Raw genomic sequence first — 226,787 nt, forward strand, 5'->3', positions numbered from 1 at the left:
CGTTCGTTGAGGCTCGTGACGAGCATCGTGCCCGCCGTACCGACCAGGACGCCGAGCAGCGCGGGCAGTTGCGTCGCCAGGTTCCCCCACACGCTCACCTGCCCCGTCCTCCCACACGGTCACGCTATCCCGAACCCGAGGGCTCGCCGCTCACCTGTGGACAACGCGCGACGGCTCCTTCTACGGCGGAGGCGGTTCAGGCCGCCTTGAAAACGGTGTCCAGGTGCCATTCGAGAAACTCGGCGCCGGGCCGGTCGACCCGCCGCTCCGGGAGTTCGATGACCGAGCCGGCCTTGGCGTAGAACTGGTCCCCGTTGCCGAACTCGCTGCGCAGCCGCGGGCTGACCAACAACCGATACTTCGGATCGACGCCCAGGTATCCCCGATCGAAGAGGATGTGCACGTCCGACTTGAGGAGCATGCCGTTGTCGATCCGGTGCTCGCCGCCCGCCGGCAGGGGACGGATGTGGGCCGCCTGGAGGACCGGCTGGACCTTGTTCCCGGTGATCGCGCAACGCCGGCCGTAGGCGCCCAGGACCACGGCCTTGAAGGACTGCTGACCCAGGCGTTGTGGCGTGAGCCGCGGATCGCCATAGACCGGGCCGGGGCGGTGCCACGGCTCGCGCGGGTCGAACTCCACGACACCGCCCAACAGACGGTGCAGCAGCAGGTCGAAATAGTCGGCCGCTACCGGATCCGCCAGGTCGTACGTCTTTCCCTGCACCACGTTCGGCGCGAAGGCCGGCGGCGGATCGGCGAAGGAGTCGTCGGGAAAGAAGACGCTGTCCCGCACGAAGATGCAACCGATGGAGGGGTCCTCCGCCGGCGCGATCGGCTCACGCCGGTAGCCGCCGACCACCCGGCGCATCTCGTCGAGGCTCGCGACGCCGTTGGCTTCGCCGAAGAGTTCCCACGCCTCGGAGATCGTCAACCGCTCGAAGCCACTGAAGAAGCCACCACCGATGACCCGGTTGAGCGGATAGTGCGCCTTGAAGAAGAAGGGCTCTCCAGGCGTCAACGCACGGAACGCGCCGCCGGAGGGCCGCCAGAAGTTGACCTCGGTCAGGTCGGGCCGGGCCGCCAGAAACCGATGCCATTTCGCGTCGGTCACGCCGACGAAGGCCTTCACATCGGACAGCCTGCACCAGACCGGATCTTGCCGCTACCTCCGACCGGGTCGCAGATCCGACCGGCCCGTCAGGGCGTGGTCAGGAACCCGGTCACTGCGCGACGGAAGCCCTGCGGATCCTCGACCCACGGCAGGTGGCCGGCCCCGACCAGGGTCACCCGCTCGGCGTTCGGCAACGCCCGGTGCAGTGAGTCGACGCCCCAGCGGGGACGGATGTCCTCGGTGCCGTCGACAATCAGCACCGGCACCTCCAGCATTCGACACCGCGCGGTCACGTCGGATTCGCTCAGCTCCCGCTTCACCTCGGCACCGAGAGCCCGGTTGCACTCTGCGTTCACCCCCAGCCACGGCGTGGCCATGTCGTCGGCATGACGCAGCGCGGTGTCGGGGACGGCGAAGTCGGCCGACCATTGCAGGACCGCCCGTTCGCGTTCCTCGGCCGGGGTGCCGGCACGGGTGCCGAGCGCCTCCCACCGGGACAGGTGCGCACCGAGCCGCCGTCGCAGGTTCCGTTCGTAGTGCGGGTGCCAGCCGCGGTCAGAGTCGATGCCGGTTCCCGAGACGTAGATCAGGTGACTGACCCGCTCGGGGTGGTCGAGCGCGTACCGCAGCGCCAGGTGGGCACCCCACGAGTGGCCCAGCAGGGCCGTTCGCGGCCCGGCCAGGTGCTCGCGTACCGCGTCGAGGTCGGCGACGAAACGGTCGACCGTGTAGGGCCCGCGCCGCTCGGAGCGTCCGCACCCACGCTGGTCCCACCGGATGACGCGGGCATGGTCGTCGACCAGCCGGGCGACCTGACCGAGGTAGTCCCAGACGCCTGGACCACCGTGGCACAGCACCAGCGGCGACCCGGTGCCGGCTTGGTCGACCCACAGGCGACAACCGTCATCGGTACGCACCTCCGCAGTCATCGCGACAGTATGGCGACTCGTGTGCCGGCCGGCGGGGCCTGCGACGCGACGGTCGACGTGGCAGGTCTGGCGGATGAGCGCCGAGGAGATTCCGCTCCGGTCGCAGCCCCAGCGCGGTCCACGCCCGCGCGGCGACCCGCCACCGTCGGCCCCTGTTGTTAGCGTTGAACGCGGACCGCCGTGCGCGCCGGTCCGCACACCCCTCACCTGCCCGACCCACGCCGTCAGCTGGACGGCTGCCGCCTGGTGAGAGGGGGTGCGATGACCGGAGAGCCGGAGGATCCCGGCTCGCGGCCGATACCCGGCGTACCCGTCGCCGGCTGGCGACGGCGCTGGGCCGACCGGACCCGCGCCCTGGGCGGCGCGGCCCGTTCGCGGACCCGCCGGTTCTGGGCCGGCGCGCAGCCCACGCTGCGGCAACTGTGGTGGACCGAGGAGCCGGCGACGCCGGTGACCACCGTCGACCGGCGCTTCCCGGAGCCGCTGGTGGTGCCGGCGCAGGGCCAGGTCTACGTGTTCCTGGTGCGCGCCACGTTCACCTGGTCGTCGGAGACCGCGCGCCCGGAGCTGTTCGGCTGGTACGTCGACTACTTCCAGCCGCAGGCGACGCAGCGGTTGCTCCGGCTGGCGGTGCGGTGCTCGGTGGAGGTACCGCCGCACCGCCCGCGCGAGCTGCACGCCGCGCTGGCGGCGGCGCTGGCCGAGGACGACCCGCCCCCGTGGACGTACGCGCGGGGCGAGGTGGCGTTCACCTGCGAGCCGGACGTGACGGTGCACCTGGACGAGCGGGTCCGCCGGCTGCTCCAGCCGTACTGGGAACAGCGCATCGCGCTGGAGTGCGAGCGGGACCTGGCCCGCCGGCGCACCGAGTACGCGCGGGAGCGCGATCGGCGCGACCCGGCTCGTCCGGGTTCGCCGGGCGGGAAGCCGGACGGGGCGCCGGGACGGTCGACGCAGGGACCCGGGCCGGCGCGGCGCGGGCCACCGCCGGACGCGTCGGTGGAGCAGTTCACGCCGCTGGAACCGCTGCTGCCCCCGCCCGCCCCGCGCCCGGCTCCGGGCCAACGACCACGCCCGCATCCGCCGGACCATCCGAGCCCACCCGCGCCGTGACGCGTCGGCCCGCACCGCCGATGACGGAGACCCCCGTCGCTCGTCGCCCGTCGGCGGCTCGGCGAGGTGGCGGCATCGCCGGGTGACTGATACCGCCACCTAGGCGAAGTGGCGAGGCGGGCGGCGATCGAAGCGGCGAGGCAGGGGGCGGGGCCGGCGGGCCGGGCGTCAGCTCTGGGTGGCCGGTTCGGGGCGGGTGCGGCGGGCGCGCAGGTAGGCGGCGAGCCCGTCGTCCTCCTCGGTGGCCAGGAACACGCCGCGCGCGTTGAGCAGCGTCTCGTCGGCGTGGGCCAGGCAGCCCCAGACCGTGTCGCCCCAGGAGTCGGCGAGCTTCACCTCGGCCGGCTCGTCGCACGTCTCGCCGCGCGGGTCGCCGATGTGGCAGCGGGCCGGTGCGCCGCCACGGCGGGCGGCCGCCTCGGCGGCCTCGCGGATCAGCGAGAACCGGGCCTCGGCGCCGCCGTGCGGGACGCGGGTCTGGGCGGGCAGCACCCGCTGCTGGCCGAAGAGGACGGTGTTGCCGTCCGGGTCGACGGTGCGGCATTCGCCACCGGGCGCGTGCTCGGGCCGGCCGGCCGCCTCGACCGGGTGCCCGGCCGCGACCAGGCGGTCGGTCGTGGCGGCGAGGTCGTCGACGTAGAGGTAGACGATCAGCGGCAGCTCGACCGTGACCAGGCGAGGGGTGACCTCGGCCAGCAGCAGGGTCAGGTCGCCGCAGCGCAGGTACGACCAGCGGGAGTCCCCGTCGCCCCCGGTGCGCTGTTCGGTGTAGCCGAACAGCGCGTAGAACCGCCGGGCGGCGTCGGCGTCGCCGACGTACAGCACCGGCACCTGGGCCTGGACTCCGTTGCGCACCGCGCCACTCTACCCATCAACGATGCCGAAATCACGTCTTGTGGATCAGGTGTTCAGCCGACCAGGGTGGCGTAGCGGCCGCGCTGGTCCAGGAGCGTGTCGTGGGTGCCGGACTCGACGATCCGGCCGTGGTCGAGCACCGCGATCCGGTCGGCGTCGCGGACCGTGGACAGCCGGTGCGCGATGGTCACCACGGTCCGGCCCCGGGTCAGCTCGTCGAGGGCCCGCTGCACCGCGCGCTCGGTCTCGGTGTCCAGCGCGCTGGTCGCCTCGTCGAGCACCAGGATCCGCGGGTCGCGCAGCAGCGTCCGGGCGATGGCCAGGCGCTGCTGCTCGCCGCCGGAGAACCGGTGGCCGCGCGAGCCGACCATGGTGTCGTAGCCGTCGGGCAGCGCGGCGATCAGGTCGTGGATGCGCGCGGCGCGCGCGGCGGCCTCGATGTCGGCGTCGGTGGCGTCGGGCCGGGCGTACCGGAGGTTGTCGCGGACGGTGCCGTGCAGCAGGTAGGTCTCCTGGCTGACCACGCCCACGACGGCGGCCAGGTCGGCCAGGCGCAGGTCGCGCAGGTCGGTCCCGTCGATGGTGATCCGGCCGGCGTCCGGGTCGTGCAGCCGGCTGACCAGCGCGGCGAGGGTGCTCTTGCCGGAGCCGGTCTCGCCGACCAGGGCCAGGCTGGTGCCGGCGGGCACGTCCAGGCTGACCCCGGCGAGGGCGGCGGTGTCGCTGCCCGGGTAGCTGAATGTCACGTCCTCGACGCGCAGGTGGCCGCGGACCGTGGCCGGGTCCAGCGGCACCGGGCGGGCCGGCTCGGCGACCTCGACGGGCAGGTCGAGGTATTCGAAGATGCGGGCGAACAGCGCGAGGGAGGCGGTGAGCGTGACGCCCACGTTGAGCAGGCCCATCAGCGGCCGGAACAGGTTGCCCTGCAGCGCGGTGAAGGCGACCAGGGTGCCGATGGTGAGCGTGCCGGCGGTGCCGGGCAGGCCGGCGCCCAGGTAGATCACGGCGGGGATGGCCGCGAAGACGACGGTCATGGCGGCCATCCGCCAGCGGCCGGCCAGCTCGGAGCGCAGTTCCAGGTCGACCAGGCGGGCCGAGGAGGCGGTGAACCGGTCGACCAGGGCCGTGCCGGTGCCGAGGGTCTTGGCCAGGCGTACGCCGCTGACCGACAGCCCCTCCTCGATGGTCACGGTGAGGTCGGCCAGCTCCCGCTGGCGTTGGGCGGTGATCTCCCGGCGCAGCCGGGCGACCCGGCGGGTGAGCCACAGCGCGGGCGGCAGCACGACTGCCGAGACGAGGGTGAGCCGCCAGCTCAGCGCCAGCATGGCGATGGTGGTGGCGACGACGGTGGTGAGGTTGGCGGCGATCGAGGTGGCGGTGGAGGTGACCACGGCCTGCATGCCGCCGATGTCGTTGGTGATGCGCGACTGCACCTCGCCGGTGCGGGTGCGCACGAAGAAGCCGATCGACTGCCGCTGGAGGTGGGCGAAGACGTCGGTGCGCAGCCGGTGCATGACCTCCTGACCGACGCGGGTGGAGATCCAGGTCTGGGCGACGCCGAGCACGGCGGTGACCGCGGCGACCGCGACCATGCCGGCGACCAGCCAGGCCAGCAGCGTGAGGTCGCGGTCGGGCAGCGCCCGGTCGATGACGGTTCGCAGCAGGAACGGCGAGGCCATCGCGATGACCGAGGACGCCACGATGATCGCCACCACGGCGGCGAGCGGGCGGCGGTGGGCGGTGAAGAGGCCGCCGATGCGGCGCAGCGAGACGTCGCGGGCCTGGGCCTTCTCGGCGGCGGACACGGTTCGGCCGGCTCCGCGGCCTTCGGGGATGCGATCCAAGGGGTGCTCCTCTGGTCCGGCGATAGTGCTGAGGTTACCTCATCATGAGGGAACAACAGGAGTTGCTGTTACCGTATTCCCGTGACCGGCACCGACGAGGAGAGCCTGGCCGAGACGTTCTGGGCGGTGGCCCGGCGACTGCGCCACCAGACCAAGGGCGCGCTGGAGCCCTGGGAGATCAGCCCCGGGCAGGCGCGGGCGCTCGGTGTCCTGCTGCGGCACGGCGCGTTGCGGCCCGGGGCGCTCGCCGAGCACCTGCGCATCGCGCCCCGTTCCGCCACCGAGGTGATCGACGGACTCCAGGAGCGGGGGCTGGTCGAGCGACGCCCCGACCCGGGCGACCGGCGGGCCACGCTGGTCGCGCCGACCGCCGAGGGCGACCGGGTCGGCGCCGCGATCCGGGCGGCCCGGGCCACCGAGGCGGAGCGCTTCTTCGGCGCGCTCGACCCGGACGACCGGGCGGAGCTGGCCCGGATCCTGCGCCGGCTGCGCGAGGAGTAGACCGCCGGGTCAGCCGCGGCCCGCGGTGAGCAGCGCGCGCAGCGTACGGGCCATGGCGGCGCGGGCGGCCTCGACGTCGAGCCCCATCGCGTCGCGCATCATCGACCAGGCGGCCCAGGTGCACGCCACCGTCACCGCGTCCAGCAACTGCCCCCGGCCCCGCCCGGCGTGCGCCAGCTCGGCGCCGAACACCACCTCGATCTCCTGCCGGACCCGGGCGATGGCCGCCTCCCGGTTGCGCCGCAGCTGCGGCGAGAACGGCTCCCGCAGCGCCGACGCGCGCGCCGACGGCGCCAGCACCTCCAGCATCCGGGCCCGCTGGCCGGTGAACTCGGCGATGCGGGTGTTCAGCGGCAGCCCCGGCGCGACCGGCCGCCAGATCGCCGCCTGCCGCTCGCCGATGCGCCGCCCGGTGGCCGCGAACAGCGTCTCCATGTCCTTGAAGTTGGTCCAGAGGGTGCGCAGCGACACCCCGGCCCGCTCGGCGATGCGCTCCCCGGTGGGTCGCAGGTCGCCGGCGTCGATCAGCGCCAGGTGCGCCTCGACGATCGCGGCCCGGGTCCGTTCCGCCCGCGCCGCCCGGCCGTCCACCCGGGCCGGCGGGTCGGTATCCACCTCGATCATGGGACGGCTCCCCCGTTCTCGACCGACGGCGGCCACTCTACGGGCGCGCCACCGGGCGGCCGTACCCGGCCGCCCGGCACACGTGCTGGTCAGGCGGTCGGGACGGCGTCCGCCGGCGGGGTGGTCGGCGGTTCGGTGAACTCGGTGACCGGGGCGTCGCCGTCGTCGGTGGTGTACGTGGGACCGAAGTACGTCTGCGCGCCGCCGGTCACCCGGCTCAGGCGTACCCCGCTGTAGCCGGCGTGCACGTTCTCGGCGTACCGGAAGGGGGTGAGGCCCGGCCCCCGGAAGCCGCCCTTGCGCACGGCCGCGACCAGCTTCTCCCGGGTGGGTTCGGGTCCGGCGGCGAGCAGCGCCTGGACGAAGGTGTACGCCATCGAGTAGCCGTAGATGGCGTTGCCGTCGACCGGGTTGCCCGCGTTGTACTTCTGGTGGATCTTGGTGAACTCCTGGATCCACGGGTTGGTGGTGTCGCCCACCATGGGCAGGTAGTTGTCGGCGACCATGCCCTCCAGGATCACCTTCTTGTCGCCGAGCTGGGCCGACAGCGTGGTGTAGTCGGCGCCCACGTTGGACACCACCCACTGCGCCTTGAAGCCCTGCCCGGCGGCCTGTCCCATGGCCAGCGCGGTGAAGCCGGGGATGCTGGCCGAGATGACCACCTGGCAACCGGCCGCCCGTAGCGCACCGATCGCCGGCCCGACCTGCTGGTTGGTGGTGGTGTACGTCTGCTTCGCCGCCACCGCGCCGAGGACCTGCTCCACCCCGGCCAGGGAGTCGCGGCCGAAGTCGTCGTTCTGCCCGAAGTGGCAGACCTTGGCGCCGGGGAACTCCCGCTTGACCCAACTGGCCAGGATCTTGCCCTCGACCGTGTAGTCGGGCTGCCAGCCGAACGTCGTCGGGTACTTCTCCGGCTGGTTCCAGTTGCGGCTGCCGGAGGAGACGAACAGGTCCGGCACCTTCTGCGTCTTGACGAACTCCAGCACGTTGGTGTGCGTCGGCGTGCCCAGGCCGCCGAGCAGCGCGAAGACCTTGTCGTCGAGGACCAGCTTGCGGACCACGTTCTCGGTGTTGGCCGGGTTGTAGCCGTCGTCCATGACCTTGTAGACGATCTTCCGGCCGTGCACCCCGCCCCTGCTGTTGACGTGCTCGAAGTAGGCCTTGGTGGCGGCGGAGATCTTCGAGTAGCCGGGCGCGGCGGGGCCGGTGAGCGGTTGGTGGGTGCCGATGACGACCTCGCCGTCGGTGACGCCGGGGACGTTCTCGGCGGCCTGCTTGGCGTCGTCGGCGCAGGCCGTCGACGCGGCCAGCAGGGCCAGGCCGACGGCGGCCGCGAGAACGCGGCGGGTGGTGGGGCGCATGGTTCTCCAATCCGGTGCGGGTGGGTGGGACCGGTGGATCAGCGGTCCGGCGCACGCCGGACGGTGGCGCGCAGCCGGGTGGCGAGGGCGCGGACGCCGGCCTGCAGGCCGCCCGGGGCGGCGAGCATGACGACGATGAGGATCAGGCCGAACACGGCCAGCGCGAGGTTGCCCTCCAGCCGCTGGGCCAGCGCGGCGGGCAGGTCGAGATGGTCGGTGAGCAGGCCGGGCAGGTCCTGGAGGGCGACCAGCAGCAGCGCGCCCCAGACCGCCCCGGCCAGGCTGCCCAGGCCGCCGATCACGATGGCCATGAGCAGGAACAGCGACAGGTCGAGCGGGAACTTGCCCGGGGCGACGGTGGCGGTGAGCACCGCGTAGACGCCGCCGCCGAGCCCGGCGCAGGCGGCGCTGACCACGAACGCGAGCACCTGGGTGCGGGCCACCGGGATGCCGGCGAGCCGGGCCGCCACCTCGTCGTCGCGGACCGCGCGCAGCGACCGGCCGAACCGGCTGCGGACCAGGTTGGCCAGCAGCACCATGGTCAGCAGCGCGGCGGCCAGCGCGATCCAGGCCAGCCAGCGTTCCGGCTGGAAGTACGCGCCGAGCGCGGCCGGCGGCGTCTGCGCCGGGAAGCGCAGCCCCTGCTCGCCGTTGAACACGCCGGTGAAGATGGTGGTCACGGCCGGCACCAGCGTGGCCACGGCGAGCGTCACGCCGGCCAGGTACGGCCCGCGCAGCCGGGCCGCGGCCAGCCCGACGACCAGCCCGCCCAGCGCGGTCACCGCGACCGCGGCCAGCAGCGACCCGGGCAGGACCCACCACCCGCGCACGCCCCGGTCGTCGAACCCCTGCTGGACCAGGGCGACGGTGTAGGCGCCGGTGGCCATCAGCGCGCCGTGGCCGAGCGAGAGCTGCCCGTTGAGCCCGACCAGCACGGTGTAGCCGGCGGTGACGCAGAGGAACGCGCAGACCCGCGCCACCTGGAGGTTCTGATAGGGCGGGAGCTGGTTGGTCAACAGCACGACGAGCGTGCCGGCGAACACCGCCACGGCCAGGTGCCGCAGCAGCGTCGCCGAGCGCGGGGCGCCGGCCGGCGCGCCGGGCAGCAGCCGGCGCAACGCCGACGGCGGGGCCTCTTCGGTGCGGGTGGTGGTCACACGTGCCTCGCTCTCGCCGCGGAGAAGAGCCCGCCGGGACGAACCAGCAGGACGGCCAGCAGCAGCACCAGCACCGCCAGCGGCGTGGTGTCCGGTCCCAGGTAGCCGGTGACGTAGGACAGGATCAACCCGACCAGCAGCCCGCCGACCACCGCGCCGACCGGGCTGTCCAGGCCACCGACCACGGCGGCGGTGAACGCCACCACGAAGACCAGGTCCATGGCGTGCGGGTGCAGGCCCAGGCCGGTGGGGACGACCAGCATGCCGGCGAGCGCGCCGACGCCGGCGGCCAGCGCCCAGCCCAGGGTGAGCATCCGGCCGACGCTCACGCCGAGCAGCCGGGACACCTCGGGGGCGAACGCGGCGGCCCGCATCCGCAGGCCGACCGGCGTGCGGGTGAACAACAGCGCGAGCAGCACCACGACCGCCAGCGCCGCGCCGAGCACCCAGAGGTCGTACGGGGACAGCGCGGCGACCCCGCCGACGGTGAGCGCGTCGGTGTCGAACGGGGTGGCCGCCGGCCGGTAGCCGTTGCCGAAGACCATGCCGAGCACCGCCTGGATCAGCAGCACCAGCCCGAGCGCGACGATCACCTGGTTGAGCGGGCCGGCGGAGCCGACGAACCGCATCAGCACCCGCTCCACCAGCGCGCCCAGCGCCAGGCCGGACAGCACCGCGGCGGCCAGGCCCAGCCAGTAGGAGCCGGTGGCCCCGGCGACCGCGTAGCCGACGTACGCGCTGGCGACCGCCATCGCGCCCTGGGCGAAGTTGACCACCCGGGCGGCCCGCCAGATGAGCACCAGCGCGAGCGCGAACGCGGCGTAGACCGCGCCCGCGGCGAGCCCGTCGAAGGTGAGGAACCAGAACCGCTGCATCCGCGACCCTTCCCACTCGCCGGTCAGAACCCGAGGTACGCGTGCCGCAGCCGGTCGTCGTCGCGTAGCCGGTCCGCCGGGGCGGCGGTCACCACCCGGCCGAGCGACATGACGATCCCCTGGTCGGCGACGGAGAGCGCGGTGCGCACGTTCTGCTCGACCAGCAGAACGGTCATCCCCCGCTCGTCGCGCAGCCGCCGCAGCAGCGCCATGATCTGCGCGGTCACCCGGGGAGCCAGCCCGAGCGACGGCTCGTCGAGCAGCAGCAGGCGGGGGCGGGCGATCAACGCCCGGCCGATCGCGAGCATCTGCCGTTCCCCGCCGGAGAGCTGGTGTCCGAGGTGGTCACGCCGGTCGGCCAGGGCCGGGAAGAGCGCGTACACCTCGTCCTGGGCGCGCCGGGCGTCGGCCCGGTCCCGCCGCCACAGCCCGCCCAGGCGCAGGTTCTCCGCGACGGTCAGCTCGGTCACCACGCCGCGTCCCTCGGGCACGTGCGCCACCCCGCGCCGGACCAGGTGTTCCACCCGGACGCCGCGCAGGTCCTCCCCCGCGTACCGGATCCGGCCGCCGGTGGGCCGCAACAGACCCGACAGCGTCCGCAGCAACGTGGTCTTGCCGGCGCCGTTGGCGCCGAGCACGGCGGCGACGGTGCCCGCCGGCACGGTGAACGCCACGTCCCGCAGCACCGGCACCGGGCCGTAGCCGGCGCTGAGCGCCTCGACCTCCAGCACCGCGGTCATGCCGTGCCCCCGGCCGGCACGTCGGCGCCGAGGTAGGCCTCGGTGACCCGGGGGTCGTCGCGGATGCGCTCCGGCGGCCCGGCGGCGATCACAGCGCCGAAGTCGAGCACCACCAGCTCGTCGCAGACGGACATGACCAGGTCCATGTGGTGCTCGACGAGCAGCACGGCGCAGCCGTCGTCACGCTCGGGCAGGGCCCGGACCAGGTCGGCCAGCTCGGCCACGTCGTCGGCGCCGAGCCCGCCGGCCGGCTCGTCGAGCAGCAGCAGGCGCGGTCGGGCGATCAGCGCGCGGGCCAGCGCGACCCGCTTGCGCACCGGATAGGGCAGGGTGGCCGGCGCGGCCCCGGCGTGGCGGTCGACGCCCAGCTCGGCGAGCAGGTCGAGGGCCCGGGCGCGCAGCCGCCGCTCGTCGCGGTCGCTGCGGGGCAGGCCGAACAGCGCGGCGGCGAAGCCGGCCCGGGCGTCGTGGCTGGCGCCGGTCACCACGTTCTCCAGCACGGTCAGGCCGGGGAACAGGCCGACGCCCTGGAGCGTGCGGGCGATGCCGAGTCGGGTGAGCCGGTGCGGGCGGGGTCGGAACGGCCGCCCGTCCAGGGTGAGCGTGCCGGTGCCCGGCCGCACGAAGCCGCAGACCACGTTGAACAGGGTCGTCTTGCCGGCGCCGTTGGGACCGATCACGCCGACCACCCGGCCGGGCGGCACCCGCAGCGAGACGTCGTCCAGCGCGACCAGGCCACCGAAGTGGACGCCGACGTGGTGCAGCGCCAGACCGGGACCGTCGTTGGGGGTGGCCGGTGGGCTCATCGTCACCTCGTCGGGTCGACGGCGCGGGGGCGATCTATTTACATCGGGAGTGTACTTTTCTCCGGACGTTCGTCAATGCCCCGGCAGCCGGTCCCGGGCGCGGCCGAGGAACGCCCGTTCCGCCTCGTTCGCCGTGCCGGCGATCGCCGCCTCGTACGCGGCCCTGGCCTGCACCGGCCGGCCCAGCCGGCGCAGCAGGTCGGCGCGGACGACGTGCCACACGTGGTAGCCGGCCAGGTCCAGTCGGTCCACAGCGGCCAGCGCGACCGCGGGTCCGCGTACCTCGGCCAGCGCGACCGCCCGGTTCAGCGCCACCACCGGCCCGGGCGCGCACGCCGCCAACTGGTCGTAGAGGGCGAGGATCTGGGTCCAGTCGGTGCCGGCGGCGGTGGCCGCGTCGGCGTGCACCGCGTTGATCGCGGCCTGGATCTGGTAGGGACCGGGCCGACCCCGGCGCAGGCAACGCCGCACGAGGTCCTGCCCTTCGGCCACCAGCGCCCGGTCCCACCGGTCACGGTCCTGTTCGGGCAGCGGCACCGGCACCCCGTCCGGCCCGGTCCGGGCGGGACGCCGCGCCTCGACCAGCAGCATCAGCGCGAGCAGGCCGAGCGCCTCCGGCTCGTCCGGCATCAGCGCCACCAGCAACCGGCCCAGCCGGATCGCCTCGGCCCCCAGTTCGGCGCGACCGAGCCGCTCCCCCGCGCTGGCGGTGTGCCCCTCGTTGAAGATCAGGTAGACCACGGCGAGCACCCCGCGCAGCCGGTCGGGCAGGTCGGCGTCGCGGGGCACCCGGTACGGGATCCCGGCGTCGCGGATCTTGGCCTTGGCCCGGACCAGGCGCTGGGCCATGGTCGGCTCCGGCACCAGGAACGCCCGGGCGATCTCGGCGGTGCTCAGGCCGCCGAGCAGGCGCAGCGTCAGCGCCACCCGGGCGGCGGCGCCGAGCGCCGGGTGGCAGCAGGTGAAGATCAGGCGCAGCCGGTCGTCGGTCACGGGCCCCTCCTCGACGGGCGGGTCGGCGGCGTGCAGCAGGGCGGCCTCGGCGTGCCGGGCGGCCCGGGTGGACTCGCGCCGCAGCCGGTCGATCGCCCGGTTCCTGGCGGTGGTGACGATCCAGCCAGCCGGGCTGGGCGGCGGCCCGTCGACGGCCCACCGCCGCACCGCGACCGTGAACGCCTCCTGGACCGCCTCCTCGGCGAGGTCGATGTCGCCGAGGAGACGGACCAGGATCGCCACCGCGCGGCCGTACTCCGCGCGGAAGACCCGTTCGACAGCCGTCATCCCTCGCCCTGGAACGGGCGCACCTCGATCGGCAGCGTGGTGGCGCGGGCGTAGCGGCGACCCCAGTCGAGCGCGGCGTCCAGGTCGGGCGCCCGGATGATGGTGACGCCGCCCAGGTACTCCTTGCCCTCGGTGAACGGCCCGTCGGTGACCAGTACCGCGTCGCCGTCCGGGCGCAGCACGGTGGCGGTCTCCGGCGCGTGCAGCCCGTCGCCGAACACCCAGCTCCCGGCGTCCCGCAGGTCCCGGCCGATGGCCTCGACCTCGCGCATCACCCCGGCCAGGAACTCCGGGTCCGGCCGGCCCGCGCCGGTCGGCTGGTACATGCTGATCAGGTACTGCCTCATCGGCTCCTCCTCGTCCCGGGCGGCCCGGTGCCGCCCTTCACCCTTCACACGAACGACGGACGCCGGTTTCGACACGCCGGGCGCGGGAGAATCCGGCCGGGATCCGGGTATGCCGGGCCGTGCGCGGCGGCCGGGTGATCGTGGTGGGGGCGGGGTTCTCCGGCCTGGCCTGCGCGCTCGCCCTGGACGCGGCCGGCGTCGAGGTGTCGGTGCTGGAGGCCCGGGACCGGGTGGGCGGGCGGACGCTGAGCCGGCCGCTGCCCGACGGCGGCTGGCTCGACCTGGGCGCCCAGTGGATCGGCCCCACCCAGGACCGGATGTACGCGCTGGCCGCCGCGTACGGCCTGGAGACGTTCCCGTCGCCCGCGCGGGGCGCGTCGACGCTGCTGCTGGCCGGGCGGTCGGCGGCCGGGGAGCCGGCCGGGCTGACCGGGCTGCTCGGCCGCCTCGACGCGCTGGCCGACGGGCTGGACCCGGCCGCGCCGTGGCGCGCGGACGGCGCGGCGGAGTGGGACCGGACCACGCTCGGCGGTTGGCTCGCCGCCACCGTGCCCGATCCGGTCACCGCCCGCTACGCCGGCCGGCTGCTGGCCGGTGGCCTGCTGGCCGCCTCGCCGGACGAGGTGTCGCTGTTGCAGCTGCTGTTCTACCTGCGCAGCGGCGGGGGGACCGGGTCGTTGCTGGGCATGGCCGGCGGGGCGCAGCAGGACCGGATCGTCGGCGGCCCGGCCGTGCTGGCCGAGCGGATGGCCGCCGCGCTGCCGTCGGGGTCGGTGCGGTTGGCCGCCCCGGTCGACGCGATCCTCCAGGACGCCTGCGGCGTGCGGGTCCGGGCCGGGGACGAGGCGCACCGCGCCGACGCGGCGGTGGTGGCGTTGGCGCCGGCGCTGGCCGGCCGGATCCGGTACGACCCGCCGCTGCCGGCGCTGCGCGACGGGTTGACCCAGCGGATGCCGATGGGCTCGGCGTTCAAGGTGCACGCGCTCTACCCGGAGCCGTTCTGGCGGGCCGACGGCCGCTCCGGCGTGGCCACCACGGACACCGGCCCGCTCACCGAGACGGTGGACAACTCGCTGCCCGGCCTCGCGGGCGGGGTGCTCACCGCGTTCAGCTACGGCGCGCAGGCCCGGGCGCTGCGCCGGCTGTCGGTCGGGCAGCGCCGGGACGCGCTGTGCGACGCGCTGGCGGCGCTGTTCGGGGCCGCCGCCGCCCGCCCCGACGACCTGGTGGAGTACGACTGGTCGGCCGACCCGTGGACCCGGGGCTGCTTCTGCGGCATCCTTCCGCCCGGCTCGTGGTGCGACTACGGCCCGCAGCTGCGGGCACCGGTGGGCCGGCTGCACTGGGCCGGCACGGAGACCGCGACCCGGTGGAGCGGTTACCTGGAGGGCGCGGTGACGGCCGGCGAGCGCGCCGCCGCCGAGGTGCTCGCCGGGCTCTGAAGACCCCGCATTCAGAGAAAATCTTCGATGCCTCTATTGAAAAGTTTCTCCGTCCTGTGACCTAATGTTGACAGTTCCTTTCGTCATACTCCCGCCGCCCGCGAGGCGGCAACCCCCAGGGAGGAAAGATGCACCGTTCGATGCGATCGGCGCTGCGCGCGGCCGGAGCCGCGCTGCTGGCCACCGCCACCGTCGTCGCCGCCGCCCTGCTCGGCGCGGCCCCCGCCCACGCCGCCCCGGCCGGACTGCCCGGGATGGACGTCTCCAGCTACCAGGGCAACGTGAACTGGTCCGGCGCCTGGGCCAACGGGGCCCGGTTCGCCTACGTCAAGGCCACCGAGGGCACCTACTACACCAACCCGTACTTCGCCCAGCAGTACAACGGCTCCTACAACGTCGGGATGATCCGCGGGTCGTACCACTTCGCCCGACCGGACACCACGAGCGGCGCCACCCAGGCCAACTACTTCGTCGACCACGGGGGCGGCTGGTCCAAGGACGGCCGGACGCTGCCCGGCGCGCTGGACATCGAGTACAACCCGTACGGCGCCACCTGCTACGGGCTGAGCCAGGCGTCCATGCGCAGCTGGATCGCCTCGTTCGTCAACCAGTACCACGCCCGCACCGGCCGGTGGGCCACCATCTACACCACCACCGACTGGTGGAGCACCTGCACCGGCAACACGTCGCAGTTCGCCGCCAACAACCCACTGTGGATCGCCCGCTACTCCAGCAGCGTCGGCACGCTGCCGGCCGGCTGGGGCACGTACTCGTTCTGGCAGTGGGCCTCCTCCGGCACCTTCCCCGGTGACCAGAACGTCTGGAACGGCACCCTGGACCGCCTCCGGGTGCTGGCCTGCAACGGACCCTGCTGACCCACGCCGGCGGGGCGGGCCGCACCGGTCCGCCCCGCCGTCCGTACCCGACGAGGAGGTCCCGATGTCCGTTCCCCTTCCCCGGCGGGCCGTGCTGCGCGGCGCGGTCCTGCTCGGCGCCGCCGCCGGCGCCGGCGCGCTGGTCCAGGCCGGACCCGGCCGCGACGCGCGGGCCGCCGCCGCCCGCGTCGACCAGCCGACCATCGCCAACTGCGCGACCTGGAGCGCCCGCCCGCCCTCGTCGCCGGTGAGCGTGGTGCAGAGCCGGCCCAACAAGATCATCGTGCACCACACCGCGTTCCCGAACACCACCGACTACAGCCTCGCCCAGGCGTACCGGAACTCCCGCGACATCCAGAACCTGCACATGGACACCAACGGCTGGCTCGACTCCGGCCAGCACTTCACCAACAGCCGGGGTGGCCACCTGACCGAGGGACGCCACGGCAGCCTGTACGCGCTGCTGCACGGGCAGACCATGGTGCAGGGCGCGCACTGCGTCGGGCAGAACAGCCAGGCCATCGGCATCGAGAACGACGGCATCTACCTGGACGTGCAACCGCCGCAGGCGCTCTGGGACAGCCTGGTGGCGTTCTGCGCGTTCACCTGCCAGCAGTACGGCATCGCGCCCGCCGAGATCTACGGGCACAAGGACTTCAACAGCACCCAGTGCCCCGGCCTGCTGCACGACCGGCTGCCGGAGCTGCGCCGCACCGTCGCCGCCCGGCTCGGCGGCTGAACCCGGCGTACGTGGGGCGCCCGGGTGCGACGGGCGCCCCACATGGCCGCTCAGCCCACCGGCACCCGCGTCGCCTGGTCGGGCCGCCGGTCCGACCGGCCGGGCCGCCACCAGTTGGCCCGACCGAGCAGGGCCATGGTGGCCGGCACCAGCAGTCCCCGGACCACGGTGGCGTCCACCGCCACCGCCACCGCCATGCCGAGACCGAACATCTTGATCACCGGGTCGTCCTGGAGCACGAAGCCGGCGAAGACGGTCACCATGATCAGCGCGGCCGAGGTGATCACCGGACCGGTCCCGGCCAGCCCTTCCCGGACCGCGGTGCGGTTGTCGCCAGTGACCAGCCAGGACTCCCGCACGGCGGTCAACAGGAACACCTCGTAGTCCATCGAGAGCCCGAAGAGCAGGGCGAACAGCATCATCGGCAGATAGCTCTCCACCGGCACCGGACCGGACAGGCCGGTCAGCCCGACACCCCAGCCCCAGGCGAAGACCGCCGTCAGCACGCCGTACGCGGCTCCGATCGAGACCAGGTTCATCACCGCCGCCTTGATCGCGACGACCGGCGCCCGGAACGCCGCGTACAGCAGCACGGTGGCCAGGCCGACCACCACCGCGATGACCCACGGCATCCGCTGCCCCACCCGGTCGGCGAGGTCGACCCGGGTGGCGGTGGCGCCGCCCACGTGCGTCGTCACCCCCGGCGTGTCGACGGCCCGCAGCGTCCGCACCAGCGTGGCGGTGGCCGGATCGCTCGGCGCGGTCGTCGGGTACGCGGTCAGCACCACGACGCGCCCGCCGTCGGCGAGCCGGGCCGGGGTGACCCGGGCGACGCCGGGCGTGCCGGTCACCCGGGCGGTCAGGCCGTTCACCCGCGCGTCGCCGGCGTCGGCCGGCGGGTCCAGCTCGGCGACCACGGTGAGCGGCCCGTTCACCCCCGGCCCGAAGCCGGCCGCGAGACGGTCGTAGCTGGTCCGCCCGGCGGTGCCGACCGGCTCGTCGCCCGGGTCGACCTGGCCCAGTCGCAGGCCGAGGGCGGGCGCGGTGAGCACACCGAGCAGCAGCAGCGCCAGGATCGCCCAGCGCCACGGCGCGCCGGTGACCCGGTCGGCCTGCCGGGCCCAGCCGCTCCGGCGACCCGCCGCCGTCCCGTCGGGGACCGACGGCCGGCGGCGGATCCGCAACCGGTCCAACCGGTGCCCGAGCACTGCCAGCAACGCCGGCAGCAGGGTCACCGCGCCGGCCACCGCGACAACCACCACCAGACCGGTGGTCCACCCGAGCGTGCCGAGGACGGGCACGCCGGCCACCGCCAACCCGCCGAGCGCGACGACCACCGTCCCGCCGGCGAACACCACCGCGCTGCCCGAGCCGGCCACGCTGCGGGCGACCGCCTCGTCCACCGGCACGCCCTCGGCCAGCAATCGGCGGTGCCGGGTGACCAGGAACAACGCGTAGTCGATACCGACACCGAGACCGACCATGGTGGCCAGCGTCCCGGCCACCGACGGCACCGCGACCAGATGTCCGGCCAGTCCGACCGCGCTGACCGCGCAGGCCAACGTGAACAGCGCGGTGACCAGCGGCACCGCCGCGGCCACCAGGCCCCCGAACGCGAGCAGCAGCACCAGCGCGGCGACGGCCAGCCCGAGCACCTCGCTGTCCCGTGCCCCGCCGCGTTCCGCGGCCGAGGCGAGCACGCCGCCGGGCGTCACCTCGATGCCGGCCGCCTCGGCGGGAGCCGCCGCCTCGGTGACCGCGTCGGCGAGCGCCTTGTCCACCTGGCGCGGCGACACGTCGAGCCGTACGGTCAGCCAGCCGGTGCGCCCGTCCGCGCTGAGCGTGCCGGAGACGGCGGCGATCCCGTCGACCCCGGTCACGTGTGGCACCTCCGCGATCTCGCGGCTCACCTGCGCCAGGACGGCCTGCCGGGCAGAGTCGTCGAGCCGCCCGGAGTCGACGTGCAGCACCAGTTGGCTCCCGGTGCCACCACCCTGCCCGGCCCGGTCCAACAGGTCCCGCGCCACCTGGGCATCGCTGCCGGGCAGCGCCACGTCGTTGTCGACCGGCCGGCCGAGAGCCGCCGCGGCGCCGACCAGCAGCACGGCGAGGATCAGCCAGAGTCCCAGCACCGTCCGGGGCCGGCGGGCGCAGAGCCGGCCGAGGCCGCCCATCAGCCGGTGCACCCGGCTGCCGTCGTCGACCCGCATCATGCTCCTCCGCAGTGCGCGCCGGCCCGCCCGCCGGCCGCCGGCACTGTGAGTTCGTGCCCCTCGACCCGGACGAGGAGCCCGTCGCCGGTGGCCGTCACCGCCCGGTAGGACAGGCCGTCGGGCAGCGTCGGCAGCTCACGCCCGAGGTCCGCGCTCCCGCCGAGCCGGTCGAGCAGGGCGCCGGCCGGCCGCCGGATCCCGAACACCTCCACCTCGGTGGGAGTGAGGACGAGACGCCCGCCGGTCAGGGTGGGGCGGACCAGCAGCGTGATCGGGACGGCACGCGCCTGCGTCTCGATGCCCAGCTGACCCTCGGCGTAGCGGTACCGCAACGGACGCCCGGCCGCCTCGGTGGGCAGCGCCTCGTAGCCGACGAGCACCGACACCGCCGCGGCACCGATCCGGGCCGGTCCGTCGCCGGTGCGGACGTCGCGCAGCTCGGCGTCGGCCCGGGCGACCCGGAGACCGCCGGCCCGGACGTCGGCGACCGCGATCCGGAGCCGGTCCAGCCGGCCGCCGAGGATCTGCGGCAGCGCCGGGAAGCCGCCCAGCTCGACTGCGGGTCGGGGCACCCCGGCCGCGCAGGCCAGCCGGTCGGCGAGCCGGCCGGCGACCAGCCGGGCCACCACTCGGTCGGCGACCACCGCCGCCAGGACGAGGAACAGGACCGCCGCCGCGCTCACCAGCCGACGGTGTGTGGATTTCCGCATGGCGCGAGCACACCAGGGCCGGCTGGGTGTCCGACCGGAGGTGGATGAGAGAACGTCAAGAGTCCGCGCCGGGCAACCGGAACCGGACCGTCGTGCCCGCCCCCTCGCCCGTCTCCAGGCCCAGCTCGCCGTCGTGGGCGGCGACGATCTCGGCGACGATGGCGAGCCCCAGCCCGCTGCCGCCGGCGCCGCCGTGGCTGAACCGGTCGAACGCCCGGGCGGCCAGTTCCGGCGGCATCCCCGGCCCCTCGTCCCGGACCGCCACCTCGACCAGGTCGCCGCGGCGGCATACGTCCACGACCGCCGGGGTGCCCGCCGGGGTGTGGACGCGGACGTTGGCGAGCAGGTTCGCCAGCACCTGGCGCAGCGCGTCGGCGTCACCGCGCACCGTCGCGACCGGTGGGGCGGTGACCCGCAGCGGCCGGCCGGGCTGCACCGCCAGGGCGTCGGCGACGGACTCCCGAGCCACCTCGGCCAGGTCGACCGTCTCCCGGCCGAGCCGCGGCTCGGCGTCGAGCCGGGCCAGGTAGAGCAGGTCGTCGAGGATGCGGCTCATCCGGGTCGCCTCCTCGTCTCCCCGGCGCAGCACCTCGGGCCGGCGGGCCGGCTCGACCATGTCGTGGCGCAGCAGGTGCAGGTAGCCACGGATCGAGGTCAACGGCGTGCGCAGCTCGTGCGAGGCGTCCGCGACGAAGGTGCGCAGCCGCTCCTCCGAACGCGCCCGGGCGGCGATCGCCGACTGGAGCCGGGCGAGCATCCCGTCGACGGCGCGGGTCAACCGCCCCACCTCGGTCCGCTCGCTTCCCTCGACCGGCACCCTGCGGTCCAGGTCGCCGCCGGCGATCGCGGTCGCGGTGCCGGTGATCCGGTCCAGCGGACGCAGACCCCGAACCAGCAGCACGCGGGCGAAGCCGGCGAGCAGCAGCAGCACGGTCAGCCCGCCGGCCAGCTCGACCAGGACCAGCCGGCGCACCGTCTCGCGTACCGGCGCGAGCGGGAGCGCGATCAGCACGACCGCGTCGCCGGCCCGCACGGTGACCGCCCGCCACGTCCCCGCGTCGAGCGTCGTCGCCGGACCGGCGCTGCCGTCGGCGGGTGGGGTCGGGGCCCGGTCCAGCAGCGCAGCGGCCGGCGGCGACGCGCCGAGTCGGGTCAGCGTGCCGTCCGGGTGCCGGATCTCCACCAGGTAGTCGGAGGGCGCGACGACCGCGCGGGCCGCTCCGCCGGGCTCACGCAGCAACGACCCGACCCGCTGGGTGGCCAGCGCCGCGCCGGCGCGGAGCTGGTCGTCGGTCCGGTCCAGCAGGTACGCCCGCAGGCCGGCGGCGCTCACCACGCCGGCCACCAGCAGCGCCACGGCGGTCAGCGCCACCATGCCGGCGAGCAGGCTGCGCCGCAGCGGCACCCGGTTCATCCGCCGGCCCGCAGCGCATAGCCGAACCCGCGCTGGGTGACGATCAGCGGTGGTCCGAGCGGGTCGAGCTTGCGGCGCAGGTAACCGACGTAGGTGTCGACCACGTTCGAGGCGCCGCCGAAGTCGTAGCTCCACACCGCCTCGAGGATCTGGGTGCGTGACAGCACCCGACCGGGATTGAGCATCAGGTAGCGCAGCAGCTTGTACTCCGTCGGCGAGAGCGCGAGCACGTGCCCGCCCCGACGGGCCTGGCAGGTCTCCTCGTCCAGTTCCAGGTCGGCGTAGCGGAGCAGGCCGGCGGCGTCCCCGGCGTCGGGTCCGATCCGCCGCAGGACCGCCCGGACCCGGGCGACCAGTTCGTCGACCGAGAAGGGCTTGGTCACGTAGTCGTCGCCGCCCCACGTCAACCCGGCGATCTTGTCCCGGGGCGCGTCGCGGGCGGTGAGGAAGACGATGCCGAAGCGGTGCCCCGCGGCGCGCAGCCTCCGGCAGAGCGCGAACCCGTCGCCGTCGGGCAGCAGCACGTCCAGCACCACCAGCTGCGGTGACCGCTCGGCGGCCAGCCGCTCGGCGTCGCCGGCGGTGCCGGCGGCGACCACCTCGAATCCGTGGAACCGCAGCACCGTCGCCACCATGTCGACGATGTTCGGCTCGTCGTCGACCACCAGGACCGTCGTTGCCATCGGAGCCAGCACAGCACAGTTCGATGAGAGTTCGATGAGAATGCAGTGCTGGCTTATATAAGCCGGTCCTGATATAAACAGGTCGTGCACGCCTTCGACGTCCTCGGCGATCCGGTCCGCCGCCGCATCCTGGAGCTGCTCGCCGCCGGCGAGCAGCCGGCCGGAGCGCTGGGCGAGACCGTGCGGCGCGAGTTCGGCATCAGCCAGCCCGCGGTCTCGCAGCACCTCAAGGTGCTGCGCGAGCACGGGTTCACCACCGTGCGCGCCGTGGGCACCCGCCGGCTCTACGCGGTCGATCCCGCCCCGCTGCGCGAGATCGACGCGTGGCTGGACGGCTTCCGCCGGTTCTGGGCGCCGCCGTTGGCCGCTCTCGCCACCGAGCTGGCCCGGGGCCGCCGCGAACGCCGGCTGCGCGAGGACGAACCCGACGACGAGAGGACCAACCCATGATCGACGTGACCGGGCAGATCAGCGCCGTCGAGCGCCGGATCGGCGACCGTACGCTCCCCGCCGGGAAGGCGCGGGTGCTCACCATCAGCCAGACGTACGACGCGTCGGTGGAGGACGTCTTCGACGCCTGCACCAACCCGGAGCGGATCCCCCGCTGGTTCCTGCCGGTCTCCGGCGACCTGAGCCTCGGCGGCCGGTACCAGTTGGAGAGCAACGCCGCCGGGACCGTCGAGCGCTGCGACCCGCCGCACGGCTTCGCCGCCACCTGGGAGTTCGGCGGCGAGGTCAGCTGGATCGAGGTGCGGCTGCGCGAGGCCGGGCCGGGGCGTACCCGCTTCGAGCTGGAACACGTCGCCCACGTCGACGACCAGCGGTGGGCCGAGTACGGCCCGGGAGCGGTCGGCATCGGCTGGGACCTGGCCCTGCTCGGCCTGGCCTCCCACTTCGCGCCCGAGGGCGTCGGCGTGGACCCGTCCGCCGCGGCCGAGTGGATGGCCTCGCCGGACGGGCTCCGCTTCGTCACCGAGTCCAGCGAGAGGTGGACGACGGCGAGCGTCGACGCCGGCACCCCGGCAGACGCGGCACACGCCGCAGGCAAGCGGGTCACCGCGTTCTACACCGGCGCCCCCACCCCCTGACCATCGCCACCCTGGCCGATCGTGCAGTTTCGGCCCCCAGGATGTCCGGTTGGCGGAGCTTGCCGGGCCCCAAACTGCACGATCGGCGGGATGTCGGAGGGGTGGGGCAGACTGCGGGGCATGCCGATCCGTTCCGTCGCCGACCTGATCGCCACGCTCGACACCGGAGAGACGGTCAAATATCTGCACTTCTGGGGGCACCGGCCGCAGCGTGACGGCGGCGTCGGCGCCGGCTGTCTGAGCCAGTGGTGGCCGGCGGCGTTCACGGTGGACGGTCGAAGGTACGCCACTGCCGAGCACTGGATGATGTGGCACAAGGCCACGCTCTTCGGCGACCACGAGATCGCCGAGCGGGTGCTGACGGCCACCCACCCGCACCGGGCCAAGGCGCTCGGCCGGCAGGTCCGGGACTTCGACGAGGCCACCTGGACGGCCCGCCGCTTCGACATCGTGGTGGCCGGCAGCGTGGCCAAGTTCGGGCAGCACGACCAGCTGCGGCGGTTCCTGCTCGGCACCGGCGGCCGGGTGCTGGTGGAGGCCAGCCCGACGGACCGCATCTGGGGCATCGGCCTGGCCGCCGACGACCCGCGCGCGGATGACCCGGCCACCTGGCGGGGTGCCAACCTGCTCGGCTTCGCCCTGATGGGGGCGCGCGACGCGCTCGCGCGCGCGAGCAGCCGAGCGCCCGACCGGCCGGCCGGGTAACGTGCTGCGGCGTGACCGCGTACTCGCACTGTTCGTTCTGCGGCGCGGCCTACCCGGCCGACGCCGGCTGGCCGCGTGTCTGTTCGACCTGCGGCGAGACGGTGTGGCGCAACCCGCTGCCGGTCGCGGTGGCGGTGCTGCCGGTCCGCACCCCCGACGGGCTCGGCGTGGTGGTCGTACGCCGGGACATCGAACCGGCGCGCGGGCAACTCGCCCTCCCCGGCGGCTTCGTCGAACACGGCGAGGAGTGGTCCGAGGCGCTGGTCCGCGAGCTGCGTGAGGAGACCGGGCTGCTCGCCGAGGCCGACGAGGCGCGGCTGTTCGCGGTGCACGGCGCGCCGGCCGGCGGCACCATGATGGTCTTCGGCGTGCTGCCCGAGCGGCCGGTGGGCGACCTGCCGCCGTCGGCGCCCACCGAGGAGGCGACCGAGTGGCTGGTGCTCACCGAGCCGGTCGAGCTGGCCTTCTCCACGCACACCCGGGTGCTCGCCGACTTCCTCGCCGGGCAACGGTCGGACTGATTCCGACCTCGGGCGACCGGCCGCAAACTCCTATTGCTTGAATAGGAAAGGCAGCGTCGCCCAGCCCGGAGGTCACCCGTGAGCCGTTCCCCGTCACCCGCCGAAGCCGTCCATGACGCCGAACGGAGCCGGCAGTGGCTCGCCGGGCAGGCGCACGGCGCGGGCGTCGACCGCGCGCGGCTGCTGGAGCTGGGCGCCGCGATGGCCGCGGTGACCGCCGCCGCCGCGGAGCGCGAGCCGGTCGCGGTGGCGCCGGCCCCGGTCGGCGTCGACCCGGGTACGCCGATCGCCAAGCCGCTGCCGGCGGCGCTGCTGCGCCCGCTGGACACCAACGCCGAGATGCGCTGGTCGGCGATGGCCGGCCAGGGATACGTGGTGCCCAACGACCGCTTCTTCGTCCGCAACCACACCGTCACCCCCCACCTCGACCCGGCGACCTGGCGACTGCGCCTGTTCGGCGACGGGCTGCGCGGCGCGCCCACCCGGGACGCCCCGGTCGAGTTCGGCCTCGACGACCTGCGCCGGCTGCCCGCCGAGGAGAGCGCCGCGCTGCTGGAGTGCGCCGGCAACGGGCGACGGTTCTTCGCCGAGCAGCAGGACCAACCGACCCCCGGCGTGGCCTGGGGGCTGGGCGGCGTCGGGGTGGCCCGCTGGCGCGGCGTGCGGCTGGGCACGGTGCTGCGCCTGGCCGGGCTGCGCGACGAGGCGGTCGACGTGATGCCCGAGGGCCTCGACCCGCACTACGTGACCGGCGGGGTCGACCTCGGGCCGGTGCGCCGCCCGCTGCCGGTGGCCAAGGCCCTCGACGACGTGCTGCTGGCGTACGAGATGAACGGTGAGCCGCTGCCGGCCGACCACGGTTTCCCGGTGCGGGTGGTGGTGCCCGGCTGGATCGGCATCTCCTCGATCAAGTGGGTGGGACCGGTCGAGGTCTCCACCACTCCCCTGTTCTCACCGTGGAACACCCAGTTCTACCGGCTGTTCGGCCCCGGGCACCCGGCCGACGGCACGGTGCTCGGCGCGCAGCCGGTGAAGAGCGCGTTCGAGCTGGCGTGGGACGCCCGCGTCCCGGCCGGCGAGGACGTGCTGCTGCGCGGCCGGTCCTGGTCCGGCAACGGCCCGATCGAGCGGGTCGAGGTGGACACCGGCGACGGGTGGCGACCGGCCGACCTGGTCGCGACCGACCGGGGCGGCCCCTGGCAGCGCTGGACCGCGCGCTGGCGTCCGCCGGCCGCCGGCCGGCACGTGCTACGCGCCCGCGCCACCGACCGCACCGGCGCCGGTCAGCCCGACCGGGCCGCCCCGAACGACCTCGCGTACCTGTTCGACGCCGTGGTGGCGCACCCGGTCACGGCGTGCTGACCGTCAGGTAGCCGGGCGGCACGGTGTCGGTGAGCCACACCCCGTTCGCGGAGCGGTAGAACAGGTAGCCGTGCGCGGCCATGGTTCCGGCGTCGACCGCGAGCACGGCCACCGCGCCGCCCCGGCGCGCGCCGACCCGCCGGGCCGTCGCCACGTCCGGCGACAGGTGTACGTGGTGCCGGCGCCCCCGGCGCAGCCCCTCGGCCCGGATGGCGGGCAGCACGTCCTCGGCGGTGCCGTGGAAGAGTCGGCCCGGCGGCGTCGCCGGGATCAGGCCGAGGTCGACCGGGACGGAGTGCCCCTGGTTGGCCCGGATACGGTCGGCGCCGTCCGGGCCGGCCTCGACGGCGAAACGCTGCTTGTCGTTGCCGGCCACCACGGCGTCGAGGTCGGCGCGGCTGATCCGCAGCGCGGCGAGCAGGTCGGCGACCGGCGTCCAGCCGGCCCGGTCGAGCGTCAGCTGGAACCGGTCGGGGCGGTGGCGCAGCGCCAGCGACATGCGTTTGCTCACCCGGACCAGGTCACGATGTTCCATCCGGACAGTGTGGGCGCCCGGCCCGGCCGCGTCGACCGGGTTCATCCGGCGACGGGCCGACGACCGCGCCCACCCGGAGGCGGCTCGCGGGGTGGTGTTCCGCTCAGCGGGTGGCGGCCGACGTCGGGGCGACCATCAGGCCGGCGGCGTCCACCACCTCGAAGTCGCCGCCGCGCAGGCGGTCCAGCGCGTGCAGGGCGTCGTTGTCCCAGCGCGGGTCCGGGGCTCCGGAGATGTACCAGGCGGAGCCGTGGTCGGCCACGATCAGTCCGTGGCGACGCATCGCCTCGGCCACGATCCGGGCCTGCCGGGGCAACCCGGACAGGTCGACCGAACGCTTGAGCCGCAGCCGCTGGCCGAGCTGCGGCAGCGCCGGGTCGGTGGCCGACGAGGCGGAGTGGCTGGCCGGCCACGTCCAGCCGGTGCGGGTGCGCGGCACGGTCACCCGGATCGCGTGGTCGATCCGACCGGCCGCCACCTCGTCGTAGCGCACCAGCCCGGCCAGCACGGACAGCCCGGCCGCGTCGGCGGAGGTCCAGCCGGCCCGGCGCATCCGGTTGGACCGCAGGTCGAACACCGCGCCCGAGCCGGCCCGCCACCCGGCCCCGGAGCGGTGCGCGTCGAACAGTTCGTACGCCCGGCAGGCGCCGCGGTCCCAGACGATCACGTGCCGGTCGCCGGTGCCGGACGGGCCGCCCTCGACCTTCGCGTCGGGCGGGATCGGGTACGGCCCGCTGTCGCTCTCGTCGGCGTACCCGAACGTGACCGGCACCCGCCGTTGCCCGGCCGGGACGACGGTGACCGGGATGCCGATCGGTGCGCCCTCCCACGTCCCGGAGCCGAAGTCGGCGTGCACGGTGGCGTCGGCGCCGATCGCGCCGACCATCGCGGCCGACCGGACGTGCACCGGCAGCCGGGTCACGTCGGCGTGCCACACGTTGTCGGCCGGGAAAACGGTGCACGTTCCGGCACCCGCGCTCGGCCGGGCCCCGATCCCGGTCCGCGCGGCCGGTGACGGCGCCACCGACGTCGTGCCAGCGGTACCGGGCGAGATGGTGGCGCCGCCTCTCGCCGCGCCCGGTGCGCCGGCGCCGGATGCGTCGGTGCTGGACGAGTTGCTGCCGGATGCGCTGGTGCCGGGTCCGGACGCGTCGGGATCGGCGCCGGAGGTGGAGCACCCGGCGGTGACCAGGGCCAGCACGGCGACGACAGCGGCGCGGCGAGGGCGGAGGCGGAGCATTCCGGCGATCCTGCCCCAGCCCGCTCGCCCCAGCAACCACCCACCCCTTCACCGCCCCCGCTCGACACGCCCTTCCTCCCCGCCGTGGCGACCGGCATCGCCGGTCCTCAGCACCACCACCCACTACCACCGGCCGATTCCGCTCCCGCATTCCAGGAACTGTCTCCCACCACACAGGAACCGCGTAGATCTTGGTACGAAAGGGCCCCTATGGGGGCCGTTCGCTACCAAGATCTACGCACGGAGGCGGAGTCGACAGCGCGTGCGGGTTGCGCGGGCACGGTGATGGGGTGGGGCGCTGACGACGGGCTGGTCTCTGCCGCGTGGCGACCGGGTGGGACGGGCCGGTGAGCGGTCAGGCTGTGGCACCCTCCGCGTAGGCAGCGCTGCGGGCGGTCAGGCGGCGGCGCGTTCGGCCGGCGGACGGCGACGCTGGGACGGGTCGGTGAGCGCGGGCGGGGACCAGACGCCGTCGGGCTGGTAGAGGTTCACCCCGGGCGGGACGATCTCGTCGATCCGGTCGAGCACCGCGTCGTCGAGCGTCAGCGCCGCCCCCGCGAGCAGCGCGTCCAGCTGGTCCATGGTGCGCGGCCCGATGATGGTCGAGGTGACCGCGGGGTGCGCCGCGGTGAACGCCACGGCGAGCTGCGGCAGCGTGCAGCCCACCTCGTCGGCGAGCGCGACGAGGTGCTCGACGGCGGCGTACTTGGCGGCGTTGCCGGGCAGCGCCGGGTCGAACCGGGCCGGGGTCCGCGCCGGGCGGCCCGAGGTGAGGTCCACCGGCTGGCCCTGTCGGTACCGGCCGGACAGGAAGCCGGAGGCCAGTGGGCTCCACACCAGCACGCCCATCCGGTGGCGGAGGCACACCGGCAGCACCGACGCCTCGATCCCCCGGGCCAGGATCGAGTACGGCGGCTGCTCGGTGCGGAACCGGCCGAGCGCGCGCCGTTCGGCGACGTGCTGCGCCTCGACGATCTCCTCCGCCGGGAACGTCGAGCAGCCGAACGCCCGGATCTTGCCGGCCCGGACCAGGTCGCTGAGCGCGGCGAGCGTCTCCTCGACGTCGGTGGTGTGATCGGGTCGGTGCACCTGGTAGAGGTCGATCCAGTCGGTGCCCAGCCGGCGCAGGCTGTCCTCGACGGCGCGGACGATCCACCGGCGTGAGTTGCCGCCCCGGTTGGGTCCCTCGCCCATCGGGAAGTGCACCTTCGTGGCGAGCACCACGTCGTCGCGCCGGCCCCGCAGGGCCTTGCCGACGATCACCTCCGACTCGCCCGCCGAGTACATGTCGGCGGTGTCCACCATGTTGACGCCGCGGTCGAGCGCGGCGTGCACGATGCGGGCGCAGTCGTCGTGGTCGGGGTTGCCGACGGCGCCGAACATCATCGTGCCGAGGCAGTGGACGCTGACCTCGATGCCGGTGCCGCCGAGGACGCGATAGCGCATGTGGACTCCATGGTGGGTGACGCCGCGCTGACCGGGCGGCGGCCGGTCCGGTCACCGTAGGAGTTCGAGTGCGCTGGAGGTCAACGGTCGGCGGCGGCCTCCCCGGCGCCGGCCAGGTAGCCGGCCGCCTGCAGCTCGAACAGCTCCCGGTAGGGCCCGGCCTGCGCCATCAACGCGTCGTGGTCGCCGTGCTGCACGAGCCTGCCGTGGTCCAGGACGAAGATCTGGTCGGCGTGCCGGACGTTGGCCAACCGGTGGGTGATCAGGACGACGGCCCGGTCCGGACGCCGCCGCAGGTGTTGGAAGAGCGCGTGCTCGGCCCGCGCGTCCAGCGCGGCGGAGGGTTCGTCGCAGATCAGCAGTCGGGCGTCGCGGTAGAGGCCCCGGGCGGCCACCAGTCGCTGCCACTGCCCGCCGGACAGGTCCTGCCCGTCCTTGAACTGCCGGTCCAGCAGCGTGTCGTACCCGAAGGGCAGTTCGCTGATCATGTCGTGCGCGGCCGCCTCCCGGGCGGCGGCCTCGACGCTGGGGCCGGGGCCGTCGGCCCGGTCGTGCCGGCCGACCCGGATGTTCTGCCGGGCGGTGAACGGGAACTTCCACCAGTCCTGGCTCATCACCGCCACCTGGGCGGCGACCTGGCGCGGGTCCAGCTCGGCGGCGTCCACCCCGTCCCAGCGGATGGCGCCGCCGGTGGGTCGGTAGAGCCCGGCGATCAGCTTCGCCAGCGTGGTCTTGCCGGACCCGTTCTCCCCCACCAACGCGACCACCTCGCCGCGCCGGATGGTGAGGCTGACCTCGTCGACGGCGGCGGCGTCGGTGTCCGGGTAGCGCAGGCTGACCCGGTCGAGGTCGATGCGCTCGAACCCGTCGACCGGCCGCTGCCCACCGGTCGGCACCCGCCGCCCGGCCCGGTCGAGGAAGTCCCGGTAGTCCTGGTAGTAGAGGGCGTCCTCGTAGAGCGAGTTGGTGGCGAAGATCGTGGTGCGCAGGCTGCTGCGGGCGGACTGGAGGGCGAGCAGCGCGGTGGCCGCCGCCGCGAGGACGACCACGCCGCCCATCAGCAGCGCGCCGAGCACCAGGTAGAGCCCGAACGTGGCGACTCCGGTGACGGACAGGCCGATCGCCCGGGTGACCGTCTGCGCGCGGGCCAGCCGCAGCTCGGCCCGGGTCTCCAGCCGGGTCATCAGGCGGTATTCCGAGAGCAGGAACTCGCGCATCTGGTAGGCGCGGATCTCGGCGGCGGTGTGGCGGTTCGCCATCAGGTCACCGAGCATCCACTTGCGGCGGCGGCGGGTGATCCGGGCGAGCCAGTCGATGTGCTGGCGGCGGGCCATCCGCACCGCCGTCACCGCCTCCGGGGCGGCGGCGACCAGCAGGCAGGGCAGCAGCAAAGGGTGGATGATGGTCACCGCGGCGGCGGTGGCCACCACGCCGACCACGCCGGTGACCAGGTTGACCGTGTCGTTGACCAGCGCGCCCGCCTCGATCAGGCCGCGGTCGCGGGCGCGGTCCATCTCCTCGGCGAAGCCGGCGTCGTCGAACGCCGCCAGCTCCACCACGGAGGTGGTCTCGAAGAGCCGCCGCTCCACCGTGTAGTTGATCTGCGGGATGAGCCGGGCCTGCGCCCAGCCGGCGGCGATCGTCAGCGCACCCCGCGCGGTGACGGCCGCCGCGGCCAGCGCCAGGGCCGGCAGCGCCGCCCGGATCCGCCCCGGCGTCGGACCGGCCGCGAAGAGCTGCTGCAGCACGCCGGTGGTGGCGAGCAGCCCCAGGGTGGTGAGCAACCCGGCGGCGACGTTGAGACCGAGTGACGCCGCGGTGTCCCGTCGACTGGTCGCCCAGCCCAGGGCGATCGCCTCGCGGACCAGCGTGGGAAGCCGCCGCGCCACCGACCAGAAGCCGGTGTGGGCGAGTTCGGTGGCGCGGTGCATCCAGTGCGGGTCGGCCAGTTCCGGCAGCGCCGCCTCCGGGGGCGGTTCGTCCGGGTCGGACGGGGGACGAGGGTTGATCACCCCGGCCATGGCACCTCCTCCGCGCGGTCGAGCAGCAGGAGCCTACTGTGAGCGACCGCATCGTGTCAGCCTGTGATCGTCGTGTCGAACACGCGTCGCAACGGCGTGTCCCATCCCGCCCGGCGTGTGCCCACAGGGTGGGCGATGTCGCGTCGCGTCGCGCGTACCGGCCCCGGGTGGCAGGCTGGTGGGGTCGCGGGCGCGGGCCCGCCGACCGCCCCGTCGCGAAGGAGAAGATCGACCCGATGGCTGTGGACGTCACCACCACGGACGAATGGCAGGCGCTGCGCAAGCACGCCGAGGCGATGCGCGGCACGCACCTGCGCGACCTCTTCGCCGCCGACGGGCAGCGGGGCGAACGGCTCACCGGTGAGGTCGCCGACCTGCACGTGGACTACAGCAAGAACCTGGTCACCGACGAGACGGTCGCGTTGCTCGGCGCGCTCGCCGAGCGGGTCGGCCTGGCCGGGAAGATCGCGGCCATGTTCGCCGGGCGGCACATCAACGTCACCGAGGACCGGGCCGTGCTGCACACCGCGCTGCGCCTGCCCCGCGACGCCTCGCTCACCGTGGACGGCCAGGACGTCGTCGCCGACGTGCACGCCGTGCTGGACCGGATGTCCGCCTTCGCGCAGCGGGTGCGGTCCGGCTCGTGGCGCGGCCACACCGGCGAGCGGATCACCACCGTGGTGAACATCGGCATCGGCGGGTCGGACCTGGGCCCGGTGATGGCGTACGAGGCGCTCAAGGCGTACCGGGACGCGGGGATCAGCTGCCGGTTCGTGTCCAACATCGACCCGACCGACATCCACGACAAGACCGCCGACCTGGACCCCGCGCGCACCCTGTTCGTGGTGGTGTCGAAGACGTTCTCCACCCAGGAGACGCTGGCCAACGCCGACCAGGCGCGCCGCTGGCTGCTCGCCGGGCTGGACGCCGACGACGACGCGGTGGCCCGGCACTTCGTCGCGGTGAGCACCAACGAGCAGCGGGTCCGCGACTTCGGCATCGACCCGGAGAACATGTTCGGCTTCTGGGACTGGGTGGGCGGGCGCTACTCGCTGCCCTCGGCGGTCGGTCTGTCGGTGATGCTGGCGATCGGGCCGGACCGGTTCCGGGAGATGCTCGCCGGCTACCACGCGGTCGACGAGCACTTCCGCTCCGCCCCGGTCGAGCGCAACGTGCCGGCGCTGCTCGGCCTGCTCAACGTCTGGTACACCGACTTCCTCGGCGCGGAGACCCACGCCGTGCTGCCGTACGCGCAGTACCTGCACCGGTTCCCGGCCTACCTGCAGCAGCTCACCATGGAGAGCAACGGCAAGTCGGTACGCGTCGACGGCTCCCCGGTCACCTGCCCGACCGGGGAAATCTTCTGGGGTGAGCCCGGCACCAACGGGCAGCACGCGTTCTACCAGCTCATCCACCAGGGCACCCGGTTGATCCCGGCGGACTTCATCGCGTTCAGCCGACCCAACCACGACCTGGGCGACATGCACGACCTGTTCATGTCGAACTTCTTCGCCCAGACCGCCGCGCTGGCCTTCGGGCGGACCCGCGAGCAGGTGGAGGCGGAGGGCACCGCGCCCGAGGTGGTGCCGCACCGGGTGATGGCGGGCAACCACCCGACCACCTCGATCCTGGCGCCGAAGCTCACCCCGGCGACGCTGGGCCAGTTGATCGCGCTCTACGAGCACATCGTCTTCACCGAGGCCGCGATCTGGGACATCAACGCCTTCGACCAGTGGGGCGTGGAGTTGGGCAAGGTCATGGCCAACCAGCTCGCACCGAAGCTGACCGGCCCCGACCCGGACCTGGCCGACGTGGACACCTCCACCGCCGAACTGATCCGCCGCTACCGCGCCGAACGCGGCCGGAACTGACCCGACCGACGGCGCCCGGGCGGACTTCCGCCCGGGCGCCGTCGTGAGCTGCGGATACGCACGACCCCGTGATGGTTGCAGGGACATCGTCGGGTGCCCATTCCCCGACAGTGGACACAATTCCGCCGCGCCCGCCTTGACCCGCCCGGCGGGGCGCCGCAACCATGGACGAGCCGACATCGATTCACATTCCGACGTCGGCGCGGCGGGCCGCCCCTCCGGTGGTCGCCGTTGACCACGGGGACCCAACGGGGAATGGTTTCCGCACGTCGTGCGCCTGTCGATGGCGCGCGCCGGCGGATCCGACGGCCGATCCGGACGGCATTCCAGGCGCTGACCGCGCCCATTTCCCGAATTGCGATCCGTTGTGGAGACGGCATTTCCCGCCGCCATTCACCAACGGATCACATCGGGGGAAGTCGTGGATCAGATCCTGTACTGGAACGAGGTCGCCCTGGAGGCGAACCGGGTCACCCACACCACGGGTGACGCCGGCGAGGCGCGGTCCCAGGGGCCGGTGGGCAGCGCCCGCGCGCTGGCCGTCGCGCACCTGGCCATGCACGACGCGCTCGTCGGGCTCACCGGCGCGTACGAGCCGTGGTTGGGTGACCGGCTGCCGCAGCCGCCGGCCGGGGCCGACCCGGACGCCGCCGTCGCCGCCGCGGCCCGGACCGCGCTGGCCGCCCTCCACCCGGCGCAGCGGGAGTTCCTGGAGGCACGTCACCTCGCCGCCGGGCTGGTCGCCGGGAAGCACGACGCGGCCGGGCACGACTACGGCCGGCGGGTCGCCGAGGAGGTGCTGCGCCGGCGCGCCGCCGACCCCGGCCTCGACGACGACGGGTACGTGCCGTCGCTCGCCCGGCAGCGCCACCGCGTCGACCCGGACAACCCGGGGCAGGGCTTCCACGCCCCCTTCTACGGCGCCCGGTCCCGCTGCTTCGCGGTCACCACCCGCCACGAGCTCGACGAGCCGCCGCGGCCGGGCGACCGGGCGTACGAGCGGTCGCTGCGCCAGGTGCGCGGCAAGGGCATCGCCCCGCACCTGGCCGGCACGCTGCCGGACCGGCTGCCGCGGCGCACGGCCGCCGAGACCGCCGTCGGGCTGTTCTGGGCGTACGACGGCGCGCGCGGCATCGGCACCCCGCCCCGGCTCTACAACCAGATCGTCCGGGCCGTGGCCCGGGCGCGGGGCAACGACGTGACCGCCAACGCGAGGCTCTTCGCGCTGGTCAACGTGGCCATGGCCGACGCCGGCATCCTCTGCTGGACGGAGAAGTATCGCCACGACCTGTGGCGTCCGGTGGTCGGCATCCGGGAGCACGACGGCGCGCTGGGCCCGACCGGCGTCGGCGACGCGACGCTCGACGGGGCCGCCGACATCGGCTGGCTGCCGCTCGGCGCGCCGCACACCAACAGCGTCGGGCAGAAGAACCGGACGCCGAACTTCCCGGCGTACCCCTCCGGTCACGCCAGCTTCGGGGCCGCCGCGTTGCAGTCGGTCCGGCGCTTCTACGGCCAGGGCGACCACGGCCCGGACGACCTGGCCGACGGGCTGGAGTTCGTCTCCGACGAGCTGAACGGGGTCAGCGTGGACAACACCGGCACGGTCCGGCCGCGCTGGGCGCGCCGGTTCCCCGACGGCCTGTGGCAGATGATCGAGGAGAACGGCCTGAGCCGGGTCTACCTGGGCGTGCACTGGTCGTTCGACGCGTTCGCGCTGGACGACGACGGCCGGGTCGACCTCGGGCGCAACGTCGGCGGGGTCCGCCTCGGCCTGGAGGTCGCCGACGACATCGCCGCGCACGGGCTGCGCGCCGACGCCGCCGCGGGGCCGGTCGAGTCCTGAGCCGCAGCGGCCCGAACCCGGGCGTCGCCGCTCGCACGGGTCGCCGATCGGACGGTCGTCGTGCCGCGCGCCACGGGGGTGTGCGCGGCACGACGACGCCGGGTCAGGGGCGCAGGAGGTCGGCGTGGGCGGCGCGGAGCCGGGCCAGCGCCGGATCGCCGGCCGGCGCCCGCCGCTCCAGCTCGGCCCAGGCCTCGGCGAGCGCGTCGGTCAGCGCGCGCAGCTCGGCGGCGTGCCGTCGGCCGGACTGCCGGTGCAGCTCCTCCAGGCGGCGGGCCCATCCGGCGCTGACGGCGGTGACCCGGTCGGCGTCGGCGCGGGCCTGGGCCGCGGTGCGGGCCGCCGGCGCGGGCACGATCGCGGCGATCGGACGCGGGTCGCCGTCGCGGGTGACCACGGTGACGGTGTCGGTCAGCTCGGCGAGCGAGACGAGTTGGGTGAGCCGGGTGCGGACCTCGCGCAGCGGCAGGGCGCGCGGCTGGGGAGACCGGTCGGCCAGTGCGGGGACAGCCATGGACACATGTTGACGTCCGGGTACGACAAGAACTCGCGTCAGGCCGTCCACTCCGGTGCCAGCACGGACCAGACCTCCATGTCGGCCCGCCCCTCCGGCACCGGCGCGGCGCCCCGGAGCACCCCGTCGCGGCGCATGCCGAGCCGGCGGGCCACGGCGATGCTGCGCTCGTTGCCGGCCCGGGTCACCCACTCGACCCGGTGGATGCCGCGCTCCCGGACCGCCCAGTCGATGACGACCCGGGCGGCCCGGGTGACCAGACCCTGCCCCTCGGCGGCCGGCTCCAGCCAGCAGCCGGCCTCGCACACCCCGCGCGCGGTGCTCAGCGACACCAGCAGCACTCCCCCGACGAGGGTGCCGCGCTGCCAGATGCCCCAGATGCCGCCGTCGTCGCGGGCCCAGCGGTCGGCGTACGCCTGGAGGACCGTGCGGGCCGACGCGGCGTCGGTGGCGACGAAGGACGCGCCGACCCAGGGCGCGATGTGCTCGCGGCAGCGGTCGAGGTTGGCGAGGAACTCGTCGGCGTGCCAGGGCTGCAACGGGCGCAGCTCGGCGTCGTCGGTCAGGGCGAGCGCGAACATCCGTGCAACCTACCGGCCGGACCGGCCGGCGCGCGCCCGGATTCCGGCGGTCACTGTCGCATCTCGTACGCGCCGGCCAGGTCGACCACCCGCTGCCACACCCGGGCCGTGCGGTCGGCGTCGACCACCGGCCGGCGGACGTGGGCGAGCGCCCAGGCGGCCTGCTCGTCGGTGGTGGCCGCCTTGCCGTGCAGCTCGGTGGCGTATCCGGAGAAGTCCCGGACCAGCAGATCGAAGATCTCGTCGAGCAGGTCCGCGTCGAGACCGGTCAGCTCGGCCTGCTCCAGGATCAGCTGGCCGTAGACGACGAGCGCGAAGAGCTGGCCGATGGTGAGCAGGAAGTCCAGGTCACGCTGCTGCGTCTCGTCCGGCGCGTGGGCGGCGAGCAGCGCGACCAGCCCGTCGGCCTGCTCCCGGAAGCGGGCCACGTTGGGCAGGTGGGCGTGCGCGTCGTACGCGGCACGCCAGTCGTGGAACCGGATCGCGCCGAGCCCCCGGGCCGGGCCCTGGCGGAACAGGAACTCGTCGTCGGCGGCGTCGCGCCGGGTCGGCACCGCCGGGTGCGGGTGCGGCCGGAACAGGTAGTTCGGCATGAACTTGAGGATCAGGGCCAGGTTGACGTGCACCGTGCCCTCCAGCTTCGGCAGGCCGCGGATGTCCTTGGCGGCCTTGTCGAAGTAGGTGTCGGCCTCGAAGCCCTTCGCGGCGATCACGTCCCAGAGCAGGTCGATCACCTTCTCGCCCTCGGTGGTGACCTTCATCTTGGTCATCGGGTTGAACAGCAGGTAGCGACGGTCGTCCGGGCCGGCCGAGCGGAGGTAGTCCACCGCCCGGTCGCTGAACAGCTTCATCGCCACCAGGCGGGCGTACGCGTCGGTCAGCTCGCGGCGCACGTGCGGGAAGTCGGTGACCCGCCGGCCGTAGAGCACGCGGCCGTGGGCGTGGGTGACCGCCTCGTACATGGCGTGCTCGCAGATGCCGACGGACGCGGTGCAGAGGTTGAACTTGCCGATGTTCACCGTGTTCAGCGCGGCGTCGAACGCGGCCGGGCCGGTGTGCAGCACGTCCCGCTCCCGCACCGGGTAGTCCTCCAGCCGGAACTCGGAGACGTACATCTGGGCGTTGACCACGTTGCGGACCAGCCGGTACGCCGGGTGCCGGCTGTCGGCGGCGAAGAACACGTACCCCTCCGGGCCCTCGACGTCGGCGCGCCGGCCGAAGACCGAGACCAGGCCGGCGACGTTGCCGTTGCCGATGTAGTACTTGCCGCCGGTGGCCCGGAAACCGCCCGCACCGTCGGGGGTGAGCAGCATGTCGGTGGCGTAGATGTCGGCGCCGTGCGACCGCTCGGAGAGCGCGAAGGCCATCACGTGGCCCTGGTCGAGCAGGTCGGCGGCGTGGGCCCGGGCGGCGGCGTTGCCGCTCTGCCACACCGGCCCGAGGCCGAGCACGGTGACCTGCCAGGTGTACCAGTAGCCGAGGCCGTAGAAGCCGAGGATCTCGCTGAGCGCCGCGTTGCGGGCGGTGTCCCAGCGCTTGTCGGTGTCGTCGCCGCCGTCGGCGGACGGGGTGAGGAAGGTGGCGAAGAGTCCTTCCCGGGCGGCGAAGGCGAGGAAGTCGGCGTACCACTCGTGCGTGTTGTAGCTGTCGACCAGGGCGCGCTTGCCCCGGGTCTCGAACCAGTCGACGGTGGCGCGCAGCAGCCGGCGCGAGGTCTCGTCGAGGTCGGCGGGGTCGTAGTGGTGCGGGTGGAACAGCAGCGGGTCGCTCACGCGGGTGGCCTTTCCGGGTCGGGGTCGAGGGCGCGGAGGGTGGCCAGGACGTCGTCCAGCCAGGCCAGCACCATCCGCTCGTACGCGATGCCGCCGCGCAGCACGACGTGCTGCAGCGCCGCCCGGGCGTCGGGTGCGACGGCGTCCGGGAAGTCGCGGCGTTCGCCGGCCACATAGCCGGCGAGGACGGTCTCGTGGTCGGCGCGGTAGCGCTCGACCTCGGCGACCAGGGTGGCGCGCCCGGCGGCGTCGTCGAACGCGGCGCCGCGGATCTTGACGGCCAGCTCGTGCCGGACCGCCTCCGGTCGCACCGGGGCGTGCAACCAGCCGAGCAGCGCGGCCCGGCCGGTCGGGGTGACCGACCAGACCTTCTTGTCCGGCAGGCCCTCCTGACCGACCTCCTCGCCGGTGATCCGGTCGTCCTCGGCCATCTGCTTGAGGACGCGGTAGATCTGCTGGTGGGTGGCGGTCCAGAAGCGGCCGATCGAGCGGTCGAAGCGCCGGGCCAGCTCGTAGCCGGAGGCCGGCCGCTCCAGCAGCGAGACGAGGATGGCGTGCTCCAGCGACATGCCGGCCATCTTGCTATGCACTTTGTTGCATAGCAAGCCCTGTCAGATGATCAGGTGGGTCCAGTAGGTGAGCCAGACCGCGAACAGCGCGCCCTGGAGCAGCGCCAGCCCGGCGGTGAGCCACGGGTCGAGGCCGGGCCGGCGCGCCCAGCGGGCCAGCACCAGCGCGACCGGGAACGCGGCGAGCAGGTAGCGCAGCAGGCTCCGGTACACCGGCGGACCCATCGACAGCGGCACCAGCACCACGACCAGCGTGTAGACCAGGTACGGCCAGTCGGCCCGGCGCCGCAGCCCGACCACGGCCACGACCAGCGCCGCCACCACGAGCCAGACCCGCAGCGCGTCGGCCGAGTTGTCACCGGCCAGCGCCGATCCGGCCACCGTCAGCGGGTTCTGCAACCGGATCCCCCAGCCGGTCTCCTGGGCGTGCTGGTAGGCGAACCAGTCGCCGGCCTGCCAGCGGCAGAAGGCCATGAACGTCAACCAGCCCGCCGGCACCAGCAGCAGCGGCCAGCCCTCGCGCAGCAGCCGGGGCCAGGCGCGGGGTCCCGCACGCCAGCCGTGCTCGCGCAGCAGCACCAGGGCCAGCGGCAGCACGACGAGGAAGCCGACGGACCGGCTCAGCGCCAGGACGTAGCCGACGATCCCGACCACCAGCCAGCGCCGCCGCTCGGCGTACCAGAAGGCGGCCAGGGCGAGGCAGAGGAAGAGCGACTCGGTCAGCGCCGCCTGGAAGAGGAACGCGGTCGGCAACAGCAGCAGGTAGCGCACCGCCCGCCGGCCGTCGCCGAGCAGCCGACCCCCGAGCCGGTACGCGTAGTAGAGCTGGACCACCAGCGCCACGTTGCTGACCAGCAGCAGCGCCCAGGCGGTGTGCCCGCCCAGCAGCGGCGCGAGGGGGCGGGCCAGGAACGGGTAGAGCAGCGGGAACCCGAAGTCCGGCCAGGGCCGGTCCAGCGGCAGCCGGGCCAGGTGGTCGTAGAGGAACGAGTCCCAGGCGAACCAGAGCGACACCCAGCGGTACGACGAGACGGCGTCCTGCTGGTCGCGCATCAGCGCCTCGGCGGCCGGCGGCGCGCCGGGCACCCCGTCCCACGCGGCCAGCACCAGCACGCCGACCAGGCTGAGCACCAGCTTGGAGCCGACGAAGACGGCGAACACGAAACCCCAGGGCTCGGGCACCCGACGGGCCGTCGCCGCCAGCCGGGCCGCCGCCCCGGGCCGGCCCGGTGCGGGCACGTCGGCCGGGCCGGCCCGCCGTTCGTCCGTCATCGCGCTCCCACCGGTCGCCCCGCGACCGACCCCCGGACCGGGAAACCCGACCCGCATCCCCGTTCCGGCCGGGTCCACACCATCCGGGCCGATGTGTCGGTCGGTGTGCCACGGCAGGTGAGGACGCCGGCAGGACGGGTAAGGGCGGTGCCGCATCGGCGGGCTGGGCGGGGGGCGCGGAGGGCATGGGTGAGGGTGGTTCAACGGTGGTCGTCGGGGCGGGGCCGGCGGGGCTGACCGCCGCGTACGAGCTACGGCGGCACGGCCTGCCGGTCCGGGTCTACGAGGCCGACGACGTGGTGGGCGGGATCAGCCGCACGGTGGAGCGCGACGGATGGCGGTTCGACATCGGCGGGCACCGGTTCTTCACCAAGGTCTCCCGGGTCGAGGACTTCTGGCACGAGATCCTGCCGGACGAGGACTTCCTGCTGCGGCCACGGATGAGCCGGATCTACTACCGGGGCGCCCTCTACGACTACCCGCTCAACGCCGGCAACGCGCTGCGCAACCTGGGGGTGTGGGAGGCGCTGCGGTGTCTCGGCTCGTACGGCCGGGCCCGGCTGCGCCCGCCGAAGGATCAGTCGCACTTCGAGGGGTGGGTGTCGGCCCGGTTCGGCTGGCGGCTCTACTCGATCTTCTTCAAGACCTACACCGAGAAGGTCTGGGGGATGCCGGCGGACCACCTTCAGGCCGACTGGGCCGCCCAGCGGATCAAGAACCTGTCGCTGGCGACCGCGATGCGCAACGCGCTGCTGCCCGGCCGCCGTCGGACGGACGTGACCAGCCTGATCGAGGAGTTCCAGTATCCGAAGCACGGGCCGGGGATGATGTGGGAACGCTGCGCCGAGGAGGTCGTCCGGCGGGGCGGCTCGGTCGCCACCGGCTCCTGGGTGAGCGAGGTGCACCGGGACCCGGCCGCCCGGCGGGCCACGGCCGTGACGGTGGTCGACGCGGACGGGGCACGCACCGAGCCCGCCGCGCACGTGATCTCCTCGATGCCGATCTCCGCGCTGGTGCACGCCCTGCGTCCGGCCGCCCCGCCGGAGGTCCGGGCGGCCGCGGACGACCTGCGGTACCGGGACTTCCTCACCGTCGCGCTGGTGGTGCCGGCGGAGTTCTCGTTCCCGGACAACTGGATCTACGTGCACGACCCGGCGGCCCGGGTCGGGCGGATCCAGAACTTCGGCTCCTGGTCGCCGTACCTGGTCAAGGACGGCCGGACCTGCCTGGGGCTGGAGTACTTCGTCTTCGAGGGCGACGAGATGTGGCGGACCTCGGACGCGGAGCTGGTCCGGTTCGCCACCGCCGAACTGGAGCGGCTGGGGCTGGTCCGGCCCGGCTGCGTCGAGGCGGGACACGTGGTGCGGATGCCCAAGGCGTACCCGGTGTACGACGAGCGGTACCAGCACAACGTGGATGTGATCCGGGGGTGGCTGGCCCGGGAGGCGCCGAACGTGCACCCGGTCGGGCGCAACGGCATGCACCGGTACAACAACGCGGACCACTCGATGCTCACCGCCATGCTGACCGCCGAGAACATCGCGCACGGCGCGGGCCACGACGTCTGGACGGTCAACGTCGAGCAGGACTACCACGAGCACCGCGGCCCGTCCCGGCACGGCACGGGCCGGGACGCCCCGGTGATGCCGGCACGGCGGTAAGGCCCGGCGCGTGAGAGGGGTCATAACGGCTGGACGACCCGTACGGCGGTGCTGCTAGCCTTTCGGGCAGGTCATGAGCGCCAGCGTCAAGCCCCGGCTCGCTGGCCGGCAACCCTCCACCACGGTGGGGTGCTCCGGGTGAGGACCAGGCGCCGGCAGCCGTCGGCGCAAGCGTGGCCTGGCACCCAGGTCAGCACCGACCGACCAGGGAGACCGATGTTCGCACCACCCTCCACCCGCACCGGCGACACCGCCGCGCACCCGGCCGGCGTCGCGCTGGTCAAGCGCCGCCACGTCGACCTGATGCGGGTGTGCAGCGACGCCTGTCGCGACGCGCGCTGAGCGAGCGCTTCCCCCTTCCCCGATCCACCCTTCCCGGCCCCGCCGTGCCCGGCGGCGCCGGTACCGGCACGCGCCCCGCGTGTCCGTCCACTCTGGAGAGACATCGTGCGTATCCGTACCGTCCTGACCCGCGCCGCCGCCGTCGGCGCCGCCGCCGTGCTCGCCGCGACCGCGCTGACCGCGTGCGGCGGGAACGACTCCACCGACGAGGCTGCCAACCCGTACGGCCTGCTCCAGCCCGGGGTGATCCGGGCCGGCACGCTCACCGACGCGCCGCCGAACGTCTACCTGAAGGACGGGAAGTTCACCGGCTTCGACAACGACCTGCTCACCGCCGTCGCCGGCAAGGTCGGCCTGAAGGTCGAGTTCGTCGGCACCGACTTCTCCGCCCTGCTGTCCCAGGTCAACAACCGCAAGTTCGACGTGGGCAGCTCCTCGATCACCGTCACCGAGGCGCGGAAGAAGACCGTCGACTTCGGCAACGGCTACGACTTCGGCTACTTCGGCCTGGACGTGCCGGCCGGCTCCCCGATCACCGGGTTCGACCAGCTCGCCGGCAAGCGGGTGGTGGTGGTCCAGGGCACCGTGCAGGACGACTTCGCCACCCGGGAGAACCTCGACCCGGTGCGGGTGCCCGACTACAACGGCGCGGTCAACCAGCTCAAGGCCGGCACCGCCGACGCCTGGATCGCGCCCGCCGAGATCGGTGACAAGTCCGCCGCGGACAGCAACGGCAAGATCAAGGTCGCGGCGAAGCAGCTCAGCCCGGCCCCGACCGCGTACGCCGTGGCCAAGGGCAACGACAAGCTGCGCGAGGCGCTGGACAAGGGGCTCGACGAGGTGATCGCCGACGGCACCTGGAGCCGCCTGCAGGCGCAGTACTACCCGGGCCGGCCGATCCCGGCCGACTTCACCCCCGGCAGCGGCTCGGTCCCGGTGCCGTCGCCGTCGGCCGCCTCCTGAGCAGGTGACCGGGCCCGAGCAGAGCGGACGGAGGAACGATGGATCCACTGAGCACCCTCTGGGAGACCTTCTTCGACGGTGACTCGATGCGCGAGGCGCTGCCCGAGATGCTGACCGTCGGGCTGCCCAACACGCTGATCCTGGCGGTCTCCGCCGCCCTGCTCGGTTCGGTGCTGGGCATGCTGCTGGCCGTCGCGGGCATCTCGCGTACCCGGTGGTTGCGGTGGCCGGCCCGGGTCTACACCGACGTGTTCCGCGGCCTGCCGGCCGCGGCGACCATCCTGCTCATCGGCGTCGGCCTGGCGCCGCTGGGCATGGAGGTGTGGGGACCGAACCCCTACCCGCTGGGCGTGCTGGCGCTGTCCCTGATCGCCGCCGCCTACCTGGGCGAGATCTTCCGAGCCGGCATCCTGAGCGTGGAGGCGGCCCAGTTGGAGGGCGCGCGGGCGCTCGGCTTCTCCTGGGCCGAGTCGATGCGGCTGGTGATCATCCCGCAGGGTGTCCGCCGGGTGCTGCCCGCCTGGGTCAACCAGCTGATCGCGTTGATCAAGGACTCCAGCCTGGTCTACTTCCTCGGCCTGCTGGCCAGCCAGCGCGAGCTGTTCCGGATCGGCCAGGACTACGCGGCGAACACCGGCAACCAGTCCGCGCTGCTGCTCGCCGGCCTGTTCTACCTGGTCCTGACCGTGCCGCTGACGCACGCGGTCAACTGGCTGGACCGGCGGCTGCGGCAGGGCCGCCCGGCCGCGCCGCCCGAGCCCGAGCCCGAGCCCGACCTGACGCCGGCCGGCGTCAGCCCGACCGGAGGGAACCCACGATGACCACCGGCACCGTCACCTCGGTCAGCCTCACCGTGCGCGACGTGCACCTGGCCTTCGGCGCGCACCGGGTGCTGCGCGGCGCGGACCTGGACGTGGCCCGCGGCGGCACGGCCTGCGTGATCGGACCGTCCGGCTCCGGCAAGTCCACGCTGCTGCGCACGATCAACCGGCTGATCGAGCCGGACCGGGGCGACGTCCTGCTGGACGGACGCAGCGTGCTGGGCGACGACCCGGACGCGTTGCGGCAGCGGATCGGCATGGTGTTCCAACAGTTCAACCTCTTCCCGCACCTGAGCGTGCTGCGCAACGTCACGCTCGCGCTGCGCAAGCTCAAGAAGCTCGACGAGGACGAGGCGGTGGCGCTCGCCCGCGCCCAGCTCGACCTGGTCGGGCTGGCCGCGAAGGCCGGCGCCCGGCCGGCGCAGCTCTCCGGCGGCCAGCAGCAGCGCGTGGCCATCGCCCGGGCGCTCGCGCTGCGCCCGCAGGTGATGCTCTTCGACGAGGCCACCTCGGCGCTGGACCCGGAGCTGGTCAAGGGCGTGCTCGCGGTGATGGCGGACCTCGCCGCCGCCGGCATGACGATGGTGGTGGTCACGCACGAGATGGGCTTCGCCCGCACCGTGGCCGACACGGTCGCGTTCATGGACGCCGGTGTGGTGCTGGAGGCCGGGCCGCCGGCCGCCGTGTTCGAGGCACCCGAGCACCCGCGGCTGCGGCGGTTCCTGTCCCAGGTGCTGTGAGCGCAGGCGTCAGCCCTTGACCGCGCCGATCAGCACGCCCTTGACGAAGTGCCGCTGGACGAACGGGTAGACCGCGACGATCGGCGCGACGGTCAGCACCACCACCGCCATCTTGATCGCCTCGGTCGGTGGCATGGTCACCCCGGTGGTGCCGCCCGAGGTGTGCGGCGCCTGCCCGGCCAGCAGGTAGCTCTGCAACACCCGCTGGATCGGGTACATGTCGTTGCGGTCGATGAACAGCAACGCGTCGAACCACACGTTCCAGTAACTGACCGCGTAGAAGAGGCCGACCACGGCGATCACCGCGCGGGACAGCGGCAGCACGATCCGCCCGAGGGTCCGGAAGTCGCTCGCGCCGTCGATGCGGGCGCTGTCCAGCAGCTCCTGCGGGATGCCCTGGAAGAAGCCGCGCACCACGACGAGGTTGAACACGCTGATCGCCGGCGGCAGGACCAGCGCCCAGACGGTGTCCTTCAGGCCCAGCCCGGTGACCACCAGGTAGCGCGGCACCAGCGGCGGGTAGACCAGGAACGGGATCAGGAAGTACGCGAGCAGCCAGCGGTGGCCCAGCGAGCCCGGCCGGGACAGCCCGTACGCGGCCAGCACGGTGACGGTCAGCGCGATCACCGTGCCGAGCACGGTGACCAGCGTGCTGATCCACAGCGCCCGGGTGACCGCCCCGCCGGCCAGGATGGTCCGGTACGCCGAGGTGTCGATGCCCTTCGGCACGACCACCAGGCCACCGGCGGCGGCGATCGTCTCGCGGGAGGAGAGGCTGGTCACCAGGATCACCCAGAGCGGAAAGAGCACCCCGGCCACCAGCAGGGTGAGCAGGACGGCCTTGAGCGCCTGGCCGACCGGGTTCGGTCGTTCCTCCCACACCGGACGGCGGGGGCGCGTGCCGGTCGACCGGCGGCTGGTCGCGGTCATGACTTCGCGTAGATCCCTCGTTCGCCGAGCAGGTGCGCCACCCGGTTCGCGGCGAGGATCAGCACGAGGCCGACGACGGCCTTGAACAGCCCGGCCGCCGCGCCGTAGCCGTAGTTTCCGGTGGCGATGGAGAAGTGGTAGACGAAGGTGTCGAGCACCTCGGCGGCCTGCCGGCCGACCGCGTCGCGTTGCAGCAGGAACTGCTCGAAGCCGACCGAGAGCGCGTCGCCGAGACGCAGGATGAGCAGCAGCACGATCACCGGGCGCAGGCCGGGCAGCGTGATGTGCCACAGCCGTCGCCACCGCCCGGCGCCGTCCGCGGCGGCCGCCTCGTAGAGGCTCTGGTCGATCGTGGACAGCGCGGCCAGGAAGACGATGGTGCCCCAGCCCACGTCCTTCCACACCGCCTCGGCGGTGACCAGGACGATGAACGTGTCCGGATCGGTCATCACGTTCCACGGTTGCATGCCGGCATCGCGCATGGTCTGCGCCAGCAGTCCCGCGCCGCCGAACATGGCCACGAAGAAGGTGACCACCAGCACCCAGCTGAAGAAGTGCGGCAGGTAGACGATCGTCTGGACGAGGCCGCGCAGCCGGTTGGAGAGCAGGTTGTGCAGCATGACCGCCAACACGATCGGCAGCGGGAAGAAGAACACCAACTGGAACGCCGTGATGGCGAGGGTGTTGCGGAACGCGTCCCAGAACGCCGGGTCGTCGAAGAGGAGCTGGAACTGACCGAAGCCGATCCAGTTGCTGTGCGTGAACGCCTGCCACGGGTTGTCGCCCAGGTAGGGGTTGTAGTCCTGGAACGCGATGACGTTGCCGGCGATCGGCAGGTAGCTGAAGACCAGCAGGATGCCGAAACCGGGCGCCACCATGGCCAGTAGTTGCCAGTCGCGGCGCAGCCGGGTGCCCAGCGGCACGCGGCGACGGCGCGGCGTGCGGGCCGGTGGGGCCGGGGCGTCGGGTCGGGCCCGCTCGGGCCCGACCACGACGGCCGGCTCGCTCACTTGGCCGTCTTCGGCAGCGAGTCGGCGAGCAGCTTGCGGGCTTCCTCCCCACCGCCCGCCTTCCACTCGGCGACGATGGCGTCCACGTCGCTCATCGGACGCCGGCCGCGCAGGAGGTCGGTGAACTTGTCCTCCGTCGGCACCTGGTTGGCCTTGTAGGCGGCCGGCATCTCCAGCTTCACCCCGTCCCAGGGGTCCTTCTCCAGGAACGGGACCATCTGGTTGGAGTAGTTCAGCACGTCCGGGACGTAGCGGGGGGTGTCCGGGAACGGCCCGATGGTGGGGTTGCGACCACTGATGAAGAAGTACTGGTTGGCGATCTCCTTGAACGCCAGGTCGGTCTTCACCGGCCCGTTCGGCGACCTGGTGTGGTGCCGGCCCTCGACGCCGAAGTCGCGGAGCTGGGCCTCCTGGCTGCCCAGCGGCGCGGAGCACCAGTTGATGATCCGCAGCAGCTCCCGGACCCGGTCCTTGCCGAGGCCCTTCCGGACGAAGGTGTAGGAGATCGGCTTGTCCGCCCGCCAGACCAGCGGGTCGCCACCGGTGGCGGAGAAGACCGGCACCGCCTGGATGTTCAACGCGGGGTTGGTCTTCTGGTGCTCGGCCTGGGCGCCCTGCCACATGCCCATGCCGTCCTGCTTGAACACGATGGCGCCGTTCTTGGCGAACAGTTGCTTGGCGTCCGCGCCCCGGCTGGCCACGACGTCCGGGTGGACCAGACCGTCCTGGTAGATCCTGGCCATCACCTCGAGAGCCTGGCGGAACTCCGGCGTCTCGTACTTGAACTCCGGCGTCCCGTCGGAGCGCAGCCGCCATCCCTGCTTGGAGGCGGGGACCCGATGGAACATCTGGATCATGGCGAAGACGTCGTCGAACGCCCACACCTTGCGGGCCGGGTCGGTGACCTGCTTGGCGACGGTGAGCAGGTCGTCGAGGTTCGACGGCACGGCCAGGCCGCGCGCGTCGAGCAGGTCCTTGCGGGTGAACAGCACCCACGGGAACGGCGAGTCGGTGGGGTTGGGCACGGACACCAGCCGCTCGTTCCAGACCGCCTCGCGCCAGGCGCCGGTCGGAAAGCTGGCCAGCATCGGGTACGCGTCGACGGCGTCGCCCCTGAGGTGGTCGGTGAGGTCCTCGAAGAGCACCTTGATCGCCTCGGCGAAGCGCGGGATCTTCTCCACCTCCCACCCCGGTACGCAGAGCAGCTCCGGCACGTCCCGCGCGCTGAGCATGGCGTTGAGCTTGTCGGCGTAGGTGACGCCGTCCTGGATGGTGAAGGTGACCGGCGTGCCCAGTTCGGCGTTGACGGCCTGGAGGTAGGCGCTCTGCGCGGTGCCGGGCGGCGCCGCCCCCCAGGCGGGCGTCATCGCGGTGACCTGCTTGCCGCTGGTGCCCGGCTTGTCGGTGACGGCGTCGACCAGGGTGGCCGGATAGCTGGTGTATCCGTCGGCCACCGGCCGGGTGCCGACGATGTCGGGCTTGACGCCGCCGGCCAGGTCCTTGTGCGTCGGCAACACGCCGGAGACGGCGTCGAGCTGTTGGGCGCCGCCGGAGCCGGCCGGCTTCTCGGAGCAGCCGGCGAGCAGCGGGCCGGCGGTGGTCGCGGCCACGCCGAGGCCCACCAGGCCGAGGAAGCGGCGACGGGAGGAGCCCGGGTCGGGGTGGGTCATCGGTCCCCCTTCGGAAAGGGTCCACGGGACATTAGTTCGTATGGATTATCAACAAACTAATATCGACAGTGGTCTCGCACAAGGGCGGACCTTGACGGCGGGTCAGGCCAGGCAGCGATCGGAGAGCGCGTAGCGGGTGAGCACCACGTCGCCGATCTGGCGGACCTCGACGACCCGGGCGCGGCGGCCCGGGTGCCACGGGAACCGGCCGTCCCCGACGAACCGGGGCGCCCGCCGGTCCCCCACGAAGAAGGGCGCGACCACCAGGTGCAGCTCGTCGGCCAGCCCGGCGGTGAGGAACTGGCAGTGCACCGAGCCGCCGCCCTCGACCATCAGCCGGCTCACCCCACGCCCGGCCAGGTCGGCGACGACCGCCTCCGGGGTGACCGGCTCCCCGGCGTCGACCACCGTGGCCACCGCGCCGACCTGCTCCCGGGCCTTGTCCACCACGCCGCTCGGGCAGTAGACGAGCTTCGCCCCGTCGCCCGCGGTGAAGAACCGGGCCGCCGGATCGAGGTCGCCGCTGCCGGTCACCGTGACCTTCACCGGCGACGGGGCCAACCCCCGCGCCACCCGATCGGCGCGCCGGCGCTCGCTGCGCACCAGCAGCCGCGGGTCGTCCCGGCGGACCGTCGCCGCGCCCACCATGATCGCGTCGCACCCGGCCCGGGTCGCGTCCACCCGGTCCAGGTCGTCGTCGTTGGAGAGCAGCAGCCGCTCGGTCGTCGCGTCGTCGATGTAGCCGTCGATCGACATGGCGCAGCTGAGCAGCACGTACGGTCGGCCGGTCACGGCACGAACGGCAGGTCGAGGGCGTGGTCGGCGCGGGTGACCTTGGCCGCCAGGTAGTCGGCGTTCGCCGGGGACAGGTGCACGCCGGTGGACACCCGGTCGGCCACCGTGACGCCGAGCCGCTCCAACTGGGCCGCCTTGTCCGGATTGTTGCTGAGCAGGGCCACCCGGTCCACCCCCAGCGCGGCGAGCATCTGCGCGGCCACGGTGTAGTCCCGCTCGTCGGCGCCCCGCCCGAGCGCCAGGTTCGCCTCGTACGTGTCGAGGCCGTCGTCCTGCAGCGCGTAGGCGTCGAGCTTGGCGTACAGGCCGATGCCCCGGCCCTCCTGCCGCAGGTAGAGCAGGTAGCCGCCGGCGTCGGCGATCCGCTCCACCGCCTCCCGCAACTGCGGGCCGCAGTCGCAGCGCTGGCTGCCGAACACGTCCCCGGTGAGGCACTCGCTGTGCGGACGGACCAACGGCGGGTCGGCGGCCTCGTGGTCGCCGAGCCCGAACGCCAGGTGCTCGCGGCCGTCCACCAGGCCGTGGAAGGTGTGCACCGTGGCGGTGGTCACGTATCCGTCGGGGAACCTGAGCGGGACCGTGACCCGGGTCCGGACCGTCGCGTTGGGCAGGGTTTCGTCCATGGTTCTCCTCCGTCCGGTCGCCGGGCGGACCCGACGACGCACACCTCGCACCCTCACCGTAGGCGGGATCACCGACAGTTGCCGGGCTCCCGGCGCGGCAGGCGGCGCACCAGCAGCACCGCGGCGCCGGGCAGGCTGGCCACCAGGACCAGCGCGCCGTAGACCGTGCCGGTGGCGACGCCCTGCGCGGCGGTCAGCCCGGCCGACGCGAACGCCCACGCGGCCACCCCCTCCCGCGGGCCGAACCCGCCCACGTTCAGCGGCACCGCCATGGCGAGCAGCGCGAGCAGCGTCAGGGGCAGCAGGCGGGACAGCGGGGCGTCCGCGCCGGCCGTGCGGGCGGCCACCACGAAGGTGGCCAGGTGGCCGGCGAACACCACGGTCGAGGCCACCACCACGCCGGCCCAGGTCCGGCGGCCCAGCAGCCCGCAGCGCACGTCGGCGAGCGCGGTCCGCGCCGCCCGCGCCCAGCGGGACGCACCGGAGCGGGGCACCGCGCGGGCGGCCAGCACCAGCGCCAGCGCGACCACGGCCAGGCCGGCGGCCAGCGCCGGCAGGTACGGGCGGACCGGGGACGGGAACGCGGCCAGCAGCCCCACCGCGATGACCACCTGGACCACCTGCCCGGCGGTGCGCTCCCAGACCACCGCCCGGACGCCCCGGGCCACGTCCCCGGCGTCGCGGCCGTGCCGCACCGCCCGGTGCACGTCGCCGAGCACCCCGCCGGGCAGGGTGGAGTTGAGGAAGACCGCCCGGTAGCAGTGCGCCACCGCGGCCCGCATCGGCAGCCGTACGCCCAGCCCGCCGGCGACCAGGGACCAGCGCCAGGCGCAGCAGACCGTGGTGACCACGCCGATGCCGAGCGCGGCCGCGAGCGCCGGCGCGTCGATCAGCCGCAGTCCGGCCAGGAACGGACCGGTGCCCACGGAGGCGACCAGCACCGCCAGCACCGCCAGCCCGGCGAGCGGACGTACCCAGGCCCGGCCCACCCGGGCGAGGCGGGCCCGGGCCCGGCGCGACCGGACGGGCGCGGGCATGACGGCCGGTACGGACCCGGCGACGGCGACGTGTGACAAGCGGTCCTCCCTCGTTCCCACCGGATGTCACGTGTCGGCGGGCCGTACGGTTCAGCCGGCGAGCAGGTCGGCGTGGTGCAGCACGACCTCCACGCGGCCGACGGCGGCCTCGTCGAGCCGCCACTTCCTATACGTCGCGGCGGGCCCGGCCAGATGCGGTCGTTCCTCGACGGCCGCGTCGACCCAGCCGGCGAGCCACTCGGCGGCCAGCGCGGCCTGCTCCGGGCCGAGCCGCCACGGCGTGGACCGCACCGCCACCTCGACGCCGTGGCGGGCGAACGCGGCCACCGTCGCGTCCACCGCGTCCGGCCCGAGCAGCACCCGCCCGTCGACGGTGCGCCGCTGGTGGGCGTTGAACGCGGCGGTCAGCGCGGCGTCCAGCGGGTGCGGCGGGGTGAGCTCCGCCCGGCCGAGCACGGTGAGCGCGAACAGCGTCAGATGCCCGGCGCAGGCCGCCGCCATCCGGTCGATCTCCTCGGCGGTGAGCATGTCCAGCAGCGCCGACGCGGTGACCAGGTGGGCGTCGGCCAGGTCGGCGGCGGTCAACCGGGTGATGTCCGAGCCCCGCGTGGTCACGGTGACCGGGCCGCCGTCGGCGGCGGTGAGCCGCCCGGCGCCGGCCAGCGCCAGCAGGTCGGCGTCGCGTTCGTGCAGCACCCAGTGCTGCGGGCCGGGTAGTCGGGGGGCCAGCCAGCGAGCCATCGAGCCGGTGCCGCTGCCCAGGTCGTGCACGACCAGCGGCCGGTCGGCGGGGAGCCGGTCCCGGACCGCGTCGGCCAGCTCGGTCGAGCGGGCGGCGGCGTCGGCGGGCTCACGTAGCCGGAGCCAGTCCGCGAAGTCGGGCGGGAGTGAGGTGGTCATGCCGCGGTCGCCTCCTTGAGCGCGGTCGCCAGCCGGTCCACGGTGACCGGCCAGCCGGTGAGGGTGTGCCGCCGCTGCCGGGCGGCGCGGCGCAGCCGGTCCCGCAGGGCGGGGTCGGTGAGCCAGCGGCGCAGCGCGTCGGCGGTCGCGCCCGGGTCCTCCGGTGGCACCAGCAGGCCCGGCCGGTCGCCGTCGGGGGCGTGCCCGAGCGTCGCCGGCAGGCCGCCGGTGTCGCCGGCCAGCACCGGCACGCCCCGGGCCAGGGCCTCGGTGACCACCATGCCGTACGTCTCCCGCCGCGAGGGCAGGACCAGCAGATCGGCGGCGGCGTACGCGGCGGCCAGGTCGTCGCCGGTGCGGGGGCCGGTCAGGCGCACCCGGTCGGCGAGGCCGGTGTCGACCAGCCGTCGACGCGTCCGGTCGACGAACCGCGGGTCCCGGTCCAGCGGCCCCACCCAGTCGCACGTCCAGGCCAGGTCCGCGACCCGGGCCAGCGCCGCGGCGAGGACGTCGTGGCCCTTGATCGGGGTGACCGCCGCGACGCAGAGCAGCCGACCGCCGCCGGGCGTGCCGGGGGCGAGCGGCGCCGGGTCGACCCCGGGCTCGGCGACCACCACCCGGCTGCCGGCGAGCCCATGGTGGTCGAGCAGCCGCCGCCGGGTCCAGTCGCTGGTGGCGACCACCGCGGTCGCCGCCGCCAGCGCCCGGCTCTCGGCCTCGCCCTCGATCGGCAGGTGCACCAGCACCACCAGGCGCAGCCGGCCGGCGTGCGGGGTGAGCACGTCCGGCACGGTCGAGGCGACCAGGCCGTCGAGCAGCACGACCGCGTCGTCGGGCAGCCCGCCGAGCAGCCCGGCCAGCTCGGCCCGCTCGCGCTGCGCCGGGTGCGGCCAGCCGCCCGGCACCGGGTGCTCGCGCACGGCCCAGCCGAGCGCGGCCAGTCCCCGGCAGACGTGCCGGTCGTAGGCGTTGCCGCCGCTGGGGTTCGCCGGGTCGTCGATGTCGCCCGGCAGCACCACGTGGACGGCGGTCATCCGGTCACAGCGACCGTTCGTAGCTCGCCCAGGCGACGTGCGACTCGTGCAGGGTGACGGTGATCCCGGCCAGCCCCCGAGCCCCCTCCCCCAGCCGTCCGGCGTGCACCGCGTCGGCGAGCCGGTCGGCCACCGTGCGGGCCAGCACCTCGGTGGTGGTGTTCACCCCGGCGAAGGCCGGCTCGTCGTCGAGGTTGCGGTAGGTCAGCTCGCCGAGCACGGTCTTGAGCTGGTCGGTGGCCAGCCCGATGTCGACCACGATCCCGTCGGCGTCCAGGTCGGCGCGGCGGAACGTGGCGTCGACGACGAACGTCGCGCCGTGCAGCCGCTGGGCCGGGCCGAAGACCTCGCCGCGGAAGCTGTGGGCGACCATCATGTGGTCCCGGACGGTCACGCTGAACACGTTCACTCCTCGCCGTAGGTGATGAGATGGCACAGCGCCGGCAGCTCGCCCGAGGCGAGCCGGTCCAGCACGTCGGGCAGGTCGGTGAAGCGGGACCGGCCGGTGAGCAGCGCGTCGAACGCGGGGTCGGCCAGCAGGTCCAGGGCGAGGGCGAGGCGGTCGGCGTAGCTGCGGTCGGCGCGCCGGGGCGACACGGTGCCGACCTGGCTGCTGCGGATGCCGAGCCGCCGGGAGTGGAACGCGCCGCCGAGCGAGAGGGTGACGGGCCGGTCGCCGTACCAGCTCAGCTCCAGCACGGTGCCCTCCGGGCGGAGCAGCTCCAGGCCGCGTTGCAACCCGTCGGCGGTGGCGCTGGCGTGCACCACCAGATCGCGCTCGCCGGCCGCGTCGGCGGGCAGGGCGAAGTCGACGCCGAGCGCCGCGGCCACCGCGGCCCGCGCCGGGTCGGCGTCGACCAGCTCCACCCGGACGCCGGGGAAGCGGGCCAGCAGGGCGGCCACGCCGCACCCGACCATGCCACCGCCGATCACGGTGACCCGGTCGCCGACCAGCGGCGCGGCGTCCCAGAGCGCGTTCACCGCGGTCTCCACGGTGCCGGCCAGCACCGCGCGCGCCGCCGGCACCCCGTCCGGCACGACCACCACGGCGTCGGCCGGGACCACGTACGCGCTCTGGTGCGGGTGCAGACAGAACACGGTCCGACCGCGTAGCTGCGGCGGGCCTTCCTCGACCGTGCCCACGCTGAGGTAGCCGTACTTGACCGGCGCGGGGAAGTCGCCGGACTGGAACGGGGCACGCATGGCGGCGTACTGGTCGACCGGGACCCGACCGCTGAAGACCAGCGTCTCGGTGCCCCGACTGACGCCGGAGAACCGGGCCCGGACCAGCACCTCGTCGGGGCCGGGCGGGGCGAGCCGGACCGGCCGGATCTCGCCCTGGCCGGGAGCGCGCAGCCAGAAGGCGTGGGCGTCGACCGTCACGAACTCTCCTCTTCCCCGCATTCCGACCGAGTTGTCGATCATAAACACGGAAGCGGGGCGTCCACGGTTCGAACCGCCCGGCCCCGCGACGCTCAGGCGGCGCGCCGCCGGTCGCGGGTCGGCCGGCCGGCGGACCCGTCGTATCCGGCGCGACGGCCGGCGTCCCCGGCCAGCCCCATGGCCTTGTGCGCCGCGGTGAACGGCGGGCAGGGCGCCGGGCGGCCGGCGCAGAGCAGGCTGGTGCAGCGGCCGGCCGGGTCCGGCCGGTGCGCGGCGGCCACGTCGTACGCGGCGCGCCACAGCAGCGGATCGGTGACGCCCTCGGGCAGGGCGGCGTCCTGACTGGACCTGGTCCGGATCGCGTCGGGCACCGGTGTCCCCCTTCCGTCGTGGCTCACCGTCCCAGTGACCGGAGGAGCCGACGTCAAACCTCCCACCTGCGCACATTCTCCGACCAGCGGGATATCTCACGCCCGGTAGGCGCGCGTCTCGGCGGCCTTCACCGCCGCCCAGACCGGTTGGCCGGGGCGCAGCCCGAGTTGCGCCGCCGCGGCGGGTGTGACGTCGGCGGCCACCTCGACCGGCCCGGCGAGCTGCACCCGCAGGTTGTCGCCGTGCCGCTGCACCCCGGTCACCGTGGCCGGCCAGACGTTGCGCGGGCTGCCCTCGGGACGCGTCGGGTGCAGCGCGACGGCGGCCGGCGGGAACGCGACGAACGCCTCCCCGTGCACGCTGTCGGCGGTGGTCAGGGCGAGGCCGCCGACGGTGACGCTGCGCCCGTCGGCCCGGCCGCGGTGCAGGTTGAGCCCGACCAGCCGGGCCACGTAGTCGGTGCGCGGCCGGGCCGTGACGGTCGCCGCGTCGCCCTCCTGCACCACCCGGCCGTGCTCGACGATGACCAGCCGGTCGGCCAGCACCAGGGCGTCCAGCGGATCGTGGGTGACCAGCAGCGTCGCACCGGGGTGCGCGGCGAGGTGCCGTTGCAGTTCGGCGCGGGTGTCCAGCCGGGTCCGGGCGTCGAGCGCGGCGAGCGGCTCGTCGAGCAGCAGCAGGGTCGGCTCGACGGCGAGCGCGCGGGCCAGCGCCACCCGCTGGGCCTGCCCGCCGGAGAGCTGCCGGGGCCGCCGTCGGGCCTGCTCGCCGAGGCCGACCCGGTCCAGCCAGCCCTGCGCCCGGGCCCGGGCGGCACGCCGGTCGGCACCCCGGCGGCGGGGTCCGAAGGCCACGTTGTCCAGCGCGCTCAGGTGCGGGAAGAGCAGGTAGTCCTGGAACACCACGCCGACCGGCCGACGCTCCGGCGGCGTCCACACCCGCCGGTCGGGCCGGTCCAGGTCGACGCCGTCGAGGGTGAGGTGCCCGGCGGCGAGGGGGTGCAGCCCGGCCAGCACCCGCAGCGCCGTGGTCTTGCCGGCGCCGTTCGGGCCGAGCAGCGCCACCACCTCCCCGGCGGCGATGCGCAGCCGCACGTCCAGTCCGAACGTGTCCCGCTCGGCGACCAGGTGCGCGTCCAGCAGGGCCCTGGCGCTCATGAGGCACCGACCCAGCGGTCGCGCAGGCCGGCGAGGATGGCCACGGAGACGACGAGCAGGATGAGGCTGAGCACGATGGCCGCCTGCGGGTCCGTCTCCAGGGCCAGGTAGACGGCGAGCGGCATGGTCTGGGTCCGGCCGGGATAGTTGCCGGCGAACGTGATGGTGGCGCCGAACTCGCCCAGCGCGCGGGCCCAGCAGAGCACCGCGCCGGCCGCCACGCCGGGGGCGACCAGCGGCAGGGTGACCCGGGTGAAGGTGGTCCAGCGGCCGGCGCCGAGCGTGGCCGCTGCCTCCTCGTAGCGGGGGTCGGCGGCGCGCAGCGCCCCCTCGACCGCGATGACCAGGAACGGCATGGCGACGAACGCCTCGGCCAGCACCACCCCGGCGGTGGTGAACGGCAGCGTCACGCCCAACGTGTCGTCCAGCCACGACCCGAGCAGCCCGCGCCGGCCGAAGACCAGCAGCAGCGCCACGCCGCCGACCACCGGCGGCAGCACCAGCGGCACCGTGACCAGCGCGCGGACCAGCCGCCGCCCGGGGAACTCCACCCGGGCCAGGAGCCAGGCCAGGGGTACGCCGAGCGCGACGCAGAGCAGGGTGGCGGCGGTGGCGGTCTCCAGGGACAGCCGCAGCGCGGTGAGCACACCCGGTTCGCCGAGCCGCCGGGGCAGCGTGGTCCAGGGCGCCCGGACCAGCAGGCCGACCAACGGCAGGACGAGGAAGACCAGCCCCAGCCCGGCGGGGACGAGCAGGGCGGCCGGGACCCGTTGCCGGCGTACCGCGCGGTTCACGACCCGGACGCGGCCTGGAAACCGGCGGCGGTGAGCACGGCCAGACCCGCGTCGGAGCGGACGAAGTCGACGAAGGCGCGGGCGCCCTCGGGGTTGCCGGCGCCGCGCAGCACCACGATCGGGTAGTCGTTGACCGCCCGGGCGGACTCGGGGAACTCGACCGCGTCCAGGTCGGCGGCGGCGGCGCGGACGTCGGTGCGGTAGACCAGCGCGGCGTCGACCTCACCGAGGCGCAGCTTGGCCAGCGCGCCCTTGACGTCCTGTTCCAGGGTGACCGGGGTGAGCCGGACGCCGCCGGCGTCCAACGCGGTCCGGGCCGCCGCGCCGCACGGCACCTGCTCCGCGCAGAGCGCCACCTTGACGCCGGGCCGGGCGAGGTCGGCCAGGCCGGCGACCCGGCCCGGGTTGCCCTTCGGCACGGCGACGACAAGCTGGTTGCGGACCAGGACGGACGGGTCGCCGGCGGCGTCACCGGCGTCGGTGACCGTCCTCATCGTCGCCGGGGACGCCGCCACGAACACGTCGGCCGGCGCGCCCTGGGTGATCTGGGTGGCCAGCGCCGAACTGCCGGCGAAGTTGAACGTGACGGTGCTGCCCGGGTGGGCGGCCTCGAAGTCCGTGCCGAGCCGGGTGAAGGACTCGGTGAGCGAGGCGGCGGCGAACACGGTCACCGCATCGCCGCCGTCCCGCCCGGCCGCCGGTCCGTCCGTCCCGCCGCAACCGGCGAGGGCGACCGCCGCCACGAGCGCGCCGGCGAGGGTGGCGCGGAGCCGTCGTACGGTCACGGGTTGGTCCTTCCCTTGGGCGCGGGGGCGCGCTCCACCACCACGGTGGTCGACTTGATCACGGCGACGGCGACGGAGCCGACCCGGAGGTCGAGGTCGTCGACGGCCTCGCGGCTCATCAGCGACACCACCCGGAACGGCCCGGCCTGGATGTCGACCTGGGCCATCACGGTGTCCTTGACGACGGCGGTGACGATGCCGCGCAGCCGGTTGCGGGCCGAGGTGAGCTCGGGGTGGCCGGGGGCGCGGACGAACGCGGCCAGGTCGGCGCCGTCGAGCACCCGGTGGCCGTGCTCGTCGCGGGCGGCCGGCAACCGGCCGGCGTCGATCCAGCGCCGGACCGTGTCCGCGCTGACCCCGAGCAGTTCGGCCGCCTCGCCGATCCGGAACACCGTCACGCCGGCCACCCTATCGGCACGCAGGTGCGGCCGGGAAGGGGCTTCGGACCTCGCATGCGCGAGGCGCTACGCCACCTGGACGCCGTACGTGCGTGCCGCCGGGGTGCGGCTCAGGACCGGTCGTAGACGGTCACCGGAATGTCGCGGGCGCACAGCGTGCGCAGCACCAGCGGCTCGATCCGCTGCCACGAGCCGCCGGCCAGCCCGCACCCGATGCGGGGCATGTGCACCGACGCGCCCAGCTCCTCGGCGTGGTCGGCCAGCGCGATGAGGCAGCGTTCCACCGCGTCGTAGCGGATGGGCGGCCCGCCGCTGCCGCGTCGCATGCCACGCTGGCCGACCATGTTGGCCACCCACAGGTCCGGCGCGACCCGCACCAGCCGGGTGGCGCCGAGGCCGAAGTCGTTGCCGGCCCGGTGCCGGTGCCAGTCGCGGTAGTCACGCTCGGGCTCCGGCCAGCGCCGGGAGATCGCCAGGACGAAACCCTTCCCCCAGCCGCCCAGGTCGTTGCAGACGTGGGCGATCACCTTGGGGCCCTTCGCCTGCGGGCTGGTCGCGTCTCCCTGGATGATCCGCAGCGTGCGCACGGTCGTCATCCTGCCCCGGGGGTGCGACGGTCAGCGCTGCGGCCGGGCGCCCACGCTCGGCCGGCTCACCGGCGGGCGGCCCTGCCAGGGCCAGCGGCCGTCCAGCTCGACCTCCAGCGAGAAGCTGAGGAACGTCCGGACCAGCACGATCAGCGCGAGCACGCCGACGCTGGTGAAGGTGGGTGACACCGCGACCGTGCGGATGATGTCGCCGCCGACCAGGAACTCCAGGCCGAGCAGGATCGCCCGTCCGACGCCCTGCCGGTACGCCCGGTAGTTCGCCACCACCTGCCGGGTGCGCCCGCAGCGCACCGCGAAGACCACCGTGGCGACCGCCACGCCGACCGCGATGACCAGCACCCCGGCCAGGTCCAGCAGCGTCCCGACGTGCTGGATGAGCTCCTTGGTCGGCACCCGACACCCCCGTACGGAATCGGGTCCAGCCTGACGCACGGACCGCGACCGACAGGGGGATTCGGCGCTCCCGCCACCCGGTGGCGGGAGCGCGCGTGAGGTGGCTCAGTCCTGGGCCTGCCAGCGGTAGAAGACCGTGGCCACCGAGTCCTGCGGGCCGTGCCACACCTCCGGCCGGTACGGCTCGATGTACGGGCCGAGGTCCTGCATCACCTTGCCGAACGACGGGGCGTCGCCGTGCTGGTCCCGGGTCGCCTCGGCGGCCGAGGACTCCTGCTCCAGCAGGTGCACGTAGACGTCGTCGATCGAGTAGAGCCAGCGCCCGGTCACGCCCAGGTCGGTCGGGAGCGACCCGGCGTCGGACTCGCCGAAGACCCGGGCCACATCCGGCTCGGCGCCGGGCTTGATCCGCCCGACGATCACGGTGAGCGTGGTGTCCGCCGGCGGCTCACCCTCGGGCGCCCAGTGGTAGAACTCCTTGGCCACCGAGTCCGACGGGTTCTTCCAGTAGCGCGGGTACGGGGTCACGTACGGACCGATCGCCTCGGCGATCTTCTGGAACGCGGGCAGCCCGCGGGTCTGCCCGGAGATCCGCGGGTCCTGCTCCCGCTCGATCACGTGGATGTAGAGGTCGTGGTGCGACAGCAGGTACCGGCCGATGACGCCGAGGTCCTGCGGCCGGGTGACCTGGTCGTAGTGGCCGAAGACGTCGCCGACGATCTGCTCGCTACCGGGGACCATGTGGCAGACGATCACGTTCCGGAAGACCATGACTGCTCCTCGAAGACGGGTGGGACGGGCTAGACGGTGAAGGTGACCGGTAGTTCCAGCAGGCCGCGGAACGGCGAGGCGGCCGGCAGCCGGCGCACCTCGGCGAGCGGGACGCCGAGCCGCAGCCCGGGCAGCCGGCGCAGCAGCGCGGACAGGGCGAGTTCCGCCTCCATCCGGGCCAGCGAGACGCCCAGGCAGTAGTGCACGCCGTGACCGAAGCCGAGGTGGGGTCCCCGGACCCGGCGCACGTCGAGCCGGTCGGGGTCAGTGAAGTGGCCGGGGTCGTGGTTCGCGGCGTTGATCGCCACCCCGACGATCGACCCGCGCGGGATGCGTACCCCCTGGTAGTCGATGTCCTCGGTGGCGATGCGCGGGCTGGCCACCGGCAGCGGGCCGTCGAACCGGAGCAGTTCCTCGATCGCCGCCGGCAGCAGGCGGGGCGTGGCGCGCAGCAGTTCGAGCTGCTCGGGGTGGGTGAGCAGGGCCAGCACGGCGTTGCCGAGGAAGTCGGCGGTGGTCTGGTGCCCGGCGAAGAGCAGCAGGAACGTGGTGGTGACCAGTTCGGCCTCGGACAGCGTCCCGTCCTGGTCGACGGCCCGCACGAGCGCGCCGATGATGTCGTCGGCCGGGTCGTCGCGCTTGGCCCGCACCAGGTCGGCCAGGTAGTGGTGCAGCCGCAGCTGCGCCTCCTGGACCGCCGCGCGTTCCTCCGCCGGGGGCCGGCTGGTCGAGCCGGAGGTGCGGATGACCTGGGTCCAGTCGAGCACCCGCCCGTGGTCGGCGGGCGGCACGCCGAGCAGCTCGCAGATGACCGTCATCGGCAGCGGGATCGCGAAGTCGTGCATCAGGTCCGCCTCGCCCTGCGGGATGATCTTGTCGATGAGCTGGTCGACGATCACCGCCACCCGCGGACGCAACGCCTCGATCCGCCGGGGCGCGAACGCCTGCGACACGACCCGGCGCAGCCGGGTGTGCTCGGGCGGGTCGGAGTTGAGCATGTTGCGGTTCAACCCCTCCGAGTTCGGGCCGAAGATCCGCAGGTAGTGCTGGTCCGGCCCGTACAGGTCCTTGGACAGTCGCGGGTCGGTCAGCGCGGCGCGCGCGTCGTCGAAGCCGGTGATCAGCCACGAGTCGAACCGCGGCGAGCCGACCGGGCAGACCGGCCGTTCGGTCCGCAGCCGGGCGAACGTGGGGTACGGGTCGGCCGCGAACGCCTCGGTGTACAACTCGGCGGCCGGCACCTTGTCGTCGTCGGTCATCGCCCCTCCCCCGGCTCGCCGGCCACGCTGTGCAGCACCTGGTAGGTGTGGCGCTGCGCGGACTCGCGCAGCTCGCGGATGATGGTCAGCAGCCGGTCCCGGTGCGCGCTGCGGCCGAACGCGTCCAGCCGCTCCCGGTCCGCCCAGTCGCTGATCACCAGATAGCTGCGCGGGTCGTCGGCGTCGCGGACCAGGTCCTGGTGCAGGCAGCCGTCCAGGGACCGGATCTCCTCGGCGACGGTGAGCCACGCCGCCTCGAACTGTGCCTCGCACCCCTGGCGGGTCCGCATCGCCAGCACCGTGCGCACCCGGCTCACCGCGCGCTCCCGAAGATCAGGTGCAGGTGCTTGCGCAGCGCGTCCGGGTCGACGGGCGCGCCCCGGAACCCGACGTGCCCGTCCGGGCGGATCAGGTAGAGCCCGGTGCCGGTCAGCCCGTACCCGGCCCGGAACCGGCGGTCGGCGTCGCGCACCACCGGCGGGTCGGCCAGGCGCGGTTCGTCGGCCTCCGGGTCGAGCAGCAGGTACGCGTCGAGTTCGCCACCGGCGAGGCGACGCGCGTCGGCGCACAGGTCGGTGAACCCCGCCAGCTGCGCCGGATCGGCCGTGGCGTCGGCGTAGAGCAGCAGCGTGTGCCGGGTGCCCCGGGTCAGGTCCCGCAACCGCAGCGGGTGGCCGACGCCGCGCCGGCGCAACCCGTCCACGTCGGGCGCGATGTCGCCGGGGCGGGGCGCGTCGCCGAGCGCGGCCGGGTCGGCGACGGTCTCCCCGACCAGCGGGCTGCCGGCGTAGCTGAGCAGCATGGACATCTCCTGGAGGAACTGCCGTTCCAGGTCGGCGCGGTCCACCTCCTCGGTGCCGGCCATCCGTACCGCCCGGCCGACGATCTCCTCGCCCTCCGGGCGCCGCTCGGTCTCGTAGCTGTCCAGCAGGCCGGGCGCGGCCAGCCCACGTACCGCCAGGGCCAGCTTCCAGGCCAGGTTCCAGGTGTCCTGGATGCCGGTGTTCATGCCCTGGCCGCCGGCGGGCGGGTGCAGGTGGGCCGCGTCCCCGGCGACGAAGACCCGCCCGTCGCGGTAGCGGTCGACGATGCCGTGGCTGATCCGGAACACCGACGACCAGCGCAGGTTGCTCGCCCGGGTGCCGGGCGGCGCGAGGCGGTCCAGCGCGGCCTGCACGTCGGAGATGGTCGGCTCGTCGAGTTCCTCGCTGAACCCGGGCGGGGCGTCCCGCCCGCCGGTCTGGGCGAAGAACCGGGGCGGGGCGAGCGTGGCGATGCGGTAGCGGTGCGCGCCGCGCAGCGGTACGCAGACCAGCATCCCGTCCATCTGCCCGTCGGTCATGTGCAGGAACCGCAGCAGGTGCCCGTCCGGCATGTCCCAGTTCACGTCGACGTCCACCAGCATGAACAGCTGCGGGAACCGGCCCAGACCGCCGGTGAAGGTGAGCCCGAGCCGCTCCCGTACCCGACTGTGCGCGCCGTCGGCGCCGACCAGGTACGCCGCGCGTACCGTCTCGGTGCCGCCGTCGGCGGTGCGGACGGTGGCGGTCACGCCGTCGGCGTCCTGGGTGAAGTCGACCAGTTCGGCGCCGCGCTGCGGGCGCACCCCGAGCGCGGCCAGCCGGGCGGTGAGGATCCGCTCGGTCTCGTACTGCGGCAGGCCGAGGTGGTCGTACGGCAGGCCGGGCAGCTCCCAGCTCATCCGGTGGGTCTGCTCGCCGTTGACGAAGACCATGTTGCCGGTGAGCCAGATGCCGGCGTCCATGGCCTCCCGGACGACGCCCTGCTCCTCCCAGATCTCCATGGTGCGGCAGTGCACGCCGATCGCCTTGTCCGCGTGGCCGGGCGGCGTGACCTGCTTGTCGATGACCCGGCAGGCGATGCCGCGCCGGGCCAGCTCGACGGCGGCGGTCAGCCCGGTGGGCCCCGCCCCGACGACCAGTACCTCCGTTGTCTGCTGCACGTCGGCCTCCCTGCCCGTGGTCGAGTGGCGGCCGGTCCCGTCGGGTACGACGTGGAACAGGCGGCGCCGGATGTCGAGAAGGAACGGTGCGATCGGGCCGGCCTGCACCGAGGCGTGGGCCGGGTCGCCGATCCAGGCGAGGAACGGCGCGGCGCCGTCCCACTCCGCGAAGATGTGGTGCGTGTCGGAGCCGGGCTCGCGGAGCAGCTGCTCACGCCGGTAGCCGGGGATGGCCGCCATCCGCCGCACCACCTCGGGGTAGCCCCGGTGGAACTCGGCGAGCCGGTCCCGTGGCACGGTCAGCTCCACGTCCACGTAGACCGGGCCCTCGCCGTCGCCGTCCTCCCGCATCGGCGGGTAGTCGGGCGGGTCGGCCGGCTCGGTCAGCGGCCGGAGCAGGTCGCCCAGGCGTGCCGCCACCGGCCCGTCCCGGTACGCGCGCAGCGCCGCCTCGTCGGTCCACTCGGTGACCACGACGAAGCCGTACGGGTCCAGGGCGTCGCGCAGCAGCTCGTGCCGGAGGCTGCCGGTGAGCGCGCCGACCTGCCCGGCGACGGTCTCCCAGGCCGGTCCGACCGCGGGCTCGCACCCCGGACGCGCGCGCAGCCGGAGCATCGTCCTGATCATGCCGCCCCCTCGAACCGTCCCGTCCTCGTGCCGCGACCCTGCCGGAGGTCGCGTCACCCGTTCGTCACCGCCGGATGCCGCGACGTCCCCCGCCGGTGACGCCGCCGGGACGCGGGACCGCTCCGAGCTTGTTGCAAAAGATTGGCAACAAGCCTCGACAGGTACCTCCTCGGTAACTATCGTCAGCGGCATGACTCCTTACGATGTGGATGTGCGGGCCTGGCAGGAGAGCTGGGACCGGCAGCAGGAGGCGTTCATGCCGGACCGGGAGCACCGGTTCGCCGCGATGCTCGACGCCGTCGAGGCGGTCGCCGGTGACCGGCCGGCGCGCGTGCTCGACCTGGCCGGCGGCACCGGGTCGATCAGCCTGCGCGCGTTGGCCCGCCGACCCGACGCCGAGGTCACCCTGCTCGACCTCGACCCGGTGCTGCTCACCCTCGCCGAGGCGGCCCTGGCCGGCCGGGCCACAGTGGTCACCGCCGACCTCGACCAGGCCGACTGGGCCACCGCCCTGCCCCACCGGGACTACGACGCGGTGCTCACCGCGACCGCCCTGCACTGGCTCGACGGGCCGCGCCTGGCCGAGCTGTACCGCGAGATCCGGGACGTGCTGCGCCCCGGCGGCGTGTTCGTCAACGCCGACCACATGCCCGACGACGCGTTGCCGACGCTGACCGCGCGGCTCGGCGAGCGGGCCCGGGAGCAGCGGCACGCCCGGCACCGCGCCGGCGCGGCGCTGTCCTGGGCGGGCTGGTGGGAGCAGGCGGCCGACGACCCGGCGCTCGGGCCGCTGGTGGAGAAGCGGCGGCAGATCTATCCGACCGGGCACAGCCCGGAGTGGAACCCGCCCGCGGCGTGGCACCTCGACGCGCTGCGCGGGGCCGGCTTCACCGAGGCCGGCGTGCTCTGGCGGGGTGGCGCCGACGCGGCCGTGGCCGCGCTGCGCTGACCCGGCCGCGGGCGCTCCGGCCGGGTCGCCGCTCAGGGCAGCAGGCGGGCCAGCTCGGTGCGGGACCGCACGCCGAGCCGGTGGAAGACGTTGCGCAGGTGGTGGTCGACGGTCCGGGTGGACAGCGACATCCGGGTGGCGATCTCCCGGTTGGTCGCCCCCTGCGCGACCAGCCGGGCGATGTGCAGTTGCTGACCGGTCAGCAACTGCTCCGGCCCGGGCCGGCCGGGTCCGACCGACTCCCCCGCCGCGCGCAGCTCCTCGCCCGCCCGCTCGGCCCAGGCGGTCGCGCCGAGCAGCGTGAACGCCTCCCGGGCCCGGTGCAGGTGCGCCCGGGCGTCCCGGGGCCGACGCCGACGGCGCAGCTCGCGACCGAACAGCAGCTCGGTGCGGGCGCGCTCGAACCGGTCGGTGTCGGCCGGGTGCAGCCGCAGCGCCGCGTGGAACTCCTGCTCGGCCTCCGGGCCGCCGCGCGGCGCGAGCAGCGCCCGGCAGCGGGCGGCCAGCGCCCGCCGCGACGGGCTGGCCGTGCTGCTGGCCCAGTGGTCGAAGACGGCGAGCGCGGCCGCCGGCCGCCCGCCCTCGTGGGCGGCGGCCTCCACCAGGTACGGGGTGGCCATGACCTGCACCAGCACCTGCCCCCGACCGGTGCGCGCCCGGGCCAGCGCGGCCAGCCGGGCGACGGCGTCGGCGTACCGGCCGTCGATGAGGTCCAGCACGCCGAGCGCCCACCGGGCGTACGCGTCCGGCCGGCTCCCGGGGGCGGCCCCGTCACCGATCTCGGCGATCCGCGCCAGCGCGCCGACCCGGTCGGCACGCACCGCCGCCAGCACCGCGAGGATGCCGAGGTGCACCTGGGCGCAGACGTGCTGACCGGCGGCGCGGGCCGCGCGCACGCCCTGCCGGGCGGTCTCCGCGGCGGCCTCGTGGCGGCCCAGCCAATACTCCGCGACGGCCCGCAGCTCCAGCGCCCGGGGCAGCAGGGACACCTCGCCGGACGAGCGGGCCACCTCCGCCGCCCGGTCGGCGAGCCGGTGCGCGGGGCCGTCCACGCCGACCAGCAGGGCGGCCGCGGCGGAGCAGGCCAGAGCAGCGGGGGTGGCTGCGGATCCGGCCAGCCGGCCGCCGAGGACGACGACCCGGCGCAGCGCCGGGCCACCGCGGGCGTGGTCACCGCGCAGGGTCGCCCCGACGCCCACCGCGAAGGTGGCCAGCAGGTCGACCTCGGGCGGGTCACCGGGGCGCCGCAGAGCCTCGGCCCGCCGCGCCACCTCGGCATAGCGGTAGTGGTCGCCGGTGACGCAGATGGCCTCGCCCGCGCGGACCAGCGCGAGCAGGGCGGAGCGGCGGTCGGTCGGCGCGACCGCGTCGGCGGCGGCCAGCAGCGTCGCCACCGCGGCGGCCGGGGCGTCGCACCGCAACTGCATGTCGCCCCGGACCAGGTCGGCCGGGCCGCGCACCGTCGGTCCGGGGGCGAGCCGGCGCAGCAGCTCCCGGGCCTGGTCCGGGTCGCCGGCGGTCCAGGCGCAGCGTGCCGCCGCGACCGTCAGCTCGGCCACCCGGGCGGGGTCGGCGGTCAGCTCGGCCGCACGGCGCAGTGCGACCGCCGCGGCGGCCCGGTCCGGTGCCCGGTCGACCGCCACCGCGAGCTCGGCGGCCAGCACGTCGGCCGGGCAGTCGGCGCCGGTGGCGTGGCGCAGCGCCCGGCCCAGTGGGCCTCCGGCGAGCGTGCCGGCCAGCAGCAGGTGCGCCGCGCGCAGGTCGGCCAGCGGCGCGACCGCGGTGATCATCGGCCGGGCGAGCGGGTCCGGGAACGTCACCCCGTGCGGCCCGGTACGCAGCAGGCCGGCCGCCTCGGCGGGGGCGAGCGCCTCGACGGTCAGGCCGCCGGCCCAGGCGGCGCGCACCAGGATGCCCGGGTCGTCGTGCGCGTCGAGCGCGGCGAGCAGCACCATCCGCCGGGTCGGCGCCGGCAACCGGTCGAGGCGGACGCGGTAGGCGGCGGCGAGCGCGCCGTCCACCGGCGGCGTGTCGGGCAACGGCTCCTCGCCCCGCCACTGAGCCGGGGTGAGCGTGTCGGCCAGGTCCGCGAGGGCCTGCGGACTGCCGCTGCTCAGCGCGGCCAACGCGCGGGCCACGGTTGCCGGTGGAGGGTCCCGGCGTCCGGCGAGCATGGCCTGGCACTCCCGGACGTGCAGCGGCCGCAGCCGGTACGCCGGGACGCCGTCGACGGCCGTCGGGGACGTCGTGGTCAGCAGCAGCGCCACCGGCAGCCGGCGCAGCCGCCGCGCCACCACCGCCAGCGTGCACGCGCTCTGCCGGTCCCCGGTGTCGAGGTCGTCCACGGTACACAGCAGCGGCCGGCGCTCGGCGGCGGCGGCGAGCAGGGAGCGCACCGCCGCGGCCAGGGCCAGGCGCTGGTCGGCCGGGCATCCGCCGCCGCCGAGCACGTGCCGGAGCAGCCGACGCTGCCGCACCGGCAGGGCCGCGTCCGCGTCCAGCACGGGATCGAGCAGACGGTGCAGCCCGGCGTAGGGCAGGGCGGCCTCGTCGGCCAGGCCGGCGCCGGTGAGCAGCGTCCGTTCCCCCGCCACCCGCCGGGCGTACGTCAGCAGGGTGGTGCGCCCGGATCCGGGCGGGCCGTGGAACAGCAGCGCGCCACCGGTGTCCCGGTCGAGGAGCCGACGGATCGCGTCGCACTCGTCGTCCCGGCCCCACAGGTTTATATGCACTGTCGATGCAGAAACCATGCATCCAGTGTCACCTATGGGTAACCCGTCGGAAAAGAGGCGGACACGCCAACGGGACGGCCGACGCGGCGACCGTCCCGTCCGCGTGCGGGTTCAGGAGCTGGGGCAGGTGTTGCGGTACTCCTCGATCGCGGACCCGCTCGGCCCCGGGCAGAGGAACTGCTCGTAGCGGGTGTCGTCGTCGACGAACCGCTTCAACCACGCGACCGCCTGCTTCGCCAGCGGGGTGTTGACGGTCTGCGGGAAGAAGTGGTTGGCGCCGTTCAACTCCAGGTACGCCTTCTCCGAGGACGACGGGATGCTGGTGTAGAACGGGATCGAGTGGGTCGCCACCGGTGCGATGCTGTCGGTCTCGCCGCCGATGATGAGCGTCGGCACCCGCACCTCGGACCAGGTCTTGTCCAGGTTCCACGGTGCGAGCGGGACGGCGGCCTGCAAGGACGGCCGGGACGCGGCGGCCTCCAGGCTGCCGCCACCGCCCATCGAGTGCCCGGCCACGGCGAGCCGGGAGGAGTCGATCCGGCCCCGCACCGAGCTGCGCTGGGTCAGGTAGTCCAGCGCGGCCAGGAGCTGCCGACCCCGGCTGTCCGGCTGGTCCAGCAGCGTGTTCGTCTCGATGCCGATCACCACGAAGCCGTGCGAGGCGATCCGCGGCCCGAGCCAGCTCAGGCTGGACCAGGTGGCGGTGTAGCCGGGCGAGATGGCCACCGCGCCGAAGGTGCCCTCGGCGGTGCTGGTCGGGTAGTAGATCACGCCGCCGCCGAAGCCGGTGACGCTCCACGAGGAGACGCTGATCGACGAGGTGGCGAACGGCCCGCGGCTGGCCTCCAGGATGGCGTTGGTGGGCGCCGGGCCGCGCTCGTAGGGGCTCGCGGCACTCGCCGCGGTCGGGACGGCCAGGGCGCCGCCGGTGGCGAGCAGGGCCGCCACGGCGAGTCGGGCCAGGACACGGACGGGGGTACGGGAACGGGTGGTGGGCACGTCGGTCACTCCTTGCGCCGGAAATACATCGACATGCGTAAGCATCGATGCCCCGAGGTGTGACGCGCATCGGCGAAATCACCGGTCCCGACGCCGGCGGGGGGAGCACGCCGGCCCGGGCCCGGCACTACTCGGTGAACTCGCAGAAGGACAGCGCCCTGCCGAACCGCCGGGCGGCGAGGTCCTCGTGCCGGATCAGGAACCGCGCGTTGACGAACTCCTCGTCCGGCACGCCGAACTGCGCCAGTGGCACCCACTCGCGCATCACCCGCTGCGCTTCCTCGTACAGGGCGACCATCCGCTCCGCGCGGGGCAGGGACCTCGCCCGCCGCTGCCGTTCCGGCCAGAGCTGCTCGACCAGCGCGCTCATCTCCTTGCGGTGCGGCATATCGCGCAGGAGACGGATCTGGGTGTCGCACAGCCACTCCGCCGAGCGGTCCAGCCAGTCCGGCAGCTCCGCCTGGACGGCGGCGTACATCTCGTGCTCGGGGGTGAGGAAGGGCTCCCGGGCGATCCCGGCGGGTAGGACGTACTCACCCTCCACCGTCTCGACGCCGGCCGGGACGTACACGACCCGCGCGTACGCCTTCTCGTTCTCGATGCCGCAGACGTCCTGTGCGCCCTCCTGGCCGAGGAAGAACAGCAGCGTGCCGTCGGCCGGCAGGGCGAGGTCGGGCACCCGGGGCAGCACCGCGCAGTCGAGCCGGAGCAGGAACGGCGACGGAGAGCCCTCCGGGCACGTGGGCCACGGCATGCCGACCGGCAGCCGCGGCCGGCCGCCCCGCCGCCCGACGGGCACGCCCTCGTCGCGCTGCCACGCGTGGATCAGGGCCCGGCACGCGGCCGCATCGCCGGCGACCAGGTCACGTCGTAGCGCTTGCCGGCCACCGACTCGGCGAACGCCGTCGCCGCGACCGGCGAGGCGGCGATGCGCCAGTCCTGCTCCTTGTCCAGCTCGAACCAGATCAGCCCGATCAGGTTCCGGTAGCGGGGCAGCGAGCGGAAGGTCTCCCGGATCCACTGGGCCTTGCGCGTCGCCGTGTCGGCGGCGCCGGTCTCGGTGACGACCAGCGGCTTGTCCGTGACGGCACGGATCTCGTTGATGGTGGGCCCGAAGATCTGGTCGAAGGTCCAGTACGTCTTGGTGAAGGCGCCCGTGCCGTAGTAGCCGGTGACACCGACCCAGTCGACGTACTCGTCACCGGGGTAGAGCCCGGCCAACCCGGCGGTCGTCTTGTCCCACCTGGCGTTCGGACTCCACACCCAGGCCACGTTGGTCGCCCCGGCCGTGGTGAAGATGTCGTGCACGTGCCGCCACGCGCGCACGTAGTCACCGGGTCGGTTGCCGTTGGCGCGTTCGCACCACGGGTACCAGTCGCCGTTCATCTCGTGCGCGAAGCGGATGGCGATCGGGTAACCGAGCGACCGCACGCCCTCGGCCCAGGACCGCAGGTAACCGTCGAAGTCCCCGCTGGCGATGCGGGCCAGCCGGTAGTCCGGCTGGGTGGCCCGCAGCCGGTCGACCTGGCGGACCGGCAGTCCGGTGCGGCGGGCGGCCTCGTCGACGGTGTGGTCCCAGGGCTCCCAGCCCAACATCGGCATCATGCCCCGGTCGGCGATCCGGTCGAACAGGCTCCGGTCGAAGGTCGCCGACGCCCAGCCGGCGCCGAAGAGCATCACCTGCGGTGCCCGCCGCGCCGCCGCGGCGAACCGGTCTACGGCGGTGAAGTCGTACGGGCCCTTGTCGGTCATCACCCCGAAGAACGCCCGCCCGGCCGGGGGGAACGTGCCCGCGACCGGGCTCGGCCCGGCCACCGCCGGGGCGTCGGCCATCGCCACCGCCTCCGGCGTGGTCACGGCGCGTCCCTGGGTCGGGACGTCCGAGGCCGGGGCGCGCCACGCGCCGGGCGCCACGACGAAGGCGTACGCCAGCAGCAGCACACCGGCCAGTGCCAGGCCCACCCGGGGCAACGTCAGCCTCAGCACGGGGCACCACCACCGACCGCCGCCGGGACGGGCCGTTCCGTCGTGCCGGCCGGTTGCGGGGCGGGTTCCGGCTCGTCGCGGCGGGCCCGCACGTTCTCCACCCAGGCGATCACCGGCGGCGCGAGCCCGGTGAGCAGCGTCAGCACCGGCCACACCCGCAGCAGGGGGTAGTCGTGGCCCAGTGCGAAGCTGGCCCCGAGCAGTCCGGCGGCCACCGCCGCCCAGCACAGGTGGAGACGGAAGGTGCGCAGCGACTCCACGGTGCGCAGCGTTCCCTTGGCGGTCACCACGAAGCCGAGCCGGCGGCGCAGCAGCGCGCCCACCGCGGCGGCCACGTAGACCGGCCCGGCGAACAGGGCGAGCGCCATCCCCACCATGCCCACCTCCTCCCGCTCGTGCGGAGCGATGTTGAAGCGGCGCAGCCAGAGCCAGAGCAGGAACCAGCTGCCGAGCGTCGAGCCCCACAGCGCCGCCCAGACCTGCGGGTCGAGCCGGCCCGCGTCGACGCCGGTGAGCAGGTACAGCGCGGTGGCGGCGTTGCCCAGCAGCAGGCTGACCGCGACGCTCGGGTAGTAGAACTGGAGCAGGCGGTACTGCCAGCGACGGCGGGCCGGCAGCTCGCGCGGCGCGCGCAGGTCGCGGCGGAACAGGATCTCGCAGATGCCGGCCGCCCAGCGCTTCTGCTGGTTGAAGTAGTCGGCCCAGGAGGTGGGCCCCTCCCCCAGCGCCACCACGTCCGGGGTGTAGACGCCCTTCCACCGCCGTCCGGTCGCCGGGTTGACCGCGGCGTGGATCCGGATGCTGGTGAGGTGGTCCTCGATGATCGAGTCCTGGTAACCGCCGATGGTCCGCCACGCCGCCGGGCGGTAGAGGTGGCCGGTGCCGGTGAGCAGCGGCGCGTCCAGGCCGTTGCCGCCCCGGGCGATCAGGCCGTTGTAGAGGTACTGCTGCACGGAGGCGCCGTGGGCGACGAAGTTCTGGTGCATGTTTCCGTAGACCTGGGGGGTCACCACGAACGCGACGTCCGGGTCGCGGAAGTAGCCGAGCGTGCGTTCCAGGAAGTTCGGCAGCGGCACGTGGTCCGGGTCGACGTTGGCCACCACGTCGTAGCGGTGCTCGTGCTCGGCCCGCCAGGCGTTGTGGTTGCCGGACTTGGTCCGGGCCCGGAACTCGCCGCGCGGCTGGTTGTACTCGGGCCGCCCCCTGCGGCTGAAGTGGTGGACGCCCAGTCGAGCCGCCATCGCCCGCACCTCGGGGTCGTCGCCCTCGTCGAGGATCCAGACGTCGACGCGTCCGCAGTAGACGATCTCGCGGAGCCGGCGCAGGGTCCGCTCCGCGACGTCGATCGGCTCCTTGCTGGGCACGATCGTGGTGAGCAACGCGACCCGCAGGCCCACCGGGGGGTCGACCGGCACGGGGTCCTTGGCGTGGAAGGCGAACACCCACACCACCACGTTCTGCGCGAGGCGGATCAGCTCGACGCCGACGACCACGCAGAAGGCGAGCCGCGCGGCGATCGTCTGCCAGCCGCCGAGCCCGACCACACCCGGGCCGGGCACGTGCTGCGGCAACAGCAGCCAGCCGACGAAGAGCAGGCCGGTGGCGCTGTTGAGCAGCACGAGCAGGGTCAGCACCGACCGGGCGGCGACCGAGGCGGCGGGGCGCAGTTCGACCGGGGCGTCCGGACGGCGGGGCGGGCGCAGCGGCCCGGCGGTGGCGCCGCACCGGGCGTACGCCAGGCGGGCCCGGACGTTCAACTGCCTGCGGTCCGGGCCCCGCCGGCCCGGTCGCCCGGGCGGGACGGCCGGTGCCGGGCGGTCACCCGGAGTTCCCGGTCCCGCGGCCCGGGACGGGCGTGTATCGGCGGCGACGGCCACGTTTCCCCCATGGTCTGCATCGGGCTCGCCAGGAACCCCGACAGATGCTAAGCCGACAATCAACAAGAAAAGGCGTGAATCAGGCAGATGCCGGTCGTCCACCCACGAACAGCACCACCGTGAACCCGGTCGGCCGCCAGACCTGCGCCGGCCGGTACCCGGCCCGCAGCGCCCGCTCCGCCGGGCCGTCGCCGGGCGGCGCCACGGCGGTCCCGGACCGGATCAGCCACAGCCGGCGGTGACCGTCGGGGCAACCGGCACAGGCGAGCGGACCCGCGTCGGCGAGCACGTCGGCCGGCCGCCGGTCGGCGGGGACGTAGCGTGCCATCACCGTGCGCGCGGTCGGATCGGCGTAGAGCACGCCGTCCCCGCGCTGACGCAGACCGTCGACGATCGCCGCGACCCGGCGGGGGTCCTGGCCGTGGCCGTCGGGCGCCCGCGCCGCGGCCTGGGCCGGCGCGCCGACCAGGGCGACCGCCGCCAGCCCGGCCACCGCCCAGCCGGCGCGCATCCGCGACAGCGCGGCCGCGCCGAGCACCGCCCAGGCGGGCAGGGTGAACAGCAGGACGGCCGGCGACCAGACCGGCACGGTCCGGGCGACGAGCAGCAACCCGAGCGCCGGCACGAGCGCCCACGCGGTGCAGATCGCGGCGGCGTACCGCAGCGGAAGGCTGAACAGGGCCAGACCGGCCAGCAGCGCGCCGACGGCGGCGACCCCGAACAGGTCCCGGGGTGTCGCCACCAGCGCTGCCGGGTCGACCCGGACGCCGGGTGCGAGCCGCGCGCCGGCCCGGACCCCGGCCCAGAGCAGCGCGGCCACCGGGAGCGCCGCCAGGACCACTGTCGCCGACCAGCGGGCGGCGGCCGCCCGGCGGAAGGCGAGCACCACCCAGCCGTGGCCGGCGAGCAGCAGCAGCGCGGCCGGCTGGCACAGGCCCAGCAGGACCACGGCCCCGGCGTACGGCGCGAGCCGGCGCACGCCCGGCCGGTCCAGGGCCGCCGGCAGCAGCCAGGTGGCGAGCACGGCCGCGCACACGGCCAGCGCGTACGGCTGGGCCTCCTGCGCGTACCGGGTAGAGGTCGGTAGCGCCGCGAAGAGAAGGCCGGCCAGCACGCCCGTGCCGGGGGTGAACATCCGCGCCGCGAGCGCGCCGACGAGCGCCGCGGTCGCGGTCATGGCCAGCAGCGACGGTACGCGCAGCGTGGGATCCGCGGCGCCGAACAGCGCCGCCCAGGCCCGGATCAGCAGGTGGTACGGCACGAGCGTGGCCTCGTCCCCGGCCAGCGCCGACCGGAGGTCGCGCCACGGGGACGTGGCCGCGCGCCAGGTGTCCAGCTCCTCGGACCGCAGGCCCGGCCGGTCCAGCCCGACGACACCCAGCCCACCGGTCAGCAGCGCCGGCAGGAGCCACGCGGCGACCCGCCACCGGGCCGGGCGGCGCGCGACGCGGACGGGGGCCCGGCGGGGCCGGTCCTCGCCCCACGGGTCCTCGACGCCGACCTCCGCCGGCCCGAGCCGGGGCAGCACCATGGTGTCCGCGTCCATCATCTGACTCACGCATCCCTGTAGGGGGCCGGCGACCGGGGTCCAGCCGACCGGGCGCGGGGGCGCCGGGGACCCGAGGGGTCACGGGCTGGACAACACCCAGGAGCCTAGTGAGCCGAAATCGACAAAACACCCGATATGCCGCTAAAGCACCAACAAGGAAGACGGCGGGTGGCGGTGTCGGGCCCGGACACCGCCACCCGGCCGGGGTCGGCGCTCAGCCGACCTCGGTGACCGTCCAGCGCGGGGCGGCGGTGGTCACCGCGACGGTGTCACCGACCAGCCTGGTCGACCCCATCGCGTCCCGCCGGGCGCTCGTGCCGACCCACACCTCCACGTCACCGGGCTCCACGACCCGGGTCAGCGTGCGGTCGGAGAAGGCCAGGCGGCTGGTGGGCACGGTCAGCTCGACCGTGACCGCCTCGCCCGGCTCCAGGCGCACCCGGCGATATCCGAGCAGCTGCGCCACCGGCCGGGTCACCGACGCCACCAGGTCGCGGCCGTAGAGCTGGACCACCTCGTCGCCGGCCACCGCCCCGGTGTTGGTCACCCGGACCGTGACGCGCAATGCCCCGTCCGTCGGCACGGTGGCGGGCACGGTCAGGTCGGTGTAGGCGAACGTGGTGTAGGACAGGCCGTGGCCGAACGGCGCCACCGGCGTCGCGGGCAGGTTGGTGCCGTTCATGCCCTCCCCCAGCTCCGGGTGCAGGTACGAGTACGGCTGCGCGCCGGCCGAGCCGGGCAGGGTGACCGGCAGCCGGCCGGACGGGTTGACCCGCCCGGAGAGCACCCCCGCGATCGCCCCGGCGCCCTCCTCACCCGGGAAGAACGCCTGCACCACAGCCGCGCACCGGGACAGCGCCCAGCCCAGCGCGTACGGACGGCCGGTGAGCAGCACGAGGACCACGGGCGTGCCGGTGTCCAGCACCGCCTCGACGAGCTGCCGCTGCACGCCAGGCAGCTCCAGGTCGTCGCGGTCGCAGCCCTCACCGACGGTGCCGCGGCCGAACAGGCTGGCGTGGTCGCCGACCACGAGGACCGCCACGTCGGCGGCGGACGCGGCGGCGACCGCCTCGTCGAACCCGGACCGGTCCGCCGAGTCCACCTCGCAGCCGGCCGCGAAGGTGACCCGGTCGGCGCCGAACTCGGCACGCACCGCCTCCAGCACGGTCGGCACCTCGAAGCCGGTCTCCACCCCCGGGTGGAGGGCCAGCACGTGGTTGAGGAACGAGTAGCAGCCGAACAAGGCGCCCTGCCGGTCGGCGTTCGGGCCGACCACCGCCACCCGCCGGCCCCCCGGCAGCGGGAGCACGCCCTCGTTGGCGACCAGGACGACCGACTCCTCGGCGAGCCGGCGGGCGATCGACCGGTGCTCGGGCGAGTCGAGGTCGACCGCGCCCGGCGGCTCGTCGTCGAACGTGGCGTCGAGCAGCCCGAGGTCCTGCTTCTGCCGCAGGACGCGCAGCACCGCCCGGTCGACCAGCGCCTCGTCCACAGTGCCGGCCCGCACCGTCCCGGTCAGGGTCAGGTAGGCGTCGCCGGTGGGTAGCTCGATGTCGAGGCCCGCGCTCAGCGCCTGCACGGCCGCGTCCGCGTGGTCGGCCGCGACGTGGTGCAGCAGGTGGAGGAAGGCGACGCCGTAGTAGTCGGCCACCACCGTGCCGTCGAAGCCCCACCGGTCCCGCAGCACGCCGGTCAGCAGCGTCGGGTCGGCGGCGACGGGCACGCCGTCGATCTCCGCGTACGAGTGCATGACGCTGCGCACGCCACCGTCGAGGACCGCCATCTCGAACGGCGGGAGCAGCACGTCGGCCAGCTCCCGGGGGCCGGCGTGCACCGGGGCGAAGTTGCGCCCGGCGCGGGAGGCGGAGTAGCCGGCGAAGTGCTTCACCGTGGCGTGCACCCCCTGTGACTGCAGGCCGCGCACGTACGACGTGCCGATGGTGCCGACCAGGTAGGGGTCCTCGGCGATGCACTCGTCGACCCGGCCCCAGCGCGGGTCCCGGATCACGTCGAGCACCGGCGCCAGCCCCTGGTGGATGCCGAGCGCCCGCATCGAGGACCCGATCGCCGCGGCCATCTCGGTGACGAGGTCCGGGTCGAACGCGGCGCCCCAGGCCAGCGGCGTGGGGAAGGTGGCGGCCTTCCACGCCGACAGCCCGGTGAGGCACTCCTCGTGCACGATCGCCGGGATGCCTAGGCGGGTACCGGTCACCAGGTCGCGCTGGAACCGCCACAGCCAGGCCGCGCGGGACGCGGCGTCGACCGGGCGGGTGCCGTAGACCCGGGTGAGGTGGCCGAGCCCGTGGCGGGAGAAGTCCTCCAGCCGGGCCGCGTCGGCGAACTCGCCCTGCAGGGGTGCGACCGCCTCACCGTCCTCCTTCTCCCAGAAGCCGACGAGCTGGGCGACCTTCTCCTCGATCGTCATCCGGGCGAGCAGCTCCCGGATGCGGGCCTCGCCGGCGTGCCCGTCCGGCCGGTCGTGGTCCGGGCCCGCCTGAGCCGGCGCCGGCCCGACCACCACCGTGTGGACCTCTGTCATGTTGTGCCTTTCGCTTGGTTGTGCGCGTACCGCTGCCGCTCAGCCCTTGACCGCGCCCTGCAGGCCGCCGACGATCTGCTTCTCGGCGAGCGTGAAGAAGAGCAGGGCCGGCAGCATCGCCAACGACGTGAACGCCAGGACGCCCGCGGTGTCGGTGGTGTACTGGCTGGAGAAGTTCTGCACGCCCAGCGGCAGGGTGTGCAGGCTGACGTCGCCGAGGACGAGCAGCGGCAGCAGGAACGCGTTCCAGCTCGCCACGAACGCGAGGATGCCGACCGTGACGACCGCGGGCCGCGACAGCGGCAGCACGATCCGCCAGAGGAAGCCGAGCCGCCCGGCGCCGTCGATCGCCGCGGCGTCCTCCAGCTCCCGCGGGATGGCGGACAGGAACGGGCGCAGGATGACGATCGTGAGCGGCAGCGAGAAGGCCACCTGCGGAAGGATCACCGCGTAGTAGGAGTTGATCAGATTCAGGTCACGCAGCAGGAGGTACAGCGGCAGGATCGCCGCGCCGGCCGGGAACAGCAGGCCGAGGGTGAAGAAGGTGTAGAGCGCCTCGCGTCCCCGGAACGTGTACCGGGCCAGCACGAACGCGGCGGCCATGCCGAGCACCACCACACCGAGCGTGGTGCCGAGCGCGACCACGGCGCTGTTGAACGCCTGCCGCCAGAAGTCGCTCTGGGTCAGCACCCGGGAGTAGTTCTCCCAGACCCACGGGTCCGGCAGGCCGGCCGGGTCGGCCACGATCTGCGGCGTGGTCCGGAAACCGCCGACGACGACGTACACGACGGGCGCGATCGACACGGCCGCGACCGCGAGCGCCAGCGCGTACGTCAGCGGCGTGTTCCACTGCACCGGCCGACGCCCGGCGGAGGGGGCGGGTACGGAGTTCACGGCCACTGTCACTTCCCCTTCCGGGTGATGGCGCCCTCGATGTCACGGCGGAGAAGGAACCGCTGGAACAGCAGCGCCGCGACGAAGGAGATGACGAACAGGATCACGGCCACCGCGTTTCCGTAGCCCCACAGTCGGGCGAAGAAGCCGTTGTCCACCATGTACGTGGCCATGGTGGCCGAGGCGCCCAGCGAGCGCACCGCGGGCACCGAGGTCACCCAGACCATGTCGAAGACCTGCAACGAGCCGATCATCGACAGGAACATCCAGATCCGGATGGTGGGGCCGAGCAGCGGCAGCGTGACGTGGCGCTGGATCTGCCACCAGCTCGCGCCGTCGATCTCGGCGGCCTCGTTCAGCTCCGGCGGCACGTTCGACAGGCCGGCGAGCAGGAGGATGATGGCGAAACCGACGTACTTCCAGGTGAGGACGAACAGCAGCGTCCAGATGACCACGTCGAGGTCGGCCAGCCACGCCTGCACGAAGCCGCCCAGTCCGACCGACCGCAGCAGCGCGTCGAGCGTGCCGCCGTCGGTCAGGATCAGCTTCCACATGATGCCGACGGTGACCTCGGCGAGCACGTACGGCACGAAGACCAGCAGGCGGAACGCCGAGCGTCCGCGGAAGCGGCGGTTGAGCAGCAGGGCGATGCCGAGTGCGACGGGCCCCTGGATGAGCAGCGACCCGAACACGATGATCGCATTGTTTCGGAGCGCGTCGAGGAAGATCGGATCCTGGAACGCGAGCGTGTAGTTGCGGAAGCCGACGTACTCGGTGGGCGGGCCGACGCCGCGCCAGCGGAACAGGCTGTAGTAGAACGCGAAGCCCATCGGCACCAGCACGAACAGCACGTAGATGAGGACCGCCGGCGTGGTCAGCCCGATGATCTCGTACCACTTGCGGCGGGTCTCGGCGCGGCGCGAGGCGGCTCGTGCGCCGGGCCGGAGGCCCGCCGGTGGCGCGGTCACGCCGCCGGCGGGCATACGGGTCTGCGATGCGGACGTCACTTGCTTGCGGCCGCCTTCATGGCCGAGACGACCTTCTCAGGTGTCCCGTTGCCGGCGAAGATCGCGACGATCGCGTCGTTCATCGCGTTGCCGACCGTGCTGCCGTAGGCGGTGTCGAGCCAGAGCTGCACGTAGGTGGCGTCGGAGGTGGCCTGGAGGATCGACTTCAGGGCCGGGTCGGTGACGCCGTCGGCCGCGCCCTTGGCGACCGGCAGGCCGGTGCCGGTGGCGGCGTAGCCCTTCTGCACCTCGGGGCTGACGAGGTACTTGAGGAACTCGACGCACTCGGCCGGGGCGTTCTTGGCGCAGGCGAAGCCGTCGCCGCCGCCCAGGGCGGCCTTCGGGTCACCGGCGGAGCCGGAGATCGCCGGCACCGGGAACCAGCCGAGGAACTTGCCCAGGGCCGCCTTGTCGGTGGCGACGGTGTCCAGGGTGCCGCGGTTCCAGTCGCCCATCAGCTCCATCGCGGCCTTGCCGTTGGCGAGCAGGCCGTTGGCGCTGGTCGGGTCGTTCTGGCCCGGCGTGGCGATGAAGTTGTTCTGGAACGGCTTGGTGTCGATGAACGCCTTCAGGTCCTGGCCGGCCTTGACGAAGCACGGGTCGTCGAAGGTCCGGTCGGTGGTGGCCTTCTTCAGGGTGTCGACCGAGCAGGCACGCAGCGCGAAGTTGTACCACCAGTGCGCGGCGGGCCACTTGTCGCCGGCGCCGAGGGCGATCGGGACCACGTTGGTCGCCTTGAGCTTGGTGACCGCCGCGTTGAGTTCCTCGAAGGTGGTCGGCGGCGCCGTGATGCCCGCCTTGGCGAACATGTCCTTGTTGTACCAGACGCCCTCGATGCCCATCCGGTACGGCAGGCCGTACTGCTTGCCGTTCACCTGCCAGATCTCGGCGGCGCTACCGATGTCGGCCACCTCGGTCTTCACCTGGTCGGTGATGTCCTTGAGGTAGTCGGCCTCGACCTGCTCGCGCATCTCGCCGCCGCCCCAGGCCTGGAACACGTCCGGCGGGTCGTTGCTCAGCAGCGCGGCGGGCAGCCGGGTGCGCTGGAGCTGGTTGGTCTCGATCGCCTCGATCTCGATCTTGACGGTCGGGTGGAGCGCGGAGAAGTCCTTGGCAACCTTCTCCCAGTACGTCTTGCCGGGGCCGTCCTGGGAGGCGTTGTGCCACCAGGTGAGCGTCACCGGGTTCTTGTACAGCTCACTTCCCGCGTCCGTCTCGTCGTCGCCACCGCCGTTGCATCCGGTGGCGACCAGGGCGGTTGTCACAAGCAGTGCCAGCACGGCAGCCGCACGGCGCTTCATCGCCATGAATGTCTCCTCGACCACGTAGTCGGGTTACCTGCCGGGGAGTGTTACAGCCACGTAACTCGATGTCAATCGGTATCGATAACGTTTTCGAAACCGTAGCGACGCGGGCGGGCGAGCCCTCTATCATCGTCGGCGTGGTGTTCCCGGAGCGCGTCAAGATGTCGGACGTGGCACGTACCGCCGGCGTCTCGGTGGCAACGGTATCGAAGGTTGTGAATGGTAGGTACGGCGTCGCCCAGGCCACCGTCGAACGCGTGCAGCAGGTCATCCACGACCTCGGGTACGAGGCCGACCTCGGCGCGCAGAGCCTGCGCAGCCACCGCACCAACGTGCTGGGCATTCTGGTCGCCGAGTTCGAGCCGTTCTCGACCGAACTGCTCAAGGGCGCGTCCCGGGAGGTCGCCGGCAGCGGCTACCAACTGCTGGCCTATTCCAGCGGCGACGGCGAGGGCGCGGCCATCGGCTGGGAACGCCGGTCCCTGGCCCGCCTGTCCGGGACGCTCATCGACGGCGCGGTGATCGTGACACCGACCGTGGTGGAGACCAAGCACGGCTTCCACGTGGTGGCCGTCGACCCGCACACCGGGCCGTCCGGCCTGCCCACCGTCGACTCGGACAACTTCGCCGGCGCCGTCCTCGCCACGAACTACCTGCTCTCCCTCGGCCACCGCCGCATCGGGCACATCAGCGGACGCCCCGACCTGGAGTCGGCGCGGCTGCGGGAGGCCGGATTCCGCCGGGCCATGGCCGACGCCGGGGTGGCGGTGGACGAGCGGCTCGTGCGCGTCGGCGGCTTCCGCATCGAGAGCGCCGCGAGCACCGCGGCCGAGCTGCTGGCGCTCCCCGACCGGCCGACGGCGATCTTCGCGGGCAACGACCTCTCGGCGATCTCGACGCTGGACGTGGCCCGCGGCGCGGGCCTGACCGTGCCGGACGACCTGTCGGTGATCGGCTTCGACAACGTCCCGGAGTCCGCGTTGGTCGACCCGCCGCTGACGACGATCCGGCAACCGCTGCAACGCATGGGCGCGGAGTCGCTGCGCCTGCTGATCGACCTGATCGCGGGCGTGGAACGCGACACGCACATCCGGCTCCCCACCGAGCTGGTGGTCCGGGCGTCCTGCCGACCCCTGCGCTGAGGCCACCGCTGCTCACTCGGGCGGGCGGGCGGCGCTGTCGCGCACCACCAGCTCGGTGGTCAGCTCCACCCGCCGGCTCTCGGTCCGCTCACCCCGGGCCAGCCGCAGGACCGTGCGGGCGGCCAGCATCCCCATCTCGGCGAGCGGCTGGCGCACGGTGGTCAGCGGCGGGGAGCACCACCGCGCCTCCGGCAGGTCGTCGAAGCCCACCACGCTGACGTCGTCCGGCACCCGCAGGCCGCGCCGGCGTACCGCCTCGTAGGCGCCGAGGGCCATCTGGTCGCTGGCGGCGAAGATCGCGGTGGGCGGATCCGGCAGGGCCAGCAGCCGCTCGCCCCCGGTGAAACCGGCCTCGTGGTAGAAGTTGCCCGGGCGGATCAGCTCGTCGTCCACCCCGAGACCGGCGGCCTCCAGGGCCGCCCGGTAGCCGTCCAGGCGGGCCCGGCTGCACATCAGGTGCGCCGGTCCACCGATGAACCCGATCCGCCGGTGGCCGAGACCGAGCAGGTACTCGGTGGCCCGCAGGCTGCCGACCCAGTTGGTCGCGCCGATCGCCGGCGCCTCCTGCGGCGGCACGCCGGCCGGGTCGACGATGACGACCGGGAGGTTGAGCCGGCTCAGCTCCGCCTGCAGCGGCGCCTCCAGCGTCGAGGTCACGAAGATGACGCCCTCGGTCGAGCGGACCCGCAGGTTGTGCAGCCACTGCCGCGCCGACGAGGTACGCCGGTGGATGGCGGACACCACGGTGCCGATGCCGGCCGCGTGCGCGACGTCCTCGACCCCCCGGATGATCTCGACCGCCCACGGGCTGTCCAGGTCGTTGAAGACCAGGTCGATCAGGCCGGAGCTGGCCCGCATGCTCGGCGGACGGCGGCGGTAGCCGTGCCGCGCGAGCAGCTGCTCGATCCGCTCCCGCGTCTGCGGGGAGACGTCGGAGCGGCCGTTGACCACCCGCGAGACCGTCGGCACCGAGACGCCGGCCAGGCGTGCGATTGTCGCGATGGTGACCTTGTCGGACACGGGATCTCCGGAACTTTCAGCGATGGAGCGGAATGGTTTCCGGCATTGGCCGGTAGGTTACGACCCGTCTGTGCCCCGGTCAAGGCTCCCCCACAGCCGCGTCGAGCCGATACGGTGGGCCGCAACTCCGCACTGTCCGGAGCGGAAGTTCCGGAACGTCGTCAGTGGACCGAGCCCGAGGAGTCGCCGATGTCGACCGAGATCGCCCCCCTGCCCGCCGTCACCCGGTCGATCCGCAACCCGGTCCTCACCGGGTTCCACCCGGATCCCTCGATCCTGCGCGTGGGCGACGACTACTACCTGGCCACCTCGACCTTCGAGTGGTATCCGGGGGTCGGGATCCATCACTCCCGCGACCTGGTGCACTGGCGCCCGCTCGGCGGGATCGTCACCGAGCGCCGGCTGCTGGACCTGCGGGGCTGCGGGGACTCCAACGGGGTGTGGGCGCCGGACCTGACCTGGCACGACGGGTTGTTCCACCTCGTCTACAGCGACGTCGCCAGCTTCGCCAGCGGCTACTGGGACCCACAGAACTACCTGATCACCGCCCCGGACATCGGCGGGCCCTGGTCGGACCCGGTGAAGCTGCACGCGCACGGCTTCGACGCGGCGCTGTTCCACGACACCGACGGCAGCACCTGGCTGCTGAGCCTGAGCGCGGACTGGCGGCCGGGCCGGGACCGCTTCGGCGGGATCGAGATCCAGCGCTACGACCGCGAGCGACGACGGCTGGTCGGCGAGGCGAGGATCATCTTCCACGGCACCTCGGCCGGGCTGACCGAGGGTCCGCACCTCTACCGGCGCGACGGCTGGTACTGGCTGGTCACGGCCGAGGGCGGGACCAGTTGGGAGCACCAGGTCACGGTCGCCCGCTCCCGCCACCTGTTCGGCCCGTACCTGGCCGACCCGAGGGGACCGCTGCTCACCTCCGCCGGCCGGCCGGACCTGCGACTGCAGAAGGCGGGCCACGGGTGCCTGGTCGAGACGCAGCAGGGCGACTGGTACCTCGCCCACCTGGTGGCCCGCCCCTACTCCCCGCTGGGCAACTGCGTCCTCGGGCGGGAGACCGCGATCCAGCGGGTCGACTGGCCGGCCGGGCAGTGGCCGGCCGTGCCCGGTCGGGTGCCGGCCGACACCGTCCCGGCCCCGGAATTGCCCGCGCACCCCTGGCCGGACGAGCCGGCCACCGACCACTTCGACGGGCCCACGCTGTCCGCCCGCTGGTCGACGCTGCGCCGTCCGGCCGGCGAGGAGTGGCTGGACCTGACGGCGCGCCCGTCGTACCTGCGGCTGCACGGCGGGCAGTCCCCGGTGGGCCGGCAGACGCCGAGCCTGGTCGCCCGCCGGGTCGGCGCCGAGCGGTGCGTGCTGGAGACCGTCGTCGAGTTCGACCCGGCCGACCACCGGCAGCTGGCCGGCGTCACCGCGTACTACAACACGACCAACTGGCATCACCTCTACCTCACCCGGGCCGACGACGGCCGCCGGGTGCTCGAGCTGCTGAGCTGCGACCGGGGCCGGCGGACCGCGTATCCGGAGCTCACCGTGGACGCCGGCGACGGCGCGCGGGTCGGGCTGCGGGCGCGGTTCGACGGGCCGGTGGTCCACGTCGGGTACGACCTGGGTGACGGCTGGCGGGACCTGCCGGTCGACCTGGACGCGACGATCCTCTCCGACGAGCACGCCGCCCTCGTCGTCGACGGCGAGCCGGCCGCCTGGGGCTTCACCGGCGCGTTCCTCGGCCTCTGGGTGCAGGACCTCGGGGGCGACGGCGGGTACGCCGACTTCGACCACGCCACCTATCGGCAGGAGTGAGCGTCCCGGAGGGACGGTTGACGACCGACATCGACGTCCGTAGTGTTCCGGATCACTTTCGGAAGTATCCCGGAAGTTTCGGAACCGTCCCTCCGGAAGGAACGACCATGAAGCTGAGACGCTGGATCGTCGCCGGCGCGGTCGCCGTGGCCACCGTCGCCGCCCTCAACGTCGCCCCCGCCACCGCCGGCCGCCCCTACGATCCGGCCGCGCAGAGCCTGCGCGCGCTGGCCCAGCGGCACGGCCTGTACATCGGCACCGCGGTGGACATGGACGCGCTCGCCGACCCCGCCGACCCGCGCTACCGCGAGCTGGCCGGGTCCGAGTTCTCCACGGTCACCGCCGAGAACGCGATGAAGTGGGAGAGCCTGGAGCCGACCCGGGGAACCTACAACTGGACACCGGCCGACCAGCTGGTCGACTTCGCCCGCCAGCACGGCCAGCGGGTCCGCGGCCACGTGCTGGTCTGGCACAACCAGCTGCCGGCCTGGCTCACCGACGGGGTCGCGGACGGCTCGATCGACAAGGCCGAGCTGCGCCGGATCCTGCGCGACCACATCACCGCGGTGGTGCGCCACTTCAAGGGCCGGATCTGGCAGTGGGACGTGGTGAACGAGGCGGTCAGCGACCCCTGGGACACCCCGTCCACGCTGCACTACAAGGGCTTCTGGGCGGAGAACCTCGGTCCCGGCTACATCGCTGACGCGTTCCGCTGGGCCCGGGCCGCCGACCCGAAGGCGCTGCTGTTCTACAACGACTACAACATCGAGGCGTTCGGCTCCGGCAACCCGGCCGACGACAAGACGCAGTTCGTCTACGAGATGGCCCGTGACCTGCGGGCCCGAGGGGTGCCGATCGACGGGGTCGGCAGCCAGGGGCACCTGGGCACCCAGTACGGCAACTACGACACCCTCCAGGTCGCCGCAGCGCTGCGCAGGTTCGCCGGCCTGGGGCTGGCCACCGCGTTCACCGAGGTCGACGTGCGCAGCCAGCTCACCGCCGGGGTCCAGGCGGGTGACTCCGCCGAGATCAACCCGCGGTTGCAGGCGTCCGCGGCGAACTTCAGCACGTTGCTGCGCGCCTGCCTGGCCGAGCGGCACTGCCTGTCGTTCACGCTCTGGGGCTTCACCGACCGGCACTCCTGGGTGCCGGACTGGTTCGAGAACCCGCCGGAGGGGCTGGCCACCGCGTACGACGAGAACTACCGGCCCAAGCGCGCGTACCAGGAGATGAAGGCCGACCTCATCTTCTCCGGCCCGCCGTTCGTGCTGCCCCGCGTCCCGCAGCAGCCGCGCCGGTAGCGCATCCCGAGCGTCGCGGCGGGGCCGATCCTCCGGCGGGCCCCGCCGCGACCTTCCGGAAATCGTTGACGTTGTTGCGGCCCGATGCGGAGAATGACGGTCGCGAATGGAGCCCTCCCGCGGGAGCGGCCTCCGACCGACTCACGGTGGCGGGGAACGCACCCCGGCACGCGCGGCCCCGGGCAGCCGCGCCGCGCCGGCGCCGTGGCGGGCAAGTCGTCGGAGCGGGCTCCTCATCCACCACCCGTGAGAAAGGCTTCGTGATGGACAAGGTGCTCGCCCGCGGCAGCGGGAGCCCGACCGCCCGATACCGGCCGCGTGCCGCCCTGCTGTCGGCCGCCGTCGGCGCCGCGCTGGTCGCGGCCACGGTCGCGGTGGCGACCAGCGCCAGCGCCGGGACCACCCTGGGCGCGGCGGCGGCGGAACAGGGCCGCTACTTCGGCACCGCGGTGGCCGCGAACAAGCTGTCGGACGGCACATACGTCGGCATCCTGAACCGCGAGTTCACCATGGTCACCCCCGAGAACGAGATGAAGTGGGACGCCACCGAGCCGTCCCAGGGCCAGTTCAGCTACGCCAATGCCGACCGGATCGTCGCGCACGCCCAGGCCAACGGCATGCGGGTACGCGGCCACGCGCTGGCCTGGCACTCGCAGCAGCCCGGCTGGGCGCAGAACCTGTCCGGCAGCGCGCTGCGCCAGGCGATGGTCAACCACATCACCCAGGTCGCCACCCACTACAAGGGCAAGATCTACGCCTGGGACGTGGTCAACGAGGCGTTCGACGACGGCAGCGGCGGCCGCCGCGACTCCAACCTCCAGCGCACCGGCAACGACTGGATCGAGGTGGCGTTCCGCACCGCGCGCGCCGCCGACCCGGGCGCCAAGCTCTGCTACAACGACTACAACACCGACAACTGGAGCTGGGCCAAGACCCAGGGCGTCTACAACCTGGTCAAGGACTTCAAGGCCCGGGGCGTGCCGATCGACTGCGTCGGCCTGCAGTCGCACTTCAACAGCGGCTCGCCGTACCCGAGCAACTACCGCACCACGTTGCAGAACTTCGCCGCCCTCGGCGTCGACGTGCAGATCACCGAACTCGACATCGAGGGTTCGGGCAGCGCCCAGGCCACCACGTACGCCAACGTGGTCAAGGACTGCCTGGCGGTGTCGCGGTGCACCGGCATCACCGTCTGGGGGATCCGGGACAGCGACTCCTGGCGCGCCGGCGGCACCCCGCTGCTCTTCGACGGCAACGGCAACAAGAAGGCGGCCTACACCGCCGCGCTCGACGCGCTCAACGCCGGCGGCACCCCGCCGCCCACGACGACGCCGCCGACCACCACGCCCCCGAGCACGCCGCCGCCGACGACCACGCCGCCCACCACCGCGCCGCCCACGACTCCCCCGCCCACCGGCGGCGGGTGCACCGCGTCGCTCACCACGAACCAGTGGCCCGGCGGGTTCGTCACCACCGTCCGCGTCACCGCCGGCGCGAACGCGCTCAACGGGTGGACGGTGACGCTCACCGTGCCGTCGGGCTCGACGGTCACCAACACGTGGAGCGCCCAGGCCAGCGGCGCCAGCGGCGCGGTGACGTTCCGCAACGTCGCCTACAACGGCCAGGTCGGTGCCGGCGGCAGCACCGAGTTCGGCTTCCAGGGGACCGGTACGGCCCCCTCCGGCACGCCCACCTGCGCGGCGGGCTGACCGAGGTGGCCCGGCGCGGGGAGGCCGCGCCGGGCCACGCCGTCCTGCTCAGGCCGCGCGGCGCCGGCCGAGTTCCGACTCCAGGCGTCCGATCAGCGTCTTGCGGGCCTTGCCCCCGCGTTCCCGGCGCAACGCCGCGTTCAGCTGACGCGTGTCGAGGCCCCGCACGAGCTTGACCGCCTCGGCCACCGGCAGCTCGTTCACCTGCTCCGCCGCCGTCGCGTCCCGGCGGGCCCGCTTCGCCGGGCCGGTGTTCGACACGTACTGCCGGCCGGAGCGCGACGCCCGCCGCTTGCGGGTGTCGGTCGCCTGCCGCTCCTTCTCCGACAGCTCCTCCCAGGCCTGTTTCGGCAGGTAACGGCGAGTTTCGCCGTCCTTGCGCGCGCGGGTCTCCCCCGACCGGGTCTGCCACTGCTCGCCGCCCCAGCGTTGCAGCGAGCGCTGCCGCTCGTCCTTCGGTCCCTCGAAGCCCCCACCGCGCTTCTTGTACTCGTTCGTCAGCAGCTGCGACTTGCGGGCGGACCACTGCCCCGGCCGCCCACCCTTGTCGGAGGCCCTGATCTCATCCTTGAGCCGTTCCCGCAGCTCGGGCCTGGTGTACTTCGCCATGCCCGGGCGTTACCCGCGCCGGGCGCGACCATGCCCGGGTCAGCCGGCCGCGGAGCGGTAGGTGAGGTCCAGGGTGTCGACCCGGCCGGACCAGTCCAACCGCAGGTGCCAGCACCCGGGCGCCGGCAGGTCGAGGATGGACGGTCCGGGCCCGCCGGCCACCTCGCGCGTGACCCGGGTGGCGGTGCCGTCCCGGGTCGCGGTGATCACCAGGGTGGCGGACGTCGCCGGGTCGGTCGCGCCCGGCGCCGGGCGCGCCACCCAGAGGACCTTGTTTGCCGGCCCGTCGCCGCGGCCGTGGGTGAGCGGATGCCCGAACAGGACCGCGACGATGTCACCCCGGGCGCCGAGCACGTGCGGCACCCGGGTGTCGCCGGTGAAGCCGGCGTCCGCCCACTCCGGCAGCGGGCCGGTGTCCACCCGGGAGAAACAGCCCGTCGACGCGGAGGAGGCGACGGCCGACCGCGGCGGGTCCGGCGGCCCCGCGGTCGTGCAGCCGGCCAGCACCACCACCGACACCACCAGGACCCGGCCCGGACGCGACATCCCGCACCCCCGATCGACGACGAACCTCGCCAGCAGGACACCGGCCGCGCCCGGAAGGTTCCCGCCTCAGCCCAGCGAGCCCGCGATCCCGATCGCCTCGTCCCGCCCGAGGTCGCCCTCCAGCCGGTAGCTCACCCCGGCGTGCTGCCAGATCAGCGTCGCCGCGGACAGGCGCGCGGTGGCCACCCGCACCGTCCCGCCCCGGTCCACGTACGCGAGCGCGTGCGGGCCGCCGACCCAGATCGCGAAGTCGCCGCGCACCTGGGTGAACGTGACGTCCGCCCCGGCCGCCTGCTTGTGGAACACGGGGTCGAGCGCGCCGTCGAAGGCGTCCAGCCGCAGCGCGCCGCCCCGCCAGAGCAGGCTCGCGACCCGGTGGCCGCCGGCGTCGTCCGGGTCGGCCACCAGCACCCGCTCCGGTGCGCCGAGCCGGGCCGGCACCCGGATCGGGAAGCGGACCTGACGCTGCGCCTCGACCAGCGTGACCGGGCGCTGCCCCGGCGGCGGCGACGGGGCGCCGCCGGGGGGCGGTGGCGTGGACGACGTGTCGACGACCACGCCGGCGAAGCGCAGCAGCCCGGCCACCGCGTCGGCCAGGGCGGCCCGCCCCGGCGGCAGCGCCACCACGAGCAGGACGGCGAGCGCGGCGGCCACCCGGTACCGCCACCGGCGTCGCGGCGCCGGCTCGGCGAGGCGGGCGCGGACCCGGGCGGTCACGTCCGGCGACCCGGCCGGCTCCAGCCACGCGGCCAGGTCGCGCAGCTCCCGCTCCAGGTCATCCACGACGCACCACCTCGCGGTCGAGCAGGCCGCGCAGCTTCGCCAGCGCCCGGTGGGTCCGCGACTTCACCGTGCCCCGGGGGAGCCCCAGCACGGTCACGGTCTCCTCCTCGCCGAGGTCGAGCAGGTAGCGGCAGACGATCACCTCGCGGTCGCGCGCCGGCAGGCGGCGCAGCGCGTCCACCAGCGCGGCCCGTCGCTCGGCGGCGAGCACCGCGTCGAGGCCGTCGTCGGTGGTGGTGTCCGTCGTCGGGCCGGCCGTCGCCGCGCGCAGCGTCAGCCCGTGCCGCCGGGTACGCGACCGGTGCAGGTTCCGGCTCTCGTTGGCCACGATGGCCAGCAGCCACGACCGGAACGACGCCTCGCCCCGGTACCGGGACAGCTTCCGGTACGCCTTCACGAACGCCTCCTGGACCACGTCCTCGGCGTCCGGACCGGCCCCGAGCAGCAGCGCGGTCCGGTACGCGGACGCGGTGTGCCGGGCGACCAGGAGGTCGTACGCCTCCCGGTCACCGGCGCGCACGCGGGTGACGATGTCGTCGTCGTCCAGGGCGACCTCCACCTCGGTCCACCGTCATGACACCGCGCGCGCCACCCGGGTTCCACGGAGTTTGACCGGTGGCCGTGGCGGAAAGAGTGGCGGGATGAGCTGGGCCAGGAGAGCCGTACCCGCCGCCGTCGCCGCCGTGGCCGCGATCGCCGCGCGCGACCTGCTGCAACGTGACCACGCGCTGCGGCGCAACTTCCCCGTCCTCGGGCACGCCCGCTACCTGATCGAGTCGATCGGGCCGGAGCTGCGCCAGTACGTCGTGGCCGGCAACGACGAGGAGCGGCCCTTCACCCGCGACCAGCGGCGCTGGGTGTACGCCTCGGCGAAGCAGGAGAACAACTACTTCGGGTTCGGCACCGACAACGACATCGAGCACACGGCCGGCTATCCGATCATCAAGCACCGGACGTTCGGCCGGGCGGTGCCACCGTCGGCCCCGGGCGCCGGGCACGACGTGACGTTGCCCTGCGCCAAGGTGCTGGGCGCGGCGCGCGGCCGGCCGGGCGCCTTCCGTCCGGAGTCGGTGGTCAACATCTCCGGGATGAGTTTCGGCTCACTCTCCGGCAACGCGGTGGAGGCGCTCAACCGGGGCGCCGCGCTGGCCGGCTGCCTGCAGAACACCGGCGAGGGTGGACTGTCGCCCCACCACCGCAAGGGCGGCGAGCTGGTCTTCCAGCTGGGCACCGCCTACTTCGGCTGCCGGGACGAACGCGGCCGGTTCAGCCTGGACCGGCTCAAGGACCTGGTCGCCGGCGCGCCGGTGCGGGCGCTGGAGATCAAGCTCAGCCAGGGCGCGAAGCCCAGCCTCGGCGGCCTGCTGCCGGCGGCGAAGGTCTCCGCCGAGATCGCCGCCACCCGGGGCATCCCCCAGGGCCAGGACTGCGTCAGCCCGTCCCGGCACGCCGAGTTCTCCGACTGCGACAGCCTGCTGGACTGGGTGGAGCTGCTCGCCGCCGAGACCGGCCTGCCGGTGGGCATCAAGTCCGCCGTCGGTGACCTGGGCTTCTGGGAGGAGCTGGCCACGCTGATGCGGGACACCGGCCGGGGCGTGGACTTCGTGACCGTCGACGGCGGCGAGGGCGGCACCGGCGCCGCCCCGCTGATCTTCAGCGACTCGGTCTCGTTGCCGTTCCAGCAGGGCTTCTCCCGGGTCTACCGGACCTTCGCCGAGCGCGACCTGCACGAGCAGGTGGTGTTCGTCGGCGCCGGCAAGCTCGGCCTGCCGGACAACGCGGTGGTGGCGTTCGCGCTCGGCGCCGACATGGTCAACGTCGGCCGGGAGGCCATGCTGGCGATCGGCTGCATCCAGGCGCAGAAGTGCCACACCGACACCTGCCCCACCGGCGTCGCCACCCAGAACGCCTGGCTGGCGCGAGGGCTGGACCCGGCCCGCAAGTCGGTGCGGGCCGCCAACTACATCCGCACGCTGCGGCGCGATCTGGTCAAGGTCGCGGAGGCGTGCGGCGTCGAGCATCCCGGGCTGATCGGCACCGACGCCGTCGAGATCCTGGACGGCCGCACCGCCTCCACCCCGCTGGACCAGGTGTACGGCTACCGGCCGGAGTGGGGGCTGCCGTCGGCGGCCGACCGGGCGGAGATCGTCCGGCTGATGACCGCCGAGGGGCCGCGCGGCGGCAGCGCACCCCCCTCCCCCACCGCCGTCGGGTGATCGGGCGCGAGGTCAGAGCACGCCGGTGAGCCGCCCCCGCCAGTCGCCCAGGACCGCGCCCGGGTCGGTGTCCAGCACCCGCTCCAGCACGGTGGCGTAGACGTCCCGGAAGTCGGTGGTGTGCTTCAGGTCGCCGTCGTCGAGGTCGGTCAGGCTGGGCGGCTCGCCGTACAGGCCGCCGTCGACCGGCGCGCCGAGCAGCAGCACGTTCGAGGCGGTGCCGTGGTCGGTGCCGTCGGAGGCGTTGGCCCGTACCCGGCGGCCGAACTCCGAGTAGACCGCCACCACCACCTTCCGCCCCGCCTCGGTGCGGGCCATCCGGTCGGCGAAGCGGGTCAGGGCGCCGTCGAGCTGCCCGAGGAGCACCTGCTGGAGCTGCTTCTCGTCGGCGTGGGTGTCGAAGCCGCCGAGCGAGACGGAGAACACCCGCGTGGTCACGTCGGCCTCGACGCACCGGGCGACCAGGTCGAGCTGCGCGTCCAGGGAGACCCGGGCGCCACCGGTGGCGGTGGCCGGCGCGCTCTCCCCGTCGTCCTCGGCCTCCTCCCCCGCCGGCGCGGCACGCACCTGAGCGACCATCGCGTCCACCGCGCGCAGGTCGGCGAAGCAGGCCGCGGCGCGGGCCCGGGCGGGCGAGTCGTCCGGCGCGGCGGCGGCGAGCGCGGTGAGCGTCTCCGCGCCGAGCTGCGGGGCGGTCTCCCGGTCCGGCACCGGCACCGACGCCCCGGCCCCGCGTTCCCCGGCCAGCAGGGGCGGCAGGGCGGGCTCGAACGAGACGGCGAGCCGGGGGTCGCCGCCGGCCCGGTCCAGCCAACGGCCGAGCCAGCCGGTGGTGCCGGGCCGGTCCGGCTGGGCGGTCTGCCAGATGTCCATGGACCGGAAGTGGCTGCGGTCGGGCTTCGGGTAGCCGACGCCCCGCACCACCGCGAGCCGGCCCGCGCCGTACGCGCGGTGCAGGCCGGGAAGCGCCGGGTTGAGTCCGAAGCCGTCGTCGAGCCGCAGCACGTCCTCGGCGGTGTACGCCAGGTCGGGTCGCGCGTCCCGGTAGGCGGGGTCGGCGTACGGGACGACCGTGTTCAGGCCGTCGTTGCCGCCGTACAACGTCACCAGGACCAGCGTGCGGGCCTCGGGATCCCGGTCGCCGGCGGTGGCGAGCAGGTCGTTCAGGCGGTACGCGGCGGCGCCGCCGGCCAGGGCGGTCGCACCGACCACACCGCTGGCCACCAGGAACCGCCGTCGGGTCAGGACGTCCATGGATCGCTCCTCTCAACTGACCGCGTACTCGGGGCTGACCAGACCGGCCACCAGCAGCCGGCGCGGTTGTCCGGCCAGCGGGGCCAGGGCCGCCCGGGTGCGGTCGCTCCACCGGTCGACCACCAGCAGGCGGGCCAACGCCTCGGGCCGACCGGCCGGCGGCGCGGCGGTGAGCCGGGCCAGCACCGCCGGATCGGCGACGGCGGCCAGGTGGTCGGCCACCCTTAGCCGGGCCTGCAGGGACGACGTGGTCAGCCACGCCGTGCCGGCCGGCCAGCCACCGACGCTCGGCGGACGCAGCGGCACCTGGTCCAGGGCGTTCAGCCCGGCCAGGAGCCGGCGCCGCCCCGCCTCGGGCAGCGCCGACGGCCGGACACCGAGCTGCCGGGCCGCGCCGACCAACCACTCGACGGGCTGCTTGACCAGCGTGTCCCGGGTCTGCGCGAACGCCGGGGCAGTGAGGATCCGGCGCAGGGTGCCGACGGTGTCCGGGCCGGCGAGGTCCACCGGCGCGGGCACCTGCGCGCCGGCGTAGCGGAACCAGAGCCGGCCGGCGACGAACCGGGCGGTCTCCGGGCGGCCGGCGAGCAGGGCGGCGTAGGAGCCGGCGTCGAAGGCGGCGCTGCGGCCGAGGATCGTCTTGCGGCCCGGGTCGTGCCGACGGGGCACGAAGCGGGCGGCCCCGGTCCGCCGGTCGACCGTCCACCCGGTCAACGCCCGCGCGCCCTCCTTCACGTCGGTCTCCTCGTAGCCTCCGCCGATGCCGAGCGTGAACAGCTCCATCAGTTCCCGGGCCAGGTTCTCGTTCGGCGCCCGCCGGGTGTTCTGCTGCCCGTCGAGCCAGAGGATCAACGCCGGGTCGCGCACCATGGCGTCCACCAGCGGGGCCAGCGGTCCGCGACCGAGCCGGCGCAGCGTGTCGAGCTGGCGCAGCATCAGCGGCGCCGACCGCACCTTCTGCACGCTGGTCGCCCAGTGCCCGTGCCAGAAGAACAGCAGCTTCTCGTCGCACTGGTGCTCGGCGGCGACCATCCGCGCCAGCCACCAGTCGGTCAGCGCGGTCGCCTGTTCGCGGCGCCGGCGGTTGGCCTGCTGACGCTGCTCGCGCGTGGCTGCCTTGTCGAGCGCCGCCGCCGGGTCCGGGCCGAGATCGGGTGTCGGGGTGGCCGCCGCGCCCCGGTCCGCCCCGCCGGGGTCGAGCAGCCGGTCGAGCGTGGCGGCGAAGCCGGCCCGTTCGGCGGCGTCCACCTCGTCGGCGGTCGGCCCGAACGTCGCCCGCCGCAGCAGGTGTGCCACCGCTTCCCGTTCCGTCATGTACGCCGACGCTAGCCGGGGCATGTTCGAGGACGGTAAGGGCGCCGTGCGGGTCGCGTGCGGAGAGGGCTGTCACCGGTGCGGCGTACAGTCCGCCGCATGGCTGTGGACACCAGGCCGGCGGCGCGCGCCGGCCGCCTCCGGCTGCTCCCGCTGGCGCTGATGTTCCTCAGCGTCGGCCTGTCCGTCGCCGTGGTGCTGCCGTTCCTGTCGCTGTTCCTCGACAGCGAGGTCGGCGCGGATCCGCTGCGGGTGACCGTGTTCCTGGTCGTCGCGCCGCTCTCCGGCGTCACGATCTCCACGCTGGTCGGCCGCCTGTCGGACCGACGGCCGATCCGTCGCCGGCTGCTCGTCGGCGCGGCGCTGGCCGGGATGGTGGGCGCCGGCCTGACCGCGGTCGTGCGGGACTACTGGGTCCTGCTGGGGCTGACCGCGACCGCCGTCGCGTTGGCCAACTCGCTGTTCCCGCAGTCGTTCGCCTACGCCCGCCAGCTCCTCGACCGGGACAGTCCGGGCCGGGCCGCCCTGGGCATCAGCGTGCTGCGTACCGTGTTCTCGCTGGCCTGGGTGGCCGGCCCGGCGTTGGCCGCGGTCCTGCTCTCCGTCGGCGGTTTCCGGCTGGTCTACGGCGTCGCGGCCGGCCTGTACGCGGCGGCGGCGCTGTTGGCCGCGTTCCGGTTGGAGGAGCTGCCCGTCCCGGCCCGACCGGCGGCCGACGTCCCCGGCGTCGCGGCGCCCGGCGCGTCGCGGTGGCGGCTGGCGTTCACCGTGGTCGCCTTCGTCCTGGTGCAGTGCCCGATGACGCTCGGTGTGCAGGCGATGCCGCTGTTCATCGGCCGGGACCTGGGCGGCGAGCCGGCTGACGCCGGGCTCGTGCTGGGCCTGTGCGCGGCGTTGGAGATCCCGCTGATGCTCGGGTTGGGCGTGCTGACCGCGCGGGTCCGGCTGCGGACGCTGATCCTGCTCGGCGCCGGTTGCGGCGTCGCCTACTACGCGGTCGCCGCCGCGGCCCCGACCGTCACGGTGCTGCTGCTGGCGCAGCCGGTCAACGCGATGTTCATCGCCGCGGTGTCGGGCGTCGCCATCACCTACGTGCAGGATCTGCTGCCCGGCCAACCCGGTCGGGCGACCACGCTGTTCACCAACTCGTTCCCGATCGGCGCCATGCTCGCCGGTCCGCTGCTCGGGATCGCGGCGCAGGTCGGCTACCGCTGGGCGTACGGGATGAGCACGGCATTGTGCGCCGGCGGCCTGCTGGTCCTGCTGCTGACCCGACCCCGTCCGCCGGCACGGGCGTGACGGTTCCCCGCCGGGACGGCCCGGCGTCGGGCCCGGCCGGACGGTCGGGCGGTCAGCGGCGACGGACCAGGACGACGTGGTCGACCAGCTCGCCCGTGTGACCGTCGTGGGTGGCGGTGCGGTGCGCCGCGCCCAGCCGCTCGATCTCCCAGCCGTCCGCGTCGAGGTCCACGGCGGCCAGGATCTCCTCCGGGGTGGCGAAGCGCGGGTCGTCCGGGTCGAGACCGGACCACGGCGGCGGCGCGCCGTGCTCGACGACGAGCAGCCGGCCACCGGGCGCGACCGCCGCCGCGGCCGGGGGCAGCACCTTCTCTCGGGGCAGGACCAGCGGCGACTGGAAGAACTGCGCCGACACCAGGTCGAACCGGCCGGGCGGAAAGCCCTGGGTCACGTCGTGCCGGAGGGTGGTGATCCGTTCCGCCACGCCGGCCCGCTCGGCCTCCGCCGCGAGGCGGTCCAGCGCGACGGACGAGACGTCCACGGCGGTGACCCGCCAGCCCCGCGCGGCCAGCCAGATCGCGTCGCCACCCTCGCCGGAGCCCAGGTCGAGCACGGTGCCGGGCGACAGGTCGGCGGCCACCTCGGCGAGGACCGGGTTCACCCGGCCGCTCCAGATCCGGTCCGACTGGCTGTAGCGCTCGTCCCAGAACCGGGCGGGGTCGGTGTCCGCCGGCGGGTTCTCGTGGTGCCCGTGCTGGTGCGCGGTCATGCGTGCCTCCTTCGCCGCCGGGCGCTCCCGTCCCGGCACCGCCATCGTGCGCCGGTCGGAGGCCCGCGGCAAGGTTCCTTGCCGTTTCGGCAAACGTCCTGGCCCGGGCCGCCAGAACATGACCAGCGCACGCGAAGACGGGCCACCGGTTACCCGGTGGCCCGTCCCGTGCGCGGTTCGGCTCAGACGAGGTCCACGCCGTAGACGCTCAGCGCCTCGGTGACCGGCTGGAAGTAGGTCGTTCCGCCCGACGAACAGTCACCGTTGCCGCCGGAGGTCAGGCCGACCGCGCTGCTGCCGCTGAACAGCGAGCCGCCGCTGTCGCCCGGCTCGGCGCAGACCGTGGTGCGGATCAGGCCGGAGACGCTGCCCTCGGCGTAGTTCACCGTGGCGTCGAGCGCCTCCACCGTGCCGCCGTGCAGGCCGGTGGTGCTGCCCGAGCGCTGCACCGACTGCCCGACGAAGGCGTCCGCCGCGCCGGTGATGGCCTGCTTGCCGCCGTTGTAGAGGGAGACGCTGCCCTCGGCCGCGCCGGCGTTCGTGTGCTGCACGATGCCGTAGTCGTTGCCCGGGAAGCTCCCGGTGCCGCCGGTGCCGAGCTGGCTGCTCTGCCCCGAGTCGGCGTACCAGGTGGCGGCGATGGCGGTGCAGTGCCCGGCGGTCAGGAAGTAGTACGTCGAGCCGCTGCGCACGTTGAAGCCGAGCGAGCAGCGTCCGCCGCCCTCGGCGTAGATGGCCTCGCCACCGGCGGCGCGGGTGCTCAGCGTGCCGGCCTCGCGCTCGATCCGGACGGTGCCGTCGAGCGCGCGGGCCACCGCGTTCACCCGGTCCAGCTTCGCGCCGGTGACGGTGCTGTCGACGGAGACGACGACCTGGTTGGTGGCCGGGTCGGTCCACCAGGCGGTGCCGGGGATGCGGGCGGACTTCTCGAGGGCGGTGGTGGCGCGGGCCAGGTCGTCCGCGCCTCGGGTGACGAGCTTGGGGGTGGCGCCGGCCGCGCGGACCTTCTGGGCCGCGGCGTCGTCGGTCACCGTGACCACCATCGCGCCGCCGGCTTCGGCGTACGTGCCGGCGGAGCGGTCGCCGAGTGCGGCGGCGAGCGCGGTGGCCTGTTCGGGGGACGCGGACGTCCCGGGTGCGGCGTGCGCCGGTGCGCCGGCCAGTGAGCCGACGACCAGCGCGCCGGCCACCGTGAGGGCGGTGGCGTGACGCCGCGGAGACCCGGAGAGTCGCATGTGGATACCTCCTGGAGCTGAGCACGGGCAGCCTTTCGGGCAGCCCCGGGCAGCCGTTCGGCCGGTGAGGCTCGGCCGATCGGGCTCGTCGAAGTTGTCACACGTTCGTCATTGATGGCAAGAGTGCCAGTTGCGCCGATCGGGCCTGATCTCAGAGCTTGGATCCCGAAGGCCCGATCGGCGGCAACTCAGGCGATTGGCGGTATTCAAGGGCGTCCTTACTGGTCAGTAACGCGATCGGCGCCGACCCTCGGTGAGCCGGAAATGGGACCGCCGACCAGATGGCGGGACAGGATCGACGACGGAGAAATTGCCGTCGATCGACGTACGGTGATTCCGCCCGGACCCTCCACGCCGGGCTCAAGGTCCCCCGATCGGGGCCGATCGGCACATCGCCGGGCGCGCGTGCCGGATGTTGACTGGAATCGGCGCGAGACGAGGGGGCGACGAGGATGAGCGGGCAGGTCGGCACCGTGGACGTCGGCTGGACGGCCGGCGAGGCGTACGAGTTCGCGGTGCGGGGGCACCGGATGCGGGTGGACCAGCCGGCGGAGGCCGGCGGCGACGACACGGCGCCGACGCCGACGGAGCTGTTCGTGGCGTCGCTGGCCACCTGCGTGGCCTTCTACGCCGGGCGGTACCTCACCCGGCACGGCGTGGACCGGGACGGGCTGGGGGTGTCCGTCACCTACCGGATGGCCGAGGACCGGCCGGCCCGGGTCGAGGAGGTGCGGCTGTCGCTCCGACTGCCGAACGGGTTCCCGGCCGAGCGCACCCAGGCCCTGCTGGCGGTGGCCTCGCACTGCACGGTGCACAACACGCTGACCACCGGACCGACGGTGACCGTCGACGTGGCCCGAGCACCGGAGGACGCCGTCAGGCCAGGGTCCTGAGCATCCGGTGGCAGGCGGTGCGGCACCGGACTATCGTCGTTCCGGTATACCCCCGGGGGTATTTAACCGGAAGGAGCAATCATGCCCGAGGTCGACCTGACCACCTTCGCCGCCGCCCACGCCGACGGGGCCACGGTGATCGACGTACGGGAGCCCGTCGAGTATCTCGGCGGCCATGTCCCGGGTGCGCGCTGCGTCCCACTGGGTCACCTGGCCGCCAGCCTGCCGCAGGCGCCCCGCGAGGGAACCGTCTACGTGATCTGCGCCGGCGGCAACCGCAGCCAGGTCGGTGCGGAGGTGCTGGAACGCGCCGGCATCACCGCCCGTTCGGTTGCCGGCGGGACGTCGGCCTGGATCCGCTCGGGGCGCCCGGTGACCGAGGGCAGCCGGCCGTGACCGGGCGGACGCAAGGCACTGCCGGGCGGCCGCGGGGCGGTCTGCTGCGCCGCCTCCTCGGCGCCCGCGTCCCGTCGGTCGGCCCGACGGAGGCGGCGGCCGTCGTCGCCGCGGGAGGGCTGCTGATCGACGTACGCGAACCGGCCGAGTGGCGCGCGGGGCACGCGCCCCGGGCCCGGAACATCCCGCTGGGCCAGCTCGCCGACCGCCTGGCCGAGGTGCCGACGGACCGGCCCGTGGTGACCGTCTGCCGCTCGGGCGCGCGGTCGCGCCAGGCCGCGCGGATCCTGGCCGACGCCGGTCGCCAGGTTCACGACCTGTCGGGCGGGATGCGGGCCTGGGCGGACGCCGGGCTGGCGGTGCAGGCCAAGGGCGGCCGGCCGGGCCGGGTGGCCTGAGCGTACCGCCCGGCGGGGGCCGATGGTCCCGGAGCGCGGGACCATCGGCCCGGGAATATACCCCCAGGGGTATACGCTACAGTCGTCGTATCGTCCGGCATCGCTGAGAAGGAGTGCGGCTCATGCTGTTCACCCAGTACTACCTCGACTGCCTGTCCCAGGCCTCGTACCTGATCGCCGACGACAGCACCGGGCGCGCGGTGCTCGTCGACCCGCGCCGGGACATCGACGAATACCTGGCCGACGCCCGCGCGCACGGCCTGACCGTCGAGGGGGTGATCAACACCCACTTCCACGCCGACTTCCTGGCCGGGCACCTCGAGGTGGCGGCCGCGACCGGCGCGTGGATCGGCTACGGACACCGGGCCGAGACCGAGTACGCGAGCCGCAAGCTCACCGACGGTGAACGGATCAGCCTCGGCGACGTCACCCTGGAGATCATGGAGACGCCCGGCCACACCCCGGAGTCGATCAGCGTCCTCGTGTACGAGCACGCGACCGATCCGACGCCGTACGGGGTGCTGACCGGGGACGCGCTGTTCATCGGCGACGTGGGCCGGCCCGACCTGCTCGCCTCCCTCGGTGTCACCGCCGACGAGCTCGGCCGGATGCTCTACGACAGCGTGCAGCGCAAGCTGATGGGCCTGCCCGACGAGGTGCGCGTCTTCCCCGCCCACGGCGCCGGCTCGGCCTGCGGCAAGAACCTGTCCACCGAGCGGCAGTCCACGATCGGCGAGCAGCGCCGCACCAACTACGCCTGCGCCCCGATGAGCGAGGAGCAGTTCCTCGCCCTGGTGACCGGCGGGCAGCCGGCCGCCCCGGGCTACTTCGCCTTCGACGCCGTGCTCAACCGCAAGGCCCGCGAGCTGTTCGACCACGCCCGGCCGGCCCGCCCGCTCACCCCGGCCGAGTTCCTGGCCGCCCGGGCCGACGGCGCCGTCGTGGTCGACGCCCGCGACCCGCAGGAGTACGCCGCCGGGCACCTGCGCGGCGCGCTCAACGTCCCGGCGGACGGTCGGTTCGCCGAGACCGCCGGCAGCGTCGTCGCACCGGACCGACCGGTGCTCGTGGTGGCCCCGCAGGACCGCGAGGAGGAGATCGTCGTCCGCCTCGCCCGGATCGGCTTCGACCGGGTGGCCGGCTACCTGCGCGAGCCCGAGGGCGCCTTCCTGGAGATGATCGGTGAGGTGACGCGGGCCAGCCGGGTCACCGCCACCGAGCTGCGCGCGGCGCTCGACCGTCCGGACGCGCCGGTGGTGCTGGACGTGCGCAACGCCGGCGAACGGGAGCAGGGTGCGGTGGACGGCTCGCTGCACATCCCGCTCGCCGAGCTGACCCGCCGCCTCGACGAGGTGCCCGCCGACCGGCCGGTCGTCGTGCACTGCGCCGGCGGGTACCGCTCCTCGGTCGCCGCCAGCCTGCTGCGCAACGCCGGCCGCGCCGACGTGTCCGACCTGCTCGGCGGCTACGGCGCCTGGCAGGGGCTGCACGCCGCCGCCTGAGCGGCCGTCCGACCGGGGCCGGGCGCGCGAGATCCTCGCGCGCCCGGCCCCGGGTCAGCCGATCGTGGCCAGCTTCGGCAGGACCTCGTCGGCGAGCCGCCGGGTGAACTCCACCGGGTGCCGGTCCGGCATGGTCTGCACCTCGGTCACCCCCAGCTCCGCGTACGCGGCCACGTCGGCGAGGAACGCGTCGACGTCGTCGAGCGGCGGACGCGTGACCAGCACCGTCTTCTCCACGGTGTCGTAGTCGCGCCCCTCGGCGGCGCAGTGCGCCCGCAGCACGTCGAGCTTGTGCGCGACGTCCTCCCGTCCGGTGCCGAACAGGTTGCAGGCGTCGGCGTACCGCGCCACCAGCAGCAGCGTCTTCTTCTCCCCGCCCCCGCCGACCATGATCGGCGGGTGCGGGCGGCGCAGCGGCTGCGGCGAGTTGAGCGTCTCGGCGAGGTGGTGGTGCCGGCCCTCGAACGGCCCGTCGTCGTCGCTCCACATCTGCTTGCAGATCCGCAGCGTCTCCTCCAGCCGCTCGAACCGCTCCGCCACCGGCACCACGGGCACGCCCAGGCCGCGCTGTTCCCGCTCGTACCAGGACGCGCCGACGCCGAGGCGGGCCCGGCCGCCGGAGAGCACGTCGAGCGTGGACACGATCTTGGCGAGCAGCCCCGGGTAGCGGTACATCACACCGGTCACCAGCACGCCGAGCGTCATCCGCCGGGTCAGCGCCGCGACGTAGCCGAGCGTGGTGTAGGCCTCCAGCATCGGCTCGCTCGCCGGCGCCATCGCCTCCATCTGGAAGTAGTGGTCCATCACCGTGAACGACGCGATCCCGGCCTGCTCGGCGAGGGTGGCCGTCTCGGCCAGCGTCGGGGCGATCGCCGCCGGGTCGGCCGGGGTGGAGTAGGTCCAGTAGTGCAGTCCGAGCTTCATCGTCGGCACCTCCGCGTCGAGCCTAGGACGCGACGGCAGGATTAGCGCGCCGCGCGCAGGGGCAGACATTTGTCATCGACCACGGATGCCGAGGGAGCTGACGACATGGCCAAGGGTGACATCGACACCTACCAGCAGGACGGGCAGTGGAAGAACCGCCCGGAGGGCAACGAGCGGGCGAGCAGCCGGCACGACACGAAGGCGGAGGCCGAGGCGGCCGGCCGGGAGATGGCGGCCGAGCGGGGCACCGAGCACGTGATCAAGAAGCAGGACGGCACGATCGGCGAGAAGAACACCTACCCCCGCAGCCGCGACCCCCGCGAGATCCCGGGCTGATCCCCGTCAAGGCGCCGGACGGCGCTGGATCCCCGTCGAGGCGCCGGACGGCGCTGGATCCCCCTGAACACGCCGCACGGCGCCGGACCCGCTCAGGTCCGGCGCCGTCCGCGCTGCCGGAAGGTCTCCTGGTTGTGGCCTGCTGGCTAAAAAGTTTTGTTCGGTTCCTACAACGGCCCCCGCTCAGGCTTCGGCGGTTACGACATGGCGCCGCCGGATGACAGACGGAAAGGTGAGGCAAGCCGGAGGCATCGCCGCCACCCGGCGCCACACCGTGGGTCAACCGAAGGGGACGGTCACGTGTTCACCCGTGTCGCCATCGTCAACCGTGGTGAGGCCGCCATGCGGCTCATCCACGCGGTCCGGGAACTGGCCGCGGAGACCGGCAGCCGGATCGAGACCGTCGCGCTGTACACCGACGTCGACCGCACCGCCACCTTCGTGCGTGAGGCGGACGTCGCCTACGACCTGGGGCCCGCGTCGGCCCGCCCGTACCTGGACCTGAAGGCGCTGGAACGCGCGCTGGTGGAGACCCGCGCGGACGCCGCGTGGGTCGGTTGGGGCTTCGTGGCCGAGGACCCGGCCTTCGCCGAGCTGTGCGAGAAGGTCGGTGTCACCTTCGTCGGGCCGAGCCCGGACGCCATGCGCCAGCTCGGCGACAAGATCGGCGCGAAGCTGATCGCCGAGGAGGTCGGCGTGCCGGTCGCGCCGTGGAGCCGGGGCGCGGTGGAGAGCCTGGAGGCGGCCGTGGCCGCGGCGGCCGAGATCGGCTACCCGCTGATGCTCAAGGCGACCGCGGGCGGCGGCGGGCGTGGCATCCGGGTGGTCCGCAGTGACGCCGAGCTGGCCGACGCGTACGAGCGCACCAGCCAGGAGGCGGCCCGCGCGTTCGGCAGCGGCGTGGTGTTCCTGGAGCGCCTGGTCACCGGCGCGCGTCACGTCGAGGTGCAGGTGATCGCCGACGGGCAGGGCACCGCGTGGGCGCTCGGCGTACGCGACTGCTCGGTGCAGCGGCGCAACCAGAAGGTGATCGAGGAGTCGGCGTCGCCGGTGCTGAGCCCGGAGCAGGCCGCCGAGCTGAGGGGGGCGGCGGAGCGGCTGGCGGTCAAGGTCGGCTACCGGGGCGCAGCGACCGTCGAGTTCCTCTACCACCCCGGCGACCGGATGTTCGCCTTCCTGGAGGTCAACACCCGGCTCCAGGTGGAGCACCCGATCACCGAGGCGACCACCGGCTTCGACCTGGTCAAGGCGCAGCTGCACGTGGCCGGCGGCGGGCGGCTCACCGGCACGCCGCCGGCCGAGCGCGGGCACGCCATCGAGGCCCGGCTCAACGCCGAGGACCCGGACCGCGACTTCGCCCCCTCCCCCGGCCGGATCACCCGGCTGGACCTGCCCGCCGGGCCGGGCATCCGGGTCGACACCGGGGTCAGCGAGGGCGACACCATCCCCGCCGACTTCGACTCCATGATCGCCAAGATCATCGCGTACGGCCGGGACCGGGACGAGGCGCTGGGCCGGCTGCGCCGGGCGATGGCGGACACCACGGTGGTGATCGAGGGCGGAGCGACCAACAAGAGCTTCGTGCTCGACCTGCTCGACCAGCCCGAGGTGATCGACGCCAGCGCCGACACCGGCTGGATCGACCGGGTCCGGGGCGAGGGCCGGCTGGTCGCGCACCGGCACTCCGCGGTGGCGCTGGCCGCCGCCGCGATCGAGGCGTACGAGGAGGACGAGCGCGCCGAGCGGCAGCGGCTGCTCTCCACCGCGGCCGGCGGACGACCGCAGGTGCAGCACCGCAGCGGCCGGCCGCTTGACCTGAAGCTGCGCGGCGTCACCTACCGGATGCGGGTGGCCCGGGTCGGCGCGCACCGGTTCCGGGTCGGCGTCGAGGCCGGCGCCGACGCGCGTACCGCCGACGTGGAGCTGGACCGGTTCGACCGGCACACCGGGCAGATCGCCGTCAACGGCGTCCGCTACCGGTTGCTCACCGGCACCCACGGCCCGGTCCACCTGGTCGAGGTGGACGGCGTGACGCACCGGGTCAGCCGGGACGAGGGCGGCGTGGTCCGCTCCCCCATGCCCGCGCTGGTCGTCGCCACCCCGCTGGAGATCGGCGCGGAGGTCGAGGCCGGGGCGCCCGTCCTGGTGCTCGAGGCGATGAAGATGGAGACGGTGCTGCGGGCGCCGTTCCGGGCCCGCCTGAAGGAGTCCGCCGTCGCGGTGGGCACCCAGGTCGAGGCCGGCGCGCCGCTGCTGCGCCTGGAACCGGTCGCCGAGGAGGGCGCCGAGGCCGCCGCCGGGCCGGCCGAACCGGCGGTCGAGCTGGACCTGCCCGCCGCGCCCGCCGACGTCCCGGCGCGCAGCCGGGCCGAGCGCGGCCAGGAGGACCTGCGCGGCCTGCTGCTCGGCTTCGACGTCGACCCGCACGACGAGCGGCGGGTGCTCGACGACTACCTGGACGCGCGGCGCGCGGCCACCGAGGCCGGGCACCGTCCGCTGGCCGAGGAGCTGGATCTGGTCAACGTCTTCGCCGACCTGGCCGAGCTGAGCCGCAACCGGCCCAGCGGCGAGGACGGCCCGGGCGGTCACGTACACAGCGCCCGCGAGTACTTCCACACCTACCTGCAGAGCCTCGACGTGGAGCGGGCCGGGTCGCCGGAGCCGTTCCGGGCCCGCCTGGCCAAGGCGCTCGGCCACTACGGCGTCACCGAGCTGGACCGCTCCCCGGCCCTCGAGGCCGCGGTGTTCCGCATCTTCCTGGCCCAGCAGCGGGCCACCGCCGACGCCGGGGTGATCGCCGCGCTGCTGCGCTCGTGGCTGCGCGAGCCCCCGCCGGACGACGCGCTGCGCGAGCCCGCCGGCCTCGCGCTGGAGCGCCTGGTGGCGGCGACGCAGGTCCGCTTCCCGGTCGTCGCCGACCTGGCCCGGGGCGTGGTGTTCGCCTGGTTCGCGCAGCCGCTGCTGCGCCGCAACCGGGCCCGGGTCTACGCCCAGGTCCGCACGCACCTGCGGCACCTGGACACGCATCCGGACGCGCCGGACCGCACCGAGCGGATGGCCGAGATGGTGCGCAGCACCGAGCCGCTGGTGCGGCTGCTCGGCCAGCGGCTGGTCCGGGACAACCTGGACAACGCGACCATGCTGGAGGTGCTGACCCGCCGCTACTACGGCAACCGGGCGCTCACCGGCGTGTCCACCCGCGCGGCCGGGGGCTGCGTGTTCGTGGTGGCCGGACGCAACGGGTCGAGCGTGGTCTCCGCCGCGGTGCGGTTCGACGCGCTCGGCGACGCGCTGCGCGGGCTGGCCGAGGTGGCCGGCGCGGAGGAGGCGGTCGACGCCGACGTCTACCTGGCCTGGGAGAACCAGCCGGAGGACCTGGACGCCACCGCCGCCGCGCTGCTCGACGTGATCAACGCGCACCCGCTGCCGGACCGGGTCCGCCGGCTGACCACCACGGTCGCCGGGCGCGGCGGCGCGGTGATGCACCACCACTTCACCTTCCGCCCCACCGGTGCCGGCATGGTGGAGGAGCGGCTGATCCGGGGCCTGCACCCGTACATCGCGCAGCGGATGCAGCTGGAGCGGCTGCACCGGTTCGACCTGACCCGGCTGCCGTCGCTGGACGAGGAGGTCTACCTCTTCCAGGCGGTCGCCCAGGAGAACCCGTCCGACCAGCGGCTGGTGGCGTTCGCCCAGGTGCGTGACCTGGCGGAGCTGCGGGACCAGGACGGCCGGCTGGTCGCGCTGCCCACCACCGAGGACGCGGTCGCGGCCTGCATCGACTCGATCCGCCGGGCGCAGTCCCGGCGGCCGTCGAAGGTGCGGTTCCGGACCAACCGGATCGTCATCTACGTGTGGCCGCCGAGCGAGCTGACCCGCGAGGAGATGGAGCTGATCGCCGGGCGGATGCGCCCGACCACGGTCGGCGCCGACCTGGAGGAGATCCTGTTCATCGCGCGCCAGCGCGACCGCCGCACCGGCGAGCTGACCAAGGTCGGCGTGCGGATCACCTTCGACGTCACCGGTCGCGCCCAGCTCACCGTGGGCGAGCCGCCGACCGAGCCGGTCGAGCCGCTGGACGACTACCGGCTCAAGGTGCTGCGGGCGGCCAGCCGTAACACGGTCTACCCGTACGAGCTGACCGGCCTGCTCGGCGAGTTCACCGAGCACGACCTGGACGCCGACCACGCGCTGGTGCCGGTGGACCGGCCGAAGGGGCGCAACGCCGCGGCGATCGTGGCCGGCGTGGTCACCACCCCGACGGCGCGGCACCCGCAGGGCGTCACCCGGGTGGTGCTGCTCGGCGACCCGACGAAGTCGCTCGGCGCGCTCTCCGAGCCGGAGTGCCGGCGGGTGATCGCGGCGCTCGACCTGGCGCAGCGGATGGGCGTGCCGCTGGAGTGGTACGCGCTCTCCGCCGGCGCCCGGATCTCGATGACCTCGGGCACCGAGAACATGGACTGGGTGGCCGCGGCGCTGAAGCGGATCGTCGAGTTCACCCAGGCCGGCGGCGAGATCAACATCGTGGTGGCGGGCATCAACGTCGGCGCGCAGCCGTACTGGAACGCCGAGGCGACCATGCTCATGCACACCAAGGGCGTGCTGGTCATGACGCCGGACTCGGCGATGGTGCTGACCGGCAAGCAGTCGTTGGACTTCTCCGGCGGCGTCTCCGCCGAGGACAACTTCGGCATCGGCGGCTACGACCGGGTGATGGGTCCGAACGGGCAGGCGCAGTACTGGGCGCCGGACCTGCCGGTGGCGCGCGACGTGCTGATGGCGCACTACGACCACACGTACGTGGCGCCGGGCGAGGACGCGCCGCGCCGGGCCAGCACCACCGACCCGGTGGACCGGGACGTCTCCACGTTCCCGCACGCGGTGCCCGGCAGCGACTTCGCCACGGTCGGCGAGATCTTCTCCGCGACGGCGAACCCGGACCGGAAGAAGCCGTTCGACATCCGGACCGTGATGCGGGCGCTCGCCGACCAGGACCACCCGGTGCTGGAGCGGTGGGCCGGCATGGCCGACGCGGAGACCGCTGTGGTGCAGGACGTGCACCTCGGCGGCATCCCGGTGTGCCTGCTGGGCATCGAGTCCCGGTCGGTGCCCCGGCACGGCTTCCCGCCCACCGACGGCCCGGACACCTACACGGCGGGCACGCTGTTCCCCCGCTCGTCGAAGAAGGCCGCGCGGGCGATCAACGCGGCCAGCGGCAACCGGCCGCTGGTGGTGCTGGCCAACCTCTCCGGCTTCGACGGCTCGCCGGAGTCGATGCGCAAGCTGCAACTGGAGTACGGGGCCGAGATCGGCCGGGCGATCGTCAACTTCCGGGGCCCGATCGTCTTCTGCGTCATCTCGCGCTATCACGGCGGCGCGTTCGTGGTGTTCTCCAAGGCGCTCAACCCGGCCATGACGGTGCTGGCCATCGAGGGGTCGTTCGCCTCGGTGCTCGGCGGCGCGCCGGCCGCCGCCGTGGTGTTCGCCGGCGAGGTCGCCGCGCGCACCGCGGCCGACGCCCGGGTACGCGAACTGGAGGGCCGGGTGGCGGCCGCGTCCGGCACCGCACGCGCGACGCTGACCGCGGAGCTGGACGAACTCCGCTCGTCGGTGCGGGCGGAGAAGCTGGGCGAGGTGGCCGCCGAGTTCGACCGGGTGCACAGCATCCAGCGGGCGGTCGAGGTCGGGTCGGTGGACGCGGTCATCCGGGCCGCCGAGTTGCGTCCGCGGGTCATCGAGGCGATCGAGTCGCACCTGCGCTGACACGTTCCCCTGTCGGACGGCGGGCGGGCCTTCGGGCCCGTCCGCCGTTTCGCGTGCGCCGATGCTTGACGGGGCACCGACCACGTGATGTGCTCAGTCGGTAACGGAAACCGTGTTCGTTAGCGATCCGGAGGACACATGTCGCTCACCGTTCCGCCCGACCTGCTGCACGCCGCCGAGACCGGACCCGTGGACGAGGAGGCGTTCGTCGCCTGTGTCCGCGACTCCCTGCCGTACGCCTGGGAGACGGTCAGCCGGGTGGTGGCCGACCTGGAGACGTCGGACGCCGACTTCGCCGACAACGTCGTGCCACCGCCCACCGAGGCCGAGCGCGGACAGTTGCTGCGCGCGTTGGCCAGCGACGCGATCCGCGCCGGACTGGAGCGGCACTTCGGGGTCAGGCTGGCGTTCCAGAACTGCCACCGGGTGGCGGCGTTCCGGCTGGCCGCCGTCGGGTCGGAGACGCACCGTCGGTTCACCTCCAGCCGGGGCCAACTGCTGAACCAGTCCCCGACGCTGCGTGACTGCTGACCAGCCGCCCACCGAGCGGCCCGGCGAGCGGGTGCGGGCACACCTGTTCCTGCTCGCCGGGCAGCACCCCGGCCACGACCACGCCGGCGCGCTGGCCGACGCGCACGCGTACGGGCTGGCCGCCGAGGCGGCCGGGTACGCCGGGGTCTGGCTCGCCGAGCACCACTTCGTCCCGTACGGGGTCTGCCCGTCGGCGGTCGCCTTCGCGGCGCACCTGCTCGGCGCCACCCGCCGCATCACGGTCGGCACCGCCGCGTGCGTCCTGTCCGACCGGCACCCGGTGGCCCTGGCCGAGGAGACGGCACTGCTGGACGCGCTCTCCGGCGGCCGGTTCCGGCTCGGCGTCGGCCGCGGTGGCCCCTGGGTCGACCTGGAGGTCTTCGGCACCGGCCCGGACCGTTACGCGCACGGCTTCCCCGACGCCGTGGAGATGCTGCACCGCTGGCTGTCCGGCACCGCCGAGGTCGCCGGCGTCGGCCGGTTCCCGTTCCGCGCGGTGCGGGTGGTGCCCCGACCGCCGGCTCCGATCCCGTTCTGGGTCGCGGCCACCTCGCCCGGCACGGTGGACCTCGCCGCCCGGTACGGCCGGCCGGTGCTGCTCGGGCTGCACGCCGACCTGCCGGAGAAGGCCGCCCTACTGCGCCGCTACGCCCGGGTCGCGGCGGAACACGGCCACGACCCGGCGGCGGTTCCGCACGCCAGCGCGCACCTGGCCTGGGTGGCGGACAGCGACGCCGAGGCCGCCGGCACGGTGCGCGACCACCTCCCCGGGCTGCTCGCCGGCACCCGCCACCACGTCCGCCTCGACGGCGCGCCGGCCGGACCGGCCGATCCGCACGCGTACGCCGACCACCTGACCGCGATCCACCCGGTCGGTTCGCCGGACCGGTGCCGGGAGAGGGTCGCGGCGGCCGCGGCCCTGCCCGGGGTGCGGCACCTGCTGTTCCAGGTCGAGGTGACCGGGGACCGGCGGCGGACCCTGTCCACCGTCGACCGGTTCGCCGCCGAGGTGCTGGCCCTGCCCTGACCCGGACGGACGAAGCGGCCGGTCGGGTCGCCGTGTCGCCGCCCGCCGACCCCGGCGGGTCCGGTACGCTCCGGCTCATGGAAATCGTTTCCACTTACGACGGCGGGGTGCGGGTCCGGTGAAGGTGGCGTTCGTCGGCAAGGGCGGCAGCGGGAAGACGACCCTCGCCGCGCTCTTCGCGCGGCACCTGGCCGCACTGTCCCGCCCGGTGCTGGCCGTGGACGCGGACATCAACCAGCATCTCGCGGTCGCGCTCGGCGCCGATCCGCAGGCGCCCCCGCCGGTCGACCCGCTCGGTGCGCACCTGCCCGCCATCAAGGAGTACCTGCGCGGCGACAACCCCCGCATCCCGACCGCGGCGGAGATGGTGAAGACCACGCCGCCCGGGCGCGGCTCACGACTGCTGCGCATCGCCGAGGACAACCCGGTCTACGCCGCCTGCGTCCGGCCGGTCGGCGGCGTCCGGCTGGCGGTGACCGGCGAGTTCAGCGCCGAGGACCTCGGCGTGGCCTGCTACCACTCCAAGGTCGGGGCGGTCGAACTGCTGCTCAACCACCTGGTCGACGGCCCCGGCGAGTACGCGGTGGTGGACATGACCGCCGGCGCGGACTCCTTCGCCTCGGGCCTGTTCACCCGCTTCGACCGCACGCTGCTGGTCTGCGAGCCGACGGTGCGCAGCGTCGGCGTCTACCGGCAGTACGCCGGCTACGCCCGGGAGTACGGCGTGACCCTCTCGGTGGTCGGCAACAAGGTCGAGGACGAGGGTGACGTCGCCTTCCTGCGCGAGCACGTCGGCGCCGACCTGCTCACCTGGTTCGGTCGGTCCGGCTACGTCCGGCGGGCCGAACGGGGCGAGATCGGCCCGTTGACGGGCCTGGAGGCCACGAACCGCGCCGCGCTGGACCGGCTGGTCGAGGCGGTGGACGGCACGCCGCAGGACTGGACGGCGTTCACCCACTGGGCGCAGGAGTTCCACCGCCGCAACGCGGTCGCCTGGGCGAACGAGCGCGCCGGCGTCGACCTCACCGCGCAGATCGACCCGGAGTTCCGGATGGGTCCGCGGGCGTTGGAGGCGTCGCTGGTGGCGGGCGGTTGACCGGCGCCGGGGGTCAGGCGGCGCAACGCTCGCAGGTGCCGAAGATCTCCAGGGTGTGGTCGACGTCGGTGAAGCCGTGCTCGCTGGCGACCTGGTCGGCCCACCGCTCCACCGCCGGGCCGGCGACCTCCACGGCCCGGCCGCACTGCCGGCAGACCAGGTGGTGGTGATGGCGACTCTGGCTGCACCGCCGGTAGAGATGCTCACCGCCGGGCAGCCGGGCGGAGTCGATCTCGCCGTTGTCCACCAGCATCTGCAGCGTCCGGTAGACGGTGGTCAGGCCGACCTTCGCCTGGCGCTGCACGAGCATCTGGTGCAGCTGCTGCGCGCTGTGGAAGCCCTCCAGCTCGCGCAGCAGGGCCAGCACCTCGGCGCGCTGCCGGGTGTTCCGGGTCGCCCCGGTCGTCGCCTGGGTCACCGTGCGCCGCCTTCCCTCGTGCGGGCGCCCTCCGGCACCCGGTCGCGCCCGCGGCCCGCCGACCACGTGACATCCGGAACCATTATGCCTTGCGCATATGTGCCTCTCACGCCCCCGCCCGGGCCGACACGAACCGGACAGAGACTCACAGTGACGGATACGTCACCGTAGGATGCCCCCCGTCGACCCGAGAAGGTGATCCGACTGAGCACGACCGATCCCGCCGCTCCGGCGGCGCCCCGCTCCGGCGCGGCGGACACCGCCGCGCCACCACCCGGCCGGGACCGGGTGGTCGGCTCCACCGAGGTGCTCTGCGTCCTGCTCGTCCTGGTCGGCGTGCTGCACCGGCAGGTGGGTTCGCTCGTCTCCGACCCCCGCCTGCAGACCTGGCTGACCGTCTTCGTCTCGGTGCTGGTGCAGGCGATGCCGTTCCTGGTCTTCGGGGTGGCGCTGTCCGCGGTCATCGCGGTCTTCGTACCCCGCTCCTTCTGGGCCCGCGCCCTGCCCCGGCATCCGGCACTGGCGGTGCCGGTCGCCGGCGCCGCCGGGGTGGTGCTGCCCGGCTGCGAGTGCGGCTCGGTGCCGATCGCCGGTTCGCTGATCCGGCGCGGCGTCACCCCCGCCGCCGCGCTCGCGTTCCTGCTCGCCGCGCCGGCGATCAACCCGATCGTGCTCACCGCCACCGCGGTGGCGTTCCCGCGCAACCCGGAGATGGTGGTCGCCCGCGGCGGGGCGAGCCTGGTGGTGGCGCTGGCGATGGGCTGGCTGTGGCTGCGCCTGGGCCGGTCGGAATGGATCCGCCTGCCGCACCGGGCCCACCTCGACACGATGCCGCGCGCCACCGCGTTCTGGGCGGCGTGCCGCCAGGACGTCGTGCACGCCGGCGGTTTCCTCGTGCTCGGCGCGATGGCCGCGGCCACCATCAACGTCGTCGTGCCCCAGCAGGCCCTGCACGACCTGGCGGCCCGCCCGGTGCTGTCGGTGCTGGCGCTCGCCGCGCTGGCGGTGCTGCTGTCGATCTGTTCCGAGGCCGACGCGTTCGTCGCCGCGTCGCTGTCCCAGTTCTCGCTGACCGCCCGGTTGACCTTCCTCGTGGTCGGCCCGATGGTCGACCTCAAGCTGGTGTCCATGCAGGCGGGCATGTTCGGGCGCGCGTTCGCCCTGCGCTTCGCGCCGGCCACCTCCCTCCTCGCCGTGCTCGTCGCCGCCGTCGTCGGGACGGTGCTCTGGTGAACCAGGGCAGCCAGGCCGTGGTGCTGGTCCTCCTCGGGGGCGCGATCCTGCGGGCCAGCCTCACCGATCTCTACCTGCGCTACGTCAAGCAGGGGCTGCGCCCGTTCCTCATCGCCGCCGGCGCGGTGCTCGTCGTCGCCGCGGTGGTCGCCCTGGTGCAGGAACTGCGTCACCTCAACCGGGCGGACGACGCCGGCGACGGGGCGGACGACGGCCACGGTCACGGCCGCTCCGGGCCGGCGGTCGGCTGGTTGCTGCTGCTCCCGGCGCTCGCCCTGCTCTTCCTGGTGCCGCCGGCGCTCGGCGCGGACACCGCGTCGCGTGCCGGCTCCGCCCTGACCGAGGACCGGGACGTCGCCTACCCGCCCCTGCCACCCCGGGAACCGGCCGAGCTGACCCTCCTGGAGTACGGCTACCGCGCCGTCTACGACGACGGCCGCACCCTGCGGGGCCGGCAGCTCCAGCTCACCGGCTTCCTCGCGCCCGGGCCGGACGGACGCCCCATGCTCGCCCGGATCGTGCTGTCCTGCTGCGCGGCCGACGGCGTGCCGATCAAGGTCGGGCTGCGGGGCGAGGTGCCCGCGCTGCCGGCCGACACCTGGATCCGCGCCACCGGCCGGTGGATCCCGCACACGGTGAAGGACCCGGTCAACGACGCGGACGTGCCCTCCTTCCAGGTGGACACGTGGGAGCGGATCGCGGCGCCCGCCGAGCCGTACGAGTGACCGGCCGGCGCGCTCGTCCCGAGCGGGACGCCGCGCCGCCCGGTCCCCCATCAGACGACGGGCGATCCGGGGCCCTGTGTCACGCCCGGTGACACCGGATCACCAGGAGGCCTTGCGGATCCCGGGGAGCTCGCCGCGCAGAGCCAGTTCGCGGAACCGGACCCGGGACAGCCCGAACCGGGTCAGCACCCCGCGCGGTCGACCGTCGATCTGGTCCCGGGAGCGCAGCCGGACCGGGCTGGAGTCGCGGGGTAGCCGGGCGAGTCGACGGACGGCCTCCTCGCGGGCCGCCGGGTCGGTGTCCGGGTGCCTGATAGCCCGCTTCAGCCCGGCGCGGCGCTGCGCGTACCGGTCGACGAGCCCGACCCGGCGGGCCTGCCGGTTGCCGAGGCTGCGGCGCGCCATCAGCGGGCCTCGCGGAACTCGACGTGCCGGCGCACCACCGGGTCGTACTTGCGCAGGACGAGGCGGTCCGGGTCGTTGCGGCGGTTCTTGCGGGTCACGTACGTGTAGCCGGTGCCGGCGGCGCTGCGCAGCCGCACGATCGGACGCACGTCGGTCGGTCGGGCCATCAGACCTTGACCCCTCGGGCGCGCAGCTCCGCGACGACCGCCTCGACGCCCCTGCGGTCGACCGTGCGCAGTGCCTTGGCGGTGAGGGTCAACCGGACCCACCGCGCCTCCGACGGCAGCCAGTAGCGGTGGTTCTGGAGGTTGGGGTTCCACCGGCGCCGGGTGCGCCGGTGCGAGTGCGACACGGCGTTGCCGAAGCTGGGCTTCGCGCCGGTGACGTCACAACGTCGGGACACGGTGATCTCTCCTTGTGGTTGCTCGAACCTCAATGACACGGACCTTTTCTCTCCATCGACCGATCCGGCACAGGGGCCGGCGCGACGCCCGGAGGGCCCGAGGACGCCGCGCCGGCCGGCCCGCTCCGTGCGAGGTACCCCCTACCTCTCGCGGGCCGGGCCGATGGTATCGGAATTCGATTTCATAAGCCGGGCCGCTTCCCGCTTCGAACCGCTCGGCAGCCACCCTATACTGACAATGATTTTCAACAACACCCACCGGGAGGACCGACATGTCGACGTCACCGCTCGCACCGTCCGACGTGGTTGCCGCCAGGGCCGACGCCCGTCCGTCGTTGACGGTGCTCAGCGGCTTCTGGACGTCCACGACGTACGCCGCGGCCCGGGCGCTCCTCGCGGCGGACCCGTCACTGCTGCTGGTCCGGCACGACCTGGCCGACCTGCGCTCGGGCACCGTGCACCGGGTGGTCCGGGACGTCGGGGGCGTGCTGGAGGACGAACGGATCGCGCTGGCGCACGGGTGCGTGTCCTGCACCCTGCGCGAGGACGTGCTGCCCACCCTGGCCCGCCTGGCCCGCGCCCACCCCCGGCGGGACCTGCTGCTGATGCTGCCCGAGGTGGTCGAACCGGAGGCGGTCGCCGCCGTCTGCGCGCACTGCCTCGTCGACGGGCAGCCGATCACCGACCTGCTCACCGTCGACTCCTACGTGACCGTGGTCGACGCCGAACACCTGCTCGACGGGCTGGCCCGCACCGACGACCTCAAGAGCCTCGGCATCGCCGCCGCGGACAACGACGACCGGGCCCTCGCCGACGTGCTCGTCCGGCAGATCGAGTACGCCGACACCCTGGTGCTGTGGGGACACTCCCGCGAGGGCGCGTACGACACCGACCGGCTGGCCGTGCTGCTCGACCGGATGGCGCCCTGGGCGACGCGGATCCGGGTCGACGACGACACCGTCGACGCGAACCTGCTCACCCGGCAGCTGCGCGGCACCCTCCGCCACCGCCCCGAGACCCCGGCCGTGCTGACCCGCGGATTGGAGGGCCACATCCTCGGCGTGCACGAGCCGCACCCGGACTGCGGAATCGTCTCGGTGGTCTTCCGCGCCCGCCGCCCCTTCCACCCCCGCCGGTTGCACGACGTCCTGGAGGAGGTCAACGCCGAGGTGGTCCGCTCCCGCGGACACGTCTGGCTGGCCAGCCAGCCGGACACCGTCGTGGCGTGGGACTTCGCCGGCGGCGGTCTCGCCCTCGGCGGTCTGGGCCGGTGGCTCACCGCGCTGCCCGACCCGTACTGGGACGAGGTGTCCGACCACCGGCGGCTCACCGCAGCGCTGGACTGGGACCCGTACTACGGCGACCGGCACCAGCACCTGGTCCTCATCGGCGTCGACCTCGACCCGGCCCACCTGCACCGCACGCTCGCCGGCTGCCTGCTCACCGACGCCGAACTCGCCGACGGCGAGGACGGCTGGCGACGGTACGACGACCCGTTCGCCGGCTGTTTCCCGCTCGCCGACCTCGACCGCACCGACACCGAAGGAGAGCCCGCATGAAGCCCGACATCCACCCCGGGTACCGGCCCGTCGTCTTCCGCGACCGCGCCGCCGACTTCGCCTTCCTCACCCGGTCCACCGCCACCGGCGACCAGACGGTCGAGTGGACCGACGGCAACACGTACCCCTACCTGGCGGCGGGGTTCCGCACCGCGGCCGAGTGATCGACGTGCAGATCTCCTCGGCCAGTCACCCCTTCTGGACCGGCCGGCAACGCCTCCTCGACACGGAGGGGCGGATGGAGAAGTTCCGCGCCCGCTACGCCAACCACGCGTCGCGGCAGACGCGCTGAAGCGGACATGGCGACCGGGCCGCCTGCGCCGGCCCGGTCGCCACGAGGGGGGCCACGTCCGGCACCCCGACGCCCGGCGTGACGGATCGCACCGCCCGGAACTATCCGCCCCCTCGACCCGACCAACCGGACGAACACCGATCTTCGAGGGGACAACGTCATGCCCAGCACCACCAGCGGCCGGCTCCTGCGCCCGGCGGCCCTGATCGCCGCCGCCCTCCTGGCCGCGTCCGTCGCCGCCTGCGGGTCGTCCGACGACCCGACGACCGCCGCGCCGTCGGCGTCGACGACGGCCTCGGCATCCGCCGCCGCGTCGGCCGGCGTGCTCGGCATCCGCGACCCGTGGGTGAAGGCCGCCGACAAGGGCATGACCGCGGCGTTCGGCACCCTCGTCAACGACGGCGACGCGGACGTGACGATCACCGGGGCGACCACCGAGGTCTCCCCGATGGAACTGCACGAGATGACCATGAAGGACGGGAAGATGGTCATGCAGGCCAAGCCGGGCGGCATCGTGATCAAGGCGCGCTCCAGCGCCACGCTCGAGCCTGGCGGCGACCACCTGATGCTGATGAACCTCGCCAAGCCGGTGAAGGCCGGCGACGAACTCAGCTTCACGCTCACCTTCGCCGACGGTCGCACCCAGACGTTCACCGCCGTGGCGAAGCCGTTCACCGGCGCCCAGGAGTCCTACGCCCCCGGCCACGGCGAGTCTCCGATGCCGGAGATGAGCATGAGCCCGGCCTCATGACCGAGGGCTCCCCCACGGGCCGCCGGGTGAGCAGGCGCGGCCTGCTCACCGGCGGCGCCGTCGCCGCCGGGGGCGCGCTCGCCGGCGGCGCCGCGATCGCCGTCGCCCGTCCCGACGATCCCCGGGTACGCCCCGCCGAGCCCGTCCCGGTGGCCCAGGTCGGCAGCGCGGTGGAGCCGTTCCACGGCGCCCGGCAGTCCGGCGTGACCACCGAACCGCAGGCGCACGCGGCGTTCGTCGCGTTCACCGTGAAGCCCGGCGTCGACCGGGCCGCGCTCGGGCGGATGCTGCGGCTGCTCTCCGACGACGCGGCCCGGCTCACCCGGGGCCGCCCGGCGCTGGCCGACACCGAGCCGGAACTCGGCCTGCTGCCCGCCCGGCTGACCGTCACGTTCGGCTTCGGCCCCGGCCTCTACGCCGCCGCCGGGCGCGCCGACCGCCGGCCGCCGTCGGTGGCCGACCTGCCCGCGTTCCGCATCGACCGGCTGCAACCCCGCTGGTCCGGTGGGGACCTGCTGCTGCAGATCTGCGCCGACGACCCGCTCACCGTCGCCCACGCCCAGCGCGTCCTGGTCAAGGACAGCCGACCCTTCGCCACGGTGCGCTGGGTGCAGCAGGGCTTCCGCCGGGCCGCCGGGGCCGAACCGGGCCGCACCCAGCGCAACCTGTTCGGCCAGCTCGACGGCACCGCCAACCCGAGACCCGGCACCCCCGCCGACACCGCCGTGTGGGTCACCGACGGCCCGGACTGGTTGCGCGACTCCACCACGCTCGTCGTCCGGCGGATCAGCATGAACCTGGAGACCTGGGACCTGCTCGGTCGCACCGACCGGGAGATCGCCGTCGGGCGGCGCCTCGACACCGGCGCGCCGCTGACCGGCACCGCCGAGCACGACGAACCTGACTTCGCCGCGCTCGGGCCGGACGGGCTCACCGTCATTCCCGACTTCTCCCACCTGACCCGGGCGCGGGTCACCGACGACCGGCAGAAGATCCTGCGCCGGCCCTACAACTACGACGGCGTGCCGACCGCCGAGGGGCACGCGGACAGCGGGCTGGTCTTCGCCGCGTACCAGGCCGACATCGCCCGGCAGTTCCTGCCCATCCAGCGCCGGCTCGCCGAACGGGACCTGCTCAACGAGTGGACCACACCGATCGGCTCCGCCGTGTTCGCCGTCCCGCCCGGCTGCCCGGAGGGCGGCTGGGTCGGCCAGCAGGTGCTCGGCTGACCACCACCAGGAAGGCTCCTCCCCCGATGCGTACCCGATCCGCCGTCGCGTTCCTCGCCGCGCTGCTCGCCGCCGCCGCGCTGCTGCTGGCGCCGGCCGCGCCGGCCGCCGCGCACAACACGCTCCAGGCGGCCGCGCCGGCCCAGGACGCCCGGCTGACCGCCGCGCCGACGACGGTCACGCTGCGGTTCCTCCAGCAGCTCAACCCGCAGTTCACCACCATCGTGCTCAGCGACTCCGGCCAACGGAAGGTCCCCACCGGCGCCCCCGCCGTCGACGGTCCCACCGGCACGATCTCCGTCGACGAGCCGCTGGCCAACGGCACCTACACGGTCGCCTACCGGGTGGTCTCGGCCGACGGCCACCCGGTGCAGGGCTCGTACCGGTTCACCGTCGCCGACCCGGCGGCCCCGGCCGTGCCGGCACCGGCGGCTGCCACGACCGGCGGCGACGCGGGTCCGACATCGACCGCCGCGGGTCCGGCGTCCGCCGCGGCCGGTGGTGACGACGGCCCGCCGGCCGTCCTGCTCGCCGCCGGCGTGGTCGTCGTCGTGGCCGTGGCCGGCGCGGCCCTGCTGCTGTTCCGACGCCGCCGCGCCTCCTGAACCACGACGCCGGCCGAACCCGGCGTCCCGTCCGAAGTCAGGTCCGCACCGTGCACCAGCCCACGCCGTCCCCGACACCCCGTTCCCTGCCCGACACCGGCCGCCCGGAACAGGCCGGGCCAGGCCGCCCGGAACAGGCCGGGCCGGACCGCTCGGAGCGACCCGCGTCGGCGGCCGGTGGCTGGCTCGTCGGGCTGGTGGCGGCCGGTGCGGCGGTGGCCGTGCTGCTGCTCGCGCTGCGCCTCGGCGGCGCGCTCGCCGCCGCGATCCCCGGTTTGCCCGATCCCGGCCCGGTCACCACCTGGGCGCTGCCGCCGGTGCGACTGCTCGCCGACGCGCTCGCCACCCTCACCGTCGGCTTCGCGGTGACCGCCGCGTTCCTGCTGCCCGGCGACGGGACGAGCGTGTCCGCGCACGGCTGGCTGCTGCTGCGCCGCGCCGGCCTGACGGCGGCCGGCTGGGCCGTGACGAGCCTGACGCTGCTGGTGCTGACCGTCTCCGACCTGCTCGGCGTGCCACTGGACCGGCTCGGTGCGGCGAGCGTGGTCAGCTTCGGCGTCGACATCGCGCAGGGCCGCTCGTTGCTGGCGCAGGCGGGGCTGGCCGCGGTGGTGGCGGTGGCGGCCCGGGTCGGCGTGTCCCGGGGTACGGCGGCGCTCGCGTCGGCGGTCGCGCTGGTCGGGTTGCTGCCGCCGGCGCTGACCGGGCACGCGGCTGGGGCGGGCAACCACCAGATCGCCGTGTCGAGCCTCGCCCTGCACGTGCTCGCGGCGGCGTTGTGGGCCGGCGGTCTGGCCGCGCTGCTGAGCATCCGGCGCAGCCGGCACCTGCCCGGGGCCGCCGCGCGGTACAGCCGGCTCGCGCTGGCCTGCTTCGTCGCCGTCGCGGTCAGCGGCCTGGCCAACGCCGCGGTACGCCTCGGCGCGGTGGACCAGTTGTGGCAGTCCCGCTACGGGTGGCTGGTGCTGGGCAAACTCGCCGCGCTGGTGGCGCTGGGGCTGATCGGCGCGGCGCATCGCACGCGTACCCTGCCGGGTCTTCGTGCCGGGCGGCGCGGCGCGTTCGCGCGGTTGGCCGCCGGGGAGCTGATGGTCTTCGCCGCGACGGTCGGCCTGGCCGTGGCGCTGTCGCGCAGTCCGACGCCGGTCGCCGAGCCGGTCGACGCCGACCCGGTGACCGAGGTGCTGGGCTTCGGCATGCCGGCCGCGCCCACCGCGGCGCACCTGCTCGGGCAGCCGCTGCCCGACCTGTTCTTCCTCACCGTGACCGTGGTCGGGATCGCCGCCTACCTGGCCGGGGTGCGGCGGCTACGCCGGGCCGGGCACCGCTGGCCGGCGGCGCGCACCGCGAGCTGGGTCGGCGGCCTGCTGGTGCTGGCCGCCGCCACCGGCCTGGGTTTCGCCCGCTACGCGTACGTGTTGTTCAGCGCCCACATGGCCCAGCACATGGTGCTGTCCATGCTGGTGCCGATCCTGCTGGTCGGCGGCGCCCCGGTCACGCTCGCGTTACGGGCGCTGCGCCGCCCGGACGACCCGCAGGTGCGGGGCGCCCGGGAGTGGCTGCTGCGCGGCCTGCACAGCCGCCTCACCCGGCTGCTCACCCATCCGGTGGTGGCGCTCGGCATCTACACCGCCAGCCTCTTCGGCCTCTACTTCAGCGACCTGCTCGGCACGCTGATGCGCTCCCACCTCGGGCACCTGGCCATGCTGGGGCACTTCGTGGTCTCCGGCTACCTGCTGTTCTGGGTGCTCATCGGCATCGACCCGGGCCGACCCCGGGTGCCCCACCCGATCCTGGTGCTCATCCACCTGGCCGCGATGATGGCGCACGGCTTCTTCGGACTCGCGCTCATGCAGACCACCACCGTCATCGCACCGGACTGGTACCTCGGCGTCCATCCCGGATGGGCGTCGTCGCCGCTGGCGGACCAGAAGCTGGGCGCCGGCATCGCCTGGGCGTTCGGCGAGATCCCGGCCGCCGTGGTGATGGTCCTGCTGGTCCGGCAGTGGATCCGGGCCGACGAGCGCGAACAGCGCCGCCTCGACCGGGCCGCGGACCGGGCCGAGGCCACCGGCGAGGACGACGACCTGGCCCGCTACAACGCGTTCCTGGCCGCCACCGCGCGCCGCCCCGACCGGAACTGATCGGAGCATCGGCGGGAACTTCCGCGCGGTCCGGTCCGACCATTCACCCGGGAGACGGCAACCGCGCACACCGGCACGGCTCGACGGGCACGGGCCGGCCCGTTCCCCAATTCCTGTTTCCCGATCGGAGTTGCCCTGATGTCTGTGACCGAACTGCCCGGCGACCGCGCGCCGGACTCCCCCGCCACACCGCCGGACGCCGCCCGACCGCCCCGCCGGCCCGCGCCGCTGACGGCCCTGCTGACCCGCCTGCACTTCTACGCCGGCGTCCTGGTCGCGCCGTTCCTGCTGGTCGCCGCGCTCACCGGGCTCGCGTACACGATCACGCCGCAGCTCGACGCCGCGCTCTACGGCGACAAGCTCACCGTCACCGCGGTCGGCGGGCAGCCGCGACCGCTCGCCGACCAGATCGCCGCCGCCCGCGCCGCGCACCCGGACGGCACGCTCACCGCGGTGCAGCCGGGCGCCGGTGACCGGACCACCCGCGTGGTGTTCGCGCGCGAGGATCTCGGCGACCGGCAGCACACCGTCTACGTCGACCCGTACACCGCCGAGGTGGCGGGACAGCTCACCACCTGGTTCGGGTCGACACCGGCCACCACCTGGCTGGACGACCTGCACCGCAACCTGCACCTGGGCGACGTCGGGCGGCACTACTCCGAGATCGCGGCGAGCTGGCTGTGGGTGCTGGCGCTGGGCGGCGTGGTGCTGTGGTGGCGCCGGCGCGCCGCCGGCCGCGCCCGCGCCCGGCACCTGCTCGTGCCCGACCTGTCCGCCGGGCGGGGCGTACGCCGCACCCGGGGCTGGCACGCCACCACCGGCGTCTGGCTCACCGTGGGTCTGCTCTTCCTCGCCGCAACCGGTCTGACCTGGTCCCGCTACGCGGGGGCGAACTTCGGCGCCGGGTTGGACGCGTTGCGCGCCGGCACCCCGGAGATCTCGACCACGCTCGACGGCGCGCCGCCCGCCACCGGCGGTGGGGAACACCGGCACGGCGGGACGGCCACCGCGCCGGCGGCCGACCCGGCCACGTACGACCGGGTGCTGGGCGCCGCCCGCGCCGCCGGCCTGTCCGGCCCGGTCGAGATCGCACCGGCGGCGCACGACGGTGCCGCCTGGACGGTCGCGCAGACCGACGACACCTGGCCGGTCGCGTACGACCGGGTGGCCGTCGACCCGGCCGGCGGCACGGTGACCGCGCGCAGCGACTTCACCGACTGGCCGCTGCTGGCGAAGCTCAGCAAGCTCGGTATCCAGGCCCACATGGGCCGTCTCCTCGGGCCGGTCAACCAGGTCCTGCTCGCCGCGCTCGCGCTCGGCCTGCTCTGCGTCGTCGTCTGGGGCTACCGGATGTGGTGGCAGCGCCGGCCCACCCGCGCCGACCGCCGGGCGCCGCTGGGCGCACCGCCGGCCCGGGGCGCGTGGCGCGGCACGCCGTGGTGGGCGCTGTTGGTCGGCGTGCCGGTGGTGGCGGCGCTCGGCTGGGCGCTGCCCTGGTTCGGCGGCACGCTGCTCGGCTTCCTGGTGGTCGACGCCCTGACCGGGCTGCTCGGGCGCCGGCGCCGGCGCCGGAGCGTCCCGGTGTCACCCGCCCCGGCCGGCAGCTGACCGGCGTCCCGCCCGGCGACCCTCCACCCGGGGCCGCCGGGCGGGGCCCGGCGGCCCGAAGGTGCTGGGTTACGCTGCCGGCAGCGCTGGTTCACCCGGTCGGCCCCGGCCGGGTGTCGCAAGAGGGAACCCGGTGGAAGTCCGGGACTGCCCCGCAGCGGTGAGTGGGAACGACCGCCGTCAACGAAGCACTGGGCCACCCGGCCCGGGAAGCGACGGCCAGTAGGCGACCTCGTGTCGTGCCCGCGAGTCCGAAGACCTGCCCGCGCCGCGCGCACCGACCGGTGCGCGCTGCCGTCGACCTCGCGGGTGGGTCGGGCGGGTGACACGCCGCACGCGAACCGTCGGCGTGCCCTCGACGATGCGCCCCGCCCGGTCGGCGGTCCGCTTCGCGAGGACGGAACCACACGTGCCCGACACCAGCACGCTCACCGGCCGACCGCCGTCGGCCTCGCACCTGACGCTGTCGCAGATCATGGACCAGCACCACACCAACCTGATGGGTACGGTGCACGGCGGTCGGATCCTCAACCTGATCGACTCGGTGGCCGGCGTGGTCGCCGCCCGCCACTCCGACGGACCGGCGGTCACCGCCGCCATCGACGAGACGGCCTTCCTGCGCGCGGTGCGCGTCGGCGACGTGGTCCACGTCGACGCCCGCATCACCTGGGCCGGGCGCAGCTCGATGGAGGTGGCGGTGAAGGTCAGCGCCGACCGCTGGGACCGGGCGGTGCCGCCGGTGGACGTGGCCACCGCGCACCTGGTGATGGTGGCCGTGGACGACCACGGCCACCCCCGCGCGGTGCCGCCGCTGCGCCCCGAGACCGACGGCGACCGGCGCCGCTACCGCGAGGCGCACATCCGCCGGGAGCACCGGCTGGCGCTGCGGCGGGCGCTGCTCGACGGCGGGAGCGAGGCGTGACGGCCGGACTGCCGCCGGCCGTGCTGGCGGGCTACCTCGCGGCGATCGTGCTGCTCATGCTCACCCCGGGACCGGACATGATGTTCGTGCTCGCCAACGCCGCCCGGTACGGCGCCCGGGCCGGCGCGGTGGCCGCGCTCGGGGTCGCCGCCGGCGAGGCGGTGCACGTCGCCGCCGTGGTGGCCGGGCTCGCCACCGTGGTCGCCGCGTCGCCGGTGCTGTTCACCGCTATCCGGTGGGCCGGCGCGGCCTACCTGGTCGTGCTGGGGGTGCGGGCGTTGCGCGGCGCCGGACGGCCCGGCGCGTCGGCGGACCGGGCCGACGGGCGGGCCGGCCGGGCGTTCCTGCGCGGTCTGCTGACCAACCTGCTCAACCCGAAGATGATCCTGTTCAGCGTGGCGTTCCTGCCGCAGTTCGTCCGGCCCGGCGAGGGACCGGTGACGGCGCAGCTGGTGCTGCTCGGCGCGCTCTTCGTCGCGGTCCAGCTCACCGTCGACCTGGCGCTGGGGCTGGGCGCCGGCCGGATCGCCGGCCGGTGGGGCGACAGCCGCTGGTCGCGGCGCATCGACCGGGTCTGTGCCGTGGCGTTCGTCGCGCTGGGGATCCGGCTGGCTGCCGGTTGACGTCCGGGGTGGCCGGTGGGCGCGGCGGCGCTCACCGGCCGGGCGTGGCGCCCAGCCCGTCGTCGACCCGCCGCGCCGCCGCGGCCGGGCCCGCCGGCACGTCGCCCGGCCGCTCCTGGTCGAGGTGCAGGCGCAGCAGCACCCAGCCCAGCGACACCCCGCCGATGAACAGGTAGGCGGCCTGGGTGCCGAACGTGTCCCAGCAGGTGTGCAGCGTGACGGCCGCGGCGAAGGTCAGCAGGAACGCCGCCAGCCGGCGCCCGCCCGGCGCGGCGGCGAGGGCGAACAGCGCGCCGGCGGTCAGGCCGGTCCAGGACAGGTGCGCGGCGGGCGCGGTCAGGCCCCGGATCAGCAGCGTCTGCTCGACCGTGCCGAGGTTGCCCTGGGACCCGACCAGCGCGGTGAACGCGTAGCCCATCGTCTCCAGCGCGGCGAAGCCGGCGCCGGAGGCCACCCCGATCACCAGACCCTCGCCCGGCGACCGGCGCCGGCGCCACAGCAGCAGGATCGCCACCGGCACGATCAGCTTCGCCGTCTCCTCGATCAGGCCGACGAACACCATCGGCAGCACGCCGAGGCGGTGCAGGGTGTCGTACTCCAGCCAGCCGGCCGCGACGACACCGACCACCCCGCCGACGAACGCGGCGAGGCCGACGACCGAACCGGGGACCCGCCACCGGCCGGTGCGGCCCTGCGCGAAGGTCAGGAACGTGGCCGGTGCGATGGCGGCGCCGAGCAGGATCAGCGCCGGCACGAAGTTGATGTTCCGGGTGCCGGCCAGTGTCTCCAGCACCAGCAGGAACAGCCCGACACCGACCAGCAGGACCGCGACCCACGCCCAGCGGCGCCCCAGATTCGCCATGCGCCGAGTATCGCCGTCGACACCGGCGTCCGCCATGGCGGGGGACCCGTCGACGCCACCGTGGACGCTGAGACGTTGCCGACACGCGGACGCGACATGTGGTGTTACCTACGGGAGGCCACCGCCATATATGGTGTTCACCGCAGCTGGTTCACCCGGTCGGCCACGGCCGGGTGTCGCAAGAGGGAACCCGGTGGAAATCCGGGACTGCCCCGCAGCGGTGAGTGGGAACGACCGCCGTCAACGAAGCACTGGGCCACCCGGCCCGGGAAGCGACGGCCAGTAGGCGACCCCGTGTCGAGCCCGCGAGTCCGAAGACCTGCCAGCGCGCCGTGCGCTGCCGCGCGCGGCGGTCGGAGGTCGCGCGGGACGACCGACGCCAGCAGCCGGGCCGGCCCTGCGCCGTGCCCGTTGGCGTCCTCCCGCCGTCCGAGGCCATCGGTGACAGCGAGGAGAGGTCATGACGGTCGTGCAGGAGAGTCCACCGTCCGAGGTGGGCGGACCGGAGCAGCGCCGGCCCGTGATGCGGGTCCGCAAGCGCGACGGCGACGTCGAGCCGGTCGACGTCAACAAGATCGTCAAGGCGGTCGATCGGTGGGTCGCCGACCTGGACGAGGTGGACCCGCTGCGGGTGGCCACGAAGACGATCAGCGGGTTGTACGACGGCGCCACCACCGCCGAACTGGACCGGCTGTCCATCCAGACCGCCGCGGAGCTGATCGGCGAGGAGCCGCAGTACTCCCGGCTGGCGGCCCGCCTGCTCGCCGCGTTCGTGGACAAGGAGGTACGCGGGCAGCAGGTGGCGAGCTTCAGCCAGTCGATCGCGTACGGGCACGGGCTGGGGCTGATCGGCGACGGGACCGCCGCGTTCGTCGCGCGCCACGCCCGCAAGCTGGACGACGCCGTGGACCCGGCCGGTGACCTGCGGTTCGAGTACTTCGGGCTGCGCACGGTGGCGGACCGCTACCTGCTGCGGCACCCGGAGACCCGGCTGGTGGTGGAGACGCCGCAGTACTGGCTGCTGCGGGTGGCCTGCGGCCTGTCCCACACCCCGGACGAGGCGGTCGGCTTCTACCGGCTGATGTCCAGCCTGGCCTACCTGCCCAGCTCCCCCACGCTGTTCAACTCCGGCACCCGCCACACCCAGATGTCCTCGTGCTTCCTGGTCGACTCCCCCCGCGACGAGCTGGACTCGATCTACGAGCGCTACCACCAGGTGGCGAAGCTGTCGAAGTTCTCCGGCGGCATCGGCATCTCCTGGTCCCGGGTACGCGGCCGGGGCGCGCTGATCCGGGGCACCAACGGCCGCTCCAACGGCATCGTGCCGTTCCTCAAGACGCTCGACGCCGGGGTGGCGGCGGTCAACCAGGGCGGCCGGCGCAAGGGCGCGGCCTGTGTCTACCTGGAGCCGTGGCACCCGGACGTGGAGGAGTTCCTGGAACTGCGGGACAACACCGGCGAGGAGTCCCGCCGGACGCACAACCTCAACCTGGCCAACTGGGTGCCGGACGAGTTCATGCGCCGGGTCGAGGCCGACGGCGAGTGGTCGCTGATCGACCCGTCCGACGCGCCGGAGCTGCCCGACCTCTACGGCGAGGCGTTCGACGCCGCGTACCGGGCGGTCGAGAAGAAGGCGGTCCGCACGGTCCGGGCCCGGGACCTGTACGGGCGGATGATGCGCACGCTCGCGCAGACCGGCAACGGGTGGATGACGTTCAAGGACGCCGCGAACCGGCTGTCCAACCAGACCGGCGAGCCGGGGAACGTCGTGCACCTGTCCAACCTGTGCACCGAGATCCTGGAGGTCAACGACGACGCCGAGACCGCCGTGTGCAACCTCGGCTCGGTCAACCTCGGCGCGCACGTCACCGCCGACGGGGTGGACTGGGAACGGCTGCGCGCGACGGTGCGCACCGCGGTGGTGTTCCTCGACCGGGTGATCGACATCAACTACTACCCGGCCGCGCAGGCGGCGGCGTCGAACCCGCGCTGGCGGCCGGTCGGGCTGGGCCTGATGGGCCTGCAGGACGCGTTCTTCGCGCTGCGCCTGCCGTTCGACTCGGCCGAGGCGAAGGAGCTGTCCACCCGGGTGCAGGAGGAGATCTTCCTGACCGCGCTGGAGACCTCCGCCGGGCTGGCCGAACGGTTCGGCCCGCACCCGGCGTACGACCGGACCCGGGCGGCGAAGGGTGACCTGCACCCGGACCTGTGGGGCGCGGAGCCGACCCAGGTCGGGCGCTGGGCCGCGCTGCGGGCCCGGATCGCCGCGCACGGCCTGCGCAACTCGCTGCTGGTGGCGATCGCGCCGACCGCCACCATCGCGTCGATCGCCGGCTGCTACGAGTGCATCGAGCCGCAGGTGTCCAACCTGTTCAAGCGGGAGACCATGTCCGGGGAGTTCCTCCAGGTCAACACCTACCTGGTGCGGGAACTGAAGGCGCGTGGGCTGTGGACGCCGCAGATCCGGGACCGGATCAAGCGCGCGGAGGGCTCGGTGCAGGACGTCACCGAGCTGCCCGCCGAGGTGCGGGAGCTGTTCCGCACCGCGTGGGAGCTGCCGCAGCGGGCGCTGATCGACCTGGCCGCCGCCCGGGCGCCCTGGATCGACCAGTCCCAGTCGCTGAACCTGTTCCTGAGCGCGCCGACCATCGGCAAGCTCTCCTCGATGTACCTGTACGCCTGGAAGGCCGGGCTGAAGACCACCTACTACCTGCGGTCCCGTCCCGCCACCCGGATCCAGCAGGCCACCGTCGCCGTGACCCCGGCGATCGCACCGCTCGTCGTGGCCGACGACGAGGCGCTGGCCTGCTCCCTGGAGAACCCCGAGAGCTGCGAGGCCTGCCAGTGACCACCACCGACACCCGGCCCATGCTGCTCGACCCCGGCATGGACCTGACCCTGCGCCCGATGCGCTACCCGCACTTCTTCGACCGGTTCAAGGACGCCATCCGCAACACCTGGACGGTCGAGGAGGTGGACCTGCACGCCGACCTGGCCGACCTGGCGTCGCTGTCCCCGGCCGAACGGCACCTGGTGTCGCGGCTGGTGGCCTTCTTCGCCACCGGCGACACCATCGTCGCCAACAACCTCGTGCTCAACCTCTACCAGCACGTCAACTCCCCCGAGGGCCGGCTCTACCTGTCCCGGCAGCTGTTCGAGGAGGCGGTGCACGTCCAGTTCTACCTGAACCTGCTGGACACGTACGTGCCGGACGAGACGGAGCGGTTCGCCGCGTTCGCGGCGGTGGAGAACATCCCGTCGATCGCCCGCAAGGCCGAGTTCTGCTTCCGGTGGATCGACTCGATCCACGAGCTGCGGGAGCTACGGACGCGGGCGGACCGGCGGGCGTTCCTGCTCAACCTGATCTGCTTCGCCGCGTGCATCGAGGGGCTGTTCTTCTACGGCGCGTTCGCCTACGTCTACTTCCTGCGGTCCCGGGGCCTGCTCAACGGGCTGGCCTCCGGCACCAACTGGGTGTTCCGGGACGAGTCCATGCACATGGCGTTCGCCTTCGACGTGGTGGACACCGTGCGCGCCGAGGAGCCGGACCTGTTCGACGAGAAGATGGAGCGGCAGATCCGGGAGATGCTCGCCGAGGCGGTGGAGTGCGAGGCGCAGTTCGCCGAGGACCTGCTGGAGCAGGGCGTGTCCGGGATGTCGCCGGCCGACATGCGCGAGTACCTCCAGCACGTGGCCGACCGGCGCCTGGCCAGCCTCGGCATCGCGCCGATGTACGGCAGCCGCAACCCGTTCGCGTTCATGGAGCTCCAGGACGTGCAGGAGCTGTCGAACTTCTTCGAGCGGCGGGTGTCGGCGTACCAGGTCGGTGTCACCGGCAGCGTCACCTTCGACGACGACTTCTAGCGCGGTGGGCCCGCCCCGCGCCGGGACGGCCGGGGCGGGTCCGCAGTCCCGTCGACGACATTCCCGGTACGCGCATGCGCGTATCGCCCCTGCCTCCCCGATCCGCGACGTTGTCATCGCCGAACCCAGGGCGGGCGTCGGCGGACGAGGGGGGAACGCGCGTGAAACGGATACGTCAACGGCTGCGGCCGTTCCTGGCGGCGGCGCTGGCCATGGTGGTCGGCGCCGCCGTCACCACCGCGCTGCCGGCCACGCCGGCCGCGGCGAGCTACGGCTCGACGGTGACGGTGACCGTCGACGAGATGCACACCACCGAGTGCCTGGACCGGGTCTGGCTGGTCGTGTGCGACACCCCGGAACTCTTCGGCGTCGCGATCATCACGCAGGACGACGGCCAGCAGCTGCGGTGCGAGATGGCGCTGCCGGCGGCCGGCGGGACGGACATCGTCACCCCGAGCACGGTCTGCGCCGGGCGCTCGGTGACCGGCAACTTCCGGGTCAACTTCGAGCTGTGGGAGGACGACTCCACCGAGGGCGGCAGCCGGGACCAGGCCGACCTCAACGCCGGCACGGCCAAGGACTGGGCGACGACGAACCTGCTCGGCGGCCGGTCCGGCACGTCCCGGTGGACGACCAGCGGCGGCCCCTCCCGGGCGATCTTCACCGTGTCGGTGTCACCCCGGCCCACCGCCATCGCCATCTCGTCGCCGCCGCCCGGCGGCACGCCCCGCGAGTTCGACCCGCGACTGGGCGAGATCCTAACCGTCAGCGGCACCCTGTCGGTGCCCTCCGCGCTGCGGTTCACCGTCACCGCGCAGGCGACCGGGGCGTCGTTCGTGCTGTTCGAGGCGCCGTTCTACGGCGGTGTCTTCAACGTCACCTGGGACGGTCGCTGGTCCGACGGGTCGTACGCGGCGGTCGGCGGATACACGATCACCGTCGCCGACCCGGTCGACGGCGCGTCGGCGCGCACCACCCAGGCGCGGGTGATCCAGCGGGTCGGCCTGGCCTTCACCGGCATGACCAGCCAACCGGCCACCAACTGGCAGTACCGCAGCGGCCCGATCGTGGTCGGCGCGGTCGCCTCGGCGCCCGGGACGTTCCGGATGCGGGTGCTGCGCGGCGCCACCGAGGTGTACCGCACCGCCGACCAGCGCCGCGCCGCCGGCCCGCTCTCGTTCTCCTGGACCGGCCGGCACGCCGACGGCTCCTGGGCCACCCCCGGCAGCTACACGTTCACGCTGGACGGCACCGCCGACGACGGCCGGGCGTTCCCGGCCGCCTCGCGGGTCGTGCCGGTCAGCGACCCGCCGCCGGGCCTGGAGGTGTACGCGCTGGCCGAGCCGGGCGTCCCGGCGGTCAACCCGCAGGCCGTGCCGGGCACGTCGATCCGGGCCAAGGTGGTCGCCGCCGACCACACCGCGCGACCGGCGGCCCGGATCACCGTCGAGATGAGCCCGGCCGGCTGGATCGGCCGCCCGGTCACCCACGCGCCCCGGGTGGTGAAGACCTGCGTGCAGACGACCGAGTGCCAGGCGGTGATCCCGTCGGACATCCTCGCCGGGGAGGCGGTCGCGTACCGCGTCACCGCCAGCGAGGCGGACGGGGTGCCGGAGATGCGCACCGCGACCGCGGACTGGCGGATCACCGACCTGAACCCGCCGGATCCGTCGCAGGGCCCCGAGGTCACCCTGGTGCCGCTGTGGCGGGCCAGCGTGCCGGCGGTGGTGGGCTCGGACGGGCGGGTGAACACCCGGCCGCTCAACCAGACCATCGACGTGGCGTACGCGCCCGGCAGCGGCTACGACACGTCCACGCTGGACGGCGCGCGGCAGTTCGGCAACGCGGTCGACGACAACGCGTGGCAGCTGCTGGGGATCCGCTCGCGGGTGTTCCCCAGCTCGATCGGCACGCACTGGTCCCAGGTGGGCATCTGGGTGCAGAACGTGCCGGTCGAGGTGACGGTCAGCCCGGACGGCGACGCGCTGTGCCGGCGCGGGCCGTTCAGCCCGGTCAGCTTCGCCGAGACCAACGGCGTGCTGCACACCGTCAACTGCCGGGACAACGCCTCCGGCGCGGTGTTCAGCGCCGACTCGCCGATCGTGGGCTGGCACGAACTGCACCACAGCGCCTACCACGAGGGCGACGAGTACTGCTGCGACGGCGGCTACTCCTACGGCGACGGGCGCAACACCTACCCCTCGCTGTCGGCCTGCCAGCGCGGCGGGTCGGACGCGCGCACCTGCAACGAGATCACCGACGGGGTGAACCCGACCGGTTGGTGGCGCAGCGACGGGCCGATGGCCGACGTCATGATCGACAACTCGGTCGAGCGGGCCGACGACATCCGGGCCGCCGAGGCGACCTTCGCACGATGCGGGAGAGGGCAATGCTGAACCGACGGATCCGGATCCTCCTCGCGGCGGCGTTCACGGTGCCGTTCCTGGGCGCCGCCGCGGTGGCCACCCGGGCCGGGACCACCGCGGCCGGCGCGGCCCCGGTGGTGCCGGCGCCGACCGTCGACCCGGCGAACCCGACCACCGGCACCCACCTGCGGCTCGGGCTGCGCGTGTCGGCGCGCGCCGCGACGCCGAACCTGCTGGAGATCGACAGCGGGTTCGCCTCGTCGTTGCGCGGCACGGGCGGGCCGTTCCAGCTCGTGGTCCGGGACTCCGGCGGTTCCGTGCTGGACACGCTGTGGCTGGACGACCCGCTGGCGACGCGGGTCTACGGCAGCAAGGAGAAGGCCCACGACAACCCCCGGGCCAAGGAGGCGGACGTGGTGGTGGACCTGCCGGTCACCGACACCGCGTACGTGGTGGACGTGGTGCTGGCCGACCGGCGGATCGGTCAGGTCGAGGTGGCCTCGCTGATCGCGGCCTGCCGCAACGCGCCGCTGCCCTGCGCCACCATCTAGGCCCGCGGGCCGGGCACCTCCAGGATGCCGAGCGCCACCGCCCGCATGACGGTGGCGACCGGCCCGGAGGTGCCCAGCTTGCGGTGCACGTTCTCCAGGTGCTTGCGCACGGTGCCGGCGGCCAGGCCGAGCCGGCGCGCGGTGGCCGGCACGGTCAGGCCGTCGGCGATGCCGCGCAGCACCTCCACCTCCCGCCCGGTCAGGCCGGCGCCGCCGGGCGGCACCGGCCCGCCGGGCAGCCGCACGCACCGGTGCACGGCGATCAGCGCCGGCTGCAACCGGGCGAGCAGGTCCATCTCGCGCGCGTCGAAGACCCGGTCCCGGTTGAACTGGTACCAGCTCAACACCGGCGTCGGGCCGACCACCAGGGCGACCGTGTGCGCGCCGATGCCCCGCGGCGCCAACACCTCGCGGTAGAGCGTGTGCCGCCGCCACTGCCGCTCCGACAGCACGTCGGTGACCTGGAGCGGCGCCGCCGGGTACGGGTGCGACCGGCGTACGGTCGGCGCGAACAGCGGATGGTCGGTGAGCTGGTGGTGCATCCGCCGCACCAGCGTCCGGTCGACCGGCCGGTCCGCGGCGAGGTCGGGCAGGCGCAGCGTGGCCAGGTCCAGTTCCGCGTAGGTGGACAGCTCGCTGCGCAGGCGGTGGGCCACGGCGGCGAGCACGGTGTCGACGAGCGCGCGCCCCCGCAGCGCGCCGATCCCGGTCGCCACCTCGCGGACCCACGCCCGGTCCGCGGCGGTGGTGGAAAGCGTCACGAGCGGACCATAGGAGCCGGCGCACGCGCGGCCGGTCGGCAAGTGGACACTGATCACCTTCCAACACCGCCCGGTCTCGACCGCGGTTCGAGGCCGCCCCGAACCGCACCGGAGATCGTCGAGCCACCGACAGACAGGGGTGGCAGATGGTCAGGTTCGGCTACAAGGCCTCCGCCGAGCAGTTCGGCCCGCGGCAACTGCTGGAGTACGCGGTCCGGGCCGAGGAGCACGGGTTCGACTCCGTCTTCGTCAGCGACCACCTCCAGCCGTGGCGGCACGACGGCGGTCACGCCCCGGCCGCGCTGCCCTGGCTGGGGGCGCTGGTCGCCCGTACCCGGCGGATCGTCGTGGGCACCAGCGTGCTCACGCCGACGTTCCGCTACCACCCGGCGGTGGTCGCGCAGGCCTTCGCCACCCTCGGCTGCCTGGCGCCCGGGCGGGTGGTGCTCGGCGTCGGGTCCGGCGAGTCGCTCAACGAGGCGCCGCTGGGCGCCCCGTGGCCGCCGCCGGCGCAGCGACTGGCCCGGCTGACCGAGGCGGTCGAGCTGATCCGCAGGCTGTGGCGCGAGGACCGGGTCGACTTCGCCGGCCGGTTCTACCGCACCGACCGGGCCACCGTCTACGACCGGCCGGAGCAGCCGGTGCCGCTCTACGTCGCCGGCGGCGGCCCGGTGGCGGCCCGGCTCGCCGGGCGGCTCGGCGACGGCTTCATCTGCACCAGCGGCAAGGGCCGCGACCTGTACGCCGACCGGCTGCTCCCGGCGGTGGCCGAGGGCGCCACCGGCGCCGGGCGGGACCCGGACGCGCTCGACCTCACCATCGAGGTGAAGGTCTCCTTCGACACCGATCCGGACCGCGCGCTGCGGGACACCGCCCACTGGGCGGCGCTGGCGCTGACGCCGGAGGAGAAGACCGGGGTGGACGACCCGATCGAGATGCAGCGCCGCTCCGACGCGCTGCCGCTGGCCCGGGCGGCCAGCCGCTGGATCGTCTCCGCCGACCCGGCCGAGCACGCGGCCCGCGTGCAGGAGTATCTCGACCTGGGCTTCCGGCACCTGGTGTTCCACGCCCCCGGCCCGGACCAGGCCCAGTTCCTCAGTCTCTACAGCACCAAGGTCCTGCCGCTGCTCTCCGTCCCGGACCCGCGGTGACGCTGCCGGAGTGGACGGTGCTGGTGCCGGTGAAGCGGCTCGACCGGGCGAAGAGCCGGCTGGCCCTGCCGGTCGGGCTGCGCCGCGCGGTCGCCGAGGCGATGCTCGTCGACGTGCTCGCCGCCGCCGCTGCGGTGGCGCGGGTGTGCCTGGTCACCGGCGAGCCGGTGGCCCGAGGTTGGGGCGTACCCGTGCTGCCGGACCCCGGTGGCGGGCTGTCGGCGGCGGTCCGGGCGGCCGCGGCGCGCATCGCCGGGCCGGTGGCGGTGCTCTCCGGGGACCTGCCGGCCGCCCGGCCGGCGGAACTGGCGGACGCGCTGGCCGCCGCGTCGGCGCACGAGGCGGCGGTGCTGGCCGACGCCCCCGGCACGGGCACCACGCTGCTCACCGCGCGCAGCGGCCGACGACTGCGGCCGGCGTACGGGCCGGGCTCGCGGGCCCGGCACGCGACGGCCGGGACGGTCGACCTGACCGGGTCGCTGTCCGTGCCCGGCCTGCGTCGCGACGTGGACACCGTGGCCGACCTGCGCGACGCCCTGCGGCTGGGCCTCGGCCCGGCGTCGGCGGGGGTGCTGGCCGCCGCCGGGCACGCGCCGAGCGGCCACCCCTGGCTGCCCTGGTGACTCCGGGCCGCGGGACCGCCGGGCGGGCACCGGCGGTCCCGCGCCGGCTCAGTCCCGGTACGCGGTCAGGCGCCGCACGTCCAGCCGCACGCCCTGGCCCCAGATCCGGTCGGCGAACAACGCCAGCCCGACCGTGAGCTGCCGGGGCGCTGCCGACTCGGCCGGCCGGCCGTTGTCCCGCAGCGCGTACCCCGGGTCGAGGACGCGGTGCCCGATCCGGTCGACGGTGAGCACCTCGTCGTCGCCGACGTACCAGTGCGCGGTGCGCCGGTCCGCGTCGTAGCGCAGGGCCAGGTCGTGGACGTCCCCCGGCTCGCGGTCGCGGACCGGCACCGCGAACGAGAACCCGCCGTAGGTGTGCGGCGGGAACGCCAGCCGCTCGTAGACGGCGAAGACGCACCGGTCGGTGACGATGAAGTCGAACACCATGCCGGTCTCCCGGTCCATGCAGATCAGCGCCGACGCGCCCAGCCGCAGGTCCCGGCGCGGGTCGGCGACGGCGTCGCCGTACGGGTGGCGGTCCAGACCGTACGCCCGCACGGACAGCTCCGCGCGCAGCGTGAAGCCGCCGGCCGGCACCGCGAAGCCGGGCAGGCCCGCCGGCGTGTCCCGGTTGGCCATCAACGCCCAGCGCAGGTGGTCGGTCTCCGACAGCGGCTGCGGCGGTTCGGCGAACGCCGGCTCGCCGGTGCCCGGATCGGTCCCGGTCGGCACCACGGTCAGGCCGCCCTCCCCGGTGAGCGGCGCCCCGTCCCCGGCGGGGAAGCCGGGCACCGGTCGCAGCCGCCACCGCGAGGTGGGCCCACCGACCGAGAGCGGACCGGTGAAGTCGTCGTGCAGCACCTCCTCCCCGCTGCGGTGCGGACGGGTCGTGGTCTCGGACTCGGCGCTCATCGCCACCTCCACTGTCGGGTCAGCCGTTGCGCGGCACACCGGCCGCCGGCGGGGCGCTGTGGGTGCTGCTCGGCGCCCAGCCGGTACGCGACAGCCAGCCGGCGAGGGTGAGCAGCTCGGGGTTCTGCCGGCGCAGGGCCGGGATGTCGGCGTGGTAGCCGATCCGGTTCAGCCAGCCGTAGGCGGTGGCCTGCCACTCGCTCTGCCGGCGCAGCTCCTCCATCGGCACCGGCTCGTAGCGGGTGGGCAGGCCGGTGTGCCGGGCGAACGTGGCGGCGATCTGCTCGCCGGTCAGCTCGTCCCCGGCGAGTTCGATCCGGGCGCCGACGGTCGCCGGATCGTCGAAGGCCGCAGCGGCGAAGAAGCCGATGTCACCGGAGGCGATCATCTGCAACGGGGTGTCCGGCGCCAGGCCCCGCCGGTAGACCAGCTCGTCGCCCTCCCGCAGCGGCGGGTACTGCGCGAAGTTGTCCATGAAGTAGGTGGGGCGCAGGAACGTGGCCGGCAGGTCGTGCTTGCGGATGCGGTCCTCGATGCGCAGCTTCGCCTCCCGCCAGAACACCCCCTCGGGGCGCTCCGCGCCCCCCACCGAGCTGTGCACGTAGTGCGCCACGCCCACCTCGCCGGCGACGTCGGCCACGGTCAGGCCGTGCCGTTCCTCGGCCGGCACGCCGCCCGGCCCGAGCGGGGTCTGCACGCTGAACACGCCGTACGCCCCGGTCATCGCGGCGCGCACCGACGCGGCGTCGTCGAGGTCGCCGACGACCAGGGTGGCGCCCCGCGCCGCCAGGTCCCGCGCCGCCGGGCGCCCCGGGTCCCGGACGAAGGCGCGCACCGCCCAGCCCCGCCGCAGCAGGTGCCGCGCGGTTCCGCCGCCCTGCTTCCCGGTCGCCCCGAACACCAGCACCCACCGGTCTGCCCGTGCTGTCACGGCCACCTCCTCGCCCTCGCGGCCACGGCGGGCGGCGTCCGGCCGTCCGCGTCCTGCCGACGAAGGCTCACCGGCGGGGATAGAGCCGGCGTCGAGAGCCGGTCGAGGCCACCGGTTCGAGTCGCCCTCGACCCGGCCTCCAGTCCGGGGCGAGCCGGGGCCCCGACGATCGGGCCGCCGGGTGTGCCGCACACCCGGCGGGCCGCGCGCGGCGCGGGCCGGACGCCGACGAGGGGCAGGATGACGTGATCTTCACCGAGGACGAGCTGGAGTACCTGAGGTCGCAGCGGCTCGGCCGGCTGGCCACCGCGCAGCCCAACGGCACGCTCCAGAACAACCCGGTCGTCTACTGGTACAACGCCGAGCTGGACTGCATCGACATCGGCGGCCGGGCGATGGCCACCACGCAGAAGTTCCGCAACGTCGCGGCCAACGGCAAGGCGTCGTTCGTCATCGACGACGTGGTCTCCCGCCGCCCGTGGCGGGTGCGGGGCATCGAGATCCGCGGGCTCGCCGAGGCGCTGGTCGACCAGCCGGTCCCGCCGGAGCTGGAGTTCCTCAGCCCCGAGCTGATCCGCATCCACCCCCGGCGGCTGTTCACCTGGGGCCTGGACCCGAACCACCTGGCGATGGTGCGGCGCACCGTCACCCCGGCCACCACCGCCGGCTGACCGTCCACCGGCCATCCCCTGACACGCCGTGCCACGGCGTGCCGACGCCAGAAGGAGACAGATCGTGACGGACAACCTCCGCCGGCTCGTGGACGCGGGCCTGAGCGTGTGGCGGGACGATCCGGCGGCGGTCGCCGCCGACCCGCCGGCCGGAACCGGGCTGGTCCTCGGCGCCGACGCGGTCCGGGCCGCGCTCGCCGACCCGGCGGCCACCGAGGGCGACGACGGGGACGACGCGGTGCGGCGGATCACCACCGCGGTGGCGCGCCGGGCCGCCGACGCGTTGCTGCCCGCGTACCACGCCGCCGGCGGACGCGACGGCCTGGTCAGCGTGGAGGTCGACCCGCGGCTGGCCGACGACGTCGACGGCGCGGTGGCCGAGGCCCGCCGGGTCGTCGACCTGGCCGACCGGCCGAACGTGGTGGTCCGGGTGTTCGCCGCCGAGGCGGCCCGGGAGCTGCTGGCCGGCGGGATCGGCGTCGAGGTGGCGCTGGTCTCCGCGCCGGAGCTGATGCGCGCGGCGCTGGACACCGTCCGCGAGGGGCTGGACGCGGCCGAGGGCTTCCCGCCGGCGCTGGTGTCGGTGCCGGTGGCCGACGTGGACACCGAGGTCGACAAGCGGCTGTGGGCGATCGGCACCGACGACTCGGCCCGGCTGCGCGGCACGGCCGCCCTGGCCACCGCGCGGATGACCTACGCGGCCTACGAGAACGCGCTGCGCGCGCCGGCCTGGGGCCGGCTGACCGCCTCGGGCGCGCCGAAGCCCCGGCTGGTGTGGACCGCCACCCAGGTCCGCGACCCCTACTACCTGGAGACCCGCTACGTCGACGAGCTGGTCGTCTCCGGCGCGGCCACCGTGCTCTCCCCGGCCACCTGGCGGGCCGTCGTCGAGTACGGCGAGCCGCGCGGCGACACGGTGCACGGCACGTACGAGGAGGCCCGGCAGGCGCTGGACCGGCTCACCGACATCGGCGTGGACCTGCCCGACGTGCACCGGGTGATCCGGGCGCGGTCGGTGGCCCGCTCGGTGGCCGGCTGGCAGCGGGTCCGCGACGCGGTGGCCGCCACGCGCCGGCAGCCGGTGGGCTGAGCCGGACCGGCCGGCACGGCCCCCGGACGCCTCGGCGTCCGGGGGCCGTTCGCGCGTCGCTCAGTCGACGACGAGTGCCACCTTGCCGCGCACGTGGCCGGTCTCGACCAGGCGGTGCGCCTCCGCCGCCCGGCTCAGCGGCACGGTCTCGGCCACCTCCACCACGAGCTTGCCCTCGGACCAGAGCCGGGTGAGGTCGTCGAGCTTCTGCGCCGAGCGTTCGGTGCCGATGCGCCGGATGCCGAGCTGCGCGGACCGGGCCCAGTCGGCGATGGTGACGATCCGCTCGGTGCTGCCCAGCAGCTCCAGCGAGACGTCCAACGCCTCGCCGCCGATCGCGTCGAGGGCGCAGGTGATCCCCTGCGGCACGGCCGCCCGCACCCGGTCGGCCAGGCCCGGGCCGTAGGTCACCGGGACCGCGCCGAGCGACCGCAGGTAGTCGTGGTTGCGCTCGCTGGCGGTGCCGACGACCTGGGCGCCGCGCGCCTTGGCCAGCTGGACCGCGAACGAGCCGACCCCGCCGGCGGCGGCGTGGACCAGCAGCGTGTCCTGCGCGCCGACGCGCAGCTCGTCCAGGGCGGTGTACGCGGTCTGCCCGGACGCGGTCAGCACGCCCGCCTCGGCCCACGGCATCTTCGCCGGCTTGTGGCCCACCTGCTCGGCCGGGACCACCACGGTGTCGGCGTAGCCCTGCATGTCGAGGTAGGCGATGACCTCGTCGCCGTCGGCGAACCCGGTCACGCCGTCGCCGACCTGGTCGACGATGCCGGCCACCTCGTTGCCGAGCCGCACCGGAAAGGTCAGCGGGTTGTACGCGGCGAAGTCACCCCGCCGCGTGGCACAGTCGAACGGCTGGACCCCGGCCGCCTTGACCCGGATCCGCACCTGGCCGGCGCCGGCCTCCGGGTCGGGCGCGTCGACGAGGTGCAGCACCTCGGGCCCGCCGTACTCGTTGAACACCACGATCTTGGCCATTGTCATCCTTCCGCCGGCGCGGGTCGCCGGTGTCTAGTGTGGAGGTTGTCGGCTCGTCGGCGCGGCCGGTCAGGTCGCGGCCGTCGGTTCGGGGGGCGCGGCGGCGGCGCGCTCGCCGGTCCCGCCGCCGGGCTGCCAGCGACGGGCGAACGGCGGCAGCAGCATGGTCAGCAGGAACGCCGCCACCAGCAGCGCCGCGGAGACCCCGATGGTGCGGACCAGCGTGCCGGAGAAGCCGGCCCGGCCGGCGTCGCGGGCGGCGGCCTCCACCGCCTCGCCGACCGCGCGCGGGTCGGCGCTGGCCGCCGCGACCCGCGTGGTGCTCTCGCCCAGGCGGGCGCAGGCGGCCGGCACCCGGGCCGGGTCGCTCGCCTGGGCGCCGGCCCGACCGCAGGCGCGCACGTCGGCCACCAGCCGGTCCTGGTCGGACGCGGTCACGCCGACCGCGCCGAGCCGGGCCCGCAGGTCGGCCGCGCCGGTGTCGGCCGCGCCGGAGACCTGCCCGACGAGCACGCCGAAGAAGACCGTGCCGAGCACCGCGGCGCCGAGCGCGCCGCCGAACTGCTGGATCGCGGTCATCGTGCCGGAGGCGGAGCCGTATTCCTGCGGGCGCACGCCGGCGAGCACGATGTCGAAGAACGGGGACAGGAACAGGCCCAGGCCGGACCCGTAGACCAGCAGCGGTCCGGCGAGGTGCCAGGGCGAGACGCCGGCGCCGTCGGTCCGCAGCACCAGCGCCACCGCGGCGAGGCCGACCAGCATCAGCAGGATGCCGAGTTGCAGTGAGCGTCGACCCAGCCGGGCGGAGAGCCCGGCGCCGGCGAACGCGAAGCCGACCATGCTGCCGAGCGCCTGCGGCAGCACGGTCAGGCCCGCCCTGAGCGGCGAGTAGCCGAGCCCGACCTGGAGGAACACGGCGAGCACCAGGCCGAACCCGACCATCGAGGTGAAGATGGCCAACCCGGTGGCGAGGCCGCCGGTGAAGGCCCGGTTGCGGAACAGGGTCGGCACGATCAGCGGGTCGCCGCCACGGCGGTGCACCCGCGTCTCGATCCGGGCGAACACCACGAAGAGCACCAGGGACAGCGCGATCATGGCGAACGCCCAGGCCGGCCAGCCCAGTTCCCGCCCCTGCACCACCGGGTAGACCAGCAGCAGCGCGGCCACGGCGGCGAGCAGCGCGCCGGGCACGTCCAGCCGCCGCGCGCCGCTGGTCTGGCCGCCGGGCAGGAAGCGGGCGCCGGCGACCACGGCGAACAGCCCCAGCGGCAGGTTGATCAGGAAGATCATCCGCCAGCCGGTGCCCCAGACGTCGGCGCTCACCAGGGCGCCGGCGAGCACCGGGCCGGCCACCGAGGCCAGCCCCATCGCCGGGCCGAACACCCCGAACGCCTTGCCCAGCTCCTGCGCCGGGAACATCGCCCGGATCACGCCCAGGCCCTGGGGCAGCATCACGGCGCCGAACAGGCCCTGCACCACCCGCGCGCCGACCAGCGTGCCGGGGGACGTCGCGACCGCGCAGAGCAGCGAGGCCACGGTGAACCCGGCCGCGCCGACCAGGAAGACCCGCTTGCGGCCGTAGAGGTCGCCGAGCCGGCCACCGGTGATCAGGCCGGCGGCGAGGGCCAGGGTGTAGCCGGCGCCGAGCCACTGGATCAGCGCCGGCCCGCCGCCCAGCTCCGCCCGGATGGACGGCGCCGCGATGTTGGTGACCAGGGTGTCGAGCAGGTCCATGATCGAGGCCAGCAGTACGACGGCGAAGGCGGCCCAGCGCCACCGGTAGGCTCCGCCGGCCACCGTCGACGCGGGCGCGAGGGCCACGTTGTCGGTCATGTCGTCCCGTTCGTCGGAGCGCCCCGGCGGGTGCTGAACGCCCACCGGGAGGCAGTAGCGAAAAAGTTCGAAAGTCGATACCTTCTAAGTCCGAAGTATTCGGGGTTCGGAGTGACCATGTCAAGGAGAACGCGGGACGAGGTGGTCTACGCGTTGATGCGGACCTGGCGGGCGTCCCGCCTGCAGACCGATCTGCTGGACGACGCCGCCTTCCACAAGATCGGCATCAACCGCACCGACGGGCGGTGCCTCGACGCCCTGAGCGAGGGGCCGATGCCGGCCAGCGTCCTGGCCCAGGCCTGCGGCATCAGCCCCAACGCGCTGACCACCGTCGTCGACCGGCTCGCCGAGCGCGGGCTGGTCGAGCGGGTCAAGGACCCGGCCGACCGGCGTCGGGTGCTGGTCCGGCTCACCCCGCTGGCCGACCACGTCAGCCAGCAGCTCTACGGGCCGGTGGTGGCGTGGTCGCTGCGCAACTTCGAGAAGTACTCCACCGAGGAACTCGCACTCATCGAGGGCTTCATCGACGCCGGCCGGCGGTTCCAGGCCGAGCACATGAGGTACATCGCCGCGCTGGACCTGTCCTGGGAGGTCCCGGACAGCCCGGCCGGCGGAACCCCCGAGCCGGGCTGAGACACCGGCCCGGCCACCCACAAGCAGAGGGAGCAGAGCATGAGCAGCGCCATCGGAGAGGCCCGCCCCGCCCTGGGGCGCCGGGCCACCCGGGCCGTGGTCGTCGTGGCGGCGGTGGTCGCCGCGGTCGTGGTGTTCGCCGTCGCCGACGCCGTGGCCGGCGAGATCCGCGTACCGCAGCGGCCCGCCTCGTCCGAGACCGAACCGCTGACCCTCAGCGCGGTCACCTTCGCCGCCGCGCTGGCCTGCCTGGCCGGCTGGGCACTGCTGGCCGTGCTGGAACGCTTCACCGCCCCGGCCCGGGCCCGGGCGGTGTGGACCGGCGTCGCCCTGGTCGTGTTCCTGCTCAGCCTGCCCTACCTGCCGGGCTTCCGGCTGGCCGACCGGGTGGCGGTCGCGCTCGTGCACACCGCGCTGGCCGCCGTCCTCATCCCGGGGCTGCGCCGCACCGGCCGGGCCGCCTGAGCGGCCGGGCGAGGAGAGGAGGAACGCCGTGCTGGTGGAGGTCTGGGCCGACATCATGTGCCCCTGGTGCTGGATCGGGAAGCGGAGGTTGGCACGCGCGTTGGCCGACCACGGCGACCCGGACACCCGGATCACCTGGCGGGCCTTCGAACTGCGGCCGGGCCACCGGCGTACCCCCGACCTCACGCTGGGCGAGGTGATGGTGCGCTGGCGCGGCCGCACGGAGGCGGAGGTGACCAAGATCTTCGGCTGGATCCGCACCCTCGGTGCGCAGGAGGGGCTGGAGCTGGACCTCGCCACCACCCGCCCGGTCAGCTCCTTCGACGCCCACCGGCTGTGCCACCTGGCCGACGCCGCCGGGTCGCGCGACGAGATGACCGAGCGGCTGTTCCGGGCCCACCTGACCGAGAACGTCAACGTGGCCGACCACGACGTGCTGGTCGGCCTCGCCACCGAGGTCGGCCTGGACCCGGCGGAGACCCGGCGGGTGCTCGACGGCGACCGGTACGCGGCGCAGGTCCGCGCCGAGGCCGGCGCGCCCGGGGTCACCGGTGTGCCGACCGTGGTGGTCGACCGACGGGAGCGGGCCGCCGGCGCGTTGTCGGTGGACGACTACCGGGCCCTGCTCGCCCGGGCCGCCACGCCCAGCCGGCCGTGACGGCGGCGCCGGCCCGGACACGGTCCGGGCCGGCGCCGTGCGGGCGCGGCGGCCGCTCACCCGTCCAGTGGGGACAGGGCGATCAGCGGCTCGTCGTACTCCACCGGGGCGCCGTCGGCGCGCAACACCTCGGTGACGGTGCCGTGCGCGTCGGCGTGCACCGGGATCATCAGCTTCATCGCCTCGACGATGCCCACCTGCTGGCCCGGTTGGACGATGTCCCCCTCGGTGACGAACGGCTTCGCCCCCGGCTCCGGCGCCCGGTAGAAGACCCCCACGGTCGGCGCGCGCACCAGGTGCCGGGCGGGCTCGTCGTCGGCCGCGGGGACCGGCGCCGCCACGCCCACCGGGTCGGCGGCCGGCGCCATCGCCACCGCCACCGGCGCGCCGACCGTCGCCCACTCCGCCTCCAGGGTCAGCGCACCGGCCCGGATCCGCAGCGCCGTCGGCGGCCGGGGCAGGTCGGCGAGCAGTCGCAGGGTGCTGCGCCGGACGGCGTCCAGGGCGGCGGTCAGGTCCGGCTCCCGGTCGGTGCCGTCGTCGTTCTCTGGGCTCATGCCAACCTCTTCCGGTCCGTCGCTCAGTAGTTGCCCAGACCGCCGCAGACGTTCAGCGCCTGCGCGGTCACCGCCGCCGCGTCGTCGTGCACCAGGTACGCGACCATCGCGGCGACCTCGTCGGGCCGGACGTAGCGGCCGATGGGCACCCGGGTGGTGATCCGGTCGAACGTCTCCTCCTCGGAGACCCCCCAGATGTCGGCGTAGTGCGCGCGCACGCGCTGCGCCATCGGCGTCTCCACGAACCCGGGGCAGACCGCGTTCACCGTGACGCCGGTGCGCGCCAGCTCCAGCCCGAGCGCCTTGGTGAAGCCGACCACGCCGTGCTTGGAGGCCGAGTACGGCGCGGCGTGCACCACGCCCTGCTTGCCCCCGGTCGACGCGATGTTGATCACGCGCCCCCGTCCCCGCGCCAGCATGCCGCCGGTGGTCAGCGCCGCCTTGGTCATCAGGAAGACGCTGTTCAGGTTGGTGTTGATCACGTCCAGCCACAGCTCGTCGTCGATCTCGGCCGTCGCGCCGCCGCCGCTGCGCCCGGCGTTGTTCACCAGGACGTCCAGCGGGCCGTACCGGGCCACCGCGGCGGCCACGAACCGGCGCACGTCGGCCGGCACCGACACGTCGCACACCTCGCCGTCGGCGTCGAATCCCTCCTCGACGAGGCTCTTGACCGTCGCGGCCAGCTCCCCCTCGTGACGTGAGCAGATGAAGACGCGGTGCCCGTCCCGGGCCAACCGCCGGGTGACGGACAGCCCGATGCCACTGGTCGCCCCGGTCACGACTGCGACCGGCTGGGTTCTCTCCACGGTCCCTCCACGGGCCACTCGGTTCGGCGGATGACCGTCCGACCTTCGCGCGGCGGCCTCGAGCCGGCGTCGAACCGGCCTGGAACGCCCGGCCGCTGGCCGCGTTCTCGAGGACGGTTCGAGCCGGGCCGGGCACCGTGGGGCCGTGGTCGGCCGGGCCACGGCGGCGACCCGCCGCCGCCCCCTCTCGATGGGACGAGGAGCACGATGATCGGTACGCAGAGCCTCACCGACCTGTACGTCGAGGTCCAGCACTTCCACGCCCGCCAGATGCAGCTGCTCGACGGCGGCGACTTCCCGGCGTACGCGGCGACGTTCACCGAGGACGGCGAGTTCACCCACACCCCGCAGCAGCCGCCGGCCCTCGGCCGGGACGGCATCGTCGCCGAGCTGAACCGGTTCCACCAGCGCTTCGCCGAGGACCCGGTGATCCGGCGGCACTGGTTCAACCAGCTCTGGCTGGAGCCGCGGGAGGACGGGTCGGTCCAGGCGACCTACTACGCCCTGGTGGTCACCACCCGGCCCGAGCGGAACGTGACGATCGCGCCGAGCTGCGTGGTGCGCGATGTGCTGGTGCGCGACGGCGAGGGCAACCTGCTCGTCCGCTCCCGCACGGTGGACCACGACCGGCTGGCCTGAACCGGGCCGGACCCCGGGGCGACGCGCCGTCGCCCCGGGACCGTCGGTCACCGGTCCGCCGCCACCGCCTCGGCGCCGAGGAGCCGGTCCACCAGGGCGGTGTCGTGCTCGGCGGCCCGGAACAGCGGATGGTCGACCACCCGACGCAGGAAGTCCCGGGTGGTGGCGATCCGGTGCCCGGTCACCCGGGTCTCGTCGAGGGCCCGCAGCATCCGCGCGATGGCCGCGTCCCGGTCCGGCGCCCACACGACCAGCTTCGCCAGCAGCGAGTCGTAGTTCGGTGGGACCCGGTAGCCGCTGTGGGCGTGCGTGTCGACGCGCACGAACGGGCCGGACGGGGCGACGAACTCCTCGATCAGCCCGGGGGTGGGGGCGAAGTCCCGCTCCGGGTCCTCGGCGTTGAGCCGGCACTCGACGGCCACGCCGCGGGGACGGATGTCGTCCTGGGTCAACCCGAGCCGCTCCCCCGCCGCCACCCGCAACTGCTGCTGCACCAGGTCCACCCCGGTGACCATCTCGGTCACCGGGTGTTCCACCTGGATGCGGCAGTTGACCTCCATGAAGTGAAACCCGCCGTCGGGGTCGACGAGGAACTCGAAGGTGCCCGCCCCCACGTAGCCGACCGCCCGCGCGCCGGCCACCGCCGCCGCGCCCATCCGCTCGGCCAGCCCCGCCGGCAGGCCCGGCGACGGCGTCTCCTCGACCAGCTTCTGGTGCCGGCGCTGCACGCTGCAGTCCCGCTCGCCGAGGTGGATCGCGTTGCCGTACGCGTCGCAGAGGACCTGGATCTCGACGTGCCGGGCGGAGCGCAGGTAGCGCTCGACGTAGACCCGGCCGTCACCGAAGAGCATCTGCGCGGTGGCGCTGGTCCGCCGGTGCACCTCGGGGAAGTCGGCCGAACGGGTCACCACCTGCATGCCCCGCCCGCCGCCGCCGGCCACCGCCTTGACGATCACCGGGTAGCCGATCCGGTCGGCCAGCGCGTGCGCCTCCTCCGGGCCGAGCGGGTCGAGGCTGCCCGGGAGCAGCGGCAGGCCCGCCGCCTTCATGATCGCCCGGGCCGAGCCCTTGTCACCGAGCTTCGCCATCACCTCCGGCGGCGGACCGACCAGCACGATCCCCTCGGCCGCGCAGGCCTCGGCGAAGTCCGGGTCCTCGGAGAGGAAGCCGTACCCGGGGTGGACGGCCTCCGCCCCGCAGCGCCGGGCCGCCTCCAGCACGGCCGAGGCGCACAGGTAGCTCTGCCGGGGCGGCGGTGGTCCGATGTGCACCGCCTCGTCGGCGAACCGGACCACGGCCGAGTCCCGGTCCGCGGTGGAGTGCACGGCGACCGTGCGGATGCCCAGCTCCCGGCAGGCGCGGGCGACCCGGAGGGCGATCTCGCCCCGGTTGGCGATCAGGACGGTACGGAACACGGCTCTCCCTCGTGCGCTCCACGCCGCCCGGTCGGGCGGCGACGGTGCCGACGGGCCCGGGTCGGGTCGGTCGGCGGCGATCCGGACGGTCAGCGGCGCGGGCCGGTCATCGACCGCAGCTCCGACTCCACGGTCAGCGCGGAGCCGTACTGGCGGAACCGGCCCCGCCGGTCGGCGCGCAGCTGCGCCGGCGTGAGGCCGTCGAGTTCGCGCAGCGCCTCCGCCACGGCCCGGCGCAGCGCGTCGGCGGCGGCCGACGGGTCGGCGCCGGTGCCGCCGTCGGGTTCGACCAGGACACCGTCGACCACGCCGAGGCGCAGCAGGTCCCGGGCGGTCACCCGGAGCGCGGCGGCGGCCCGGGGCGCGGCGGCCGGATCCTTCCAGAGGATCGCCGCGCACCCCTCGGCCGAGATCACCGAGTAGACCGCCGAACCGAACGCCAGCACCCGGTTGGCCACCGCCAGGCCGAGCGCGCCGCCGCTGCCGCCCTCGCCGATGACGACGGTGACGACCGCGACGGTGAGCGAGGACATCAGCCGCAGGTTCTCGGCGATCGCGACGGCCTGCCCGCGCTCCTCGGCGTCCGCGCCGGGGAACGCGCCGGGCGTGTCCACGAGCGTCACCACCGGCAGCCGCAGCTTCTCGGCCAGCCGCATCAGCCGGGCCGCCTTGCGGTAGCCCGACGGCATCGGCATGCCGAAGTTGCGGCGCGCCAGCTCGGCGGCGGTGTGGCCCTTCTGCTGGCCGATCACCACCACCGGCCGCCCGGCCAGCCGGGCGAGGCCGCCGACGACCGACGGGCAGTCGCCGCTGATCCGGTCGCCGTGCAGCTCCAGGAAGTCGGTGAACGCGGTGGCCAGGTAGTCGAGCGTGGTCGGCCGGCTCAGGTCGCGGGCCCGGCGGACCTGCTCCCACGCGTCCGCCTCGGGCAGCCGGTGGGGGTCGCGCACCGTCGCGGCGGCGTCCGGGGCGGGGGCCGGCTCCGGCGTGCCGGCGTCCGCCGCCGCCCGCAGCAGCCGCCCGATCTCGGTACGCTGCCGCGCGCGCGGCACGATCCGGTCCACCACGCCGCGCTCCCGCAGGAACTCGGCGGTCTGGAACTCCGGCGGCAGCTTCTCCCGGATGGTCTGCTCGATGACCCGGCGGCCGGCGAAGCCCAGCCGCGCGCCGGGCTCGGCCAGGATCACGTCGCAGAGCGTCGCGAAGGAGGCGGCCACCCCGCCGTAGGTGGGGTCGGTGACCAGCGAGACGGTGAGCACGCCGGCCTCGTCGAGCTGGCCCAGCGCGGCGGCCGTCTTGGCCATCTGCATCAGCGACAGCACGCCCTCCTGCATCCGGGCGCCACCGGAGGCGGAGACGATCACCAGCGGCGTCCGCTCGGCCAGCGCGACCTCGGCGGCCAGCGTGATCAGCTCCCCCACGGCGCTGCCCAGGCTCCCGCCGAGGAACCGGAAGTCCATCACCGCCAGCACCGCGGGGGCGCCGCCGACGCGACCCCGCGCGCAGAGCACCGCCTCGTGCAGGCCGGTGCGGGCCCGCGCCTCGGCCAGCCGGGCCGGGTACGGCACGGTGTCCACGAAGCCCAACGGGTCCTCGCTGCGGGCGTCCAGGTCGAGCGGCTCGTAGTGGCCGTCGTCGACCAGCAGCGCCAGCCGCCGGCGCGCGCTCAGCGGCGTGTACCGCCCGCACTCGGGGCAGACGTGCAGGTTGCGCTGCCAGCGCCGGCCGTACACCGGGGTGGCGCAGCCGGGGCAGAGCACCCAGCGGGGCTCCTCCAGCGTCCGCTCGACCGTCTGCGTCATCGCTCCCACCCTCCAGGCACGGCACCGGGTCACGGGCCATCCGACCCCGGCGCGCTCGAACGCGGACCGAGGATCGCTGGTGGCGGAGCGTCCGACCCCGGTTCGACCCGCCTTCGAGCACCGGCGGCCAGCGTGGTGCGGGAGGTTCGCCGCACCCGACCGGAAGCAGAGGAACCAGGATGATCCCAGCGGATTCGCGTGAGCGGGCCGACGCCCGCCGGGAGGCGCTCGACCCCGCCGACTTCCGGGCCGCCATGGCGTCCTTCCCGACCGGTGTCACCGTCGTGACCACCCGGGACGCCGACGGCGTGCCGTACGGCTTCACGGCCAACTCGTTCTGCTCGGTCTCGCTGGAGCCGCCGCTGGTCCTGGTCTGCCTGGCCCGCTCGGCGCACTCGTACCCGGTCTTCGCCGGCTGCGAGCGGTTCGCGGTGAGCATCCTGCAGAGCCAGCACACCGAGCTGGCCCGGCGGTTCGCCAGCAAGCGGGAGGACAAGTTCGCCCAGGGCCGGTTCCGGCGCACCGCCGGTGGGCTGACCGTGGTCGACGGCGCGGCGGCGGTGCTGGAGTGCGACCGCTACCGGCAGTACGAGGCCGGCGACCACGTGATCCTGCTCGGTCTGGTGCGGACGGCCCAGCTGGCGCCCACCCGCGACCCGGTGCTCTACGTGGAGCGGACGTTCGGCACGGTGGGACCCGCGATCCGGCGGTGAGTCCGGACGGACCGACGGGGAGCGGCCGGTGGGCCGGCCGCTCCCCGTCGTCGACGTCGTCGTCAGTCCTCGGCCAGCCCGGCCCGGCGCAGCGCCTGCGCCGCGCGGCGCAGGATCGCCACCCGGCCGGCGGTGTCGGTCGCGGCGGCGGACACCATGACGCCCAGCGTGGTCACGCCGGCCTCGGCGTACTCGCGCATCCGTCCCGCCACCCGGTCCGGCGGCCCGACCAGCGCGGTCTGGAGCACGAAGCCCTCCGGCACCGCCGCGCCGGCGGCGACCCGGTCGCCGGCGAGGACCAGGTCGTGCACCTTCTCCACCTCGCCGACGTAGCCGAGGCGCCGGGCCAGCGCGACGTAGACGTTGCGTTCCGGGTCGCCGATGCCGAGCAGGTACGCGTACTGGCCGCGGACCAGGTCCACCGCCTCGGTCACGTCGTCCGCGATCGCGGTCGGCAGGCAGGGCAGCGTCTCGAACCCAACCATCGTCCGGCCGACGCGTTCCCGGCCGGCGCGCACCTGGCCGATCGCCTCGGCGGCGAGCGCCGGCGAGGTGAACACCCCGATCCACCCGTCGGCGATCTCCCCCGCCAGCCGCAGGTTCTTCGGACCGACGGCGGCCAGCCAGATCGGCAGGTCAGCACGGAGCGGGGTGGTGAGCAGGTGCAGCGGCGCGCTGCCCGCGCCGTCGCGGGGCAGCCGGAAGTGCCGGCCGGCGTACCGCACCGGGCCGCCGCGCAGCGCGGCGCGGACGATGTCGACGTACTCCCGGGTGCGGCGCAACGGCTCGTCGAAGGGCACGCCGTACCAGCCGTCGGAGACCTCGGCGTTGGAGACGCCCAGGCCGAGCCGGAACCGCCCGCCGCTGAGCGCGTCCAGCGTCGCCGCGGTCAGCGCGGCCAGTCCCGGTGTCCGCGCGGGGATCTGCATGACCCCCGAGGCCAGGCCGATGCGGTCGGTGCTCGCGGCCACCGCGCCGAGCAGGCTGGCCGCCTCGGAGCGGTATCCCTCGGGCGCGAGCGCGACCGCGTATCCCAGCTCCTCGGCGGTGCGGGCGAGCAGCGCGGCGTCCTGGTAGACGAGGTTCACGGCGAGCTTCATGCGTTGCCTCCGGCTTCAGATGAGGTGGGCGCCGCCGTCGACCAGGACGACCTGGCCGGTGACGTAGGTCGCGGCGACCAGGCCGGCCACCGCCTCGGCGACGTCCTCGGGCCGACCGACCCGACGCAGCGGGGTGCTCTCCCGGACCTTCTCGGCGATGGCGGTGAACGACTCCGTCCACGGCGTCTCGATCAGGCCGGGCGCGACGGCGTTCACCCGGACCCGGGGCCCGACCACGTTGGCCAGCAACCGGGTCAGGTGTTCCACAGCGGCCTTGCTGACCGCGTACGGGATGGAGCTTCCGGCGGGCCGGCTGCCCGCGACGGAGGACACGTTCACCACGGCGCCGGCGCCGGTCGCGGTGAGGTGCGGCATCGCGGCGACGGTGGTCTGCCAGGTGCCGATCAGGTTGAGGTCGAGGATCTCCCGCCACACCTCACCGGTGGCGGCGGCCAGGTCGGCGTGCGGGATCAGGCGGGTCCGGCCGGCGTTGTTGACCAGGACGTCGAGGCGGCCGTACGTCTGCACGGCGGCCTCGACCAGCCCGGCGGAACCGGCCGGGTCGGCGACGTCGGCGGCGAGGTAGACGGCGTCGGGCAGTTCGGCGGCGAGCTTCTCCCCCGCCTCCCGGGACCGGGCGGAGTTCACCACCACGCGGTAGCCGGCGCCGCCGAGCCGGCGGGCCACCGCGGCGCCGATCCCGGACGAGGACCCGGTGACCAGTGCGACGGGCTTGTCGGTCATGTCCTGCTTCCTTTCCGCGTACGGACGGTCGGACGACGCGGGCGCCGGACCAGGTCCGGCGCCCGCCGTGGTGCCGGTCGGTCAGCCGATGGTGGTGCTGGTGAACACCACCGGGGCCGCCGGGTTGCAGTCGAACGGCCGCTCCACGCCCTCCAGGTCGGTGCGGACCCAGGTCCAGGACGGGTCGGTCAGGCTGGTCCCGCCGGTGGTGGTCCGGGCGGTGCCGCTCGGGCCGGAGAGCAGGTAGACGGTGACGGTCGGCAGGTCGAACGGCACGCTGGCGGGCAGCGGGCCGGTCTCGGTGATGGTGAGCACCCGGGTCGACCAGTCGTACTGCGCCTGCGGCGGCGTGGTCAGGTTCTTGCCGCCGGAGAGGGTGTGCCAGACGTACCAGGCGTTGTCCGGCAGCTTGTACCTGACCTTGACGGTGCGCACCTGCTGGTTGAACTTCGGGTCCGGGGTCCACTCCTGCGGGTCGAGGGTGACCGCGAACGGCCGGTACGGCGCCACCTTCTGCGGCGCCGAGGCGGTGAAGGTGAGGCTGAACGGCACCGTCGTCGACCCGCCCGGGAAGGTGACGTAGCAGCTGTAGTCGACCGGAACGGTGCCGGTCACGGTCGGCGGGAGCAGGTTGTCGGCGGCCGCGCCGGTCGGGGCGACCGCACCGGTGGTGGCGGCGGCCGGAACCGGTGTGGCGGCGAGCCCCACCGCGCCCAGCGCCGCCACCGCCAGCAGCCGGCGCTTCCAGGTCGTGCGAGTGGTCATTGCGGTCCTCTCGATTCGGGGTGAACCCGGGCGGCGTCCGTGCGCCGCCGGGCGCGCAGCAACGGTCGCAACGGCCGGTCGAGGCCGGCTCGACGTCGCGTCCACAGGGGACGTACGGATCAGGCGGGTTCGGTGACGGCGGCGGCCGGGATGCTGCGGGCCAGGGTGTAGCCGGTCATCTCGGGGCCCTGCACACCGGGGATCGCGGCCAGTGCCGCGCGCAGCGCGCCGGCGCGCGGGTTGCGCTTGAACGACTCCCGGTACGCCTCCTCGCTGGCCCACTGCGCGTAGTTGACCAGCCGGGTGCCGTCGGTGCTGACGTGGTAGTTGGCGGAGATGAAGCCGGGACAGTGCCGGACCCACTCCTGCACGTCGGGGACGAGCAGGTCGAGCAGCTGGCGCTGCTGCTCCGGACCGTCGGTGCGGAGCGTGACGATGGCGATGAATCCGGCGTCCGGCCGGGCGGGGTCGACCACGGGGTCCTCCTTCGGTCAGGGGCGGTGCCAGGCCTGCGCGGCGTAGGCCGCGGCGGCGGGGTCGAACTGCAGGACGACGTGACTGGCCGCGGCGTTGGCGTCCCGCCAGGCGCGTTGCAGGGCGTTGCCGTCGGCCTGGGCGCGGGTGCCCGCGGCCCGGAACAACCGGTCGACGGCGCCGACCAGCAGGTCCACGGCGAACGCGCAGTCCCGGCCGTTGCGTGCGGTCTCCAGCGCGCCGACCGGCCCGCCGTCAACGACCGCCGCGACCCGGTCCAGCAGCAGGCGGGCGGCGTCGATCTCGGCCGCCGAGCGGGCCAGGACCGCGTCGTAGCCGGGGCCGCCGGTGATGCCGTTCGCCGGGGCGGTGCGCACCTTCTCGGCGATCCACGACGTCCACACCTTCAGCGCGCCGGTCGCCGTGCCGAGGATCGGCGCCGCGAACCCCAGGCCGTTGGCCGCCTTGAGCGGCACCCGGTGACAGGGCGCGTCCGCCTCGGCCGCCGTGCCGACGGTCAGCACGTCGCGGGTGAAGGACATCTCCGCGGACACCCGCACGTCGTCGAGGACGAGCGTGTTGCTCCCGGTGGCCCGCATGCCGACGGTGAACCAGGTGTCCTCGATCGTGTACGCCGCCCGGGGGACGGCGAAGAAGCGCGCCTGCGGCCGGCCGTCGGTCCGGACCATCGCGCAGACCAGCGCCCAGTCGGAGAACTCGATCGCACTCACGTACGGCCACCGGCCGGTGAGCCGCCAACCGCCGTCGGAGGGCGTCGCCTCACCCAGCGGCATCAGCGCGCCGACGATCAGCGGATCGGGACCGTCGCGCCACAGCTCGGCCTGGCCGGCGGCGGGCAGGTAGGCGGCCATCCGGCCCAGGCCGGCGGTGAGTGAGGCGTACCAGGCGGTGGAGGCGCAGCTCTCGCCGATCGCCGCCACCGCCCGGGACACCTCGGTGAACGTCCCGGCGTCGCCGCCCCAGCGGGCCGGCACGAAGTGCCGGGCGAACCCGGCGTCGAGGACGGCCCGGACCACCTCCGGGTGCAGTCGCCGCTCCGCCTCGGCGGCGCCGGCGCGCTTGCCGGCCAGATCGGCGACCTGCTCGGCGGCGGCCCGCAGACCGTCTCGTTCGGACAATTGATCGCGCACGTCCTGCCTCCTCCTGGTACGGACGACTGGCGGTCGCCCGTACCGTGTCAGGAGGGGCTCGAGGACAACTCGACGCCGGCTCGGTCCCGGTCGGCGGGCAGCGGCAGGTGACCGATGTTCAGCAGCTCCAGCTGGAGTTGCTGGACCTCCGGGGTGGGCAGGACCCCCAGTTCCTCGTCGAGGATGCGACGCAGGTCGTGGTAGGCCTGCAACGCCTCGGCCCGCCGGCCGGACCGGTTGAGCGCGGTGATGAGCTGCGCGTGGAACCACTCGTTGAGCGGGTAGGCGCAGACCAGCGCACGCAGCTCGGGGATCAGCTCCCGGTGGCGGCCCAGTCGCTGCTCGGCCTCCATCCGCAGCTCGATCGCCCGGATCTTCAGCTCCTCCAGGTGGGTGATCTGGCCGCGCAGCACGGTGCCGGCGGAGACGTTGGCGAGCGCCGCGCCGCGCCACAGGTCGAGCGCCTCCCGCAGCACCCGGGACGCCTCCTCCAGGCGACCGTCGTCGAGCAGCGTGCGGCCACGGCGGGTGAGCCGGGTGAACACGGCGGCGTCGACCTCGTCCTCGGTGACGTCGACCAGGTAGCCGGGCGGCCGCGTCACCAGCAGCTCCCGGTCCGGCCGCACCAGCTCCTGCTGCGCGAAGATGCGCCGGGCGTGGTAGACGTACGTCTGCAGCGTGGTCACCGCGCTGCGGGGCGGGTGGTCCGCCCAGAGTTCCTCGACCAGCGCGCCGACGCTGACGATCTCGTTGGGCCGGATGAGCAGCAGGGCGAGCACCTGGCACACCTTGGGTGTGCTCAGCGTCGCCGCCCTACCGTTGTCGGCGACGATTTCCAGCGGACCGAGCAGATTGAAGCGCACCTTGATTCCCCCGAGCCAGGCGTTGTTCACGGACAATTAAGGCCGATCGGCACTCGCACCTTCCCGTCGCACTCGCAATTCCCACGACGGGGGCCGAACCGGCATTCCCCCGGTGCATTCACACCTGTCGACAATCATAGATGGGGGATGGGACACCCAACGAGGCGTGACCGACGCCACAACCATTTCGGACAGTCGCGTTGACCTGGGAGTTCGGTCGAGGTCGGTGATTTGTGCCGGGCTCGCAACACACTATCCGACAGAAGTTCCAAACGAGCGCCGGCGAAAACCGGGCCGCCCGACACATCTGCCGACACAATTTTACCGACCGGAAATACTCTCCCCGACGAACGGGGCAGGCGAATGCCGGGGGCGGTCGTCGCGTTTCACGCGAACCGCCCCCGGCACCGCTGTCGGCCGGTCAGGCCCGGCACTCGGGCAACTGACCCCCGTTGAAGTCCACCATTTCCTGGAAAATCGCCACCACGTCCAACGGGCGACCACGGGCGCCGCCGCGCACCTCGTCGTACGCCCGGTGCAGGTTGCCCACGGTGCGCTCGGGGTCCAGCAGGTGGGCGAACTCGCCGGGGCCCGCCTCGCGCGCCGCGCGCAGCGGCGACCAGCCCTGCGCCACCCCGTGCCGGGCGACGTCGAGCACCCACCGCAGGTACCGCTCGGTCAGGTCGAACACCTCCGGTCCGGTCACCGCGCCGTGACCGCAGACCACCGTCGCCGGCCGCAGCTCGCGCAGCCGCCGCACCGCCGCCAGCGCCCCCTCGATGGAGCCCATCAGGTTGAACGGGGTGCAGCCGGAGAGCACCACGTCGCCGGCGAAGAGCACCCGCTCGGCCGGCAACCAGGCCACCACGTCGTTGGTGGTGTGCGCGGGCCCGACGTGGAGCAGGTCCACCCGCCGCTCCCCCTGGTGCAGGGTCAGCGCGTCACGGAAGGTCAGCGTGGGCAGCACCACCCGCACGTCGCCCCAGTCCACGTCCGGCCAGAGCCCGGTCAGGGCGAGCCCGGTCTCGGCCATCTCCACCCGGGCCCGCTCGTGGGCCACCACCGTCGTCCCCGGGCCGAAGGCGGCGTTGCCGAAGGTGTGGTCGCCGTGGTGGTGCGTGTTGACCACGACCCGGCCCGGGCCGGCGCCCAGGGCGTCCACCGCCTCGCGCAGGCGGGCCGCGCGCGCCTCGGTCGCCGCCGTGTCCACCACCACGGCGCCGTCGCCGCCCACCAGGACACCGGCGTTGTTCAGGCACCATCCGCCGTTGGGCTGGGTGAAGGCGTAGACGCCGTCGGCGACCTCGGTCAGCCGACCGGCCGGCGCGACCGGCGTGGTCGGGGCGCTCACCGCGCCGCCGCGTCGGCCGCTCGCCGGGCGGCGGCGAACTCGCCCGCCCGGGCCAACGTGGTCCGGCTGTTGGCGCCGAGCGCGTCGCGCACGTACGCCCGGGCGGCGGCCAGCGGGTCCGCGCCGCCGAACCGCGCGGTGGCCGCCTCCGGGTCGACGAGCACCAGGTGCCGGGCGGTGGCCTCGGTCGCGCCGTCCCGGTCGGCGAAGGTCCAGGTGCCGCTGTGTCCGAGCAGCAGCTGCGGCACCTCCAACTGCTTGTAGGCGATCAGGTCGGTGGCGCGGCAGACCCGCACCGAGCGGGTGCGGTGGGTGGAGCCGTCCCCGGTGACCGTCTCCATCTCCAGCGTCTGCGACCCCGGCTCGTCCTCGGTGAGGCGGACCCGCCGCACGTGCGGCAGCCGTTCCGCCCACCGGTCCGCCCGGTCGACGAACTCGAAGGCGTCCGCCGGGGACCCGGGCAGGGTGACCGTGTCCGCGAACTCGACCACGAGCTCGCCCACCGGCCGGGCCAGGCCGGCGACGCGGGCCAGCGCCGCCAGCTCGGCCGGGCTGTTGCGGTCCACCGCCGTGCCGACCCAGTTCAACGCGTCGGGATCGTCGTCGACGACCGTGAACTCGTGGCTGAGCCGGACCTCGGTGCCGCCGCCGGACGCCGGGCGGAACAGCCACTCGCCCCGCATCGAGGCCACCGGCGCCTGGCTGCGGTCCTGCGCGAACCGGATCCGCAGGTCGACCGGGTCGAGCACGCGGCTCGACGTCCAGGTGCTCACCCGGTCGTTGACCATCGCCCAGATCCGGAACCGTTCCCGGTCCCCGTCCCGGCCGAAGTGCTCGACGTGGACGGTCGGCCCGAAGACCACCGGCCATCGACGCACCTCGGCGACCAGTTCGAAGACCTGATCGGGCGGCCCCGGCACCACCGCGGTGTGCTCGGTGCGCCGGCTCCGGCTCGATCCACTCATGACGGTGACCTCCCTTCGTCGGCGGGTTCAGGCCGTGGCGGCGGCCGTGTTCACCGCGTCGAGGACGGCCTTCGGGGTCCCCAGGTCCATCACCTGCTCGTCCGGCAGGCGCACCCCGAAGCGCTGCTCGATCCGGGCCGCGGTCTCCATCAGGGCCAGCGAGTCGTATCCGAGGTCCTCGAACGGGACGTCGGCGATGTCGCCGCTGACGTCGTTCGAGTCGTCCTCGCCGGCGCACTCGACGAGGATGTCGCGGAGGTCGTCCAGAGTCATGAGGGGCATGTCGTCTCTCCTCGGTCGGCGAACCGGCGCCGGGCGGCGCCGGGTCGGAAATGCGGAGGTCAGGCCGCCGGGACCGGCGCGGCGGCGGCGCGTACCAGCACCGCGGCGTTGAAGCCCCAGCGGCCGCGGGCGAGCACCAGGGCGGTCCGCACCGGCGCCTCCCGCGGCGCGTCCCGCACCAGGTCGATGCCGTAGTCGGCGGGCACGTCGCCGGTGTGCCAGGTCGGCGGGATCAGGCCGTCCCGGATGGCGAGCACGGCCGCGACCACGTCCAACGGCCCGCCGCCGGAGTAGAGCCGGCCGGTGAGCGTCTTCGGCGCGGTCACCGGCACCCCGGCCGGCCCGAACACCTCGCGGATCGCCGCCGCCTCGACCCGGTCCAGCTCGGGCACGCCGGCCGCGTCGGCGAAGACCACGTCCACCTCCTCCGGGCGTACGCCCGCGTCGCGCAGCGCCGACTCGGCCGCCCGCCGCAGGCCCGGCGGACGGTCACTGCCGGCCGGCGGGTCGAAGGTGGCGGCGTAGCCGGCGATCTCCCCGTACACCCGGGGGGCGCCGCGGCGGGCGGCGGCGTCGGCCCGCTCCAGCACCAGGATGGCCCCGCCCTCGCCGGGCAGGTAGCCGCTGGCGGCGGTGTCGAACGGCAGGTAGGCCCGGCGGGGGTCGGCCACCGGGCTGACCCGGCCGCTGGCCAGGTGCGACACCCAGCCCCACGGGTCGAACGACGAGTCCACCCCGCCGCTGACCACCAGCGCGGTGCCCCTGCGGGCCGTACGCCGGGCGTGCCCGAGCGCGTCCAGCCCGCCGGCCTGCTCGGCCACCAGCACCGCGCCCGGGCCGCGCATGCCGTGCCGGATCGAGATCTGCCCGGTGTTGACCGCGTAGAACCAGGCGAACGACTCGTAGACGCTGACGAACTGCGGCCCCTGGGACCACAGCTTGCGGAACTCACCGTGGGTGAACTGGAAGCCACCCGAGGCGTTCGACGTGATCACGCCCATGTCGTAGTCCCGGACGTCGCCCGGGCCGACCGCCGCGTCGCGCAACGCCCACTCCGCGGCGGCCAGGGCCAGCCGGGTCGAGACGTCGGTCTGCGGCAGCAGCCGGTTGGGCAGGTGCGCGGCGGCGTCGAAGTCGGCGATCTGACCGGCGAGCGAGGCCGGGTACCGGCCGGCGTCGAACCGGTCCAGCGGCGCGATGCCGGACTGCCCGGCGAGCGTGGCCGACCAGAAGTCGTCCACTCCGAGCCCGTTCGGCGCGACCACGCCGAGACCGGTGACGAGGACGGGCGTGGTCATCGCCGACCACCCGCCGCGCGCAGCACCATGGCGCTCTGGAACCCGCCGAAGCCGCTGCCCACGGTGAGCACCGTGTCCAGCCGCCGCTCCCGCGCGGTGACCGGGACGTAGTCCAGGTCGCACTCGGGATCGGGGGTGGTGAGGTTGGCCGTCGGCGGCACCACGCCGTGCTCGATGGCCAGCGCGCACGCGGCCACCTCGATCGAGCCGATCGCGCCGAGCGAGTGGCCGACCATGGACTTGATCGAGCTGACCGGCACCCCGTACGCGTGCTGCCCGAGGCTGCGCTTGAAGGCGGCCGTCTCGTGCCGGTCGTTCTGCTTGGTGCCGGAGCCGTGCGCGTTGACGTAGTCGACGGCCGTCGGGTCCACCCGCGACTCGTCCAGGGCCACCCGGATCGCCTCGGCCATCTCCCGGCCGTCCTTCTTCAGACCCGTCATGTGGTACGCGTTGCAGCGGGTCGCGTAGCCGGTGACCTCGGCGTAGACGTGGGCGCCCCGGCGGCGGGCGTGCTCGTACTCCTCGACCACGAACATCGCCGCCCCCTCGGCCAGCACGAAGCCGTTGCGGGTGCCGTCGAACGGGCGGGAGGCCCGCTCCGGCTCGTCGTCGCGGGGGGTGGTGGCTTTGATCGCGTCGAAGCAGGCGACCACGATCGGAGTCACCGGGGTGTCCGCCGCGCCGGTCAGCGCCACGTCGACGCTGCCCTCGCGGATCAGGTCGGCGGCATGGCTGACCGCGTCCAGGCCGGAGGTGCAGCCGTCGGAGACCATGGTGACCGGCCCCTCGGCGCCCACCGTCCAGGCCACCTCGGCCGGCATGACGCTGGGGATCAGGTAGTCGAACATGTGCGGCGACAGGTAGTCGTGGTCGACCAGCCACCGTCGCCCGCTGTCCGAGAGCACCAGGTACTCCCGTTCCAGGCTGGTCGCGGCGGCCACCGCGCTGCCGAGGCTCACCCCGATCCGGGTCGGGTCGACCTCGGACGGATCGAGCCCGCTGTCCTCCACCGCCTCCCGGGCGCAGACCACGGCGAACTGGCTCGCCCGGTCCATGCGGCGGATCTCCCGCGGGCTCAGCCCCTCCAGCTCGGGGTCGAAGTCGCACTCGCCGGCCACCCGGGAGCGGAACGGCGCGGGATCGAAGAAGGAGATCCGCCGGGTCGCGGTGCGCCCGCTGGAGATCAGGTCCCAGAACTCCTTGGCACCGCGCCCCCCGGGGGTGCGGACACCGATGCCGGTGATGACGACTCGGCGGGTCATCGGCGGACCTCCCGGGCGGTCGGGCGGCCCAGGGCGGAAGCCGGACGGGATGGGCGATGCGTCACCGGTGGGTCCCTTCGCGACGGCGGGAACGGCGACGCCGGGTCAGGAACCGGCGTCGCGCCCCAGCGTCCGGCGCGGCGCTCGAACCGCGCTCGAGACCGGTTCGGTCTCCGGTCAGGTCCGCACGGCCCCCCGTTCCCGAGGGCCCTCGATCGCGGCGCTCGCCCGATGGCAACCCCTGAGCACGCCGGGGGCACCCCTGCCTCGGGTCGGGCCACCCCGGCCCACCCCTTCACCCTCGGTAGCAAACCGTGCCGTCCGACAGGCAGGTGAAGCGAATCGATACTGATTGGCGGCTCAACGGCGGGAAAGTTTGCGCCCTCCGCTACCACCCCTTGGATCAAGGGGTTCAGCTCGACAAACCTTTGCCATAGATTGCCGTCCACGGCTCGCGGCGTGGATCACGAGCCGACGCGCGATACGAAGGGAAGGTGATCGCGATGTCCACCATGACCGACGCGGCCATCACGGAGAGTGCCGCGATCGAACTCACGGACGTCAACGAGGTCGAGGTGGTCGAGATCGAGTTCGACGAGCTCGGACGCTTCGAGTCGCTGTCGATGTGCTGCAACGTCGCGTTCTGACCGATCCGGCCTGAGCAGTACGGAACGCCGGCGGGACGTGGCGGCCAGCCGGTACGCCACGTCCCGCCCGGCACCCCGACGACCGGAGGAGAGCCCCCGTCGTGCACACCTCCCTGATCTTTCCCCCGGCCACCTACTACCACATGCCGTACCTCGCTCCGTACCTGCTCAAGGGGCACCTGCACGCCAGCAGCCCGGTGACCTGCCGGACCGACGACGCGAACATCCGGTTCTTCCACGCCCTGTGGACCGGCGGCGTCGAGCCGACGGAGCTGGACCCCTCGACCCCGACGCGGGTCCGGCTCAGCCTGGAATATCTGGCGGCTCGCGGGTCGTCGGCCTGGGAGGCGCTGCGGGACCTGGCGACCTACCGGAGCACCCGCGCGGTCGCCCGGGCGTCCCGGACGCTGCGCTTCGCCGACCTGGCGCTCTCCTACGACCTGCGGCACCACGGCCTGACCCGGCCGGTGCCCACGCCGGAGCAGGACTGGCCCGCCCTGGTCGACCGCCTGCGGCACAGCGTCCTCGGCCGGTGGCTGGAGCGCGACGTCCGGGGCGGGCGCTACCGCGACTGCGCGGTGGTCTGCCTCAGCGCCGCCTACCTGGAACAACTCGCGCCGGCGCTGCTCATCGCCCGACTGGTCAAGGAACACCAGCCGGGCACCGTGGTGGTGATCGGGGGCAACGCCGTCACCCACGTCCGGCGGGAGGTGCTGGCGCACGACACCTCGTTCTGGCACGACGTCGACTACGCGGTGGCCTTCCAGGGCGAGGAGCCGCTCACCGCGTTGCTGACCGCGCTGGCGGCCGGGGCGACCGACGTCGACGTCGACGGCGTCGCCCGGATCCGGGACGGGGCCGTCACCTACCGGCGCGCCGCCCCGCAGACCGGCCCGCCGGCGGGGGCGCCCGACTTCACCGACCTGGACCACCTCTACCCCACCCCGGAGCCGATCTACCCGCTGCTGACCAGCAAGGGCTGCTACTGGGGCAAGTGCGCGTTCTGCACCCACCACGAGGGATACGGCGACGGCTACTTCCGACTCGGCGCCGACGCCGTCGACGACGCCCTGAAGGCGATCAGCGCGGTCGACGGTTCCTACCTGTACTTCGTCGACGAGGCCATCCCGCCGCGGGAGATCAACGACCTGGCCCGCCGGCTCGCCGCGATCGCCGACGTTCCGGCGGAGACCGCGACGGCACGGCCGACCGCGGACCGGCGGTTCCGGTGGACCGCGGAGGCGCGCGTGGACAAGCCGATGCTCACCGAGGCGGCCGTGCGCAGCCTGGTCGACTCCGGCTGCGTGCTGCTGGTCAACGGCATCGAGGCCGGCTCCCAGCGGGTGGCCGACCTGATGCGCAAGGGCATCCGGCTCACCGACGTGGAGCGGCACGCCGAGCTGCTCAAGCGGGCCGGCATCCCGGTCGGCTGGATGTTCTTCATCGGCTTCCCCGGCGAGACCGACGAGGAGGCCCGCGCCACCTTCGAGATGATCCGGCGCAACCGGGACCACATCTCGTACGCCTCCGTCGGGACCTTCGCCCTGGAACGGGACTCGCCGGTCTGGAACGACCCCACCCGCTACCGGATCAATCTGCTCGAGGCGCACGTGCCGTACGCCCTGGCGCAGAACTACACCACCGCCGACGCCCAGGGCCCGGAGGCGGATCGGCAACGCGTGCGGCTGGACCGCCGGCTGGCGGAGCTGCACGCGGAGTTCGCCGACCTCGACCCGATCTTCGAACGGGCGGTGGACCGGTCCTTCGCGATGTTCATGGCGGTGGCGCAGGACGGGCGGCCGGACGTGCCGGAAGTCGCCGGCGAGCCGGTAGGCGAGTCGTTCCGGTCGCCGTCCCTGGGCCGCACCGTCACCGTCGACCTCGACCGCTGGAAGATGAGAGTGAACCCATGACCACACAGACCACCGGCGACCTGCCGGCCGAACTGGTGCTGGCGCCGTTCGTCAAGCTCACCGGCACCCGGCGGTACACCGAGGACACCCCCCGGGTCTACCGTCGGCTCGACCTCTGGCGCGGCGCGAAGCAGGGCGTGGCCGCCACCGACCGGATCACCCGCCTGCTCGGCCGGTTCGAACACCCGCAGTCCACCGCCGCGCTGGTGCTCGCCGCCGGTTCACACGCCGACGACCTGGCCCGCACGCTCGCCACGCTGGTCGAGGTGGGGCTGCTGGTCGACGTGTCGGCCATCCGTACGCCGCGACCGTCGCTGGAGTTGGAGATCACCAACCGGTGCAACGCGGACTGCATGATGTGCCCCCGCCAGGAACTGCGCCCGCTCGGCGACATGAGCGAGGAGACGTTCGACCGGTTCCTGGAGTTCGCCGCCGCGATCGAGGCGCCCGGGATCATCCTGCAGGGCATCGGCGAACCCACGCTGCACCGGCGGTTGGTGCCGTGGGTCCGGCGGATGCGGGAGGCCCTCGGCCCGGAGGAGCGGTTCCCGATCGTCGCGGTCACCAACGGCTTCCGGATGGACGTCGACACGGTGACGGCACTGCGCGACGCCGGCCTGTCGCTGCTGAAGTGGTCGATCCACAGCCTGCGTCGGGAGCGGTTCGCCACCATCTTCGGGCGGGACAAGCGGGACGCCTCGGTGGCGAACCTGGAGGCGGCGATCCGGGTGGCACCCGACCTGGTGGCGCTCAACTTCGTCAAGATGGACATCAACCAGGACGAGGTGGACGACTTCCACCGCTGGATCGAGGAACGGGGACTGTCCCGGGGCAGGTTCCGCCAGATCGAGGTCCAGGGCCGCGGCGGCACCCTGCCGATCATGCAGCTCACCTCGCGTCCCGGCGCGCCCGACCAGGCGCACTGCCTGTTCCGCAAGCAGTCCCTCTTCGTCGCCTGGGACGGCGACCTGCTGCCGTGCAGCAACGACGTCGGCAGCCGCCACCGCTACGCGAACCTGACCGTGGACGACACCGACACGATCATGAGCCGCTGGCGCACCGAGTTGCTCGGCCGGCCGGCCGAGTTCGCCATCTGCGACGGCTGCGACCACGGCAGCCGGGGCAACCTGCCGACCGACTGGCACGCGCTGGCGAGCGGGGCCCGTCTGGAACCCGCGTGACCGCGCCGGAGGCCGTGGACGTCGCAGGAGCGTGGCGGGACGTCGCCGCGACCTGCGACATCGTCAGCGTGGACGAACGGGGCGCCTCGGCCCTGCTCCGGCACGGGGCGCGGGGCTGGCGGCTGCGCTCCCCCGACCCGGCCGCGGTGCTCACCCAGGCGCGGCGTCTCGCCGGCGGCGCGCCGGTCCCGGGCGGAGAACCGCGGGAACCCACGGTCCCGTTGCCGGAGCACGTCCTGCTCGACGCGCCGGACGACGGTTGGCGGCTCGGCCGCTGGTGGACGGCCGACGACCTGGTCACGGCCTGCTGCAACGCGCCGGCCGCGGCGGTGCCGGTGGCGGCCTGCGCGTACCGGCCGGCACCGTGGGCGGCGGCGCTGGCCGCCCTCGCCGGCGCCGTGCCGCACCAACCCGTTCTCGTCCTCGGCCGCTGGCTGGTCGTGGGACCGGTGGTCCGCAACGGCACCGACCACCGCTGGCTCCGGTCGCTGCTGGGCCAGCTCGACCCGCAACTGTCGGCCCGGATCGACGGTGGCCACCGGCTCGCGCATCCCGCCGGCCGGGCACTGCCCGCCTCGGTGGTGTCGGCGGTCGTCGCCGCCCGCGAGGTGGACCCGGACGGCGTCGACATCCACCTGCGCGACCTGCGTGGTGGGTCGCGGCAGCGGGTCCGGCCACCCCGGTCGGTGCGGCGGGCGGCGCGGACCGATCCGCCGGACGGCCCGGTCTTCCAGCCGTGGGTGGACCACGAGGAGATCGACGCGGCGATCCCGCTGACCGTCGCGCTCGGCGCCGCGACCGATCCGGTACGCCCGGTCCGGTCCGCCGCGGTCTCCCCGCTGGCCGGCCTCGCCACCGCGCGGGCGGCACTGGAGGCCGCCGAACGCTTCGCGCTCAACCGCCGTCCCGCCCGGACGGTCACCTGCGCCCGCGAGGACCTGCCCGCCGGCCAGTCCGTCGTGGTGCCGGAGCCGTTCACCGACGCGCAGCGGGCCGCAGCGGACTTCCCCCACCCGGCCGTGGACCCGCGCGCCCCACGGCCGTGGACGTCGGCGACCTCGCTGGTGGACGGACGGCCGTGCTGGGTGCCGACCGAGGTGGCCTGCCTCGTTCCCGCCGTGGCCGGTGACCGCCCGTGCGTCCCGCGTACCAGCACGGGCACCGCGGCGCACACCAGCGCCCTGCTCGCCGAGCAGGGCGGGCTGCTCGAAGTGGCGGAGCGGGACCTGGTCGCGCGCCACTGGCCCGCCGGCCGGATGCACCGGTTGGACCCGGGCGTCTGGGCCCGGGAGCTGGACCAGGTCGCCCGGCAGCTCGGCCGGGACCCCTACCTGTACCTGTGCGCCGACCCGTTGGCGTCGGTCTGCGTGGTCACGCTGCACGACCCGGACACCGGAGCGGCGCACGTCGGCGGCTGCGCCGCCGCACCCACCGTCGCCGAGGCCGCCGCCCACGCCTTCGAGGAGGCCCTGATGCTGCACCACCGGGGCGTACCGGCCGGTGCGCCGGCGCCGCTGGCCGCACCGGTGGTGGCGGACCCGCTCAACCCGGCCGGCGTGGCCGCGTTCGAGGCGAACTTCCACTTCGACCGGCTACGCCGGCACTACCGGGCGGTGAGCGTGGACCTCGACACCCCCGGGCTGCGAGCCGACGGCATCGTGGTGCGCAAGGTGATCTCACCGGTCGCCGCCGACCTTCCGGTGCCCGGCGGGCCGCTGCCCGAGCGGCTGCTGGACGCTGCGGCGATCCGAGGCGCCGGACTGCTGCGACTGTTCCAGACCGGCTGAGGCGGCGTCGGTGCGAGACCGAGATCAGGACCGTAGGGTCACCGACCGACCGTCGGCGGCCCTGGTGTTCCACGCCCTCACCGGGCTGCCACCGGAGGGACCGCCGGTGGCCACGCTGCGGGTGCCCCGACAGCAGCCCGGCCGACGTCCGGCGGTGGCGCGACCCGCGTCGGCGCGCCGCTTCGGCCCGGCCGGACCGGACGTCGACGCCGCGGCCCGTCAGGTGACCGGGGAGGTGTTCGGCCGGGACCGCGACGGCCGCCGGGCCTATCCCTCGGCCGGCGGGCTGTACGCGGTGCGTGGTCACCTCGTGCAGTCGCACGCCGGTGCGGTGCTGGCCTGTGCCGGCGACGAGCAGCCCACGGTCGGCGTGGTCGACGCCGGTGCGGTGCGGGAACACGCCTTCGCCCAGGTGGCCGGCGAGCCGAACTGGGTGGTGCTGACCGGCCGCCAGCCCCGCTACCAGGAGCGCTACGGCCTGCGCGGCTACCGCTACCTGCTGCTGGAGGCCGGGCACCTGGCGCAGTGCCTGCTCGACGCGGCCGCCCGGGCCGGCCTGCGCGCGTTGCCGGTCGGCGCCTTCGACGACGAGGGACTCGCCGAGACCCTCGGTCTGCGCGGAGCGGACCAACTGCCGCTGTACCTCATCGCGCTGGGCCGTTGAGGCGGGCCGCGCGACCACCCCGCACACACCGGAGGACCCGATGCGGCCGACCATCACGCACCGCTGGCTCGAACGCCCGCTGGCCAACACCTACCTCTGCCTGGCCACGGTGGGCGGGCCGGCGCTCGAACAGCTGGTGGGCGCGCCCACCGGCACCAGCCACCTGCTGGAGCACCTGCTGTTCCGGCGGGTCGAGACCGAGCCGCCGGACTCGCCGCTGCGCGGGGCCCGGCTGGGCATGTTCACCTCGCGGGAGACCATGCAGGTCGACGTCGTCTGCGCGCCCGAGGCAGCGCCGGGCATCGTCGCCCTGCTCGAGCGGTGGTGGCTCGACTTCCGGCTGACCGCCCGTCTGGTCGCCGAGGAGCTGCCGGTGATCCGGGAGGAGCTGGCGGAACGGCGCTTCGAGCTGATGCCCCGGCTCTGGCCCCTGGTGTTCGGCAGGTACGCGCCGGGAAGCTGGGCCGCCCGACCGCTCTCCGGCCCGGTCGAGGACCTCGCCGGGCTCGGCGTCGACCAGCTGCTCGACTGGCAACGGGCGGCGGTCGGGCTCGGCGCACACCTGAGCGCGGTCGGGCCCCGGGACCCGTGGCGGGGCTCCGGCCGGTACACGGAGCCGAAGCCGGGGGACGCGGTCTCGCTCCCCGACCTGCCCTGGACGTCGTTCACCTCGTCCCCCGTGCCGCGGGACGTCCCCGATGCCGACCGGGTGGTGGTGTGCTGCGCCCGGGAGGTGCCGGGGCGGCGGTCCCCGCACGCCGCCGCGGGCCACTGCCTCAACGGCGCGCTCGACCGGGGGCTGACCGTCGCGATCCAGCGGGAGCTCAAGCGCCGGCACGCCATCCGGTCGATCGAGTACCGCCAGGAGTTCCTCGCCGACCGGGCCGTCGTGGTCGCGGTCACCGAGTGCCGGGGCGAGGTCGCCGCGGACGTGTGCCGGCTGCTGGAAAGCTCCTTCGACGTGCTGCGGCACGACGTCGACGCGGCGAGCCTGGCCGCCGCCGGCGCCGGTTACCTGGGCGGGTACCTGGACGAGCCGAAGACGCTCGCGCAGTACGACGCGCGCGCCGGCCTGCTCGCCGTCGATGCCGCCGTGGACACACCCACGGCACTGCGGGACAGCCCACCGGAGACGATCCGGGCCCTGGTCCGCGACCACGTCGCGCCGGCCGGACCCGCGATCGTCGTCCGCCGGCGGTGACGGCCGTGCCCCGCGGCGGTGGCCGCGCCGGTCGGTTGATCCTCGCCGCCACCAGCTTCTCCGCGCTGGGCGACGGCTTCCGCTACACCGCGCTGCCGCTGCTGCTGCTGGCGGTGGGGGCGGGAACCGACACCCTGTCGACGGCGTACGTGGTCAACAGCGTTCCCGGCGTGCTCTTCGTGCTCTTCGGCGGCCTGCTCTCCGACCGTTACCCGGCCAAGCGCGTCGTGGTCCTGGTCGACCTCGTCCGGGCCGCCGCCGCGACCGTGTTCACCGTGGCCCTCGTCCTCGGCGCGGTCACGGTGTGGTGGGTCTACCTGCTGATCTTCGTCCTCGCGACGGCCGAGGTCGTCTACTTCAGCGCGGTCCAGGTGTTCCTCGCCGACGCGCTCGACCGGTCCGACCTGGGCGTGGTCAACGGCCGCGTCGCGTCGGTCACCACCACGGCCAACAGTCTCGCCGGACCCGGCGCCGGCGCCTTCCTGTTCGGGCTCGCACCGGTCCTGCCCTTCCTCGTCGACGCCGTCTCGTTCGTGGCGGCGGCGGTCTGCAACGGGCGGGTGCCCACCCCGAGGCGGCCCCCGGGCGGGGCGCCGGTCGGCCGGGCCGGACCGGCCGGCGCGGTGACGCTGCTCGCCGCCGGCTTCCGGACGACCTTCTCCGACCCGGTCCTGCGCGGGCTCTTCGCCTTCGCGGTGGCGCGGGCCTTCGCCGCGGCGGCGGTGCTCTCCGTGCTGGCGGTCTTCGTGGTCACCGAACGAGGGCTTCCGGTCAGCCACTACGGATACGTGCTCGCGGTCGGCGCGGTCGGCGGGGTGCTCGGCGGCTGGTCGGTGTCGCGGTACGGCGACCGCGTGCCGTTGTGGCGGAGCACCTGGGCGGCGAACATCGCCTTCGGTCTGTCCTTCGCGTCGCTCCCGCTGGGCGCCGGCGTGCCGGTGATCGGTGGCCTGCTCGCGGTGAACCTCGCCGCCGCGGTCTGGACCGCGGTGCTGGCCGCCACCCACCGGCAGCGGGTGGTGGCCCGCGACGAACTGGGCCGGACGAGCAGCGTGCTGCGGCTGGGCGTCGGCGTGGCGACCGTCCTGGGCGCGGCGGCGGCCGGCCTGCTCGGCGACGTGGTGCCGCTCGGCGGCTTCTTCGTCGCTCTCGGCCTCGGGGTGCTGGTCGTCTGCGCCCCGTTCCCCCGCCCACCCCGGCCGCGTGCCGAGCCGCCGGTCGGGCCCCCCGGCGGCGCCCGCGCGGAGCGGGACGGCCCGGTCGACGTCACCGCCTGAGCCGGCGACGCGAACGGCCCGGAGCGTCGGGTCGACGTTCCGGGCCGTGGCGTGCGCGTGACGCGTTACTTGAGGAAGCGGTCGAGCGCGGCCTCGATGGTGCCGCTGTCCGGCGCGGCGTACGACTTCAACGTCACCTTGTTGTAGGAGATGAAGCTCGGGCAGCGGCTGGCCGGCGCGGTCACGGTGCCGCCGTCGCCGATCTTCTCACCGGTCTTGGCCGCGTGGAAGGTCAGCGTGTACCGCGACGAGATGTAGTTGACCGTGACGACCTTGCCGTCGGTGTTCTTGTACTGGCACTTCTTCGGCGTGCCCTCGCTGCCCTCGACCACCTTCAGGCAGCCGATCACCGACGCGGTCGCGAAGTCCGCCGACTTGGTGTAGTAGCTCTTGTCCGAGCTGAACGACTTCTGCGACCAGAACGTGGGCCGGTCCGGGGCGTTGGAGAAGACGAACGCCTTCGCGCTCGACGGCCCGGTGTACGCGGCGGCGTTGAGGATCGCGCCGCCCTCGCAGACCGCGGACATCTCGCTGGAGTACCGGGCGGTCAGCGCGTCGTTGTTGGACGGCTCGTCCGGCCCGGTCGACGCCGGCCCGGACTCGCTGGGGGCGGCGGTCGGCGTGCCCGGCCCGGGGGTCGCGCTCCCGGACGCGACCGGCTTCGGGTCGTCCTCGTCCCCGCCGAAGGCGACGTAGGCGAGCCCACCGCCGCAGCAGAGCAGCGTCAGCGTGACCGCGCCGGCGACGAGGCCCACGATCAGGCCCTTCGTCATCCCGCGCTTCGGCGGGACCGGCGCGAACGGCGCGGGCTGTCCGGGATAGCCGCCCGGCGCGGCGGGCTGACCCGGGTACGGCGCCGCGGGCTGGGCGCCGTACGGCGCGCCGGAGCCCGGCGGGGTCCCGTAGGGGGCGCCGGACGCCGGCTGGGCGCCGTAGGGGGCGCCGGACGCCGGCTGGGCGCCGTAGGGCGCGCCGGAGCCCGGCTGCGCGCCGTACGGGGCGTTCGGGTCGGGCTGGTTGCCCCACGCTCCGGCGTTCGGGTCCGGATAGCCTCCGTAGGGAGGGTGATTGTCACTCATCTGAGGTTCTTCCACCTGTCGTCCGTGGTTCCGGCGATCAACCACCCGCAGCGTAATGACGGCCGCAAATTCGCAGATCGCCGAAGTCTGATCGTTCTTCACCACCGGTGTCGGGGCCGTTCCGGTGTGTGCCGGCGCGACCCCCGACGACCGGCTGGCGACCCGGCCGAGCCGGGCGCGCAGTTGTTGCGGGACAAGGGATCGGCTGCTCGACGGCGCACCCGCGTCCACTTCCCGGGACGCCGGAAAATGTGACGCAGACGACAGCCGCGCCGCCGCCCGGAGCGTCCCTCAGCGCACCGCCGGCACGGCCTCCCGGGCCAGGGTGAGCGCGCCGAACAACGCGGCGTCGTCGGCGAAGCGGGAGCGCACCACGTCGGGCGGGTGCGGCAGCGCCTCGGTCAACCGGTCGACCAGCATCCGCCGGATCAGGTCGCTGCGGGTCACGCCGCCCACCAGCACGAGCCGCTGGGGGTCCAGGAGCAGGCAGCAGGTCGCCAGCGCCCGGGCCGCCTCGTCCACCCGGGCGGCCAGCGCGTCGCGGGCCGGGCCGGGCCGCTCGGCCTCGGCGGCCAGCCCGGCGGCCCCGCCCGGCAGGTCGAGGTCGGCGGCGAGCCGGTCCAGCGCCAGCCCGGAGAAGTCCCGCTCCAGCATGGTTCCCGGCCAGGGACCGCCGGCCACCGCGTACCCGATCTCGCCGGCCGCGCCGCGGTGCCCGGACAGCACCGCGCCGCCGACGGTCACGGCCGCCGCGATCCCGGTGCCGATTCCCACCACGAGGCCGGGGTCGACCCCGCGCAGGGCGCCCAGCCGCAGCTCGGCCAGGGCGGCGGCGTTCAGGTCGTTGTCGACCGCGACCCGGGACACGTCCAGCGCGTCGCGGACCGCGTCGGCGAGGCGGAGCCGTTCCCAGCCGGGCACGTTGGGCGCCAGGTCGATGCCGTCCGGGCGGACCACGCCGGGCGAGGCGACCCCGGCCGCGGCGACCGGGCCGCCGACCTCACCGACCAGGTCGCCGGCGAGGTCCAGCGCCCGGGCCAGCGCCTGCGGGGCGCCCTGTTCGGCCAGGGTGGGCACCCGGCGGTGGGCCAGCAGCCGACCGTCGGCGTCGGAGACCCCGACGGCCATCTTGGTGCCGCCGAAGTCGATGCCGAGCAGCAGCCCGGTCCTCCGGGCGCCGGCGGCGGGCGGGTCGGACAGTCGCACGCTCACCGCGCCCCCAGTTCGGCGGCCACGGCGTCCAGCGCCTCGTCCGCCGCGCGCAGCAGGTTCCGCACCGCGCCCAGCCGCTCCGCCACCGGGTCGAGGGCGGCGCGCAGCGCGCCCACCTGGGCGCGGACCGCCGCGGCGCCCGGCCCGTCCGCCTGCGCCCGCCGCAGCACCAGCTCCGGACGGACGGCGGCGGCGATCAGGTCGGCCACGGCCGCGTCGTCCAGCGCGCCGGCGATCGGGGCGGCGGCGGCCCGCACGCCCTCGGGCGTCCAGGTGTCCGGCCCGCCGGCGCGGACCAGCCGGCCGACCACCGAGTGGGCGGCCCGGAACGGTACGCCGTGGCGGGTCAGCGCGTCCGCGGCGGCGGTGGTGGTGGCGCCGGAGGCGACGATCTCCTCCCGGCTGGGCGGGTTGAGCGGCGCGATCTCGGCCAGGAAGCCACCGATCAGGGCGAAGAAGCGCTCGGCCCGGTCGTTGCTCTCCCAGAGCCGCACCTGCACGTCGGTGGTGGCGTTGTTGGAGTCCTCCCACCAGGCGGCGCCCACGTTGTTGAGCACCGAGGCGGCGTCCGCCGCGGCCTGTCCGGCGTACGAGACCAGGTGCTCCAGCACGACCGGGTTGCGCTTCTGCGGCATGATGCTGCTGCCCTGGGTGAAGTCGCCGGGGGTGGTGACCCAGTTCCAGCTCAGCCAGTCCATCAGCGTGCGGGCCAGCCGCGCGCCGGTGGCCAGGGCCCGCGCGTTGAGCGTGCCGACCCGGACCAGGTGGTCGGCGCCGGCCACCGCCTCGTACGAGTTGGTGACCAGGCCGGCGAAGCCGAGCAGCTCGGCCACCCGGGCCGGGGCGATGTCCAGGTCGGTGCCGGCGAAGGCGCAGGAGCCCAACGGGGAGACGTTGAGCTGGTCGATCACGTCGGCGTAGGTGGCCGCCTGCTGGGTCAGCGCCTCGGCGTAGCCGGCCACGGCGTGCCCGATCGTGGTGGGCTGCGCCGGCCGGCGGTGGGTGTAGCCGGTGATGACCACGTCGGCGTACCGGTCGGCCCGGTCGAGCGCGGTACGGCCGGTGTCGACCACCCGCTGGAGCACCTCGACGAGCTGGTCGCGCAGCAGCATCCGGAACACTCCGGCGTCCAGGTCGTTGCGGCTGCGGGCCAGCTGCACGTCCAGCTCGGAGGTGGGGATGCCGCACGCCTCGGCGAGCCGCTTCTCCAGCAGGTAGTAGGTGTCCTCGAAGCCGCCGTCGTACGCCGGTGGCGCGCTGGTGTCGGCGCGCAGCTCGGCCAGCCCGCGCAGCAGCCGGGCGCCCCGGTCGGCCGGGATCAGCCCCTGCTCGGTCAGCATCACCACGTGCGCCTGGCTGGCCCGCACCATCGCCGGGTAGAGGCGCCCGACGTGGTGGTCGTAGGTCGGCGCCAGGTGGTTGCGCTGGTAGGTGGTCAGCGTGCTCATCGGGTTTCCTTCCGGTCCGCGGTCAGGCCGAGCAGTCGCTCGGCGTTCCCGGCGAAGATCGCGCGCAGGTGCTCCTCGGGCATGCCCATCTCGTGGCAGATCCGGAGCTGGTCGTCGAGGTAGCGGGTGACGTAGCCGCGGGGGAACCAGGACGAGTCGCTGCCGAAGACGATGCGGTCCGGCCCGATCGTCTCGTAGCAGCGGCGGAACAGGTCCTCCAGCGTGAGCCGGTACGGCATCCAGCGCACCCACTGGTTCGAGCCGGACGTGTCGATGTGGACGTTCGGGCAGCCCCACGCGGTGAAGAACAGCTCCTGCACGTGCTGCACGCCGAAGTGCGGCACCACCACGGCCAGCTCGGGGAAGCGGCGGGCCATCCGGGCCAACTCGTCCGGTCCGCCGTGGCGGCCGACGCTGAGCCCGCCGGCGCTGCCGTAGTGCCCGATGTGGATCAGGACGGGCACGCCGAGGCGCTGGGCGGTGCCCCAGAGCGGGTCCAGGTCGGTGTGGTCGAGCGGGCCCCGCAGCAGCGGGGCGAACAGCTTCAGCCCGCGCAGGCCCCGCTCGGTGACCGCGCGCTCCAGCTCGGCCGCGGCGTCCGGTCCGTACGGGTCGTGGTGGGCGAAGCCGAGCAGCAGGTCCGGATGCCGGTCGACCACGTCGGCGACCGCGTCGTTGCCGCCGCCGGTGACGAACACGGCCCGCCGTACCCGCGCGGCGCGCAGCTCCTCGGCCCACCGGTCCGCCTCGTCCTGCCAGCGCTCGGCCGGCGGCTCGGGGTCCGGGAAGCCCCAGGCCCGACGCCACCCCCGGGCGTACGGCGCGGACCCGGCGGCCCGCACGGCCCGTTCGCGCTCACCGCCCGGGTGCATCCCGGCGGCCTCCTCGCAGGCGTGCACCGTCTCGTCGGCGCCGATGCGGAAGTGCAGGTGGAAGTCGACGACGTCCAGTCCCCGGTCGACGGTCACGCGTCCTCCTCGGGCAGCGGGTCGGCGGTGGGCGGTTGCGGCAGCGGGTCGGCGGTGGGCGGGGCCGGTGGCGGGGCGGCCACCCAGGCGGCCACGATCTCGCGCAGCCGCGCGCCGGCGGTGGCGCGGACCGTCCGCCCGGCCTCCTCGGTGGCCAGCGAGACGTGCCCGGACCAGCCCTGCCACGGGTCGGGCCGGGACTCCACCAGCACGTACGGGTGGTCCACCGGCAGCTTGGGCCGGGGCGGCAGGTCGGCGACGGCGTCCAGGCGCACCGTCTCCGGCGCGAAGCCGAGCACGCCCGAGGTCTCGTACGCGCCGCCGTGACCGCGGGCGATCGCGTCGCCGTAGAGTTCGGCGGTCTCCGCCGGGGTGACCAGCTGGAACCAGTTGACCAGCAGCAGGCTGGCGGTGCGCCGGCCGGAGACCCACTCCATGGCGGCCCGGACGGTGGACATGTTGGCGTCGTGGCCGTTGACCACCAGCAGCCGGGGGAATCCGGCGGCGACGATGCCCTCGATCACGTCGGCGAGGTAGCCCACGGCGATCTCCGGCCGGATCGCCACCGTGCCCGGCCAGGGCCGGGTCTGCCCGGGGCAGGCCGCGTAGGCCACCGGCGGGAACAGCACGCCGCGCGGGCCGGGCCCGGGCGCGGCGCTCTCGGAGGCGAAGCCCTCGGCGAGGACGAGGTCCGCGCCCAGCGGGAGGTGCGGTCCGTGCCACTCCACCGCGCCGACCGGCAGCACCGCGAAGTCCGCCGCCGCGACCACGTCGGCCAGTTCGCCGCCGGGGATGCCGGCGGCGGGCAGCAGCCCGCCGCCGTCGGCCCAGCGTGCGGTCACGCCGTCCACTTGACCCCCTCCCGGGCCGCCCGGCCACCGTTCTGGAGCCGGCCGGAGACCACCATCACCACGAAGATCAAGACGACCTGGAGCATGCCGTACGCGGCGGCGGTGCCGACCTCGAACGAGTACATCCGGTTGTTGATCTCCACCGAGATCGGCGCGGTCTCCGAGGTGTAGATCAGGACCGAGGCGACGAACTCGCCGACGCCGTTGACGAACGCGAGCAGCGCGCCGGCCAGCACGCCGGGCAGCATGAGCCGCAGGGTGACCGTGCCGAACGCGCGCCACCAGGACGCGCCGAGGTTGCGGGCGGCCTCCTCCAGCGACGGGTCGAGCTGGGCCAGCGTCGCCGAGCTGGAGCGGAACACCAGCGGCAGGAACCGCACGAAGTAGGCCAGCGGCATGATCCAGAAGGTGCCGATCAGCACCTGGCCGAAGCTGAACGCGTTGCCGGTGCTGAACGCCGAGATCAGGTTGATCGCGACCACCGTGCCGGGCAGCGCCCAGGCGAGCATGACCGCCACGTCCAGCAGGCCGCGCCCGCGGAAGTCCAGCCGGCGCACCGCGTACGCGATGAGCACGCCGACCACGACGCAGCCGACGGTGGCGAGCAGGCTCATCTGCAGCGAGTTGAGGATCGGCCGGTACGCGTCCGGGTCGGAGAAGATGGTGACGAAGTTCTGCGTGGTGTAGCCGGACGGGATCACCTCGGTGGTCCACGACCCGTCCCGGGAGAACGCCACCAGGGCGATGGTCGCCACCGGCGCGAGCAGCACCACCACGGCGAGCAGCGAGGCGAGCAGCGCCAGCCAGCGGGCGAACGGGTTGGTCAGCTCGCGGCGGTGGCTGGCCACCCCCTTGGACTGGGAGCGGTAGCTGCGCCGACCCTCGTACCAGCGCATCCCGAGCAGGAACAGCACCGACACCACGGCCAGCACCGACGCGTAGGTCGAGGCCATCGGCAGGTCGCCGTTGGTGCGGTTGATGTAGATCTGCATGGTCATGGTCCGGTCCACGCCGAACAACAGCGGGGCGGTGTACGAGGCCAGCGAGGTCATGAAGACCAGCAGCGAGGCGGAGACCAGCGCCGGGGTGAGCATCGGCAGCAGCACCGTCCGCCACACCCGGACCCGGCCCGCGCCGAGGTTGTAGGCGGCCTCCTCGACCGACGGGTCCATGCCGACGAGCGCGGCGGACGTGGCGAGGTAGAAGAACGGGTACATGGTGAACGTGTGCACCACCAGCACGCCGGCGATGCCGCTGAACGGCAGCACCGGGTTCTCCGTGCCGAACAGCTGTTGCAGCGCGCGCGGCAGGATGCCGGTCTCGCTGTAGAGCAGCTGGAACGAGATCGCCCCGATCAGCGGCGGCAGCGCCGCCGGCACCAGGATGATCGCCTCGATGATCCGGCGGCCGGGGAACGAGAACCGCTTGAGCAGGAACGCCATGGCCACGCCGACGACGCCGCAGAGCAGTACGCTCGCGGCCGAGATCAGCAGCGACGTGACCAGCGCGGAGCGGGCCACGCCGTCGCCGGTGAGGAAGCTGGCCCAGTTCGCCGGCCCGTCCACCCCGACGCTCTCGCCGAAGGTCGCGAGCATCGGCTGGACCACGTAGCCGAACAGGACCAGCGCCAGCGGGAACACCAGGACGTACGGGAACCAGCGCGAGTTGGCGTTGAGCCCGGGGCGGCGGGACCGCCGGCCCGACGGCGGGGTGGGGTCCTCGGTGATCGGCGGGACGGTGGCCGCGCTCGGGGTCGCGGGAATCGTGCTCACGGCGTCACCTCAGTTCGCGACTGCGGGGCTCGCAAAACCGGCTCACTCCTCGTGCTCACGGCGTCACCTCAGTTCGCGACTGCGGGGCTCGCAAAACCGGCTCACTCCTCGTGCTCACGCGCCCACCACCCACATCCGCTCCGGCGGCAGGCGCAGCCCGACCTGGTCACCCACGCCCAGCCCGGCCGGCACGTCGATCGCGGCCACCTGGACCGGTTCGCCGGCCACGTCGATGAGCAGGTTGGTGGCCATGCCGGTGAACTCCAGCTCGGTCACCCGGCCGGTGAGCGCGCCCTCGTCGGTGGCGGAGGTGAGCGTGATGTGCTCGGGCCGGACGCTGACCAGTGCGGTCGCGCCCGCGGTGAGGCCGTGGTCGGCGGGCGCGGCGACCGGGACCTCCGAGCCGCCGGGGAGCGCCACGGTGACGCGCTCCGGGCCGACCGTGACCACCGGCAGGTCGAGCACGTTGCTGCGGCCGATGAACCGGGCCACGAAGGCGGTGGCGGGCCGGTGGTAGATCTCCTGCGGCGTGCCGACCTGGCGGACCCGGCCGGACTCCATCACCGCGATCCGGTCGGACATGGCCATCGCCTCGGCCTGGTCGTGGGTGACGTAGAGGGCGGTGGTGCCGCTCTCCTTCTGGATCCGGCGGATCTCCACCCGGGTCTCCTCGCGCAGCTTGGCGTCGAGGTTGGACAGCGGCTCGTCGAGCAGCAGCGTGCGGGGGCGGATCACCAGGGCCCGGGCCAGCGCGACGCGCTGCTGCTGGCCGCCGGAGAGCTGGTCGATGCGCCGGTCGCCGTACCCGGCGAGGTGGACCTGCCCGAGCGCCTCGTCGATGCGCCGGCGGGACTCGGCCCGGCCGACCTTGCGGATCTTCAGGCCGTACGCCACGTTCTGGGCGACGCTCAGGTGCGGGAAGAGCGCGTAGTTCTGGAACACCATGCCGGTGTCGCGCTTGTTCGGCGGCCGGTTGGTGACGTCCTCGGCGCCGAAGCGGATCCGGCCCGAGCTGGGGAAGTAGAAGCCGGCGACCATGCGCAGGGTGGTGGTCTTGCCGCAGCCGCTCGGGCCGAGCAGGGTGAAGAACTCCCCCGCGCCGATGCGGAGGTCGACGTCGTCGACCGCCGCGGTGTCGCCGGCACGCGGGAAGCGCTTGCTCACCGACTCCAGCGTGACATCGATCATGATGTCTCTCCTTGCGTCCGGTAACCGGGTCCGACCGGTGACGGGGTGGGTGGTGCGGAACGGCGACGGCGAAACGCCGGGTGCGCGGGGCACCCGGCGTCCCGTCCGGTCAGCCCTTGTTCTTGATCTGGCTGTTCCAGTGGTTGATCCACTCGGTCTCGTTCTTGCCGATCACGTCCCAGTCGACGTCCAGCGGCTTGAGGTCGAGCTGGGCCAGCCACTCCGGCTTCTCGGCGATGTCCACGGCCGGGATCTGGTAGTAGTCCTTGGCCAGCTCGGCGCGGAGCGAGTCGTCGAAGAGGAACTCGAGGAACTTCTGCGCGCCCGCACTGTTGCCGCCCTTGACCTGGGCCAGCCCGTCGACCAGGACCGGCGCGCCGGAGGCCGGCATCACGTAACCGAAGGGCATGTTGGCCTGGTTGGCCTGGAGCAGGATGTCCTGCAGGTTCCAGGCGCTCAGCGTGCCCTGCTGGCGGGACAGCTTGAGGTACAGGTCGGTCGGGTTGGCCGCGTACGCGCCGGTGTTGGCGTCGAGCTTCTTCAGCCAGTCGTAGCCCGGCTGCGGGTTGCTGCCGTCGGGCGACTGCCGCACGATCATCGCGGAGTAGATCGACCGCATGGTGCCGGAGGCGGCCACGTCGCGGATGATGATCTTGTCTTTCCACTCCGGCTTCAGCAGGTCGTCCCAGTCCTTCGGGGCCTGCTCCGGGGTGAGCGCCTTGTTGTTGTACATGATGACCTCGGGCAGCAGGATCTCGCCGAACCACCGGCCCTGCGGGTCCTTGTACGCCGCGTCCATCTTGCCGGCGAACGACGGCTGCCACGCCGCCAGCAGGTCCTCGGACGCACCGGCGGCCAGACCCTGCTGCGTGCCGCCCCACCAGACGTCGGCCTGCGGGTTGGCCTTCTCCGCGCGGACCCGCTCCAGGATCTCCTGGGCGCCCAGGTTGAGCACCTCGACCTTGCCCTTGTACTCGGGGTACTTGGCGGTGAACTTGTCGACGACGTAGGTGGTGACCTTCTTGTCGCGGGCCGTGTAGATGGTGAGCTTCTCGGCCGCGCCGCCGCCGGAGTCACCGGAGCCGCCGCCGCAGGCGGTGCCGGCGGCGAGGACGGTGGCGAGCGCTCCGGCGAGCAGGAGTCGACGTCTCATGGGGTACCTCCGAGGGGTGTGAGGGGGGAACGGTCGATCAGGGAGCGGGTAGTAGGGCGGACAGGCCGGACGCGGCGGCCGAGAGCGCGTAGCTGATCGCGCCGTAGAGCACCGCCCGGTCACCGAGCACCGCGCGGCGGACCTCGGTGGGGCTGGGCGCGGCGGCGGACACCAGTGCCTGCAGCCGCGCCACGGCGGCGTCGTCGAGGTCGGCCGCGGCGCCGCTGAGCAGCACCCGGCCGGGGTCGATCACGCAGGCGCAGGAGACGATGAGCCGAGCCCAGGCGTCGAGCAGGTCGGCCAGGTAGGCGGCGGCGCGCTCGTCGGCGGCGGCCAGCTCCACCAGCGCCCGCACCGGCGCGGCCGGCCGGCGCCCCGGGGCCAGCGCCACCACCCGCTCGGCGACCGCGCTCTCCGACCAGCGGGCCTCGAACGGCCCGACCCCGTCGTGCCCCCGGTCGGCCCGGTCGAGCGGCAGGAAGCCGACCTCGCCGGCCGCGCCGCCGGAGCCCCGACGGACCTGCCCGTCCAGCACGAGACCGGCGCCGATGCCGTCGGCGACGTGCAGCAGGAGCAGGTCGGCCACGTCGGCCCCGGCGCCGGCGGCGTGCTCGCCGGCGGCCATCAGGTTCACGTCGTTGTCCACCACGACCGGCACGCCGAGCCGCCGCTGGACCGACTCCCCCACCGGGCGGGCCTCGACCAGCCCGACGGAGGGGGCGAGCCGGACCGCGCCGCCGGTCGAGACGCCGGGCGCGGCGATGGCCACCCCGCGCAGCGCCGGCAGGCCGGGGCCGGCCAGCTCGGGCACGGCCGTGCAGATCAGGTCGACGATGTCGCCGGTGCGGCGCACCGTGCGGTGGGCGATCACGGCGCCGTCGCTGTCGGCGATCTCGCAGCTGATCCGGGCCGGTTCCAGGGCGACCGCGGCGACCAGTTCGGCGCGCGGGTTGAACTCCAGGATGGCGCGGGGGCGGCCGGCCCGGGACGCGCCGGGGCCGCGCTCGATCAGGTAGCCCTCGGCGATCAGGTCCCGGACCAGCGGGGTGAGCGTGGCGGGGCTCAGCCCGGTCAGCTCGGTCAGCTCGGCCCGGGACAGCACCCGGGCCTGGCGGGCGGCGGAGATCACGCTACGGCGCTTGATCTCCTTCGACCGCTCCCGGCTCACCGGGCTCGTCGGTGGGGTCACCACGTCAGTCACAGTTCCTTCCTACGGCGAACGAAGTATTGAGTCAAGTAACGGTTGGGTCTCGCCGGCCTCGCGGCGACGGTCTTCACCTGGCCAGATGACCGAAACGGGCGCGTCGGAGCGCGGACCGGATCCGTCGGCGCGGGGGTCCGCCGACGCGGCAGAGGGCCCACTTGCTTCATTTCGCAAAGAATTGCGGGCGGCCCGCCCGGCGGGGACGACTTCAGCGCCGCCCGCCGAACTGCCAGTTGTGCACCTCGATGTCGGGGTAGCTCCGCTCAGTCAGGAGGGCGCGCGCCGCCCCCGGATGCGACGCCCGCACCAGCATCGCGGTGCCCAGCCAGGCGTCGCCGTCGTCCGACAGCAGCGGGCCGTACGCGATCAGCCGGTCCGCGTCCGGCGGCACGGCGAGATCGACCGCCCGCCCCACGCCGAGGGCCAGGACCAGGTAGCGGTTGCCGCCGACCGGACCACCGGGGAAGTCGCCCATGCTCCGCCCCAGCGTGTTGCGCCAGCGTCGGAGCAACACGTCGCGATACACGCCGGCCTGGTAGTTCGGCTCGTCGAAGGCGAACGCGCGGGCGGCGGCCGGGTCGGGCAGGTCGACGACGTGCAGGCTGCCGGTGGGCGTCTCACCGTCGTCGGCGAGGGTCGGCCCGCGGGCGATCATTCCGCTCGCGAACCGGTCCATGTAGGACCAGTGCTCCTCGCGCAACGCCTCGCGCAACGGGACGCTGTCGCGCCGATCACGGTGGAAACACAGAAACTCCATGCCGGACAGTCTCGACGCACGGCCGGCGGCACGGTGGCCGGCGTCGCCGGCGACCCGGCCGGAGACCCCGACCCGGGGCGCCCCCACATCCCCGACCACCCCTTAATGAGGTTCATCTATATTGACGAGCGTCATGGACGCGACCAGACTTCCGGAACCACCACCCCCACCATCCCGCTCCGGGAGGGCGCCATGAACCGTCCCCGCCTGCCGATACGACGTACGGCCGCACGACTGGCCGCGCTCGCCGCGGCCACCGCCGGTGTGCTGCTCGCCGTCGCCGCGCCCGCCAACGCCGCGGTGCCCACCGGGCGCTACGTGGCGCTCGGCGACTCGTACACCGCCGCCCCGCTCGTGCCCACCCAGGTCGACCTGAACTGCCTGCGGTCCAACCGCAACTACCCGTCCCTGGTCGCCGCGTCCGCCGGCTCGTCGTCGTTCGCGGACGTGAGCTGCTCCGGGGCCACCACCGACGACATCCTCTACGGCGGCGACGGGCAGCTCGGCATCACCGTGCCGCCGCAGCTCAACGCCGTCACCTCGACCACCGCGCTGGTGACGGTGCAGATCGGCGGCAACGACATCGGCTTCTCCGGGATCATCAGCGACTGCGCCGAGGCGAGCGTCAGCAGCCCGCTCGGCTCACCGTGCAAGGACCGGTTCACCGCCGGCGGCACCGACCAGCTCCGGGCCCGGATCACCGCCACCGTGCCGAAGGTGACGGCCGTGCTACGGGCGGTCCGCCAGGCCGCGCCGAACGCGCGGGTCGTGGTGCTCGGCTACCCGGCGATCCTGCCGGACGGCGGGTACGGCTGCTGGCCGGTGGTGCCGATCGCCTACCAGGACGTGCCGTACCTGCGCGGGGTGGAGAAGGCGCTCAACACCATGCTGGCCGACACCGCGGCGGCGAACGGCGCGAGCTACGCCGACGTCTACACCCCGTCGATCGGCCGGGACGCGTGCAAGGGCAGCGGCACCCGCTGGGTGGAGGGACTCATCCCGCAGAACGCGGCCGCGCCGTTCCACCCGAACGCCCGCGGCGAACAGGGCATGGCCACCGCCCTGCTGGCGCACCTGAACTGAGCGGCTGTCCTGGGCCGGTCCCGCCACGCGGCGGGACCGGCTCCGGCGCGTCCGTGCGCACTCCTCGGCAAAACCTTTCATCACCGACGGCGGCGATGAAGGGTATCGACATCGGGACCGATCCGGGATAGCGTGCCCGCACTCACATCCGTCGATCGGTTGGAAGCCGAGCGCCGTCCCCGAAGGAGCGCCATGCCCACGTCCCGATCCGTCCGTCTGCGACGCCGTGGCCTGCTCGGCGTCCCGGCCCTGGTGGCCGCCGCGCTGACCGTGGTGGCCCGCCCCGGCGCCGCCGTCGCCGCACCGAAGGCCGAGTGCCTGGCCGACCTGCTCGGGGAGCAGTGATGGCGACCATCCCCTGGCTGGTGGACGTGCTCCGGGCCGCCGGGGTCCAGGTCGTGGTCGAGGGCGACTGGCTCAACCGCGGGCGACCCGGCTCCTTCGACCCGATCGGGGTGCTCTGGCACCACACCGCGGCCACCTCCAGCGCGAGCAACCCGCACCCGGCGCTCAACATCTGCATCAACGGCCGGTCCGACCTGCCCGGCCCGCTCTGCCAGGCCCTGGTGGACTACCACGGGGTGTTCCACGTGATCTCCGCCGGCCGGTGCAACCACGCCGGCGTCAGCGGCGGCAGCGGGCCGATCCCGGCCGGCGACGGCAACACCCTGATGATCGGGTGGGAGATCGACTACAACGGCGTCGACCAGCGGATGACCACCGCCCAGTACGACGCCAGCATCGCGGCCACCGCCGCCGTGCTCACCCGGCTCGGCCGGGACTCCAGCTACGCCCGCGGGCATCGGGAGACCAGCACCACCGGCAAGATCGACCCGTCCTTCATCGACCTGAACGCCATGCGCGCCGACGTGGCGGCGAAGATGGCCGGCGGTGGCGGCGGGTGGTCGTCGATCGTGGACAACGCGACCGCGGGCCGGTTCACCGCCAGCGCCAACTGGGGGGTGTCGACCTACTCCGGGCAGCGGTACGGCGCCGACTACCGCTACGCGGACCCGGTCGCCGCCAGCGACGCCGCCTGGTACAAGTTCAACGTTCCCCGCACCGGCAACTACCGGGTCGAGGCGTGGTGGCCGGCGAACTCCGGCTACAACGCCTCGACTCCGTACGTCGTCGCCACCACCACCGGCAACCGGACCGTCTACGTCGACCAACGGGCGACCGGCGGGCAGTGGCGCACCCTGGGCACGTTCACGCTCCCGGCCGGTGACGCCGACCGGGTCGCGGTCAGCCGCTGGAGCTCCGCCTCCGGGCTCGTCATCGCCGACGCCGTCCGCCTCACCGAGGTCTGACCGGCGGTGCGGCCGGGTGACGCCACCCGGCCGCACCGCCCTCGTCGCTCAGCGCAGCGACCGGAAGGCCGCGCGCATCTCCTCGGCGAACAGTTGCGGCTGCTCCCAGGCCGCGAAGTGCCCGCCCCGGTCCAGCTTGCGGTAGTGGATCAGGTTCGGGTACGCCCGCTCCGCCCAGCTGCGCGGCGCCAGCAGGATCTCGTCCGGGAACTGGCTCACCGCCGCCGGCACCCGGACCCCCTTGGCCGCGAAGAACGACAGCTTGTTCTGCGCGTACAGCCGGGCCGACGACACACCGGTGTTGGTCAGCCAGTAGAGCGAGACGTTGTCCAGGATGTCGTCGCGGCTCAGGCCGACCTGCCGGCCGGCGAAGGCGGCGCAGATCAGCTCCAGGCTGGCCGCGTCGTGGTCGAGCATGAACGTCGCCAGCCCGACCGGCGAGTCGGCTAGCGCGGTCAGCGTCTGCGGCCGGGTGGTCATGATCAGCGCGTACGCCGAGTGCTTCCAGAAGAAGTCGAGCCGCTCGCAGGCCGCCCTCTCCTCCGCGGAGAGCCCGGCCGGCAGCTCGGCCAGCGGGTTGTTGACGCCGGTGATGCCGCGCTGCATCAGCGCGTCGATCTCCGGCGGCACCACGCAGGGCATGTTCGTGTGGATGCCGGCCAGCTCCGGTGGCGCCTGCACGCCGAGCATGTCGGTGATCAGCGCGCCCCAGTCGCCGCCCTGCGCCACGAACCGGTGGTAGCCCAGCCGCCGCAACAATTCGGTCCAGGCGCGGGCGATGTGCTCCGGGTCCCAGCCGGGCTTGTCCGGCTTGCCGGAGAAGCCGTAACCGGGCATCGACGGGATCACCAGGTGGAACGCGTCCGACGCGCTGCCGCCGTACGACGTCGGGTCGGTCAGTGGGCCGATGACCTTCAGCTGCTCGATCACCGAACCCGGCCACCCGTGCGTGACGACCAGCGGCAGCGCGTCCTCGTGCCGGGACCGGACGTGGATGAAGTGGATGTCCAGCCCGTCGATCTCGGTGACGAAGTTCGGCAGGTCGTTCAGCCGGGCCTCGACCCTGCGCCAGTCGTACTCCTTCTCCCAGTAGCGGGCCAGCGCCTGGCTGGTCTCCAGCGGCACGCCCTGCGACTGGTCGTCGACGGTCTGCCGCTCGGGCCAGCGGGTGGCGGCGATCCGCCGCCGCAGGTCGCGCAGGTCCTCCTCGGGCACCTCGATCCGGAACGGTCGGATGTCGGTGGTGGTACGGGTCGGCGTCATGGTCTTGACGGCCACGGAGCTCTCCTCGTCGGTCGGGATCAGGGTCCGATCGTGAACACGTACGCGCGGAAGCCGGGGCGGTCGGTGACCAGGCTCAGCCGGTGCTCCCCCGACGTCGCGCCGGAGACCAGGCGGACCATCGCCGGCCGGTCGACGTGGGCCCGGCCCGCCGGGTCGACGTCTGCGCCGCGCGCGTCGCCGACCGGGTTCCCGTCCAGCAGCACCTGAAGCGGGACCGGTCCGCCGGGACCGGGGTCGGCCACCAGGTTCACCTCGCCGGCGGTGAAGGGCAGGACGAGTTCGCCGGCGCCGGCGGCGAGTTCGACGTACTCGCCGTCCACCCGCCAGTCGCCGGTGAGCGCGTACGTGCCCGGTACGCCCCGGTCGGCGCCGAGATAGGTCTCCGGGGTGATGCCGGCGTACGTCGGTGGCGTGGTCGTGACGAACGCCGTCACCTCGGGGCTGACCGGGGGCAGCGCCGCGCCGGGCGACGCCGCCTCGACCAGCCGTCGGATCTCCGCCTCGGTCCGGTCGTAGTCGCCCTCGCCGACCCACCGGTCCACGAGCCGGCCGTCGCTGTCGAAGAGGTACCGGGCCGGCCAGGCGTCGTTGCGCAGGGCACGCCAGAACGTGAAGTCGTCGTCGATCGCGATCGGGTGGGTCAGTCCGTGGTCCCGGATCGCCCGGTCGATGTTCTCCGGCCGCCGGCCGAACGCGAACTCGGGCGCGTGCGCGCCGACGACCGTCAGCCCCAGGTCCCGGTAGTCGCGGTGCCACGCCCGCACGTACGGGGCGGTGCGGATCCAGTTGACGCAGGTGTACTCCCAGATGTCGACCAGGACCACCCGCCCGCGCAACGCCTCGGGGGTCAGCGGCGGGGAGTTCACCCAGCGGCGCACCGTGATCGGCGGCAGCCGGGTCGCGATCGGGGCGCGGGTCATCACCGGCGCCCGTCGCCGAGGTCGACCGCGGCCGCGCCGACCACCGCCCGGTCGCCCTGCTGCACGTAGCCGACCACCGAGGCGCGACGGGGGTCGGGCGCCGTCGACACGTCGAGTTCCACCCGTCCCCGCTCCCCGTTCAGCTCGGCGGAGCGGAACGCGCGGACCACCGTGTCCTGGCGCAGCCGCCGCCCGGCGTTCTCGCCCCGGGGCACGTCGTTCTCCAGGCCGCGCTCGACCAGCGCCACGTTCAACCGGGCCTGTTCCGGCAGCGCTCCGGTGCCGTAGTCGAGCACCACCCGCCGGTCGCCCGCCTCGACGACGGTGAGCGTCAGCGGGGTGCCGGGCGGCGTGGCCAGGGCGGCGTCGATCGCCGAGGCGGCCTGGCGGCGGTCGGAGCCGACGAACTCGACGGTGCCGTTGACGATCATCTGCGGCGTGTACAGGCCGCCGGAGCCGAACGCCCGCGCGTACGCCTCCTGCCGCAGCGCGTGCGCGGCCGCACCGTAGGGGTCGGCCCAGCCGAGATGGTCCCAGTAGTCGACGTGGAAGCCGAGCGTGTACACCCGCTCTCCCCGCTCGCGCGCGTCCCGGTCGATCCCGGACAGCACCTCCTCGGCCGGGGGGCAGCTGTCGCAGCCCTGGGAGGTGAACATCTCCACGACGGCGAAGCCGTCGCGCGTGGGCGAGGCGCCGGTCATGCGGGCTCCCTTCGGAACAGATGTCGACCTGCAAGCGTCGGGCGCTTACCCGGCCGGCCGGGGCCGCACACGGCAGCCGGCGGCGTTTGTCGACGACCGGGGCGGGTAGGCCGATGCGCCCGGCGGGCCGTGCCGGCGGCGCGGCGTCTCGGAGGGTCGATGTCGGCTGGAGCAGCACCACCGGGCCGGCCGGTCGTGCCCGGCGGGGTGGTGGAGCTGCGGGTGCACGGCGTCTCCTCGGCCGGCGCCGCCCAGGTGCTGGAGCGGCCCCTGGTGCGGCAGGTGGCCGGCGACCGGAACGCGGGCTTCTACCGCCCCCGCCCGGGACACGCCGACGAGCACGGCGCGGACGGGGTGACGCTGGAGGCGTACCAGTGGAACGACCTGCCCTCGGGCACCGTGACACGGACCCTGTCGCTGCTGTTCCTGCTCCCGTTCATGCTGCTCAACGTGGCGGTGTGGATGCGGCCGGGCGACCGGTCCGCCGGCACGCTGGTCCGGCCGCTGTGCCGGGTGTTCGGCCTGAGCCTCACCGCGCTGTACGTGCTGGCCGTCGTGGGGGTGGCGCTGGACCTGGTCGCCTGGCAGTGCATGTCCGCGACGGCCTGCACGTCCGACCGCGACTGGCTGTCCTGGCTGGGTGGACGGCCGGTCGAGGTACGCCTGGTGGTCCTCGCGCTCGCCCCGGTCGCCGCGATCTGCCTGCTCTGGTGGGGCGCCACCCGGCCGGGGCGCTCCTTCACCGCGCTCCGCGCGCCGGAACGCGCCGCCTCACGGCATCCGCTGAGCACGGTCGGCCAGTGGGACGCCGAGCCGTTGATGGGGCGGTTGCGCTCGATCCACGTCGCCGCGGCGTTCGCGACGCTGGACGTCAGCCTGCTCGCCGCCCGGGCCACCCAGGGCGCGCCGGCCATGACCGTCGCGCTGCTGGTGGCCGCCGGCGCCGTCCTGACCGCCTGCGTGGTCCTGGTCTGCGCGCCCGCGCTGATCGACCGGGCACCCGCCGACCCGCGGCGGGACACGGTCGCCCGCGCGGTCAGGACGGTCGCGATCGGCCTGACCCTCGTGGTCGGCGCCCACCTGCTGCTCGCGCCCGCCCGCTGGCGGCCCGACGGCGGGCTGCCCGGCTACGGCTCCACCCTCACCTGGCTGTTCGTCGGCCACGCCGGGCTGCTGGCCGCCCTGGCCGCCGTACTGCTGTGGCACCGGTTCCGCCGGCCGGGACGCCGGCCGCCGGCCGGGCTGGGCGTGCTGGCGGTCGCGGCCGCGGCGGGCGGGCTCGCGGTGGCGTACTCCGCCGAACTGGTCCACCGGGCGGCCGACGTGCTGGACCGGGACGCGACCACGGGCGACGCCGTGATCGCCGGCCCGGCCCGGGCGTACACCTGGGCGATCTACGGCTTCTTCCGGGCACTGCTGGTCACGCTGGTCGTCGCCGTCCTGGTGGCGCTGCTGTCCCGGCCGGGACGACGGCGGGCCGCGGCGGCGATCGTGGCCCGGGACTTCCCGTCGCCGCCGGCCGAGGCGGCGCCCCGGCTCCGGCAGGTCCGCACGGCGATCGTCCGGGCCCGGTTCACCGACCTGCTGGTGCCGCTCACGGTGCTCTTCGCCGTCCTCGCCGGGATCGGCGCGGCGACCACCGCGATGGCGTTGCTGCGGCCGGCGCCGGGCGAGGTCCTCGAACGCCACGCGCACGTGCCCGCCGGGCTGGTCGCGTTCGGCATCGGGGCCGGCGGCTACGCCGTCTCGGCGGCCGTGCTCGGCCTCGTCGTCGCCGGGATCTTCGCCTACCGCAGCGCCGGGTTCCGGCACCACGTCGGGGTGCTCTGGGACCTCGCCACGTTCTGGCCCCGGGCCGCGCACCCCTTCGCCCCGCCCTGCTACGCCGAACGGGCGGTGCCGGAGCTGGCCCGGCGCATCACCTTCCTGGTGGAGAGCGGCAACGGCGTCCTGCTGGCCGGCTACAGCCACGGGTCGGTGCTGGTCGCCGCCACGGTCCTGCAACTGCCGCCCGAGGTCAGCGGCCGGGTCGCGCTGCTCACCTACAGCTCGCCACTGCGGCGGCTCTACGCCCGGCTCTTCCCGGCCTACGTCGACGACGCGGTGCTGCGGGAGATCGGGGACCGGGTCGACTGGCGGTGGCGCAACCTGTGGCGCGACACCGACCCGGTCGGCGGCTGGGTCTTCGCGGCCCACCGTCCGGACGCGTCGGGGGCGGTCACCGAAGCGCCGGCCGGGGTGGACCGTCGCCTCCGCGACCCCGACGGGCTGGTCGCGCCACCCGGGGACAGCGTCCCGCCGCCGATCAAGGGACACTGGCCGTGCGAGTCCGAACGGTCGTACGCCGAGGCGGTGCGGGACCTGGCCGGGCTCCTCCGTGCCACGCCGGGACCGCCGTCGGGGCCGTGAGCCGGGGTCACCGGGCGAGGTGGCTCCGCTCCGGGTCACGCCGGCCCAGCGAGTCGGAGGCCGCCACGGCGACGAGGACCAGCGTCGAGGCGGTGGTGCCGGCGAGCCTCGGCAGCGGCGCGGTGGCGACCGCGAGGAGCATCAGCGCCACCACGCCGAGCAGCCGGGAGCGCGGACCGTTGCCGGGCGCGTCGCGCAGGAAGAAGAACTGGGCCACCAGGAACAGCGCCGGCCCGCCGAACGCGAGCACGACGAAGCCGGGCGTGCCGACGTCGTCCGGGTGGGCGATCGCCAGTTCGTCACCGACCGCGACCCCGATCAGCGCGAGCACGGCAAGGGTCAGCGTCCAGGTGCCCCGCCAGCCGACCACGCCGGCGTCCTCCGCGGTCTCCGCGGCCTCGACCCCGATCCGCTCGACCCGTCGGAAGTAGCACCACCACAGCGCGACGGAGCCGGTGAATCCGGCCACCAGGGCGAGCAGGCGCGCGACGGTGAACGGCGCGTCGCTGAACGCGCGGCCGGTGGTCAGCACCGTCTCGCCGAGGGCGATGAGGAAGAAGAGCCGGAAGCGCTCGATCAGGTGCGGGCCGGCGATCTCGGTGTGGCCGAGGTCGATGCGGCGGCCCGGACCCGGCAGCCAGTGCAGGCTCCACGCGCCGACGTGCAGACCGAGCACGGCGACGCCCCAGAGCGCCAGGCGCGCGTCGCCACCGACGGCCGCGCCGGCCGCCAGGAGCACGCCGAGGAGCAGTTCCCAGACCGCGACGTTGACGAAGTGCCCACCGAGCGGCCGGCCGCGCAGGGCGACCATCAGGAAGGTGGTGCGGCCGAACTGCAGGAGCAGGTAACCGGTGACGAACAGCCAGGCGCGGCCGTCGAACGCGTCGGCGATCGCGCCGGACATGAGCAGGCTGGCGAACATCATGCCGACGAGCAGCAGCCGCACCGGCGGGCGCTCCGGCTCCAGCCAGTTGGTGCCCCAGGCCGTCATGTACCACGCGTAGACGACAGCGAGGCCCAGGACGACCGTCTCGGCGCCGGTGCGCAGGTCGACGTGGGCGAGCAGGTGGTGCGAGAGCTGCCCGATCGCGAAGACGTAGACGAGGTCGAAGAAGAGTTCGAGCGGGGTGACCACCCGCGCCGCGCCGGGCCGGCGCGACACCGCACCGGACCGGCTCACCACGGTTCACCCCGGGCCGCCGGGGTGGCGGTATCGGGCACGTGCCGATACCGCCACCTCGCCGGGACGGCGCCGATCAAACGGAGTCGTGCCGGGCGCCGATCCGGCGGCGCCGGGTCAGCAGCATCAGGGTGACGCCGGTCAGCAGCACCGCCGCGCCGCCGACGGCCAGCGGGAGCAGGAACGACGTCCCGGTGACCGGCAGCTTGCCGTGGCCGTGCCAGGGCCACGGGCCGGGCTTCGGACCGGGTCCGATCACCACCCGGACGCAGAGCGTGGCCTCCGGCGACACCGGAGCCGCACCCGCCGGCGGTGTGCCCGTCGCGGTGGCGGTGTCGGTGATGCACCGCTGCGAGGCGTCCGCCTTCGACACGGTGTACGTCGCCGTGCAGGTGACGCTCTCCCCCGGCGCGAGCGTGACCGCTCCGTTGGGCGTGCCGCCCGGACCACAGGTGATCGGCCCGAGGTTCGCCGGGTCGGCCGGTGGCGCGAGCGTGTCGGTCACCGTGACCCCGGTCAGCGGGACCGATCCGGTGTTGGTGACCTGGAACCGGTACCGCACCTGTTGGCCGACCTTGTGCACCTCGCCCGGGTCGGCGGACTTCTCCAGCGCGATCGCCGCGCCCCGGGTCGCGGTCACCGTGGCGGAGGCCGGCTCGGAGCGGACCGGCGCCGGCGGGTCCTGGCCGGGAACGCTCGGCGGGGTGCCGACCGCGACCGCCGTGTTGGTGACCCGCCCGGCTTGGACGTCGGCCTCGGTCACCGCGTAGGTCGCCGTGCAGGTCAGGCTCTGCCCCGGGGCGAGCGTGGCGCCGTCGCAGGTGATCGCCGAGGGCCGCCCGCTGCCGGAGAAGGCGGTCTCGTCCACGGCGACGCCGGTCAGCGTGGTGTTGCCGGTGTCGGTGACCACGTACCGGTAGGTGACGACCTCACCGGGGCGGGACACCACCTCCGGCGTCACGGTCTTGGTGAGCGCGATCCCCGGGTGCAGGATCGGGATGTCCTGCGTCGACGGCCCGGAGACGGCCGCGGGTCCGCGCGGCGGGGTGCCGGTGGCCGTCGCCACGTCGAGCAGCGACGCCTGGGCGAAGTCGGCCTCCGAGACCGTGTACGTGGCCCGGCACTCGACCGACGCTCCCGGCGCCAGCGTGACGGTGCCGTTCGGGACGTTGTCCGGGCCGCACGTGATGACCGTGAGGTTGTCCCGGCTGGCCGGCGGCAGGAGGGTGTCGTTCACCGTGACCCTGGTCAGCGTCAGGCCGCCGGTGTTGACCACCCGGTAGGTGTAGTTCACCTTCTGGCCGACCTGGGTGATCGCGACCGTGTCGGACGACTTGACCACCTCGATGTCGACCGCCGGGTCACCGGCCGGAACGGTCAGCGAGGCCGGGTCGGAGTCGATCGGCGTCTGGGCGCCGGCCGGGGTGCCGTGGGCGGTCGCGGTGTCGCTGACCGATCCGTGGTCGAGGTCGGCCTGGGTGACGGTGTACGTGGCGGTGCAGGTGGTCGACGCGCCCGGCGCCAACGTCGTGTCCGCACACGTGATCGGGCCGAGGTCGACGTTCGACGACGGTGGCGTCTGCACGTCGGTGACGGTGACGTTCGACAGTGTGAGCCCGCCGGTGTTGACCACGACGAACCGGTACGGCACCCGCTGGCCCGGTGCGGTGACCACCGTGGTGGTGGAGGTCTTGTCCACACTGATCCCGGCGGTCACCGGCGCCCGGGGGACGGTCAGATCCGACGGTTCGGAGTCGATCGGCGTCTCCCCGCCGACGGGAGTGCCGTGGGCGGTCGCCGTGTCGCCGAGCGAGCCGTTGTCGATGTCGGCCTGCGACACGGTGTACGTCGCCGTGCAGGTGGTCGACGCGCCCGGCGCCAACGTGGTCACCGGGCAGGTGATCGGGCCGAGGTTCGCGTTCGACGACGGCGGCGTCTGTACGTCCGTCACGTTCACGTCCGACAACGTGACCCCACCGGTGTTGGTCACGGCGAACCGGTACGGCACCTGCTGCCCGGCGGCCGTGATCGTGGTGGTGGTGGACGACTTCACCACGGTGATCTCCGGGGCCGCCGGCCTCGCCGCGATGGTCAGGTCCGACGGGTCCGAGTCGATCGGCGTCGCGCTCCCCGGCGGTGTGCCGTGCGCGGTCGCGGTGTCCGACACCCGCCCGATGTCGAGGTCCGCCTGCGACACGGTGTACGTCGCCGTGCAGGTGGTCGACGCGCCCGGCGCCAACGTGGTCACCGGGCAGGTGATCGGGCCCAGGTTCGCGTTCGACGACGGCGGCGTCTGCACGTCCGTCACGTTCACGTCCGACAACGTGACCCCACCGGTGTTGGTCACCGCGAACCGGTACTCGACCTGCTGTCCCTCGGCGGTGATGGTGGTGGTGGTCGAGGACTTCACCAGCGTGATGTCGGGAGTCACCGGCGTCGCCGCGATCGTCAGCTCCGACGGTTCCGAGTCGACCGGGGTGGTGCTGCCCGGTGGTGTGCCGTGCGCGGTCGCGGTGTCCGACACCGACCCGTGGTCGAGGTCGGCCTGGGTGACCGTGTACGTGGCGGTGCAGGTGGTCGACGCGCCCGGCGCCAACGTGGTCACCGGGCAGGTGATCGGGCCCAGGTTGGCGTTCGACGACGGCGGCGTCTGCGTGTCCGTCACGTTCACGTCGGACAGCGTCAGCCCACCGGTGTTCGTCACCGCGAACCGGTACGGCACCTGCTGCCCGGCGGTCGTGATGGTGGTGGTGGTCGATGACTTCAGCACCGAGATCGACGGGGTCAGGACCTCCGCCGGGATGGTGAGGTCGGTCGGGTCGGAGACCACCGGGGCGCCGCCACCGGCGGGCGTGCCCCGCGCGGTCGCCGTGTCCGACACCCCGCCGTGGTCGAGGTCGGCCTGGGTGACCGTGTACGTGGCGGTGCAGGTGGTGGACGCCCCCGGGTCGAGCGCGGTGACCGGGCAGGTGATCGGCCCCAGGTTCGCGTTCGACGACGGCGGCGTCTGCACGTCGTCGACGGTGACGTCGGTCAGGCGCACGCCGCCGGTGTTGACCACCCGGAAGGAGTAGGGCACCTGCTGGCCGACGGAGCCGATCAGCGCGGTGGTCGACGACTTGACCACCGCGATGCTGGCCGGGCCGCCGCCGTTGCAGGTCAGCGTCGTGCTGAACGGGAAGTAGTGGATCTCGCCGCCGCGGTGGTCGAGCGTCCGGGTGATCACGCTGCCCTCGGTGTTGCTGGCCGAGAGGTCGGTGAAGTCGGCGTTCGGCGCGTAGATGCTGCCCTCGACCGTGCGGGCTCCCGCGGTGAGCGAGAGCCGGGTCGCGGTCGGGAAGTTGATCAGGACGTACTGGGCCTGCTGGCCGCCGATGCCGGAGAAGTTCGGCGCGTTCCAGTCGAAGGTGTTCCCGACGCCGCTGGTGTCCACGTTGATCAGCAGCGGCGTGGTCGGCGTGGGCTGGTCCCGGAAGGTCAACGTGTCGATGTTGTTCAGGTCGGTGGCGCTGAGGTTCAACACGTTGGTGACACCGCTGGTCAGCGTGACGACCGCGTTGCTGCCGGGCGGGATCGGGCTGGGCAGGACGTCGCCGTTGGGGGTCCGGAGCACCACCGTGTTCGCGCAGCCGGCCAGACCGACCGAGGTGGACCGGAACGACTCGTACGCGGCGGCGAAGTTGATCGGCGAGGTGGGGCCGACGTTCGCGGGCGCCTGCCGGACGGTCAGCTCGACCCGTGGGAAGGCGTCGTAGTTGTTCGTCGGCAGGATCCGGGTGTTGACCGCGGCGCCGTTGTTGTCGGTGTCCCGCACCACGGTGCCGGTGAGGTTGCCGACCTTGGCGTAGCCCTGGGAGAGGACCTGGAGCCGGGCGCCGGGCACGCTGCCGGCGAAGTCGACCCGGCCGCCCACCACGAGCGCGCTCGGCCGACTGTCCCCGGGGACGACGAACGAACCGGCGGTGTTGTTGGCGAGCTGGTAGTTGCCGAAGGAGAGGTCTCCCCCGACAGCCATGGTGCCCTCGTTCTCGCTGGCGACCACGGTGGCGTTGCCCTCGGTCATCACCCCGAAGCTCAGCGCCGGCGCGACCGGGTTGACCGGTCCGACGGCCCGGCCCGCGGGCGCCGGCGGCGGTTGTCCGACCGGAGCCGCCGACGCGGTCACCGCCGGCAGCGGGGCGGCGAGTGCCGCGACGACGACGACCGCGGCGGCTCTGCGCCCGGCGCCTGTGAACGTTCTGATCATTTTTCCCCCGTTGCCCGATTTCGGAGGAATCGTAGCTATGTGGGTGTTTCCGGACGGTCCTCTTCGGAAAAGATCGTCCGGAGGGCGGCGGTCACGCCGACGGGTGGTCCGCCTCGAACCGCTCCCGGGTCAGGAACGCGAGCTGCGCGCGCTTGTCCGGCATGTCGATTTCGGACGCGAACGTGAAACCCTCGATCCGCAGCCGGCGCAGCGCCGCCTCGTTGCGGACGTCCGGCTCCACCACGATGCGCCGGGCGGCCGGGTCCAGCAGCAGGAACCGGGCCAGGGCCGGCCCGACGGCCGTGGTGAGTCCGCGCGCCCGCCCCCGGGGCGGGTTGAGCAGCAGGTGCATCCCGACGTCCCCCGGCCGGACCGGGTACCGCTCGCCCACCGGGTCCGCCTCCGGGCGGTAGGTCTGGAACAGCCCGACCGGTTCCCCGTCCAGCAGGATCAGGTAGGCGTGGTGGGTCTCCAGCCCGTCGAGGAACGCGTAGACCTCGCGGACGTCGTCGAGCGTGTGCGAGCCCATCCCCCAGAACGCGTTGCGGGGCAAGGTGACCCAGCCGTGCAGCAGCGCGGCGTGCCGGTAGGGGCGCACCGGCTCCAGCGCCAGCTCGCCGAGGTCGGGGATCTGCTCCTGGTAGGTCACTGTCGTCTCGTCCTTCGTCGGGGACCCGGCGGGCGCCGGAGTCAGCGGTCCGGTGGGCAGCGGGATCAGGTCGCCGGCGGCCCAGTGGCGCAGTTGGTCGCAGAAGTGCGGGTCGCCGGGGACGCCGGAGGCGCCGAACGGGACGGCCCAGCCGCCGGCGGCCCGGTCGGTCAGGTCCCACACGTAGCGGGCCACCGGCCCGCGCCAGCAGGCGTCGGAGACGCCGGGGACGCTGGAGGTGGCCAGCACGCAGTCGGTGTCGCCGCCGAGCGCCACCGACCGCCGCATCGCCGCGACCGCGGCCGAGGTCTGCGCGGCGACGCCCAGGTGCACCGGGTGCAGCAGGTGCCGGCGGCCCCACGGCTCGGGTGTCGGACCGGCGGCCACCTCGGCCAGCGCGGCGGAAGCGAGCGGTACGACGTCGACGCCCAGGTCGACGTGCCGCTCGACCAGGAGGTCGAGTGCCAGGCCGATCCGTGCCGCCGGGTCGGTCCAGGGCGTGAACAGCTCGTCGAACCCGGACGGCTCGGCCAGCCGCCGCAACCGCGGGTGCGCGCGCAGCCGGCGGGCGAGCGCGGCGCGCCAGGCGGCGAACGCGCCGGCCTCGACCGAGTCGGCGGCCATCGCGCGGTCCCAGCCGGTCAACCGCCGGTGCAGCGTACGGGAGGATTCGTCGAGCCGGTCGGGGTCGAGCCGGTCGAGCAGCCGGTGCAGCGGTGTCGCCGGCAGCCGGGTGTCGGTGTGCACCGCGGACGCGTCGACGCCGTCGGCGAGCAGCGCCCGGATCCGCCGGGCCCGGTGCGGCGGTGCGAAGTCGACGCCGTGCGCGGCGACGTCGTCGCGGCGGTCGTTGGCGCAGACCGCGACGCCCTCGACCTTCTCGTCCACCATCGGCAGGTAGGCGCCGCGCCAGTGGTGTCGCGACCGCCAGCCGGGTACCGGCTCCCGGCGGCACCGGTCGTCGCGTACCGGGACCAGGCCGGCGACCAGGCGACGCACGGCGCCGCCGGTGTCGGCGGCGAGCACACTGTTGACCGGCTCCACCCAGTGGCGCAGCGCGTCCGCGACGTCGGCGGTGTCCCGGGCCCGCAGCAGCGGCAGCAGCGCCTCGAAGCCGAGGCGCGCCTCGACCCGGCTCGGGGTGCGCAGGCTGATCGCCTCACCGGTGCGCCGGTCGTGGTCGATCACCGGGCCGCGGGGCGTCTCGATCACCTCGACCGGTTCCGGCGCGTCGCCGCGGACCTCGATCTCCTCGACGTGGCGCGGGACCGGGATCCAGTCGTCCGCGTCCCGAACCAGCACCCGGTCGCCGTCGCGGCGCAGCTGCTCGCGGTAGAGGTCCTGGTAGTCGGCCATCGCGTTGGTGACGGCCCAGGCGACGTGGCCGGCGTGGCCGAAGTGCGGCAGCCCGGGCACCCCGGGGAAGGCCAGCCCGACCACGTCGAACTCGGGGCAGGCCAGGCGCACCTGCTGGTAGATGCCGGGCAGTTCGAGCAGCCGGTGCGGGTCGCCGGCGAGCACCGGGCCGCGCCCGGTGACCGGGTCGGCGGGCAGCGCCCAGGCGTTGCTGCCGGCCGACGCCGGCCCCTCGACCGCGAAGAGTCCGACCGCGTCGGGGCCGAGGGTGCGCGTGACGTGCGCCTGCCAGAGCTTGTTCGGGAAGGTGGAGAAGAGCACGTGCTGGACGAGGAAGACGCCCAGCGGGGACCAGGGCTGCCACGGCTCCGGCGCGGCGCCGGTCGCGGCGAACTCGGGCGCGACGGCCGCGCCCTCGGCGAGGCCGGCGTTGACGCCGTCGACGTACGCCTCGACCCACCGGCGTGTCGCCGGGTCGAGTCGCTCGTGGCAGCGACGGGCGGTGTCGTCCAGCCGGGCCCGCCGGGCGAACCGGTCCCAGGGCAGCTCGGCGGCGCCGACGCGGGCGGCCAGCCGGCCCTCGGCGCGCCACCGCTCGACGCTGATCTGCCAGGCCCGGTCCTGGGCGGCGACGCGGCCCTGGAGGCGGGCGAGCGCGTCGACGTCGCCGGCCCAGAGCTGGGGCACGCCCCACGGATCGCGATCGACGCGGGTCGTCGGGCGGCCGTTTCCTCGGATGGTCAACTTAGGTTACCCTCCCCTAACTGAGGCAGACCTTACCTGGAGGGGTTCGTGAAACGGAACTGGGAGGGCCTGGTGCTCAAGGCCATGGGGGGCCGGGACTTCCGGCTCACCGTGCGGGGCACCGAGTCGGTCGACGGGCACTACCAGCGTCTGCTCCTCGACGACGGTGGGCTGCTGGCCGCGTGCGGCGTGCACCCGACGATGTGGATCCGGCTCTGGTTCGACAACGACGGGCGGGCACACCAGCGCGCCTACACGCTGGTCGACCCGGACCCGGAGAACGGACGGTTCACGCTGGAGTTCGCCGTCCACGACGGCGTCGCGGCCCGGTGGGCGACCACCGCCGAGGTCGGCGACACCATCGACGCCACCGTGCAGGGCAGCGCGTTCCAGCTGCCGGAACCGACGCCGGAGCACCTCTACCTGGTCGGCGACGCGGCCTCGCTGCCGGCGGTGAACAGCCTCCTCGACGCCGGCGCGGACATCCCGGCGACGGTGTGGCTGGAGTACGCCCACGAGGGCGAGAAGGCCCTCGCTCCGCGCGCCCGGGCGCACCATCAGGTGACCTGGGTGCCCCGCCGCGACGACGGCCGGCACCTGGTCGACACGGTCTGCGCGGCGCTGCCCGCCGCCGGGACCGCGCACTACTGGGTGGCGTGCGAGGCGGCCAGCACCCGCAGCATCACCCGGCACGTCCGGCGGACGCTGGGCGTCGGCAAGCACCAGCTCACCGCGCTCGGCTACTGGCGGGCCGTCTGATGGGCCGCCTCGGCACGCTGACCGCGCTCTACGTCACGCAGTACCTCGGCATCGGCTTCATCACCGTCGGGCTCACCGCCATCCTGCGTGACGGCGGCACCTCGCTGGACACCCTGGCGCTGCTCCAGGTGGTCGGCCTGATCTGGCCGATCAAGTTCCTCTGGGCGCCGGTCCTCGACCGCTACGGCTCCCGTCACCGCGGCCACTACCGGTCCTGGCTGCTGGTGTTGCAGGCCGCCCTGGTGCTGACGCTGCTGGCGCTGCTGCCGTTCTCCCGGCCCGCCGACCAGCTCGGCCCGGTCATCGCCATCTGCGCCGCGTTCGTGTTCTTCTCCGCCACCCAGGACATCGCCGCCGACGCGGTCGCGGTGCGACTGCTGGCCGCGTCCGACCGGGGCACCGGCAACGGCATCCAGGTGGCCGCGAGCTACCTGGGCAACCTGCTCGGCGGCGGCGCGTGCGTGCTGGTCTACGACCGCTTCGGCTGGGCGGCGGCGGTCGGCCTGCTGGCCGCGCTGACCGCGGTCGGGCTGCTCGTGGTGTGGCGGTTCCGGGAACCGGAGCGCACCGACCGGGTCGTGCGCATCGGGGCGGCCTACCGGGCGCTGGTGTCGGTGTTCGGCCAGCCCGGCTGCCGGTGGTGGACGTTCGGCGTGGTGCCGCTGGTCTACGTCGGGGCCGGCATGGCGTACGCGCTGGTGACGCCCGCGCTGGTGGACGCCGGCTGGTCGCTGGGCCGGATCGGCGTGGTGACCGGCGTGGTGACCAGCGTGCCGGCGATCGCGGCCGGCCTGGTCGCGGGCCTCGGCGTCGGCCGGTTCGGTCGGGCCGGCGTGTTGGTGGCCGGCGGGGTCACGCTGGCGCTGTCCACGGTGGCGTTGCTGCCGCTGATGAGCGGCCGGGCGCCGCTCGGCGGCACGGTCGCCGCGCTCTGCTTCTTCCTGGCCGCGTACACGATCGCCAACGTGGTGCTCTACACGGTCAACATGGACTACTCCCGGCCGGGCAGCGGGGGCACCGACTTCACCGTGCTGTCGTCGTTCGGGCTGGTGTGCTCGTTCGTGGCCGCCTCGCTCGGGCTCGCCGCCGCCGGACGGTTCGGCTACCCGGCGGTGGCGCTGGCCTCGCTCGGGCTGGTGGCCGCCGGGGTCGTGGTGGGCGTGGCGCACCAGCGGCGGTTCCCGCCGTCCGGAGCGCCCTCCCGCCCGACACCCGCCGCGACGGACTTGCTTGTTAGGTAAGCCTAACCTAATCTGATCTCCGCGCGGTCCGCCCGCGCTCCTGTCCGCACGACGACCGGGAAGTCACATGAGTGCGATCGACACCGCAGCGCGCGCCCACCTGTTCAACGCCGGCTCGCTCGGGCGGTACCGGGACGTGCTGGCGCGCGGCGTCGACCGCGTCGCCCGCCGGGTGGGCGCGGCCGACCGGCCGTTCACCGGCGTGACGCCGGAGGCGCTCGCCCCGGTGGTCGGCGCGATCGACCTGGACCGGCCGCTCGGCGACACCGACGCCGCCCTGGACGAGCTGCACGACGTCTGGCTGCGCGACGCGGTGTACTTCCACCACCCGCGCTACCTGGCCCACCTGAACTGCCCGGTGGTCATCCCGGCGCTGCTCGGCGAGGCCGTGCTCAGCGCGGTCAACTCCTCGCTGGACACCTGGGACCAGAGTGTCGGCGCCACGCTGATGGAGCGGCGCCTGATCGAGTGGACGGCCGGACGGATCGGTCTCGGCGCCACCGCCGACGGCGTGTTCACCAGCGGTGGCACCCAGTCGAACCTGCAGGCCATGCTGCTGGCCCGGGAGGAGACCCACCGCCGGGTGGTCGGCGGCGCGGCCACCCGCCCGGCCCGGCCGGAGGTGCTGGCCCAGCTGCGGATCATCACCTCCGCCGCCGGCCACTTCAGCGTGCAGAAGGCGGCCAAGCTGCTCGGCCTCTCCGCCGACGCGGTGCTCACCGTGCCCACCGACGCCGGCCGCCGGATGCGCACCGACGAACTCGCCCGCACCATCGACCGCTGCCGGCGCGACGGGCAGGTGGTGATGGCCGTCGTCGCCACCGCCGGCACCACGGACTTCGGCACCATCGACCCGCTGCCCGAGATCGCCGACATCTGCACCGCCGCCGGCGTCTGGATGCACGTCGACGCCGCGTACGGCTGCGGGCTGCTGGTCTCCCCCACCCGCCGGCACCTGCTCGACGGCATCGAGCGGGCGGCCTCGGTCACCGTCGACTACCACAAGTCGTTCTTCCAGCCGGTCAGCTCCAGCGCGCTGCTGGTCCGCGACGGCCGGGTGCTGCGCCACGCCACCTGGCACGCCGACTACCTCAACCCGGCCCGCGCGGTCGAGCAGGGCATCCCGAACCAGGTCGACAAGAGCATCCAGACCACCCGCCGCTTCGACGCGTGCAAGCTCTGGCTGACCCTGCGGATCATGGGGCCGGACGCGATCGGCGCGCTCTTCGACCAGGTGGTCGACCTCGCGGCCGACGCCTGGCGGCTGTTCGACGCCGACCCCCGGTTCGAGGTCGCGGCCCGCTCCCCGCTGAGCACCGTGGTCTTCCGACACCTGCCGCCCGGCGCCGACCCGCACCTGGTCGACGAGGCCAACCTGCACGCCCGCGAGGCGCTGGCCACCTCCGGCGCGGCCCTGGTCGCCGGCACCAAGGTCGACGGCGCGCACTGGCTGAAGCTCACCCTGCTCAACCCCGAGACCACCGTCGACGACATCGCCCACGTGCGCGACCTGATCGCCGACCACGCCGCCTGGTACGCCCGGACCGCGGCCACCGCCGAGCTGTCCTGCCCGGTCGGCTGACCCCGGCCCCGAACGGAAGAACCCCATGTCGACCCACGACTTCATCGCCGTCGGGCTGGGCCCGTACAACCTCGGCCTGGCCTGCCTCAGCGCACCGATCGACGACCTCGACGGGCTGTTCCTGGAGGCGCGCGACGGCTTCGACTGGCACCCCGGGATGCTGCTCGAATCGACCCGGTTGCAGACGCCGTTCATCGCCGACCTGGTCACGCTCGCGGACCCCACCTCGCCGTACTCGTTCCTCAGCTATCTCAAGGAGACCGGGCGGCTCTACCCGTTCTACATCCGGGAGAGCTTCTTCCCGCTGCGCGCCGAGTACAACGACTACTGCCGGTGGGCCGCCGCCAAGCTGCCGAACCTGCGCTTCCGGCACGTCGTCACCAGCGTCGAGCACGACGGGGCCGACGACCGCTACGTGGTACGCGCCGACACGCCGGACGGGCCGGTCACCCACCGGGCCCGGCACCTGGTGCTCGGCACCGGCACCCCGCCGTATCTGCCGCCCGCCTGCGCCGGCCTGGGCGGCGACCTGATCCACAACTCCCGCTACCTGGAGCACCGGGAGTCCTTGCGCGCCAAGCGGAGCATCACCGTCGTGGGCAGCGGCCAGAGCGCGGCCGAGATCTACCACGACCTGCTGAGCGACATCGACACGTACGGCTACCAGCTCACCTGGGTCACCCGCTCGCCCCGGTTCTTCCCGCTGGAGTACACCAAGCTGACGCTGGAGATGACCTCACCGGACTACGTGGACTACTTCCATGCGCTGCCCGAGCCGACCCGCTACCGGCTGGAAGCAGCGCAGAAGCCGCTGTTCAAGGGCATCAACGCCGATCTGATCAACGACATCTACGACACCCTCTACGCGAAGAGCCTGCACGCGCCCGCGCCGACCCGGCTGCTGACCAACACCGAACTGGTCGACGCCGCGTACGCCGACGGCCGCTACCGGCTCGGGCTGCGCCACACCGAACAGGACCACGCGTTCACGCTGGACACCGAGGGCCTGGTGCTGGCCACCGGCTACCACTACCGGGTGCCGGAGTTCCTCGCCCCGGTGCGCGACCGGCTCCGCTTCGACGGCCACGGCCGCTTCGACGTGGCCCGCAACTACAGCGTCGACCACACCGGCCGGGGCGTGTTCCTGCAGAACGCCGGCACGCACACGCACAGCATCACCTCGCCCGACCTGGGCATGGGGCCCTACCGCAACTCGTGGATCATCCGGGAGCTGACCGGCCGGGAGCACTACCCGATCGAGAAGTCGATCGCGTTCCAGGAGTTCGGGGTACCGGCATGAGCGAACGCACCGAGCGAAGCGAGGGCCGTGAGCGCATGCGCGATCAGTCCGGCGTGAACGTCTTCACCCGTCTCGACGAGCGGCTCGGCGAGTTCGCGCTGCGCCCGCTGGACGTCGACGCCGACGCGGCGCTGCTGCACCGTTGGGTCACCCATCCGAAGGCCGCGTTCTGGCTGATGCAGGACGCCGACGTGGCCGGCGTCGCCGAGGAGTACCGGCGCATCGCCGCCCACCCGCACCACGACGCGTACCTCGGCTCGTGGCGCGGCCGGCCCGCGTTCCTGGCCGAACGGTACGACCCGGCCCGGGTGGAGCTGGTCGGCCTCTACGAGCCGGAGCCCGGCGACGTGGGCATGCACTTCCTCTGCGCCCCCACCGACACGCCCGCGCACGGCTTCACCCGCGCCGTGCTCACCACGGTGATGGCCTGGCTCTTCGCCGACCCGGCGACCCGGCGGGTGATGGTGGAGCCGGACGTGCGCAACACCGCCGTGCACGCGCTCAACGCCGCCGTCGGCTTCACCGTCGTCGGCGAGATCCGCAAGCCGGAGAAGGACGCGCTGCTCAGCGTCTGCACCCGGGAACGATTCCGGGCCGCGGCCCGGGGAGAGGCGACCCCGTGAACCCCGCCGCGTCCGTGGACCACCTGACCCCCGAGGCGTGGGCGACGGCCAACCGGCTGCTGGTGCGCAAGGCGCTCGCCGAGTTCGCCCACGAGCGCCTGATCACCCCCGAGCCGGCCGGCCCCGGGCGGTGGGTCGTGCGCAGCGACGACGGCACGGTGCAGTACCGGTTCGCCGCGCGGCGGCTGGCGCTGGACCACTGGCAGGTCGACGCCGCCAGCATCACCCGGCGCCGCGACGACGCGGAGCTGCCGCTCGACGCGGTCGACCTCTGCCTGGAGCTGCGCGCCGCGCTCGGCCTCACCGACGCGATCCTGCCCGTCTACCTGGAGGAGATCACCTCCACCCTCGCGGGCACCGCGTACAAGCTGGGCAAGCCCGCGGTGACCGCCGCCGAGCTGGCCGCCGCCGACTTCCAGTCGATCGAGACGCAGATGACCGAGGGCCACCCCTGCTTCGTGGCCAACAACGGGCGGATCGGCTTCGGCGTGCACGAATACCACCGGTACGCCCCGGAGACCGCCGCGCCGGTACGGCTGCTCTGGCTGGCCGCGCACCGTGACCACACCACGTTCACCTGCGCCGCCGACCTGGACTACGACGCGCTGGTCCGCGCCGAACTGGGCGACGAGACGCTCGCCAGGTTCACCGCCACGCTCACCGGGCTCGGCCTCGACCCGGCCGACTGCCTGCTGATCCCGGTGCACCCGTGGCAGTGGTGGAACAGGCTCGCGGTCACCTTCGCCGGCGACGTGGCCCGGCGCCGGCTGGTCTGCCTCGGCGAGGGACCGGACGACTACCTGGCCCAGCAGTCCATCCGCACGTTCTTCAACGTCACCGACCCGGCGAAGCACTACGTCAAGACCGCGCTGTCGGTGCTGAACATGGGCTTCATGCGCGGGCTGTCCGCCGCGTACATGGAGGCCACGCCCGCGATCAACGACTGGCTGGCCGACCTGATCGAGAACGACCCGGTGCTCACGCGCACCGGCTTGTCGATCATCCGGGAGCGGGCCGCGATCGGCTACCGGCACCGGCAGTACGAGGCGGCGACCGCCCCCGGCTCGCCGTACCGGAAGATGCTGGCCGCGCTCTGGCGGGAGAGCCCGGTGCCCGGCCTGGAACCCGGGCGACGACTGGCCACGATGGCCTCGCTGCTGCACCTCGACCGGGACGGCCGCTCGCTGGCGGCGGCGCTGATCACCCGGTCCGGCCTGCCGCCGGCGCGCTGGGTGCGCCGCTACCTGGACGCCTACCTGGTGCCGTTGCTGCACAGCCTGTACGCCCACGACCTGGCCTTCATGCCGCACGGCGAGAACGTCATCCTGGTGCTGGACGGCGACGTGGTGGAGCGGGTGGTCTTCAAGGACATCGCCGAGGAGATCGTGGTGATGGACCCGGAGGCCGACCTGCCGGAGCGGGTGCGCCGGATCCGGGCCGCGATCGCAGAGGACGAGAAGATCCTGTCCATCTTCACCGACGTCTTCGACTGCTTCCTGCGGCACCTGAGCGCCGCCCTGCACACCGAGGGCGTGCTCGACCAGGACGACTTCTGGCGCACCGTGGCCGGGTGCGCCACCGACTACGCGACCACGGTGCCGCACCTGGCCGAGCGGATGCGCCGGTACGACCTGTTCGCGCCGGAGTTCACCCTCTCCTGCCTCAACCGGCTCCAGCTGCGCAACAACCAGCAGATGGTGGACCTGACCGACCCGTCCGCCGCGTTGCAGTTCGCGGGCACGCTGGTCAACCCGCTCGCCCGCTTCGCGCCGACCCCATGAGTGCCGACCCGACGAGCGCCGACCCGACGACGGTGCCCGCCGACCGGGCCACCCCGGCCCCGGTGCCGCACCGCTGGCTGATCCTGGCCGTGCTCTGCCTGGCCCAGCTCGTGGTGGTGCTGGACAACACCGTGCTGACCGTTGCCGTGCCGGTGCTCACGGTCGAGTTGGACGCCGGCACCGCCGACGTGCAGTGGATGATCAACGCGTACGCGCTGGTGCTGTCCGGTCTGCTGCTGAGCGCCGGCAGCGCGGCCGACCGGTACGGGCGGCGGCGGATGCTGCTGGTCGGGCTGGCGCTGTTCGGGCTCGGCTCGACGGCGGCCGGGCTCGCCCGCACCGCCGAGCAGCTGATCGCCGCCCGGGCCGGCATGGGCGTGGGCGGCGCGCTGCTGGCCACCGCCACCCTGGCCGTGGCCATGCAGGTCTTCGACGCCGCCGAACGGTCCCGCGCGATCGGGGTCTGGGCGGCCACCAGCGCCCTGGGCTTCGCCGCCGGACCACCGATCGGCGGGTTCGTCCTGGCGCACCTGCCGTGGGGCGCGATCTTCCTGCTCAACGTGCCGGTCGTGCTGGTCTGCCTGCTCGCCGCCCGGGCGCTGGTCCCGGAGTCGCGGGACCCGGCCGGCGGGCCGCTCGACCTGGGCGGCGTGGCGCTGTCCACCGGCGGCCTGACCGCGATCGTCTGGGCGATCATCTCCGGTCCCGAGCGCGGCTGGGCGTCGGCGCCGGTGCTCGGCGCGGGCGCGGCCGGCGTGCTGCTGCTGGCGTCGTTCGTCGGCTGGGAACGGCGGGTCGCCCACCCGATGCTGGACATGCGCTTCTTCCGGGACCACCGCTTCGTCGGCGCGGTCTGCGGCGTCGTGCTGATCACGTTCGGCGCCACCGGCGCGCTGTTCCTGCTCACCCAGCACCTGCAGTTCGTCCGGGGCTATCCGGCCTGGGAAGCGGGGCTGCGGATGGCGCCGTTCGCGTTGTCCATCGTGGTGCTCACCGCCGGCGGGGTGGCCGCGTCGGTGATCCGCCGGCTCGGACGGCCGACCGCCATCGCGGTCGGGATGACCCTGCTGGCCGGCGGTCTGGCGCTGGTCACGCACGGCCCGTCCGAGGGTTACGGCACGCTGCTGGCCGGGCTGCTGGTGATGGGCGCCGGGTGCGCGCTGGCGAACCCGGCGATCGTCGAGGCGGTGATGAGCGCGATCCCCACCGACAAGGCGGGCGCCGGGGCCGGCGTGGACGGCACCATGACCGAGGTAGGCAGCAGCCTCGGCGTCGCGGTGCTGGGCGCGGTGCTCAACGCCCGGTTCGGCGCGCTGCTGCCGGCCGCGCTGGCCGGCGCCGGCTCGTTCCCGGCGGCGCTGGCCGCCGCCGGCCCGGACCGGGAGGCGGTCACCGCCGCCTTCGCCGAGGCGTTGCGGACCGGCCAGACGGTGGGCGCGGTGGCGGTCCTGGTGGGCGGCCTGGCCGCGGCCGCCCTGCTGCACCGGGCCGACCGACTGTCGGCCTGAGGCCCGGTCGGACCGGCGGGCGGCCTGCGGCCGGTTCGGACCGGCAGGCGGCCTGCGGCCGGGCCGACCGGGCTCAGGACTCGGCGCGGCCGGCCCGCCAGTAGCCCATGAACGCCACCGCCCGGCGGTCGACGCCCCGGTCGGCGACCAGGTGCCGGCGCAGACCGCGGATCACCGCGGCCTCGCCGGCCAGCCAGGCGTAGAGCGGGGCCCCGTCGGGGCGCTGCGGCACCTCCCAGAGGATCTCCCGGTCCACGTCCACCTCGGTCGGCGGCACGGCGGCGACGGGCGCGGCGGGGACCGGCAGCAGCCGGTCGGCAAGGCCGGTCACGGCCGGGGTGAGCCGGCTGCCGTGCGGCGCCCCGGCGCGGGGCAACCAGGTCACGGTGACGCCGGCCGGGGCGCGGCAGGGCAGTTCGTCACCCGGCTCCGGCACCTCCACCACCGCGTGCCCGCACGCGTCAGCGGGCAGCCGCTCCAGGATCGCGCAGATCGCCGGCGCGGCGGTCTCGTCGCCGGCCAGCAGCAGCGTCGCCCCGACCGGCGCGGCGAACTCGACGCCGCCGTGCACACCCGGCCAGCCGGCGTCCGGGCCGACCATGGCGAGCCGGTCCCCGAGTCGGGCCCGCCGCGCCCAGCGGGTGGCCGGGCCGCCGTCGCCGTGCAGCGCCATGTCGACGTCCACCTCGGACGCCTCCGGGCGGACCGCCCGCACCGTGTAGGTGCGGATCGGGCTGCGCCGCCCCGCCGGCAGCTCCCGCCACCGCTGGTACCAGTCGGGTCCGGCGGGCAGCTCGGCCGACGCCCCCTCGACCACCGGCAGGGCCAGCTTGATCCGCTGGTCGTAGCCGTTGTCGGCGAACCGGTCCAGGTCCGGCCCGGCGAACGTCACCCGGAGGAACGACGGGCCGAGCCGGCGCAGCGCGCGTACCTCGACGGTGAACACGCGCCAGGGGGCGGCGGCCAGGGTGCTCGTCATCGACAGATGTCCTCTCGCGATCGCGGGGTGTGCTCAACGGGCGGCGCGGGAGCGCCACAGCAGCCAGACGAAGTAGGGGGTGCCGACCAGCGCGGTGACCAGGCCGGCGGGGACCTGCGCGGGCGCGATGACGGTGCGGCCGAGCGTGTCGGCGAGGCTGACCAGCGTCGCGCCGAGCAGCACCGCCACCGGCAGCACACGGGTGTGCCGGCCGCCGACCAGTGCCCGGGCGGCGTGCGGCGCGACCAGGCCGACGAAGCCGATCACGCCGACCGCCGACACGGCGGTGGCGGTGAGCAGCGCGGCCAGGCCGAGCGCGACCAGCCGGGCGCGCTCCAGCCGGACGCCGAGCACCCGGGGCGTGTCGTCGTCCAGCGCGAGCAGGTCGAGTTCGCGGCGGATCCCGGCCACCACCGGGACGGCGACCAGCAGCGCGACCGCCACCGGCAGCACCTGCGGCGCGGTGCGCCCGTAGGTGGAGCCGGACAGCCAGGTCAGCGCCTTGCCGGTGTTCCACGGGTCGGAGGACACCACGATGAACGTGATCACCGCGGCGCCGCCCTGCCAGACCGCGAAGCCGATCAGCACCAGCCGGTCGGAGTCGAGGCCGCGGTGCCGGGCCAGCCCGTAGACCAGCGCGAACGCGGCGACCGCGCCGAGACCGGCGGCACCGGAGAGCGCGGCCACCCCGGCCGTCGGGGCGAACGTCAGCAGCGACACCGCGCCGATGCCGGCCCCGCCGGTGATGCCGAGGATGCCCGGCTCGGCCAACGGGTTGCGGCACACCGCCTGCACAGTGGTGCCGGCCAGCGCGAGCGCGGCGCCGGCCAGCAGCGCCGCCGCGACGCGCGGCCACCGGGCGTCCAGCACGAAGGTGTACGCCGGCCCGGTGCGGCCCCGCACCCAGTTGACGATGTCGCCGAGCAGCACCCCGGTGTCCCCGGCCAGCATGCCCACCACCAGGGCCGTGCCGGCCGCCACCGCGCAGACGGTGACGACGGCGACGTGGAAGGCACGGGAGCGCACGGCCGCGTGGCCGCCCGGAGGTTGCCGGGTGGGGCCGGCGTCGCGGTGCCGGCGGGCCAGCCAGACCAGCAGCACCGCGCCGAAGAGCGTGGTGACCACGCCGGTCGGCACGTCGACGCCGGCCTGCCCGCCGAGCACGGCCCGCAGCAGCACGTCGGAGCCGATCACCACGACCACGCCGACCATGCCGGACAGCGGCAGCAGCACCCGGTGCCGGTGCACCTCGGGCACCCACCGGCCGAGCAGCCGGACGATCACCGGCGCGCCGAGCCCGACGAACCCGATCGGCCCGGCCAGGGTGACCGCGGCGGCGGAGAGCAGGACGGCGAGCAGCACCACGGTGAGCCGGGTCCGGCGCACGTCGAGCCCGAGCACGGTGGCGGTGTCGTCGCCGAGGGCGAGCAGGTCCAGCCGGCGGCCGAGCGCCACGAGCACCAGCGCGGCGACGCCGACCACCGGGGCGAGCTGGGTGAACGCGACCAGGTCGCCCTGCACGAGGGAGCCGTTGCCCCAGGCGAACAAACCGATGGTGGCCTGCTCGAAGAGCAGCAGGAGCAGCATGGTGAGCGAGGCGAGGGCCATCGCGGTGGCCGAGCCGGCGAGGATCAGCCGGGTGGTCGCGGACCGGCCGCCGGCGGACAGCAGCATCACCAGGCCGGCGGCGGCGAGGCCACCGCAGAACGCGAGCCCGCCGGCGGGCAGCGCCGGAAGGGTGATCCCGAACGCGGCGGTGGCGACGATCGCCAGGTGCGCGCCGGCGTTGACGGCGAGCGTGTCGGGTGAGGCGAGCGGGTTGCGGGTGGTCGACTGCAACGCCGCGCCGGCGAAGCCCAGCGCGACGCCGACGGCCAGGCCGGTGAGCAGGCGGGGCAGCCGGGAGGCGACCAGCACCCGGGCGGTCTCGTCGTCGGCGCCGGTGAGCAGCCGGAGCAGGTCGGCCGCCCCCACCGAGGAGGTGCCCTGGGTGAGGTGCACGGCGGTGACGGCGACGAGCAGCGCGGCGGCGAGGCCGAACGCGCCGGCGACCCGGCGGCGGGCGGGCGGTGGCCCGAGCGGGGCCGGCCGGGTGGCCGGCCCCGGCGGGGCGATCGTCTGGCTCAAGCCGTGTAGACCGTGACGAGCTGGTCGACGTACTGCTTGGCGGAGAGCGGGCCGCCGAAGGTCCAGATGCCGTCGGGCATCTTGTGCAGCTTGTTCTGCTGCACGAACGGCAGCGAGCGCCAGATCGCGTTGCCAGCCAGCCCGTCGGCGAAGACGTCCTGCCCGTCCGAGGCGTTGTAGAAGAAGTGCAGGTCCTGGCCCTTGAGGACGGTCAGTCCCTCGACGTCGGTCTGGCCCAGGCCCCACATCGCGTCGGTCTTGCCGGTCCAGGCGTTCTTCAGGCCGAGCTGGATGCCGAGCTGGGAGACGAGCGCTCCCTGGCCGAACATCCGGATGGAGACGGTGCTGCCCTCCTTCCAGCCGTCGGCGAAGGCGAACTGCCGGCCGGCCGCGCCGGCGTCGGCGATCTTCCTGCGGCCGTCGGCGAGGGCGGCGTCGAAGTCGGCGAGCAGCTTCTCGGCCTGGGCGGTACGGCCGGTGGCGGTGGCGATCATGGTGAGGTCGGCGCGCATCCGGCCGATGTTGTCGGTCGCGTCGCTGCCCTCGGTGACCAGCACCGGCACGTACTTCTCCAACTGGGTGACGATCGCGGAGCCGCGCTCGGCCTCCATCACCACCAGGTCGGGCTGGAGCGCGACGACCGCGTCGACGCTCGGCTCACCCCGGGTGCCGACGTCCTTGACGCTCGCGTCGAGCGGGGCGGCGGTGACCCAGGTGGCGTACCCCTTGGGGTCGGCCACGCCGACCGGCATCACGCCGAGGCCGACCAGCATCTCGACCTCACCCCACTCCAGACCGACGACCTTGCTGGCCGGGCTCTTCAGGGTGACGGTCTTGCCCCGGCTGTCGGTGACGGTGACCGGGCCGGTGGCGGCGGCGGAGGCGGACGGGGCGGCGGCGGGCGTCTCGGTGGTGCCGCAGCCGGCGATCAGCAGCGCGGTCGCGGCGGCGACCAGCAGGGTCAGGCGGGTACGCAACATCTGTTTCTCTTCTGTGGCAGGAACGGGTTCAGACGGTGGCGCGGCGGGTGTGCCGGCCGACGGGACGGGTGGAGAGCAGGCCGGTGGCCGGGTCGACGGTCACCTCGACGCGGATGCCGTACGCCTCGGTGAGCGCCGCCTCGGTGAGCACCTCGCACGGGGCGCCGCTGCCGCGGACCCGGCCGGAGTGCAGGAGCACGACGTGGTCGGCGACGGCGGCGGCCTGGTTGAGGTCGTGCAGCACCACGCCGACGGCGACGTCGGCGGTGTCGGCGAGGTCGCGCACCAGGTCGAGGATCTCCACCTGGTAGCGCAGGTCGAGGAACGTGGTCGGCTCGTCCAGCAGCAGTACCGAGGTGTCCTGGGCCAGGCAGGTGGCCAGCCAGACGCGTTGCAGCTCGCCGCCGGACAGCTCGTCGACCGGTCGGTCGGCCATCGCCTCGACGCCGGTGACCGCCATGGCGCGCTCGACCGCCGCCGGGCCGTCCGGGTCGCCGGCCCGCCACCGCCCGCGGTACGGGTGCCGGCCGTAGCCGACCACGTCCCGGACGGTGACCCCGCTCGGGGTGGGGCGGCTCTGCGCCAGCAGCGTGACCCGGCGGGCGAAGTCCCGGGGGGACAGCGCCCGGGCCGGGGTGCCGTCGGTGAGCACGACCTCGCCGTGCTCCAGCGGGTGCAGGCGGGCCAGCCCGCGCAGCAGCGTGGACTTGCCGCTGCCGTTCGGACCGACGAGCGCGGTCACGGCGGCCGGCCGCAGCGTGATGGCGGCGTCGTGCACCACTGTGGCGCCGTGGTAGCCCAGCCGCAACCGGCTGCCCGACAGGCCGTCGGCCCGGACCGTTCTGCTCGTCACAAAGGTTAGGCTAACCTAACCTGCGATCGGGTTGTCAAGCCGGTCCCCCGTTCCCACCTCGGTGAACGCGGCGCGACGATAGGCCGTTCGTGGTGGCGGACTCCTCAGCGCGGCGCTATGCCGTGCCGAGCCGGAACTCGCGCAGCGGGTGCCAGGAGTCGGGTGCCGGCGCCCCGGCGATGAGCTGGACCGCGTCGACGGTGGCGCGGATGGGCAGGTGACCGGCGACAGCCTCGGCGGCTTCGGCAAGGACGTGCTTCGGGGCGTCATGGCCGATGGTCAGGTGCGGTACGACGTCGGCATGGGCCCCGGCATACGGCGGAGCCTCGGGGAACCGCTGCCACACGGCCGCGGTGAGGCGGCGCAACCCGTCATCCGGCTGCGGCGAGAGCCAGACCACGGTGTCTCCGAACCACTTGACCTCCGGGAACGAGATGTCGAACCGCGGTGTGGCTTCGAAGATCCGGCCCAGGGTGGCGAGCACGTCGTCGGTGATCCGGTCCGGGGTCAGGAACGGGTAGAGCACCGTCACGTGAGCGGGCACTCCCCAGCCGGCCGCGCGGTCCAGGGCGGATCGAAAGTGTCCCACGGCCCGCTCGGTCTCGGGCACGGCGACGATCAGCGCGGTCTCGGTCGGTTCCATCGCCACAGTCTCTGACCGTCGCTCCCGCCAGTCCACCGGGATTCATGACAGCAGAGCTGCGAGGCGGTTCATCCGCCCACCCCGCGCCCCGCGGGCGATCAAGGAGTTTGCGTCGGTCGGGACGCCGACCCGAGACGCGAACTCCTTGGTCAACGCCGACGGCGGGGGCGGCGGGGAGGGCGGGTCAGGGGGTCAGGTCGCGGTAGGCGGTGGCCAGGCCGGCCAGGCCGCGGCCGAGGTCGGAGCCGCGCACACCGGTATAGCCGAGCACCAGCGCGGGCGGGCGGTCGTCGTGGCGCAGGGCGTAGAACCGGCCGCCGCGGACCAGCACGGACCGGCGGCGGGCGGCCTCCACCATCGACTCCTCGGCGCACCACCGGGGCAGCACCAGGTAGGTCTGCAGGCCGCCGTCGCCACTGAGCGGTGACGCGCCGGGCAGGTGGCGGGCGACGTGCTGGTGCACCGCCTGGCGACGGCGCTGGAACTCGGCCCGTAGCCGGCGCAGGTGCCGGTCGAACGCGCCGGAGTCGACCAGCCGGGCGAACGCGAGCTGGTCCAGCCCGGAGCAGCCGATGTCCCAGCCGGCGCGGACGCGCTCGATCGAGGCGGCCAGCCCGGGCGGGGCGGCCAGCCAACCGAGCCGCAGCGCGGGGGCGAGGACCTTGCTGGCGCTGCCCGCGTAGACCACCCGGTCGGGGGCGAGGCTCTGCAGCGCGGGCATGCGCTGCGCCGGGGCCACGAACGCGGCGTCGAAGTCGTCCTCGACCACGTAGCCGTCGACCGCGCGGGCCCAGGCGAGCAGGTGCTCGCGGCGCTGCGGGCTGAGCGCCGCCCCGGTCGGGAACTGACTGGCCGGGGTGGTCAGCACCGCCCGGACGCCGGTGGCGGCGAGGTCGTCGACGCGGATGCCGTGCCGGTCCACCGGCACGGCCACCGGGCGCAGCCCGGCGTCGGCGATGAACGCCCACTCCCCCGGGTGGCCCGGGTCCTCCACGCCCACCGCGTCGTGCCCCTGGTCGCGCAGCACCCGGCAGAGCAGGGCGAGTCCCTGGGCGAACCCGGAGGTGACCATGAGGTGTTCGGGCCGGACGCGCACGCCGCGGACCCGGCCGAGGTAGCCGGCGAGCGTGCGGCGCACCGGCGGCAGGCCGGACGGCGGGGCGTAGCCCAGCTCGCGGGGACCGGCGGCGCGGACCACCGCGCTGACGCTGCGGATCCAGTCCTGGCGTGGGAACGCGGAGACGTCGGTGCCGCCGGCGCGCAGGTCCCACACCTCGGGCGCGGGCGTCTCGTCGGTGGTGAGCGCGGAGCCGACCTCGGCGGGCGCGGCGTCCGCGACGGAGGTGCCGGAGCCGCGCTGGGAGGTCAGGTATCCCTCGGCGCAGAGCTGCTCGTACGCCTCGACGACCACGGTACGGGACACGCCGAGGTCCTTGGCGAGCTGCCGGCTGGACGGCACCCGGGTGCCGGGGCGCAGCGCGCCCTGGTCGATCTGCCGGCGCAAAGCGTTGCGGAGCTGCGCCGCCAATGTTTCGCGCGTATCACTTTCCATTGACAGACTCAGATGCCACACCGAGTGGTCCCCTCCCGGTCAGCCGAAGTGGTATGGACAGCGGGATCCGCACTTGGCGAAAGTGTTTCCCGGGCCCGCAACCGTTTCCCCCGCAGGGGGCGGGGGTGGTCGCGCGCCCTTTCCAACGGGGGAAGTCCGATCTGTCACGAACGCCACCCTGCCCGGCAGGCGTTGCGGGGAGCGGGCTGCTCAGAGGGGGGTTCCACAGTGTCCTCATTGTCGACCACGGTGAGCGCACAAACCGCGCATCACCGAACAATGGCGGAGAGACGTACGCCACCACCGGACACCATTCCGATTTCCGTGACCTCTATCACACTGCCGTCCGTCGATCCGTTATCCCTTTACACCGTCTTGACGGAAAAGCACACCCCGGAGGACGTGTACCTCTTCGAAAGCCTCGACGGCCCGGCGCGCGACCGGCAGGCGGCGGCCGTGGGCTGGGGCCGGCTCGCCGAACTGCGGTTCCTGGCCGACCGGTGCGAGCTGACCGCCACCGGCCCGCTCGGCGGCGCGTTGCGCGCCGTGGTCACCGCGGTCCTCGGCCCGCCGGTGCCGCGCGACGCCACGACGTACACCTGGGTCGTGCCCGGCCCGGCGCGGCTGTGGGCCGTGGTCCGCGCCGTGCAGCGGGCGTTCGCGGTCTCCACGTCGGTGCCGACCGACCGCTTCGCCTTCGGTTTCCTCACCACGCTGGCCTACGAGGCGGCCCGCGACATGGACGAACTCTCCCTCGACCGGACGGTCGACGACCTCCCCCGGTGCGCGCTGACGCTGTTCCGGCACACCGTCTGGTGGGACCTGCGCGCCGGCACCGTCGACCAGCTCTCCGCCGCCGGCCCGCACCTGCCGCCGGAGGACACACCGCCGGTGGCGCGACTGCTCGCCGGGCGGCCCGACCGGAACCCGGAGGTGCCGGCCGCGCCGGCGCCGGCCCGGGTCCGCGACAACCTCGACGAGGAGACGTTCGCCCGGCGGGTACGGCGGTGCCTGCGGCACATCGAGGTGGGCGACAGCTACCAGATCCAGATCGGCCACCGCATCGAGGTGGAGACCGACCTCACCCCGGCGCAGGTCTACCGGCGGCTGCGGCACCGCAACCCGTCGCCGTACATGTACCTGGCGCCCTGGGCCGGGCGGACCGTGATCGGGGCCAGCCCGGAGCTGTTCCTGCGCATCGACGGCGACCGGCTGTCGATGCGCCCGATCGCCGGCACCGCCGCGCGCGCGGCCGACCCGGAGACCGACCGTCGCCGGGTCGACGAGCTGCTCGCCAGCGAGAAGGAGCGGGCCGAGCACGTGATGCTCGTCGACCTGTGCCGCAACGACATCGGCCGGGTCTGCGAGCCGGGCACGCTGTCGGTCGACGCGATGCTCGACGTCGAGCCGTTCGCGTACGTGCACCACCTGGTCTCCACCGTCTCCGGCCGGCTCGACGACGGCGCGGACGTGTGGGCGGCGGTCTGCGCCGCGTTCCCGGCCGGCACCATGACCGGTGCGCCGAAGCTACGGGCCATGGAGATCATCGACGGGCTGGAGGACGAACCCCGGGGCATCTACGCCGGCGCGATCGGGCTGGTCGACGTGCGCGGGTTCGCGGTGCTGGCGCTCTGCATCCGCACCGCCGTGCACGACGGGCACCGCTACCACACCCAGGCCTCCGCCGGCGTCGTCGCCGACTCCACGCCGGCCGCCGAGTGGCGGGAGACGCTGGCCAAGATGAGCGCCGCCTACTGGGCGCTGACCGGCGAGGAGCTGCTGCCGTGAAGGTCCTGCTCGTCGACGCGTACGACAGCTTCACCCACATCATCGACCAGTACCTGCGGACGCTCGGCGCGGCGACCGTGGTGGTCCGGTCCCGTTCCCGCACCCACGAGCAGCTCGTCGCGCTGCGCCCGGACGCGGTGGTCCTCGGCCCCGGCCCGGGCCATCCGGCCGACTCCGGGCACGTCGAGCTGGTGCACACGTTCGCCGGCCGGGTGCCGCTGCTCGGCGTCTGCCTCGGCCACCAGGCGATCGGCCTGGCCTACGGCGGCACGGTCGCGGTGGCCCGGCATCTCATGCACGGCAAGACCAGCGAGGTCACGCACGACGGCCGGGGTGTGTTCGCCGGGGCGCCGGCGCCGCTGACCGTCACCCGCTACCACTCGCTGATCGTCGCCGACCCGGCGCCGCCGGCGCTGGAGGTCACCGCGCGCGCCGCCGACGACGGCTACGTGATGGGGGTGCGCCACCGCACCCTGGCCGTCGAGGGGGTGCAGTTCCACCCGGAGAGCGTGATGACCCAGGACGGGCTGCGGCTGTTCGACACCTTCCTGCGCGGCGCGCCGGCGCCGGTCGCGGGCTGAGCGGCGGAGGACCGTGATGACCGACTCCCCGACCCCGCTCGCCGTGGTCACCGGCGGCGCCGGCGGCATCGGCCGGGCCGTCACCGCCGCGCTGACCCGCGCCGGGCACCGGGTGGTCAGCGTCGACCGCGAACCGGCAGCCGACCCGTCGGCCTACGCGACGCTTGTCGCCGACCTGGCCGTGCCGGAGCGGGTGGAGCGGGCCGTCGCCGACGTGCGCGACCGCCACGGCCTGCCCGACGTGCTGGTCAACAACGCCGGCGTCTACCTGGCCCGCGACTTCCTCGACTACGACGCGAAGACGTACGCCGAGGTGCTCGACGTCAACCTCGGCGCGACGTTCTTCGGCACCCTGGCGTACGCGCGGGCGCTGGTCGCCGCCGGCCGCCCCGGCACGGTGGTGAACGTCGCGTCGATCAGCGGCCGGTCCGGCAGCCCGGATGCCGCGTACGGCGCCTCCAAGGGCGCGGTGATCGCGCTGACCCGCAGCCTCGGCCGGGCGCTCGCCGCGCACCGGATCCGGGTCAACGCGGTGGCGCCGGGGCTGGTCGAGACGCCGATGGCCGACCGCGTCCCGGCCGCGCGCCGCGACGACTACCGGGCCCGGATCCCGGTCGGCCGCTTCGGCACGCCGGACGAGATCGCCGCGGCCGTCGCCTGGCTGGCCGACCCGGCCAGCAGCTACGTGACGGCCGCCGTGCTGGACGTCGACGGCGGCCTGCACTGACCCGCGCCACACCCGAAAGGACCCCGACCATGTGGCTCCCGACCACCGGCCCGGCGGCCGGCTTCGCCGCCGACTACCTGACCCTGCACCGCGCCTTCTTCGACCGCACGCTCACCGCCGAGCAGCTCGACTCCTGGCGGCGCCGGCAACTGCGGCGGGTGCTCGACCAGGTCGCCACCGGCTCGCCGTTCTACGCCCGGCACCTGGCCGGCATCGACCTGGCCGCGGTCACGCCGGCCACCCTCGACACGTTGCCGTTCACCACGAAGGCGCACCTGCGCGAGGAGATGCTGGACATGCTCAGCCGGCCGCTGGCCGAGGCCGTCTTCTTCTACGAGACCACCGGCACGACCGGGCCCGCCACCCCGTGCCCCCGCGACGGCCGGGAGGTGGTGGCCAGCAACGCCCACGTCACCGAGTCCTGGGCGTCGATCTTCCGGCACCACTTCGGCGACCACGCGCCCCGGGTGGGGCTGATGGGCCCGACCGAGGTGCACTCGTTCGGCGACACGCTCGGCGACGTCGCCCGCAACGTCGGCGCGATGAACGCCAAGATCTGGCCGTACTCGCCGGTGATCGGCTTCGCCAAGGCGCTGCAACTGATGAAGGACCTGGCCCTGGAGGTGATCTGCTGCACGCCCGGGGTGGCGCTGACGCTGGCCAAGGCCGCCGAGCACCACGGCTACCGACTGCGCGAGGACTTCGGGGTCAAGCTGCTGTTCGTCACTGGGGAGATGTGCACGCCGGCGCTGGCACACAACCTGGAGTCGGTCTGGGGCGCGGACGTCTACAACATCCTCTACGGGTCGCAGGAGGCGTTCGTCATCGCCACCGCCTGCCGCAACAAGCGGATGCACCTGTCCCAGACCAACTACCTGATCGAGGTGGTCGACCCGGAGACCGGCGCGTCGCACGGCCCGCGCGGCAGCGGCGAGCTGACCGTCACCATGCTCGTCGACGGGGTGAAGCCGCTGATCCGCTACCGCACCGGCGACGCGGTGGTGGTCGGCGCGTCGGACTGCGACTGCGAGCTGCCCGGCGACCTGGTGCAGATCGTCGGCCGGACGCTGGACCGGATCGAGCTGGGTGGCCGGCGGCGCACCGCCGGCCAGATCGAGAGCGCGGTGCTGACCGGCGTCACCGGTTCGGCCGGCTACCAGGTGGTGATCGACCACGACCCGGCCACCGGCGGCGATCGGCTGACGATCCGGCTGGAACTGCTCAAGGACCTGGTCGACGATCCGGCCCGGGTGGCGGCCGGGGTGCGGGAGCGCGCCGCCGACGCGCTCGGCGTGCCGGTCGAGGTGGAGCTGAGCGACGGGTTGGACCCGATCGTCAGCACCGGCGCGTTCGTGAGCTGGAAGGCGGCCCGGATCGTGGACCGGCGGGTCGCCGACGACCACGAGACCCGGGTGGCGCAGCGGATGGCGGGCAGGCGTGGCTACGACACCTGACACCGCCGCCGCCGAGCCGGTCCCCGCGTTGCCCGGGCCGCTCGCCGGGGCGTACGGGCGGCGGTGGCGGACGGTGGTGGACCGCTGGGCGCGCCACCCCGGCACGGCGGTGGCGACGCTCGGTCCGCCCGGCACGTCCAGCCACCTGACCGCCGCGTTCCTCGCCGAGCGGCACGCGCTGCGGATCGAGCTGTGCGACACGTTCGACGCGGTGCTCGGCGCGCTGGTGGACCGCCGGGTCGACCAGGCGCTGGTACCCAGCGCCTACCAGGGCGCGACCCGCTTCCACTGGCACCGGGACCTGCGGCTGGACGCGTACTTCGCGCAGGCCACCCCGGAGTACGGCATCGCCGCCCGCGCGGACGGCACGCCCGACGGCGCCGGCGAGGTGACGGTGGCCGCGCTCTGGGAGGTCCGGCGGATCTTCGGCGACCTGGCGCCGCCCGCGCTGGCGGACCGCCCGGTGCGGTGGGTCGACGCGGACTCCACCCAGCATGCCGCCGAACTGCTCGCCGCCGGCGACGCCGACCTCGCCGTGACCAACGCCCCGGGGGTACGCCGGCACGCGCTGCGCTGGGTGGTCCGCCGCCCCGGCGCGGAGATCGTCTGGCTGCTCTTCGGCCACCGCTGAACCCCTTCGAGAATCGGAGTGACCACCGTGTCCCGACGAACGTTGCTGCACCGCGCCACCGTCCAGGAGGGACTGGGCGTGGCGTCCCGCCCGCACCACAGCGTGCTGCTCGACGGCGAGCGGATCGTCGCGGTGCTGCCCGAGGCGCAGGCGCCGCTGCACGACCCGGATGTGGACGTGCTCGACCTGGACGGCCGGACGGTGATGCCGGGCATGACGCTCGGCCACACCCACATCGCCTACCTGAACGTGCTCGACGGCCGGGAGACGCTGTTCAAGTACACCGTCCCGGAGGTGACGCTCGGCGCGGCGGCGAATGCGGCGGCGATGCTCCGGCTGGGCTACACCGCGTTCGTCGGCGCCGGCTCGGTGGCCGGCATCGACATGGCGCTGCGCCGGGCGATCGAGTCCGGCCGGCTGCCCGGCCCGCGGATCACCCCGTGCAGCCGGGACCTGATGGTGTCCGGCCCGCCGGAGCGGCGGAACCCGGCGGTCAAGCAGCGGATCCCGACCGACCTGATGCGACTGGCCGACACCCCGGAGGAGCTGGTCGACTACGTCAACGCCGAGGTCGACCAGGGCGCGGAGATCATCAAGGTGTTCTCCACCGGGGACGACACGTTCCCCAACGGGCGCTCGCACGAGCTGCTGTTCACCGCCGAGGAGCTGGTGGTCGCGGCCCGCGCGGCGCACGAGCGCGGGGTGCGGATCCGGGCGCACTCGCGCGGGCTGGGCGGCATCCGCAACGCCATCGCCGCCGGGGTGGACGTCATCGACCACGCCACGTACGCCGACGACGCGGCGCTGGAGGCGATCGCCGAGCGCGGCATCTTCGTGGTGCCGAGCCTGCACCAGCCGCACCGGCTGCTCACCACCGGCACCGCGCACGGCAAGACGCCGGAGTACCTGGAGACGCTGGAGTTCGAGGCCGAGGTGGAGAACACGCTGCGGATCCTGCCGCTGATGGTCCAGATGGGCATCCCGATCGTGGCCGGCGACGACTTCGGCTTCGCCTGGACGCCGCACGGCCGCTACGCCGAGGAACTGGAGACCTACGTGAGCATGGCCGGCATCCCGGCGCCCACGGTGCTGACCTGGGCCACCGCCAACGGCGCGCGGCTGGCCGGGCGGGGCGACGAGGCCGGCACGGTGCAGCCGGGCCGGCTGGCCGACCTGGTGGTCACCGACGGCGACCCGGCGCAGGACATCACCGTGCTGGGCCGGCCGGAGGCGATCGAACTGGTGCTGCTGGGCGGTGCGGTGGTCGCCGGGGACGCCGCCGCGTACCGGGACCGGCAGCCGGCGGGGGTGGCCTGATGCGGCGGGTCGTCCCGGTGGTCCCGCTGCTGGCGGTCGGCGCGTTCGCCATCGGCACGGACACGTTCGTGGTCGCCGGGGTGCTGCCCGAGGTGGCCCGGGACCTCGACGTCAGCGTCGCCTCGGCAGGCTGGGTGAGCACCGTGTTCGCGCTGGCGTACGCGGTCGCCGCGCCGGTGCTCGGCGCGGTCACCGGCCGCTGGGAGCGCCGTACCGTGCTGCTGCTCTCGCTGGCCGGGTTCACAGTGGGCAACGTCGCGTCGGCGCTCGCCCCCGACCTGCCGCTGCTGCTCGGCGCGCGGGTGCTGACCGCGGTGAGCGCGGCGCTGTACGTGCCCGCCGCGTCCGCCTCGGCCGCCGCGCTGGCCGCGCCGGAGCGGCGTGGCCGGGCCATGGCGGTGGTGCTCGGCGGTCTGTCCGCGGCCACCGTGGCGGGCGTGCCGTTCGGCACCTGGCTCGCCGCCGACCTGCGCTGGCAGGCCACGTTCTGGCTGCTCGCCGCGCTCGGCGCCGGCTGCGCGGCGGCGGTGTCGGTCGGGCTGCCGGCGATGCGGCTGCCGGCCGGCCCCGGGCTGGCCGCCCGGCTCGCGCCGTTGCGCCAGGGCCGGGTCGGCGCGGCGGTGCTCACCACCGCGCTGTTCATGACCGGGGGCTACCTGGCGCTGACCTACGTCGGGGCGTTGCTCGCCCCGGCCACCGACGGCGACGGGACACTGCTGGCGGTGCTGCTGCTGGTCTTCGGCGTGCCGGGGGTCGTCGGCACGGTGCTCGGCGGGCGGGCCACCGACCGGTGGGGCGCCCGGCCGGTCCTGCTGGCCTCGGTGGCCGGGCTGGCGCTGGTGCTGGCCACGCTGCCGCTGACCCGGCAGGCGCTGCTGCCGGCCACGCTGGCCATGGCGGCGTGGGGGCTCACCGCGATGGCGACCCAGCCGGCCCAGCAGCACCGGCTCTTCACGGTCGCGCCGGGCTCCGGGCCGCTGCTGCTGTCGCTCAACTCGTCGGCCACGTTCCTCGGCATCGCGCTGGGCGGCTTCCTCGGCAACCGGGTGCTGCGGCACGGCGGCGAGCACGCCGTCGACCTGCTCGGTCCGGTCGGCGCGGCGCTGTGCGTGCTGGCGCTGGGCGCCGCGCTGCTCGGCGCGCGTCCGGGCCGCGCCGGGGACGACCGGGAACCGCCCGTTCAGGTCGGAACCGGGCGTGAGCCGGGCCGGCCCGCGCCGAGGGCCGCCGTGCGCCGGTGAGCGCCCCGATTGGCCTCACCGGATCCGCCGGGATTGGCCACAACCGGTGGCAGTTCCGCTCCGTACGGTCGGGGCGACCGTGTGAACCGAACCGACGAGGATGACGATGACCCAGCTCGACGACGGCGCCGACCGGTTGGCCGTCCGCATCGACGACCGGGTGCTGAGCAGCGTGCCGGACTACGTCCTCGGCCTGATCGCCGTGCCGGCGGTCGAGGTCGGGCCGGCCTCCCCGGCCGTGGCGGCGCTGCTGGCCGCCGCCGAGGACGCGCTGCACCGGGCCGACCTGGACAAGGCCGGGGTGGCGGAGCTGCCGGGCGTCGCCGCGTGGCGGGCCGCGTACCGGGCGGTGGGGGTGAACCCGAACCGGTTCCCGTGCGCCGCCGAGTCGATCGCCCGCCGGGTGGCCCGGGGCGACCGGCTGCCCCGGATCAACGCGCTCGTCGACCTCTGCAACGCGGTCTCGCTGGACACCGCGCTGCCGGTGGCCTCGTGCGCGGTCGACGGCATCGCCGAGCTGGTCGTCCGGCCGGCCGACGGCGCCGAGACCTACCTGCCGCTGGGCGCGCCGGACGCGCCGGAGCGACCCGAGCCGGGTGAGATCGTCTACGCCGACGGGGACGGGCGAGCGCACTCCCGGCGCTGGAACTGGCGCCAGGGCCACCTGGTCCGCACCGACCTAGGCCGCCGCCGGCTGCTGCTCACCGTCGAGGCGGCCCACCCGGGCGGCCGGGCGGAGGTGGAGGCGGCGCTGGCCCGCCTCGACGACGCGCTCGGCGAGCTGACCGGCTCGCCCCGGCCCCGGGCGGTGCTGGACCGGGACGGCCGGGACGCGGTGTTCGCCCTCGACGCCCCGCTCAGCCCGGCCGGCGGCACCACGGGGAGCCGGTCGTGAACCGGGCGGTCCTGGTCGTCTACCGGCCCGCCGCCGGGCGCTACCTCGCCCAGTTCCGCGCCGTGGTCGCCGCCGCCGCCGACCTGGGCGTGGACACGCTGGTGCTGCTGCCGGCCGACCAGCCGGCCCCGGAGGCCGCCGGCCTGCCCTGTCACCGGGCCGACCTGGACGACCCGGAGGCCGTCCGCGCGGCGGTCGCGGGGATCGTGGCCGCGCGTCCGGTCGAGCGGATCTTCCCGCTGTTCGAGGGCGACGTGCTCACCGCGGCGCGGTGCCGGCGCGACCACGGCATCCCGGGCCTGGACCCGGAGCAGGCGCTGACGTTCCGGGACAAGAACGTGATGCACCGCCGCGCCACCGAGCTGGGCGTGCCGGTGGCCCGGTCCTGCCGGCCCGACACCGTCGGGGCGGTCGCCGAGTTCGCCGCCGAGGTGGGCTGGCCCGTGGTGGTCAAGCCGTACGCGGGCTGGGCCTGCGGCGACACCCACCGGGTCGACTCGGCCGACGACCTGGCCCGGGTCTGGCCGCTGGTCGCCGACGCGCGGCACGACTACCGGGTGGAGGAGTACGTGCGCGGCGCGGAGTTCCACGTCGACTCGCTGCTGCGCGACGGCGAGGTGGTCTTCGAGCAGCTGTCCCGCTACACCTACTCGGTGCTGGAGTTCCGCGACGAGCCGGGCGGCACCGTCTCCCGCAAGCACGACCTCGCCCCGGCCGAGCGGCGCATCCTGGCCGCCAACGCGGAGATCCTGCGCGGCTTCGGCATGCGTACCGGGGTCGCGCACGTCGAGTTCTTCCTCCGCGACGACGACGAGGTGGTCTTCGGCGAGGCGGCCGCCCGGGCCGGCGGTGGCTCGATCGTCCCGGCGATCGAGGCCGGGCGCGGCATCAACCTGGCCGGCGAGTGGTGCCGGCTGGAACTGGACCCGACGCACGTGCCGGCCACCGTGCTGGGCCCGGAGACCGGCACGGAATATCTCTGCTCCGATCGGTACGGCCGGATCACCGCGATCACCACCGCCGAGGAGCTGCGGGCGCTGGACTCGGTGCTCGACGCGGACGTGTGGAAGAGCGTCGGCGACGTGCTCGCCCCGCCCACCGCCTCCAACGACGTCCTGGGCTGGTACGTCTGCGAGGGCCGGGACTTCGACGACGTGCGGGCCCGGTTCAAGACCATCCGGGACGCGTTCGAGGTACGCACCGAGCCGGCCGGGGAGTCGTCATGTGGCTGAGCCGGTTCCGCGCCCTGCCGCGCCCGCTGCGGATGCTGGTGCTGGCGTCGTTCATCAACCGCGCCGGCATGTTCGTCTTCCCGCTGCTCGCGGTCTACCTGGTGCGCAGCCGGGAGCTGAGCACCGGCGAGGCCGGGGTGCTGATCTCGGTGGGCAGCACCGGCCTGCTCGCCGGAAGCCTGCTCAGCGGCCCGGTCTGCGCCCGCGCCGGCCGGCGCGCCGCGCTGGTGTCCAGTCTGCTGCTCAACGCGGTCGGCTACCTCGGCCTGGCGGTGCTGGACGGTCCGCCCTGGACGTACGCGGCGCTGCTGTTCGTGGCGCTGGTCGGGATGGGCATGTTCGCGCCGGCGGCCAACACGCTGATCGCCGACCTCGCCGAGCCGGAGCAGCGGCCGTTCGCCTACACCGTCAGCTACATCGCCAACAACCTCGGCATGGGCGTCGGGCCGCTGCTGGGCGGTCTGGCCGCGGCCTACTCGTACGGGCTGATGTTCGCCGGCAACATCGCGCTCGGGCTGCTCGCCGCGCTCACCATCCGGCTGTTCGTGCCGGCCGACACCGGTCGGGACGCGGCGACGGTGCCCGCGCCGACCGGCGCGCGGCGGGCCGAGCTGCGGCGGGACCTGGACGTGGCGGTGCTGGTGGTGGTGTCGTTCTGCTATGTCGCGCCGCTGATCGGCCTGGAGTACACGCTGCCGCTCGCGGTCACCGAGGTGCTGGCGTCGTCGGTGGCGGTGGTCGGCGCGGTCTACACCGTCAACAGCGTGGTCGTGGTGGGCGCCGGCCTGCTGATCGAGAAGCGGATCAAGGCGTACCCGACGCGGACGCTGCTGATCGTCGCCGGCCTGCTGTGGTCGGCGGGGATGGCGGTGCTGGTGTTCGCGTTCTCGCTGCCGGCCGTGCTGCTGTCCACCGTGGTCTGGACGCTCGGCGAGATCATCGCGTCGGTGGTGGTGCCCACCTACATCGCCGACCACGTGGAGCCGCGCCGCGTCAGCGGGTTCATGGCGCTCAACGGCTTCGTGCTCAGCTCCGCCCGGCTCGTGGTGCCGATGGGGCTGGGCTTCGTCTGGCAGGCCGGCGGGCACCGCCCGGTCCTGCTCCTGCTCCTGCTGACCCCGGTGGTCGGCGTGGTCGCGTTCGCAGTGCTGCGGGTGCGACCCCAGGCCCGGCCCGTGCCGGAACCCGCCGCGCCGGCCACCGCCCGTCCGTGATCCACCCGACCCCTCACCGGAAGAGGCCATGACCACGACGAAGTTCGTCCTCCCCGAGAGCGACATCCCCACGACCTGGTACAACGTGGTCCCCGACCTGCCCAAGGGACTGCCCCCGATGCTGCATCCCGGCACCCGGGAGCCGATCACCCCGGCCGACCTGGCGCCGCTGTTCGCCTCCGAGCTGATCGCCCAGGAGTTCGCCACCGACCGGGACGTGGACATCCCCGGCCCGGTGCTCGACATCTACCGGCAGTGGCGGCCCAGCCCGCTGATCCGCGCCCGCCGACTGGAGCGCGACCTGGACACCCCGGCCCGGATCTACTTCAAGTACGAGGGGGTCAGCCCGGCCGGCAGCCACAAGCCGAACACCGCCGTGCCGCAGGCCTACTACAGCAAGCTCGACGGCGTGCGGCGGCTGACCACGGAGACCGGCGCGGGCCAGTGGGGCAGCTCGCTGTCGATGGCGTGCGCCTACTTCGACCTCGAGTGCGACGTCTTCATGGTCCGGGTCAGCTATGACCAGAAGCCCTACCGGCGGGGCCTGATGGAGACGTTCGGCGCCACGGTCACCGCCAGCCCGAGCGACCGCACCGAGGCCGGCCGGGCGGTGCTCGCCGCCGACCCGGACGCCACCGGCAGCCTCGGCCTGGCCATCTCCGAGGCGGTGGAAGCGGCGATGGGCAGCGGCGGCTCGGCCCGCTACGCGCTCGGCTCGGTGCTCAACCTGGTGCTGATGCACCAGACGATCATCGGCCAGGAGGCGTTGCTCCAGCTCGAACTGGCCGACGACTACCCGGACGTGGTGGTCGGGGCGGCCGGCGGCGGCTCCAACTTCGCCGGGCTGGCGCTGCCGTTCCTGCGCCGGCAGTTCGAGGGCGGCCGGACGGTCCGCTTCCTGGCCGCCGAGCCGTCCTCCTGCCCGTCGTTGACCGAGGGCAGCTACGACTACGACTTCGGCGACACCGCCGGGCTCACCCCGCTGGCCAAGATGCACACGCTGGGCCACGACTTCCGCCCGCCGGCCATCCACGCGGGTGGGCTGCGCTACCACGGCATGGCGCCGATCGTGAGCGCGCTGCGCGAGGTGGACCTGATCGAGGCGCGGGCGGTGCCGCAGACCGCCTGCTTCGAGGCGGGCGTGCGGTTCGCCCGCAGCGAGGGGATCGTGCCGGCGCCGGAGTCCAGCCACGCCGTCCGGGTGGCGATCGACGAGGCGCTGCGTTGCCGGGAGACCGGCGAGGAGAAGGCGATCCTGTTCTCGCTGTCCGGTCACGGCCACTTCGACATGCAGGCCTACATCGACTACTTCGCCGGAAAGCTGACGGACTGAACCCGGCCGGGACGCGGCGCGGTGCGGCGCCGCGTCCCGGTCGACGAGCCCTCGGGGGTGCGATTGCCCAGCGAAGCAGCCACCATCCTGGCCATCAACGGATCCGAACGGGCCGGCGGCAACACCGACCTCGCGGTCGCGCACGCCGGGCGTCTGATCGCCGAGCGCGGCGCGGTCCTGCGCACCGTGCGGCTGCGCGAGCACCGGATCTCGCCGTGCAGCCCGTGCGGCGACTGCAACAGCCGTACGCTGCCCTGCCAGCTGGACGACGACGTCCCGGCGCTGGTGGAGCAGATGGTCAGCGCCGACGGGCTGATCTACGCCGCGCCGGTGCACGGGTTCGGCCTGGCCCACCTGATGCAGATCTTCATCGAGCGGGCCGGCGTCGGCTACCTGCGTTTCACCCGCCCGCTGGCGGACAAGGTGGGCGGCATCATCGTCACCGGACGCCGCTACAGCGACTCGTCCGTGCACAACCAGATCGTCAACAACCTGCTGCTCAACCGCATGATCCTGGTGGGCAGCGGCTTCCCCGTCCTGCTGCGCAACACCACCGGCACGCCCGGGCTGACCGATCCCGAGGGCGTCGACGCGCTGGAGCGGATGGTGCACCGGATGGTCGACATGGTGCAGCTGCTCCAGCAGCACCGGCGGTCCACCGGCGGCCCGGTCCTGCCCCGGCGGGACCGCAACGAACGCGTGCCGCGGCAGCGCCGCGCCGAATCCGTCCCGAACAGAGGAGACACCGAGAATGTCCACTGAGCAGGCGACCGTGCCGGTCGGCATCGACTTCCCGGCGACCGAGTGGGAGAGGTGGGACAAGCCCGGCGCGGAAGGGCGCGTCAAGATCGCGTACGTCGGGGGGCAGCGGCTGCGGCTGCTGGAGCTGCCGGCCGGTTTCGACGAGCACCACTGGTGCCTGCGCGGCCACACCGGCTACGTGCTGCGGGGCGAGTTCACCATCCACTTCCGGGACCGCTCGGTGCCGTGCCGCCCCGGCATGGGCTTCGTCATCCCCGACGACGAGGAGCACCGCTCGCAGGGCAGCGACGACGAGCCGACCGTCGTGTTCGTGATCGACCGGGTCCCGCAGCCGTGACCGACCCGTACGACGCGGGGGCGTCGGCCGGCCGGCCGCCGGTCGACGCCGTCGACGGTCCCGCCCGGATCGCCGAGCTGCGGGCCGCCGTGGACCGGCTCGACCAGCGGATCGTCGAGCTGCTGGCGGTCCGTACCCGGGTGGTCCGGGAGTTGACCGTGCACAAGTCGGACGAGGCCGCGGTCCGGTCGCCGGACCGGGTCCGGCAGGTCCTGGACCGGGTCCGGGAGCTGGCCGACCGGCACGCAATGCCGCCGGAGGTCGCGGTGGCCACCTATCGTGCGCTGATCGAGGAGCTGACCCGGATGCAACTGGAGATGCTGGCGGCCCGGCGGGCCGCCCCGGCCCCGACGGACCGGCGATGACCGGGCTGCGCGCGCCGGTGGACCTGCGGCACGCGCTGGCCACGCTCGACCCGCTCCCCGGCGAGCTGGTGCGGGTGGCCGAGGAGCTGCCCGCCCGCTACGGCGTCTCGGCGCACTACGCCCGCTGGGCCGGCGCGCCCGCCGCCCCGCCCACCGGCCCCGGCCCGGCCGTGCTCTTCGACCGGGTACGCCCCGACCACGGCCCCACCCGGGCCGTGCTGATGGGGCTCTACGGCACCCGCCGGCGGGCCGCCGGCCTGCTCGGCGTCACCCCGACCGAGCTGCCGCACCGGCTGCTCGACGCGGTGGCCGCACCCCGCCCGCCGGTGCCCGCGCCCGACCCGGCGCGGTGGCCCCGCCGACGCCTGCCGACGGACCTCACCGCGCTGCCGGTGCCGGTGCTCACCGACGAGGACGCCGGTCCCTACCTGACGCTCGGCGCGGTGCTCGCCACCGACCCGGACACCGACGTCCGCAACCTGTCCGTGCACCGGATGTGCGTGCAGGGCCCGGACACGCTGACCATCTGGATGGTCCCGGGTCGGGATCTCGAACTGGCCCACCGGGCAGCCCTGCGCCGGGGTGTCCCGCTGCCGGTGGCGATCCACCTCGGACTGGGCCCGGCGGTGCTGCTCTCCTCCTGCTGCCCGACCTCGCTGGTGCCGCCGGAGGTCGACGAGCTGGCGGTCGCCGGGGCGCTGGGCGGCCGGTCGGTCGAGCTGCTGCCGTGCGCCACGGTGGACGCCGAGTTCGTCGCGCACGCCGAGTACGTGATCGAGGGCGAGCTGCTGGCCGAGCACGCGCCGGAGAGCCGGCACGGCGGCGTCGCCACCCCGGAGTTCCTCGGCTACCAGGGCCGGGCGCACCCGTCGTTGCCGCTGATCCGGGTCACCGCGATCACCGCCCGGGAGAGTCCGATCCTGCAGGCCGTCTCCGGCCCCGGCCACGAGCAGTCGGTGCTGCTCGGCTTCGGGATGGAGGCCGCGGTGCTGGACCTGCTGCGCCGCCGGGGCACGCCGGCGCTGGCCGCGCACTGCCACACCGCCGGCGGTGGTCAGCTCATGGTGGTGCTCCAGTGGCCGGCCAAGCGTGACCCGGCCGACGACGCGGCGGTCCGGGCCGCCGGGGAGGCGGTGCTGGACGCGTTCCGGATGGCCAAGCTGGTGCTCTGCGTCGACGAGGACGTCGACGTCGAGTCCGACCAGGACCTGTGGTGGGCGATGGTGACCCGCTTCCAGGCCGACCAGGACCTGCGGGTGCTGCCGGACCGGGAGGGCTTTCCGCTGGATCCGAGCCAGCACACCGGCTACTCCCGCTCGCTGTCGGCCGACGGGCGGACCGCGAAGGCGGTCTTCGACTGCACCGTGCCGTACGCCCAGCGCGACCGGTTCCGCCGGCCCCGGTTCACCGAGCCGTCGCGTCCCGCACCGCGGCGGCCAGCAGCGCCACTCCCTCGGTGATCCGGGCGGTGGGCAGCGCCGCGTACCCGATCAGGAACGTCGGCTCGGCCGGCGGGTGGCTGACGAAGTAGCCGGAGGCCGGATAGACCCGTACGCCGCGCGCCGCGGCGGCGCGCACGATCGCCGTCTCGTCGGCGCCGGGCGCGCCGCCGAGCGTGACCAGCACGTGCAGCCCGGCGGCCGCGCCGGAGACGCGGACGCCGGCGCCGAAGTGTTCGTAGAGCGCCTCCAGCAGCCGGGCCCGGCGCTGCCGGTAGAGCCGGTCCATCCGGCCGATGTGCCGGGCGTAAGCGCCGGAGCCGACGAACTCGGCCAGTGCCTCCTGGGTGAGCGTCGGGGTCAGCCGGTCGGTGATCCACTTGATGCCGAGGAACGGCCGGACCAGGTGCGGCGGCAGGACCGCGTAGCCGATGCGCAGTGAGGGGAACAGCGTCTTGCTGAAGCTGCCGACGTAGGCCACGTCGGCGCCCTGCGGATCGGCGGCCAGCGACGGCAGCCGCTCGGCGGCGAAGCTGAACTCGTTGTGGTAGTCGTCCTCCAGCACCGTGACGCCGTGCTCGCGGGCCCAGCGCAGCAGCGCCCGCCGACGCCGCTCCGACATGACGAACCCGGTCGGGAACTGGTGCGACGGGGTGACGTAGACCAGGCGTACCCGGGCCGGGTCGAGGCCGTGGCCGCGGACCCGGTCGGCGATCTCGTCGACCCGCAGCCCCTCGGCGTCGACCGGGACCGGCACCACGGCCGCCCGGGAGTAGCCGAAGATCTGCCGCAGCACGGTGTGGCTCGGGTCCTCGATCACCACCACGTCGTCGGGGCCGACGAGCTGCCGGACCAGGATGTCCATGGCCTGGGTGGCGCCGCTGGTCACGATCGTGTGCTCGCGGGAGACGTCCAGCGCCCGACTGCGCCGCAGCAACGCGGTGATCTGGTCGCGCAACGCCGGCGAGCCCTCGGCCGGGCCGTAGCCCAGGGCCACCGCGTCGGCCCGGCTCACCGCCTCGGCGAGCGACTGCCGCCACCGGGCCACCGGGAAGCTGGCCAGCGCCGGCGTGCCGTGCCGGAAGTCGTACGCGCCGTCGGGCCGGTGCATGGGCGCCGGCTCCCACGGCCGCCACAGCGGGCTGCCCGCGTCGGTGGGCAGCGGCGGCTCCGGCCGCAGCGGCGCCCGGGCCGGCGGGTCGCGGTGCGGCAGGTCGGGCACCGCGCCGCTGACCCGGGTGCCGGAGCCGCGGCGGGAGGTGAGCACCCCGTTGGCCCGCAGCAGCTCGTACGCGCGGGTCACCACGGTGCGGGAGACACCGAGCTGGTGGGCCAGCTCCCGGCTGGGCGGCACCGGGTCACCGGCGCGCAGTCGGCCGCTGCGCACGGATCCGCTGATCTGGTCGCAGAGCTGCTGCTGCAACGGCACCGAGCTGTCCCGGTCCAGCACGACAAGCAGCTGCGACCCACCCACCCGACCCGCTCCCCCGCCCGTGATCCCCCGCCCCGATCCTAGTGCGCCCATCCCCCTCCACCGGTCGATCATGAAGTTGGCGGCATGATCCGAGAGACTTCGCCGCCACTTTCATGATCGACGGGGTTCAGCGGGGGTTGTTCGCGCACCCGGGCCACGACCTGTCGTCACAGGGGGCCCAGCACGTCGGCCGGGTCGGCGTCCAGCGCCAGCGTCTCCAGCACGGTGAGCAGTCGCCGCTCCTCGTACCGGAAGTGCGACTCCATGATCGCGGCCACTCCCTCCAGGTGCCGGCCCAGCTCCTCCGGCGGGGCGTCCCGGGTCACCGCGGCGCTCAGGCCGGCGAGCAGGTGCCCGATCATCGAGTGGTCCTGCCGCAACTGCTGCAGGGTTTCCCGCAGCTCGGGGTGGTGCCGCGCGATCGCCGGGAACAGCTCCCGGTCCTCGCCCTCGTGGTGCGCGGTCAGCGCGGCACAGAACCCGTGACAGAACAGCAGCAGATCACGCGTCGCCGGTTCCGCCGGCGTGCCGTCGGCCAACGCCTGCCGCGTCACCCGCAGCGCCTCGCGCAGCCGCTCGTGGACGGCGCGCATCTCCTGACTCCAGGCCACCAGCCTGGTCTGCTCACCCTCACCCACGGGGAGAGGGCGAAGGGACGGCGATCATCATCGTCGTGCTCCCTCCGGTCCGGCGCCTCCATGCCTGACACGGCCTGCCACCGACACGCGACGCTGCGCCGAGTCTAGGGCACGACGCGGGCGGCCCGGCCCCCGGCTCGACCGCCGGGGACCGGGCGCGGATCCGTCGTCAGCGACCCTCGTCCGCCCGGGCCGTCGCCGCCGCGGAGGCGCCCCGGGTGGTCACCAGGCTCCATCCGATGGAGACGGCGAGGGTGACCACGATGACGCCGAGGGTCAGCGGGATGGGCAGCTTGCCGACCGGGGTCTCGGAGAGGATCAGCTTCACCCCGGCGAAGGCGAGCAGGAACGCCAGTCCGTAGTGCAGGTGCACGAAACGACGCAGCAGGCCGGCGAGGCAGAAGTAGAGGCTGCGCAGACCGAGCACGGCGAACGCGTTGGCGGTCCAGACGATGAACGTGCTGGTGGTGATCGCCAGGATGGCGGCGACCGAGTCGATCGCGAAGATCAGGTCGGTGGCCTCGACGGCGACGAGCACCACGAACAGCAGCGTCGCGACGCGCCTGCCGTCGAGGCGGGTGAAGAACCTGTCGCCGTGGTAGCGGGCGTCGGTGGGGATGACCCGGCGCACGACGCGGACGACGAGGTTGCGCTCGGGACGCATCTCGGCGTCGTGCCGGAAGGCCATCTTCCAGCCGGTCCAGACGAGGAAGAGGCCGAACACGTAGGCGGTCCAGAAGAACGTCTCGAGCAGCCCGGCGCCGACGAAGATGAACACCAGCCGGAACAGCAGCGCGCCGATGACGCCCCAGAACAGCACCTTGTGCTGGTACGCGGCCGGGACCGCGAAGTAGGTGAAGACCAGCGCGAAGACGAAGACGTTGTCCACCGACAGCGCCTTCTCGATCAGGTAGCCGGCGTAGTAGGCGCCGGCGGCCTCGTCGCCCTGCCACAGCCACAACACGACACCGAACGCCAGGCCGGCGGCGATCCAGACCGCCGACCACACGGCCGCCTCACGGAAGCCGATGACGTGGTTGTCGCGGTGCAGGAACAGGTCGACCGCCAGCATCACGGCGATCGCCGCGGTCAGGGCCAACCAGGCCCACAGGGGTACGGACACGCGCGGCGCTCCCTCCGACCGGGCCGGCTGGTCGCCGGCGAACGGGTCGAAGGTCTCCCCGGACCGCCGCGCGGGCGGCCCGCGCGGCCGGGACCCGTGGTGGGTCCGTCCTGACGACCGCGCGTCCGGTGGCGGGTACTCCCCCTCGAACTACGCTCCATTATTCACGAAGCGCAGTTCGTGTGTCAATCTCCGTCAGTAGCGGTCCCGGGTGCCGAGCAGGGCGTGGTGGACGGCCCGGCGCCACGGCGCCAGCTCCCGGTCCAGCTCGGCCCAACGGCCCTCTACCACTAAGGGAGGCGGTGAACCTCCGGCGCCGGGTGCAGCCGGCCGTCGCGCATCTCGACCGTCCGGTCCGCGGCGGCGAGGTGATCCCGGTCGTGGGTGACCAGGACGGTGGCCGTGCCCCGCTCGCGGGTGAGCCGGGCGATCAGGTCGACGACGGCGGCGCCCCGCTCGTGGTCGAGCGCGCTGGTCGGCTCGTCGACCAGCAGCAGCACCGGGTCGTTCACCAGCGCGCGGGCGATGTTCACCCGTTGGCGCTGACCGCCGGAGAGCTGGTGCGGCCGCCGTCCCGCCTGCGCGCCGAGACCGACCGCGTCGAGCAGGTCGTCCGCCCGCCGCCGGACCCGGGCCGGTGACCGTCCGTTCAACGTGGCCATCACCTGGAGCTGCTCGGCGGCGGTGAGCGAGGGCAGCAGATTGGGTTGCTGGAAGACGATGCCGATCGCGCGTCGGCGCAGAGTGGCGAGCGCGCCCCGGGTCAGGCCGGTGGTGACGACGCCGTCGACGGCGACGCCCCCGGTGTCCGGGGTGACGAGCGTGGCGGCGACCGCCAGCAGGCTCGACTTGCCGGAGCCGGAGGGGCCGACCACGGCGGTGAGGCTTCCCCTCGGCACCGACAGGGTGACGTGGTCGAGGGCGGTGAGCCGGCTGTCCCCGTCCGGATAGGTGAGGGTGACATCGGTCAGGTCGAGGCTCATCGGGCGCTCCCCAGGGCGGTCAGCGGGTCGACGGAGGTGATGCGGCGCACCGACAG

Annotated in this window: 207 protein-coding genes, 3 pseudogenes and 3 riboswitches (2 of these 213 only partly in view); of the genes and pseudogenes, 90 read left to right on the plus strand and 120 right to left on the minus strand. The window is 74.3% G+C overall.

Annotated elements, in window-relative coordinates:
* From ACN27B_RS27155 to ACN27B_RS27165, 3 genes are all read right to left on the minus strand, one after another.
* A protein-coding gene (locus tag ACN27B_RS27155; RefSeq protein ID WP_253866364.1) for a hypothetical protein crosses the window boundary here: on the minus strand, positions 1 to 98 show its start. 517 nt of this gene lie to the left of the window's left edge; 98 of the gene's 615 nt are visible here — the first part of the coding sequence; it begins with the start codon at positions 96 to 98; its stop codon lies off the left edge, out of view.
* Between the two features lie 98 nt (positions 99 to 196).
* Positions 197 to 1,129, minus strand: coding sequence for an HNH endonuclease (locus tag ACN27B_RS27160; protein WP_422741937.1), 933 nt, complete (start codon positions 1,127 to 1,129; stop codon positions 197 to 199).
* Positions 1,130 to 1,197: 68 nt separating this feature from the next.
* Positions 1,198 to 2,040, minus strand: a complete 843-nt coding sequence (locus ACN27B_RS27165; protein WP_099160664.1) for an alpha/beta fold hydrolase — start codon at positions 2,038 to 2,040, stop codon at positions 1,198 to 1,200.
* A 261-nt stretch (positions 2,041 to 2,301) separates the two neighbouring features.
* Here ACN27B_RS27165 and ACN27B_RS27170 point away from each other — a divergent pair, with 261 nt between their 5' ends.
* Positions 2,302 to 3,153: a hypothetical protein gene (locus ACN27B_RS27170; protein ID WP_099160663.1), complete on the plus strand. Its 852-nt coding sequence runs from the start codon at positions 2,302 to 2,304 to the stop codon at positions 3,151 to 3,153.
* A gap of 168 nt (positions 3,154 to 3,321) precedes the next feature.
* Here ACN27B_RS27170 and ACN27B_RS27175 read toward each other — a convergent pair whose 3' ends face one another.
* Positions 3,322 to 4,008, minus strand: coding sequence for a VOC family protein (locus tag ACN27B_RS27175; protein WP_099160662.1), 687 nt, complete (start codon positions 4,006 to 4,008; stop codon positions 3,322 to 3,324).
* 53 nt (positions 4,009 to 4,061) lie between these two features.
* Complete coding sequence (locus ACN27B_RS27180) at positions 4,062 to 5,813, minus strand: ABC transporter ATP-binding protein (RefSeq protein WP_253866362.1); 1,752 nt, start codon at positions 5,811 to 5,813, stop codon at positions 4,062 to 4,064.
* A 120-nt stretch (positions 5,814 to 5,933) separates the two neighbouring features.
* Between ACN27B_RS27180 and ACN27B_RS27185 the strand changes: the two genes are divergently transcribed.
* Positions 5,934 to 6,353 (plus strand): MarR family winged helix-turn-helix transcriptional regulator, encoded by a 420-nt coding sequence (locus tag ACN27B_RS27185; protein WP_099160660.1) that lies wholly within the window; start codon positions 5,934 to 5,936, stop codon positions 6,351 to 6,353.
* A gap of 9 nt (positions 6,354 to 6,362) precedes the next feature.
* Here the strand turns inward: ACN27B_RS27185 and ACN27B_RS27190 are convergent, their stop codons facing one another.
* The 8 genes from ACN27B_RS27190 to ACN27B_RS27225 all read right to left on the minus strand — a co-directional run bounded on the left by ACN27B_RS27190 (position 6,363) and on the right by ACN27B_RS27225 (position 13,544).
* Positions 6,363 to 6,977, minus strand: coding sequence for a TetR family transcriptional regulator (locus ACN27B_RS27190; RefSeq protein WP_099160659.1), 615 nt, complete (start codon positions 6,975 to 6,977; stop codon positions 6,363 to 6,365).
* Positions 6,978 to 7,066: 89 nt separating this feature from the next.
* Complete coding sequence (locus ACN27B_RS27195) at positions 7,067 to 8,338, minus strand: ABC transporter substrate-binding protein (RefSeq protein ID WP_422741942.1); 1,272 nt, start codon at positions 8,336 to 8,338, stop codon at positions 7,067 to 7,069.
* A gap of 38 nt (positions 8,339 to 8,376) precedes the next feature.
* The gene (locus tag ACN27B_RS27200) at positions 8,377 to 9,495 is read right to left on the minus strand and encodes a branched-chain amino acid ABC transporter permease (protein ID WP_099160657.1); all 1,119 of its coding nucleotides are present in this window, start codon (positions 9,493 to 9,495) and stop codon (positions 8,377 to 8,379) included.
* Positions 9,492 to 10,370, minus strand: a complete 879-nt coding sequence (locus ACN27B_RS27205; protein WP_099160656.1) for a branched-chain amino acid ABC transporter permease — start codon at positions 10,368 to 10,370, stop codon at positions 9,492 to 9,494. The genes ACN27B_RS27200 and ACN27B_RS27205 overlap by 4 nt, the downstream gene beginning before the upstream one ends.
* Positions 10,371 to 10,393: 23 nt before the next feature.
* Complete coding sequence (locus ACN27B_RS27210) at positions 10,394 to 11,110, minus strand: ABC transporter ATP-binding protein (RefSeq protein WP_091574066.1); 717 nt, start codon at positions 11,108 to 11,110, stop codon at positions 10,394 to 10,396.
* Positions 11,107 to 11,916, minus strand: coding sequence for an ABC transporter ATP-binding protein (locus ACN27B_RS27215; protein ID WP_422741945.1), 810 nt, complete (start codon positions 11,914 to 11,916; stop codon positions 11,107 to 11,109). The genes ACN27B_RS27210 and ACN27B_RS27215 overlap by 4 nt, the downstream gene beginning before the upstream one ends.
* A 72-nt stretch (positions 11,917 to 11,988) precedes the next feature.
* Positions 11,989 to 13,197 (minus strand): RNA polymerase sigma factor, encoded by a 1,209-nt coding sequence (locus tag ACN27B_RS27220; RefSeq protein WP_422741947.1) that lies wholly within the window; start codon positions 13,195 to 13,197, stop codon positions 11,989 to 11,991.
* Positions 13,194 to 13,544, minus strand: coding sequence for a YciI family protein (locus ACN27B_RS27225; RefSeq protein ID WP_099164547.1), 351 nt, complete (start codon positions 13,542 to 13,544; stop codon positions 13,194 to 13,196). The genes ACN27B_RS27220 and ACN27B_RS27225 overlap by 4 nt, the downstream gene beginning before the upstream one ends.
* Positions 13,545 to 13,558: 14 nt before the next feature.
* Here ACN27B_RS27225 and ACN27B_RS27230 point away from each other — a divergent pair.
* From ACN27B_RS27230 to ACN27B_RS27240, 3 genes and pseudogenes are all read left to right on the plus strand, one after another.
* Positions 13,559 to 14,986: pseudogene (locus ACN27B_RS27230) on the plus strand (flavin monoamine oxidase family protein); the annotation flags it as partial.
* 128 nt (positions 14,987 to 15,114) lie between these two features.
* Positions 15,115 to 15,861, plus strand: a complete 747-nt coding sequence (locus tag ACN27B_RS27235) for a lysozyme (protein WP_099160653.1) — start codon at positions 15,115 to 15,117, stop codon at positions 15,859 to 15,861.
* A 64-nt stretch (positions 15,862 to 15,925) separates the two neighbouring features.
* Positions 15,926 to 16,600 (plus strand): peptidoglycan recognition protein family protein, encoded by a 675-nt coding sequence (locus ACN27B_RS27240; protein WP_099160652.1) that lies wholly within the window; start codon positions 15,926 to 15,928, stop codon positions 16,598 to 16,600.
* Positions 16,601 to 16,650: 50 nt separating this feature from the next.
* Here the strand turns inward: ACN27B_RS27240 and ACN27B_RS27245 are convergent, their stop codons facing one another.
* The 4 genes from ACN27B_RS27245 to ACN27B_RS27260 form a co-directional block, all read right to left on the minus strand.
* Positions 16,651 to 18,810 (minus strand): MMPL family transporter, encoded by a 2,160-nt coding sequence (locus tag ACN27B_RS27245; protein ID WP_422741950.1) that lies wholly within the window; start codon positions 18,808 to 18,810, stop codon positions 16,651 to 16,653.
* A complete protein-coding gene (locus tag ACN27B_RS27250; protein WP_422741952.1) occupies positions 18,810 to 19,496 on the minus strand; it encodes a DUF2993 domain-containing protein in 687 nt (228 codons plus the stop codon). Before ACN27B_RS27250 ends, ACN27B_RS27245 begins: the two co-directional genes overlap by 1 nt.
* A gap of 82 nt (positions 19,497 to 19,578) precedes the next feature.
* Positions 19,579 to 20,937, minus strand: a complete 1,359-nt coding sequence (locus ACN27B_RS27255) for an ATP-binding protein (protein WP_422741954.1) — start codon at positions 20,935 to 20,937, stop codon at positions 19,579 to 19,581.
* Positions 20,934 to 21,620, minus strand: a complete 687-nt coding sequence (locus tag ACN27B_RS27260) for a response regulator transcription factor (protein WP_099160649.1) — start codon at positions 21,618 to 21,620, stop codon at positions 20,934 to 20,936. The genes ACN27B_RS27255 and ACN27B_RS27260 overlap by 4 nt, the downstream gene beginning before the upstream one ends.
* A gap of 84 nt (positions 21,621 to 21,704) precedes the next feature.
* Between ACN27B_RS27260 and ACN27B_RS27265 the strand changes: the two genes are divergently transcribed.
* The 5 genes from ACN27B_RS27265 to ACN27B_RS27285 all read left to right on the plus strand — a co-directional run bounded on the left by ACN27B_RS27265 (position 21,705) and on the right by ACN27B_RS27285 (position 25,296).
* Positions 21,705 to 22,070, plus strand: a complete 366-nt coding sequence (locus ACN27B_RS27265; protein WP_355518255.1) for an ArsR/SmtB family transcription factor — start codon at positions 21,705 to 21,707, stop codon at positions 22,068 to 22,070.
* Positions 22,067 to 22,708, plus strand: coding sequence for an SRPBCC family protein (locus tag ACN27B_RS27270; RefSeq protein WP_422741957.1), 642 nt, complete (start codon positions 22,067 to 22,069; stop codon positions 22,706 to 22,708). The genes ACN27B_RS27265 and ACN27B_RS27270 overlap by 4 nt, the downstream gene beginning before the upstream one ends.
* A 90-nt stretch (positions 22,709 to 22,798) precedes the next feature.
* Positions 22,799 to 23,413, plus strand: coding sequence for an NADAR family protein (locus ACN27B_RS27275; RefSeq protein WP_422741959.1), 615 nt, complete (start codon positions 22,799 to 22,801; stop codon positions 23,411 to 23,413).
* A gap of 11 nt (positions 23,414 to 23,424) precedes the next feature.
* Positions 23,425 to 23,934, plus strand: coding sequence for an NUDIX domain-containing protein (locus tag ACN27B_RS27280; RefSeq protein ID WP_099160645.1), 510 nt, complete (start codon positions 23,425 to 23,427; stop codon positions 23,932 to 23,934).
* A 78-nt stretch (positions 23,935 to 24,012) separates the two neighbouring features.
* A complete protein-coding gene (locus tag ACN27B_RS27285) occupies positions 24,013 to 25,296 on the plus strand; it encodes a sulfite oxidase (RefSeq protein ID WP_099160644.1) in 1,284 nt (427 codons plus the stop codon).
* Here ACN27B_RS27285 and ACN27B_RS27290 read toward each other — a convergent pair.
* The 4 genes from ACN27B_RS27290 to ACN27B_RS27305 form a co-directional block, all read right to left on the minus strand.
* The gene (locus ACN27B_RS27290) at positions 25,283 to 25,831 is read right to left on the minus strand and encodes an RNA 2'-phosphotransferase (protein WP_355518234.1); all 549 of its coding nucleotides are present in this window, start codon (positions 25,829 to 25,831) and stop codon (positions 25,283 to 25,285) included. The two genes, ACN27B_RS27285 and ACN27B_RS27290, sit on opposite strands and share 14 nt — an antisense overlap.
* A 103-nt stretch (positions 25,832 to 25,934) precedes the next feature.
* Positions 25,935 to 27,071 carry a hypothetical protein gene (locus ACN27B_RS27295; RefSeq protein ID WP_422741965.1) on the minus strand — a complete coding sequence of 379 codons (1,137 nt, stop codon included), beginning with the start codon at positions 27,069 to 27,071 and terminating at the stop codon, positions 25,935 to 25,937.
* Positions 27,072 to 27,467: 396 nt separating this feature from the next.
* A complete protein-coding gene (locus ACN27B_RS27300; protein ID WP_099160642.1) occupies positions 27,468 to 28,517 on the minus strand; it encodes an aldo/keto reductase in 1,050 nt (349 codons plus the stop codon).
* A gap of 80 nt (positions 28,518 to 28,597) precedes the next feature.
* Positions 28,598 to 30,538: an ABC transporter ATP-binding protein gene (locus ACN27B_RS27305; RefSeq protein ID WP_099160641.1), complete on the minus strand. Its 1,941-nt coding sequence runs from the start codon at positions 30,536 to 30,538 to the stop codon at positions 28,598 to 28,600.
* A gap of 236 nt (positions 30,539 to 30,774) precedes the next feature.
* On the opposite strand from ACN27B_RS27305, the gene pgi reads away from it, so the two are divergent.
* Both pgi and ACN27B_RS27315 read left to right on the plus strand, forming a co-directional pair.
* Positions 30,775 to 32,409: a glucose-6-phosphate isomerase gene (gene pgi / locus ACN27B_RS27310; protein ID WP_422741968.1), complete on the plus strand. Its 1,635-nt coding sequence runs from the start codon at positions 30,775 to 30,777 to the stop codon at positions 32,407 to 32,409.
* Between the two features lie 421 nt (positions 32,410 to 32,830).
* Positions 32,831 to 34,255 (plus strand): hypothetical protein, encoded by a 1,425-nt coding sequence (locus ACN27B_RS27315; RefSeq protein WP_422741970.1) that lies wholly within the window; start codon positions 32,831 to 32,833, stop codon positions 34,253 to 34,255.
* Between the two features lie 103 nt (positions 34,256 to 34,358).
* Here ACN27B_RS27315 and ACN27B_RS27320 read toward each other — a convergent pair whose 3' ends face one another.
* Genes ACN27B_RS27320 through ACN27B_RS27340 form a run of 5 tightly spaced genes read right to left on the minus strand, consistent with a single transcriptional unit; the run spans position 34,359 to position 38,963 of the window.
* The gene (locus tag ACN27B_RS27320) at positions 34,359 to 34,769 is read right to left on the minus strand and encodes a hypothetical protein (protein WP_091577498.1); all 411 of its coding nucleotides are present in this window, start codon (positions 34,767 to 34,769) and stop codon (positions 34,359 to 34,361) included.
* 38 nt (positions 34,770 to 34,807) lie between these two features.
* On the minus strand, positions 34,808 to 35,350 hold the full coding sequence (locus ACN27B_RS27325; protein ID WP_099160639.1) for a GNAT family N-acetyltransferase: 543 nt from the start codon (positions 35,348 to 35,350) through the stop codon (positions 34,808 to 34,810).
* A gap of 50 nt (positions 35,351 to 35,400) precedes the next feature.
* Positions 35,401 to 37,122, minus strand: coding sequence for an acyl-CoA dehydrogenase family protein (locus tag ACN27B_RS27330; RefSeq protein ID WP_422741973.1), 1,722 nt, complete (start codon positions 37,120 to 37,122; stop codon positions 35,401 to 35,403).
* Positions 37,119 to 37,691, minus strand: coding sequence for a PadR family transcriptional regulator (locus ACN27B_RS27335; protein ID WP_098746196.1), 573 nt, complete (start codon positions 37,689 to 37,691; stop codon positions 37,119 to 37,121). The genes ACN27B_RS27330 and ACN27B_RS27335 overlap by 4 nt, the downstream gene beginning before the upstream one ends.
* A 42-nt stretch (positions 37,692 to 37,733) precedes the next feature.
* Positions 37,734 to 38,963, minus strand: coding sequence for a hypothetical protein (locus ACN27B_RS27340; protein WP_422741975.1), 1,230 nt, complete (start codon positions 38,961 to 38,963; stop codon positions 37,734 to 37,736).
* Between the two features lie 185 nt (positions 38,964 to 39,148).
* On the opposite strand from ACN27B_RS27340, the gene ACN27B_RS27345 reads away from it, so the two are divergent.
* The 5 genes from ACN27B_RS27345 (at position 39,149) to ACN27B_RS27365 (ending at position 43,490) form a co-directional block, all read left to right on the plus strand.
* On the plus strand, positions 39,149 to 40,624 hold the full coding sequence (locus tag ACN27B_RS27345) for an NAD(P)/FAD-dependent oxidoreductase (protein WP_422741977.1): 1,476 nt from the start codon (positions 39,149 to 39,151) through the stop codon (positions 40,622 to 40,624).
* A 69-nt stretch (positions 40,625 to 40,693) separates the two neighbouring features.
* Positions 40,694 to 40,804, plus strand: a riboswitch (SAM riboswitch).
* 36 nt (positions 40,805 to 40,840) lie between these two features.
* Entirely contained in the window at positions 40,841 to 40,966 is a 126-nt protein-coding gene (locus ACN27B_RS27350) for a hypothetical protein (RefSeq protein WP_256386030.1), read from the plus strand.
* Positions 40,967 to 41,071: 105 nt separating this feature from the next.
* Positions 41,072 to 41,929, plus strand: coding sequence for an ABC transporter substrate-binding protein (locus ACN27B_RS27355; RefSeq protein ID WP_099160636.1), 858 nt, complete (start codon positions 41,072 to 41,074; stop codon positions 41,927 to 41,929).
* Positions 41,930 to 41,967: 38 nt separating this feature from the next.
* Entirely contained in the window at positions 41,968 to 42,750 is a 783-nt protein-coding gene (locus tag ACN27B_RS27360) for an amino acid ABC transporter permease (protein WP_422741980.1), read from the plus strand.
* Positions 42,747 to 43,490, plus strand: coding sequence for an amino acid ABC transporter ATP-binding protein (locus ACN27B_RS27365; RefSeq protein ID WP_422741982.1), 744 nt, complete (start codon positions 42,747 to 42,749; stop codon positions 43,488 to 43,490). Before ACN27B_RS27360 ends, ACN27B_RS27365 begins: the two co-directional genes overlap by 4 nt.
* A 9-nt stretch (positions 43,491 to 43,499) precedes the next feature.
* Here ACN27B_RS27365 and ACN27B_RS27370 read toward each other — a convergent pair whose 3' ends face one another.
* From ACN27B_RS27370 to ACN27B_RS27470, 21 genes are all read right to left on the minus strand, one after another.
* Positions 43,500 to 44,420, minus strand: coding sequence for a carbohydrate ABC transporter permease (locus tag ACN27B_RS27370; protein WP_098744473.1), 921 nt, complete (start codon positions 44,418 to 44,420; stop codon positions 43,500 to 43,502).
* Positions 44,417 to 45,430 carry an ABC transporter permease gene (locus tag ACN27B_RS27375; RefSeq protein WP_099160633.1) on the minus strand — a complete coding sequence of 338 codons (1,014 nt, stop codon included), beginning with the start codon at positions 45,428 to 45,430 and terminating at the stop codon, positions 44,417 to 44,419. Before ACN27B_RS27375 ends, ACN27B_RS27370 begins: the two co-directional genes overlap by 4 nt.
* Positions 45,427 to 47,100, minus strand: coding sequence for an extracellular solute-binding protein (locus tag ACN27B_RS27380; RefSeq protein ID WP_099160632.1), 1,674 nt, complete (start codon positions 47,098 to 47,100; stop codon positions 45,427 to 45,429). Before ACN27B_RS27380 ends, ACN27B_RS27375 begins: the two co-directional genes overlap by 4 nt.
* A gap of 102 nt (positions 47,101 to 47,202) precedes the next feature.
* Entirely contained in the window at positions 47,203 to 47,892 is a 690-nt protein-coding gene (locus ACN27B_RS27385; RefSeq protein WP_099160631.1) for a RibD family protein, read from the minus strand.
* The gene (locus tag ACN27B_RS27390) at positions 47,889 to 48,518 is read right to left on the minus strand and encodes a GTP cyclohydrolase II (RefSeq protein WP_098744469.1); all 630 of its coding nucleotides are present in this window, start codon (positions 48,516 to 48,518) and stop codon (positions 47,889 to 47,891) included. The genes ACN27B_RS27385 and ACN27B_RS27390 overlap by 4 nt, the downstream gene beginning before the upstream one ends.
* 68 nt (positions 48,519 to 48,586) lie before the next feature.
* Positions 48,587 to 49,555, minus strand: coding sequence for a lysylphosphatidylglycerol synthase transmembrane domain-containing protein (locus tag ACN27B_RS27395; protein WP_172967974.1), 969 nt, complete (start codon positions 49,553 to 49,555; stop codon positions 48,587 to 48,589).
* A gap of 90 nt (positions 49,556 to 49,645) precedes the next feature.
* A complete protein-coding gene (locus ACN27B_RS27400; protein WP_099160628.1) occupies positions 49,646 to 50,455 on the minus strand; it encodes a class I SAM-dependent methyltransferase in 810 nt (269 codons plus the stop codon).
* Positions 50,452 to 51,489: a glycosyltransferase family 4 protein gene (locus tag ACN27B_RS27405; protein WP_422741986.1), complete on the minus strand. Its 1,038-nt coding sequence runs from the start codon at positions 51,487 to 51,489 to the stop codon at positions 50,452 to 50,454. Before ACN27B_RS27405 ends, ACN27B_RS27400 begins: the two co-directional genes overlap by 4 nt.
* A gap of 4 nt (positions 51,490 to 51,493) precedes the next feature.
* A complete protein-coding gene (locus ACN27B_RS27410; protein WP_422741988.1) occupies positions 51,494 to 51,892 on the minus strand; it encodes a 6-pyruvoyl trahydropterin synthase family protein in 399 nt (132 codons plus the stop codon).
* 2 nt (positions 51,893 to 51,894) lie between these two features.
* Entirely contained in the window at positions 51,895 to 52,914 is a 1,020-nt protein-coding gene (locus ACN27B_RS27415) for a zinc-dependent alcohol dehydrogenase (RefSeq protein WP_422741990.1), read from the minus strand.
* A 50-nt stretch (positions 52,915 to 52,964) separates the two neighbouring features.
* Positions 52,965 to 53,243, minus strand: a complete 279-nt coding sequence (locus ACN27B_RS27420; protein WP_253866354.1) for a hypothetical protein — start codon at positions 53,241 to 53,243, stop codon at positions 52,965 to 52,967.
* A 96-nt stretch (positions 53,244 to 53,339) separates the two neighbouring features.
* Entirely contained in the window at positions 53,340 to 54,401 is a 1,062-nt protein-coding gene (locus ACN27B_RS27425) for an ABC transporter ATP-binding protein (protein ID WP_422741992.1), read from the minus strand.
* Positions 54,398 to 55,195, minus strand: a complete 798-nt coding sequence (locus ACN27B_RS27430) for an ABC transporter permease (RefSeq protein ID WP_422741994.1) — start codon at positions 55,193 to 55,195, stop codon at positions 54,398 to 54,400. The genes ACN27B_RS27425 and ACN27B_RS27430 overlap by 4 nt, the downstream gene beginning before the upstream one ends.
* Positions 55,192 to 55,980: a molybdate ABC transporter substrate-binding protein gene (gene modA, locus ACN27B_RS27435; protein WP_422741996.1), complete on the minus strand. Its 789-nt coding sequence runs from the start codon at positions 55,978 to 55,980 to the stop codon at positions 55,192 to 55,194. The genes ACN27B_RS27430 and modA overlap by 4 nt, the downstream gene beginning before the upstream one ends.
* Positions 55,977 to 56,378, minus strand: coding sequence for a TOBE domain-containing protein (locus ACN27B_RS27440; protein WP_091577490.1), 402 nt, complete (start codon positions 56,376 to 56,378; stop codon positions 55,977 to 55,979). Before ACN27B_RS27440 ends, modA begins: the two co-directional genes overlap by 4 nt.
* Positions 56,379 to 56,488: 110 nt before the next feature.
* A complete protein-coding gene (locus ACN27B_RS27445; RefSeq protein ID WP_253866353.1) occupies positions 56,489 to 56,965 on the minus strand; it encodes a macro domain-containing protein in 477 nt (158 codons plus the stop codon).
* Between the two features lie 30 nt (positions 56,966 to 56,995).
* Complete coding sequence (locus ACN27B_RS27450; protein WP_422741999.1) at positions 56,996 to 57,379, minus strand: DUF1622 domain-containing protein; 384 nt, start codon at positions 57,377 to 57,379, stop codon at positions 56,996 to 56,998.
* Positions 57,380 to 57,484: 105 nt separating this feature from the next.
* Positions 57,485 to 58,150 carry a TcmI family type II polyketide cyclase gene (locus ACN27B_RS27455; protein WP_099160621.1) on the minus strand — a complete coding sequence of 222 codons (666 nt, stop codon included), beginning with the start codon at positions 58,148 to 58,150 and terminating at the stop codon, positions 57,485 to 57,487.
* A gap of 29 nt (positions 58,151 to 58,179) precedes the next feature.
* Positions 58,180 to 59,409, minus strand: a complete 1,230-nt coding sequence (locus ACN27B_RS27460; RefSeq protein ID WP_422742001.1) for a cytochrome P450 family protein — start codon at positions 59,407 to 59,409, stop codon at positions 58,180 to 58,182.
* Positions 59,406 to 59,726 carry a putative quinol monooxygenase gene (locus ACN27B_RS27465; protein WP_098744454.1) on the minus strand — a complete coding sequence of 107 codons (321 nt, stop codon included), beginning with the start codon at positions 59,724 to 59,726 and terminating at the stop codon, positions 59,406 to 59,408. Before ACN27B_RS27465 ends, ACN27B_RS27460 begins: the two co-directional genes overlap by 4 nt.
* Positions 59,723 to 61,999, minus strand: a complete 2,277-nt coding sequence (locus ACN27B_RS27470) for an FAD-dependent monooxygenase (protein ID WP_099160619.1) — start codon at positions 61,997 to 61,999, stop codon at positions 59,723 to 59,725. The genes ACN27B_RS27465 and ACN27B_RS27470 overlap by 4 nt, the downstream gene beginning before the upstream one ends.
* Before the next feature lie 190 nt (positions 62,000 to 62,189).
* Here ACN27B_RS27470 and ACN27B_RS27475 point away from each other — a divergent pair, with 190 nt between their 5' ends.
* On the plus strand, positions 62,190 to 62,948 hold the full coding sequence (locus ACN27B_RS27475; protein WP_422742004.1) for a class I SAM-dependent methyltransferase: 759 nt from the start codon (positions 62,190 to 62,192) through the stop codon (positions 62,946 to 62,948).
* A 32-nt stretch (positions 62,949 to 62,980) separates the two neighbouring features.
* Here ACN27B_RS27475 and ACN27B_RS27480 read toward each other — a convergent pair whose 3' ends face one another.
* From ACN27B_RS27480 to ACN27B_RS27525, 10 genes are all read right to left on the minus strand, one after another.
* Positions 62,981 to 65,698: a LuxR C-terminal-related transcriptional regulator gene (locus ACN27B_RS27480; RefSeq protein WP_422742006.1), complete on the minus strand. Its 2,718-nt coding sequence runs from the start codon at positions 65,696 to 65,698 to the stop codon at positions 62,981 to 62,983.
* Positions 65,699 to 65,791: 93 nt separating this feature from the next.
* Positions 65,792 to 66,679, minus strand: coding sequence for an alpha/beta hydrolase family protein (locus ACN27B_RS27485; RefSeq protein WP_099164540.1), 888 nt, complete (start codon positions 66,677 to 66,679; stop codon positions 65,792 to 65,794).
* Positions 66,680 to 66,806: 127 nt separating this feature from the next.
* A complete protein-coding gene (locus ACN27B_RS27490) occupies positions 66,807 to 67,478 on the minus strand; it encodes a DUF1963 domain-containing protein (RefSeq protein ID WP_256386029.1) in 672 nt (223 codons plus the stop codon).
* A gap of 26 nt (positions 67,479 to 67,504) precedes the next feature.
* Positions 67,505 to 68,665, minus strand: coding sequence for a glycoside hydrolase family 26 protein (locus tag ACN27B_RS27495; protein WP_099160616.1), 1,161 nt, complete (start codon positions 68,663 to 68,665; stop codon positions 67,505 to 67,507).
* Entirely contained in the window at positions 68,659 to 70,422 is a 1,764-nt protein-coding gene (locus ACN27B_RS27500; RefSeq protein ID WP_422742009.1) for a glycosyltransferase family 2 protein, read from the minus strand. The genes ACN27B_RS27495 and ACN27B_RS27500 overlap by 7 nt, the downstream gene beginning before the upstream one ends.
* Before the next feature lie 199 nt (positions 70,423 to 70,621).
* Positions 70,622 to 72,091 carry a glycosyltransferase family 39 protein gene (locus ACN27B_RS27505; RefSeq protein WP_099160614.1) on the minus strand — a complete coding sequence of 490 codons (1,470 nt, stop codon included), beginning with the start codon at positions 72,089 to 72,091 and terminating at the stop codon, positions 70,622 to 70,624.
* Positions 72,092 to 72,305: 214 nt separating this feature from the next.
* Complete coding sequence (locus ACN27B_RS27510; protein ID WP_099160613.1) at positions 72,306 to 74,630, minus strand: glycoside hydrolase family 3 N-terminal domain-containing protein; 2,325 nt, start codon at positions 74,628 to 74,630, stop codon at positions 72,306 to 72,308.
* A gap of 39 nt (positions 74,631 to 74,669) precedes the next feature.
* Positions 74,670 to 75,536: a carbohydrate ABC transporter permease gene (locus ACN27B_RS27515; protein ID WP_091574017.1), complete on the minus strand. Its 867-nt coding sequence runs from the start codon at positions 75,534 to 75,536 to the stop codon at positions 74,670 to 74,672.
* Positions 75,533 to 76,531 (minus strand): carbohydrate ABC transporter permease, encoded by a 999-nt coding sequence (locus ACN27B_RS27520; RefSeq protein ID WP_098744448.1) that lies wholly within the window; start codon positions 76,529 to 76,531, stop codon positions 75,533 to 75,535. The genes ACN27B_RS27515 and ACN27B_RS27520 overlap by 4 nt, the downstream gene beginning before the upstream one ends.
* Positions 76,528 to 77,838 (minus strand): ABC transporter substrate-binding protein, encoded by a 1,311-nt coding sequence (locus tag ACN27B_RS27525; RefSeq protein ID WP_422742013.1) that lies wholly within the window; start codon positions 77,836 to 77,838, stop codon positions 76,528 to 76,530. Before ACN27B_RS27525 ends, ACN27B_RS27520 begins: the two co-directional genes overlap by 4 nt.
* 134 nt (positions 77,839 to 77,972) lie before the next feature.
* Between ACN27B_RS27525 and ACN27B_RS27530 the strand changes: the two genes are divergently transcribed.
* Positions 77,973 to 78,977, plus strand: a complete 1,005-nt coding sequence (locus ACN27B_RS27530) for a LacI family DNA-binding transcriptional regulator (RefSeq protein WP_098744445.1) — start codon at positions 77,973 to 77,975, stop codon at positions 78,975 to 78,977.
* Between the two features lie 12 nt (positions 78,978 to 78,989).
* Here the strand turns inward: ACN27B_RS27530 and ACN27B_RS27535 are convergent, their stop codons facing one another.
* Positions 78,990 to 79,997 carry a LacI family DNA-binding transcriptional regulator gene (locus ACN27B_RS27535; RefSeq protein ID WP_091574013.1) on the minus strand — a complete coding sequence of 336 codons (1,008 nt, stop codon included), beginning with the start codon at positions 79,995 to 79,997 and terminating at the stop codon, positions 78,990 to 78,992.
* 189 nt (positions 79,998 to 80,186) lie between these two features.
* Here ACN27B_RS27535 and ACN27B_RS27540 point away from each other — a divergent pair, with 189 nt between their 5' ends.
* The 3 genes from ACN27B_RS27540 to ACN27B_RS27550 all read left to right on the plus strand — a co-directional run bounded on the left by ACN27B_RS27540 (position 80,187) and on the right by ACN27B_RS27550 (position 84,822).
* Positions 80,187 to 81,812 carry a glycoside hydrolase family 43 protein gene (locus tag ACN27B_RS27540; protein ID WP_099160611.1) on the plus strand — a complete coding sequence of 542 codons (1,626 nt, stop codon included), beginning with the start codon at positions 80,187 to 80,189 and terminating at the stop codon, positions 81,810 to 81,812.
* A gap of 107 nt (positions 81,813 to 81,919) precedes the next feature.
* On the plus strand, positions 81,920 to 83,113 hold the full coding sequence (locus tag ACN27B_RS27545; protein ID WP_099160610.1) for an endo-1,4-beta-xylanase: 1,194 nt from the start codon (positions 81,920 to 81,922) through the stop codon (positions 83,111 to 83,113).
* Positions 83,114 to 83,376: 263 nt separating this feature from the next.
* On the plus strand, positions 83,377 to 84,822 hold the full coding sequence (locus tag ACN27B_RS27550; protein WP_099160609.1) for an endo-1,4-beta-xylanase: 1,446 nt from the start codon (positions 83,377 to 83,379) through the stop codon (positions 84,820 to 84,822).
* Between the two features lie 48 nt (positions 84,823 to 84,870).
* Here ACN27B_RS27550 and ACN27B_RS27555 read toward each other — a convergent pair whose 3' ends face one another.
* The 4 genes from ACN27B_RS27555 to ACN27B_RS27570 form a co-directional block, all read right to left on the minus strand.
* Positions 84,871 to 85,431 carry a DUF5872 domain-containing protein gene (locus ACN27B_RS27555; RefSeq protein WP_099160608.1) on the minus strand — a complete coding sequence of 187 codons (561 nt, stop codon included), beginning with the start codon at positions 85,429 to 85,431 and terminating at the stop codon, positions 84,871 to 84,873.
* 39 nt (positions 85,432 to 85,470) lie between these two features.
* A complete protein-coding gene (locus tag ACN27B_RS27560; protein WP_099160607.1) occupies positions 85,471 to 85,977 on the minus strand; it encodes a hypothetical protein in 507 nt (168 codons plus the stop codon).
* A 66-nt stretch (positions 85,978 to 86,043) separates the two neighbouring features.
* Positions 86,044 to 86,760, minus strand: coding sequence for a hypothetical protein (locus ACN27B_RS27565; RefSeq protein ID WP_099160606.1), 717 nt, complete (start codon positions 86,758 to 86,760; stop codon positions 86,044 to 86,046).
* Positions 86,753 to 87,319, minus strand: a complete 567-nt coding sequence (locus ACN27B_RS27570) for an RNA polymerase sigma factor (protein WP_422742017.1) — start codon at positions 87,317 to 87,319, stop codon at positions 86,753 to 86,755. The genes ACN27B_RS27565 and ACN27B_RS27570 overlap by 8 nt, the downstream gene beginning before the upstream one ends.
* Before the next feature lie 82 nt (positions 87,320 to 87,401).
* Between ACN27B_RS27570 and ACN27B_RS27575 the strand changes: the two genes are divergently transcribed.
* On the plus strand, positions 87,402 to 88,976 hold the full coding sequence (locus ACN27B_RS27575; protein ID WP_091574006.1) for an FMN-binding glutamate synthase family protein: 1,575 nt from the start codon (positions 87,402 to 87,404) through the stop codon (positions 88,974 to 88,976).
* A gap of 12 nt (positions 88,977 to 88,988) precedes the next feature.
* Here the strand turns inward: ACN27B_RS27575 and ACN27B_RS27580 are convergent, their stop codons facing one another.
* Positions 88,989 to 90,230 (minus strand): DUF1501 domain-containing protein, encoded by a 1,242-nt coding sequence (locus ACN27B_RS27580; RefSeq protein ID WP_422742019.1) that lies wholly within the window; start codon positions 90,228 to 90,230, stop codon positions 88,989 to 88,991.
* Positions 90,231 to 90,242: 12 nt separating this feature from the next.
* Complete coding sequence (locus ACN27B_RS27585; RefSeq protein WP_422742021.1) at positions 90,243 to 91,544, minus strand: DUF1800 domain-containing protein; 1,302 nt, start codon at positions 91,542 to 91,544, stop codon at positions 90,243 to 90,245.
* Between the two features lie 99 nt (positions 91,545 to 91,643).
* On the opposite strand from ACN27B_RS27585, the gene ACN27B_RS27590 reads away from it, so the two are divergent.
* Complete coding sequence (locus ACN27B_RS27590; protein WP_099160603.1) at positions 91,644 to 92,843, plus strand: sugar efflux transporter; 1,200 nt, start codon at positions 91,644 to 91,646, stop codon at positions 92,841 to 92,843.
* Positions 92,844 to 92,895: 52 nt separating this feature from the next.
* Here ACN27B_RS27590 and ACN27B_RS27595 read toward each other — a convergent pair whose 3' ends face one another.
* Together ACN27B_RS27595 and ACN27B_RS27600 are read right to left on the minus strand one after the other, a co-directional pair.
* Positions 92,896 to 93,552, minus strand: coding sequence for a class I SAM-dependent methyltransferase (locus tag ACN27B_RS27595; protein WP_091574002.1), 657 nt, complete (start codon positions 93,550 to 93,552; stop codon positions 92,896 to 92,898).
* A 182-nt stretch (positions 93,553 to 93,734) separates the two neighbouring features.
* Entirely contained in the window at positions 93,735 to 94,787 is a 1,053-nt protein-coding gene (locus ACN27B_RS27600) for a S1 family peptidase (RefSeq protein ID WP_091574001.1), read from the minus strand.
* Positions 94,788 to 95,239: 452 nt separating this feature from the next.
* On the opposite strand from ACN27B_RS27600, the gene ACN27B_RS27605 reads away from it, so the two are divergent.
* The 4 genes from ACN27B_RS27605 (at position 95,240) to ACN27B_RS27620 (ending at position 97,976) form a co-directional block, all read left to right on the plus strand.
* Entirely contained in the window at positions 95,240 to 95,680 is a 441-nt protein-coding gene (locus ACN27B_RS27605) for an OsmC family protein (protein ID WP_099160602.1), read from the plus strand.
* Positions 95,681 to 95,761: 81 nt separating this feature from the next.
* Positions 95,762 to 96,076: a rhodanese-like domain-containing protein gene (locus ACN27B_RS27610; protein ID WP_099160601.1), complete on the plus strand. Its 315-nt coding sequence runs from the start codon at positions 95,762 to 95,764 to the stop codon at positions 96,074 to 96,076.
* A gap of 44 nt (positions 96,077 to 96,120) precedes the next feature.
* Positions 96,121 to 96,474: a rhodanese-like domain-containing protein gene (locus ACN27B_RS27615; RefSeq protein ID WP_422746084.1), complete on the plus strand. Its 354-nt coding sequence runs from the start codon at positions 96,121 to 96,123 to the stop codon at positions 96,472 to 96,474.
* Positions 96,475 to 96,596: 122 nt separating this feature from the next.
* Positions 96,597 to 97,976 (plus strand): MBL fold metallo-hydrolase, encoded by a 1,380-nt coding sequence (locus ACN27B_RS27620; RefSeq protein ID WP_099164537.1) that lies wholly within the window; start codon positions 96,597 to 96,599, stop codon positions 97,974 to 97,976.
* Between the two features lie 54 nt (positions 97,977 to 98,030).
* Here the strand turns inward: ACN27B_RS27620 and ACN27B_RS27625 are convergent, their stop codons facing one another.
* Complete coding sequence (locus ACN27B_RS27625) at positions 98,031 to 98,900, minus strand: LLM class F420-dependent oxidoreductase (RefSeq protein ID WP_422742026.1); 870 nt, start codon at positions 98,898 to 98,900, stop codon at positions 98,031 to 98,033.
* Between the two features lie 105 nt (positions 98,901 to 99,005).
* Between ACN27B_RS27625 and ACN27B_RS27630 the strand changes: the two genes are divergently transcribed.
* The 5 genes from ACN27B_RS27630 to ACN27B_RS27650 all read left to right on the plus strand — a co-directional run bounded on the left by ACN27B_RS27630 (position 99,006) and on the right by ACN27B_RS27650 (position 107,653).
* On the plus strand, positions 99,006 to 99,236 hold the full coding sequence (locus tag ACN27B_RS27630; RefSeq protein ID WP_089154306.1) for a DUF2188 domain-containing protein: 231 nt from the start codon (positions 99,006 to 99,008) through the stop codon (positions 99,234 to 99,236).
* A 300-nt stretch (positions 99,237 to 99,536) separates the two neighbouring features.
* On the plus strand, positions 99,537 to 104,999 hold the full coding sequence (locus tag ACN27B_RS27635; RefSeq protein ID WP_422742028.1) for a carboxyl transferase domain-containing protein: 5,463 nt from the start codon (positions 99,537 to 99,539) through the stop codon (positions 104,997 to 104,999).
* A gap of 138 nt (positions 105,000 to 105,137) precedes the next feature.
* A complete protein-coding gene (locus ACN27B_RS27640) occupies positions 105,138 to 105,530 on the plus strand; it encodes an SCO5389 family protein (protein ID WP_099160597.1) in 393 nt (130 codons plus the stop codon).
* Positions 105,520 to 106,557, plus strand: coding sequence for an LLM class flavin-dependent oxidoreductase (locus ACN27B_RS27645; RefSeq protein WP_253866347.1), 1,038 nt, complete (start codon positions 105,520 to 105,522; stop codon positions 106,555 to 106,557). The genes ACN27B_RS27640 and ACN27B_RS27645 overlap by 11 nt, the downstream gene beginning before the upstream one ends.
* 118 nt (positions 106,558 to 106,675) lie before the next feature.
* Complete coding sequence (locus tag ACN27B_RS27650) at positions 106,676 to 107,653, plus strand: ATP-binding protein (protein ID WP_422742031.1); 978 nt, start codon at positions 106,676 to 106,678, stop codon at positions 107,651 to 107,653.
* 13 nt (positions 107,654 to 107,666) lie between these two features.
* Here the strand turns inward: ACN27B_RS27650 and ACN27B_RS27655 are convergent, their stop codons facing one another.
* Entirely contained in the window at positions 107,667 to 108,071 is a 405-nt protein-coding gene (locus ACN27B_RS27655; protein WP_099160595.1) for a Fur family transcriptional regulator, read from the minus strand.
* A gap of 204 nt (positions 108,072 to 108,275) precedes the next feature.
* On the opposite strand from ACN27B_RS27655, the gene ACN27B_RS27660 reads away from it, so the two are divergent.
* Positions 108,276 to 109,304, plus strand: coding sequence for a permease (locus tag ACN27B_RS27660; protein ID WP_422746086.1), 1,029 nt, complete (start codon positions 108,276 to 108,278; stop codon positions 109,302 to 109,304).
* The gene (locus ACN27B_RS27665) at positions 109,301 to 110,029 is read left to right on the plus strand and encodes a TIGR03943 family putative permease subunit (RefSeq protein ID WP_422742033.1); all 729 of its coding nucleotides are present in this window, start codon (positions 109,301 to 109,303) and stop codon (positions 110,027 to 110,029) included. Before ACN27B_RS27660 ends, ACN27B_RS27665 begins: the two co-directional genes overlap by 4 nt.
* A 99-nt stretch (positions 110,030 to 110,128) precedes the next feature.
* On the opposite strand, the gene rpsN is transcribed toward ACN27B_RS27665, so the two are convergent.
* Genes rpsN through rpmB form a run of 3 tightly spaced genes read right to left on the minus strand, consistent with a single transcriptional unit; the run spans position 110,129 to position 110,837 of the window.
* Positions 110,129 to 110,434: a 30S ribosomal protein S14 gene (rpsN, locus tag ACN27B_RS27670; RefSeq protein ID WP_091573989.1), complete on the minus strand. Its 306-nt coding sequence runs from the start codon at positions 110,432 to 110,434 to the stop codon at positions 110,129 to 110,131.
* Complete coding sequence (rpmG, locus tag ACN27B_RS27675; protein ID WP_099160591.1) at positions 110,434 to 110,601, minus strand: 50S ribosomal protein L33; 168 nt, start codon at positions 110,599 to 110,601, stop codon at positions 110,434 to 110,436. The genes rpsN and rpmG overlap by 1 nt, the downstream gene beginning before the upstream one ends.
* Positions 110,601 to 110,837 (minus strand): 50S ribosomal protein L28, encoded by a 237-nt coding sequence (rpmB, locus tag ACN27B_RS27680; protein ID WP_098744422.1) that lies wholly within the window; start codon positions 110,835 to 110,837, stop codon positions 110,601 to 110,603. The genes rpmG and rpmB overlap by 1 nt, the downstream gene beginning before the upstream one ends.
* 272 nt (positions 110,838 to 111,109) lie before the next feature.
* Between rpmB and ACN27B_RS27685 the strand changes: the two genes are divergently transcribed.
* The 9 genes and pseudogenes from ACN27B_RS27685 (at position 111,110) to ACN27B_RS27725 (ending at position 120,570) form a co-directional block, all read left to right on the plus strand.
* Positions 111,110 to 112,396 carry a CobW family GTP-binding protein gene (locus tag ACN27B_RS27685; protein ID WP_422742037.1) on the plus strand — a complete coding sequence of 429 codons (1,287 nt, stop codon included), beginning with the start codon at positions 111,110 to 111,112 and terminating at the stop codon, positions 112,394 to 112,396.
* Positions 112,393 to 112,688: pseudogene (locus ACN27B_RS27690) on the plus strand (type B 50S ribosomal protein L31). The gene ACN27B_RS27685 and the pseudogene ACN27B_RS27690 overlap by 4 nt, the downstream one beginning before the upstream one ends.
* Positions 112,689 to 112,848: 160 nt before the next feature.
* Positions 112,849 to 113,439 carry a copper chaperone PCu(A)C gene (locus ACN27B_RS27695; RefSeq protein WP_422742039.1) on the plus strand — a complete coding sequence of 197 codons (591 nt, stop codon included), beginning with the start codon at positions 112,849 to 112,851 and terminating at the stop codon, positions 113,437 to 113,439.
* Positions 113,436 to 114,668 carry a Dyp-type peroxidase gene (locus tag ACN27B_RS27700; RefSeq protein WP_422742041.1) on the plus strand — a complete coding sequence of 411 codons (1,233 nt, stop codon included), beginning with the start codon at positions 113,436 to 113,438 and terminating at the stop codon, positions 114,666 to 114,668. Before ACN27B_RS27695 ends, ACN27B_RS27700 begins: the two co-directional genes overlap by 4 nt.
* A 26-nt stretch (positions 114,669 to 114,694) precedes the next feature.
* A complete protein-coding gene (locus ACN27B_RS27705) occupies positions 114,695 to 115,273 on the plus strand; it encodes a copper resistance CopC family protein (protein ID WP_422742043.1) in 579 nt (192 codons plus the stop codon).
* Positions 115,274 to 115,323: 50 nt separating this feature from the next.
* Positions 115,324 to 117,417, plus strand: a complete 2,094-nt coding sequence (locus ACN27B_RS27710) for a cytochrome c oxidase assembly protein (protein WP_422742045.1) — start codon at positions 115,324 to 115,326, stop codon at positions 117,415 to 117,417.
* A 138-nt stretch (positions 117,418 to 117,555) separates the two neighbouring features.
* Positions 117,556 to 119,025 (plus strand): PepSY-associated TM helix domain-containing protein, encoded by a 1,470-nt coding sequence (locus tag ACN27B_RS27715; protein ID WP_422742047.1) that lies wholly within the window; start codon positions 117,556 to 117,558, stop codon positions 119,023 to 119,025.
* 70 nt (positions 119,026 to 119,095) lie between these two features.
* Positions 119,096 to 119,306, plus strand: a riboswitch (cobalamin riboswitch).
* 128 nt (positions 119,307 to 119,434) lie between these two features.
* Positions 119,435 to 119,947, plus strand: a complete 513-nt coding sequence (locus tag ACN27B_RS27720; protein ID WP_422742049.1) for an acyl-CoA thioesterase — start codon at positions 119,435 to 119,437, stop codon at positions 119,945 to 119,947.
* A complete protein-coding gene (locus tag ACN27B_RS27725) occupies positions 119,944 to 120,570 on the plus strand; it encodes a LysE family translocator (protein ID WP_396821531.1) in 627 nt (208 codons plus the stop codon). Before ACN27B_RS27720 ends, ACN27B_RS27725 begins: the two co-directional genes overlap by 4 nt.
* Positions 120,571 to 120,601: 31 nt before the next feature.
* Here ACN27B_RS27725 and ACN27B_RS27730 read toward each other — a convergent pair whose 3' ends face one another.
* Complete coding sequence (locus ACN27B_RS27730; protein WP_099160584.1) at positions 120,602 to 121,432, minus strand: PrsW family glutamic-type intramembrane protease; 831 nt, start codon at positions 121,430 to 121,432, stop codon at positions 120,602 to 120,604.
* A 130-nt stretch (positions 121,433 to 121,562) separates the two neighbouring features.
* Positions 121,563 to 121,774, plus strand: a riboswitch (cobalamin riboswitch).
* A gap of 118 nt (positions 121,775 to 121,892) precedes the next feature.
* On the opposite strand from ACN27B_RS27730, the gene ACN27B_RS27735 reads away from it, so the two are divergent.
* From ACN27B_RS27735 to ACN27B_RS27750, 4 genes are all read left to right on the plus strand, one after another.
* Positions 121,893 to 124,280, plus strand: coding sequence for a ribonucleoside-diphosphate reductase subunit alpha (locus ACN27B_RS27735; RefSeq protein WP_099160583.1), 2,388 nt, complete (start codon positions 121,893 to 121,895; stop codon positions 124,278 to 124,280).
* A 20-nt stretch (positions 124,281 to 124,300) separates the two neighbouring features.
* The gene (locus tag ACN27B_RS27740; protein ID WP_099164533.1) at positions 124,301 to 125,296 is read left to right on the plus strand and encodes a ribonucleotide-diphosphate reductase subunit beta; all 996 of its coding nucleotides are present in this window, start codon (positions 124,301 to 124,303) and stop codon (positions 125,294 to 125,296) included.
* A 161-nt stretch (positions 125,297 to 125,457) separates the two neighbouring features.
* Positions 125,458 to 127,692 carry a hypothetical protein gene (locus tag ACN27B_RS27745; protein WP_422742052.1) on the plus strand — a complete coding sequence of 745 codons (2,235 nt, stop codon included), beginning with the start codon at positions 125,458 to 125,460 and terminating at the stop codon, positions 127,690 to 127,692.
* Entirely contained in the window at positions 127,686 to 128,213 is a 528-nt protein-coding gene (locus ACN27B_RS27750; RefSeq protein WP_422742054.1) for a hypothetical protein, read from the plus strand. Before ACN27B_RS27745 ends, ACN27B_RS27750 begins: the two co-directional genes overlap by 7 nt.
* Here ACN27B_RS27750 and ACN27B_RS27755 read toward each other — a convergent pair.
* Positions 128,210 to 128,974 (minus strand): LuxR C-terminal-related transcriptional regulator, encoded by a 765-nt coding sequence (locus ACN27B_RS27755; protein ID WP_422742056.1) that lies wholly within the window; start codon positions 128,972 to 128,974, stop codon positions 128,210 to 128,212. The two genes, ACN27B_RS27750 and ACN27B_RS27755, sit on opposite strands and share 4 nt — an antisense overlap.
* A 146-nt stretch (positions 128,975 to 129,120) precedes the next feature.
* Between ACN27B_RS27755 and fgd the strand changes: the two genes are divergently transcribed.
* Complete coding sequence (fgd, locus tag ACN27B_RS27760; RefSeq protein WP_357623302.1) at positions 129,121 to 130,125, plus strand: glucose-6-phosphate dehydrogenase (coenzyme-F420); 1,005 nt, start codon at positions 129,121 to 129,123, stop codon at positions 130,123 to 130,125.
* On the plus strand, positions 130,122 to 130,748 hold the full coding sequence (gene cofC, locus ACN27B_RS27765; protein ID WP_099160578.1) for a 2-phospho-L-lactate guanylyltransferase: 627 nt from the start codon (positions 130,122 to 130,124) through the stop codon (positions 130,746 to 130,748). Before fgd ends, cofC begins: the two co-directional genes overlap by 4 nt.
* Positions 130,749 to 130,796: 48 nt before the next feature.
* On the opposite strand, the gene ACN27B_RS27770 is transcribed toward cofC, so the two are convergent.
* Together ACN27B_RS27770 and ACN27B_RS27775 are read right to left on the minus strand one after the other, a co-directional pair.
* The gene (locus tag ACN27B_RS27770) at positions 130,797 to 131,642 is read right to left on the minus strand and encodes a DUF6081 family protein (protein WP_422742059.1); all 846 of its coding nucleotides are present in this window, start codon (positions 131,640 to 131,642) and stop codon (positions 130,797 to 130,799) included.
* Positions 131,643 to 131,661: 19 nt separating this feature from the next.
* Entirely contained in the window at positions 131,662 to 132,573 is a 912-nt protein-coding gene (locus tag ACN27B_RS27775) for an NmrA/HSCARG family protein (RefSeq protein ID WP_253866341.1), read from the minus strand.
* 245 nt (positions 132,574 to 132,818) lie between these two features.
* Here ACN27B_RS27775 and ACN27B_RS27780 point away from each other — a divergent pair, with 245 nt between their 5' ends.
* On the plus strand, positions 132,819 to 133,244 hold the full coding sequence (locus ACN27B_RS27780; RefSeq protein WP_091573963.1) for a PPOX class F420-dependent oxidoreductase: 426 nt from the start codon (positions 132,819 to 132,821) through the stop codon (positions 133,242 to 133,244).
* Positions 133,245 to 133,308: 64 nt separating this feature from the next.
* The gene (locus ACN27B_RS27785) at positions 133,309 to 134,334 is read left to right on the plus strand and encodes a transaldolase family protein (RefSeq protein ID WP_157779042.1); all 1,026 of its coding nucleotides are present in this window, start codon (positions 133,309 to 133,311) and stop codon (positions 134,332 to 134,334) included.
* Positions 134,335 to 134,394: 60 nt separating this feature from the next.
* On the opposite strand, the gene ACN27B_RS27790 is transcribed toward ACN27B_RS27785, so the two are convergent.
* Positions 134,395 to 135,309, minus strand: coding sequence for an NADP-dependent oxidoreductase (locus tag ACN27B_RS27790; RefSeq protein WP_355518754.1), 915 nt, complete (start codon positions 135,307 to 135,309; stop codon positions 134,395 to 134,397).
* A 69-nt stretch (positions 135,310 to 135,378) separates the two neighbouring features.
* Positions 135,379 to 137,142 carry an MFS transporter gene (locus tag ACN27B_RS27795; RefSeq protein ID WP_099160573.1) on the minus strand — a complete coding sequence of 588 codons (1,764 nt, stop codon included), beginning with the start codon at positions 137,140 to 137,142 and terminating at the stop codon, positions 135,379 to 135,381.
* A gap of 117 nt (positions 137,143 to 137,259) precedes the next feature.
* Between ACN27B_RS27795 and ACN27B_RS27800 the strand changes: the two genes are divergently transcribed.
* From ACN27B_RS27800 to ACN27B_RS27810, 3 genes are read left to right on the plus strand one after another with little or no spacing between them, the layout of a single operon-like run.
* The gene (locus tag ACN27B_RS27800) at positions 137,260 to 137,775 is read left to right on the plus strand and encodes a MarR family winged helix-turn-helix transcriptional regulator (RefSeq protein WP_141561870.1); all 516 of its coding nucleotides are present in this window, start codon (positions 137,260 to 137,262) and stop codon (positions 137,773 to 137,775) included.
* Between the two features lie 39 nt (positions 137,776 to 137,814).
* On the plus strand, positions 137,815 to 138,240 hold the full coding sequence (locus ACN27B_RS27805) for a DUF6069 family protein (protein ID WP_281592763.1): 426 nt from the start codon (positions 137,815 to 137,817) through the stop codon (positions 138,238 to 138,240).
* Between the two features lie 28 nt (positions 138,241 to 138,268).
* Positions 138,269 to 138,898 carry a DsbA family oxidoreductase gene (locus tag ACN27B_RS27810; protein ID WP_422742066.1) on the plus strand — a complete coding sequence of 210 codons (630 nt, stop codon included), beginning with the start codon at positions 138,269 to 138,271 and terminating at the stop codon, positions 138,896 to 138,898.
* Positions 138,899 to 138,954: 56 nt separating this feature from the next.
* Here ACN27B_RS27810 and ACN27B_RS27815 read toward each other — a convergent pair whose 3' ends face one another.
* Positions 138,955 to 139,455 carry an acetyl-CoA carboxylase biotin carboxyl carrier protein gene (locus tag ACN27B_RS27815; protein ID WP_099160570.1) on the minus strand — a complete coding sequence of 167 codons (501 nt, stop codon included), beginning with the start codon at positions 139,453 to 139,455 and terminating at the stop codon, positions 138,955 to 138,957.
* A 23-nt stretch (positions 139,456 to 139,478) separates the two neighbouring features.
* A complete protein-coding gene (locus ACN27B_RS27820) occupies positions 139,479 to 140,261 on the minus strand; it encodes an SDR family NAD(P)-dependent oxidoreductase (protein ID WP_099160569.1) in 783 nt (260 codons plus the stop codon).
* Positions 140,262 to 140,468: 207 nt separating this feature from the next.
* Between ACN27B_RS27820 and ACN27B_RS27825 the strand changes: the two genes are divergently transcribed.
* A complete protein-coding gene (locus ACN27B_RS27825; protein ID WP_091573955.1) occupies positions 140,469 to 140,900 on the plus strand; it encodes a nuclear transport factor 2 family protein in 432 nt (143 codons plus the stop codon).
* A 47-nt stretch (positions 140,901 to 140,947) separates the two neighbouring features.
* On the opposite strand, the gene ACN27B_RS27830 is transcribed toward ACN27B_RS27825, so the two are convergent.
* Together ACN27B_RS27830 and accA are read right to left on the minus strand one after the other, a co-directional pair.
* Positions 140,948 to 142,315 (minus strand): acetyl-CoA carboxylase biotin carboxylase subunit, encoded by a 1,368-nt coding sequence (locus ACN27B_RS27830; protein WP_099160568.1) that lies wholly within the window; start codon positions 142,313 to 142,315, stop codon positions 140,948 to 140,950.
* Positions 142,316 to 142,404: 89 nt separating this feature from the next.
* Positions 142,405 to 144,117, minus strand: coding sequence for an acetyl-CoA carboxylase carboxyl transferase subunit alpha (gene accA / locus ACN27B_RS27835; protein ID WP_422742070.1), 1,713 nt, complete (start codon positions 144,115 to 144,117; stop codon positions 142,405 to 142,407).
* Positions 144,118 to 144,296: 179 nt separating this feature from the next.
* On the opposite strand from accA, the gene ACN27B_RS27840 reads away from it, so the two are divergent.
* Positions 144,297 to 144,830, plus strand: a complete 534-nt coding sequence (locus ACN27B_RS27840) for a flavin reductase family protein (RefSeq protein WP_355518772.1) — start codon at positions 144,297 to 144,299, stop codon at positions 144,828 to 144,830.
* A gap of 62 nt (positions 144,831 to 144,892) precedes the next feature.
* Here the strand turns inward: ACN27B_RS27840 and ACN27B_RS27845 are convergent, their stop codons facing one another.
* The 11 genes from ACN27B_RS27845 to ACN27B_RS27895 all read right to left on the minus strand — a co-directional run bounded on the left by ACN27B_RS27845 (position 144,893) and on the right by ACN27B_RS27895 (position 155,085).
* A complete protein-coding gene (locus tag ACN27B_RS27845) occupies positions 144,893 to 145,930 on the minus strand; it encodes an LLM class flavin-dependent oxidoreductase (RefSeq protein ID WP_099160565.1) in 1,038 nt (345 codons plus the stop codon).
* Positions 145,931 to 145,945: 15 nt separating this feature from the next.
* Entirely contained in the window at positions 145,946 to 146,674 is a 729-nt protein-coding gene (locus ACN27B_RS27850) for an SDR family NAD(P)-dependent oxidoreductase (RefSeq protein WP_099160564.1), read from the minus strand.
* Positions 146,675 to 146,755: 81 nt separating this feature from the next.
* Positions 146,756 to 147,439, minus strand: a complete 684-nt coding sequence (locus ACN27B_RS27855) for a hypothetical protein (protein ID WP_091573949.1) — start codon at positions 147,437 to 147,439, stop codon at positions 146,756 to 146,758.
* Positions 147,440 to 147,558: 119 nt separating this feature from the next.
* Positions 147,559 to 147,915, minus strand: a complete 357-nt coding sequence (locus tag ACN27B_RS27860; RefSeq protein ID WP_099160563.1) for an antibiotic biosynthesis monooxygenase family protein — start codon at positions 147,913 to 147,915, stop codon at positions 147,559 to 147,561.
* A gap of 15 nt (positions 147,916 to 147,930) precedes the next feature.
* Positions 147,931 to 149,064, minus strand: coding sequence for an acyl-CoA dehydrogenase family protein (locus ACN27B_RS27865; protein WP_422742074.1), 1,134 nt, complete (start codon positions 149,062 to 149,064; stop codon positions 147,931 to 147,933).
* 47 nt (positions 149,065 to 149,111) lie between these two features.
* A complete protein-coding gene (locus ACN27B_RS27870; RefSeq protein ID WP_172967775.1) occupies positions 149,112 to 149,927 on the minus strand; it encodes an AfsR/SARP family transcriptional regulator in 816 nt (271 codons plus the stop codon).
* A 421-nt stretch (positions 149,928 to 150,348) separates the two neighbouring features.
* Positions 150,349 to 151,278 carry an MBL fold metallo-hydrolase gene (locus ACN27B_RS27875; protein ID WP_422742077.1) on the minus strand — a complete coding sequence of 310 codons (930 nt, stop codon included), beginning with the start codon at positions 151,276 to 151,278 and terminating at the stop codon, positions 150,349 to 150,351.
* Positions 151,275 to 152,243: an aromatase/cyclase gene (locus tag ACN27B_RS27880; protein WP_422742079.1), complete on the minus strand. Its 969-nt coding sequence runs from the start codon at positions 152,241 to 152,243 to the stop codon at positions 151,275 to 151,277. Before ACN27B_RS27880 ends, ACN27B_RS27875 begins: the two co-directional genes overlap by 4 nt.
* Positions 152,244 to 152,270: 27 nt before the next feature.
* A complete protein-coding gene (locus ACN27B_RS27885; RefSeq protein ID WP_098744382.1) occupies positions 152,271 to 152,525 on the minus strand; it encodes an acyl carrier protein in 255 nt (84 codons plus the stop codon).
* A gap of 59 nt (positions 152,526 to 152,584) precedes the next feature.
* The gene (locus tag ACN27B_RS27890; RefSeq protein ID WP_422742081.1) at positions 152,585 to 153,823 is read right to left on the minus strand and encodes a ketosynthase chain-length factor; all 1,239 of its coding nucleotides are present in this window, start codon (positions 153,821 to 153,823) and stop codon (positions 152,585 to 152,587) included.
* Entirely contained in the window at positions 153,820 to 155,085 is a 1,266-nt protein-coding gene (locus ACN27B_RS27895) for a beta-ketoacyl-[acyl-carrier-protein] synthase family protein (RefSeq protein ID WP_099160558.1), read from the minus strand. Before ACN27B_RS27895 ends, ACN27B_RS27890 begins: the two co-directional genes overlap by 4 nt.
* 503 nt (positions 155,086 to 155,588) lie before the next feature.
* On the opposite strand from ACN27B_RS27895, the gene ACN27B_RS27900 reads away from it, so the two are divergent.
* From ACN27B_RS27900 to ACN27B_RS27930, 7 genes are all read left to right on the plus strand, one after another.
* Positions 155,589 to 155,732, plus strand: a complete 144-nt coding sequence (locus tag ACN27B_RS27900) for a hypothetical protein (protein ID WP_157779040.1) — start codon at positions 155,589 to 155,591, stop codon at positions 155,730 to 155,732.
* Positions 155,733 to 155,833: 101 nt separating this feature from the next.
* Positions 155,834 to 157,645, plus strand: coding sequence for a B12-binding domain-containing radical SAM protein (locus ACN27B_RS27905; protein ID WP_422742084.1), 1,812 nt, complete (start codon positions 155,834 to 155,836; stop codon positions 157,643 to 157,645).
* Positions 157,642 to 158,826, plus strand: coding sequence for a radical SAM/SPASM domain-containing protein (locus ACN27B_RS27910; protein WP_099160556.1), 1,185 nt, complete (start codon positions 157,642 to 157,644; stop codon positions 158,824 to 158,826). The genes ACN27B_RS27905 and ACN27B_RS27910 overlap by 4 nt, the downstream gene beginning before the upstream one ends.
* Positions 158,823 to 160,613 carry a YcaO-like family protein gene (locus ACN27B_RS27915; RefSeq protein WP_422742086.1) on the plus strand — a complete coding sequence of 597 codons (1,791 nt, stop codon included), beginning with the start codon at positions 158,823 to 158,825 and terminating at the stop codon, positions 160,611 to 160,613. The genes ACN27B_RS27910 and ACN27B_RS27915 overlap by 4 nt, the downstream gene beginning before the upstream one ends.
* A gap of 10 nt (positions 160,614 to 160,623) precedes the next feature.
* A complete protein-coding gene (locus tag ACN27B_RS27920; RefSeq protein WP_422742088.1) occupies positions 160,624 to 161,277 on the plus strand; it encodes a nitroreductase family protein in 654 nt (217 codons plus the stop codon).
* A gap of 40 nt (positions 161,278 to 161,317) precedes the next feature.
* On the plus strand, positions 161,318 to 162,478 hold the full coding sequence (locus ACN27B_RS27925) for an insulinase family protein (RefSeq protein WP_157779037.1): 1,161 nt from the start codon (positions 161,318 to 161,320) through the stop codon (positions 162,476 to 162,478).
* Between the two features lie 5 nt (positions 162,479 to 162,483).
* The gene (locus ACN27B_RS27930) at positions 162,484 to 163,755 is read left to right on the plus strand and encodes an MFS transporter (protein WP_422742091.1); all 1,272 of its coding nucleotides are present in this window, start codon (positions 162,484 to 162,486) and stop codon (positions 163,753 to 163,755) included.
* 65 nt (positions 163,756 to 163,820) lie between these two features.
* Here ACN27B_RS27930 and ACN27B_RS27935 read toward each other — a convergent pair whose 3' ends face one another.
* From ACN27B_RS27935 to ACN27B_RS27980, 10 genes are all read right to left on the minus strand, one after another.
* Positions 163,821 to 164,834, minus strand: a complete 1,014-nt coding sequence (locus ACN27B_RS27935) for a hypothetical protein (RefSeq protein WP_091573937.1) — start codon at positions 164,832 to 164,834, stop codon at positions 163,821 to 163,823.
* A 291-nt stretch (positions 164,835 to 165,125) separates the two neighbouring features.
* Positions 165,126 to 166,046 (minus strand): ROK family protein, encoded by a 921-nt coding sequence (locus ACN27B_RS27940; protein ID WP_422742095.1) that lies wholly within the window; start codon positions 166,044 to 166,046, stop codon positions 165,126 to 165,128.
* The gene (locus ACN27B_RS27945; RefSeq protein WP_422742098.1) at positions 166,043 to 167,494 is read right to left on the minus strand and encodes a lyase family protein; all 1,452 of its coding nucleotides are present in this window, start codon (positions 167,492 to 167,494) and stop codon (positions 166,043 to 166,045) included. The genes ACN27B_RS27940 and ACN27B_RS27945 overlap by 4 nt, the downstream gene beginning before the upstream one ends.
* Positions 167,491 to 168,462 (minus strand): amidohydrolase family protein, encoded by a 972-nt coding sequence (locus ACN27B_RS27950; protein WP_422742100.1) that lies wholly within the window; start codon positions 168,460 to 168,462, stop codon positions 167,491 to 167,493. Before ACN27B_RS27950 ends, ACN27B_RS27945 begins: the two co-directional genes overlap by 4 nt.
* The gene (locus tag ACN27B_RS27955) at positions 168,459 to 169,304 is read right to left on the minus strand and encodes a creatininase family protein (protein WP_253866335.1); all 846 of its coding nucleotides are present in this window, start codon (positions 169,302 to 169,304) and stop codon (positions 168,459 to 168,461) included. The genes ACN27B_RS27950 and ACN27B_RS27955 overlap by 4 nt, the downstream gene beginning before the upstream one ends.
* Positions 169,301 to 171,085, minus strand: coding sequence for an ABC transporter permease (locus ACN27B_RS27960; RefSeq protein ID WP_091573934.1), 1,785 nt, complete (start codon positions 171,083 to 171,085; stop codon positions 169,301 to 169,303). Before ACN27B_RS27960 ends, ACN27B_RS27955 begins: the two co-directional genes overlap by 4 nt.
* A 114-nt stretch (positions 171,086 to 171,199) precedes the next feature.
* Positions 171,200 to 172,273, minus strand: coding sequence for an ABC transporter ATP-binding protein (locus ACN27B_RS27965; protein WP_422742104.1), 1,074 nt, complete (start codon positions 172,271 to 172,273; stop codon positions 171,200 to 171,202).
* 109 nt (positions 172,274 to 172,382) lie between these two features.
* Positions 172,383 to 173,426, minus strand: a complete 1,044-nt coding sequence (locus tag ACN27B_RS27970; RefSeq protein WP_422742107.1) for an extracellular solute-binding protein — start codon at positions 173,424 to 173,426, stop codon at positions 172,383 to 172,385.
* A gap of 37 nt (positions 173,427 to 173,463) precedes the next feature.
* On the minus strand, positions 173,464 to 174,627 hold the full coding sequence (locus ACN27B_RS27975; RefSeq protein WP_099160547.1) for an ROK family protein: 1,164 nt from the start codon (positions 174,625 to 174,627) through the stop codon (positions 173,464 to 173,466).
* 211 nt (positions 174,628 to 174,838) lie between these two features.
* Positions 174,839 to 175,387 (minus strand): YciI family protein, encoded by a 549-nt coding sequence (locus ACN27B_RS27980; RefSeq protein WP_099164528.1) that lies wholly within the window; start codon positions 175,385 to 175,387, stop codon positions 174,839 to 174,841.
* Between the two features lie 192 nt (positions 175,388 to 175,579).
* Here ACN27B_RS27980 and ACN27B_RS27985 point away from each other — a divergent pair, with 192 nt between their 5' ends.
* The 3 genes from ACN27B_RS27985 to ACN27B_RS27995 all read left to right on the plus strand — a co-directional run bounded on the left by ACN27B_RS27985 (position 175,580) and on the right by ACN27B_RS27995 (position 177,780).
* Entirely contained in the window at positions 175,580 to 176,470 is an 891-nt protein-coding gene (locus ACN27B_RS27985) for an SGNH/GDSL hydrolase family protein (RefSeq protein WP_422742110.1), read from the plus strand.
* A gap of 192 nt (positions 176,471 to 176,662) precedes the next feature.
* On the plus strand, positions 176,663 to 176,815 hold the full coding sequence (locus ACN27B_RS27990; protein WP_172967774.1) for a hypothetical protein: 153 nt from the start codon (positions 176,663 to 176,665) through the stop codon (positions 176,813 to 176,815).
* Positions 176,815 to 177,780 carry an N-acetylmuramoyl-L-alanine amidase gene (locus ACN27B_RS27995; protein ID WP_422742113.1) on the plus strand — a complete coding sequence of 322 codons (966 nt, stop codon included), beginning with the start codon at positions 176,815 to 176,817 and terminating at the stop codon, positions 177,778 to 177,780. Before ACN27B_RS27990 ends, ACN27B_RS27995 begins: the two co-directional genes overlap by 1 nt.
* 48 nt (positions 177,781 to 177,828) lie before the next feature.
* Here the strand turns inward: ACN27B_RS27995 and ACN27B_RS28000 are convergent, their stop codons facing one another.
* From ACN27B_RS28000 to ACN27B_RS28010, 3 genes are read right to left on the minus strand one after another with little or no spacing between them, the layout of a single operon-like run.
* Positions 177,829 to 179,058 carry an epoxide hydrolase family protein gene (locus ACN27B_RS28000; RefSeq protein WP_422742115.1) on the minus strand — a complete coding sequence of 410 codons (1,230 nt, stop codon included), beginning with the start codon at positions 179,056 to 179,058 and terminating at the stop codon, positions 177,829 to 177,831.
* A gap of 23 nt (positions 179,059 to 179,081) precedes the next feature.
* A complete protein-coding gene (locus ACN27B_RS28005) occupies positions 179,082 to 179,984 on the minus strand; it encodes a redoxin (protein WP_422742118.1) in 903 nt (300 codons plus the stop codon).
* On the minus strand, positions 179,984 to 180,685 hold the full coding sequence (locus ACN27B_RS28010; protein WP_422742121.1) for a DUF1223 domain-containing protein: 702 nt from the start codon (positions 180,683 to 180,685) through the stop codon (positions 179,984 to 179,986). The genes ACN27B_RS28005 and ACN27B_RS28010 overlap by 1 nt, the downstream gene beginning before the upstream one ends.
* A gap of 159 nt (positions 180,686 to 180,844) precedes the next feature.
* Between ACN27B_RS28010 and ACN27B_RS28015 the strand changes: the two genes are divergently transcribed.
* A complete protein-coding gene (locus ACN27B_RS28015) occupies positions 180,845 to 183,094 on the plus strand; it encodes a hypothetical protein (protein WP_422742124.1) in 2,250 nt (749 codons plus the stop codon).
* Between the two features lie 7 nt (positions 183,095 to 183,101).
* On the opposite strand, the gene ACN27B_RS28020 is transcribed toward ACN27B_RS28015, so the two are convergent.
* The 4 genes and pseudogenes from ACN27B_RS28020 to ACN27B_RS28035 form a co-directional block, all read right to left on the minus strand.
* Entirely contained in the window at positions 183,102 to 184,274 is a 1,173-nt protein-coding gene (locus tag ACN27B_RS28020; RefSeq protein ID WP_422742127.1) for a low temperature requirement protein A, read from the minus strand.
* 76 nt (positions 184,275 to 184,350) lie between these two features.
* A complete protein-coding gene (locus ACN27B_RS28025) occupies positions 184,351 to 188,520 on the minus strand; it encodes a DUF7507 domain-containing protein (protein WP_422742130.1) in 4,170 nt (1,389 codons plus the stop codon).
* A gap of 91 nt (positions 188,521 to 188,611) precedes the next feature.
* Entirely contained in the window at positions 188,612 to 189,169 is a 558-nt protein-coding gene (locus ACN27B_RS28030; RefSeq protein ID WP_422746088.1) for a GNAT family N-acetyltransferase, read from the minus strand.
* Positions 189,170 to 189,220: 51 nt separating this feature from the next.
* A pseudogene (locus tag ACN27B_RS28035) lies at positions 189,221 to 191,263 on the minus strand (penicillin acylase family protein); the annotation flags it as partial.
* A gap of 54 nt (positions 191,264 to 191,317) precedes the next feature.
* Here ACN27B_RS28035 and ACN27B_RS28040 point away from each other — a divergent pair.
* From ACN27B_RS28040 to ACN27B_RS28070, 7 genes are all read left to right on the plus strand, one after another.
* Positions 191,318 to 192,028: a siderophore-interacting protein gene (locus ACN27B_RS28040; protein WP_357623246.1), complete on the plus strand. Its 711-nt coding sequence runs from the start codon at positions 191,318 to 191,320 to the stop codon at positions 192,026 to 192,028.
* Entirely contained in the window at positions 192,028 to 193,269 is a 1,242-nt protein-coding gene (locus tag ACN27B_RS28045) for an MFS transporter (protein WP_422742134.1), read from the plus strand. The genes ACN27B_RS28040 and ACN27B_RS28045 overlap by 1 nt, the downstream gene beginning before the upstream one ends.
* 67 nt (positions 193,270 to 193,336) lie before the next feature.
* Entirely contained in the window at positions 193,337 to 194,851 is a 1,515-nt protein-coding gene (locus ACN27B_RS28050) for a pyridoxal phosphate-dependent decarboxylase family protein (RefSeq protein ID WP_422742137.1), read from the plus strand.
* 25 nt (positions 194,852 to 194,876) lie between these two features.
* Complete coding sequence (locus ACN27B_RS28055) at positions 194,877 to 196,151, plus strand: lysine N(6)-hydroxylase/L-ornithine N(5)-oxygenase family protein (protein ID WP_422742139.1); 1,275 nt, start codon at positions 194,877 to 194,879, stop codon at positions 196,149 to 196,151.
* Between the two features lie 35 nt (positions 196,152 to 196,186).
* Positions 196,187 to 196,774, plus strand: coding sequence for a GNAT family N-acetyltransferase (locus tag ACN27B_RS28060; protein ID WP_099164526.1), 588 nt, complete (start codon positions 196,187 to 196,189; stop codon positions 196,772 to 196,774).
* Positions 196,771 to 198,555, plus strand: coding sequence for an IucA/IucC family protein (locus tag ACN27B_RS28065; RefSeq protein ID WP_422742141.1), 1,785 nt, complete (start codon positions 196,771 to 196,773; stop codon positions 198,553 to 198,555). The genes ACN27B_RS28060 and ACN27B_RS28065 overlap by 4 nt, the downstream gene beginning before the upstream one ends.
* Positions 198,552 to 200,063 carry an MFS transporter gene (locus ACN27B_RS28070; protein ID WP_422742143.1) on the plus strand — a complete coding sequence of 504 codons (1,512 nt, stop codon included), beginning with the start codon at positions 198,552 to 198,554 and terminating at the stop codon, positions 200,061 to 200,063. Before ACN27B_RS28065 ends, ACN27B_RS28070 begins: the two co-directional genes overlap by 4 nt.
* A 73-nt stretch (positions 200,064 to 200,136) precedes the next feature.
* Here ACN27B_RS28070 and ACN27B_RS28075 read toward each other — a convergent pair whose 3' ends face one another.
* The 6 genes from ACN27B_RS28075 to ACN27B_RS28100 all read right to left on the minus strand — a co-directional run bounded on the left by ACN27B_RS28075 (position 200,137) and on the right by ACN27B_RS28100 (position 207,173).
* Entirely contained in the window at positions 200,137 to 201,042 is a 906-nt protein-coding gene (locus ACN27B_RS28075; protein ID WP_422742146.1) for a siderophore-interacting protein, read from the minus strand.
* A gap of 33 nt (positions 201,043 to 201,075) precedes the next feature.
* Complete coding sequence (locus ACN27B_RS28080) at positions 201,076 to 203,169, minus strand: iron ABC transporter permease (protein ID WP_422742148.1); 2,094 nt, start codon at positions 203,167 to 203,169, stop codon at positions 201,076 to 201,078.
* Positions 203,166 to 204,149, minus strand: coding sequence for an ABC transporter substrate-binding protein (locus ACN27B_RS28085; protein ID WP_422742150.1), 984 nt, complete (start codon positions 204,147 to 204,149; stop codon positions 203,166 to 203,168). The genes ACN27B_RS28080 and ACN27B_RS28085 overlap by 4 nt, the downstream gene beginning before the upstream one ends.
* Positions 204,150 to 204,177: 28 nt before the next feature.
* The gene (locus tag ACN27B_RS28090; protein WP_422742152.1) at positions 204,178 to 205,002 is read right to left on the minus strand and encodes an ABC transporter ATP-binding protein; all 825 of its coding nucleotides are present in this window, start codon (positions 205,000 to 205,002) and stop codon (positions 204,178 to 204,180) included.
* A 115-nt stretch (positions 205,003 to 205,117) separates the two neighbouring features.
* The gene (locus tag ACN27B_RS28095) at positions 205,118 to 205,645 is read right to left on the minus strand and encodes a 2'-5' RNA ligase family protein (RefSeq protein ID WP_099160531.1); all 528 of its coding nucleotides are present in this window, start codon (positions 205,643 to 205,645) and stop codon (positions 205,118 to 205,120) included.
* A gap of 184 nt (positions 205,646 to 205,829) precedes the next feature.
* Entirely contained in the window at positions 205,830 to 207,173 is a 1,344-nt protein-coding gene (locus tag ACN27B_RS28100) for a PLP-dependent aminotransferase family protein (protein WP_422742155.1), read from the minus strand.
* 426 nt (positions 207,174 to 207,599) lie between these two features.
* Here ACN27B_RS28100 and ACN27B_RS28105 point away from each other — a divergent pair, with 426 nt between their 5' ends.
* From ACN27B_RS28105 to ACN27B_RS28175, 15 genes are all read left to right on the plus strand, one after another.
* Entirely contained in the window at positions 207,600 to 208,985 is a 1,386-nt protein-coding gene (locus ACN27B_RS28105) for an anthranilate synthase component I family protein (RefSeq protein WP_422742157.1), read from the plus strand.
* On the plus strand, positions 208,982 to 209,566 hold the full coding sequence (locus ACN27B_RS28110; protein ID WP_099160528.1) for an anthranilate synthase component II: 585 nt from the start codon (positions 208,982 to 208,984) through the stop codon (positions 209,564 to 209,566). The genes ACN27B_RS28105 and ACN27B_RS28110 overlap by 4 nt, the downstream gene beginning before the upstream one ends.
* 16 nt (positions 209,567 to 209,582) lie before the next feature.
* Positions 209,583 to 210,293 (plus strand): SDR family NAD(P)-dependent oxidoreductase, encoded by a 711-nt coding sequence (locus tag ACN27B_RS28115; protein WP_422742159.1) that lies wholly within the window; start codon positions 209,583 to 209,585, stop codon positions 210,291 to 210,293.
* Between the two features lie 29 nt (positions 210,294 to 210,322).
* Positions 210,323 to 211,747 carry a phenylacetate--CoA ligase family protein gene (locus ACN27B_RS28120; RefSeq protein ID WP_422742162.1) on the plus strand — a complete coding sequence of 475 codons (1,425 nt, stop codon included), beginning with the start codon at positions 210,323 to 210,325 and terminating at the stop codon, positions 211,745 to 211,747.
* On the plus strand, positions 211,731 to 212,378 hold the full coding sequence (locus ACN27B_RS28125) for a prephenate dehydratase (RefSeq protein ID WP_422742164.1): 648 nt from the start codon (positions 211,731 to 211,733) through the stop codon (positions 212,376 to 212,378). Before ACN27B_RS28120 ends, ACN27B_RS28125 begins: the two co-directional genes overlap by 17 nt.
* Positions 212,379 to 212,405: 27 nt before the next feature.
* Complete coding sequence (locus ACN27B_RS28130; RefSeq protein ID WP_253866328.1) at positions 212,406 to 213,695, plus strand: amidohydrolase family protein; 1,290 nt, start codon at positions 212,406 to 212,408, stop codon at positions 213,693 to 213,695.
* Positions 213,695 to 214,936 carry an MFS transporter gene (locus ACN27B_RS28135; protein WP_422742167.1) on the plus strand — a complete coding sequence of 414 codons (1,242 nt, stop codon included), beginning with the start codon at positions 213,695 to 213,697 and terminating at the stop codon, positions 214,934 to 214,936. Before ACN27B_RS28130 ends, ACN27B_RS28135 begins: the two co-directional genes overlap by 1 nt.
* A gap of 106 nt (positions 214,937 to 215,042) precedes the next feature.
* Positions 215,043 to 215,831 carry a B3/4 domain-containing protein gene (locus ACN27B_RS28140; protein ID WP_422742170.1) on the plus strand — a complete coding sequence of 263 codons (789 nt, stop codon included), beginning with the start codon at positions 215,043 to 215,045 and terminating at the stop codon, positions 215,829 to 215,831.
* On the plus strand, positions 215,828 to 217,063 hold the full coding sequence (locus tag ACN27B_RS28145) for an ATP-grasp domain-containing protein (RefSeq protein ID WP_422742174.1): 1,236 nt from the start codon (positions 215,828 to 215,830) through the stop codon (positions 217,061 to 217,063). The genes ACN27B_RS28140 and ACN27B_RS28145 overlap by 4 nt, the downstream gene beginning before the upstream one ends.
* A complete protein-coding gene (locus ACN27B_RS28150; protein ID WP_091573904.1) occupies positions 217,054 to 218,277 on the plus strand; it encodes an MFS transporter in 1,224 nt (407 codons plus the stop codon). The genes ACN27B_RS28145 and ACN27B_RS28150 overlap by 10 nt, the downstream gene beginning before the upstream one ends.
* A gap of 28 nt (positions 218,278 to 218,305) precedes the next feature.
* A complete protein-coding gene (locus tag ACN27B_RS28155; protein WP_099160513.1) occupies positions 218,306 to 219,610 on the plus strand; it encodes a TrpB-like pyridoxal phosphate-dependent enzyme in 1,305 nt (434 codons plus the stop codon).
* A 57-nt stretch (positions 219,611 to 219,667) separates the two neighbouring features.
* Positions 219,668 to 220,372, plus strand: a complete 705-nt coding sequence (locus tag ACN27B_RS28160) for a flavodoxin family protein (RefSeq protein ID WP_253866326.1) — start codon at positions 219,668 to 219,670, stop codon at positions 220,370 to 220,372.
* Positions 220,362 to 220,709 (plus strand): cupin domain-containing protein, encoded by a 348-nt coding sequence (locus ACN27B_RS28165; RefSeq protein ID WP_099160508.1) that lies wholly within the window; start codon positions 220,362 to 220,364, stop codon positions 220,707 to 220,709. Before ACN27B_RS28160 ends, ACN27B_RS28165 begins: the two co-directional genes overlap by 11 nt.
* The gene (locus ACN27B_RS28170; RefSeq protein WP_422742178.1) at positions 220,706 to 221,074 is read left to right on the plus strand and encodes a chorismate mutase; all 369 of its coding nucleotides are present in this window, start codon (positions 220,706 to 220,708) and stop codon (positions 221,072 to 221,074) included. Before ACN27B_RS28165 ends, ACN27B_RS28170 begins: the two co-directional genes overlap by 4 nt.
* Positions 221,071 to 222,534 carry a UbiD family decarboxylase gene (locus ACN27B_RS28175; RefSeq protein ID WP_422742180.1) on the plus strand — a complete coding sequence of 488 codons (1,464 nt, stop codon included), beginning with the start codon at positions 221,071 to 221,073 and terminating at the stop codon, positions 222,532 to 222,534. The genes ACN27B_RS28170 and ACN27B_RS28175 overlap by 4 nt, the downstream gene beginning before the upstream one ends.
* Here the strand turns inward: ACN27B_RS28175 and ACN27B_RS28180 are convergent.
* From ACN27B_RS28180 to ACN27B_RS28200, 5 genes are all read right to left on the minus strand, one after another.
* Positions 222,479 to 223,987, minus strand: a complete 1,509-nt coding sequence (locus tag ACN27B_RS28180) for a PLP-dependent aminotransferase family protein (RefSeq protein WP_422742182.1) — start codon at positions 223,985 to 223,987, stop codon at positions 222,479 to 222,481. The two genes, ACN27B_RS28175 and ACN27B_RS28180, sit on opposite strands and share 56 nt — an antisense overlap.
* A gap of 167 nt (positions 223,988 to 224,154) precedes the next feature.
* Complete coding sequence (locus tag ACN27B_RS28185) at positions 224,155 to 224,625, minus strand: hemerythrin domain-containing protein (RefSeq protein WP_099160502.1); 471 nt, start codon at positions 224,623 to 224,625, stop codon at positions 224,155 to 224,157.
* A 169-nt stretch (positions 224,626 to 224,794) separates the two neighbouring features.
* Positions 224,795 to 225,748 (minus strand): TerC family protein, encoded by a 954-nt coding sequence (locus ACN27B_RS28190; RefSeq protein ID WP_256386026.1) that lies wholly within the window; start codon positions 225,746 to 225,748, stop codon positions 224,795 to 224,797.
* Between the two features lie 290 nt (positions 225,749 to 226,038).
* The gene (locus ACN27B_RS28195; protein ID WP_099160500.1) at positions 226,039 to 226,731 is read right to left on the minus strand and encodes an ABC transporter ATP-binding protein; all 693 of its coding nucleotides are present in this window, start codon (positions 226,729 to 226,731) and stop codon (positions 226,039 to 226,041) included.
* Positions 226,728 to 226,787: the 3' portion of an ABC transporter permease gene (locus ACN27B_RS28200; protein ID WP_422742185.1), read on the minus strand. The gene runs 954 nt beyond the window's last position; the window shows 60 of its 1,014 coding nt (coding positions 955-1,014); its start codon lies off the right edge, out of view — the gene reads right to left on this strand; its stop codon occupies positions 226,728 to 226,730. The genes ACN27B_RS28195 and ACN27B_RS28200 overlap by 4 nt, the downstream gene beginning before the upstream one ends.

Source organism: Micromonospora sp. WMMD754, from assembly GCF_049315235.1.
GTDB classification, from domain to species: domain Bacteria; phylum Actinomycetota; class Actinomycetes; order Mycobacteriales; family Micromonosporaceae; genus Micromonospora; species Micromonospora sediminicola.

Excerpts from the sequence above, each read along its gene's own strand:
- ACN27B_RS27165 (WP_099160664.1), bottom strand. The coding sequence starts at position 2,040 with ATGACTGCGGAGGTGCGTACCGATGACGGTTGTCGCCTGTGGGTCGAC.
- ACN27B_RS27170 (WP_099160663.1), top strand. The coding sequence starts at position 2,302 with ATGACCGGAGAGCCGGAGGATCCCGGCTCGCGGCCGATACCCGGCGTA.
- ACN27B_RS27190 (WP_099160659.1), bottom strand. The coding sequence starts at position 6,977 with ATGATCGAGGTGGATACCGACCCGCCGGCCCGGGTGGACGGCCGGGCG.
- ACN27B_RS27195 (WP_422741942.1), bottom strand. The coding sequence starts at position 8,338 with ATGCGCCCCACCACCCGCCGCGTTCTCGCGGCCGCCGTCGGCCTGGCC.
- ACN27B_RS27205 (WP_099160656.1), bottom strand. The coding sequence starts at position 10,370 with ATGCAGCGGTTCTGGTTCCTCACCTTCGACGGGCTCGCCGCGGGCGCG.
- ACN27B_RS27210 (WP_091574066.1), bottom strand. The coding sequence starts at position 11,110 with ATGACCGCGGTGCTGGAGGTCGAGGCGCTCAGCGCCGGCTACGGCCCG.
- ACN27B_RS27215 (WP_422741945.1), bottom strand. The coding sequence starts at position 11,916 with ATGAGCCCACCGGCCACCCCCAACGACGGTCCCGGTCTGGCGCTGCAC.
- ACN27B_RS27220 (WP_422741947.1), bottom strand. The coding sequence starts at position 13,197 with ATGACGGCTGTCGAACGGGTCTTCCGCGCGGAGTACGGCCGCGCGGTG.
- ACN27B_RS27225 (WP_099164547.1), bottom strand. The coding sequence starts at position 13,544 with ATGAGGCAGTACCTGATCAGCATGTACCAGCCGACCGGCGCGGGCCGG.
- ACN27B_RS27235 (WP_099160653.1), top strand. The coding sequence starts at position 15,115 with ATGCACCGTTCGATGCGATCGGCGCTGCGCGCGGCCGGAGCCGCGCTG.
- ACN27B_RS27240 (WP_099160652.1), top strand. The coding sequence starts at position 15,926 with ATGTCCGTTCCCCTTCCCCGGCGGGCCGTGCTGCGCGGCGCGGTCCTG.
- ACN27B_RS27245 (WP_422741950.1), bottom strand. The coding sequence starts at position 18,810 with ATGCGGGTCGACGACGGCAGCCGGGTGCACCGGCTGATGGGCGGCCTC.
- ACN27B_RS27255 (WP_422741954.1), bottom strand. The coding sequence starts at position 20,937 with ATGAACCGGGTGCCGCTGCGGCGCAGCCTGCTCGCCGGCATGGTGGCG.
- ACN27B_RS27260 (WP_099160649.1), bottom strand. The coding sequence starts at position 21,620 with ATGGCAACGACGGTCCTGGTGGTCGACGACGAGCCGAACATCGTCGAC.
- ACN27B_RS27270 (WP_422741957.1), top strand. The coding sequence starts at position 22,067 with ATGATCGACGTGACCGGGCAGATCAGCGCCGTCGAGCGCCGGATCGGC.
- ACN27B_RS27275 (WP_422741959.1), top strand. The coding sequence starts at position 22,799 with ATGTCGGAGGGGTGGGGCAGACTGCGGGGCATGCCGATCCGTTCCGTC.
- ACN27B_RS27290 (WP_355518234.1), bottom strand. The coding sequence starts at position 25,831 with ATGGAACATCGTGACCTGGTCCGGGTGAGCAAACGCATGTCGCTGGCG.
- ACN27B_RS27295 (WP_422741965.1), bottom strand. The coding sequence starts at position 27,071 with ATGCTCCGCCTCCGCCCTCGCCGCGCCGCTGTCGTCGCCGTGCTGGCC.
- ACN27B_RS27300 (WP_099160642.1), bottom strand. The coding sequence starts at position 28,517 with ATGCGCTATCGCGTCCTCGGCGGCACCGGCATCGAGGTCAGCGTCCAC.
- ACN27B_RS27305 (WP_099160641.1), bottom strand. The coding sequence starts at position 30,538 with ATGGCCGGGGTGATCAACCCTCGTCCCCCGTCCGACCCGGACGAACCG.
- pgi (WP_422741968.1), top strand. The coding sequence starts at position 30,775 with ATGGCTGTGGACGTCACCACCACGGACGAATGGCAGGCGCTGCGCAAG.
- ACN27B_RS27320 (WP_091577498.1), bottom strand. The coding sequence starts at position 34,769 with ATGGCTGTCCCCGCACTGGCCGACCGGTCTCCCCAGCCGCGCGCCCTG.
- ACN27B_RS27325 (WP_099160639.1), bottom strand. The coding sequence starts at position 35,350 with ATGTTCGCGCTCGCCCTGACCGACGACGCCGAGCTGCGCCCGTTGCAG.
- ACN27B_RS27335 (WP_098746196.1), bottom strand. The coding sequence starts at position 37,691 with ATGTCGCTGGAGCACGCCATCCTCGTCTCGCTGCTGGAGCGGCCGGCC.
- ACN27B_RS27340 (WP_422741975.1), bottom strand. The coding sequence starts at position 38,963 with ATGACGGACGAACGGCGGGCCGGCCCGGCCGACGTGCCCGCACCGGGC.
- ACN27B_RS27345 (WP_422741977.1), top strand. The coding sequence starts at position 39,149 with ATGGGTGAGGGTGGTTCAACGGTGGTCGTCGGGGCGGGGCCGGCGGGG.
- ACN27B_RS27350 (WP_256386030.1), top strand. The coding sequence starts at position 40,841 with ATGTTCGCACCACCCTCCACCCGCACCGGCGACACCGCCGCGCACCCG.
- ACN27B_RS27360 (WP_422741980.1), top strand. The coding sequence starts at position 41,968 with ATGGATCCACTGAGCACCCTCTGGGAGACCTTCTTCGACGGTGACTCG.
- ACN27B_RS27365 (WP_422741982.1), top strand. The coding sequence starts at position 42,747 with ATGACCACCGGCACCGTCACCTCGGTCAGCCTCACCGTGCGCGACGTG.
- ACN27B_RS27370 (WP_098744473.1), bottom strand. The coding sequence starts at position 44,420 with ATGACCGCGACCAGCCGCCGGTCGACCGGCACGCGCCCCCGCCGTCCG.
- ACN27B_RS27380 (WP_099160632.1), bottom strand. The coding sequence starts at position 47,100 with ATGACCCACCCCGACCCGGGCTCCTCCCGTCGCCGCTTCCTCGGCCTG.
- ACN27B_RS27390 (WP_098744469.1), bottom strand. The coding sequence starts at position 48,518 with ATGGACGAAACCCTGCCCAACGCGACGGTCCGGACCCGGGTCACGGTC.
- ACN27B_RS27395 (WP_172967974.1), bottom strand. The coding sequence starts at position 49,555 with ATGCCCGCGCCCGTCCGGTCGCGCCGGGCCCGGGCCCGCCTCGCCCGG.
- ACN27B_RS27400 (WP_099160628.1), bottom strand. The coding sequence starts at position 50,455 with ATGACCACCTCACTCCCGCCCGACTTCGCGGACTGGCTCCGGCTACGT.
- ACN27B_RS27405 (WP_422741986.1), bottom strand. The coding sequence starts at position 51,489 with ATGACCGCCGTCCACGTGGTGCTGCCGGGCGACATCGACGACCCGGCG.
- ACN27B_RS27415 (WP_422741990.1), bottom strand. The coding sequence starts at position 52,914 with ATGATCGACAACTCGGTCGGAATGCGGGGAAGAGGAGAGTTCGTGACG.
- ACN27B_RS27425 (WP_422741992.1), bottom strand. The coding sequence starts at position 54,401 with ATGAGCGCCAGGGCCCTGCTGGACGCGCACCTGGTCGCCGAGCGGGAC.
- ACN27B_RS27455 (WP_099160621.1), bottom strand. The coding sequence starts at position 58,150 with ATGGTCTTCCGGAACGTGATCGTCTGCCACATGGTCCCCGGTAGCGAG.
- ACN27B_RS27460 (WP_422742001.1), bottom strand. The coding sequence starts at position 59,409 with ATGACCGACGACGACAAGGTGCCGGCCGCCGAGTTGTACACCGAGGCG.
- ACN27B_RS27470 (WP_099160619.1), bottom strand. The coding sequence starts at position 61,999 with ATGATCAGGACGATGCTCCGGCTGCGCGCGCGTCCGGGGTGCGAGCCC.
- ACN27B_RS27475 (WP_422742004.1), top strand. The coding sequence starts at position 62,190 with ATGACTCCTTACGATGTGGATGTGCGGGCCTGGCAGGAGAGCTGGGAC.
- ACN27B_RS27480 (WP_422742006.1), bottom strand. The coding sequence starts at position 65,698 with ATGGTTTCTGCATCGACAGTGCATATAAACCTGTGGGGCCGGGACGAC.
- ACN27B_RS27505 (WP_099160614.1), bottom strand. The coding sequence starts at position 72,091 with ATGATGGACGCGGACACCATGGTGCTGCCCCGGCTCGGGCCGGCGGAG.
- ACN27B_RS27510 (WP_099160613.1), bottom strand. The coding sequence starts at position 74,630 with ATGACAGAGGTCCACACGGTGGTGGTCGGGCCGGCGCCGGCTCAGGCG.
- ACN27B_RS27525 (WP_422742013.1), bottom strand. The coding sequence starts at position 77,838 with ATGGCGATGAAGCGCCGTGCGGCTGCCGTGCTGGCACTGCTTGTGACA.
- ACN27B_RS27540 (WP_099160611.1), top strand. The coding sequence starts at position 80,187 with ATGTCGACCGAGATCGCCCCCCTGCCCGCCGTCACCCGGTCGATCCGC.
- ACN27B_RS27545 (WP_099160610.1), top strand. The coding sequence starts at position 81,920 with ATGAAGCTGAGACGCTGGATCGTCGCCGGCGCGGTCGCCGTGGCCACC.
- ACN27B_RS27550 (WP_099160609.1), top strand. The coding sequence starts at position 83,377 with ATGGACAAGGTGCTCGCCCGCGGCAGCGGGAGCCCGACCGCCCGATAC.
- ACN27B_RS27555 (WP_099160608.1), bottom strand. The coding sequence starts at position 85,431 with ATGGCGAAGTACACCAGGCCCGAGCTGCGGGAACGGCTCAAGGATGAG.
- ACN27B_RS27560 (WP_099160607.1), bottom strand. The coding sequence starts at position 85,977 with ATGTCGCGTCCGGGCCGGGTCCTGGTGGTGTCGGTGGTGGTGCTGGCC.
- ACN27B_RS27575 (WP_091574006.1), top strand. The coding sequence starts at position 87,402 with ATGAGCTGGGCCAGGAGAGCCGTACCCGCCGCCGTCGCCGCCGTGGCC.
- ACN27B_RS27580 (WP_422742019.1), bottom strand. The coding sequence starts at position 90,230 with ATGGACGTCCTGACCCGACGGCGGTTCCTGGTGGCCAGCGGTGTGGTC.
- ACN27B_RS27585 (WP_422742021.1), bottom strand. The coding sequence starts at position 91,544 with ATGACGGAACGGGAAGCGGTGGCACACCTGCTGCGGCGGGCGACGTTC.
- ACN27B_RS27590 (WP_099160603.1), top strand. The coding sequence starts at position 91,644 with ATGGCTGTGGACACCAGGCCGGCGGCGCGCGCCGGCCGCCTCCGGCTG.
- ACN27B_RS27595 (WP_091574002.1), bottom strand. The coding sequence starts at position 93,552 with ATGACCGCGCACCAGCACGGGCACCACGAGAACCCGCCGGCGGACACC.
- ACN27B_RS27600 (WP_091574001.1), bottom strand. The coding sequence starts at position 94,787 with ATGCGACTCTCCGGGTCTCCGCGGCGTCACGCCACCGCCCTCACGGTG.
- ACN27B_RS27605 (WP_099160602.1), top strand. The coding sequence starts at position 95,240 with ATGAGCGGGCAGGTCGGCACCGTGGACGTCGGCTGGACGGCCGGCGAG.
- ACN27B_RS27610 (WP_099160601.1), top strand. The coding sequence starts at position 95,762 with ATGCCCGAGGTCGACCTGACCACCTTCGCCGCCGCCCACGCCGACGGG.
- ACN27B_RS27620 (WP_099164537.1), top strand. The coding sequence starts at position 96,597 with ATGCTGTTCACCCAGTACTACCTCGACTGCCTGTCCCAGGCCTCGTAC.
- ACN27B_RS27625 (WP_422742026.1), bottom strand. The coding sequence starts at position 98,900 with ATGAAGCTCGGACTGCACTACTGGACCTACTCCACCCCGGCCGACCCG.
- ACN27B_RS27630 (WP_089154306.1), top strand. The coding sequence starts at position 99,006 with ATGGCCAAGGGTGACATCGACACCTACCAGCAGGACGGGCAGTGGAAG.
- ACN27B_RS27640 (WP_099160597.1), top strand. The coding sequence starts at position 105,138 with ATGTCGCTCACCGTTCCGCCCGACCTGCTGCACGCCGCCGAGACCGGA.
- rpsN (WP_091573989.1), bottom strand. The coding sequence starts at position 110,434 with ATGGCGCGCCGCAGCCTCGGCAACCGGCAGGCCCGCCGGGTCGGGCTC.
- rpmG (WP_099160591.1), bottom strand. The coding sequence starts at position 110,601 with ATGGCCCGACCGACCGACGTGCGTCCGATCGTGCGGCTGCGCAGCGCC.
- ACN27B_RS27685 (WP_422742037.1), top strand. The coding sequence starts at position 111,110 with ATGTCGACGTCACCGCTCGCACCGTCCGACGTGGTTGCCGCCAGGGCC.
- ACN27B_RS27695 (WP_422742039.1), top strand. The coding sequence starts at position 112,849 with ATGCCCAGCACCACCAGCGGCCGGCTCCTGCGCCCGGCGGCCCTGATC.
- ACN27B_RS27700 (WP_422742041.1), top strand. The coding sequence starts at position 113,436 with ATGACCGAGGGCTCCCCCACGGGCCGCCGGGTGAGCAGGCGCGGCCTG.
- ACN27B_RS27705 (WP_422742043.1), top strand. The coding sequence starts at position 114,695 with ATGCGTACCCGATCCGCCGTCGCGTTCCTCGCCGCGCTGCTCGCCGCC.
- ACN27B_RS27715 (WP_422742047.1), top strand. The coding sequence starts at position 117,556 with ATGTCTGTGACCGAACTGCCCGGCGACCGCGCGCCGGACTCCCCCGCC.
- ACN27B_RS27730 (WP_099160584.1), bottom strand. The coding sequence starts at position 121,432 with ATGGCGAATCTGGGGCGCCGCTGGGCGTGGGTCGCGGTCCTGCTGGTC.
- ACN27B_RS27735 (WP_099160583.1), top strand. The coding sequence starts at position 121,893 with ATGACGGTCGTGCAGGAGAGTCCACCGTCCGAGGTGGGCGGACCGGAG.
- ACN27B_RS27740 (WP_099164533.1), top strand. The coding sequence starts at position 124,301 with ATGCTGCTCGACCCCGGCATGGACCTGACCCTGCGCCCGATGCGCTAC.
- ACN27B_RS27750 (WP_422742054.1), top strand. The coding sequence starts at position 127,686 with ATGCTGAACCGACGGATCCGGATCCTCCTCGCGGCGGCGTTCACGGTG.
- fgd (WP_357623302.1), top strand. The coding sequence starts at position 129,121 with ATGGTCAGGTTCGGCTACAAGGCCTCCGCCGAGCAGTTCGGCCCGCGG.
- ACN27B_RS27770 (WP_422742059.1), bottom strand. The coding sequence starts at position 131,642 with ATGAGCGCCGAGTCCGAGACCACGACCCGTCCGCACCGCAGCGGGGAG.
- ACN27B_RS27790 (WP_355518754.1), bottom strand. The coding sequence starts at position 135,309 with ATGGCCAAGATCGTGGTGTTCAACGAGTACGGCGGGCCCGAGGTGCTG.
- ACN27B_RS27795 (WP_099160573.1), bottom strand. The coding sequence starts at position 137,142 with ATGACCGACAACGTGGCCCTCGCGCCCGCGTCGACGGTGGCCGGCGGA.
- ACN27B_RS27800 (WP_141561870.1), top strand. The coding sequence starts at position 137,260 with ATGTCAAGGAGAACGCGGGACGAGGTGGTCTACGCGTTGATGCGGACC.
- ACN27B_RS27805 (WP_281592763.1), top strand. The coding sequence starts at position 137,815 with ATGAGCAGCGCCATCGGAGAGGCCCGCCCCGCCCTGGGGCGCCGGGCC.
- ACN27B_RS27815 (WP_099160570.1), bottom strand. The coding sequence starts at position 139,455 with ATGAGCCCAGAGAACGACGACGGCACCGACCGGGAGCCGGACCTGACC.
- ACN27B_RS27825 (WP_091573955.1), top strand. The coding sequence starts at position 140,469 with ATGATCGGTACGCAGAGCCTCACCGACCTGTACGTCGAGGTCCAGCAC.
- accA (WP_422742070.1), bottom strand. The coding sequence starts at position 144,117 with ATGACGCAGACGGTCGAGCGGACGCTGGAGGAGCCCCGCTGGGTGCTC.
- ACN27B_RS27840 (WP_355518772.1), top strand. The coding sequence starts at position 144,297 with ATGATCCCAGCGGATTCGCGTGAGCGGGCCGACGCCCGCCGGGAGGCG.
- ACN27B_RS27845 (WP_099160565.1), bottom strand. The coding sequence starts at position 145,930 with ATGAAGCTCGCCGTGAACCTCGTCTACCAGGACGCCGCGCTGCTCGCC.
- ACN27B_RS27850 (WP_099160564.1), bottom strand. The coding sequence starts at position 146,674 with ATGACCGACAAGCCCGTCGCACTGGTCACCGGGTCCTCGTCCGGGATC.
- ACN27B_RS27855 (WP_091573949.1), bottom strand. The coding sequence starts at position 147,439 with ATGACCACTCGCACGACCTGGAAGCGCCGGCTGCTGGCGGTGGCGGCG.
- ACN27B_RS27880 (WP_422742079.1), bottom strand. The coding sequence starts at position 152,243 with ATGAGTGGATCGAGCCGGAGCCGGCGCACCGAGCACACCGCGGTGGTG.
- ACN27B_RS27885 (WP_098744382.1), bottom strand. The coding sequence starts at position 152,525 with ATGCCCCTCATGACTCTGGACGACCTCCGCGACATCCTCGTCGAGTGC.
- ACN27B_RS27890 (WP_422742081.1), bottom strand. The coding sequence starts at position 153,823 with ATGACCACGCCCGTCCTCGTCACCGGTCTCGGCGTGGTCGCGCCGAAC.
- ACN27B_RS27895 (WP_099160558.1), bottom strand. The coding sequence starts at position 155,085 with ATGACCCGCCGAGTCGTCATCACCGGCATCGGTGTCCGCACCCCCGGG.
- ACN27B_RS27900 (WP_157779040.1), top strand. The coding sequence starts at position 155,589 with ATGTCCACCATGACCGACGCGGCCATCACGGAGAGTGCCGCGATCGAA.
- ACN27B_RS27910 (WP_099160556.1), top strand. The coding sequence starts at position 157,642 with ATGACCACACAGACCACCGGCGACCTGCCGGCCGAACTGGTGCTGGCG.
- ACN27B_RS27925 (WP_157779037.1), top strand. The coding sequence starts at position 161,318 with ATGCGGCCGACCATCACGCACCGCTGGCTCGAACGCCCGCTGGCCAAC.
- ACN27B_RS27935 (WP_091573937.1), bottom strand. The coding sequence starts at position 164,834 with ATGAGTGACAATCACCCTCCCTACGGAGGCTATCCGGACCCGAACGCC.
- ACN27B_RS27945 (WP_422742098.1), bottom strand. The coding sequence starts at position 167,494 with ATGAGCACGCTGACCACCTACCAGCGCAACCACCTGGCGCCGACCTAC.
- ACN27B_RS27965 (WP_422742104.1), bottom strand. The coding sequence starts at position 172,273 with ATGATCGATGTCACGCTGGAGTCGGTGAGCAAGCGCTTCCCGCGTGCC.
- ACN27B_RS27970 (WP_422742107.1), bottom strand. The coding sequence starts at position 173,426 with ATGAGACGTCGACTCCTGCTCGCCGGAGCGCTCGCCACCGTCCTCGCC.
- ACN27B_RS27980 (WP_099164528.1), bottom strand. The coding sequence starts at position 175,387 with ATGGAGTTTCTGTGTTTCCACCGTGATCGGCGCGACAGCGTCCCGTTG.
- ACN27B_RS27985 (WP_422742110.1), top strand. The coding sequence starts at position 175,580 with ATGAACCGTCCCCGCCTGCCGATACGACGTACGGCCGCACGACTGGCC.
- ACN27B_RS27990 (WP_172967774.1), top strand. The coding sequence starts at position 176,663 with ATGCCCACGTCCCGATCCGTCCGTCTGCGACGCCGTGGCCTGCTCGGC.
- ACN27B_RS27995 (WP_422742113.1), top strand. The coding sequence starts at position 176,815 with ATGGCGACCATCCCCTGGCTGGTGGACGTGCTCCGGGCCGCCGGGGTC.
- ACN27B_RS28005 (WP_422742118.1), bottom strand. The coding sequence starts at position 179,984 with ATGACCCGCGCCCCGATCGCGACCCGGCTGCCGCCGATCACGGTGCGC.
- ACN27B_RS28010 (WP_422742121.1), bottom strand. The coding sequence starts at position 180,685 with ATGACCGGCGCCTCGCCCACGCGCGACGGCTTCGCCGTCGTGGAGATG.
- ACN27B_RS28015 (WP_422742124.1), top strand. The coding sequence starts at position 180,845 with ATGTCGGCTGGAGCAGCACCACCGGGCCGGCCGGTCGTGCCCGGCGGG.
- ACN27B_RS28025 (WP_422742130.1), bottom strand. The coding sequence starts at position 188,520 with ATGATCAGAACGTTCACAGGCGCCGGGCGCAGAGCCGCCGCGGTCGTC.
- ACN27B_RS28045 (WP_422742134.1), top strand. The coding sequence starts at position 192,028 with ATGGGCCGCCTCGGCACGCTGACCGCGCTCTACGTCACGCAGTACCTC.
- ACN27B_RS28050 (WP_422742137.1), top strand. The coding sequence starts at position 193,337 with ATGAGTGCGATCGACACCGCAGCGCGCGCCCACCTGTTCAACGCCGGC.
- ACN27B_RS28055 (WP_422742139.1), top strand. The coding sequence starts at position 194,877 with ATGTCGACCCACGACTTCATCGCCGTCGGGCTGGGCCCGTACAACCTC.
- ACN27B_RS28060 (WP_099164526.1), top strand. The coding sequence starts at position 196,187 with ATGCGCGATCAGTCCGGCGTGAACGTCTTCACCCGTCTCGACGAGCGG.
- ACN27B_RS28070 (WP_422742143.1), top strand. The coding sequence starts at position 198,552 with ATGAGTGCCGACCCGACGAGCGCCGACCCGACGACGGTGCCCGCCGAC.
- ACN27B_RS28075 (WP_422742146.1), bottom strand. The coding sequence starts at position 201,042 with ATGACGAGCACCCTGGCCGCCGCCCCCTGGCGCGTGTTCACCGTCGAG.
- ACN27B_RS28085 (WP_422742150.1), bottom strand. The coding sequence starts at position 204,149 with ATGTTGCGTACCCGCCTGACCCTGCTGGTCGCCGCCGCGACCGCGCTG.
- ACN27B_RS28095 (WP_099160531.1), bottom strand. The coding sequence starts at position 205,645 with ATGGAACCGACCGAGACCGCGCTGATCGTCGCCGTGCCCGAGACCGAG.
- ACN27B_RS28115 (WP_422742159.1), top strand. The coding sequence starts at position 209,583 with ATGACCGACTCCCCGACCCCGCTCGCCGTGGTCACCGGCGGCGCCGGC.
- ACN27B_RS28120 (WP_422742162.1), top strand. The coding sequence starts at position 210,323 with ATGTGGCTCCCGACCACCGGCCCGGCGGCCGGCTTCGCCGCCGACTAC.
- ACN27B_RS28135 (WP_422742167.1), top strand. The coding sequence starts at position 213,695 with ATGCGGCGGGTCGTCCCGGTGGTCCCGCTGCTGGCGGTCGGCGCGTTC.
- ACN27B_RS28140 (WP_422742170.1), top strand. The coding sequence starts at position 215,043 with ATGACCCAGCTCGACGACGGCGCCGACCGGTTGGCCGTCCGCATCGAC.
- ACN27B_RS28150 (WP_091573904.1), top strand. The coding sequence starts at position 217,054 with ATGTGGCTGAGCCGGTTCCGCGCCCTGCCGCGCCCGCTGCGGATGCTG.
- ACN27B_RS28155 (WP_099160513.1), top strand. The coding sequence starts at position 218,306 with ATGACCACGACGAAGTTCGTCCTCCCCGAGAGCGACATCCCCACGACC.
- ACN27B_RS28165 (WP_099160508.1), top strand. The coding sequence starts at position 220,362 with ATGTCCACTGAGCAGGCGACCGTGCCGGTCGGCATCGACTTCCCGGCG.
- ACN27B_RS28175 (WP_422742180.1), top strand. The coding sequence starts at position 221,071 with ATGACCGGGCTGCGCGCGCCGGTGGACCTGCGGCACGCGCTGGCCACG.
- ACN27B_RS28195 (WP_099160500.1), bottom strand. The coding sequence starts at position 226,731 with ATGAGCCTCGACCTGACCGATGTCACCCTCACCTATCCGGACGGGGAC.